Origin of the sequence: Pontibacter mangrovi, assembly GCF_006385705.1 — a bacterium.
GTDB classification, from domain to species: Bacteria; Bacteroidota; Bacteroidia; order Cytophagales; family Hymenobacteraceae; genus Pontibacter; species Pontibacter mangrovi.
In genome coordinates, this window is the sequence record NZ_VFRQ01000007.1 from 1 (window position 1) to 230,686 (window position 230,686).

The 230,686-nt window shown below is 52.1% G+C and carries 196 protein-coding genes and 1 other RNA gene (1 of these 197 cut by a window edge); 78 read left to right on the plus strand and 119 right to left on the minus strand.

Annotated features, from left to right (window positions below; translation table 11 throughout):
* The 4 genes from FJM65_RS13525 to FJM65_RS13540 all read right to left on the minus strand — a co-directional run.
* The coding region (locus FJM65_RS13525; protein ID WP_140622084.1) for a GDP-L-fucose synthase family protein at positions 1–715 on the minus strand (715 nt) is incomplete at its 3' end.
* Positions 716–755: 40 nt separating this feature from the next.
* A complete protein-coding gene (locus tag FJM65_RS13530; protein ID WP_140622085.1) occupies positions 756–3,134 on the minus strand; it encodes a GumC family protein in 2,379 nt (792 codons plus the stop codon).
* Between the two features lie 7 nt (positions 3,135–3,141).
* Positions 3,142–3,924, minus strand: a complete 783-nt coding sequence (locus FJM65_RS13535; protein ID WP_140622086.1) for a polysaccharide biosynthesis/export family protein — start codon at positions 3,922–3,924, stop codon at positions 3,142–3,144.
* A gap of 135 nt (positions 3,925–4,059) precedes the next feature.
* Positions 4,060–4,878 carry a DUF481 domain-containing protein gene (locus tag FJM65_RS13540; RefSeq protein WP_181163717.1) on the minus strand — a complete coding sequence of 273 codons (819 nt, stop codon included), beginning with the start codon at positions 4,876–4,878 and terminating at the stop codon, positions 4,060–4,062.
* Positions 4,879–5,083: 205 nt separating this feature from the next.
* Here FJM65_RS13540 and FJM65_RS13545 point away from each other — a divergent pair, with 205 nt between their 5' ends.
* From FJM65_RS13545 to FJM65_RS13555, 3 genes are all read left to right on the plus strand, one after another.
* The gene (locus FJM65_RS13545) at positions 5,084–5,554 is read left to right on the plus strand and encodes a hypothetical protein (RefSeq protein WP_181163718.1); all 471 of its coding nucleotides are present in this window, start codon (positions 5,084–5,086) and stop codon (positions 5,552–5,554) included.
* Between the two features lie 67 nt (positions 5,555–5,621).
* Positions 5,622–6,275 carry an HD domain-containing protein gene (locus FJM65_RS13550; RefSeq protein ID WP_140622088.1) on the plus strand — a complete coding sequence of 218 codons (654 nt, stop codon included), beginning with the start codon at positions 5,622–5,624 and terminating at the stop codon, positions 6,273–6,275.
* 90 nt (positions 6,276–6,365) lie between these two features.
* Entirely contained in the window at positions 6,366–8,357 is a 1,992-nt protein-coding gene (locus FJM65_RS13555) for a cation:proton antiporter domain-containing protein (protein WP_140622089.1), read from the plus strand.
* A 33-nt stretch (positions 8,358–8,390) separates the two neighbouring features.
* On the opposite strand, the gene FJM65_RS13560 is transcribed toward FJM65_RS13555, so the two are convergent.
* Positions 8,391–8,975, minus strand: coding sequence for a DUF4136 domain-containing protein (locus tag FJM65_RS13560; protein ID WP_140622090.1), 585 nt, complete (start codon positions 8,973–8,975; stop codon positions 8,391–8,393).
* 285 nt (positions 8,976–9,260) lie between these two features.
* Here FJM65_RS13560 and FJM65_RS13565 point away from each other — a divergent pair, with 285 nt between their 5' ends.
* The 5 genes from FJM65_RS13565 to alr all read left to right on the plus strand — a co-directional run bounded on the left by FJM65_RS13565 (position 9,261) and on the right by alr (position 18,272).
* Positions 9,261–10,088, plus strand: coding sequence for a DUF1206 domain-containing protein (locus FJM65_RS13565; protein WP_140622091.1), 828 nt, complete (start codon positions 9,261–9,263; stop codon positions 10,086–10,088).
* Between the two features lie 308 nt (positions 10,089–10,396).
* Positions 10,397–11,752, plus strand: a complete 1,356-nt coding sequence (locus FJM65_RS13570) for a sigma-54-dependent transcriptional regulator (protein WP_140622092.1) — start codon at positions 10,397–10,399, stop codon at positions 11,750–11,752.
* A 54-nt stretch (positions 11,753–11,806) separates the two neighbouring features.
* Positions 11,807–15,817 (plus strand): PAS domain S-box protein, encoded by a 4,011-nt coding sequence (locus FJM65_RS13575; protein WP_140622093.1) that lies wholly within the window; start codon positions 11,807–11,809, stop codon positions 15,815–15,817.
* A 133-nt stretch (positions 15,818–15,950) separates the two neighbouring features.
* Positions 15,951–17,114, plus strand: a complete 1,164-nt coding sequence (locus FJM65_RS13580) for an amidohydrolase (RefSeq protein WP_140622094.1) — start codon at positions 15,951–15,953, stop codon at positions 17,112–17,114.
* A 6-nt stretch (positions 17,115–17,120) separates the two neighbouring features.
* Positions 17,121–18,272 (plus strand): alanine racemase, encoded by a 1,152-nt coding sequence (alr, locus tag FJM65_RS13585; RefSeq protein WP_140622095.1) that lies wholly within the window; start codon positions 17,121–17,123, stop codon positions 18,270–18,272.
* A 19-nt stretch (positions 18,273–18,291) separates the two neighbouring features.
* Here the strand turns inward: alr and FJM65_RS13590 are convergent, their stop codons facing one another.
* Positions 18,292–19,968 carry an AsmA family protein gene (locus FJM65_RS13590; RefSeq protein WP_140622096.1) on the minus strand — a complete coding sequence of 559 codons (1,677 nt, stop codon included), beginning with the start codon at positions 19,966–19,968 and terminating at the stop codon, positions 18,292–18,294.
* Positions 19,969–20,154: 186 nt separating this feature from the next.
* Here FJM65_RS13590 and FJM65_RS13595 point away from each other — a divergent pair, with 186 nt between their 5' ends.
* Positions 20,155–21,021: an alpha/beta fold hydrolase gene (locus FJM65_RS13595; protein WP_140622343.1), complete on the plus strand. Its 867-nt coding sequence runs from the start codon at positions 20,155–20,157 to the stop codon at positions 21,019–21,021.
* 149 nt (positions 21,022–21,170) lie between these two features.
* Here the strand turns inward: FJM65_RS13595 and hisIE are convergent, their stop codons facing one another.
* The 12 genes from hisIE to FJM65_RS13655 form a co-directional block, all read right to left on the minus strand.
* Positions 21,171–21,779, minus strand: coding sequence for a bifunctional phosphoribosyl-AMP cyclohydrolase/phosphoribosyl-ATP diphosphatase HisIE (gene hisIE / locus FJM65_RS13600; RefSeq protein ID WP_140622097.1), 609 nt, complete (start codon positions 21,777–21,779; stop codon positions 21,171–21,173).
* Positions 21,780–21,980: 201 nt separating this feature from the next.
* Positions 21,981–22,757 carry an imidazole glycerol phosphate synthase subunit HisF gene (hisF, locus tag FJM65_RS13605; RefSeq protein WP_140622098.1) on the minus strand — a complete coding sequence of 259 codons (777 nt, stop codon included), beginning with the start codon at positions 22,755–22,757 and terminating at the stop codon, positions 21,981–21,983.
* Complete coding sequence (hisA, locus tag FJM65_RS13610) at positions 22,751–23,473, minus strand: 1-(5-phosphoribosyl)-5-[(5-phosphoribosylamino)methylideneamino]imidazole-4-carboxamide isomerase (protein WP_140622099.1); 723 nt, start codon at positions 23,471–23,473, stop codon at positions 22,751–22,753. The genes hisF and hisA overlap by 7 nt, the downstream gene beginning before the upstream one ends.
* Positions 23,470–24,051: an imidazole glycerol phosphate synthase subunit HisH gene (hisH, locus tag FJM65_RS13615; RefSeq protein ID WP_140622100.1), complete on the minus strand. Its 582-nt coding sequence runs from the start codon at positions 24,049–24,051 to the stop codon at positions 23,470–23,472. Before hisH ends, hisA begins: the two co-directional genes overlap by 4 nt.
* A gap of 448 nt (positions 24,052–24,499) precedes the next feature.
* Positions 24,500–25,510, minus strand: a complete 1,011-nt coding sequence (locus FJM65_RS13620; RefSeq protein ID WP_140622101.1) for a bifunctional 3-deoxy-7-phosphoheptulonate synthase/chorismate mutase — start codon at positions 25,508–25,510, stop codon at positions 24,500–24,502.
* A gap of 1 nt (position 25,511) precedes the next feature.
* Complete coding sequence (gene trpA / locus FJM65_RS13625) at positions 25,512–26,288, minus strand: tryptophan synthase subunit alpha (RefSeq protein WP_140622102.1); 777 nt, start codon at positions 26,286–26,288, stop codon at positions 25,512–25,514.
* Entirely contained in the window at positions 26,278–27,468 is a 1,191-nt protein-coding gene (gene trpB / locus FJM65_RS13630; RefSeq protein ID WP_140622103.1) for a tryptophan synthase subunit beta, read from the minus strand. The genes trpA and trpB overlap by 11 nt, the downstream gene beginning before the upstream one ends.
* Before the next feature lie 97 nt (positions 27,469–27,565).
* Positions 27,566–28,186 (minus strand): phosphoribosylanthranilate isomerase, encoded by a 621-nt coding sequence (locus FJM65_RS13635; RefSeq protein WP_140622104.1) that lies wholly within the window; start codon positions 28,184–28,186, stop codon positions 27,566–27,568.
* Positions 28,183–28,998: an indole-3-glycerol phosphate synthase TrpC gene (gene trpC, locus FJM65_RS13640; RefSeq protein WP_140622105.1), complete on the minus strand. Its 816-nt coding sequence runs from the start codon at positions 28,996–28,998 to the stop codon at positions 28,183–28,185. Before trpC ends, FJM65_RS13635 begins: the two co-directional genes overlap by 4 nt.
* Positions 28,999–29,042: 44 nt before the next feature.
* Complete coding sequence (gene trpD / locus FJM65_RS13645; protein WP_140622106.1) at positions 29,043–30,050, minus strand: anthranilate phosphoribosyltransferase; 1,008 nt, start codon at positions 30,048–30,050, stop codon at positions 29,043–29,045.
* Positions 30,051–30,204: 154 nt separating this feature from the next.
* A complete protein-coding gene (locus tag FJM65_RS13650) occupies positions 30,205–30,768 on the minus strand; it encodes an anthranilate synthase component II (RefSeq protein ID WP_140622107.1) in 564 nt (187 codons plus the stop codon).
* Position 30,769: 1 nt separating this feature from the next.
* Positions 30,770–32,182 carry an anthranilate synthase component I family protein gene (locus FJM65_RS13655; RefSeq protein WP_140622108.1) on the minus strand — a complete coding sequence of 471 codons (1,413 nt, stop codon included), beginning with the start codon at positions 32,180–32,182 and terminating at the stop codon, positions 30,770–30,772.
* A 571-nt stretch (positions 32,183–32,753) separates the two neighbouring features.
* Here FJM65_RS13655 and FJM65_RS13660 point away from each other — a divergent pair.
* Positions 32,754–33,161: a hypothetical protein gene (locus FJM65_RS13660; RefSeq protein ID WP_140622109.1), complete on the plus strand. Its 408-nt coding sequence runs from the start codon at positions 32,754–32,756 to the stop codon at positions 33,159–33,161.
* Positions 33,162–33,214: 53 nt separating this feature from the next.
* Here FJM65_RS13660 and hisB read toward each other — a convergent pair whose 3' ends face one another.
* From hisB to hisG, 4 genes are all read right to left on the minus strand, one after another.
* Positions 33,215–34,318, minus strand: a complete 1,104-nt coding sequence (gene hisB / locus FJM65_RS13665) for a bifunctional histidinol-phosphatase/imidazoleglycerol-phosphate dehydratase HisB (RefSeq protein WP_140622110.1) — start codon at positions 34,316–34,318, stop codon at positions 33,215–33,217.
* A 96-nt stretch (positions 34,319–34,414) separates the two neighbouring features.
* Positions 34,415–35,458, minus strand: a complete 1,044-nt coding sequence (hisC, locus tag FJM65_RS13670) for a histidinol-phosphate transaminase (protein ID WP_140622111.1) — start codon at positions 35,456–35,458, stop codon at positions 34,415–34,417.
* Positions 35,451–36,740: a histidinol dehydrogenase gene (hisD, locus tag FJM65_RS13675; RefSeq protein ID WP_140622112.1), complete on the minus strand. Its 1,290-nt coding sequence runs from the start codon at positions 36,738–36,740 to the stop codon at positions 35,451–35,453. Before hisD ends, hisC begins: the two co-directional genes overlap by 8 nt.
* Before the next feature lie 4 nt (positions 36,741–36,744).
* Positions 36,745–37,596 (minus strand): ATP phosphoribosyltransferase, encoded by an 852-nt coding sequence (gene hisG / locus FJM65_RS13680; protein WP_140622113.1) that lies wholly within the window; start codon positions 37,594–37,596, stop codon positions 36,745–36,747.
* A 953-nt stretch (positions 37,597–38,549) separates the two neighbouring features.
* Between hisG and FJM65_RS13685 the strand changes: the two genes are divergently transcribed.
* A complete protein-coding gene (locus FJM65_RS13685) occupies positions 38,550–39,425 on the plus strand; it encodes a DUF2911 domain-containing protein (RefSeq protein ID WP_140622114.1) in 876 nt (291 codons plus the stop codon).
* 88 nt (positions 39,426–39,513) lie between these two features.
* On the opposite strand, the gene FJM65_RS13690 is transcribed toward FJM65_RS13685, so the two are convergent.
* The 5 genes from FJM65_RS13690 to mnmA are packed head-to-tail and all read right to left on the minus strand — an operon-like array spanning position 39,514 to position 46,205.
* Positions 39,514–41,946, minus strand: a complete 2,433-nt coding sequence (locus FJM65_RS13690) for a TonB-dependent receptor (protein WP_140622115.1) — start codon at positions 41,944–41,946, stop codon at positions 39,514–39,516.
* A 15-nt stretch (positions 41,947–41,961) separates the two neighbouring features.
* Positions 41,962–42,615, minus strand: a complete 654-nt coding sequence (gene rpe / locus FJM65_RS13695; protein ID WP_140622116.1) for a ribulose-phosphate 3-epimerase — start codon at positions 42,613–42,615, stop codon at positions 41,962–41,964.
* A gap of 57 nt (positions 42,616–42,672) precedes the next feature.
* On the minus strand, positions 42,673–44,337 hold the full coding sequence (locus FJM65_RS13700; RefSeq protein WP_140622117.1) for a S8 family serine peptidase: 1,665 nt from the start codon (positions 44,335–44,337) through the stop codon (positions 42,673–42,675).
* 3 nt (positions 44,338–44,340) lie between these two features.
* Positions 44,341–45,078 carry a hypothetical protein gene (locus FJM65_RS13705; RefSeq protein ID WP_140622118.1) on the minus strand — a complete coding sequence of 246 codons (738 nt, stop codon included), beginning with the start codon at positions 45,076–45,078 and terminating at the stop codon, positions 44,341–44,343.
* Positions 45,078–46,205, minus strand: a complete 1,128-nt coding sequence (gene mnmA / locus FJM65_RS13710; RefSeq protein WP_140622119.1) for a tRNA 2-thiouridine(34) synthase MnmA — start codon at positions 46,203–46,205, stop codon at positions 45,078–45,080. Before mnmA ends, FJM65_RS13705 begins: the two co-directional genes overlap by 1 nt.
* A 230-nt stretch (positions 46,206–46,435) precedes the next feature.
* Between mnmA and trpF the strand changes: the two genes are divergently transcribed.
* Positions 46,436–47,059 carry a phosphoribosylanthranilate isomerase gene (trpF, locus tag FJM65_RS13715; protein ID WP_140622120.1) on the plus strand — a complete coding sequence of 208 codons (624 nt, stop codon included), beginning with the start codon at positions 46,436–46,438 and terminating at the stop codon, positions 47,057–47,059.
* A 133-nt stretch (positions 47,060–47,192) separates the two neighbouring features.
* On the opposite strand, the gene trmB is transcribed toward trpF, so the two are convergent.
* The 9 genes from trmB to holA all read right to left on the minus strand — a co-directional run bounded on the left by trmB (position 47,193) and on the right by holA (position 58,475).
* Positions 47,193–47,846, minus strand: a complete 654-nt coding sequence (gene trmB, locus FJM65_RS13720; RefSeq protein WP_140622121.1) for a tRNA (guanosine(46)-N7)-methyltransferase TrmB — start codon at positions 47,844–47,846, stop codon at positions 47,193–47,195.
* 2 nt (positions 47,847–47,848) lie between these two features.
* Entirely contained in the window at positions 47,849–49,099 is a 1,251-nt protein-coding gene (locus FJM65_RS13725) for a bifunctional folylpolyglutamate synthase/dihydrofolate synthase (RefSeq protein ID WP_239022954.1), read from the minus strand.
* Between the two features lie 62 nt (positions 49,100–49,161).
* Complete coding sequence (locus FJM65_RS21645; protein WP_140622123.1) at positions 49,162–50,088, minus strand: hypothetical protein; 927 nt, start codon at positions 50,086–50,088, stop codon at positions 49,162–49,164.
* Positions 50,089–50,099: 11 nt separating this feature from the next.
* Complete coding sequence (locus tag FJM65_RS13735) at positions 50,100–50,501, minus strand: ExbD/TolR family protein (protein ID WP_140622124.1); 402 nt, start codon at positions 50,499–50,501, stop codon at positions 50,100–50,102.
* A gap of 2 nt (positions 50,502–50,503) precedes the next feature.
* A complete protein-coding gene (locus tag FJM65_RS13740) occupies positions 50,504–51,214 on the minus strand; it encodes a MotA/TolQ/ExbB proton channel family protein (protein ID WP_239022955.1) in 711 nt (236 codons plus the stop codon).
* Between the two features lies 1 nt (position 51,215).
* On the minus strand, positions 51,216–52,352 hold the full coding sequence (locus FJM65_RS13745; protein WP_140622125.1) for an HU domain-containing protein: 1,137 nt from the start codon (positions 52,350–52,352) through the stop codon (positions 51,216–51,218).
* A 9-nt stretch (positions 52,353–52,361) separates the two neighbouring features.
* Entirely contained in the window at positions 52,362–54,056 is a 1,695-nt protein-coding gene (locus FJM65_RS13750; protein WP_140622126.1) for a TonB-dependent receptor, read from the minus strand.
* A 30-nt stretch (positions 54,057–54,086) separates the two neighbouring features.
* Positions 54,087–57,203, minus strand: coding sequence for a tetratricopeptide repeat protein (locus FJM65_RS13755; protein WP_140622127.1), 3,117 nt, complete (start codon positions 57,201–57,203; stop codon positions 54,087–54,089).
* Positions 57,204–57,428: 225 nt separating this feature from the next.
* On the minus strand, positions 57,429–58,475 hold the full coding sequence (gene holA / locus FJM65_RS13760) for a DNA polymerase III subunit delta (RefSeq protein ID WP_140622128.1): 1,047 nt from the start codon (positions 58,473–58,475) through the stop codon (positions 57,429–57,431).
* Positions 58,476–58,583: 108 nt separating this feature from the next.
* Here holA and FJM65_RS13765 point away from each other — a divergent pair, with 108 nt between their 5' ends.
* Entirely contained in the window at positions 58,584–59,816 is a 1,233-nt protein-coding gene (locus FJM65_RS13765) for a hypothetical protein (protein ID WP_239022956.1), read from the plus strand.
* 2 nt (positions 59,817–59,818) lie between these two features.
* Here the strand turns inward: FJM65_RS13765 and FJM65_RS13770 are convergent, their stop codons facing one another.
* Positions 59,819–60,715: a TlpA family protein disulfide reductase gene (locus FJM65_RS13770; RefSeq protein WP_181163719.1), complete on the minus strand. Its 897-nt coding sequence runs from the start codon at positions 60,713–60,715 to the stop codon at positions 59,819–59,821.
* On the opposite strand from FJM65_RS13770, the gene tyrS reads away from it, so the two are divergent.
* Complete coding sequence (tyrS, locus tag FJM65_RS13775; protein ID WP_140622130.1) at positions 60,674–61,978, plus strand: tyrosine--tRNA ligase; 1,305 nt, start codon at positions 60,674–60,676, stop codon at positions 61,976–61,978. The two genes, FJM65_RS13770 and tyrS, sit on opposite strands and share 42 nt — an antisense overlap.
* Positions 61,979–62,056: 78 nt before the next feature.
* Here the strand turns inward: tyrS and FJM65_RS13780 are convergent, their stop codons facing one another.
* A complete protein-coding gene (locus FJM65_RS13780) occupies positions 62,057–62,248 on the minus strand; it encodes a histone H1 (protein ID WP_140622131.1) in 192 nt (63 codons plus the stop codon).
* A gap of 105 nt (positions 62,249–62,353) precedes the next feature.
* A complete protein-coding gene (locus tag FJM65_RS13785) occupies positions 62,354–63,592 on the minus strand; it encodes an aminotransferase class I/II-fold pyridoxal phosphate-dependent enzyme (protein WP_140622132.1) in 1,239 nt (412 codons plus the stop codon).
* 210 nt (positions 63,593–63,802) lie between these two features.
* On the opposite strand from FJM65_RS13785, the gene accC reads away from it, so the two are divergent.
* Positions 63,803–65,305: an acetyl-CoA carboxylase biotin carboxylase subunit gene (gene accC / locus FJM65_RS13790; RefSeq protein WP_140622133.1), complete on the plus strand. Its 1,503-nt coding sequence runs from the start codon at positions 63,803–63,805 to the stop codon at positions 65,303–65,305.
* Positions 65,306–65,824: 519 nt separating this feature from the next.
* On the opposite strand, the gene rplT is transcribed toward accC, so the two are convergent.
* The 8 genes from rplT to FJM65_RS13830 all read right to left on the minus strand — a co-directional run bounded on the left by rplT (position 65,825) and on the right by FJM65_RS13830 (position 75,776).
* The gene (gene rplT / locus FJM65_RS13795) at positions 65,825–66,169 is read right to left on the minus strand and encodes a 50S ribosomal protein L20 (RefSeq protein ID WP_140622134.1); all 345 of its coding nucleotides are present in this window, start codon (positions 66,167–66,169) and stop codon (positions 65,825–65,827) included.
* A 100-nt stretch (positions 66,170–66,269) separates the two neighbouring features.
* Positions 66,270–66,464, minus strand: coding sequence for a 50S ribosomal protein L35 (gene rpmI, locus FJM65_RS13800; protein WP_025605954.1), 195 nt, complete (start codon positions 66,462–66,464; stop codon positions 66,270–66,272).
* A 23-nt stretch (positions 66,465–66,487) separates the two neighbouring features.
* A complete protein-coding gene (gene infC / locus FJM65_RS13805) occupies positions 66,488–67,009 on the minus strand; it encodes a translation initiation factor IF-3 (RefSeq protein WP_140622135.1) in 522 nt (173 codons plus the stop codon).
* A gap of 117 nt (positions 67,010–67,126) precedes the next feature.
* Positions 67,127–69,064, minus strand: coding sequence for a threonine--tRNA ligase (gene thrS, locus FJM65_RS13810; protein WP_140622136.1), 1,938 nt, complete (start codon positions 69,062–69,064; stop codon positions 67,127–67,129).
* 6 nt (positions 69,065–69,070) lie between these two features.
* The gene (locus FJM65_RS13815; RefSeq protein WP_181163720.1) at positions 69,071–70,150 is read right to left on the minus strand and encodes a tetratricopeptide repeat protein; all 1,080 of its coding nucleotides are present in this window, start codon (positions 70,148–70,150) and stop codon (positions 69,071–69,073) included.
* 161 nt (positions 70,151–70,311) lie between these two features.
* On the minus strand, positions 70,312–71,103 hold the full coding sequence (locus FJM65_RS13820; RefSeq protein ID WP_239022957.1) for a tetratricopeptide repeat protein: 792 nt from the start codon (positions 71,101–71,103) through the stop codon (positions 70,312–70,314).
* Positions 71,104–71,170: 67 nt separating this feature from the next.
* Positions 71,171–73,921, minus strand: coding sequence for a DNA gyrase/topoisomerase IV subunit A (locus FJM65_RS13825; protein ID WP_140622138.1), 2,751 nt, complete (start codon positions 73,919–73,921; stop codon positions 71,171–71,173).
* Entirely contained in the window at positions 73,914–75,776 is a 1,863-nt protein-coding gene (locus FJM65_RS13830; RefSeq protein ID WP_140622139.1) for a DNA topoisomerase IV subunit B, read from the minus strand. The genes FJM65_RS13825 and FJM65_RS13830 overlap by 8 nt, the downstream gene beginning before the upstream one ends.
* A 348-nt stretch (positions 75,777–76,124) precedes the next feature.
* Between FJM65_RS13830 and FJM65_RS13835 the strand changes: the two genes are divergently transcribed.
* The 3 genes from FJM65_RS13835 to fbaA all read left to right on the plus strand — a co-directional run bounded on the left by FJM65_RS13835 (position 76,125) and on the right by fbaA (position 80,015).
* The gene (locus FJM65_RS13835) at positions 76,125–77,264 is read left to right on the plus strand and encodes an AI-2E family transporter (RefSeq protein ID WP_140622140.1); all 1,140 of its coding nucleotides are present in this window, start codon (positions 76,125–76,127) and stop codon (positions 77,262–77,264) included.
* A gap of 42 nt (positions 77,265–77,306) precedes the next feature.
* Positions 77,307–78,812: an exonuclease domain-containing protein gene (locus FJM65_RS13840; RefSeq protein ID WP_239022958.1), complete on the plus strand. Its 1,506-nt coding sequence runs from the start codon at positions 77,307–77,309 to the stop codon at positions 78,810–78,812.
* A 126-nt stretch (positions 78,813–78,938) separates the two neighbouring features.
* On the plus strand, positions 78,939–80,015 hold the full coding sequence (gene fbaA, locus FJM65_RS13845; RefSeq protein ID WP_140622142.1) for a class II fructose-bisphosphate aldolase: 1,077 nt from the start codon (positions 78,939–78,941) through the stop codon (positions 80,013–80,015).
* A gap of 41 nt (positions 80,016–80,056) precedes the next feature.
* On the opposite strand, the gene FJM65_RS13850 is transcribed toward fbaA, so the two are convergent.
* The 5 genes from FJM65_RS13850 to FJM65_RS13865 all read right to left on the minus strand — a co-directional run bounded on the left by FJM65_RS13850 (position 80,057) and on the right by FJM65_RS13865 (position 86,330).
* Positions 80,057–81,007 (minus strand): 1-phosphofructokinase family hexose kinase, encoded by a 951-nt coding sequence (locus tag FJM65_RS13850; RefSeq protein ID WP_140622143.1) that lies wholly within the window; start codon positions 81,005–81,007, stop codon positions 80,057–80,059.
* 25 nt (positions 81,008–81,032) lie between these two features.
* Complete coding sequence (locus tag FJM65_RS21285) at positions 81,033–83,435, minus strand: glycoside hydrolase family 65 protein (RefSeq protein ID WP_181163721.1); 2,403 nt, start codon at positions 83,433–83,435, stop codon at positions 81,033–81,035.
* Positions 83,436–83,440: 5 nt separating this feature from the next.
* Entirely contained in the window at positions 83,441–85,015 is a 1,575-nt protein-coding gene (gene otsB / locus FJM65_RS21540; RefSeq protein ID WP_181163722.1) for a trehalose-phosphatase, read from the minus strand.
* A 150-nt stretch (positions 85,016–85,165) separates the two neighbouring features.
* Entirely contained in the window at positions 85,166–85,942 is a 777-nt protein-coding gene (locus FJM65_RS13860; protein ID WP_140622144.1) for an HAD family hydrolase, read from the minus strand.
* A gap of 208 nt (positions 85,943–86,150) precedes the next feature.
* Positions 86,151–86,330: a hypothetical protein gene (locus FJM65_RS13865; protein ID WP_140622145.1), complete on the minus strand. Its 180-nt coding sequence runs from the start codon at positions 86,328–86,330 to the stop codon at positions 86,151–86,153.
* 256 nt (positions 86,331–86,586) lie between these two features.
* Between FJM65_RS13865 and pgi the strand changes: the two genes are divergently transcribed.
* Positions 86,587–88,233, plus strand: coding sequence for a glucose-6-phosphate isomerase (gene pgi / locus FJM65_RS13870; RefSeq protein WP_140622146.1), 1,647 nt, complete (start codon positions 86,587–86,589; stop codon positions 88,231–88,233).
* Positions 88,234–88,336: 103 nt separating this feature from the next.
* Positions 88,337–89,920, plus strand: a complete 1,584-nt coding sequence (locus FJM65_RS13875; protein WP_140622147.1) for a hypothetical protein — start codon at positions 88,337–88,339, stop codon at positions 89,918–89,920.
* Between the two features lie 37 nt (positions 89,921–89,957).
* Here FJM65_RS13875 and FJM65_RS13880 read toward each other — a convergent pair whose 3' ends face one another.
* On the minus strand, positions 89,958–90,869 hold the full coding sequence (locus FJM65_RS13880; RefSeq protein WP_140622148.1) for a DUF58 domain-containing protein: 912 nt from the start codon (positions 90,867–90,869) through the stop codon (positions 89,958–89,960).
* Between the two features lie 3 nt (positions 90,870–90,872).
* Positions 90,873–91,280, minus strand: coding sequence for a septal ring lytic transglycosylase RlpA family protein (locus FJM65_RS13885; protein WP_140622149.1), 408 nt, complete (start codon positions 91,278–91,280; stop codon positions 90,873–90,875).
* A gap of 136 nt (positions 91,281–91,416) precedes the next feature.
* On the opposite strand from FJM65_RS13885, the gene FJM65_RS13890 reads away from it, so the two are divergent.
* The gene (locus FJM65_RS13890) at positions 91,417–91,749 is read left to right on the plus strand and encodes a DUF3276 family protein (protein WP_140622150.1); all 333 of its coding nucleotides are present in this window, start codon (positions 91,417–91,419) and stop codon (positions 91,747–91,749) included.
* A 153-nt stretch (positions 91,750–91,902) separates the two neighbouring features.
* On the plus strand, positions 91,903–93,000 hold the full coding sequence (ychF, locus tag FJM65_RS13895; protein WP_140622151.1) for a redox-regulated ATPase YchF: 1,098 nt from the start codon (positions 91,903–91,905) through the stop codon (positions 92,998–93,000).
* Between the two features lie 67 nt (positions 93,001–93,067).
* On the opposite strand, the gene FJM65_RS13900 is transcribed toward ychF, so the two are convergent.
* The 7 genes from FJM65_RS13900 to FJM65_RS13930 form a co-directional block, all read right to left on the minus strand.
* Complete coding sequence (locus tag FJM65_RS13900; RefSeq protein ID WP_140622152.1) at positions 93,068–93,727, minus strand: DUF6000 family protein; 660 nt, start codon at positions 93,725–93,727, stop codon at positions 93,068–93,070.
* Positions 93,728–93,963: 236 nt separating this feature from the next.
* The gene (locus FJM65_RS13905; protein ID WP_181163723.1) at positions 93,964–94,281 is read right to left on the minus strand and encodes a hypothetical protein; all 318 of its coding nucleotides are present in this window, start codon (positions 94,279–94,281) and stop codon (positions 93,964–93,966) included.
* 81 nt (positions 94,282–94,362) lie between these two features.
* On the minus strand, positions 94,363–95,013 hold the full coding sequence (locus FJM65_RS13910; protein ID WP_140622154.1) for a hypothetical protein: 651 nt from the start codon (positions 95,011–95,013) through the stop codon (positions 94,363–94,365).
* 62 nt (positions 95,014–95,075) lie between these two features.
* The gene (locus FJM65_RS13915) at positions 95,076–96,392 is read right to left on the minus strand and encodes a type IX secretion system plug protein (protein WP_140622155.1); all 1,317 of its coding nucleotides are present in this window, start codon (positions 96,390–96,392) and stop codon (positions 95,076–95,078) included.
* A gap of 121 nt (positions 96,393–96,513) precedes the next feature.
* Positions 96,514–96,963, minus strand: coding sequence for an OsmC family protein (locus FJM65_RS13920; RefSeq protein ID WP_140622156.1), 450 nt, complete (start codon positions 96,961–96,963; stop codon positions 96,514–96,516).
* Between the two features lie 60 nt (positions 96,964–97,023).
* The gene (locus FJM65_RS13925) at positions 97,024–98,376 is read right to left on the minus strand and encodes a sensor histidine kinase (protein WP_140622157.1); all 1,353 of its coding nucleotides are present in this window, start codon (positions 98,374–98,376) and stop codon (positions 97,024–97,026) included.
* Positions 98,366–99,751 carry a sigma-54-dependent transcriptional regulator gene (locus tag FJM65_RS13930; protein ID WP_140622158.1) on the minus strand — a complete coding sequence of 462 codons (1,386 nt, stop codon included), beginning with the start codon at positions 99,749–99,751 and terminating at the stop codon, positions 98,366–98,368. Before FJM65_RS13930 ends, FJM65_RS13925 begins: the two co-directional genes overlap by 11 nt.
* A 265-nt stretch (positions 99,752–100,016) precedes the next feature.
* Here FJM65_RS13930 and FJM65_RS13935 point away from each other — a divergent pair, with 265 nt between their 5' ends.
* Positions 100,017–102,419, plus strand: coding sequence for an ABC transporter permease (locus FJM65_RS13935; protein WP_140622159.1), 2,403 nt, complete (start codon positions 100,017–100,019; stop codon positions 102,417–102,419).
* An 80-nt stretch (positions 102,420–102,499) separates the two neighbouring features.
* Here the strand turns inward: FJM65_RS13935 and FJM65_RS13940 are convergent, their stop codons facing one another.
* Positions 102,500–103,225, minus strand: coding sequence for a pirin family protein (locus FJM65_RS13940; RefSeq protein ID WP_140622160.1), 726 nt, complete (start codon positions 103,223–103,225; stop codon positions 102,500–102,502).
* Between the two features lie 175 nt (positions 103,226–103,400).
* Positions 103,401–104,186, minus strand: coding sequence for an XRE family transcriptional regulator (locus tag FJM65_RS13945; RefSeq protein WP_140622161.1), 786 nt, complete (start codon positions 104,184–104,186; stop codon positions 103,401–103,403).
* Between the two features lie 549 nt (positions 104,187–104,735).
* Between FJM65_RS13945 and FJM65_RS13950 the strand changes: the two genes are divergently transcribed.
* Positions 104,736–106,184: a S8 family serine peptidase gene (locus tag FJM65_RS13950; protein WP_239022959.1), complete on the plus strand. Its 1,449-nt coding sequence runs from the start codon at positions 104,736–104,738 to the stop codon at positions 106,182–106,184.
* 79 nt (positions 106,185–106,263) lie between these two features.
* On the opposite strand, the gene recQ is transcribed toward FJM65_RS13950, so the two are convergent.
* Entirely contained in the window at positions 106,264–108,393 is a 2,130-nt protein-coding gene (gene recQ, locus FJM65_RS13955; RefSeq protein ID WP_140622162.1) for a DNA helicase RecQ, read from the minus strand.
* Between the two features lie 167 nt (positions 108,394–108,560).
* Between recQ and FJM65_RS13960 the strand changes: the two genes are divergently transcribed.
* Entirely contained in the window at positions 108,561–108,896 is a 336-nt protein-coding gene (locus FJM65_RS13960; protein WP_140622163.1) for a four-helix bundle copper-binding protein, read from the plus strand.
* 86 nt (positions 108,897–108,982) lie between these two features.
* Here the strand turns inward: FJM65_RS13960 and FJM65_RS13965 are convergent, their stop codons facing one another.
* The 12 genes from FJM65_RS13965 to FJM65_RS14020 form a co-directional block, all read right to left on the minus strand.
* Positions 108,983–109,315 carry a phage holin family protein gene (locus FJM65_RS13965; RefSeq protein ID WP_140622164.1) on the minus strand — a complete coding sequence of 111 codons (333 nt, stop codon included), beginning with the start codon at positions 109,313–109,315 and terminating at the stop codon, positions 108,983–108,985.
* Between the two features lie 145 nt (positions 109,316–109,460).
* Positions 109,461–110,531 carry an agmatinase family protein gene (locus FJM65_RS13970; RefSeq protein ID WP_140622165.1) on the minus strand — a complete coding sequence of 357 codons (1,071 nt, stop codon included), beginning with the start codon at positions 110,529–110,531 and terminating at the stop codon, positions 109,461–109,463.
* On the minus strand, positions 110,524–111,855 hold the full coding sequence (gene speE, locus FJM65_RS13975) for a polyamine aminopropyltransferase (RefSeq protein ID WP_140622348.1): 1,332 nt from the start codon (positions 111,853–111,855) through the stop codon (positions 110,524–110,526). Before speE ends, FJM65_RS13970 begins: the two co-directional genes overlap by 8 nt.
* Positions 111,856–112,024: 169 nt before the next feature.
* Positions 112,025–112,831 (minus strand): putative phage abortive infection protein, encoded by an 807-nt coding sequence (locus tag FJM65_RS13980; RefSeq protein ID WP_140622166.1) that lies wholly within the window; start codon positions 112,829–112,831, stop codon positions 112,025–112,027.
* A gap of 75 nt (positions 112,832–112,906) precedes the next feature.
* Positions 112,907–113,584: a chemotaxis protein CheC gene (locus FJM65_RS13985; protein ID WP_239022961.1), complete on the minus strand. Its 678-nt coding sequence runs from the start codon at positions 113,582–113,584 to the stop codon at positions 112,907–112,909.
* Positions 113,585–113,588: 4 nt separating this feature from the next.
* Positions 113,589–115,229 carry a chemotaxis protein CheA gene (locus FJM65_RS13990; protein WP_140622167.1) on the minus strand — a complete coding sequence of 547 codons (1,641 nt, stop codon included), beginning with the start codon at positions 115,227–115,229 and terminating at the stop codon, positions 113,589–113,591.
* Positions 115,204–116,331 carry a chemotaxis protein CheB gene (locus tag FJM65_RS13995; protein ID WP_140622168.1) on the minus strand — a complete coding sequence of 376 codons (1,128 nt, stop codon included), beginning with the start codon at positions 116,329–116,331 and terminating at the stop codon, positions 115,204–115,206. The genes FJM65_RS13990 and FJM65_RS13995 overlap by 26 nt, the downstream gene beginning before the upstream one ends.
* 55 nt (positions 116,332–116,386) lie before the next feature.
* On the minus strand, positions 116,387–116,761 hold the full coding sequence (locus FJM65_RS14000) for a response regulator (protein ID WP_140622169.1): 375 nt from the start codon (positions 116,759–116,761) through the stop codon (positions 116,387–116,389).
* A gap of 26 nt (positions 116,762–116,787) precedes the next feature.
* Entirely contained in the window at positions 116,788–117,393 is a 606-nt protein-coding gene (locus FJM65_RS14005; RefSeq protein ID WP_140622170.1) for a chemotaxis protein CheW, read from the minus strand.
* 2 nt (positions 117,394–117,395) lie between these two features.
* Positions 117,396–121,895 (minus strand): HAMP domain-containing protein, encoded by a 4,500-nt coding sequence (locus tag FJM65_RS14010; RefSeq protein ID WP_239022962.1) that lies wholly within the window; start codon positions 121,893–121,895, stop codon positions 117,396–117,398.
* A gap of 165 nt (positions 121,896–122,060) precedes the next feature.
* Positions 122,061–122,807 carry a ParA family protein gene (locus tag FJM65_RS14015; RefSeq protein WP_140622172.1) on the minus strand — a complete coding sequence of 249 codons (747 nt, stop codon included), beginning with the start codon at positions 122,805–122,807 and terminating at the stop codon, positions 122,061–122,063.
* A gap of 101 nt (positions 122,808–122,908) precedes the next feature.
* Positions 122,909–123,406, minus strand: coding sequence for a SixA phosphatase family protein (locus FJM65_RS14020; protein ID WP_140622173.1), 498 nt, complete (start codon positions 123,404–123,406; stop codon positions 122,909–122,911).
* 164 nt (positions 123,407–123,570) lie between these two features.
* Here FJM65_RS14020 and topA point away from each other — a divergent pair, with 164 nt between their 5' ends.
* A complete protein-coding gene (gene topA / locus FJM65_RS14025) occupies positions 123,571–126,006 on the plus strand; it encodes a type I DNA topoisomerase (protein WP_140622174.1) in 2,436 nt (811 codons plus the stop codon).
* Between the two features lie 200 nt (positions 126,007–126,206).
* Here the strand turns inward: topA and FJM65_RS14030 are convergent, their stop codons facing one another.
* Positions 126,207–127,391: a THUMP domain-containing class I SAM-dependent RNA methyltransferase gene (locus tag FJM65_RS14030; RefSeq protein WP_140622175.1), complete on the minus strand. Its 1,185-nt coding sequence runs from the start codon at positions 127,389–127,391 to the stop codon at positions 126,207–126,209.
* 213 nt (positions 127,392–127,604) lie between these two features.
* Between FJM65_RS14030 and murB the strand changes: the two genes are divergently transcribed.
* Positions 127,605–128,621, plus strand: coding sequence for a UDP-N-acetylmuramate dehydrogenase (murB, locus tag FJM65_RS14035; protein ID WP_140622176.1), 1,017 nt, complete (start codon positions 127,605–127,607; stop codon positions 128,619–128,621).
* A 113-nt stretch (positions 128,622–128,734) separates the two neighbouring features.
* On the plus strand, positions 128,735–129,238 hold the full coding sequence (locus FJM65_RS14040; protein ID WP_140622177.1) for a hypothetical protein: 504 nt from the start codon (positions 128,735–128,737) through the stop codon (positions 129,236–129,238).
* Positions 129,239–129,310: 72 nt separating this feature from the next.
* On the opposite strand, the gene FJM65_RS14045 is transcribed toward FJM65_RS14040, so the two are convergent.
* From FJM65_RS14045 to FJM65_RS14055, 3 genes are all read right to left on the minus strand, one after another.
* Complete coding sequence (locus tag FJM65_RS14045) at positions 129,311–130,219, minus strand: YihY/virulence factor BrkB family protein (RefSeq protein WP_140622178.1); 909 nt, start codon at positions 130,217–130,219, stop codon at positions 129,311–129,313.
* 88 nt (positions 130,220–130,307) lie between these two features.
* Positions 130,308–130,928 carry a hypothetical protein gene (locus FJM65_RS14050; protein ID WP_140622179.1) on the minus strand — a complete coding sequence of 207 codons (621 nt, stop codon included), beginning with the start codon at positions 130,926–130,928 and terminating at the stop codon, positions 130,308–130,310.
* A gap of 42 nt (positions 130,929–130,970) precedes the next feature.
* Positions 130,971–131,681: a class I SAM-dependent methyltransferase gene (locus FJM65_RS14055; protein ID WP_140622180.1), complete on the minus strand. Its 711-nt coding sequence runs from the start codon at positions 131,679–131,681 to the stop codon at positions 130,971–130,973.
* 214 nt (positions 131,682–131,895) lie between these two features.
* Between FJM65_RS14055 and FJM65_RS14060 the strand changes: the two genes are divergently transcribed.
* Entirely contained in the window at positions 131,896–132,492 is a 597-nt protein-coding gene (locus tag FJM65_RS14060; protein ID WP_140622181.1) for a DUF429 domain-containing protein, read from the plus strand.
* Here the strand turns inward: FJM65_RS14060 and FJM65_RS14065 are convergent.
* Complete coding sequence (locus FJM65_RS14065) at positions 132,489–133,100, minus strand: hypothetical protein (RefSeq protein ID WP_140622182.1); 612 nt, start codon at positions 133,098–133,100, stop codon at positions 132,489–132,491. The genes FJM65_RS14060 and FJM65_RS14065 overlap by 4 nt on opposite strands.
* A gap of 328 nt (positions 133,101–133,428) precedes the next feature.
* Positions 133,429–133,890 carry a hypothetical protein gene (locus FJM65_RS14070; RefSeq protein ID WP_140622183.1) on the minus strand — a complete coding sequence of 154 codons (462 nt, stop codon included), beginning with the start codon at positions 133,888–133,890 and terminating at the stop codon, positions 133,429–133,431.
* 77 nt (positions 133,891–133,967) lie between these two features.
* Between FJM65_RS14070 and FJM65_RS14075 the strand changes: the two genes are divergently transcribed.
* Entirely contained in the window at positions 133,968–134,453 is a 486-nt protein-coding gene (locus FJM65_RS14075) for a nucleoside deaminase (protein ID WP_140622184.1), read from the plus strand.
* Positions 134,454–134,618: 165 nt separating this feature from the next.
* Here the strand turns inward: FJM65_RS14075 and ffh are convergent, their stop codons facing one another.
* On the minus strand, positions 134,619–135,956 hold the full coding sequence (gene ffh / locus FJM65_RS14080) for a signal recognition particle protein (protein WP_140622185.1): 1,338 nt from the start codon (positions 135,954–135,956) through the stop codon (positions 134,619–134,621).
* Between the two features lie 191 nt (positions 135,957–136,147).
* On the opposite strand from ffh, the gene FJM65_RS14085 reads away from it, so the two are divergent.
* The 13 genes from FJM65_RS14085 to FJM65_RS14145 all read left to right on the plus strand — a co-directional run bounded on the left by FJM65_RS14085 (position 136,148) and on the right by FJM65_RS14145 (position 151,754).
* Positions 136,148–137,473, plus strand: coding sequence for a glycosyltransferase family 4 protein (locus tag FJM65_RS14085; RefSeq protein ID WP_140622186.1), 1,326 nt, complete (start codon positions 136,148–136,150; stop codon positions 137,471–137,473).
* 127 nt (positions 137,474–137,600) lie between these two features.
* Entirely contained in the window at positions 137,601–137,897 is a 297-nt protein-coding gene (locus FJM65_RS14090) for a hypothetical protein (protein ID WP_140622187.1), read from the plus strand.
* 295 nt (positions 137,898–138,192) lie between these two features.
* Positions 138,193–139,821, plus strand: a complete 1,629-nt coding sequence (locus FJM65_RS14095) for an AMP-binding protein (protein ID WP_140622188.1) — start codon at positions 138,193–138,195, stop codon at positions 139,819–139,821.
* Between the two features lie 153 nt (positions 139,822–139,974).
* Complete coding sequence (gene pseB / locus FJM65_RS14100) at positions 139,975–140,994, plus strand: UDP-N-acetylglucosamine 4,6-dehydratase (inverting) (protein ID WP_140622189.1); 1,020 nt, start codon at positions 139,975–139,977, stop codon at positions 140,992–140,994.
* Between the two features lie 85 nt (positions 140,995–141,079).
* A complete protein-coding gene (gene pseC / locus FJM65_RS14105; protein ID WP_140622190.1) occupies positions 141,080–142,285 on the plus strand; it encodes a UDP-4-amino-4,6-dideoxy-N-acetyl-beta-L-altrosamine transaminase in 1,206 nt (401 codons plus the stop codon).
* Positions 142,282–142,974, plus strand: coding sequence for a pseudaminic acid cytidylyltransferase (pseF, locus tag FJM65_RS14110; RefSeq protein ID WP_140622191.1), 693 nt, complete (start codon positions 142,282–142,284; stop codon positions 142,972–142,974). The genes pseC and pseF overlap by 4 nt, the downstream gene beginning before the upstream one ends.
* On the plus strand, positions 142,967–144,460 hold the full coding sequence (gene pseG / locus FJM65_RS14115; protein ID WP_239022963.1) for a UDP-2,4-diacetamido-2,4,6-trideoxy-beta-L-altropyranose hydrolase: 1,494 nt from the start codon (positions 142,967–142,969) through the stop codon (positions 144,458–144,460). Before pseF ends, pseG begins: the two co-directional genes overlap by 8 nt.
* Before the next feature lie 26 nt (positions 144,461–144,486).
* On the plus strand, positions 144,487–145,530 hold the full coding sequence (gene pseI / locus FJM65_RS14120; protein WP_140622192.1) for a pseudaminic acid synthase: 1,044 nt from the start codon (positions 144,487–144,489) through the stop codon (positions 145,528–145,530).
* A 3-nt stretch (positions 145,531–145,533) separates the two neighbouring features.
* Positions 145,534–146,811 carry a hypothetical protein gene (locus FJM65_RS14125; RefSeq protein WP_140622193.1) on the plus strand — a complete coding sequence of 426 codons (1,278 nt, stop codon included), beginning with the start codon at positions 145,534–145,536 and terminating at the stop codon, positions 146,809–146,811.
* Positions 146,812–146,853: 42 nt separating this feature from the next.
* On the plus strand, positions 146,854–147,558 hold the full coding sequence (locus FJM65_RS14130) for a LamG domain-containing protein (RefSeq protein ID WP_140622194.1): 705 nt from the start codon (positions 146,854–146,856) through the stop codon (positions 147,556–147,558).
* Between the two features lie 81 nt (positions 147,559–147,639).
* Positions 147,640–148,851, plus strand: a complete 1,212-nt coding sequence (locus FJM65_RS14135; protein WP_140622195.1) for a gliding motility-associated C-terminal domain-containing protein — start codon at positions 147,640–147,642, stop codon at positions 148,849–148,851.
* Between the two features lie 5 nt (positions 148,852–148,856).
* Positions 148,857–150,227, plus strand: coding sequence for a polysaccharide deacetylase family protein (locus tag FJM65_RS14140; protein ID WP_140622196.1), 1,371 nt, complete (start codon positions 148,857–148,859; stop codon positions 150,225–150,227).
* A gap of 39 nt (positions 150,228–150,266) precedes the next feature.
* Complete coding sequence (locus tag FJM65_RS14145; RefSeq protein WP_140622197.1) at positions 150,267–151,754, plus strand: lipopolysaccharide biosynthesis protein; 1,488 nt, start codon at positions 150,267–150,269, stop codon at positions 151,752–151,754.
* A gap of 63 nt (positions 151,755–151,817) precedes the next feature.
* On the opposite strand, the gene FJM65_RS14150 is transcribed toward FJM65_RS14145, so the two are convergent.
* The gene (locus FJM65_RS14150; RefSeq protein WP_140622198.1) at positions 151,818–152,927 is read right to left on the minus strand and encodes a DegT/DnrJ/EryC1/StrS family aminotransferase; all 1,110 of its coding nucleotides are present in this window, start codon (positions 152,925–152,927) and stop codon (positions 151,818–151,820) included.
* On the opposite strand from FJM65_RS14150, the gene FJM65_RS21295 reads away from it, so the two are divergent.
* Both FJM65_RS21295 and FJM65_RS14155 read left to right on the plus strand, forming a co-directional pair.
* Entirely contained in the window at positions 152,917–153,069 is a 153-nt protein-coding gene (locus tag FJM65_RS21295; protein ID WP_181163724.1) for a hypothetical protein, read from the plus strand. The two genes, FJM65_RS14150 and FJM65_RS21295, sit on opposite strands and share 11 nt — an antisense overlap.
* A gap of 2 nt (positions 153,070–153,071) precedes the next feature.
* Positions 153,072–153,743: a hypothetical protein gene (locus tag FJM65_RS14155; protein ID WP_140622199.1), complete on the plus strand. Its 672-nt coding sequence runs from the start codon at positions 153,072–153,074 to the stop codon at positions 153,741–153,743.
* A gap of 6 nt (positions 153,744–153,749) precedes the next feature.
* Here FJM65_RS14155 and FJM65_RS14160 read toward each other — a convergent pair whose 3' ends face one another.
* The 9 genes from FJM65_RS14160 to FJM65_RS14195 all read right to left on the minus strand — a co-directional run bounded on the left by FJM65_RS14160 (position 153,750) and on the right by FJM65_RS14195 (position 159,950).
* Complete coding sequence (locus tag FJM65_RS14160; protein WP_140622200.1) at positions 153,750–154,460, minus strand: cell division ATP-binding protein FtsE; 711 nt, start codon at positions 154,458–154,460, stop codon at positions 153,750–153,752.
* A gap of 9 nt (positions 154,461–154,469) precedes the next feature.
* Entirely contained in the window at positions 154,470–154,673 is a 204-nt protein-coding gene (locus FJM65_RS14165; RefSeq protein ID WP_140622201.1) for a fructose-6-phosphate aldolase, read from the minus strand.
* A gap of 90 nt (positions 154,674–154,763) precedes the next feature.
* Positions 154,764–155,420, minus strand: coding sequence for a fructose-6-phosphate aldolase (fsa, locus tag FJM65_RS14170; RefSeq protein ID WP_140622202.1), 657 nt, complete (start codon positions 155,418–155,420; stop codon positions 154,764–154,766).
* Positions 155,421–155,547: 127 nt separating this feature from the next.
* Positions 155,548–155,642: signal recognition particle sRNA small type (gene ffs, locus FJM65_RS14175), an RNA gene on the minus strand.
* A 166-nt stretch (positions 155,643–155,808) separates the two neighbouring features.
* A complete protein-coding gene (locus FJM65_RS14180) occupies positions 155,809–156,636 on the minus strand; it encodes a hypothetical protein (protein WP_140622203.1) in 828 nt (275 codons plus the stop codon).
* The gene (locus FJM65_RS21300; protein WP_181163725.1) at positions 156,633–156,809 is read right to left on the minus strand and encodes a hypothetical protein; all 177 of its coding nucleotides are present in this window, start codon (positions 156,807–156,809) and stop codon (positions 156,633–156,635) included. Before FJM65_RS21300 ends, FJM65_RS14180 begins: the two co-directional genes overlap by 4 nt.
* On the minus strand, positions 156,809–157,894 hold the full coding sequence (locus FJM65_RS14185; RefSeq protein ID WP_140622204.1) for a toxic anion resistance protein: 1,086 nt from the start codon (positions 157,892–157,894) through the stop codon (positions 156,809–156,811). The genes FJM65_RS21300 and FJM65_RS14185 overlap by 1 nt, the downstream gene beginning before the upstream one ends.
* 3 nt (positions 157,895–157,897) lie before the next feature.
* A complete protein-coding gene (locus tag FJM65_RS14190; RefSeq protein ID WP_239022964.1) occupies positions 157,898–158,260 on the minus strand; it encodes a hypothetical protein in 363 nt (120 codons plus the stop codon).
* A gap of 1,021 nt (positions 158,261–159,281) precedes the next feature.
* Positions 159,282–159,950, minus strand: coding sequence for a porin family protein (locus FJM65_RS14195; RefSeq protein ID WP_239022965.1), 669 nt, complete (start codon positions 159,948–159,950; stop codon positions 159,282–159,284).
* A gap of 926 nt (positions 159,951–160,876) precedes the next feature.
* Here FJM65_RS14195 and FJM65_RS14200 point away from each other — a divergent pair.
* The 3 genes from FJM65_RS14200 to FJM65_RS14210 are packed head-to-tail and all read left to right on the plus strand — an operon-like array spanning position 160,877 to position 166,081.
* Positions 160,877–164,635, plus strand: coding sequence for an SBBP repeat-containing protein (locus FJM65_RS14200; RefSeq protein WP_140622206.1), 3,759 nt, complete (start codon positions 160,877–160,879; stop codon positions 164,633–164,635).
* 10 nt (positions 164,636–164,645) lie between these two features.
* Entirely contained in the window at positions 164,646–165,311 is a 666-nt protein-coding gene (locus FJM65_RS14205) for a hypothetical protein (RefSeq protein ID WP_140622207.1), read from the plus strand.
* Complete coding sequence (locus tag FJM65_RS14210; RefSeq protein ID WP_140622208.1) at positions 165,308–166,081, plus strand: hypothetical protein; 774 nt, start codon at positions 165,308–165,310, stop codon at positions 166,079–166,081. The genes FJM65_RS14205 and FJM65_RS14210 overlap by 4 nt, the downstream gene beginning before the upstream one ends.
* 187 nt (positions 166,082–166,268) lie before the next feature.
* On the opposite strand, the gene FJM65_RS14215 is transcribed toward FJM65_RS14210, so the two are convergent.
* From FJM65_RS14215 to FJM65_RS14230, 4 genes are all read right to left on the minus strand, one after another.
* Positions 166,269–166,703, minus strand: a complete 435-nt coding sequence (locus FJM65_RS14215; RefSeq protein ID WP_140622209.1) for a hypothetical protein — start codon at positions 166,701–166,703, stop codon at positions 166,269–166,271.
* A 158-nt stretch (positions 166,704–166,861) separates the two neighbouring features.
* Positions 166,862–167,941, minus strand: coding sequence for a serine hydrolase domain-containing protein (locus FJM65_RS14220; RefSeq protein ID WP_140622210.1), 1,080 nt, complete (start codon positions 167,939–167,941; stop codon positions 166,862–166,864).
* Positions 167,942–168,060: 119 nt separating this feature from the next.
* Positions 168,061–168,555 (minus strand): cupin domain-containing protein, encoded by a 495-nt coding sequence (locus FJM65_RS14225; RefSeq protein ID WP_140622211.1) that lies wholly within the window; start codon positions 168,553–168,555, stop codon positions 168,061–168,063.
* Positions 168,556–168,630: 75 nt separating this feature from the next.
* Positions 168,631–169,200, minus strand: coding sequence for a Crp/Fnr family transcriptional regulator (locus FJM65_RS14230; protein ID WP_181163726.1), 570 nt, complete (start codon positions 169,198–169,200; stop codon positions 168,631–168,633).
* Positions 169,201–169,465: 265 nt separating this feature from the next.
* Here FJM65_RS14230 and FJM65_RS14235 point away from each other — a divergent pair, with 265 nt between their 5' ends.
* Positions 169,466–170,362 carry a phosphorothioated DNA-binding restriction endonuclease gene (locus FJM65_RS14235; protein WP_140622213.1) on the plus strand — a complete coding sequence of 299 codons (897 nt, stop codon included), beginning with the start codon at positions 169,466–169,468 and terminating at the stop codon, positions 170,360–170,362.
* A 99-nt stretch (positions 170,363–170,461) separates the two neighbouring features.
* Here FJM65_RS14235 and FJM65_RS14240 read toward each other — a convergent pair whose 3' ends face one another.
* Positions 170,462–170,914 (minus strand): hypothetical protein, encoded by a 453-nt coding sequence (locus tag FJM65_RS14240; RefSeq protein ID WP_140622214.1) that lies wholly within the window; start codon positions 170,912–170,914, stop codon positions 170,462–170,464.
* Between the two features lie 222 nt (positions 170,915–171,136).
* Positions 171,137–172,024, minus strand: coding sequence for a KPN_02809 family neutral zinc metallopeptidase (gene ypfJ / locus FJM65_RS14245; RefSeq protein WP_140622215.1), 888 nt, complete (start codon positions 172,022–172,024; stop codon positions 171,137–171,139).
* Positions 172,025–172,368: 344 nt separating this feature from the next.
* Between ypfJ and FJM65_RS14250 the strand changes: the two genes are divergently transcribed.
* Positions 172,369–172,701, plus strand: a complete 333-nt coding sequence (locus FJM65_RS14250; protein ID WP_140622216.1) for a hypothetical protein — start codon at positions 172,369–172,371, stop codon at positions 172,699–172,701.
* A gap of 15 nt (positions 172,702–172,716) precedes the next feature.
* On the opposite strand, the gene FJM65_RS14255 is transcribed toward FJM65_RS14250, so the two are convergent.
* Both FJM65_RS14255 and FJM65_RS14260 read right to left on the minus strand, forming a co-directional pair.
* Positions 172,717–172,926 (minus strand): hypothetical protein, encoded by a 210-nt coding sequence (locus FJM65_RS14255; RefSeq protein ID WP_140622217.1) that lies wholly within the window; start codon positions 172,924–172,926, stop codon positions 172,717–172,719.
* A 173-nt stretch (positions 172,927–173,099) separates the two neighbouring features.
* Positions 173,100–173,996, minus strand: coding sequence for an aldo/keto reductase (locus FJM65_RS14260; protein WP_140622218.1), 897 nt, complete (start codon positions 173,994–173,996; stop codon positions 173,100–173,102).
* Positions 173,997–174,172: 176 nt separating this feature from the next.
* Between FJM65_RS14260 and FJM65_RS14265 the strand changes: the two genes are divergently transcribed.
* The 6 genes from FJM65_RS14265 to FJM65_RS14290 all read left to right on the plus strand — a co-directional run bounded on the left by FJM65_RS14265 (position 174,173) and on the right by FJM65_RS14290 (position 181,399).
* Positions 174,173–176,101: a DNA methyltransferase gene (locus tag FJM65_RS14265; protein WP_140622219.1), complete on the plus strand. Its 1,929-nt coding sequence runs from the start codon at positions 174,173–174,175 to the stop codon at positions 176,099–176,101.
* Positions 176,102–176,104: 3 nt separating this feature from the next.
* Positions 176,105–177,202 (plus strand): hypothetical protein, encoded by a 1,098-nt coding sequence (locus FJM65_RS14270; protein WP_140622220.1) that lies wholly within the window; start codon positions 176,105–176,107, stop codon positions 177,200–177,202.
* Between the two features lie 2 nt (positions 177,203–177,204).
* A complete protein-coding gene (locus tag FJM65_RS14275) occupies positions 177,205–179,223 on the plus strand; it encodes a DEAD/DEAH box helicase family protein (RefSeq protein ID WP_181163727.1) in 2,019 nt (672 codons plus the stop codon).
* Positions 179,224–179,351: 128 nt separating this feature from the next.
* Entirely contained in the window at positions 179,352–179,822 is a 471-nt protein-coding gene (locus tag FJM65_RS14280) for a MaoC family dehydratase (protein ID WP_140622222.1), read from the plus strand.
* A 26-nt stretch (positions 179,823–179,848) separates the two neighbouring features.
* A complete protein-coding gene (locus FJM65_RS14285; protein WP_219855992.1) occupies positions 179,849–181,033 on the plus strand; it encodes an MFS transporter in 1,185 nt (394 codons plus the stop codon).
* Positions 181,034–181,090: 57 nt separating this feature from the next.
* Positions 181,091–181,399: a hypothetical protein gene (locus FJM65_RS14290; protein WP_140622223.1), complete on the plus strand. Its 309-nt coding sequence runs from the start codon at positions 181,091–181,093 to the stop codon at positions 181,397–181,399.
* A gap of 5 nt (positions 181,400–181,404) precedes the next feature.
* Here the strand turns inward: FJM65_RS14290 and FJM65_RS14295 are convergent, their stop codons facing one another.
* Positions 181,405–181,860: a DUF4268 domain-containing protein gene (locus FJM65_RS14295; protein WP_140622224.1), complete on the minus strand. Its 456-nt coding sequence runs from the start codon at positions 181,858–181,860 to the stop codon at positions 181,405–181,407.
* A gap of 264 nt (positions 181,861–182,124) precedes the next feature.
* On the opposite strand from FJM65_RS14295, the gene FJM65_RS14300 reads away from it, so the two are divergent.
* From FJM65_RS14300 to FJM65_RS14310, 3 genes are all read left to right on the plus strand, one after another.
* Positions 182,125–183,411 (plus strand): citrate synthase, encoded by a 1,287-nt coding sequence (locus FJM65_RS14300; RefSeq protein ID WP_140622225.1) that lies wholly within the window; start codon positions 182,125–182,127, stop codon positions 183,409–183,411.
* A gap of 147 nt (positions 183,412–183,558) precedes the next feature.
* Positions 183,559–184,008, plus strand: a complete 450-nt coding sequence (locus FJM65_RS14305; protein WP_140622226.1) for a 6-pyruvoyl trahydropterin synthase family protein — start codon at positions 183,559–183,561, stop codon at positions 184,006–184,008.
* A 285-nt stretch (positions 184,009–184,293) separates the two neighbouring features.
* Entirely contained in the window at positions 184,294–188,694 is a 4,401-nt protein-coding gene (locus tag FJM65_RS14310) for a DUF7619 domain-containing protein (RefSeq protein ID WP_181163728.1), read from the plus strand.
* Positions 188,695–188,905: 211 nt separating this feature from the next.
* Here FJM65_RS14310 and FJM65_RS14315 read toward each other — a convergent pair whose 3' ends face one another.
* The 4 genes from FJM65_RS14315 to FJM65_RS14330 form a co-directional block, all read right to left on the minus strand.
* Positions 188,906–189,643, minus strand: coding sequence for an EcsC family protein (locus FJM65_RS14315; RefSeq protein WP_140622228.1), 738 nt, complete (start codon positions 189,641–189,643; stop codon positions 188,906–188,908).
* 84 nt (positions 189,644–189,727) lie between these two features.
* Entirely contained in the window at positions 189,728–190,777 is a 1,050-nt protein-coding gene (locus FJM65_RS14320) for an MlaD family protein (protein ID WP_140622229.1), read from the minus strand.
* A gap of 3 nt (positions 190,778–190,780) precedes the next feature.
* Positions 190,781–191,560 carry an ABC transporter ATP-binding protein gene (locus tag FJM65_RS14325; RefSeq protein ID WP_140622230.1) on the minus strand — a complete coding sequence of 260 codons (780 nt, stop codon included), beginning with the start codon at positions 191,558–191,560 and terminating at the stop codon, positions 190,781–190,783.
* 2 nt (positions 191,561–191,562) lie between these two features.
* Complete coding sequence (locus tag FJM65_RS14330; protein WP_140622231.1) at positions 191,563–192,378, minus strand: MlaE family ABC transporter permease; 816 nt, start codon at positions 192,376–192,378, stop codon at positions 191,563–191,565.
* 323 nt (positions 192,379–192,701) lie between these two features.
* Here FJM65_RS14330 and FJM65_RS14335 point away from each other — a divergent pair, with 323 nt between their 5' ends.
* Positions 192,702–193,868, plus strand: a complete 1,167-nt coding sequence (locus tag FJM65_RS14335; RefSeq protein WP_140622232.1) for a sigma-54-dependent transcriptional regulator — start codon at positions 192,702–192,704, stop codon at positions 193,866–193,868.
* Between the two features lie 512 nt (positions 193,869–194,380).
* Here FJM65_RS14335 and FJM65_RS14340 read toward each other — a convergent pair.
* Both FJM65_RS14340 and FJM65_RS14345 read right to left on the minus strand, forming a co-directional pair.
* Positions 194,381–195,295, minus strand: a complete 915-nt coding sequence (locus tag FJM65_RS14340) for a zinc-dependent peptidase (RefSeq protein ID WP_140622233.1) — start codon at positions 195,293–195,295, stop codon at positions 194,381–194,383.
* Between the two features lie 32 nt (positions 195,296–195,327).
* Complete coding sequence (locus FJM65_RS14345; protein WP_140622234.1) at positions 195,328–196,323, minus strand: acyl-CoA synthetase family protein; 996 nt, start codon at positions 196,321–196,323, stop codon at positions 195,328–195,330.
* Between the two features lie 70 nt (positions 196,324–196,393).
* Here FJM65_RS14345 and FJM65_RS14350 point away from each other — a divergent pair, with 70 nt between their 5' ends.
* The 4 genes from FJM65_RS14350 to FJM65_RS14370 all read left to right on the plus strand — a co-directional run bounded on the left by FJM65_RS14350 (position 196,394) and on the right by FJM65_RS14370 (position 198,470).
* Positions 196,394–196,936: a hypothetical protein gene (locus FJM65_RS14350; protein ID WP_140622235.1), complete on the plus strand. Its 543-nt coding sequence runs from the start codon at positions 196,394–196,396 to the stop codon at positions 196,934–196,936.
* An 80-nt stretch (positions 196,937–197,016) separates the two neighbouring features.
* Complete coding sequence (locus tag FJM65_RS14355; RefSeq protein WP_140622236.1) at positions 197,017–197,481, plus strand: hypothetical protein; 465 nt, start codon at positions 197,017–197,019, stop codon at positions 197,479–197,481.
* Complete coding sequence (locus tag FJM65_RS14360; RefSeq protein ID WP_140622237.1) at positions 197,482–197,943, plus strand: hypothetical protein; 462 nt, start codon at positions 197,482–197,484, stop codon at positions 197,941–197,943.
* 260 nt (positions 197,944–198,203) lie between these two features.
* The gene (locus FJM65_RS14370; RefSeq protein ID WP_140622239.1) at positions 198,204–198,470 is read left to right on the plus strand and encodes a hypothetical protein; all 267 of its coding nucleotides are present in this window, start codon (positions 198,204–198,206) and stop codon (positions 198,468–198,470) included.
* A 135-nt stretch (positions 198,471–198,605) separates the two neighbouring features.
* On the opposite strand, the gene FJM65_RS14375 is transcribed toward FJM65_RS14370, so the two are convergent.
* Positions 198,606–201,014: an alpha-ketoacid dehydrogenase subunit alpha/beta gene (locus tag FJM65_RS14375; protein ID WP_140622240.1), complete on the minus strand. Its 2,409-nt coding sequence runs from the start codon at positions 201,012–201,014 to the stop codon at positions 198,606–198,608.
* Positions 201,015–201,199: 185 nt separating this feature from the next.
* Between FJM65_RS14375 and FJM65_RS14380 the strand changes: the two genes are divergently transcribed.
* The 3 genes from FJM65_RS14380 to FJM65_RS14390 all read left to right on the plus strand — a co-directional run bounded on the left by FJM65_RS14380 (position 201,200) and on the right by FJM65_RS14390 (position 205,361).
* Positions 201,200–201,985: a DUF1573 domain-containing protein gene (locus tag FJM65_RS14380; RefSeq protein WP_140622241.1), complete on the plus strand. Its 786-nt coding sequence runs from the start codon at positions 201,200–201,202 to the stop codon at positions 201,983–201,985.
* A 238-nt stretch (positions 201,986–202,223) separates the two neighbouring features.
* Positions 202,224–203,336, plus strand: coding sequence for an alanine dehydrogenase (gene ald / locus FJM65_RS14385; RefSeq protein ID WP_140622242.1), 1,113 nt, complete (start codon positions 202,224–202,226; stop codon positions 203,334–203,336).
* Between the two features lie 150 nt (positions 203,337–203,486).
* Positions 203,487–205,361 (plus strand): LTA synthase family protein, encoded by a 1,875-nt coding sequence (locus FJM65_RS14390; protein WP_140622243.1) that lies wholly within the window; start codon positions 203,487–203,489, stop codon positions 205,359–205,361.
* Positions 205,362–205,512: 151 nt separating this feature from the next.
* On the opposite strand, the gene FJM65_RS14395 is transcribed toward FJM65_RS14390, so the two are convergent.
* A complete protein-coding gene (locus FJM65_RS14395; RefSeq protein WP_140622244.1) occupies positions 205,513–205,962 on the minus strand; it encodes a type I restriction enzyme HsdR N-terminal domain-containing protein in 450 nt (149 codons plus the stop codon).
* A 90-nt stretch (positions 205,963–206,052) separates the two neighbouring features.
* Here FJM65_RS14395 and FJM65_RS14400 point away from each other — a divergent pair, with 90 nt between their 5' ends.
* Together FJM65_RS14400 and FJM65_RS14405 are read left to right on the plus strand one after the other, a co-directional pair.
* Positions 206,053–206,826, plus strand: a complete 774-nt coding sequence (locus FJM65_RS14400) for an AMP nucleosidase (RefSeq protein WP_140622245.1) — start codon at positions 206,053–206,055, stop codon at positions 206,824–206,826.
* A 9-nt stretch (positions 206,827–206,835) separates the two neighbouring features.
* Positions 206,836–208,497 carry an amidohydrolase gene (locus FJM65_RS14405; RefSeq protein ID WP_140622246.1) on the plus strand — a complete coding sequence of 554 codons (1,662 nt, stop codon included), beginning with the start codon at positions 206,836–206,838 and terminating at the stop codon, positions 208,495–208,497.
* A gap of 135 nt (positions 208,498–208,632) precedes the next feature.
* Here the strand turns inward: FJM65_RS14405 and FJM65_RS14410 are convergent, their stop codons facing one another.
* Genes FJM65_RS14410 through FJM65_RS14420 form a run of 3 tightly spaced genes read right to left on the minus strand, consistent with a single transcriptional unit; the run spans position 208,633 to position 213,005 of the window.
* Positions 208,633–209,967 carry an MFS transporter gene (locus tag FJM65_RS14410; RefSeq protein WP_140622247.1) on the minus strand — a complete coding sequence of 445 codons (1,335 nt, stop codon included), beginning with the start codon at positions 209,965–209,967 and terminating at the stop codon, positions 208,633–208,635.
* A gap of 47 nt (positions 209,968–210,014) precedes the next feature.
* Positions 210,015–211,502 carry a hypothetical protein gene (locus FJM65_RS14415; RefSeq protein WP_140622248.1) on the minus strand — a complete coding sequence of 496 codons (1,488 nt, stop codon included), beginning with the start codon at positions 211,500–211,502 and terminating at the stop codon, positions 210,015–210,017.
* Positions 211,503–211,523: 21 nt separating this feature from the next.
* The gene (locus FJM65_RS14420) at positions 211,524–213,005 is read right to left on the minus strand and encodes a hypothetical protein (protein ID WP_140622249.1); all 1,482 of its coding nucleotides are present in this window, start codon (positions 213,003–213,005) and stop codon (positions 211,524–211,526) included.
* Between the two features lie 316 nt (positions 213,006–213,321).
* Between FJM65_RS14420 and FJM65_RS21305 the strand changes: the two genes are divergently transcribed.
* The 4 genes from FJM65_RS21305 to FJM65_RS14435 are packed head-to-tail and all read left to right on the plus strand — an operon-like array spanning position 213,322 to position 217,727.
* Entirely contained in the window at positions 213,322–213,477 is a 156-nt protein-coding gene (locus FJM65_RS21305) for a hypothetical protein (protein ID WP_181163729.1), read from the plus strand.
* 50 nt (positions 213,478–213,527) lie between these two features.
* Positions 213,528–215,255, plus strand: a complete 1,728-nt coding sequence (locus tag FJM65_RS14425) for an ABC transporter substrate-binding protein (protein ID WP_239022966.1) — start codon at positions 213,528–213,530, stop codon at positions 215,253–215,255.
* Between the two features lie 4 nt (positions 215,256–215,259).
* Entirely contained in the window at positions 215,260–216,645 is a 1,386-nt protein-coding gene (locus FJM65_RS14430) for an ABC transporter permease (RefSeq protein WP_140622250.1), read from the plus strand.
* Positions 216,642–217,727: an ABC transporter permease gene (locus FJM65_RS14435; protein WP_140622251.1), complete on the plus strand. Its 1,086-nt coding sequence runs from the start codon at positions 216,642–216,644 to the stop codon at positions 217,725–217,727. The genes FJM65_RS14430 and FJM65_RS14435 overlap by 4 nt, the downstream gene beginning before the upstream one ends.
* Positions 217,728–218,426: 699 nt before the next feature.
* On the opposite strand, the gene msrA is transcribed toward FJM65_RS14435, so the two are convergent.
* Entirely contained in the window at positions 218,427–218,960 is a 534-nt protein-coding gene (msrA, locus tag FJM65_RS14440; RefSeq protein WP_140622252.1) for a peptide-methionine (S)-S-oxide reductase MsrA, read from the minus strand.
* Between the two features lie 543 nt (positions 218,961–219,503).
* Between msrA and FJM65_RS14445 the strand changes: the two genes are divergently transcribed.
* Positions 219,504–220,802: a site-specific integrase gene (locus FJM65_RS14445; RefSeq protein ID WP_140622253.1), complete on the plus strand. Its 1,299-nt coding sequence runs from the start codon at positions 219,504–219,506 to the stop codon at positions 220,800–220,802.
* Between the two features lie 139 nt (positions 220,803–220,941).
* Here the strand turns inward: FJM65_RS14445 and FJM65_RS14450 are convergent, their stop codons facing one another.
* From FJM65_RS14450 to FJM65_RS14460, 3 genes are all read right to left on the minus strand, one after another.
* The gene (locus FJM65_RS14450) at positions 220,942–221,871 is read right to left on the minus strand and encodes a HipA domain-containing protein (protein WP_239022967.1); all 930 of its coding nucleotides are present in this window, start codon (positions 221,869–221,871) and stop codon (positions 220,942–220,944) included.
* A 95-nt stretch (positions 221,872–221,966) separates the two neighbouring features.
* Positions 221,967–222,302 carry a HipA N-terminal domain-containing protein gene (locus tag FJM65_RS14455; protein ID WP_140622255.1) on the minus strand — a complete coding sequence of 112 codons (336 nt, stop codon included), beginning with the start codon at positions 222,300–222,302 and terminating at the stop codon, positions 221,967–221,969.
* Positions 222,303–222,307: 5 nt separating this feature from the next.
* On the minus strand, positions 222,308–222,517 hold the full coding sequence (locus tag FJM65_RS14460) for a helix-turn-helix transcriptional regulator (RefSeq protein ID WP_140622256.1): 210 nt from the start codon (positions 222,515–222,517) through the stop codon (positions 222,308–222,310).
* Between the two features lie 422 nt (positions 222,518–222,939).
* Between FJM65_RS14460 and FJM65_RS14465 the strand changes: the two genes are divergently transcribed.
* Positions 222,940–223,407, plus strand: coding sequence for a JAB domain-containing protein (locus FJM65_RS14465; RefSeq protein WP_140622257.1), 468 nt, complete (start codon positions 222,940–222,942; stop codon positions 223,405–223,407).
* Between the two features lie 43 nt (positions 223,408–223,450).
* Here the strand turns inward: FJM65_RS14465 and FJM65_RS14470 are convergent, their stop codons facing one another.
* Positions 223,451–224,107, minus strand: a complete 657-nt coding sequence (locus tag FJM65_RS14470) for a hypothetical protein (protein ID WP_140622258.1) — start codon at positions 224,105–224,107, stop codon at positions 223,451–223,453.
* Between the two features lie 242 nt (positions 224,108–224,349).
* Here FJM65_RS14470 and FJM65_RS14475 point away from each other — a divergent pair, with 242 nt between their 5' ends.
* Entirely contained in the window at positions 224,350–227,637 is a 3,288-nt protein-coding gene (locus FJM65_RS14475; protein WP_140622259.1) for an SNF2-related protein, read from the plus strand.
* A 54-nt stretch (positions 227,638–227,691) separates the two neighbouring features.
* Here the strand turns inward: FJM65_RS14475 and FJM65_RS14480 are convergent, their stop codons facing one another.
* Positions 227,692–229,431: a phytanoyl-CoA dioxygenase family protein gene (locus tag FJM65_RS14480; protein ID WP_140622260.1), complete on the minus strand. Its 1,740-nt coding sequence runs from the start codon at positions 229,429–229,431 to the stop codon at positions 227,692–227,694.
* Between the two features lie 98 nt (positions 229,432–229,529).
* Here FJM65_RS14480 and FJM65_RS14485 point away from each other — a divergent pair, with 98 nt between their 5' ends.
* Complete coding sequence (locus FJM65_RS14485; protein ID WP_140622261.1) at positions 229,530–230,291, plus strand: nucleotidyltransferase domain-containing protein; 762 nt, start codon at positions 229,530–229,532, stop codon at positions 230,289–230,291.
* On the plus strand, positions 230,282–230,686 hold the start of the coding sequence (locus tag FJM65_RS14490) for a nucleotidyltransferase domain-containing protein (protein WP_140622262.1). It continues 660 nt past the right edge of the window; 405 of the gene's 1,065 nt are visible here — the first part of the coding sequence; its start codon is at positions 230,282–230,284; the stop codon falls past the right edge of the window. Before FJM65_RS14485 ends, FJM65_RS14490 begins: the two co-directional genes overlap by 10 nt.

Genomic DNA, 230,686 nt, shown 5'->3' on the forward strand with positions numbered 1-230,686 from the left:
TGCCGATGTTGACGAGCTCGCGGCCGCTGTAGCGCTCCATCAGGTAGAGGCAGGCCTCGGCCAGGTCGTCGGCAAAGAGGAACTCGCGGCGCGGGCTGCCCGTGCCCCACACCGTCACGGCCGGGGCGCCGCTCTCCTTGGCCTCGTGGAACTTGCGGATGAGGGCGGGCAGCACGTGGGAGCCCGCCAGGTCGTAGTTGTCGTTGTAGCCGTAGAGGTTGGTGGGCATCACGCTGATGAAGTTGCAGCCGTACTGGTCGCGGTAGGCCTCGCAGAGCTTGATGCCGGCGATCTTGGCGATGGCGTAGGGCTCGTTGGTGGGCTCCAGCGGCCCGGTCAGCAGGTACTCCTCCTTCAGGGGCTGGGGCGCCAGCTTGGGGTAGATGCAGGAGGAGCCCAGGAACATGAGCTTCTCCACCTTGTGCCGGTAGGCGGCGTGGATGACGTTGGCCTCGATCATGAGGTTGTCGTAGAGGAACTCGGCGCGGAAGGTGTCGTTGGCCTGGATGCCGCCCACCTTGGCGGCGGCCAGGAACACGTACTCCGGCTGCTCCTCGGCAAAGAAGCCCTCCACGGCCAGCTGGCTCTTAAGGTCCAGTTCCTTTGATGTGCGGGTGATGATGTTGGCGAAGCCCGCTTGCCCGAGCTTCCGCACGATGGCAGAGCCCACCATGCCCCGGTGGCCCGCCACGTATATCTTAGAGTCTTTGTGCATATTAAATGTTACAGAAAAGTATATAAACGAAAAAGGGGAATTACCCCCTTATTCGTTTCCACCATGACTTTGTTTCGTTGTCTTCGGCATAATAGCCGTATCCGTAGCCGTACCCATAGCCATACCCGTAGTTTAACTTCTTATAGTCTACATCATTAAACAGCACGGCTGTGTTACGAATTTTGCCGGATTCAACCTGCAGCTGCAGGTTTTTCATGAAATCGCGGATAGTATAATCCTGACGCACCATAAACACGTTCGCATCTGAGATCTGCATCAGTTCCAGGCCATCCGAAAGAATCCCTACCGGAGGTGTATCCATGATAATGTAGTCATACTTGCTTTTGAGCTCGCCTACCAGTTCATTCATTCTGCCGCTTAACAGTAGCTCTGAAGGGTTTGGCGGTATATCGCCAGAAGGCAGCACGTGCAGGTTCTCCTGAATAGTTGGATAGATCACTTCCTCCAAAGAAACATGACCCGCCAGAAAATTGCTCAGACCCGAGCTTTTGCTAACACCTAAATCTGTGTTGTTGTTGGGCTTGCGCATGTCGGCGTTTACCAGCAGCGTACGCTCCCCAGAGATGGAGATGATATAAGCCAGGTTCTTGGCAGAGAACGTCTTGCCCTCGCCACTTATGGAGGAGGTGATGACAATGATCTTCCCTCCGTTGGCCCCCGTGTCATTTACCCCAGTCATGTAGCGCAAGTTAGAGCGCACTGTCCGGAAGGCCTCCGCCAAGGCTGATTTCGGGCTTAAGTTAGCCAGCAGGTTATCATCTTTCTTGTTATGTCCCACAAGCCCAAGCAGCGGCAACTCAGTAAATTTCGCGATGTCCTCTACGGTATGGATCTTGTTATTCATCAACTCTTTGATGAAAATAAAGGCAAACGGAAGTCCCAAGCCAATTGCCAAGGCAATACCGTAGTTTCGGAGTGGCAGCGGCGCGGTTTGCTTGTTGATGGAGGCTTCTTTAAGGATGGTGACATCAGAGGTGTTGGCCGCTTTGGAAATGCCGGCCTCGGCCCGTTTCTCCATCAAAAACACATACAGGTTTTCGCTCAGGCTATAGAGGCGTTGGATGTTGATCAGCTGCCTTTCAGAGGAAGGCAGTTTCTGCATCTCCGCCGCCGCCGCCTGGATTCGCTTGTTCAGGTTATTCAGCGCTATCTGGTTTGCATCTTCAAGGCTTTTTAGGTTCTCCAGCAATGAGGCGCGTACTTCATTCAACTGCTGCTTTTTGAGCATGATGGTTGGATTCTGCTGCCCTTGGTTCGACGAAGCCACGCTAAGCTCGGTCTGCAAGGTAACTAACTGGGAAACCAGCGCATTTAAAACCGGGTCGCCTATACCCAACGTAGCTGGCGCCTGTATCTGCTCATTGGGATTCTCTTTGCTCAAATAGCTGGAGAGATAGTCGTAGTAGCGGGAATTCATCAGCAGCTCTGCCTTTTGCTGCTCCAGCGTCTGCAACTCGCCTGCTACCTTAGCCCCTGCAGCACTCAGGTCCATGGCTGCATTTCGCTTTTTAAACTCCTCTAGCCTTGTTTCGATAAAGTAGAGGGAGTCGCTGATCTGCTGAAGCTGCTGATCGATGAAACTAAGCGTACCGGTGGCCTTGGCATTCTTGATATCGAGGTTGTTCTGCCGGTACGTTTCCATGTGAGCGTTCAGGTAGTCGATGTCTTTCTTCGGGGTTGTGCCGCTTACCGTCAGCACAAGGGCCGAAGCATCACTGCCGTAAGGCGCAACCGAGAGATTAGACGCATACCTCTTTGCCAAGTCATCCAGATCATTCACCTGGAACAGTACCTCATTGCCGGCAAATGGCTCAGGCCGAAGCAAATCGATCGTGAACGCGAAACCATCAACTAAGTAGGATTGCCCAAACTTGAAGCTTTGGTCTGCCAACTTACTGTTCCAGCGCTGGTTCTCAGTAGATAAGGTATAGGAATTCTCATCCTCCAGGCTTACTTTAAACGGAACACCGTAAGGTATGGCTGCGGCAGTAGTGGAGTCAAAAGTGACATGGATAGGCGCTTCGCTTTTATAGGCTTCGAGCAGGAGGACGTTGCCCTGGATATAGTAGCTGACCCGAAAATCCAGCTTTTCCAGCGTTTCCTTGGCGAGCAGTTTAGTTTTCAGGAGAATAGACTCGTTGGTGAGCCCCTGCGTTCCTTTGTAAAGCTCTGTGCCGTAGAGCAGGGCCGCCGCATTGGCGTTCTGGCCAGCATCTCCGGATATCATCACAGAGGAGGTTACCTCATACTCAGGCACAGTGTACCTGTTTACCAGGTAAGCGGCCAGCAAGGCCAAGACGGCACCCAAAACGAACAGGTACCATTTGGATATGGCTGAATTTAAAAGCGCCTTAAAATCTATAAAGCTGTTTTCTTCAGGATTGAATGTTGATTCCAACTTATACTTATCTTGAAAGTCTATCGATTAGGAGAACAACTGAGGCTAAAATGCCAAAGCCGAGGGAGAAGGTGCCCAACACGTTCTCACGGAAAAATTTAGCTGGCAGCGGGTCTACCACGATCATATCGTCTGGCTGCAGGTAAAAATTGTTTTTGGCAATCGTTTCCTCATCCAGCAGACTAAAGGCATATACCTTTGCCTGGCCCCCTTCGTAGCGGATGAGCTTAATTTTACCGCGATTCGCGTAGCTGTTCAATCCGCCGGCTGTCGCGATGGCCTCCATCACATTGATATTATCCTGGTAGGTAGTGAACTGCCCCTGACGGCCAACTTCCCCAACGATGGTGTAGCGGAAGGTGAGCAGGCGCAGGTTGACGGTGGGGTTTGCCAGGAAAGGCTTTAAAGCCTCCGTTACGGCTGCGCGTGCCTCTGGCATCGTTAAGCCGAGCAGCTGAATTTTACCCACCACAGGTAGCAGGATATTTCCGTCATCTTCTATGGTATAGCCGCTCAGCACCGGGTCATCCGAACCCGAAACGACTGCGGGGGTATTCAGAAAGTTATACTCTGTGGGAGTGGTGGTCTGCACTTTAAGCGAAAGCACATCACCGGGCCGTAATGTATAAACTGGCTTATGCAGCTCAAACGTCTTAATAAGTTCGTCAGCCTTTCCTTGATTCTCAACATCGGGTTTCTCCTGAAGCAGGAGAAGCTTTTTCTGGGGCACGCAGGAGGCAAAAACAACCATCCCAAGTATAAACCACCATGCAATAAAGGTTTTGCGCATCAGCGTTAATATCTTTTTACCTAAAGGTAACGAATGGTGAGTATGATTCACCAACCTACACTACTTGAAAAGGTAAAATTATGAAATTATCTCTCGTTTCAGCATTTTCAGCCTCAATTATATTTAAAGCAGCCTTCAGAATTGCACCTGCACCCCGTTTGAGATGGCGTACACAAAACGCGTCACCGGCACAATCGGCTTGTCCTCGAAAGTGCAGCTAAAGCCCGTTCTGATTGAAAACCACTTGTATATTTTTACCTGTAACGACACATCGCCGCTTATTCTGTTCCTAAAAGAGTCGATGCGTTTATCGTAACCAACCTGGTAATAGGCAATTCCTTCTGCGCCTACGTTTTCGTTAATGGTGGCTTTCCCGCTTACATAGTTTGTAAGTTTTACAAGATTAGAGGCAATCAGTTGGTTGTCCTCCTCCGGGTTAGACCACTCTTCGTGTTCGTGCATTAAGCCACTGCCAAGGTAAACGCCGCTCGCCTCTCTTTTTAACAAGCGGTACCGCAAGCCTGCCCCGGCAAGCGTGCGCAGCTCCAGTCCCCTTGCCTTATCTGCCTGCACCTGCGAAAAAGCCTCATAAGACAGCCTTCTGGCCCGGAAAAAGTTTACCCGCACATGCGAGTAACCTGTGCTTGCCACCGTGTTCCGCAGTTCTTTGGAGTCGTAGTTGACCAACAGGTAATTGTAATAGTTCAGCAACAGGTAACTGTGCAGTTTCGAAACATAAGCCACATTTCCATCAAACGTAAGTTGCAGGTAATTATTGGGATTGTCTTTGCCGGCGTTACGGTTAAACATGGAGAAGCTAAGGCCGGCCTTGCCCGTAAAGTAGTTGGCAGAATCCTGCTCCACCCGCGCGCGCTCAATGTTTAAGATCTGGCCCTGCACGCGACCAGGAAGTATAAACAGCAACAGCAAGGCCGCCATGCTTACTAAAGTCAACCGACGGGATATATGGGAAATTAATCTGTGGTAGCGGAGACGATCAGGCATAGATTTGCGTCAAATTCTTAAACATTTCCTCAAGTCTAACGGATATTAATCAGAGGAGCAAGTGGACTTTGAATGAAAGGAACACGATCAGGCTGCTTTTACCGGCTGGTAAACCTGCTCTTCGGCTGAAGCATGTAATTTATACTTGGATGATATGGCAAGAAGTTCTGTGAAGTTGATACGCGCAATTCGCGAAACGGCCCGGCGCATACAACGGGGTGACAAGTATGCATGGGGACACATGGGTAGCTGCAACTGCGGCCACCTGGCCCAAACCATAACCGGGTACAGCAAAGGCAAAATACACGGGGCTGCCATGTGGCGCTACGGCGACTGGCGCGAGCAGCTGCGCGATTACTGCCCCCAGAGCGGCCTGCCGCTTGATGAGATGATTGACCAGATGCTGGAGCTCGGCCTCACCCGCGAAGAACTCTCCCACCTCGAAATGCTTACGCTGCCAGCGGTTGTTGAGCACCTGCCGGCTGATAGACAGCATTTAAAGCACAACGTGCGGGAGGATGTGGTGCTGTACCTTCATACCTGGGCAGACCTTCTGGAAGAAGCCTTGCCCACCAAGGTTGCCACCCCGAAGTTGCAGGTTCCGGCCCACCTGGAACTAGTATAGCTTGTCGCGAAGGCCGCAACTACAAAAAAAGGTTTTGCTTCTGGGCCAGAAATCCTAACTTTTGGCCATGTATAGCACAGAAACAATAGAAAAGGCCGCTGCTTACGTGCGTGCACTTTTGTCCGGGGAGGGCTCCGGTCATGATTGGTGGCACATCCTACGGGTATGGAACAATGCCAAGCATATAGCTCGGCAAGAAGAAGCTGACCTGTACGTAGTAGAATTAGCCGCTTTGCTGCACGACATCGGCGACCACAAATTTCATAACGGCGACGAAACCGTAGGGCCGCGCATGGCACGCGAATGGATGGAGCAGCACCAGGTGGAGCCGGACACCATTGTGCATGTCTGCCGCATCATTGCCGAACTGTCTTTTAAGGGCGCCGGCACCTCCTCCGCTATGCCTACCCTGGAGGGGCAGGTGGTGCAGGACGCGGACCGGCTGGATGCCATCGGCGCCATTGGCATTGCCCGCACTTTTGCCTACGGCGGCCACAAGGGCCGGGAAATATATAACCCCGACATTCAGCCAATCATGCACGAATCGTTTCAGGCGTACAAGACCAGTGCTGCGCCAACCATCAATCATTTTTACGAGAAGCTCCTGTTGCTAAAAGACCGCATGCACACCAAAACAGCCAAAGCCATAGCCGATCAGCGGCACCAGTACATGGAGGGCTTCCTGTCCCAGTTTTACGCCGAGTGGAACGGAGAAATTTAATTTTGGCAACAGCTCCGTTAATTGCGTAGGTAAGAAGCATCCTGGCTTTGGAATAAAAGCTACTGTTTATACTTGTATTTTCCCTGATATATGGAGATTCCCTTACTCTCAGATATAGTTATTATTCTTGGGCTGGCCGTGGTCGTTATCCTGGTGTTCCAGCGGTTTAAACTGCCCACCATACTTGGTTTCCTGGCTACCGGCGTTATTGCTGGTCCCCATGGCCTGAGCCTGGTGCATGGCTCCCACGACATTGAGATTCTGGCGGAGATCGGCGTGATTCTGCTGCTTTTTATCATCGGCATGGAGTTCTCGCTAAAACAGCTGGCCCTGATAAAGCGCACGGTGCTCCTGGGAGGCACCACCCAGGTAATGGTTACCATTGGCATGGTGGCACTGGTGATGGTGCTCTTAAAATTTACCTGGAGCGAGGCCGTGTTCATGGGGTTCTTAATTGCCCTGAGCAGCACAGCCATCGTGCTGAAGCTGCTGCAGGACCGCGGTGAGATAAACAGCCCGCAAGGGCGTGTGGTACTGGGGATCCTTATTTTTCAGGACATTATTGTTGTTCCCATGATGCTCCTGGCACCGCTAATGGCCGGAGGCACAGAGAATATTGCCATAGCGCTTTTGCTGATGCTGCTGAAGGGGGCCTTCGTGATTCTGTTTGTGTTGATCAGTGCCCGCTACCTGGTGCCGCGCCTCCTCTACCAGGTGGCGGAAACCAAGAGCAAAGAGCTGTTTATACTTAGCGTGGTGGTGATTTGCTTTGCCGTAGCATGGCTTACCTCTAGTCTGGGGCTATCGCTGGCGCTAGGTGCTTTTATGGCAGGCTTGATTATTTCGGAGTCAGAGTATAGCCATCAGGCCACCAGCAACATCCTCCCCTTCCGGGAGATATTTACCAGTTTCTTTTTTGTGTCGATAGGCATGCTGCTTGATTTTGGCTTTCTGCTGCAACACCTGCCCGTTATTTTATTTTTCACGCTCCTGGCTTTCCTGCTCAAGGGCATCGTGGCCACGCTGGCTGCCCGCATGCTGCAATACCCGCTGCGAGTCTCGCTGTTGGTGGGCCTGTCCATTTTCCAGGTAGGTGAGTTTGCCTTCATACTTTCCAAGACTGGCATCGAATACGAACTGCTATCCCCGGAAACCTATCAGTACTTTCTGTCTGTCTCGCTGCTTACCATGGCCATTACGCCCTTTGTCATGGGCTCTTACCGCAAGCTGGCCGACCTTATCGCCTCTCCCTTTTCCTCTAAAGAAGAAGCGATGCCATTTGCCGCGCAGCAGCAGGACGCCCACCACGATTTGCCTGAGCTGGACGACCATATCGTGATCATTGGGTATGGCATAAACGGAAGAAATGTGGCTAAAGCGGCTCGCCATGCCCATATCCCTTATGTTATCGTAGAGCTAAACGCCGTAACGGTAAAAGAGGAGAAAAAGAAGGGCGAACCCATTGTGTACGGCGATGCGGTGCACCCAATGATCCTGACACACATCAATATACACAAGGCACGGGTAGTCGTTATTGCCATTTCAGATCCGGAGGCCACGAAGCGCATCATCTCCACTATTCGGGAGCTGTCGGACAAGGTACATATTATTGTGCGCACGCGTTTTGTGCAGGAAATGGAGGACAACTACCGCATTGGGGCCGATGAAGTAATACCAGAAGAGTTTGAAACGAGCATCGAGATTTTTACGCGTACCCTAAACAAGTACCTCATGCCACGGGACGAGATTGAAGCGTTCACGCAGAAGATCAGATCAGATAATTACGAGATGCTCCGCAGCCTGACCGCTACCCATGCCGATGTGGCGAGCCTGGGGGCAGAGTTGCCAGACATAGAAGTGGCGAGCCTTCGTGTGTATACCAAAGACCCAGTCTTGGTGGGTGTGCCGTTATTAAAGACAAATATCCGCAGCCACTATAACATCACGGTAGTGGCTATTAAACGACAAAATGAAACGATCCTGAACATTAACGCAGACACGCAACTGCAGCGCGGCGACCTACTGTATGTGGTAGGAAAGCCCACAGATGTGATGCGCTTCAGTAATTACATTAAAGAGTAACACAGTTGAATTTATACTTAGTTAAGTATAAAACTACAGCTGCTCCAGCACCTCCTCTACCCTTTTCTCAACAGCTCCGCTGCCAGCGCCCGGGCTTAGCGCTCCTTCAGCCCACCCGCGCCACAGCAACATGTTAGACCTGGGGTTGATCAGGTCGATGATAAGAGTGCCTTCCTTAAACAAGTCCACGCTGCGGTAACCGGGCATATCCGCCTGGCCATAGTCATAGCGGTAGCCAGTCATGTAGGCATAACTATAGCCAAAGCCTTCGGAAAAGTTTTCTGGCTTGTCTTTCTCCTTCGGCACCGACACGCTCACATCGTAAGCCACCAGCACATCAGGGTTTTGCGCCACCTTGGTATACCCTTGCGCCTGCATTTGCTGCTCCACAGCTTTTACAAGGCTCTTATGCAAAGATGCTTTGTATCCGTTTATGTACTCCGGCTGCCCCTGCGGCTCTGACTGATACCAGGCATAGGTTGTAGCCTGCCGGAGGCTGGTGGCGTAAGGCGCTTTAATGGATTTTGCCCCCAACGAGGCAGAAGTGGTAACGCAAGCGGGCAAGGCCATCATGGCCGACAAGAAGCCTGTAAGCAGAAGTGCAGGTATTTTTTTCATCGTTCAAGTCCGTCTAGTCATGCAAATTTGAGGCAGTGCATTAAGGTGCTGTGCAAAGATACAACAAAGTATAGCCAAAACCACCGGCCCGCATTATGCTACTGTTACCCCAATACCGCACAACAGGTTTACCTGTAACCGCAACTTATACTACTATGGACGCCCCTCCTTCTGCAGCCCCCGACAACAAGAGGTCCACTATGCCTAAGGCAGAGGCAGCAACCCAGGCTGTACAATTAACGTGTATGTCAAAATCAAACGTATGCATTAAAAACCTGAAATTACATGAATGATGTTTCCTCTTATGTTCCGGGCCCACCTCCTGCGTGGGTAGAGAACTTTGCCAAATTTGGCCTGATAGCAAAAGGCGTGGTGTATTGCCTGGTGGGAGTGGTGGCTTTTATGGCCGCGTTCGAGCTAGGCGGAAAATCCACGGAGAGTGCCGGCAAGTCGGGCATTTTTAAAACGATACAAGACATGCCGGGCGGCAACGTACTGCTGGGCTTAGTAGCCATCGGCCTTCTTTGCTATACTTTGTGGCGTTTTACCCAAGCGATCAAAGACACAGCTCATAAGGGCTCAGACGCAAAAGGCATGGGGCAACGCTTGCGCTTCATGTTTAGCGGCCTGGTGTATGGCGCACTGGCTTTTCTGGCAGCACGCATGGTGATCGGCAATAGCGGCGGCGGCAGCGGCGACTCCAGAGAAACGCTTGCAGCTAAGCTGCTGGAACAACCTTTTGGGCAGTGGCTGGTAGGCATTTTGGCCCTAGGCACCATTGCCTCTGGCCTGTACCAGATATACTATGGCTATTCCGGCAAGTATAAAAAGCACGTGCAAAGCGGCGGGCTAAAGCACGAGGTGGAGGAGCAGATGATACGCGCCGGCAAGATAGGCTACGTTGCCCGTGGCGTTGTATGGCTTGTTATCGGTTACCTGTTCGGGAGGGCTGCTTTAAGCGCAAGGGCAAAGGAAGCGGGTGGCAGCAGCGACGCGTTTCAGTTCCTGGAGAGCGGCTCCTACGGCTCCTATATACTTGCCGCCGTTGCGCTGGGCCTCATCTTCTACGGGGTGTTTATGTTTATGCGCGCCAAGTATAAACCCATTTACTAAAGCACTTCCCCAGAGCAAGCAAGCGCCTCCTGTACCGTAACAGGAGGCGCTTTTATTTTGGAATCATTTGCGATTCCCTTTTGTCATACTTGCAGTTAATGGCAGCTGCCGTAATTATACTTTTAGCATAAGAGAAAATTTCCCATCATCGGAATATTGTCTCTCCTATTGTAAAAGTATATAAATTTCAATTACTTAGCGGCATCAACTTTGGCAAACTAAATATGGCAGCAGCGTTAAGTTTTTAACTAATCCCATCTTACTTTGTTTATATAAAGTTATACTCTTTTTACTGAGATCGCCACACAATGGACGCCCCTTTCAAGATTTTTATACTTGATGATGATATATGGTACAGCGAGCTGCTGGAATATCATCTTTCTCTGAACCCTGACTACGAGATCAAAAAATTTCATGCGGCCAATGACTGCATCAGCCAGATGTATCAGCGGCCGGACGTAATTACACTCGATTACTCGCTGCCGGATAAAAACGGCGCCGAGGTGCTAAAGCGGATAAAAGAACAAAGCCCCGACACACAAGTCATTGTTATTTCAGGCCAGAAGGATGTGGCCACGGCCGTAGACCTGCTCAAACTGGGCGCCTATGACTATATCGTGAAGGATGAAGACACACCGGAGCGGTTATGGAACACGATCAACAAGATTCGGGAAAATGTGTCGCTGCGGCAGGAAATCGACCAGCTGCGGGAAGAGATCGTCCAGAAGTATGATTTTAGCAACTTCATCATCGGCAACAGCGATGCCATGAAGCGTGTGTATACCATGATGGGCAAAGCGGCCAAAACCAACATCACTGTTTCGGTTACCGGCGAGACAGGAACAGGTAAAGAACTGGTAGCCAAAGCCATACATTACAACAGCCCCAGAAAGAAGATGCCGTACGTTACCGTAAACGTGGCAGCCATACCCAAAGAGCTGATTGAAAGTGAGCTTTTCGGGCACGAAAAGGGTGCTTTTACAGGTGCGGTGGCGCGCAGGCTGGGCAAGTTTGAAGAAGCCAACAAAGGCACCATTTTCCTGGACGAGATAGGCGAGCTGGACATAAACCTGCAGGCAAAACTGCTGCGCGTACTCCAGGAGAAAGAAGTGACCCGGGTGGGCGGCAACAGCGTGGTGCCAGTTGACGTCCGCATCATTGTTGCGACGCATAAAAATCTGGCAGAAGAGGTAAAGAAAGGCAATTTTCGGGAGGATTTGTATTACCGCCTGCTGGGCCTGCCTATCCACCTGCCCCCGCTGCACGAGCGCGGCGCAGATATTCTGGTGCTGGCCAAACATTTCATAGACGCCTTCGCCAAAGAGAACAACCTGGGGCGCATGACCCTGTCGGCGCAGGCGCAGGAGAAGCTGATGGCCCACGCCTACCGCGGAAACGTGCGCGAGCTAAAGGCCGTGGTGGAACTGGCAGTTGTCATGGCTGACGGGAACACGATTACCCCCGACGACATTAACCTAACTGCTACCAACGCCGAGCGCGACTTTCTGGCGCAGGAACGTCCGCTGCGGGAGTATACCCGGGAGATTATTCAGCGCTTCCTGAACAAGTATGACAACAACGTGCTACTGGTGGCTGAGAAACTGGATATCGGTAAATCTACGATTTACCGCATGATCCAAAACCAGGAGCTGGCAACGAAATAGCGCCGCCAAAAAAATTTGAAGCTCAGACAAAAGCTTACTGATAGCACAGAAACTATGCCGACGAAAGAAGAACTGCTAAGGCAGCTGGCAGAGGAAAAGGCGGCGCGTTTAGCAGCCGAAGAACTGGCCCAACAGCGGCTGGAAGCGTTGCAGGTGCATCAGCGTGCTGGCGCAGCCCCCACCAACATGCCTGAGTTGAAGGCGGAGCTGCAGCAGACGCAGGACGACTTGTTGGAGAGCAAGAAGCTTTTGCAAAACATAGCCCGCACCCTACCCAACATTATCTATATCTACGACATTGAGGAAGACCGCTGCACGTATGTAAACGCGCGTCTGGAAACCATCCTGGGCTACAATGAGCAGGACGTGGCCTTTATGGAGGGGCAGCTTTTCTCCCACCTTGTGGTTACGGAAGATCGGTATAAAATTCATCAGCATACGTTTAAGATGCTGGAGCTGAAAGACGGTGAAATTGCCCATGTAGAGTTTAACATGCGCTCCAAACGCGGCGAGGTGAAGACACTGTGTTGCTACGAGAGCGTGTTTAAACGCAAGGAGAACGGCCAGGTGAAGCTGGTGATCGGCTCGGCAGAAGACGTGACGCAAGTGCGCAGCCAAAACCAGGTTTTAATACGGCAGAAAGAGTTCTACGAATCCATCCTGAACCACATCCCCTCCGATGTGGCGGTATATAACAAGCACCTGCAGTACATCTTCGTGAACCCGACGGCCATAGCAGATCCTCAAATGCGCGCATGGATCATTGGAAAAACCAATGAGGACTACAGCCGGCTACGCAATGTTCCGGCTGAGAGAATGGAAAACCGCAGCAGGAGCCTCCAGCGTGTGCTGAAAACCAAAGGCCGTGTTGAGTTTGAAGAGCAGCTTGTAGACCGGCAGGGCAAGGTGAACTATTACCTCCGCAGGCTTAACCCGGTGCTGGACGCGTATGGCGAAGTAGAGCTGATTATCGGCCACGGCCTTAATATTACAGAGCTGCGCCGTGCCCAGGAAGAGGCCTTGGCAAGTGAGGCTAAAAACACTGCCATACTCAACGCCATTCCGGACCTGATGTTCATCATCAACAGGCAAGGCACCTACCTCGACATGAAAAACGAGGCACAAATGCAGTTGCTAGTTTCTAAAGACGAGGTGATTGGGAACGACATCTACAGTATAATGCCCCAGGAGCTTGCCTCCGAGCTGATGGATAAGATTACGAAGGTACTTGATACCGGCCAATCGGCGCAGGTGGACTATGCTTTAGAACTGCCGCATGGCCTGAGCTACTTTGAAAGCCGCATATTAAAGTATCATGAGAATGAAGTGCTGGCCATTATTCGGGACATTACGGAAGAAAAGAAGGTTGCACAGGAAGTAAAGGAAAAGAACGAGTTTATCAGGCAGGTGCTCAACGCAAGCCCAAGCCTGATTTATGTAAAGGATGCCGCCGGGAAACTGGTGCTTGCCAACCAAGAGTATGCGCGCCTCTTCAGAAAGCCGCTTCAGGAGCTTATCGGCAAAACCAACTACGACTACCACGGCATTAAAGAGGAAAGCAGTTTCTACGAAGAGATAGACGCGCAGGCAATCCGGGAGAATAAGGAAGTAAGGATACAGGAACGGCACACGGCACCGGACGGCACAACGCATTGGTTCAGCACCATCAAAAAGCCGCTTGTTACCAGCAGCGGGGAGATAAACATCCTGGGCATCTCGACCGATATTACCGAGCAGCGGCAGGCAAACATACGGCTGCAGCAAAGTGAGGAACTGCACCGCCTGCTGTCGGAGAACTCGAAAGACATGGTGTGCCTGCACAACCTGGACGGCAGCTTTGTTTATGCCTCCAAGGCTGTAGAAGAGATGCTGGGCTATACGCAGCAGGAGATACAGCAAATGCACCCCTGCGACTTGCTACGCCCTGAAGAGCAAACTGACGTGCAGGACCAGGTAAATACTACAGCGATCGACCAGAGGCATTCTCTGACCCTGCAGCACCGCCTGCTGCGCCGTGATGGCTCAGAACTGTGGGTGGAGACAAATGTGCGCCCCATACTGAACGCCCAGGGTGAGCCAGTAAAGCTACAGTCGGCAGTACGGGATATAAGCGAAAACAGGAAAGCCGATGAAGCGCTGAAAAACAGCGAAAAGCGCTACCGCGACCTGATTAACTATAGCCAGGCCTATATTTGCACCCACGACCTACAAGGCAAGATACAGTCGGTTAACCCATACTTGCTGAACATGCTGGGCTATACCTCGGAAGAAATGGTGGGGCACAGCCTGCTGGAGTTCTTCCCGAGAAACAGCGAAGAGAACTTTCACCTGTACCTGAGCCAGTTCAATACCCGAAACCTGGTGGACGGCATCCTGACGATCCTCAACAAGGAAAAAGAAGAGCGGAACCTGTACTATCAGAACTATAAGGTAGAAGAGCCGGACACCGCCCCCTACATCATCGCCATAGCCCAGGACATTACCGAGCGCATGCGCACCGAACAGCAACTGACCCGGGCGAAGGAAGCGGCAGAGGAATCGGCGCGGGTAAAAGAGAATTTTATGGCAAACATGAGCCATGAGATTCGCACCCCTATGAACGGCATTTTGGGCATGGCTGGCCTGTTAGGCAAAACCAACCTCGACGATACACAGCATAGTTACTTGCACCTTATTCGCCAGTCAGCCGAGAACCTGCTTGTCGTCATCAACGACATCCTCGACATCGCCAAAATTGAGGCGGGCAAGCTGGAACTGGAGGAAATCCCGTTTAACCTGTGCGACACGGTGCAGTATGCGTTTCAGACCTTCCTCTACAAAGCGGAGGAAAAGGAAATCGCCTATCGTTTTAACAAGCAGAGGTTGGATGTGCCGCTGGTTATGGGTGACCCTTACCGGCTAAACCAGGTGCTGCTGAACCTCTTAGGAAATGCCATAAAATTTACAGACCAAGGCGGCAGCGTGACCCTGGATTGCAAGATCCTGGAAGACAAGGAGGAAAGTATAACAGTAGAGTTTAGCGTGACAGACACAGGCATAGGCATTCCTTCCTCCAAGATGAGTTATATTTTTGAAGGGTTCAGCCAGGCTTATGCCAATACCACGCGCAAGTATGGCGGCACCGGCCTGGGGCTCAGCATCAGCAAGACGCTGATAGAGATGCAGAAGGGGCGCATTTGGGTGGAAAGCGAAGAGAACAAAGGAAGCACCTTCCGGTTTATACTTACCTACCAAAAGTCTGATGAGGTGGAAAACGCACAGCTGATACCGGTGATAGACTACGCCAGCCTTGGCGCCATCCGTGTGCTTCTGGCCGAAGACAACGAGGTTAATGTGCTGCTGGCCCAGTCTATACTTGAAGGTTGGGGCGCCAAGGTGGATGTTGCCCTAAACGGACAGGAGGCGGTGAACCTGGCGGAGAAAAATGTATACGATGTCATTCTGATGGATATCCAGATGCCAGAACTAAGCGGTGTAGAAGCCACGCAGCTTATTCGGCGCTTTACGGACCCCGCGCATGCCAACGTGCCTGTTATTGCGCTTACAGCCAACGCCTTAAAAGGAGACGCTGAAAAATACATGGCCGCCGGTATGAATGAATACCTTTCCAAGCCCTTTGAAGAGGAAAAGCTCTTCACCAAGATTCATGCTGTCATCACAAACCACACAACGGAGGCACCCCCTCATCAAACCCCGGAACAAAACATGCAGTACCCCCTTAGTGAGCCGCTTTATGATTTGACGTTACTTGAAAAAATAGCCCGAGGCAACGAGGCTTTCATTACGCGCACAAAGCAGCTATTCATTCAAACCGTGCCCGTAACAGTTTCAGAAATGCAGGGAAAAGCCCAGATCGGCGACTGGCCTGCCGTAAGCGCCGCGGCCCACAAACTAAAACCGACCATAGACACCATGCGCATCGAAAAACTAAAGGATGTTGTGCGCCGCATAGAGAGCAACGCCAAAGCAGAGGAAAACCTGGAGGAGATTAAAGCGGATGTGGAGGTGCTTGCGCGTGTTATTGAAGAGGTGACGGATGCACTGCAAGCCGAGCTCGCCCATTAGAAAAATACAGGCACCTAAAAGCCACTGCGCCCATATCCTGCACAGCGGCTTTCCCATGTCTTACCGCCTCTTGCAGCTGATTTTTAACTGAACGCCGCGACTGCGTACCTTACCTAAGTATAAAGTAGAAGCTATGCACCGAACAGACCTGAAAGACCTGCCTGATTTGCTAGCGCTGCGCCAGCACCTGCACCGGCACCCGGAATTATCAGGAGCCGAAAAAGCCACCGCAGCACGTATTACCAGCGAACTTCAAAAGTATGCTCCCGATGCCGTTTTAACCGAGGTAGGCGGCACCGGCGTAGTGGCTGTATTTAAAGGAGATGATCCCCAGATCGGGCCAACCATACTTTTTCGGGCTGAGCTTGATGCCTTGCCTATACAGGAAGAGCATGAAGCCTTGCCCTATGCCTCAGCCACCAAAGGCGTTGCCCACTTGTGCGGCCACGATGGCCACATGACTATTCTGATGGCACTGGCAAGTATGCTTTCTCACAAAAGGCCCGTTCGGGGCAGCGTGCTGCTGTTGTTTCAGCCTGCCGAGGAAACGGGTGCCGGCGCTTTCGCCATGCTTCAGGATGAGCGCCTGTTGCGCCTTCAGCCAGACTATGTTTTCGGCCTGCACAACCTGCCGGGCTTTCCGCTCCACCAGGTAGTTGTCCGCAACGAAGTGTTCGCATCGGCCTCAACGGGTATGGTGGTGGAGTTGTTCGGGAAACCGTCTCATGCCGCAGAACCGGAAAACGGCTTAAATCCCGGTATGGCCATGGCAGAGATGATACTTGCCTTCAATAAAATCATAGAAGAAAAGAAGACCTTTGAAGCCCTCACGCTTTTGACCGTTATACATGCCCGCTTGGGTGAAGTTGCCTTCGGCACTAATCCGGGTTATGGCACCGTCATGGCCACCCTCCGCTCCTACCGGCAAAGCGACCTTCAAAAGCTAAAGGAGCTAACAGCCAAGGCAGTAGAAGCGATAGCGAACAAGTATGGCCTGAAGTATAAAATCAGTTTTGAGGAAGAGTTCCCGGCCACTCTGAGCGATGCGGGGGCGGTGCAGGTGGTGCGGCAGGTAGCAAAAAAACTGGAACTGCAGGTGCAGGAGGCCGTACAGCCTTTCAGGTGGTCGGAAGATTTCGGCCATTTTACAGCGAAGTATAAAGGAGCATTCTTTGGCCTGGGCTCCGGCGCATCGCAGCCGCAGTTGCACCACGCCAACTATAACTTCCCGGATGAACTTATACCTACCGGAGCTGCTCTTTTCTATGGCATTATACAAGAAGTTCTGAATCAGTAACACCCTATGTTTCACAGCTCTTACATCGAGATAAGCAAATCTGCCCTTCAACATAACATTGCTTTCCTGAAAGAAGAGATAGGGCCGCAGGTAAAGCTGTCGTCTGTGGTGAAAGGCAATGCCTATGGCCACGGCATCGAGCACTTTGCCCCCTTGGCGCAGGAGTGCGGCGTGGATCATTTTTCTGTGTTCAGTGCAGATGAGGCAGAGCGGCTGCTGCAGTCGCTCAAGAAGCCTGCTACCATCATGGTAATGGGCTACCTGGACCAACCTGAAGTGGAGTGGGCCATAGCGCATGGCATCGAGTTCTTTGTCTTTGAGCCTGGTAGGCTAACAGCGGCAACCGAAGCTGCAGGAAAGCTTGGAAAGCCCGCCCGGATACACCTGGAGATGGAAACCGGCATGAACCGCACCGGCTTTACGCTGGCACAACTGGAGAAACTGTTGCCTCTGCTGCACCAGGCCCGGGGAAAGGTGGAACTGGCAGGCGCCTGCACGCACTACGCCGGTGCCGAGAGCCTGCAGAACCATGAACGTGTTCTGGACCAACTGAGCAAGTATAAGCAACAGCTGCAGTACCTGGAAAGCGCCGGCTACCACCCTGCCCAGTGCCACACCGCCTGCTCTGCCGCCATGGTCTCCTACCCTGAAACCCGCATGGACCTGGTGCGCATCGGCATTATGCAGTACGGCTTCTGGCCCAGCCCCGAAACCTACCGCCATTACCTGGGCCTGCACCGCGACAGAAAAGACCCGCTGCGCCGCCTGATCACCTGGAAAAGCAGCATCATGAGCTTTAAAAATGTCCCTCAGGGTGAATTTGTAGGCTATGGCACTTCTTTTCAGGCGCCGCGCGACATGCAGTTGGCCATTGTGCCGGTGGGATATGCCTGGGGCTACAGCCGCAACCTCAGCAACCAGGGGCAGGTGCTTATCCGAGGCGTGCGCGCTGCGGTGGTGGGCATCGTGAACATGAACGTGATGATGGTGGATGTAACCGACATACCGGGTGTGCAGCCAGAAGATGAGGTGGTGCTGCTAGGCACACAAGGCGAGGAAAGTATAACTGTTGCCTCTTTCGGGGAGCTTAGCACGCAGCTAAACTACGAGCTGCTCACACGTCTTCCTATCAACATACCGCGCTACATAGTGGAGTGAGGCCAGTTACGGAAGCTTCTTACTTCTTGGGGATCTCACTTTTCAGGCCGATGCTGGATTTAAACCCGCTCACCAGGCAGCTCTTCCAGTAATTAAACACAGACTTCTGCCTGTTGTGGCTAAAGGCGATTTCTCCGGTACGCGGCTGTTCGCCTTCCGCAGGGTTGCTGTCTTTGATCGCTATCCAGTCGGCCAGCTCGGAAATCAGTTTTTTGCCGAGGCCCTGGTCTCCCCCACTTCCCTTCTTCAGCAGCTCCACCTCCAAGTTATTGTAGAGCACCACCATCGTTCCCGTTGCGCGTGCATCGGTCAACTCAGCCTTAAACCTGGCGCTTGATACCTGCCCTCGTGTGATTTTCATAAAAGTGGTCGGCATCAGAATAGGGTTCAGGATCTGCAGGTTCGTTTCCCCAATCTCCCCCTCCAGGGTATGGTAGCCGTTCCTGTTTAGCAAAGGCAGCTTTATGGTCACATTTAGTTTAGCCCGATCCATTACTTTGGTAGTAGCCTGAACAACGGCGGGTTTCTCCATACTGATGTGTTCGGGCATATTGGAGAGATTGGTGATGAGGGCCCTAAGGTGATGAAAGGTAATATGCCCGCGCTCCTGTGCCTGCGGCACCAGCTCTGCATACCGGATATAGCCATGCTTAAGCGCTATGGTATCGAGCAGGAACGGCGTTTTTATACTTTGCACCATAGCGTGCGGCAGTTGTTTGGTGCCCTTGTCCTGGAAGTGCTGCTTGTCTTTGAAGGCGGTAAGTGATGGGTTCAGCAACTGCACATGGCGAACCCGCACCTCATTCTCGCGGGAATGCGCACCAAACGCCACTCCTTGCAAAGCGGCCTCTTTCACGGTTATTTCCTGATAGGTTACAGCTTTTCCTTTGGCGCGCGCCAATGCCGCCGGCTCCACTGTTGGCTTCAGTGCCAGCCCCTTTACCAGTACGCGCTCCGCCTGCGTATCCAGCTGTAAAGTGTCCGTGGTGGCGCTGTACAAACCATCCGGTAGTTGATAGGTAATGTTAGATGCCGCTAGCATATACTTTTTGGCGTAATAAGCCCGCTCTTTGGCATGGAAGGAGGCACTGTCGAGCTTATAGCCGAGCACTTGCAGGTTAAAATGCTTTACCGTGAAAGCAGTGTCAGCCGCCTCTTGCAGGCGGTAACCTAACTGGCCATCCCTCACGTGTATTTTACCGATCGCCAACCCTTGCAAAAAGCCCTTGGTAGTTTCGTGCAGCGGTTTATGCGATTCTGTAGTGTCCGGGCGCATCACTGTCAGCAGCATGTTCAGCTTGGCAACTTCCAGTTCGTCCAGCTGGATTTTCTGTTTCAGGAGTGCCTTAACATAGCTCAGCTTCCGGAGGTTTATCGGCCCGGTGTGCAAACGAAGCAGGGTGCGGGGCGTGCTGCTCCTTTTTTTGCTCAGCTCCTGCCACCGCTCATAGTTTGGTTGTAGCTCCAGGCTGTCTACCGCCAGGCTCCCGATAAACGGTGAAGTCGACAGGCCATATAACCGCAGTTTATATACGCCTTTGGACTGCGCCTCTACCATACGCTCCAGCTTGCTTTCTAGCCAGAAGGTAAAAAAGAACAAGCCTACAAACACAAGAAGTGAGACACCTACCACCCAAGCAATTACCTTTAACCATTTTTTTAGTTTTGAAGAATCAGATGTGGTGTGATGCTGCATGCAAGATATGTTTTAGCCTACCATACGCATATTTTCTTGCCAAGCTGTAGAGATCATCATAAATAGTAAATATTTATATGTTTCGGTGCTACTTTCATACTTAATCGCCACCTGAAAGTATAAATGAAGTATACTTTAAGGTGGAATAAGAAAGCACAGCTTCAGCAAATTGAAAACCAGAACGCGATGAACTCACCAAAGTGGCTCGATAGGATACTCTACCCTTTTGCCCACTCTACGCTGGAAGTACCGGGAGGGCGCATGCACTATGTGGACGAAGGACAAGGCGATCCGATTGTATTTGTGCACGGAACGCCCACCTGGTCGTTTGTGTGGCGGCAGCAGATAAAACCCTTGAGCCGGAACTACCGCTGCATCGCGCCGGACCATATTGGCTTTGGCCTATCAGAAAAGCCCGCTGACTTTGCCTATACCCCTGCAGCGCATGCCGATAACCTGGAGCAGCTAATCAATTACCTGCAGCTTAAGGACATTACGCTGGTGGTGCACGATTTCGGTGGCCCCATTGGCCTGCGGTATGCGCTGCGGCACCCGGAGAACGTGAAGCACCTTATTATTCTGAACACCTGGATGTGGAGTTTGGAAAGTGAAAGCCGGATCATGAAGATCAGCAGGTTTATGGCTGGCAGGGTGGGGCGCTTTATATACTTGCAACTGGGTTTTTCAGCAAACATCCTGCTGCCCCAAGGCTACCACGAGCGCAAACACCTGACAAAAGATATCAAACAGCACTACCAGAAGCCCCTCTCCACTTCTGCCAGTCGCCTCGGCACCTGGGCATTTGCCAAAGCCCTGCACCAATCCAACCCATACTTTGAAGAGCTGTGGCAGCAGCGCGAGAAGCTAAAAAGCATAAACAAGCTTATACTTTGGGGCGAGAAGGATAAGCTGCTGCCCTTGCATTTCCTGGATCGCTGGCAGCAGGAGTTTCCTGAAACGAAAACGGTAAAGTATAAAGCCGGCCATTTTGTGCAGGAAGAACGTGGCGGCGAAGTGGCAGACGCGATCCAAAGCTTTATTGCTACCCACTAACCCCGATCTCGGCAAACCATACAATCTACAGGCGGCCTTCAGGAGTTTGTGCCGGATTTAAGGAGTAACACTCCATAGCTAAAGTATAAAACAAAGCAGCGGCAAAGGTTTGCTATACTTGCCGCTGCTTTACATAACTTTCAAACCGATTACTTTTTCTGGTGCCTTTCCTGCAGCACCTCCACCACATCCTTCAGTTCCAGGCCGGTAGCAGCTAAGAGCACCAGCAGGTGGTACAGCAAATCGGCCGCTTCGCCTTTCATGGTGTCTAGTTTGCCTGCCACGGCGTCTATTACGGTTTCCACGGCTTCCTCCCCTACTTTCTGGGCGATCTTGTTCACGCCTTTCTCGAACAGGAAGTTGGTATAAGACCCTTCTGCCGGGTTGGCTTTTCGCTCCTGAATCACCTGCTCGAGCTGCGCGATAAACTGTATCGCTTTCACACGCCTGGCTGCTTCTTCCTCCCCGAAGCAGCTGGTGCTACCGGTATGGCAGGTAGGCCCGGTTGGGTTTACTTTTATGAGCAGCGAATCAGCGTCGCAGTCTTTGGCAATGCTGATCACCTGCAGCGTATTACCGGAGGTTTCGCCTTTGGTCCAGAGGCGGTTTTTGGAACGGGAGAAAAAAGTAACCAATCCCTCCTGCCGCGTTTTGTCCAGCGCCTCCTGGTTCATGTAGCCCAGCATCAACACCTGGCCACTTACATTATCCTGTATCACGGCAGGAACCAAACCGCCGGCTTTATCGAAATCAAGCATTAGTTAGAAAGTTAAAAGTTAGATGATTAGAAAGTGAAGCTTCTAACCCTGGCGCGAGAATCTTCCTCGTGCCGTTTGTGCGTGCGAGCCTCCAGACTCGCTTTTATACTTTGGGCTTGACAAGTGCGTCTGGAGACTCACCCACACCCTTTGTCACCGGAATAATTCCGGCGCCAGCTATGTTTATCTTGTCAATCCTTCTTAATCATGTAAATCCTGATGCAGACGAACTTCTACCCCCTGCTGCTTCAGGTATTGCTTCAGGTCCGGAATAGCCAGCTCGCGGAAGTGGAACAGGCTGGCTGCCAGCGCCGCATCGGCATGTGCCTTTAAAAACGCATCCGCAAAGTGCTCCATACGTCCGGCTCCGCCCGAGGCAATTACTGGCACAGAAACAGCCTGAGCTACCTCTCGGGTAATATCCAGCGCAAAACCAGCCTTGGTACCGTCGTTGTTCATACTTGTTAAGAGTATCTCTCCGGCGCCTAAACCTACCACCTGCTTTGCCCAATCAACTGTCCGGTGTTCTGTTTCCACGGTTCCGGCGCGGGTGTATACTTTCCAACCGGTGGCTTCGGTATACTTGGTGTCGATGGCCACCGTAACGCACTGGCTGCCGAAATGCCTGGCTAGCTCCTCTACCAGCTGCGGGTTTTTGATAGCTGATGAGTTGATGGAAACCTTATCGGCGCCGTTCTGCAATAGCACCTCCACATCGGCCACAGAGCCAATGCCACCGCCTACGGTAAAGGGAATATCGATGTGGCGGGCAATGTCGCGCACCAGTTGAGCAAAGGTTTTACGGCCTTCGTTCGTGGCGGTAATGTCGAGGAACACCAGTTCGTCGGCTCCCTGCTGGGCATACCACTTGGCCAGTTCCACCGGGTCGCCGGCATCGCGGATGTTCTCGAACTGCACGCCTTTCACGGTGCGGCCGTCTTTGATGTCCAGGCAAGGAATGATGCGTTTGGTTAGCATATAAATCGCTTTAAGTCTTTCAAACTGATGGTGCCTTCGTAAATCGCTTTCCCGATAATAGCACCTTTTACCCCAATCTCCTGCAGTTGCTCCAGGTCTTCTACGGTGGTAACGCCCCCGCTGGCAATGATGCCGGCTTCCGGCAGCGTCAGCTTCAGGTGGCGGTAGGTATTGATAGACGGCCCCTGCAGTTTCCCGTCTTTGCTCACGTCGGTGCAGATAAACAAACGGGCTCCTGTTTTCACATACCCTGAGATGAAACCCTGCAGCGGATATTTGCTCTCTTCGGTCCAGGCGGAGATAGCGATGTTGGTTCCTTTAAAATCAGCCCCGATGATGATCTTTTCAGCGCCATACCTTATGAGCCAGTTCTTCACCGTCTCTGGCTCCCGCACGGCTATACTTCCAGCCGTAATTTGCGTTGCACCTGCGTCAAACGCCTGCTTTACCGCTTCCTCAGACTGCAGCCCGCCGCCAAAATCTATTTTTAAATTAGTGTTTGATGCTATACTTTCCAGCACCGCCAGGTTAACCGGTTTTTTGGCGCGGGCTCCGTCCAGGTCTACCAGGTGCAGGCGTTTTACACCGGCAGCTTCAAAGCGCATGGCTACCGCCAGCGGGTTGCTGTCGTAGGTGGTCTGCTGGGCAAAGTCGCCTTCTGTCAGGCGCACGCACTGGCCGCCGATTATGTCTATCGCTGGGATGATCTCCATCATAGGGCAAGGAAGTTTTTAAGTATCTGTGAGCCGGCTGGACCGCTTTTCTCAGGGTGGAACTGCGCGGCGTAAAAGTTTTTATACTGTAGGGCGGCCGAAAAAGGCTCGGGATAGGATGTTTGGGCGATGGTAAACTCGCTTACCGGCACATAATAGCTGTGCACATAGTAGACATACTCCTTCTCGTTAATGCCATTAAACAAAGGCGACTGCAAACCTTCCAGTTGATTCCAGCCCATGTGCGGTACTTTCAGGTCAGTTTCGAAATGCTTTACCGGCAGCGGAATGATGTTGAGCAGATCGGTATCGCCTTCTTCGGAGTGCCGGCAGAGCAGCTGCATGCCCAGGCAAACGCCAAAGAACGGCTGCTCCAGCGTCGGCAGTAGCTTGTCCAGGTTGCGGGATTTGAGCTGCCCCATGGCCGAGGCCGCCTGCCCCACGCCCGGAAAAATTACCTTATCAGCTGCCTTGATCGTTTCGGCATCCGAGCTCAGCGTGGCCTGCACCCCCAGCCGCTCCAGCGCAAACTGCACCGACTGCACATTACCTGCTTTGTAATCAACTATAACTAAGTCCATTAAGTTAGAAAGTTAAAAAGTTTGTGAGTTAGAGAGTTTTCTTCTAACTCTGGCGCGAAAATCAATTTCGTGCCTTGTTACAGATGCGAATCTGAGATTCGCTTTTATACTTTGTCACGGAAGAGACTTCCGCGCCAGTACTTGTGAAAGTATCAATCTTGTTAATCCCTCTAAATCCTGAAAATCCTGATTCAGACATAAAAAAAGCCTGACTGGTCGGAGTCAGGCTTTAGATATCTATAGTGTTTATACTTCAAAAACTACAGGCAAGCGGCTCCGAAACTATTGCTTCGTGCATGATGATGGTGCTTATGAGCCATTGTGCCTTTCATTACTGCAAAGATAGTGCATCAGAAGTATAAATAAAATGGTTTAAGTGGATTTGCTGTGTTTAGAACCGGAATAGTATTTAAATCCTACTGATTCTCTCTGATCCAGAAAACCTGATCTAAAAACTCTCCCGCAACGCATAAGCTTTGCGCATACGCTCGATCAGCCGGGCTGATTCCTGAAAATTAAGCGTTTGCTGACCGTCTGAGAAGGCTTTTTCAGGTGTATAGTGCGTTTCATAAATAACACCGTCAGCCCCGGCCATTACAGCGGCCAGCGCCATACTATCCACGTAATCGCGTAGGCCAATGCCATGCGAGGGGTCCACGATAACGGGCAGGTGCGTTTTCTCCTTTAGCACCGGCACAGCGTTCAGGTCCAGAATATTGCGGTATGCTTTCTCGTAGCCCCGGATGCCGCGCTCGCAGAGCATGATCTTTTCGTTGCCGTTCGAGAAAATGTACTCCGCTGCCTGCAAAAGCTCTTCCAGGGTGCCGGAAATGCCGCGCTTCAGCAGCACTGGCTTCTGCGCCTCGCCCAGTGAATCCAACAAGTTAAAGTTCTGGCTGTTGCGCGCCCCCACCTGGAACACGTCCACATAATCGATCATCTCCTCTATCTGCGACACCTGCATTACTTCGGTGATGATCTTGATGCCGTTCTCGCGGCAGATGCGGTGGAACGTTTTCAGGCCATCTATCCCTAAACCACGGAAAGCATACGGCGAGCTGCGCGGCTTGAACACACCGCCGCGCATGACCTTCACGTTGTTCTCAACCAAATGCGCCACCACGCGCTCTATCTGCTCCTCGCCCTCAATAGAGCACGGACCGGCCATAATGCTGAAGTTGCCTTCGCCAATCACCACGCCGTCGCCTAAGTCAATGCGGGTGGGCTCAACGCGCCATCTGCGGGAGATCAGTTTATACTCCTCCGAAACCCGATGAATGTCCGCCACGCCCGGCAGCTGCCCGATGCGGCGAATGTCGAACTCCTTTTTCCCGATGGCCACCAGGTAGTGCGCCTCCTGTGTGATAACTTCGTTTGCTTTGTACCCAATTTCCTGTATTTGCCTCAGAATGTTCTCCTTTAGCTCCGCTGGAATCCCTTGCTGCAGTTGTATGATCATGTTAGTTTTTGATGCTTTGGATGAATGATGAAATATTCTCTTGCAGGCTTCCCTCCTGCTGCAGTGCCTTCACAAAGGCACTGCCAATGATGGCGCCGCTAGCGTGGTTGCAGGCAGCAACAAAGGTCTCCTTGTCGTGGATGCCGAAGCCGATCACGCCGGGATTTTGCAACTGCATGCCCGCCACGCGCTGGAAGTAAGCTTGGCTCTGCTCTGCTAGTCCAACCGTTTTGCCCGTGGTAGACGCTGACGATACCATATAGATAAAGCCGTTGCTGTGGCAGTCGATCTCGCGGATACGGGCTTCCGGTGTTTGCGGCGTAACCAGGAAAACCTTGCTCAGGTTATACTTCTCAAACAGCTCCTTATACTCCTCCACGTACTGGTGCAGTGGCAGGTCCGGCAGAATGATACCGTCTATGCCTACCTCAGCGGCTTTCTGGCAAAAGCGCTCCACACCGTACTGCATCACCGGGTTCAGGTAGCCCATCAGCACCAGCGGGATCTGTGTTTTCTGGCGAATGTCCTGCAGCTGCTCGAACAGTTTCGGGATGGTCATGCCGTTCTTTAAGGCTACGGTGCTACTGGCCTGTATCGTAGGCCCATCGGCCAGCGGGTCGGAGAAAGGCATGCCCACTTCAATCAGGTCCACACCGCTTTTCTCCAGCTCCAGGATAATCGTTTCGGTGTCGTTGAGGTTCGGAAAACCCGCCGTAAAGTATACCGAGAGCAGCCCTTTCGGCTTCTGGGCAAAAAGGCTTTTGATTCTATTTTTCATCGAAGTGGAAATGCTTTAGGTACGTAGAAAGGTCTTTGTCGCCGCGGCCGGAAAGGTTAATGACCACGATATCGTCAGGCTTAGCCTTTAGCCGGTCCAGCACAGCAAGCGCATGCGCACTCTCCAGTGCCGGGATAATGCCTTCCAGCCGCGTCAGTTCCAACACTGCTTGCAGGGCCTCCTCGTCGGTGGCGCTCTCAAAGCGGGCACGCTTGCTTTCAAACAAGTGCGCGTGCAGCGGCCCAACGCCCGGGTAATCCAAACCGGCTGAGATAGAGTATGGCTCCGTGATCTGCCCGTCGTCGGTTTGCATGAGCAAGGTGCGGCTGCCGTGAATGATACCGTCTCGACCAAGTATGGATGTAGCCGCCGACTCACCGGAATGGACGCCTTTTCCAGCTGCCTCTACAGCCACCAGCTGCACCTCCGGCTCGTCCAGGTAATGGTAAAAAGCACCGGCCGCATTGCTGCCGCCGCCCACGCAGGCCACTACGTAGGTTGGCAGCTCCGTGCCTTCCTTTTCCAGCAACTGCGCCCGCATCTCCTCCGAGATCACCGCCTGGAACCGCGCCACCATGTCCGGGTACGGGTGCGGACCAACTACCGAGCCGATGATATAGTAGGTGTTTTCCGGGTTGTTAATCCAGTCACGGATAGCCTCATTGGTGGCGTCTTTTAAAGTCTTGCTTCCGCTGGTGGCCGCCACTACCTGTGCGCCCAGCATCTTCATGCGGGCCACGTTTGGCGCCTGCCGCTCAATATCGATCTCGCCCATGTACACAATACACTCCAACCCCATCAGCGCACAAACCGTGGCGGTGGCCACGCCATGCTGCCCGGCCCCTGTCTCGGCAATAATCCGCTTCTTACCCAGGCGCTTGGCCAGCAGCACCTGCCCGATGGTGTTGTTGATCTTGTGTGCCCCGGTATGGTTCAGGTCCTCGCGCTTGAGGTATACTTTGGTGTTGTACTTCTGGGAAAGGCGCGGCGCAAAGTACAGTGGCGTCGGGCGGCCCACATAATCCTTCAGCAGGTGCTGCAGCTCCTCCTGAAAATCAGGCTCCTGCATAATGCGCAGGTAATGCTGGCGCAGCTCCTCCACATTCGGGTACAGCATCTCGGGGATGTATGCCCCACCGAACTTGCCGTAAAATCCTTTTTCGTTAACGTGATAGCTCATTTTTGCTTGAGTCTTTTAATTCTATATCATAGCGCAAGCGTCCGCTTGTGCTGCCATTTTTCAGTATCTTCGGCACAAGCGGACGCTTGCGCCTTTATTAACTTCGGATCAGTTCAAACAGCTTTTTGAGGTCCTCGACTTTCTTCAGCCCCGGCTCCTGTTCAAATCCGCTGTTTACATCTATCGCGTAAGGCTGAGGCCGTACGTTAGGAAGGTGCTTTACATTCTCCAGGTTCAGGCCGCCGCTCAGGAAGTATGGCTTCGGGGAAAGATTACCTGTCAGCAGTTCCCAGTCAAAGGGGATGCCGTTGCCGCCGTACTCCTGCCCCTTGGTGTCGAACAGGAAATAGTCGGCGCAAGGCTCGTAGAGTAAGGTGTTCTGGAAAACGAACCGGTCATCCACCGAGAAAACCTTTATCACCTCCACGCCCAATGCTTTTACCTCGGCACATACTTTCGGCGACTCCTTCCCGTGCAGCTGCACCGCATCGAGCTTATACTTGGCCACGGTGGCCTTTATACTTTCCAGAGGAGCGTTCACAAACACGCCGGTCTTATTTATACTTTGAGGCAACTCGGCCAAAAGCTCCGGAGTGATGTAGCCTTCCGCGTAGCGTTTAGAGCCTTCGTAGAAGATAAAGCCCATGTAGTCGGGCTGCAGCGCCGCCACCTGCCGAATGTTCTCCGAGTCGCGCATGCCGCATACTTTTATTTTCATGCCGATACCTCCTGTTGCGCCAGCAGCTGCTTAAACTCTTTGATAAAAGCGGCGGCAGACTGGCCCGGCCGGCTGTTCTGCATAAAGGTCTCCCCGATCAGGAAGCCGTTGTAGCCTGCCGTTCGGAGGGTCACCAGCGTTTCTGGCTTGCTGATGCCGCTCTCGGAAATCTTGGTGATGCCGGCCGGAATATGGTTCGCCAGTTCCAGCGAGGTGTTCACGTCTGTCACAAAGTCTTTCAGGTTGCGGTTGTTCACGCCCACCACCGTCACTTCGTCACACAGCGTTTGCTGCAGCTCTTGCAGGTTGTGCACCTCCAGCAGCACCTCCAGGCCCAGCGAGCGGGCAAAAGCTGCCAGTTCTTTTAAGCGGGCAGGCTCCAGGGCAGCGGCAATCAGCAGGATGGCATCAGCCCCGATCGACTTCGCCTCCACGATCTGGTACTCATCCACTGTGAAATCCTTGCGCAGAATCGGGCAGTAGTTGAACTTACGCGCCGTCATCAGGTCCTCGTTCTTGCCGCCAAAGTATGGCCCGTCCGTCAGCACCGACAGCGCCGAAGCGCCCGCCTGCATATAGCTAATGGAAGTCCGCTCCACCGACACATAAGGATTGATATCACCTTTGGAAGGAGACTTACGCTTGATCTCAGCAATAATACCGCTCTTGTCGGGGCGCAGCAGGTAGCGCTCCAGCGAGATGCAAGGCGTCTCGAAGTATAAGCTTTTCTCCAGCAGCTTCACCGGATAAAGCTCCTTGCGCTCGGCTACCTCTTTATACTTTGTGGCGATGATTTGGTCGAGTATGTTCATGTCTTATGGATTTAAAATTTGGATATATGAAGCATTGGAACTAATCATGCCACAACCAGCTTCTGATCGTTTATCAAACTGTTAAATAAAGTATAGGCTTTGCCTGATTGCAGCGTTTCTTTGGCTATACTTACCGCTTCCTGCAGCTGCAGTTCCGGGCGGGCGCACTGCAGGGCCATGGCAGAGTTGGCTGCCACAACGGCCGTTTGTGCCTCCGAACCCTCACCTTTCAGCACTTTCAAAAAAATCTCCGCAGCCGAGTCTATTGTTCCGCCGCCTTTTATCTGCTCCTGCTGCAGTGTAGGCAAACCGAGGTCAGTGGGCTCCAGCAGCGCTTCCTGGTTATCGGAAATAACCTTAAACGGACTCGTCAGGGAGATTTCATCGTAACCATCCAACGTATGAAGTATGGTATAGCGGGTATCGGTTTGCTGGTACAGGTAGCCATACATGCGCGCCAGCTCCAGGCTGAATACTCCTACCAGCTGCCGTTTCGGGAAGGCGGGATTCACCATAGGACCGAGCATGTTAAAGAACGTCTTTACGCCCAGATCCTTCCGGATGGGACCTACGCTTTTCATGGCCGGGTGGAAAAGCGGCGCGTGCAGAAAGCAGATGTTATACTTCTCCATGCTTCGCTCCAGGGTATCCGTATCCGTCGTGAATTTAATTCCCAGCGCCTCCAACACGTTAGACGACCCGCAGGAGGAAGACACGCCATAGTTGCCGTGCTTGGCCACCGCCACCCCATTAGCCGCTACTACAAAAGATGATAGCGTGGAGATATTAAATGTATCCTTTCCGTCGCCGCCGGTGCCGCAGAGGTCAATAGGATTGTAAGCATCCAGGTCTACGCGGTGGCACAGCTCCAGCAGCGCGTCCCGGAAACCCTCCAGCTCTTCCACGGTAATGCTACGCATCATAAACACCGTCAGGAAACAGGATACCTGGCTTTGATTATACTTTCCCTTGGTGATATCCGCCAGCACTTCCCGCGCCTGGGCCTTCGTCAGGGTTTTATGCTCGAATAAGTGATTTAGTATTTCTTTCATGGTTTTGTCTGCGTTTGATTAACCCACCCTCCATGGGTGATTTTAATAACGATTATCATCCCCCTGCCCCCTTCACAGGGAGACTTAGCTTCAAGTATAATTTCCCTCTTGGGAGGGGTTAGAGAAGGTTTATACCTTCTAATCTTTTAGCTTTCTAACTGTCCAGCCAATTCTTGATCATCTCCCGGCCATACTTTGTCAGCACCGACTCGGGATGAAACTGCACACCTCGGACATTATGGGTTTTGTGCCGCAACGCCATGATGTGGCCTTGCGCGTCTACAGCGGTGGCAACGAGGCATTCCGGCAGGTCCCGTTCTACCAACCAGGAGTGGTAGCGGCCGGTTTCAATAGAGGCAGGCAGGTCTTTGAACAGGAGCTCTTCCTCGCAAACCACCTGCACCTGGGTTGCCACTCCGTGCCATACTTCGTTGCTGTTAAACAACTTGCCTCCGTATACTTCACCTATCGCCTGATGCCCCAGGCACACCCCAAACACATCCTTGCTAGGGCCATACTTGCGGATGATCTCTTTCAAAAGCCCCGCCTCATCAGGTATTCCCGGCCCCGGCGACAGCATGATCTTATCATACTTCCCTACCTCTTCGAGTGTGGTTTTATCGTTGCGGCGCACAGTTACTGTAGCCCCTAGCTCCTGCAGCAGGTGCACCAGGTTATAGGTAAAAGAGTCGTAGTTATCGATTACAAGTACTTCCATATCAGTTGATGTTTTGGGCCAGGTCCAGGGCGCGGCGCAGCGCCATTAGTTTATTGTCTACTTCCTGCAGCTCGCTCTCCGGATTGGAGGCGGCCACAATGCCCGCGCCTGCCTGGAAGTATAACTTATAGTCTTTGCTCAGAAACGAGCGGATCATGATGGCGCTGTTGAAGTTGCCGTTGAAGTCGAGGAAGCCGATGCAGCCGCCGTAGAAGGCGCGGTTGGTGGTTTCATACTTATCAATTAACTGCATGGCCTTATACTTGGGCGCCCCGGAAAGCGTGCCGGCCGGAAAAGTGCTGGCTACCATCTTCAGGGCATCCTCCTGGTTATGCAGCGTGCCCGATACTTTAGACACCAGGTGGATGACGTGCGAATAAAACTGAATCTCCCGGAAAGTCTCCACTTTTACGCTGTGCCCGTTGCGGCTCAGGTCGTTGCGTGCCAAATCCACCAGCATCACGTGCTCGGCGTTTTCTTTCGGGTCGGCCAGCAGCTTTTCGGCCAGCGCGGCGTCGGCGGCGTCATCACCGGTTCTGCGGAAGGTGCCTGCAATCGGGAAAATGCTCGCTTTCTGGTCTTTTATCACCAGTTGGGCCTCCGGCGACGAGCCGAAGATCTTGAAGCTGCCATAATCGAAATAAAACAGGTAAGGCGACGGATTGATGGAGCGCAGGGCACGATACACGTTAAACTCATCCCCCTGAAAACCTTGTGCAAAACGCCGCGACAGCACCAGCTGGAACACATCGCCGCGGTAGCAGTGCTCTTTGGCTCTGGCGATGTTCTTGAGAAAGTCGTCTGCAGAAATATTATGTTCCTCTTGGCCGCTAGTCTTAAAGGTAAAGCTCGGGATGTTGCGGCTGTTTAAAATGGCCTCCAGCTGCGCAATGCCATCGTCCTCTCCGTTGTGGGAGTTATGGGAAAAGATAAAGGCCTGGTTAGTAAAGTGGTTGATGGCGATGATGTGGCGGTACACGGCATAGTATAGGTCCGGAATATCAGACCGCCCTTCGCGCAGCGTCAGGTCAATGTCTTCGTAATAGCGGACCGCATCATAGCTCATGTAGCCGAAAAGGCCGTTATGGATAAAGGAAAACGGCTCATCCTGCGCCACTTCAAAGCACCTGGAGAACTCGCCCAGTCTCCCCGGCACGTCTGTGTCTTTGGTGATGGCGGTAGTGCGCACATTGCCATCCGGAAAAGTCTCTGTCAGCACCTCGCCCTGCGCCTTAATGCTGGCCATGGGGTTGCAGCATATATAGGAGAAGCTGTTCTCAGCGCCGTGGTAATCAGAGCTTTCCAGCAGGATGCTGTTCGGGAACTTGTCGCGCAGTTTTAGGTACACGCTTACCGGCGTCAGCGTGTCGGCCAGTAGCTGTTTGTAGGTGGTGCGGATACTATACTTTTTCATAAGTGCTTGGAGGTGGTGAAACAAAAAAGGCCTGCCGTTCGGGGTGAACAGCAGGCCTTTTAAACCTTTTATATTTTGCTTCCTCTATCTCTTCACAGTAGGCAATGCAGTGCTGTTCACGTTCATGTCTGTAACGTGCCACCACCAAGCCATATGAAGATTCTGAGCCATTCTTTCTTTTCTTGTGTGCAGAGATTTGCTGTTGCCACTTCTCTACATCGCAAATCTATAGAGTTAAACGGTAACTCCAAACATTTTTCTATAAATAATTTAATTTGCTGTAAAATTCTTTTCCTGAATAGCACATCGTTCATGCGCCTTCCTGCACACTCCTTGCCACCATCGTTTTGCAAAGAGCGGAAGTTACATTTTTCCTCACCTATAATTTTTTAGTTGCGATGTTTTCTTAAAAAGCTGAAATATAAATTATTAACTAAAAGGATTTGATCAAGCAGTCAAAATAAGTTGCTGTGGAGCGGGTGAGAAATTCCCGTTTGTTTGGTCTGTCTTTTTGTAATTGTAAATTCCTGTTGCTTATTTTGCAACCCTTCCGCCAGTAAAAACCCATCCTATGAAAAGAACCCGCACAGAACTTCTGTACAGAGATCCTTCGATTGCCATTGAGTATAACCCAGTGGAGGAATGGATCTATGTCAACTGGCGGGGTTACCAGAATTATGAATCAGTGGTGGCTGGCTGTGAAAAAATGCTGGAACTGATGCAGAAGGTGGCCTGCTACCGCATCCTCAACGACAACACCCATGTGGAGGGGAAATGGTCTGAAGCGGCAAAGTGGGGAGCCGAAGTATGGTTTCCGGCCATGTTTGAGGCAGGGCTGCAGTGCTTTGCCTGGATTTACTCTCCAAGCTTTTTAAGCCGCCTTTCTACTGACAAATTGCTGCAACTCGCCGATTACCCGGACGGAATCAAGGTATTTGATAATCTACAGCAGGCAAAAGACTGGATGAGGTCAGCTTAAGGTTAGTATAAACAGCAAGAGGCGCTAAAACTTAGCGCCTCTTGCTGTTTATACTATAAAGTGCCTTTTGTGCTAGGGATGGAGGAGTCGTGCAGGTTGCGCTCCACGGCCATGCGAATGGCCCGGGCAAAGCCTTTGAAGATCGCCTCGATCTTGTGGTGTTCGTTATCGCCTTCTACTTTGATGTTCAGGTTCGCCTTTGCCGCGTCGGAGAAGGACTTAAAGAAGTGGAAGAACATCTCGGTGGGCATATCCCCTACTTTCTCCCGCTTAAACTCCGTCTTCCATACGGCCCATGGGCGGCCGCTGAAGTCGATGGCCACCTGCGCCAGCGTCTCATCCATCGGAAGTATAAAAAAGCCATAGCGGCTGATGCCACGTTTGTCGCCCAAGGCTTGCAGGAAAGCCTCGCCTAAAGCCAAACCGGTATCCTCAATGGTATGGTGCTCATCAATGTGCAGGTCGCCTTTCACATTTATACTTAGATCAATCCTGGCGTGCTTGGCTACCTGCTCCAGCATGTGGTCGAAAAAGCCGATGCCGGTGCTGATGCTCATCTTGCCCGAGCCGTCCAGGTTCACCGCTACCTCAATGTCGGTCTCCGAGGTGCTGCGACGGACGGTGGAGGTTCGGCCGGTGCCTTGTCCCTTCAGGAAAGTATAAATATCGTCCCAATCTGTCGTGCTCAGAGCGGCACCGTCTGCGGATTTCTCCCCAATAAAGATAGCCTTCGCGCCCAGGTTTTGCGCCAGCTTTACGTCCGTCAACCTGTCCCCGATCACATAGCTGTTGGCCAGATCATACTCGCCGGCCAGGTAGTTCTTCATCATGCCGATACCGGGCTTGCGCGTCTCCAGCCCCTCATGCTCAAAGCTGCGGTCTATCAGGATCTCGTCAAACTTTATGCCCTCGCTCTCGAGAATCTCCAGCATCTTGTTCTGGTAAGGCCAGAAAGTATGTTCCGGGTAAGAGTCGGTGCCTAGCCCGTCCTGGTTAGTCACCATCACAAACTCGTAGTCCATTTCGCGGTAAATGCGCGCCAGGTTGGAGATGGACTTTGGTAAAAAGGCGAACTTCTCGAAAGAATCAACCTGGTAATCGGTGGGCGGCTCTACCAGTATGGTGCCGTCGCGGTCTATAAAAAGTGCTTTTTTCATTTATTAACGTATCATGTGGCAGGTATCAGGTAGCACGATGTTGGGTGTTTGACTTATTGTAACCCTTGCAACGTGATGCAAGATACGCGCTACGGACTAAAACTCTGAGATGGCTTTTAACAGTTGCTGGTTCTCTTCCAGTGTGCCCACGGATATGCGCAGGCAGCCTTCGCAGCCTGGCAGAGACGAACGGTTGCGCACCACTATGCCTTTCTCCAGCAAATAGTTATACATCCCGTTCGGATCTTTTACTTTAACAAGTATAAAGTTGGCGTCGGATGGGTAAACATGCTCTATAGAAGGCATGCCTGGCAACGCTTCCATCAACAGCTCCCGCTCCTGCACAATCTCCTCCACCATGTCCTTCAGGGCCTCCCCACGCTCCAGCGCCTGCAGCGCCAGCTCCTGCGTAGCCTCGTTGATGTTGTAAGGTGGCTTTATTTTATCTAAAACCGAAATGATCTCCTGAGAGGCAAAGGCTAATCCCAGACGCAGGCCGGCCATTCCCCAGGCTTTGGAGAAAGTCTGCAGCACCACCAGGTTCGGAAACTCGTTCAGGCGCGCCGTCCAGCTGCGGGCATCGGCAAAGTCGATGTAGGCCTCGTCCACCACGACCAATCCCTTAAAAGCCCGCAGTATCTCGCTTATACTTTCCGGCTCTATTAAATTTCCCGTCGGGTTGTTGGGCGAGCAGATGAAGATCATCCTGGTCGTGGGCTTCACGTTTATCAGCACCTCCTCCACCGGCACCTGGAAATCCTCCGTCAGCTGCACCGCCTCCAGCGTCACATCGTTCAGGTTGGCGGATACTTCATACATGCCATAGGTGGGCGGCAGGTGCAGCATGCTGTCCTGGCCCGGGCGACACACCATGCGGAACAGCAAATCGATGGCCTCGTCGGAGCCGTTGCCCAGGAAAATCTGCTCCGGCAGCACGCCTTTTATTTCGGCGATGCAGGCTTTCAGCTTTTTCTGGTGCGGATCGGGGTAGCGGTTATAGTTCTCCCCGGCCAGGCTGCCGAGGTTGTTCTCGTTGGCATCCAGAAACACGCTGGCGCTGCCTTTAAACTCGTCGCGGGCCGAAGAATAGGCTTTCATCTTCAACACGTTCGGGCGAATGATATCGTTGAGGTTAAACACGGTCTAGTTCTTTAAGGCGTATACTTACGGCATTTTTGTGCGCCTCCAGCCCTTCGGCCTCGGCCATGGTTTCGATGGTTTTGCCAATGTGCTGCAGCCCCTCCCGCGTGATGTACTGGAAAGTGATCTTCTTCACGAAGCTGTCCAGCGATACGCCGCTGTAGGCGCGGGCGTAGCCGTTTGTTGGCAAAGTATGGTTCGTGCCCGAGGCATAGTCGCCGGCGCTCTCCGGGCTGTAGTGTCCCAGGAAAACGGAGCCAGCGTTGGTAATGCCATCCATCAGCTCCTCAAAATCAGAGACAGAAAGTATGAGATGCTCCGGGGCGTACAGGTTGGAGAAATCCAGCATCTGCTGCCGATCTTTAAGGATAATCCCAAGGCTGTTCTCCAAAGCTTTAGCGGCAAACTCCTTCCGTGGGAGCACCCGCAGCTGCGCCTCCAGTTCCTGCTCTACCTGTTGCAGCACCTCTTCCGAGGTGGTCAACAGCACCACCTGCGAATCAGCACCGTGCTCTGCCTGCGAGAGCAGGTCTGCGGCCACAAAGGCAGGGTTGGCGCTTTCATCGGCCATCACCAGCACCTCCGACGGGCCGGCAGGCAAATCAATCGCTACACCGGTTTTGCTTACCAGTTGTTTGGCTACCGTCACGTATTGGTTGCCAGGGCCAAAGATTTTATAGACAGCAGGCACGCTCTCTGTGCCGAAAGCCATGGCAGCCACTGCCTGGGCTCCGCCTGCTTTCACGATGCGGTTGATGCCCAATAGCGACGCCGTATAAAGGATGGCCGGATGAACGCTGCCGTCTTTGGCAGGAGGTGTGCACAGTACTACCTCTCTGCAGCCGGCAATATGCGCGGGCACGCCCAGCATCAGCAAGGTAGAGAACAAGGGAGCAGTGCCACCGGGGATGTATAAACCCACTTTATCAATGGCAACGCTTTTGCGCCAGCAGTTTACGCCGTTCATGGTTTCTACCTGCCTCACCGGCTCAGCTTGCTGCGTGTGAAAAAGCTGTATATTGCTGTATGCCTGCAAAATAGCCTCCTTCAGCTCCTGCGGTACTTTTGCCTCCGCTGAAGCCATTTCTTCAGGGATTACCAGTAGGTTCTGCAGCTGTACGCCATCATACTTTTGCGCCAGTTGCAGCAAAGCCTTATCGCCCTGCTCCTGCACCAGTTTAAAAGTTTCCAGTATGCCCGGCTCCAGCTCCTCTAGGTTCTTGGTAGGTCTTTTTACCAACTCAGCCCAAGTATTGGGATTGGGGTTAACGATCTTACGCATACCTTTATACTATCATTTTCTCGATCGGCACCACTAAAATACCCTGCGCGCCGGCATCTTTTATTTTCTCGATGATCTCCCAAAAATCATCTTCATTCACGACCGAGTGCAGCGAGCTCCATCCTTCCTCCGCCAGCGGCAGCACGGTTGGGGCTTTCATACTTGGCAGCAGCCTGCTGATTTCGTCTATCTTATCGTTGGGAGAGTTGAGCAGGATATACTTTGCCCTGCGCGCGCGCTGCACGGCATGGATCCGGAACAGAAGTTTCTCCAGTATTTGCCGTTTTTCCGCCGTTAGCTGCGGACTGGCAATTAGCACTGCCTCTGACTTAAACACGCGCTCCACCTCTTTGAGCCCGTTGCTGATGAGCGTGCTGCCGGAGCTGACGATGTCGCAGATGGCTTCGGCCAGGCCTATGCCCGGTGCTATCTCCACAGAGCCGCTGATGGTGTGAATATTGGCCTGCACGCCCTTCTCATCCAAAAATGCCTGCAACAGGTTTGGGTAAGACGTAGCGATGTTTTTACCGTCTAGGTCCTGCACCGAAGTATAGTTGGTGCTTTTGGGCACTGCCAACGAGAGGCGGCACTTGGAGAATCCAAGCGCTTCTACCGTTAGCTCCTGCTTTCCTTCCTCCACCAGTACATTCTGGCCTACAATACCAATATCGGCCACACCGTCAGCCACATAGCCTGGTATATCATCATCGCGCAGGAAAAGAATTTCAAGTGGAAAATTGGTGCACTCGGTCATGAGTTTGAGCGAGCTGTTTACAAAGGAGATGCCGCACTCGCGGATCAGGTTCAGCGAGTCGTCGCTCAGCCTGCCAGATTTTTGTATGGCTATTCGTAGCATACTATATACATGTCGTTAAAGAATTATAGAATAAAGGATCATACCTCGCGGTGAGCAAAGTATAACATGGGCGAACGCCCAGCGGGGGCAATATAATGTATGAATTCCTCTTACGAGGAATGATGGAAATGGTGGAAACGAGCATGCGCCTGCGCAACGGGTGTTGCCAGAGGAAAAGAAACGCTATGGAATAAGGCTGTGCTCATGTATCAAACGCAAAGTAAATAGCTTTTGCGCTCAATTAAAAATTTTAAGGATGAAATATATGAAAAACTAAAATCGTAAGCTACTTTGTCTTAGGCTGCAATGAACCTAACAAGCTTCTGCAAAATAAATCTACAAACAATCATAAAAGTAAGCTACTATATGCTGGCTAAAAAATAATCTAAAAAGTTCCTGCTCTATCAGGTGTTATGGTCATTTATACCCCCTTACATGTAAAATGTTGCCGATTTTTAGTGAATGAATATAGCTTAAACTCAATACAAAGTTCATGTACCACTCTCCCATCTCGCCTTAGAAGGGTCATATCCAACAACATATAGTGGTGAGGCTTGTTAAGATTTGGCAATGGTAACTCTATTAAATTTTTATCTCGCTTCGGGCTGTGCATGAAATATGACAGGCAGTTCTTGTTCAGCAACCGTTTCAGTTTACCCAATTTACTTGCTCCCCTTCACCAACCCCTATAGCGCATTACTCACTTGCTGATAGTTTAACCGTGTCCCTACTTGTCAAGCCGCACATTTAATTAGAAAACCAAATGTAAAATTTTCCTGTTTTTTTGCGTTTAAAGGGATAACGTTTACCATACGCTAGCCTGCAGCAAAAGCAACGGCCAAAGCTTAAATTTTCTTAGCTTTGTGGCCGCTTGTGCCGCCTGCTTTGCTGTGTTGGCATAGTTTTTTCAGTAAATATGGCCTGAGTCCGTAAAATGCCAAACCCGCTTTACCATGAAAAAGTACTTACTGTATTTCTTCCTGCTCGCTGCCTTTCTTCTGTTTGCAGGTAGCACTACATCATATGCCCAGGTGCAGTTGCCACAGGCCAGCCCCGCAGCCATGCTGCGGCAAACGGTAGGCCTCACCGATATTACCGTCAACTATCACGCGCCAGGCGCAAAAGGACGTAAAGTGTTTGGGGGACTGGTGCCTTACGGACAGTTGTGGCGTGCCGGTGCCAACGAAGCGACTTTGGTTACCTTTGAGGATGAACTTTTTCTAAACAATGAGCGCGTGCCGGCCGGAACCTACTCCTTCTTCATTTTCCCGCAGAGCGATACCCTCTGGAACGTGGTGCTGAACAAAGACACTACCCTGTGGGGCTTGGAAGGCTATAATGAACTGGACGACGTGGCTTACCTGGAGGTGGTGCCGCACAAATCTGCGGAGTTTGTGGAAACCATGCAGTTCTCGTTCTCTGATATCGGCACAAACAAGGCTAACCTTAACCTGGCCTGGGAGAACACGGAAATAACGTTGAGCATTGAAACGGACATTGAGAAAAAGGCGCTTGAGAACATACAGTATGCCCTTGCCCATGCAGCCAGCGATGACTGGTATACCTGGGCACAGTGTGCAGAATATATGCTGCCGCGCAAAGAGCACCACGCCAAAGCGCTGGAGTGGATCAATAAGTCGATAGCCATTAAAGAGAACTTCTACAACAACTGGATCAAGGCAAAGCTTTACGCCCACAACAATGAGTTTCAGGTGGCGGCGGCACTGTCGGCTAAGGCCATTGAGCTAGGCAGCACAGAGCCCGAGAGCTACAAAACCTACGCAAAGCAGATTGAAACCGCCTACAGCGAGTGGAAGAAACGCAGATAATCTACTATTTAAATTAAAAGTATAAAGTATAAGAAAACGGACAGCTATCATGGCTGTCCGTTTTCTTATACTTTATACTTTGGCTGCCTCAGAACTTGGCAACAAATCGCAGGTTTAGGCGGCGCCCCGTCAGGTAGTTCGGCACGGCATACGTCACCCCGCTCACGTCCTGCACATAGTTGTAGGAAACGCGGTTCTTGGCATCTATCAGGTTGAGCACTTCCAGCCCCACCCACAGGCTCTCCAGCCCATGCTTTTTCTGCTCCACCAGGTCGCTCTCTACAATGATGACTTTCGAAAAGCCGATGTCTACGCGCTTATAGGAGCGGCCGCTGAAGGCGTTGCGATAAGCCGGCTGGCGGGGCGGTCCAAAAGGCAGGCCGCTGCCGTACACCAAATTCAGGTACATGCGCACAGTGGGGTTGTCTGGCAGGTGATCCTGAAAGAAAACGCCGATGTTCAGCAGCTGGTCCGTGGGGCGGCGGATAAAGCCCTGCTCCCGCTTCCCGATTGGCTCCCCCTGCGCATTGTAAACAGGTATGGAGTCGCCGGCCACGTTTTCCTTTGTCGTAAGCACTCCCATACTCAGCCAGGACTCTGCACCGGGAATAAACTCTCCGTTCACGCGCACATCAACGCCAGCCGCGTAAGCCTTGGCGTTATTTTTGGCATAGTAGCGCAGCCGAACGTTATCCAAGTCATAGGGCACCACGTTTGTCATCCACTTATAGTATGCTTCAGCGGAAAGCTTAAAATCGCGGCCCCAAGCCTGGAACAGGTAATCTGAGCCCACAATGGCATGGATGGCCCGCTGTGCTTTCAGGTCAGGGTTTAGCACTCCTTCGAAATTGCGCAGCTCGCGGTAAAATGGCGGCTGAAAGTATAAGCCAAGGGCTGTTTTAAAAGACAGGTTCGGGTGATGCCTCGGAATAAATGAAAACTGCACGCGCGGCGAGAGGTTCAGCTCGCCGTTGTAATCCCAATAAGTGGCCCGCAGGCCGTAGGTAATAGTTTTAAGCGAATCCAGCCGAAAGGTATGCTGCAGGTAGCCGCTGTAGCGAAAGGTGTTTAGGTGAAGCTGAGAGGATAAATAGTAGTCCTGCGTCACAAAATCGGCAGAGTCTGTAAAAGCATACTCCTTTAGCTCATCCTCTATGTTTTCGGAACCGACTTTTACCCCGAACCGCAGCTCGCTTTGCTGACTCAGTTGCCAGGTGTTGCGCAGCTCAGCGGCCAGCATACGGGCCAGAAGTGCATTGCGGGCATGGCTGAACGTGCTCCCCACTCCCCGCTCCTGTTGGCACTCGCCGCTGTTGTTGCCACTTGTCCCCACGTCGCAGAGGCGGTAGGCCGACTCCACATCCCGCAGCTCCCGCTCCCGCGACTGCACCCCTGATAGTATGAACTCCGAAGTATAGTATGGGCTAAAGTGATGCGTCAGGTTAAGGCCGGCCTGGTAAGTAGCGTACTCCATGCGCTCCTGCCCGTCGAAGGCAATGAGCAGACGAAGCGGCGTGTTGCGCGTACCAAACGTGGTTACCTGCGTCTCAGGCTCTACCCTGAAATCGTTGTTGGCGTAGCTGGCCAGCACCCCTAAGGTGGTACGGCCTGGCGCTAGGGTGTCCTTGCTCAGGTCGAAATGCACATAAGCCTGGGCATCGGTAAAAATGGGGTTATACTTGCCATCGGTCTGCAGCCCCTTCAGGATGTACTGCCCGTTTTTGTGCCGGGCGCCGAACAGGTACGACACCTTCTTGTTTTTAGACGCCGACTCCAGGTGCAGCGTGCCGCCGGTCAGGCCGCCGCTTACAGAGCCCGCAAACTCTTTGGGTTGTTTATACTTGATGTTGAGCACCGACGAAAGCTTGTCGCCATAGCGCGGTTGCCAGCCACCGGAGGAGAACTTTATGTCGCCGACCAGGTCAGGATTCACAAAAGAAAGCCCCTCCTGCTGCGCCGCAGTGATCAGGAATGGCCTGTAAATCTCGATGTTATTGACATAGACGAGGTTTTCATCGTAGTTGCCTCCCCGTACAGAATAAGTGCTGGAAAGCTCGTTATTGCTGGACACGCCGGGCAGCGTTACCAGAATCTTGTTAAAATCGCCAAAAGCGGAAGGCAGTTGGCTTACATTTTTCGGGTCGAGGCGGGTCATACTTGCCTGCTCCCGGGTATCATCCTCCCGCCCCCGCACGTCTACCGTTTGCAGCTGCTGCGGGTCAGGCTCCAGTATAAAATCCAGGCGGCGGCTCTCGTTGGGCTGCAGCGTCAGGGTATGCTCCTGTTCTTTGTACCCGAGGTAGCGCACCAGCACCACCAGCTCGCGCTGCGCAGGCAAGGTAATGGCAAAGCTGCCGTCAGCCATGGTATGCACGCCGGTGGCAGAGCCTTTCAGCGCCACGGTTGCCATTTCCAGCGGCTGCCGCTGCTCGTTTAGCACCGTCCCAAGCAGGCGGGCCTGCTGTGCTGAAACACCTAAAGGCACAAGTAATAATAACCAAACCGATAGATATTTCAGCATCAGGCCTTCTGGTTCTTATTTAACTGCTTTCAGGTCGGCGATGGTCTGCAAAGGGTCTGGCGAAGAGAAAACAAAGCTACCGGCCACCAGTGCATCAGCGCCTTTCTCCAGCAACAGTGGGGCATTATCCTGGTTCACACCGCCGTCAATTTCTATCAGCGCCTGCGAGTTGCGCTGGATGATGAGGTTCTTCAGGTTCTCGATCTTGCGGTACGTGTTCTCGATAAACTTCTGGCCGCCAAAGCCCGGGTTCACCGACATCAGGCACACCATGTCTACATCTGCAATAACGTCCTCCAGTAGCTGCACAGAAGTATGCGGGTTCACCGCAATGCCAGCCTTGGCTCCTGTGGCCTTGATCTGCTGCACGGTGCGGTGCAAATGCGTGCATGCTTCAATGTGCACCGAGATGGTGTCGGCTCCGGCATCCCGAAAACGCTCAATGTATAGCTCTGGCTCCACGATCATCAGGTGCACGTCCATAGGCTTTTGGGCATGGCGCTTGATGGCCTCCATTACCGGAAACCCGAAGGAAATGTTGGGCACAAAGCGGCCGTCCATGATGTCGATGTGCAACCAGTCGGCCTGGCTGTTGTTTAGCATCTCTACCTCCGACTGCAGATTGGCAAAATCAGAAGCTAAAACTGATGGGGCGATAATTGGTCTCATACCGGCAAAGGTAACTTAAAATATGATTTGGGTTGATGATTTGTATGCAACAGTAGCCTATAGTTTGATAAAACGGAGCGTGAGCACGCTGCTGCCCGACCGGACCCGGCACAGGTACAGCCCTGCCTGCAGCGCCTGTGGCTGCAGCGCCAGCGCCTGCCGTGCCGCTGGCTGCTGAATGCGTTGGGCAAACACTTCTTTTCCGGTGGCGTCCAGCACCTGCACCTCTACCGCTTGCTGCAGCCACTCCTCGGCCAGATAAAGTATAACCTGCTCTTGGTATACCGGGTTTGTAATCAGCGCCTGCACCTCTCCCTCCAGCAAAGGCAACACGCTCAGGACACGCTCATAGGTAGGTATGCCATAGCCGATGCTGTTATCGGGCGTGGCGGCATTACTTCCGCTGCGGCGGATGAGTTTTAGCAGCTCCATGTTAGATTTATCTGGAAATTCCTGCCACAAACTAGCCGCAAAACCAGCCATAATTGGTCCGGCAAAGGAGGTGCCGTTGCCCTGCGCCAGCCCTCCCGATGCATTTAGAAAATAAACCCTTTGCCCCATCGCCACCACATCCGGCTTTACAGCGCCGTCAGCAGTTGGCCCCATAGAGCTGAAGCGGGCCTTCACCCCCAAAGAGTCTACGGCCCCAACCGCGAGTACGGAGTCTGCATCTGCCGGCGCAGAAATATACCGCCAGGCTTTGTTTCCCTCGTTACCCGCGCTGACGACCACCAGCATCCCTGTCGCTGCTGCAAAATCTGCTGCCCTGGAGACAATGGTAGTGTTGCCATCCATATCGGCGTAGCTATAGCTTTGCGAGGGGCTGTCGAAAGTGGTATAGCCAAGCGAAGAATTAATGACATCAGCTCCGGCACTATCGGCAAACTCAGCGGCCATTAGCCAGTTAACTTCTTCTATGTTATGCTCAGAGGCGGCATCCTCTGTGCGAAACAGCATATAATTAGCATCGTAGGCGGTACCGATCATCAGCCCCGGCGCATAAGCTGCCATGGTGGAAAGCACCGCTGTGCCATGCGAATCAGCACCAAAAACATTTTCCTGCTTCAACACAAAGTCAAACGTAGCTTTTAAGCGATTATCCTCAAAAAGATGGGAAAAAGGTTGAAGCTTGTCTACATTCGGGAAGCCGGCATCCAGCACCGCAATGGTGATGCCGCTTCCCGCAAAACCCTGTGCATGCAGTTCATCGGCCCCTAGCATATCGGCCTGATGGAAAGCCAGATTGTACCCCTCCCGATCCGGCACCGGCAAGGAGTTTTCATCGCTTTTGTCTACTACTGCGTGTTGTGTAGCTAAAGTATGCAGTTCTTCGGTTTGGATGGGCAGCCTGTTTAGGGTGCGATATCTTTTGATGAAGGGCAAGGTCTCTAGCTGCTGTAGCTGCTCATCGGAACACTGCACGACAGCCGCATTAAACCAACGCGAAGTATACCAAACCTTTATGCCGGCATCTTTGAGCGCTGCAACGTAAGCCGGATTTACCGGAAGGTCTCTTGTGGTTAGGGAGATGTTTTGCCTTTTCCGCCGCTCCAGGGCCTTTGGCGACAGGAACTCCAGTGGTTTGGAGAGAGAATATGGTGAGTTATGTTTGTCGGCAAAGTATAGTAAACGCTTCTGCCCCTCTCCGTCTGTGTTACCAGCATCCTGCGCCGAAACAGGCAGGTACAGCAACAGGCAGATGAAGAGGAGCAGCAGACGCATACTTTATTCTTTTCCGTGGGAGATCAGTTCTTCGTGCCGCTCGTGGCCGTGAAGTTTAAAGCCTATGCCGTAGACACAGTCCTTACTTTCGGTCTGGTTACAGAATACTATCACATTGTGATACCTATAAATAAGACCAATATCTTTTGCATAAACTTCTTTACGTTCATCTAAGTTTACATCATCAGAATGGTAGTCACCATGAATGACCTCTACTGTATTTGGGTAAGAGATTCCATTTAAGTCATAAGACACCCCTATATTAGAAAAAGAATATAATTCTTTCCCATTACGAACTTTTTCTGCATAGTCAAATGCAAGATTATTATTATAGGCATCACCCACCCACTCCTTTCCCTCCTTGATGGGAAAAACCAATTTCACATACTTCGTATTATTCTTTGTCAGGATGACGTTGAGCTCGGTCTTTACGACAGTCATCACCGAGTCGTCCACCCATTCATCGCCCTCCTCATCTCGAACAGAGCGAATGATCTTATAGTTGAGTGCCCCGGTCTGGTCTAGGAAAGTTGTGTCTACGCGCTCGCGCAGCTGGAAACGTGTAGTGTCGCCCACGTTGCTCATGTAGCGGATGTCTGTCACGTTATAGATGCGCCAGTCGCCCTCCTCCAGCGGGTAGTAGTCATAGCCCATTGCCTTCGGGTCCGGGTCTTTATACTTATCCTCGCAGGCAGCCACCAGGCCGGCCAGAACAACCAGAAGCAACAGGGCTCTTCTCATTATTGTAGCACGTTCAGGTTATACTCCGAATTATAGTTCGACTCAATCCAGCCACCGCCTACTACATCGTTGCCTTCGTAGAACACAGCAGCCTGGCCTGGGGCAATGGCGTGTACGCCGCTTAGGAAGTGTACCTTCATCTTATCACCCTCCTGCTCAATAATCGCCTCCGTACCCGGATCGTTGTAACGAACCTTCGTTACCGTCGGGATAGGCTGGCCGATCAGGTGCTCATACTTGGACATGTTGAGTTTGCCAACTGTCATTGCATTTTTGGCCAACTCATCGTAATTCCCTAGCACCACGCGGTTAGTATCTTTCTCAATACGTGTTACATAAGCCGGAAAACCTAAAGCAACACCTAAACCTTTGCGCTGCCCGATAGTATAGAACGGATAGCCCTCGTGCTTGCCTACCACGGTGCCATTTTCCAGCACAAACTCGCCGCCGGCCACACGCTCTTCCAGGCCCTCTACGCGGCGCTTCAGGAAGCCACGGTAGTCGTTGTCCGGTATAAAGCATATCTCATAAGACTCCGGCTTGTTTACCAGTTCCGTAAAGCCGCGCTCTTTCGCCATCTCCCGAATCTGCGTCTTGTGCAGGTTCCCCAGCGGAAAAATCGTACGGCTCAGGCTCTCCTGTGAGATGCCCCACAGCGCATACGACTGGTCTTTGTGCTCATCCAGGCCTTTGGAGATAACGTAGCGCCCGTTCTCCTGGCGCAGGTTGGCGTAATGGCCTGTCGCAATAAACTCACAGCCAAGCTGGTCGGCGCGGCGCAGCAGCGCGTCCCATTTAATATGCGTGTTGCACAGCACGCACGGGTTTGGCGTGCGGCCCGCCAGGTACTCGTCGGTGAAATGGTTGATCACAAAATCCCCGAACTCATCACGGATATCAATGATATAATGCGGAAAACCAAGCTGTACGGCTATATTACGGGCATCGTTGATGGAATCAAGCGAACAGCAGCCTGTTTCTTTTTTGCTGGCTCCGCTGGAGGCATAGTCCCATGTTTTCATGGTCATGCCCACTACCTCATAGCCTTGCTCGTGCAACATCACGGCTGCCACCGAACTGTCGATGCCGCCGCTCATAGCCACCAATACCCTTCCTTTAGTACTCATTTATATAAAAACTGTAGGTCGAATTAAAAATTAGTATGTTGATACAAATATAGCAACAACAACACACTTATTAAGTTTCAGGTTCTAATTTATGCCGTTGCCCTGGTCGATGCGCGTGCATTTGCCTCGGAAAAAGCTGAAAAAGGTTGGCTGTAAAGGAAAATCGGCTTTACTTTGGTCTCTGGAATTTTGTGTATAAATCTACCACTAATCATAAAGTATACATCTCTATGGGCCTACGTACCTCAGTGATAGTTAACGGAATAAATAACCTCAGCGATGCGCGCTACTGCGCCGGCATGGGGGTAGACATAATTGGTTTTAACCTGAAGCTGGATGATGCAGAGCGCGTGCAGCCAGAAACCCTGAAGGAAATTCTGGGCTGGGTGGCCGGCGTTGAAACGGCCGGTGAGTTTCTGCGCGCCAAACCCGAAGTCATCAACGAGTTGGCAGCGGAATTTAACCTGGACTACATTCAGTTGGATGTGCCCTACCTGATCGATGAGATCGAGGAAATTGAGCGGCCGGTTATCCAGAAAGTGTTTATCAATAAGGATACCGTGGAGGGTGAATTGCAGGAAATGATGGAGCTCTACAGCCCCTTCGTGCATGCGTTCATCATCTTCTCCGACGACTTCACTACCGTCGACGAGACCAACTCGCGTTTTCTGGCCGATCTGTCAGAGAAGTTTAAAGTATACCTTGGCTTCGGCATCGACAAGGACAATGTGCACGAGGTGCTGCAAAACATCAAGCCAACAGGCATCGGCCTCACCGGCGGGCACGAAATTAAGCCCGGCCTGAAAGACTTCGACGAACTGGCTGATATCTTTGAGGAAATCGAGGAAGCTTGAGTTAGTTCTGAGTTACGAGTTCCGAGTTTTGCTTGTAACTATTCGCTTTTGAAAAAAGGAATGCCCGCGAGAGATATCTGCGGGCATTCCTTTTTCTATACCTTCAACACGGACCTAGTAACTCCCAAACTCTCTAAACTTTATACTGCAGGTACTTGATCGGTACGCCATCAGCCAGGTAGCGCTTTTCATAGGTCGTGTAGATGCCCATGGTGTGCTCCTGCAGGTCGGAGTTGTACAGGTCCGAAGTATGAATCAGGTTTTTCACCTTTCGCTCCTGCAGCACTTCCAAGGTATATTCGTAAAGGGGCCCATTATCAGTTTTCAGATGAATGATGCCGCCGGGCTTCACAATGTTTTCATAAAGGTCCAGGAAGCGTGGCGAAGTGAGGCGGCGCTTGATGTCGCGGTCACGCGGGCGCGGGTCCGGAAAGGTGATCCAGATCTCATCCACCTCGTTTGCTGCAAAATTTTCCTGAATGTTCTCGATGAACGTTCGCAGGAACGTCACGTTCTCCAGCTCCTCCTCTTCTGCCAGGGTGCTCCCTTTCCAAAGGCGGGCTCCCTTTATATCGGAGCCGATAAAGTTTTTCTCCGGAAACAGACGGGCCATGCCTACGGTATACTCCCCGCGGCCACAGCCAACTTCCAAGACAATTGGGTGATCATTCTCAAAATGATGCTCCCGCCATCTTCCAGCTATCTGACCGTACAGTTCGTCGCCAGGCTCTATCACATTCTCCCGCTCAGCAATTGCGGCAAACTTGGCTAATTTAGATCTTCCCATTTCTATAGTTCTTCAATCTCTGCGACCACAAAGGTACTACCTCCGATAAAAATAACCTCATCCGGGGCAGCATTTGCCTTGGCTGCCGCGATGGCCTCCGCCACAGTTGTGTAAGCATTTCCTTTCAAACCCACAGTCTCAGCTTTTTGCACCAGCTCCTGCACGGGCAGGGCACGCGGAATATTAGCCTGGCAGAAGTAATAAGTATACTTTGCCGGCAGCATTTGCAGGATCTTCGTTACGTCCTTATCGTTCACGGCGCCGAAAACCATGTGCACCCGCGTTGGCTGCAGCTGCTCCAGCCCCTGCAGGATCTGCCGAATACCGTCTTCGTTGTGCCCCGTGTCGCAGATGGTAAGCGGTTTCTGCTGCAGCACCTGCCAGCGCCCTTTCAGCCCGGTTATACTTTTGACATGAGCAAGGCCCCTGCGGATCGCTTCTTGTGTTATAGTATAACCTTTCAGCTCCTGCAGCACCTCCAGCGTTTGCAGCACGCCCGGAAGGTTATACTTCTGATAGCCACCGGCCAGGTCAATTTCCAGATCTTTCAAGTATAAATTTCCATCGCGGTATACCTGGAACACCTGCCGCTGAAGCGTGCTTTCGCTTAGCTCTAACGTATAATGATCCGGAGCAAAGTATAAAGGCGCTCCCACGTCTGCAGCTTTCGCTATAAAAACCTCTTCTGCCTCCGGCTGTCGGCTACTTATCACGGCAGGCACCTTAGGCTTGATGATACCGGCTTTCTCGGCGGCAATCGCTGCAATCGTGTCGCCCAGCATGTTTTGATGGTCGAAGCTGATGTTGGTGATGAGCGATACTTCCGGCGTGATGATGTTCGTGGAATCCAGGCGGCCACCCAGCCCCACCTCTATGACCGCCACCTCCACCTGCTCCTCGGCAAAGTAGGCAAACGCCAGCGCCACCGTCATCTCAAAAAATGAGGGCTTTATGCGCTCGAACAGCTGTTTGTGCTGCTCTACAAAGTTAATGAGGTAACCTTGCGGAAGCTCCTGTCCATTCACGCGTACGCGCTCAGTAAAGGATTTTAGGTGCGGCGAAGTATAAAGGCCGGTTTTATAGCCTGCCTCCTGCAGCACGGCCGCCAGCATGTGCGAGCTGCTGCCCTTGCCGTTGGTCCCTGCCACATGAATGCATTTAAACCGATGCTGCGGCTGCCCCAGCGCCTCGCAAAGCGCTATAATATTGTCGAGGCTCTTCTTAAAAGCAGCATTGCCGATGCGTTGAAACATCGGCAATTGCTGGTATAGATAATCAAGACACTCTTGATATGTCATCAAAAGAAAGTATAAAATTAACGCGCTGTGATTCTGAAAGTCACCACACCGGAAGCGCCGGACGTGGCGACGCCTGAACCCGTGCGGCTAAACGTGGTTTTATAAAGCTGCTCCTTGTACCAGGAAAGCACCCGCGGCGATACCGTATTTTCCAACACTTCAACATTAACCAGGTTTCCATCCGCGTCAATTTTAATCCTGAAACGGATCAGGCCGGTTTCGTTGCTGTACGGGTCGCGCTTCGGCTCGATGTCGTAGCGCCAGCCTGGCATGTTCAGGGATCCTCCGGCACCTCCGCCGGCTTTTCCGTAAAGCGCTTTGGCATTCACATCTCCTTCCGGATCGCCTTTGTCGCCCACTTTGCCGGTGTCGTCGCCGTTGTTGTTGCCTGTGGCCGCATCAGAAGAGCCATTCTTGCCCGTACCGGTGCTGGTCGTAGGTTTGCCCGGGTAAAGCGACTTTGGCTTCTCCGGCTCTTTTTTCACCACTTCCTCTTTGGGTGGCTCTGGTTTAGGCTCTGGCTTTTTAACTTCTTCTTTTTTAGGCTGTGGCTTTGGCACCGGCTTCACTTCCTCCTTCACCGAAACAGGCTCGGGGGCGGTAGTAGTCGTTACTTTCGGTGTTTCTACGGGCTGTGCCGGCGGCGTAGGTTGCGGCGTTGGCTCAGGTTGAGGTTCCGGCTCCGGGTCGGGCTGGGTAGGCGCAGGCTTGCTGTCCTCCACGTTCTTCGCCTCGTTTGGCGTAGCCTCTGTCTGCACATCCCCACTGCCTACGGCATCGGTTCCAAAGTTCATCTCAATGCCATACTCCGGCGCCGGTGGATCAGGTGCCCGCCAGGCCAGCATGTATATCAAAAGAAGCAGTATAAGCACGTGCACCCCGATGCTGACACCGGCGGCAATGCGCTTATTCTTTTCTTCTTCTTTGGAGAGGGCAATTGCCATAGTATAAATCCTTATTCAGTTGGCACGGTGGCCAATGTTACACTTGCGTTCAGGTTCTTGGCGATACCGGCCACCTTTACCAGTTGCTCTACCGGCACGGTCTTGTCTACGTGTAACACCACTGCTCCCTGCTCTGTTCCGTTTTCCTTTAACAAGGCCGTTAACTGCGGCTCGATGTCGTCCAGCGCAATGGGCTTCTCGTTCAGGTAATACTCCAGGTCCTCCGTAATCGTAATGCTGATTTTCTGCATCACAATGTCAGAGGTTTTGCTGCTTGGCAGGCTAACTGGCAAACCAGAAGGCGTAACGAAATTGGAAGTCAGCATGAAAAACACCAGCAACAGGAAGATGATGTCGGTCATGGACGACATGCTGAACTCGGCGTTTATCCTGTTTTTAGAGCGTAGGTTCATTCTTAAAGCTGTGGTTCTTGTAGAAGGTCAAGGAACTCGATAGAAGAGTATTCCATAGAATGCACAATGCTGTCGATCTTAGAGACCAGGTAGTTATACCCCACATAGGCTGGCAGACCAATGATCAGACCTGCGGCAGTGGTTACCATGGCCTGGTAGATACCGCTGGAGAGCAGCTTGGGGCTAACAGAGCCTTCTGCCTGCGCAATGGCGATAAATGCGGCGATCATACCAGTTACGGTGCCCAGGAAGCCGAGCATCGGGGCGGCACCGGCAACGGTGGCCAGAGCGGCAAGGTTCTTCTCCAGACGGCTGATCTCAATCTTGCCCTGGTTTTCAATAGAAGTCTCGATGTTCTTCAGCGGGTGCCCGATACGGGTAATGCCCTTGGAGATCATGCGTGAAACAGGTGTGTTTGTCTGGGCGCAAAGCATCTTAGCCCCGTTGATATCACCTGCCAACACCATGCTCTTGATGCGGTCGTTGAAGCCCTCGGGGTTTTTGGCCGCTTTCTTCAGCGTCAGGTAGCGTTCTACAAAAATATAAATGCCTGCCAAAGACAGGAGCGCGAGCGGAATCATGGCCCACCCGCCATTCATGGCCAAATCTAAAAGCGAAACGGAAGTATCTGCAGCTGCTTCGGTACCCTCTGCCAGTGCTGCGGTTGTGTCGGCATCAGCCGATGTCATGATTTGTAATAAGAGTGATGTCATGTTAATTGTTAAGTACCCAAAGTGTTTCTCCGTATTTCTCTCTGTAAGCTGTAAGGGAGGCCTGGGCCTCCTCTTTAGATGGGAAGCTGGCAAGCGCTACCCTGAAAAGGCGGCTACCCGGCTGCGGCAACAGAATGTGCACCTCTTCGTGCCCCTGCTCCATCAGCTGCGCGCGTCCCATCTCAGCATTCTCCAGCCGCGCGTAACCGCCAGAGATAATGTAGGAACGACCGTCTTTCGTATAAATTATATGAGCTGGTGCTTCTTCCGCAGCGTCTTCGGTGGCTGCTATGGCCTCTTCCGCAACATCTTCAGTATCAAAACCTGTATCTTCAAAGCCTGAAGTTATACTTGCGCTCCCTTCCGGCTCATAAGTTTTATCTTCTGCCACTTCCGGTGCATCAGAAGCAGGCAGCATATCGGCATAGTAAGCAACGCGTTCTTCTTCTGTAAAAGGCACATAGCCGTCTGCGTAACGCTCTGGCTGCGCTGCGGCAGGAGCTGTATACCCGGAAGTGAAAACAGTGATCGGGTTAAGGCTGCTCAGGTTATACTCGTCCTGCAAGGACAGGAAGTACAGCGCCGACACCGACAAGCCGGCCAATGCCAGCCCTGCCGCCACATTGTAGGCCCGCTTGATGCGCCTGCGCAGCGGCTGCCGCTCCTCCACCAGTTCCTGCTGGCGCTCTTTGATAAGCGTTCGCAGCACAGCCGGCTCTTCCTGCTTAACCGGCCTCGCCGACAGTTCAGGCAGTCCGAAGCTGTCTTCCAACATATTGTCGGCCTCCTGGTATTCAAACACCAGCCTGCGCTCGGCATTGTACCGGAAAACGCCGATCTCTTTTAACTCAAAGCGCTTCTCCTGCTGCAGGCTTGCCTTAGCCTGGTGCACAAACTCTGCCACACGCTGCTGGGCATCAGCTTTCGAAACCTGATCCTGATGTGCAATCGTGCTGATAAGCAGGCCGTCGTTGAGCACAAGCTTCTCGTTGAATGCGATCATCTTGGACGGCGGAGACAGTGTATGCTTTACAGGGCTAATACGGGCAGGCACGTACCGCGCAATCAACCCGCCAAAATCCGGGATAATAACGCAGTCGTGATTGTACAGCAGTGACTTGATGTGCTTCTCAACCATAAGCTAAGTTTAGAATGAGTAAGTTACGCCTCCTATCAGGTTTATACTTTTGTTCGGGTAGTATACGAATCGCTCATATTTTTTCCCGAACAGGTTATTTGCCATCAAAAACACGGTAAAGTTATTGGTGAATTTGTAGTCCGCCTTTAGGTTCAGATCCACGATCGAGTCGGTCTTCCGCAGTTCTGTGGTTCCGTCCGCATGTGTTATCCGGCCAAATGAATCCCCAATATAATAAAGTTCTGAATTAAAGAGAATCTTATCATAGAAGTTGTAGGTGCCGTAAACGCTGGCCATCAGTTCTGGGCGGTGGAAGGGCTGCTCCAGGCTAGCCATGTTATAGCTGTTATAATCAGCCTTTAAACCAAGCCGCACCTCGTCTGAATAATTAAAAGAGGCCTCGCCAAAAATATTAAATACGTTTGTCACGCCGTCGTCGTAAAGCAGGACAAACTTGGAGGGGTCAGCTTCTGAGTTGTTGTAGAAGTACAGGTTACGGAAGTTTTGGTAGGCTACGCGCCCGTTCAGGTGCACGTAGTTGGCAATGTTGGCCTGAAAGCCGCCATAGATCTCCAGCCCTTTGTTAACATCGGCTACCTGCACGTTCGGGGCCAGATATGGATTTTCCTGCGTCAGCTCATATAAAGAAGTTCTTTCAAGGTCGCCCCCTATTCCGCCGTAAATCAACAGGTTGCCTTCTATCGGCTCCAAGCCAACACGAACCGTAGGGTACACGTTGAACTGGCGCGCGTCGTTCACCTCGTCGCCGGTATAGGCTACCTTAGCACCAATGGTCAGGCGCACCACGTTAAACTGGCGCTCGTAAGCTGCCAGCAGCTTAAACAGGCCGCGGCTAACGTCGGCAGAGTCTTTGTGCGACAGCAGGGAAAGGTCGGCATCCACTTTAAAAGCAGACACATCATCAATTCCATACTCGCTGCGGAAGTCCACGGCAAAGTTGCTTTCGCTCATGTCATAGTTGTCGTTGATGTAGCGGAAGCGCGCATTGGTCTTGTACAGGAAAGGAGCGTTGGAGTTCTGGTTATGGAAGAAGCCTTGCGCCTGAATGCGGTTAAACACCTGCTTGATCGTGTCGCGGTCTACTTCCATGTCATTTTCCAGCAACGGCTCATACCCGTAGAAGTAGCGTTTCTCCCGGCCATACTTCAGGTCGCCGCCTACGGTCAGCCCTCTTAGGTAGCGCTCTCCGTGCAGGCTTAAATCCGATTGCGAAACTGCGGAGTTTTCTTTATCCACCGGGCCTCTGGAAGAGGACACATGGCTGACGTTGGCACCGATGCTGCCGTCTTTGCTGCGCTTGTTATGGAAGTATCCCTTCAGGTACAGCGTACCGTAGTTACCCAAACCGGCTTTTATATAATTGCCATACAGCTTGGTAAGTTCATCCTGCTTTATGGTAAGCACCTTTAGCTGCAGGTCGATGTCCTGCTCGGGCAGGCGGTAATCCGAGAAGCGATAACGCACGTTCCGGTCAGCCACCTCCGGCGGGTTGATGCGGAACTTCTCATAATTACGGGCTGCCTGCGGCAATTCAATCACGCGGTTCTTCTCCACTACCACCTCGGCATCCTCCAGTTTTCCGCCCTCAGACCAACCCTGGTTCTGGGCCTGCGCGGTATTCAGATAGCTGTAGCCTACGCTCAGCACAATGGCAAGGGAGGCTAATCTCATTTTATTTTTCATGATGATTCTCTTCTTAATCCGAAACTCTGATTAGTTCTGCTGCCCGGTAGTGTCCGCCGGCATGCCTGTTGTGTCCACCGGCTGCTCCATAAGGCTCGTGTCAGGCTGCTGCAGGTTCTGCGGCTGTGCCTGCTGCTGCGGCTTGCCATCCAGCTTCGCCAGTTTCTGCTTCGCCTCAGCCACAACCTCTTCGTTCGGTGCGTTCTCTATAATCGAGTTTAGCGTAGCGCGCGCCTGGAACATTTCATTCTGGGCAGCATACACATCGGCTATCAGCAGGAAGGTTTTGCCCAGCCAGAAATCATAGTTGCCGAACTTGTTGCTGAACTCAAAGGCATGGTCCAGCGCCTCCTGATATTTCTTCTGCTTATACTGCAGCTCAGAGACCAGGTAGTGCGCCTCCGCCCCGTGCACATCGCTGGCTGAGGTAACGGTCTCCTCCAGCTCCTTCTGCGCCTGCGCCAAGTTCCCTTGCGCCAGCGTAGACTTGGCACGGAAAAGGAGCGCTGAGTTATAGGCGTTCAGCGAGGCGTTGCCCTGGCTGATCAACTCATTCGCTACGCGTTTGGTAGCGGCATAATCATTGGTGCGGAAGTAGCTTTGCATCAGCCCAAGCAGAGCGGTCTGCTGCTCCTTGCGGTTCGTAGCCAGGTCGCGGAGGCGGCCATAGTACTTAATGGCCTCGGCGTAGTTCTGCGCCTCAAACTCCATGTCTGCTACGCGTTGGATAGCGCGATTCACAAACTCAGAGCGGTTTTCCTTCACCACCTGCTTCATCATCTCCACGCCTGCCTGTTTGTTATCGCTGCGCAGGTAAGAGTCTGCCAGGTAATAACGCGCATCAGGCACAAAGCTGCTGCTTGGGTAAGTTTTAACGTACGACTCCAGTTTGGCAGCGGCCTCTTTGTAGTTCTGGTTAAAGTATAGCGTCTTGGCTGCCTCAAACTCAATGCTTTCCAAAGCATCGCTTTCAGGGTTAGCCGATTTATACTTGTCTACATACTGATCGAATTCGCTGCTGCGGTTCTCCTGCCCCAGCACTTCCTGCAGGCTGTACAGCGCGCCGCTGGCCACCTTTGAATCCGGAAATTCTGATAGCACCCGCTGCTGGTCGGCAATGGCCAGGTCGTTCTGGCGTAGGTTGGAGTAGGCGATGCCGCGTTTCTGCAGGGCATTTGGCACCAGCCTGCTTTCCGGCATTCCGTCGATAAGGCGGGTAAAGCCTTGTACGGCGGCCTGGTAGTTGCCCGACTCAAAGTCGATAACGGCATACTGGTACAGGGCATCGTCGCGGAAGCGGGACTTTTCATAGTTGTTGAGCAGCTCGAGCAGCGCATCTTTGGCCTTCTGGTTCTGGTTCAGGATGCTCAGCACCACGCCTTTCTGGAACATGGCGTAGTCACGGTCCGGGGAGCTGCTGCCGATCACGCGCTCGTAAAGGCGCAGCGCCTCATTGTAGTTTTTGCTCACATAATAGGTGTCAGCCAGGCGAACCGTGGCATCGTTGTAATTCGGGTTGCTTGGCTGAGTGTTGTCCACAAAGGCCTTAAAGTGCGTCAAGGCTTTGTCGTACTGCTTGGTGTTAAAGTACGCATACCCAATGCCATAGCGCGACTTGATGTAGTAATCCTCTTTCGGGCTCGGCGCCGTGCGGAAAACGGCAGCGTAGCTGTTAATCGCATCGTTGTAGCGCTGCCCGATGGAGTAAGCCTCCCCTTTCACAAAGTGGCTGGCCGCCGTAACCTCCTTGTCGTACGGGTACTGCAGCGACTTATCGAGCATGGCCACTGCCTGCGGGAACTTGCTGTCGTTAAACAGGTTCACGCCATGGTAGTAGGTCACCCGCTGGTAGGTCTGCAGAATGCGCCAGCTTTTCTTCTCCATCGCCTCGATATGGCGGATAGCGGCCGCATAATCGTTGGAGCCAAAGTATGATTCGCTCAGCAAACGGTCGGCCTCTTCTGCCTCCTCCGAGTTCGGGAAATTCTTCGTGAAATCGGACAGCGAGTTGATCACCTCGCGGAAGTTGCCCAAGTCAAAATTCACCTGCGCATACTTGAGCGTGGCGGATTCTGTTACCTGCTTGTCCTGATCATTCTTGCGGGCCTGGTCGAAAGCCGTGAGCGCGAACTGCTTGTTATCATCTTTCAGGTAGCTCAGGCCCAGGTAATACGCAGCGTTCTGCCCCAGCGAGTCCTTTTTCAGGGCCACCGCCTTCAGGTTTGCAATGGCATTCTTGTAGTTGTTGTTCTTATAGTCGGTATAACCGATTTTATACTGTACCACAGGGTCCAGGGAGCGTTTGCCATCGGCGTACTGGCTAAAGTACTTTTCAGCGGTCTTATACTCCCCGCGCTGGTAGTAAGCGTCGCCTACCAGCAAGGCTATTTCATCTCGCTGCTGCACCTCCGGCTTTTGGGCCAGGGCCGCCTCACCGTAGCGGATCACCTCGTAAACATCGTTCTCCTTGTACAGGATCTCTGTGATCATGTAGGGCACAATGCGCGCGTAGGCTTCGTTTTTCTCCGCTATTTTCAGGTCCTCTTTGGCGGCGGCGTAATCGCCTTTGCGGTAAGCGATATAGCCGGCATAGTAGTTTGAGGCGTAGGCGAAGCGATGCTCATCTTCCCGGAAACCCGTTGTTTTGTTCTTGTCGAACCAGATCTTGGCGTTGTCGAAATCCTTGGTGGCGAAATAAGAGTAGCCCAGCTTAAACTCCAGCTCTTTGTTCTGCTTTATACTTAGCAGGTGTGTGGGCGCGTCTTTCAACAGCTCCACAGCCCTTTCATACTCCTTCTGCTCAAAGTAGTACAGGCCAAGCTCGTAGTTAGCCAGCGCGGTTTTGGGGTGGGTCGGGAACTTCTTGGCGAAGTTAAGCACCAGCTGCTCTGCATCCGGGTGCAGCAGGTATAAGCCGCTCAGGGCATAGTAGTAGTGGGCATCGGCCGACTTGGCATCGTTGCCGATCAGCTCGATATACTTTTTAAAAACCTCCTGCGCCGCGCCATACTTGGCCCGGTCAAATAGCTCGAGTCCCTCGTGAAAATATCGCTCCTCCGAGGTGAAGGCCTGCGTGTGCTGGGCCACCACCACATGCGAGCCGCCTGTAAGTACCGACGCTAGTGCTAGTTTGTAAGCTATCTTCATGTTTCCGTATAGGCCCCGCCGGGCCGTCTTTTGTTCAAAAGTAAAGAGGAAGTATAAATTAGCAGGCTTTACCTTGCTGCCCATACCCCCTCATCCAAAGTTAGTAATTTTTAGAAAGCAGCCACCCCCTTTGTTCATTTTATGTGCACAAACGCACAGATATGGCAGAACAACTATATAATGACCAAAATGCCCTAATATTGTATTGGGCCCTAAATTAGCTGCTCAGGAAGCCATGCTGCGCGGCACCGGGTGCAGCACCTTAAACACCAACTCCCGCAGAATATCGGCCTCGCTCATGTCGCCGCCGGAAATGCCTTTCACCTGCAAATCGGCCACCCGGATAAAGTGAATGATGTCCACGCAGCGCGGCAGCGGGTACACGCGCATGGCCTGCATGTAGTCCTTCATCTTCCAGGCCTGGTTGCCCAGGCTCTTCTTCAGGCCCGCCTCCGACTTATCGGCCTGCGTGTGCAGCGTCAGGATTTTGGTGAAGAAGGTAAATAGCATCGTCAGGTTTGGGATGAGCGGGTTATTCTTAGGGTTAGCCTCAAAATAATGGATGATGCGGTTGGCTTTGAGGGCATCGCGGGCGATGAGGGCCGCCTGCAGCTCAAAGATGTTATACTCCTTGCTAATCCCCACGTTTTCCTGCACCAGCCCCTCGTCTACGGTGGCCCCGGGCTTCAGGTTGATGAGCAGTTTGTCTATTTCATTGGCCAGACGCGAGAGGTCGGCACCGATGTACTCGCTCAGTAGCTGCACGGCAGGCTGCGTCGCCTTCATGCCTTTGCTTTTGAGGTAGCCGTTTATCCAGGCGGGCACCTGGTTGTCGTAGAGCTTTTTAGTAGTGAGCAGCACCGCGTGCTTCTGCACCGCCTTGGCCAGCGCCTTGCGTCCGTCCAGAGTTTTGTGCTTGTAGCAGAAAACAAGTATCGTGGACGGGAGCGGGTGCTGCAGGTAGGCTTCCAGTTGCCGCATGCCTTCCTCCTTCTCGATATCCGCTATACTTTGCGCCTCCTTCACTATCACCACCGACCTGTCCGACATCATCGGGAAGCGCTTGGCCTGCAGCAGCACCTGCGACACATCCACATCCTTTCCGTAGAGCACCACCTGGTTAAAGCCCTTCTCGTGCTCCTGCAGCGCGTGCTCCTCTATATAATCAGCAATGGTATCGACGTAATAGGACTCCTCCCCCTGCAGAAAGTATACAGGGGCAAACTGCCTTTGCTTGAGCTGCTCTAAAATGCCTTCGGGTGTCTGGGCCATGGTGCTGTGTGGGTGTTGGGATAAAAAAACAGGGCAATTCATATTGGCAGCCCCGCTCTTACAAATTTAAGGCATCCCCCCGAAACACAAAGTATAAAACCCGGAATAATGGCAGAACCGAAAAGCCGCCTCGTATGTTATACTTTACAGCCGCTGCCCCCGTTTGGCAAGTATGACTTTGGCAGGTTTAGTTTTCCCCTGATGATGTTTTCCCATAAAAGAGCGCGGCGCCGTAGCCGGTTTCCCCAAAAAGTGGCGTTTTGGGCTTTGATGATGCTCACGCTGGTTACCATGCTTTCGGCGGTAGCGCCGGAGAATGGCCTATCGCCTATTGTGCTGAAGACGGAGGCGCTGGCCTTTACGCCAAAAGAGTTTTATGTGGCCCGGGTGGTGGATGAGCGGGCAGATAAAAAAGCGGTCGCCCACATCATACCGGCCCCGGCTCCCGGCAAAGCCCCGGTTGCCACTGCCATACCTGTAGACCTGCAGGGCGGCGGCCTGCAGGCCGTGCAGCGCTTTATCAGCAAAGGCATCCCGGCCAACGAAAACCTGCGCCCCATCATCATCACGTTAAAAGAGTTTGTGCTAAAAGAATCTCCGGCAGAAAACGGGCGCGTGCAGGGACAGGCGGTAACTTCCATGAAGTTTGAGTTACAGGGCGAGGGCGAAGTTATACCTCTGACGGAATACAAAGGCGGCGTGCGCTACAACAGGCCAGCCAGCCAGGTGGAGGCGGTGGAGCCGGCGCTAAGGCAATCGCTGACGGGGGCGCTGGCCTGGTTTAACAAATGGATAGAAGAAAACGCCTCCACCAACCCGCGCCTGGCCAAAGGCATAAACGTGATTTTCACGGATTATACTTCCGCCTCCGCCGCTGATACGGTTTTCTACTCGCCTGACCGTCCGCTGAACTGGAACGATTTTACCGGCAGCCCTGCCAAGCCCAGTAAGTATGCGGCCGCTGTTTTTCCGGGTTTTGCCTACGGGGGCCGCAGCGAGGTGGTAAACGGCGAACTACAGATCATCCTTGACCTGAAAGTATACGTGCTGCAAAGCTCCTCCTGGGTAAAGCCCGACTCCCGCGACAACTACAGCCTGAACCACGAGCAGAAGCACTTTGATATTGCGAAGCTGGTGGCCGAGCGGTTTAAGCAGAAAATCACCCCTGCCATACTATCCGTGCAGGATTATAACAGCATCATACAGTACCACTGGATCGAGTCGTACCGGGAGATGAACCAGCTGCAGGAACAGTACGACAACGAAACGCAGCACGGCCTGAACAAGGTGGCGCAGGAGCAGTGGAACAAGAAGATTGCAGAAGAGTTGGGGAACTTGTGAATTTACGAGCGGGCTTCTTTCAGCAATTTCTTCAGTTCATCTAAATCATCAGCATAGCCTACTAACCTGCCTTGCCTGTTCACTACTATATAGGAAGGAACCTTTACTATGTAATAGCGCCTTTGGAATGAACCGCTGTTTGGCGCAATAAAAGACTTCACAGCAAGGGTAGCAAGTGCTTCAGCGGTTTCTTCTGCCGAACTATGCGTCACGATAATGGGCACCACTTCTTCTCTGTCACCCAGCTGGCTGATGAGGCTTTCAAACTGCGCTAGCAGTTGGAGGGTGGCAGCATTGAAGAAAGGCTCCCGCATATAAAGCTGAAAATTCAGCACAATCAGTTTGCCAGCCATCTTTTCAGACTCCAGCATTTCTCCATTCATCCCCTTCATCACGAACGGCGGAAACGCCTCCCCTTTCTTAGCACGCTTTGCTACGTCTATTCCCATAAACTCACCTCCTGTGTCGCTGCCTAAGACATAAGAGCTTGCCTCTCCATACTTGTCGATGTTCTCCGTGAGCGAAGTGTGGGGCTTATTTTTCGTCCGCTCCAGAAACTCTTCATATCTGATCTGTTTTCCCGTTGCCTCGTCGTAGATAATTGACTTTGGCCCTAAGGTTAAGGAGCGGCTCACACCGGCTTTTTGGGCAAAGCCAGGAGCAAGGGCCATAAGAAAGAGAAAAAGGAGTAGGTATGTTTTCATGTTTTGTGGTAAAGGTTTGTCTAAAACAACTTTAAATGTAGCGATACACGAATATAGTATAAATTTGATCATTCCGGCCCTTTCCTGCCTAACCTTCTCCCAATCTGCCAACTCTTTTTTATCTTTGCCCGGAACAGACGAACGAAGGTATAGATGAATCTTATTGAAGAACTGCGTTGGAGAGGCATGCTCCATGATTTCATGCCGGGTACAGAAGAACAATTGGCCTCCGGAATGACTTCCGGCTACATCGGCTTTGACCCCACGGCCAAATCGCTGCACATCGGCAACCTGGCCACCATTATGCTGCTGGTGCACCTGCAGCGCGCCGGCCATAAGCCGCTTGCCCTGGTGGGCGGCGCCACCGGCATGATCGGCGACCCATCGGGCAAATCGGCAGAGCGCAACCTGCTGGACGAGGCCACGCTGCGCGAGAACCAGGAAGGCATCCGCCAGCAGCTGGAGAAATTCCTCGACTTTAACTGCGGGGCCAACTCAGCCGAGATCGTGAACAACTACGACTGGTTCAAGAACCTCAACTACCTGGATTTCCTGCGCGAGGTGGGCAAGCACATCACCGTGAACTACATGATGAGCAAGGACTCTGTAAAGAAGCGCATCAACGCCGACGAGGAAGGCGACCGCGCCGAGGGCCTCTCCTACACCGAGTTTGCTTACCAGCTAATTCAGGGCTACGACTTCTATCATCTCTATAAAAACAAAGAAGTAAAACTGCAGATGGGCGCCTCCGACCAGTGGGGCAACATCACCACAGGCACCGAACTGATCCGGCGCATGGATGGCGGCAAAGCCTACGCCCTGGTAGGAAAGCTGGTGACCAAATCGGATGGCACAAAATTCGGCAAGTCTGAGGGCGGCAACGTATGGCTCGACCCGGCGCTTACCTCTCCTTACAAATTCTACCAGTTCTGGCTCAACCTGTCGGACGAGGAGGCGGAGAAGCTGATAAAGGTGTATACATTGCTCCCGCAAGATGAGATTGCACAGATTACCGAAGAGCACAAGGAAGCCCCGCACATGCGATTGCTGCAGAAAGCCCTGGCTAAAGATGTTACAATTCGGGTTCACTCCGAGGAAGATTATCTTGCTGCCGTAGATGCCTCTGAAATTTTATTCGGAAAAGGCGACTTCAATACCCTTAAGGGGCTAAAAGAGGATGTTTTGCTCTCTGTGTTTGAAGGCGTGCCACATATACAGGTGGCACAGGATGATTATGCAGGCGCAGCCACTGTAACGGATCTACTCTCTGACATTACCGGAGGCCAGGTGTTCGAGTCGAAGGGGGAGGCGCGCCGCATGATTAAGAACGGCGGCGTGAGCGTAAACCGCCAAAAGGTGCAGAGCGCGGATGAGGCTGTCGATTTTGAGCTGCTGCAGGGCAAGTACCTGGTGGTGCAGAAGGGTAAGAAGAACTACTACCTAATCTCAGTTAATTAACTGATTACCAAATAGAATACAACAAAAAAGGAGACCAAAACTGGCCTCCTTTTTTGTTGTATTCAGTCTGTCTGAAACTTATTTCTTGTCAGCAGTGCTGTTTTTCATGTCCTGAACTTCCTTGCGGATGTCCTGCGCCATGTTCTTCAGGTCCTGCATGCCTTTGCGTACGCGAGTACCAGCAGCGGCATTGCCTTTCTCATAGAACTTTTCGAAGTCACCTTCCAGAGACATAACTAAGTCCTTCAGTTTGCTAAAGTTGTTGTTCATTAGAGCAATTGTTATAGTGAAACATTTAATTTTGTAGCTCTAATATACACATTTGTTACAAACAAGCAAAGATTAGGCAATTTTAATATAAGCCTTTATGAGCCGTTAAGCCGTAACTGCGGGTGTAGAGTACAGTCCCTTGTCTAGCTTTTGTGCAATTTTCTCAAATGCGTTGATTGTTTCCTCCACGTCAGCCAGCGAGTGCGCGGCTGTCGGGATCAGGCGCAGCATGATCACATCCTTTGGAACCACCGGGTACACCACGATAGAGCAGAAGATGCTGAAGTTTTCGCGCAGGTCCAGCGTCAGCTGCGTAGCATCCGGAATCTGGCCGTTCAGGAACACAGGCGTCACCGGCGATTCAGTTGTACCAATGTTGAATCCTTTTTCGCGCAGCCCGCTCTGCAGGGCGTGTACTACCTCCCACAGCTTGTCTTTCAGCTCCGGCTTAGAGCGCAGCAGCTCCAGGCGTTTCAGGGCACCCACTACCAGCGGCATTGGCAGCGATTTGGCAAAGATCTGCGAACGCATGTTGTAGCGCAGGTACTCCACCACTTGCTCGTTAGATGCCACAAAGGCACCGATGCTGGCCATGGACTTGGCAAACGTTGAGAAGTATACGTCAATACCATCCTGCACGCCCAGGTGCTCTCCAGTACCGGCACCCGTAGCACCCATCGTACCGAAGCCGTGCGCATCATCCACGAACAGGCGGAAGTTGAATTTCTCCTTCAGGGCCACCACTTCGCGCAGCTTGCCTAGGTTACCGGACATACCAAACACACCCTCGGTAATCACCAGGATAGCACCGCCTGTGTTCTCCGCCCACTTAGTGGCGCGAACCAGCTGCTTCTCCAGGCTTTCCATGTCGTTGTGGCCATACACAAAGCGCTTGCCCTGGTGCAGACGCACACCGTCTATGATACAAGCATGAGACTCGGCGTCGTAAACAATCACATCGTGGCGATCAACCAAGGCATCTATAATTGAAAGCACCCCCTGATAACCGAAGTTCAGCAGCATGGCGTCATCCTTCTTCACAAATTCTGCCAGCTCAGACTCCAACTGCTCATGCAGGTTTGTATTACCAGACATAATGCGCGCGCCCATTGGCGTGGCCATCCCCCACTCTGCCGCGGCTTCAGCATCAGCTTTGCGCACTTCAGGGTGGTTTGCCAGGCCAAGGTAGTTGTTAAGGCTCCAGGTAAGTACCTCTTTGCCTCTGAACTTCATACGTGGAGCGATCTCACCCTCCAGCTTCGGAAATGTAAAATAACCGTGTGCGTAGTGCGAGTGGCTTCCTAGCGGGCCTCTGTTGGTCAACAACTTTTCAAATAAATCCACTTGTGTAATAATTAGGTTATCGGGATAATTTCTGATCTTTTTGTCATCGTGCCCTATAGCTTACAGTAAGGTACAATGCGGCACAAAGTTATGGTTTATTCATCTCATATACAATTGTTGCCCTATACAGTGATTCTCATTTTTAAAGGAGCATTTTTAACTTTGCCTCTAAAAGCGTTTCTTTGAAGTAAAATAAAGTAAAGCTTCTGCATGAGAAAAATCAACAAGATTCTGGTCGCCAACCGTGGTGAGATTGCGCTGCGCGTTATGAGGACCGCTAAGGAAATGGGTATCAAGACCGTAGCCGTTTACAGCGAAGCCGATCGTAACGCCCTGCATGTGCGTTTTGCAGATGAGGCTGTGTGCGTGGGCGGACCTAAGTCAAGCGAGTCATACCTGCGCGGCGACGTGATCATCCAGGTTTGCAAGGATCTTGGGGTGGACGCCATACACCCAGGCTATGGTTTCCTCTCGGAGAACGCTGGCTTTGCCAAGGCAGTGGAAGAGGCAGGGATTATCTTTATCGGCCCTTCTCCGGCAGCCATTGAACTGATGGGCAGCAAACTGGCGGCGAAGGCTGCCGTGGCCAAGTATAACATCCCGATGGTACCCGGCACCGAAGAAGCCATTACCGACGTGGAGGAGGCAAAGCAAATTGCCCAGCAGGTAGGCTTCCCCATTCTGATTAAAGCCAGCGCCGGCGGCGGAGGCAAAGGCATGCGCGTGGTGGAGCACGTGGGGCTGTTTGAAGAGCAGATGCAGCTGGCTGTGAGCGAGGCCACTTCAGCCTTTGGCGACGGCTCCGTGTTTATAGAGAAATACATCGGCTCACCACGCCACATCGAAATTCAGGTGCTAGGCGACACCCATGGTAATATTGTGCACCTTTTCGAGCGCGAGTGCTCTATCCAGCGCCGCCACCAGAAGGTGATCGAAGAAGCGCCTTCGGCCATCCTTACCCCTGCCCTGCGCGAGGAAATGGGCCGCAACGCCGTAAACGTAGCCAAGGCCTGCGATTATGTGGGAGCCGGCACGGTGGAGTTCCTGCTGGACGAGAACATGAATTTCTACTTCCTGGAAATGAACACCCGCCTGCAGGTAGAGCACCCAGTAACAGAGCAGATTACGGGCCTGGACCTGGTCAAAGAACAGATCCTTATCGCAGAAGGCAATGCCCTTAGCTTCCGACAGGAAGACCTTGAGATATACGGCCACGCGCTGGAGCTACGCGTTTATGCTGAAGACCCGGCCAACAACTTCCTCCCAGATATTGGCAAGCTCGAAACTTATAGAAGACCGCAAGGCCTGGGCGTGCGGGTGGACGATGGCTTTGAGCAAGGCATGGAAATCCCGATTTACTACGACCCGATGATCGCCAAACTGGTCACCTTTGGCAAAGACCGCCAGGAAGCCATTGACAAGATGCTGCGTGCCATCGAGGAGTATCAGATTACCGGTATCGAAACTACGCTTCCGTTTGGAGCTTATGTGCTACAGCACGAGGCCTTTGTAAGCGGCGACTTCGACACTAAGTTTATAGAGCGCCACTTCAGCCCGGAGGTGCTGGAAAGAAAGCCGGACGAAGGAGCCGACGAAGTGGCAGCTGCCTTGGCAGCCATGCTGATGAACAAGCAAAAACCCGCCACCGCTGATGCTGTGGCCTTAGCCTCAGAGAACAGCACCTCTAACTGGCGCAGAAACAGGACCAGATAAGTATAACGAAAGTATAAAGTATGAATCCCCTGGATCAGAAGTATACGCCTCTGGTTCAGGGGATTTTCTTTTGGGCCATAGGTTTAGCGCGAGCATAACTTATGGCTTATACAAACATCTGTTGTTCCAAGCGCATTGAAATTTTTAAACCGGTAGGCTAATTCCCCTCCTTGGGGGGTTAGGGGTGGGTTTAGGCTGGAGGCAAATTGTATACTGAACCAGGGCGCGCTATTCATTTGATAATGGTATTATTACCGCAGCAGTTAGAACTACTTTGCTTCGAAGAAGCAAAGGGCAACAATGCCTTTCGCTATAGTTTATACTTTGTATAAAGTTATAAAGTATAAATACTTTCAAATTTATACTTTTCTGCCTGGGCAGAAAGCAAGTTACAAACCTGCCTCATGCTTTGCCACAAGTTACGCTGTCGCTAAACTTGCGGCAGCAGGCCTGCAACGTATAAAAACAAAAAGGGCTTAGCATGTCGCTAAGCCCTTCTGTATTATATCTGAAAGTAAATTACTTTACTTTATCAACGATAGCTTTGAAAGCCTCTGGGTGGTTCATCGCCAGGTCAGCAAGTACTTTGCGGTTCAGGTCGATGTTCGCCTTCTTCAGGCCGCCCATCAGCACAGAGTAAGACAAGCCGTGCTCGCGGGCACCGGCGTTGATACGCTGGATCCACAGCGCTCTGAAGTCTCTCTTCTTAGCTTTTCTGTCGCGGTAAGCATACAGCAAACCTTTTTCTACCGCGTTTTTCGCAACTGTCCAAACGTTCTTGCGACGGCCAAAGTAACCTTTGGCCATTTTCATTACTTTTTTTCTTCTGTGTCGTGCTGCTACGACATTTACCGATCTAGGCATTTTGTTTAAAGTTTTGGCGGCTGGTGATTATGATAAATCTTTTAAAGACCAGACACCGGGTTCGTACTAATAATTAACCTACACTAATTCTATCGCAGAATTAGATTTTCAGCATGAATTTAACGTTTGCCTCGTCAGCTTTGCTAACTAGGCCGATGTGAGTCAAATTACGCTTCTGCTTTGTCGTCTTCTTGGTCAGGATGTGGCTTTTGTAAGCGTGCTTACGCTTGATCTTGCCAGTGCCTGTCAAAGAAAAACGCTTCTTTGCACCAGACTTGGTTTTTACTTTTGGCATGAGTATATAATTAATTGAAAAAATTACTTTTTCACAGGAGCGTTTTTCGGAGCCAGAATCAGGAACATGCGCTTTCCTTCCAGCTTTGGCAACTGCTCAACTTTTGCTAAATCCTCCAGCGCCTGCGCAAACTTCAGCAACAGGATCTCGCCGCGCTCTTTAAATACGATTGACCTGCCCACGAAGTGCACGTAAGACTTGATCTTGTAACCACTCTCCAGGAAGCCTTTGGCGTGCTTCAGCTTAAACTCAAAGTCGTGGTCGTCGGTGTTCGGACCGAAGCGGATCTCCTTGATCACAACTTTCTGCTGCTTTGCCTTCATCTCCCTGGTCTTCTTCTTCTGTTCGTACTTGAACTTAGAATAATCGATGATGCGGCATACAGGTGGATTGGCTGTAGGCGAAATCTCAACCAAGTCAAGATTTTGCTCATTCGCTATCTTTTGAGCATCTCTGGTTGAGAACACTCCTTGCTCAACATTGTCACCAACCAACCGGACTTCTCTGGCAGTTATTTTTTCATTGACTTTGTATGGCTCCTCCACCTTTCCGCGTGGGATGTAGCGCCTGTTCTGCGTAGCTATAGTTGTACCTCCTTAATTTAAATTCTACAATTAGGTTGCGAATATCGCAAATTATCTATCAAAAAAGAAATTTCTCCTTTAATTGTTCAGCATTTCAGCGATTTTGCCCTGAAAGTATGTGCTGAACTCCTCGATCGCCATGGAACCCAGGTCGCCTTCGCCGTGCTTTCTAACAGACACCGCGCCGTTCTCCTGCTCCTTCTCCCCCACGATCAGCATATAAGGCACCTTACGCACCTCCGCGTCGCGTATCTTGCGGCCAATTTTCTCGTCACGGTTATCCACGTAGCCCCTGATGTCGTCCTGCTGCAGGCGATCGTATACCTGCTGGGCATATTCATGGTACTTCTCAGAGATCGGAAGTATGGCAATCTGCTCCGGGCTCAGCCACAGTGGGAAGTTACCGCCGCAGTGCTCGATCAGCACCGCCACGAAACGTTCCAGCGAGCCAAACGGCGCACGGTGGATCATAACCGGCCGATGTTTCTGGTTATCAGCACCAATGTATTCCAGCTGGAACCTTTCTGGTAAGTTATAATCAACCTGAATAGTTCCCAGCTGCCACTTACGGCCAAGGGCATCCTTCACCATAAAGTCGAGCTTAGGTCCGTAAAACGCAGCTTCTCCCAGTTCGGTTACAGTGCGAAGGCCTTTCTCTTCTGCAGCCTCTATAATAGCGCTCTCGGCTTTCTCCCATACTTCGTCCGTGCCGATGTACTTGGATTTGTTCTCCGGGTCGCGGAGCGAGATCTGGGCGGTATAGTCATCAAAGCCAAGCGCCTTAAATACATACAGCACCAGGTCGATCACCTTGATGAACTCCTCCTTCACCTGATCGGGGCGGCAGAAGATGTGCGCATCGTCCTGGGTAAAGCCACGCACGCGGGTCAGGCCGTGCAGCTCGCCGCTCTGCTCGTAGCGGTATACGGTGCCAAACTCTGCAAACCGCACCGGCAGCTCCTTATAAGAGCGCGGACGAGACTTATAGATCTCGCAGTGGTGCGGGCAGTTCATCGGCTTCAGCAGGAACTCCTCGTTCTCATTGGGTGTCTTGATCGGCTGGAAAGAGTCTGCGCCATACTTTTCGTAGTGGCCTGAGGTAACATAAAGCTCTTTGCTGCCGATATGCGGCGTCACCACCGGCTGATACCCGGCTTTTACCTGCGCTCTGCGCATAAACTGCTCCAAGCGCTCGCGCAGCAGGGTACCTTTTGGCAACCACAGCGGCAGCCCCATGCCTACCTTCTCAGAGAAAGTGAACAGCTCCAGCTCCTTACCCAGCTTGCGGTGGTCGCGCTTCTTGGCTTCCTCCAGGCGCTCCAGGTACTCTGTCAGCTCCTTCTGCTTCGGAAAAGTGACGCCGTAGATACGGGTCAGCTGCTTGTTCTTTTCGTCGCCGCGCCAGTAAGCGCCGGCAATGTTCATGATCTTGGCCGCCTTGATAAAGCCTGTGTTCGGGATGTGCGGCCCACGGCAAAGGTCTACGAAATTACCCTGCTCATAAAATGTGATAGAACCGTCCTCCAAGTCTTTAATCAGGTCCAGTTTATACTCGTCGCCCTTCTCGGTAAAGTATGCAACAGCGTCAGCTTTGGAAACCTCGCTGCGCTTATACTCGTTTTTCTGGCGGGCCAGCTCCAGCATTTTCTGCTCCAGCTTCGCAATGTCTTCCTGCGAAAGGTGGTGCTCCCCCAGATCCACGTCGTAATAAAAGCCGTTCTCCACCGGAGGCCCTATACCGAATTTCACATCCGGATACAGGTCTTCCAAAGCTTCCGCCAGCAGGTGGGCAGAAGAGTGCCAGAAGGTGTTTTTGCCTTCCTCATCGTTCCAGGTGAGCAGTTGCACCGTGGCGTCCTCGCTGATAGGGCGCGTTGCATCCCATATCGTTCCGTTTACTTTGGCAGCAAGCACATTTCGGGCTAAGCCTTCGCTAATGCTCTGGGCGATCTCAAGGCTGGAAACGCCGCTTTCGTACTGGCGCACCGAACCGTCTGGCAGTGTGATGTTGATCATAGTTGTTTATCTTTCTATCTGTTCCTGTAGGCGTACAGCTGCACTATCAGGCATTGGTCTTGCAATTCTATACTTTAACCGTGCGACGGCCCGTTTGGCATATACTGCAGTTGGGTCTTTTGCCAGCAGGAGCTGGTAGGTTTCCATCGCTTTCGAGTAAAGGCCGTTCCGCTCGTAGGCGCTGGCTAGTCTGGCCAGGTAATCCGGATCAGAACGGTATGGTTTGTAAATTTTCTCCAGCCGCTCCAGCGCCTCTTCGTTGTTTCCCTGCCCTAGTTCAAAAACGGCAAGTTTAAACTGAGCCCCTGAAAGCGTATCGTTTATACTTACCGCCTTCCGGTAGGCAAGTATGGCGCTATCCTGTTTCTGCACCGCCTCATAAATCCTGCCCTGGGTAAGCCAAAGCTTGGCATCATTCTTGGCTTTCGCCTTGGATTTCAACAGGTATGCCGTTGCCTGCTCAAGGTCTCCTTTACTAACCATGATAGCTGCCAGCTCGCGCTGCGGCTCCATAAAATCCGGGTCCTGCTCCAGGGCCAACCGGAAATTATGAACTGCCTTAGCGGTGTCCCCGGTTTCTTCCCACACCCGCCCTTTGTAATAAAAGGCAAACTCGTTGTAGGGCGACAGTTCCTGTGCCTTATCCAGCTGCTCCAGCGACTTTTTATACTCTTTTTGCTCTAAGTACAGCTCTCCCAGCAGCACATACAAGGGCGCGCTCTGAAATGAGTTGCGCTCTGCTGCCAGCGCCAGCGGCATGGCTTCTTCGGTTTTCCCCATGGCCCGCAGTACCTGTGCTTTCACGAACAAACTGGAGGGCTGCTTTTTTGTGAGCGCTACCGCCCGGTCCGCATCCTCAAGTGCCTGCTCCAACTCCCCTTTCCGCAACAGCACAACAGCGCGCCGGGCATACAAACTGCCGTCGCGCTCAGAGTTCTCGATGGCGGCATTCAGGTTCCGCAGTTGCGACGCGGGGTCATCCTTCACCTCAGCCAGGTTCACCATCTGCTCGTGGTCACCTTCGTCCAGCGTGCAGCCAGCCAAAGATACCGACAAGCCCAACAGCAACATCCCTAAAATTCGCATTCTTACCGGCTCTTTATACTTTCTCAGGCGCATTTATACTTGTCTGCGCTAAATTAAGACATTTTAACCAAATAGAAACACCCGCAGCGCTCTTACCGCCGGCTATAAAAAACAAAAGCCTGCTACCTAAAAGGAAGCAGGCTCTATCATCGGTTTCTATTTTAAATTTTCTGTTGCTCCTGCAACATCATATTGCACCGCCTGCTTAGCTCAAGTTCGTCCTGGGTTCGAAGCGAAAGCGAAAGGGCCTTGTGCAAGGTATCGATGCAGGCTGTCGTGTTTTTCATTTCTTTGTACACGCAGGCTAGGTCATAATAATAGCTAATATTGCCCGGAGCATAGGAAACGGCTTTTTCGATAGCCTCTGCCGCTTTTTGGTTTGTAGCCTCTTCCGCTACGCCTCCAAAAATCATTTTGCAGGCTGCTCGCTCGGCAAAGTTCAGGTTCGCCATCTTGAAGTACCACCGCCCCAGCACATGCCAGGCGCCAGCATGGTGACTGTCGGCTTGCAAGGCTGCGTCCACATAAGGCTTCATCTGATGTATGTTTCTCAGACGCTCTTTGGGGCCGGACACCATCGCTTTCGCGCCCAGAGCTACAGCCATCGCATAGTTCGATTCAGCGTTCTTCGGCTGCAAAGTATAAGCACTTTGGGCATAAGCTGCGGCTTTGTTAAAATGCTCCAGCTTTCGCGTCTCATCCGAAAAGCGGTCGCCGATGCGGCTGTGCAAAATGCTCGCCTTGCAAAGTGCCTCAAAATTATCGGGAGAGGCAACGATCACCTGCTCATACAACTTCAGCGCCTCGCTGTCTTTGTAGCTGTTCAGAAGCTCTTCTGCCCGTTTCATCAGCTCGGTATTCCCGACTACAGGATTGTCTGATGCCCAGGCTGGCACCGGATTACCCCCGCAAAGGAGAAAACCTACCACACAAACGATACAGAATCTTTTCATACTTATTTTCAACTCCTTTAACCTAGCAAGATTCAGCGATTATCGCAAGGCATCAGGAGAGAAAATCTTAAAAAAGATCGAGTTGCTTCTTCTCCTTCAGTGCCCTTTTTGCCTCTTCAGTGTCTACGTCTATTTCTACGGCCTCCAGTGCCATAGGTTGAGAACCGCTAACCTTGGCAGCTTCCTCAGCCAGCTCTTTCAGCTGCGAGGGGACCGCCACCGGCTCCTTTCGCTGCGAGCGCTTTGCCTTTGGCTTTTCCTCCTCAGGCTGCTCTACCTCCGACATTCTCGGCACATCAACCTCAAATATTTTATAATAGTTCAGCTTGTTACCAAGCGCTTTCCACCCTTTCACATCAATAAACTCGTTCAGCAGCAGCTTCTCTGACTCCCGCTCACCTCTAATAGAGCGCTTGAACTTGATGCTTGCCAGCGGCTCGGGATGCGTGGAAACCGCTTCCAGCCTGGAGTTCTTTGTTTCCGGGATAAAGGCGAAGCGCTTGCCCACGGTTGTCGTTTCTACCTTGAAGCGCTTTACATAGTATATTTTGTTCTCGCCCTCGTAATAGATAGCCGAAATAACCAGCTCCGGGTCATACTTTTGCAGCACCTTCAGCTTCTCCACAGTATAGTGGTTGGCCAGGTCAAACGAGGTCAACTCGTAAGTGCCGTCTTCGTAAACCGCCAGAATCGTGTCGTCTGTGTTGAAGGAACCAAGGTAACGGCCACGGCCTTCGGTGTTTAAACGTCCGATCACCTCATCGTAGTATACTTCACGGCCACCCAGCGTAGACTCACCCAAACTCTTCTGCACCACCTTCTTCACCGGGTACTTCGTCACGATGTTGCCGTTAGAGCCTTTGCCTTTGATCATCAGCTCGGCAAAATCAAAGTCGAAGGTTTTGTTTCTGGCCGATGCGTTTGGTGAAAGCGTCACGGTTACCACCTCCGACTCGGAGTTCGGGTTGGCCGTCAGGTAATGTACTTTCGAGCCTTTGTTGCCCTTGGTCAGGTCATACTCCTTGTCGCGGGTGATGGATTTGACAGAGAAACGCTTGGCGTACGATACACCCGACTTGCCATCCAGATAGATCATGTTGTAGACCATGTGCTCGTCGTTCTTATTATACACACCGGCAAGTATGATGTCTTTGCCCACAAAGGTTTTCTCCGCCACCTTCGTCACCATGAACTTACCATCTTTGCGGAACACGATGATGTCGTCCATGTCGGAGCAGTCGCACACAAAGTCGTCCTTGCGCAGGCTGGTTCCGATAAAGCCGTCCTTGGCGTTCATGTAGAGCTTTTGGTTAGCGATGGCCACATTCTGGGCGTTGATCACATCAAAGGTTTTCACCTGCGTACGGCGGTCTTTGCCCTGGCCATACTTCTTCAGCAAGCCCTCAAAGTATGAAATCGCGTAGCGGATCAGGTTAGCCAGGTTATCGTCTACCTCAGCCATCTCCTCCTCCAGCTTCTTGATATACTCATCCGCTTTAAAGGAGTCATACTTGGAGATGCGCTTGATCTTGATCTCGGTCAGGCGAATGATGTCCTCCTCGGTCACCTGGCGGCGCAGCAGGTGCTTGTATGGGTCCAAGCCGGTATCAATGGCATTCAGCACCGCTTCCCACGTCTCACACTCCTCAATGTCGCGGTAAATGCGGTTCTCAATAAAGATCTTCTCCAGCGACGAGTAGTGCCACTTGTCCTCCAGTTCACCTTTGCGAATCTCCAGCTCGCGCTTCAGCAGGTCCACTGTCTTGAAAGTGGAAATGCGCAGCAGTTCGTTCACATCCAGGAAGTGCGGCTTCTCGTTGATGATCACACAGGCGTTCGGAGAGATCGACACCTCGCAGTCGGTGAAGGCATAAAGGGCATCCATCGTCAGGTCCGGTGAAACACCCGGCGGCAACTGCACCTGTATCTCTACATCGGCAGCTGTATTGTCGATCACCTTCTTGATCTTGATCTTGTTGTTCTCGCTAGCCTTCACGATCGACTCCATCAAACCGGTAGTGGTCGTACCGTAAGGCACGTCACGGATGATGAGCATGGTCTTGTCCACCTTCTCGATCGTGGCACGCACGCGGATCTTTCCTCCTCGCTGGCCGCCGTTATAGTTCGTCACGTCAATCTGACCACCCGTCAGAAAGTCTGGCAACAGATTGGTGCTACGGCCTTTGAGCACATCAATAGAGGCTTTGATCAGCTCCTTGAAGTTGTGCGGCATGATCTTCGTGGACAGGCCTACGGCGATACCTTCCACGCCCTGCGCCAGCAGAAGCGGAAATTTCACCGGTAGTGTCACCGGCTCGTTCTTACGGCCGTCGTAGCTCAGCTGCCACTGCGTGGTCTGCGGATTAAACACCACATCCAAGGCAAACTTAGACAGGCGCGCCTCAATATATCGCGGTGCCGCCGCACTGTCGCCGGTACGCACATCGCCCCAGTTACCCTGCGTCTCGATCAGCAGGTCTTTCTGCCCCAGGTTCACCATGGCGTCGCCAATAGAGGCATCCCCGTGCGGGTGGTACTGCATGGTTTGGCCGATCACGTTGGCCACCTTGTTAAAGCGGCCGTCGTCCATCTCGCGCATGGCGTGCAGGATGCGGCGCTGCACCGGCTTCAAACCATCCTCGATGGCGGGCACCGCACGCTCCAAAATCACGTAAGAAGCATAGTCGAGGAACCAGTTTTCGTATAGTCCGGAAACAGGCGTTACGTTATGGATGACTTCTTCCTCCCCATCCGTAAATTCTACCTCCAGCTCTTCGTTATGCTCTAATTCTTCGTTGTTCAGCTCGTCGTTATGCATATACTTCTTCAACTATGTCTTTTTCAATCTTCAGGTTCTCGATGATGAACTGCTGACGGTCAGGCGTGTTTTTGCCCATGTAGTAGCTCAGCATCTTCTGTATCGTGGTATCCTTCTGCAGGATCACCGGCTTCAGTTTGATGTTGTCGCCGATAAACTTGCCGAACTCGTCCGGTGAGATCTCTCCTAAGCCCTTAAAGCGGGTGATCTCGGGCTTCTTGCCCAGTTTGTTAATCGCCTCCTGCTTCTCGGTTTCGTTGTAGCAGTAGATCGTTTCTTTCTTGTTGCGCACCCGGAAAAGCGGCGTCTCCAGGATGTACACATGGCCGTTGCGCACCAGGTCCGGGAAGAACTGGAGGAAGAAGGTGAGCAGCAGAAGGCGGATGTGCATGCCGTCCACGTCGGCATCCGTGGCGATGACCACGCGGTTGTAACGCAGCCCCTCCAGCCCCTCTTCTATGTTCAGGGCGTGCTGCAACAGGTTAAACTCCTCGTTCTCATACACCACCTTCTTCTTCATGCCGAAGCAGTTTAGCGGCTTACCTCTTAAGCTGAACACCGCCTCCACATCCACGTTCCTGGATTTCGTGATCGAGCCGCTGGCCGAGTCGCCCTCGGTGATGAACAGCGTGGAAAGTATAGAGTTCTCGTGCTTGTCCTCGTTGAAGTGCAGGCGGCAGTCGCGCAGCTTGCGGTTGTGCAGGTTGGCTTTTTTAGCGCGCTGATTCGCCAGCTTTTTCACGCCGGCCATGTCCTTGCGCTCGCGCTCGCTCTGTTCAATGCGCTTCTTCAGCGCCTCGGCCGTGGCCGGGTTCTTGTGCAGGTAGTTGTCCAGGTGCTCGCGCACAAAGTCGTTAATGTAGGCACGCACGGCTGGACCGTCCGGTCCCATCTCAATAGAGCCCAGTTTTGTCTTTGTCTGCGACTCAAACACCGGCTCCTGCACACGGATAGAGATAGCACCGATAATGGAGCCGCGGATATCCGCCGCGTCGTAGTCTTTCTTATAGAAATCACGCACGGTCTTCACCACCGCCTCGCGGAAGGCCGCCAAATGCGTACCGCCCATAGTGGTATACTGGCCGTTCACGAAGGAATAGTACTCTTCGCCATAGTCGTTGCCATGGGTCATGGCCAGCTCAATGTCCTCTCCTTTCAGGTGGATGATCGGGTAGCGCATGCTCTCCTCGTCGGCTTTGTTGCGCAGCAGGTCAAGCAGGCCGTTTTCGGAGTAGAATTTCTTCCCGTTGAAGTTGATGGTGAGGCCGGCATTCAAGTATACATAGTTCCAGATCTGGTTCTCCAGGTAATCCGGGTTGAACTTATAGTGCTTGAAAATGGTGTCGTCTGGCGTAAAGGTGGTGAGCGTGCCGTTGCGCTGGCTCGACTCCTGCACGTCAAAATCCTCAGTGAGCACCCCTTTCTCAAACTCAGCGGCCTTCATCTTGCCGTCGCGCACCGACTGAATGCGGAAGTGGCTGGAAAGGGCGTTCACCGCCTTCGTACCCACCCCGTTCAGACCTACCGACTTCTGGAAAGCTTTGCTGTCGTACTTACCGCCCGTGTTTATCTTGCTCACGCAGTCGATCACCTTGCCCAGCGGAATGCCGCGGCCATAGTCGCGCACCTGCACCTTGTGGTCGGAGATCTTCACCTCAATGGTCTTTCCGAAGCCCATCACGTGCTCGTCAATGGAGTTGTCGATCACCTCCTTCACCAAAATGTAAATACCGTCGTCAGCCGAAGAGCCATCGCCCAGTTTACCGATGTACATACCGGGGCGCAACCTGATGTGCTCGCGCGGCTCCAGGGAGCGGATACTGTCTTCGTTATAGTTATGGTCTAACTCTGCCATGCTGTAAGCGTAAGTGTAGTTGATTAGGTAATTCGATCCGAAATATAGGAAAATATAAAAGACAAGAAGCTAGTGATAAGTTCCTGCCAGATGCTAAATTAAGAAAAGAGGCTTAAAATTACTAATAGCATTAGCCAGTTTCATGCTTATACTTCCCATATCTCTTTTAATAACCAAAATTCAAGCTTTCCGGTTCAGTAAAACCAAACTTTGTACAGGTGCTAAAAACTAATTTTTTTAGTAAAATTATATACTAATATTTATATAGTTTCAGCCTGATCTATTGTTTAAGTTTGTTGAGCGAGAACACGCATGCCCCTATCCTGAAAACGACATTGATGCCCTTACATGGAAATTAAGTTACCCTCATACTTTAAGTACACCGTCATCCTGCTTGGCCTGCTGCTGCTTATCTATTTTATACAGATGTTCCGGCCGGTGCTGATGCCGCTTACCTTCGGGCTCCTTTTTGCCTTGCTGCTGCTGCCCCTGACACGCGATATGGAAAACCGGCTGCGCTTCCCCAGGCCGCTGGCAATTTTCTGCAGCATCACGCTGGTGATCATCATACTGGGCATGGTGGTCTGGTTCCTATCGATGCAGTTGGTAAGCCTTACCTCTGAGCTCGACACCATTGGCAGCAATATCGAAAAGCTGATCCTGAACGCGCAGGAGTACGTGGCATCCCATTTCGGCATAGAGGCCCCTGATCGCACGCAGCTCATACAGAACGCCATCGGCGGCTTGCAGGATATTTCCACCACGTTTCTGGGCAGCACCATCTCCATCACCACCGGCGCTATCACGATGCTCACGCTGGTGCCCATTTTTGTGTTCCTGCTGCTGTACTACCGCGACCACCTGGAGCAGTTCATGTTCAAGTTTGTGGCCAAAGACCGCCGCAGCGGCGTCATCCAGACCGTCACCAACATACAGCATGTGGTGCAAAGCTATATTTCCGGGCTGATGATCGTGATTGTGGTGGTGGCGCTGCTAAATTCGGCGGGCCTGCTTATACTTGGGGTAAAGTATGCCATCTTCTTCGGCGTGTTCGCTTCCATCCTCACCATTATCCCCTACATCGGCATTCTGCTCGGGGCCTCGCTGCCGGCGGTGTTTACGCTGGCCACCACCGGCAACCTGCTGGATGCCGTGCTGGTGGTGCTGGTGTTTATGTTCGTGCAGTTTCTGGAAGGCAATTTCATCACGCCCTTCGTGGTGGGCTCCAAGGTAAGTATAAACCCTTTCGCGGCCATAGTGGCCTTGCTGGTGGGCGGCGAGGTGTGGGGAGCGGCAGGCATGGTGCTCTCTATTCCGCTCATTGCGATGCTAAAAGTGATTTTCGATGTATATGAGCCGCTGCAGCCCTTTGGGTTTCTTCTCTCCGACATAGACGAGGTGAAGCCCAAGCGTAAAGGGAAAGTACGGAGCTGGCTGGATGAGATAGTGAACGGCATTTGGCGAGGCAAAAGAAACCCCGACCAATAAATTTGCTAAATATATTTGCCGCAAACAGCAAAATAAAGGCAATTGAAACGGATTACTAAAAATATTGGTTTAGAGAAAGAGCCTGAGGCTTTTGCCGCGGCCTCACACGCACACGACCTAAACCAGAGCCATTTGTACGCAATAGTAGACATTGAGACAACCGGAGGTCAGCCACACCAGGACAAGATCACCGAGATTGCCATTTTCATACACGACGGGGAAAAGATAGTGGACAAGTACCACACGCTCGTCAACCCGGAGCGGCCTATCCCCTTCTTCATCACCCAGCTTACAGGCATAAAAGACGACATGGTGCAGGACGCGCCTAAGTTTTATGAGGTGGCCAAAGAGATAGTGGAGTTTACCGAGGGCAAGGTGTTTGTGGCCCACAACGTGCGCTTCGACTATTCCTTTATCAAAAAGGAGTTCGCTGACCTGGGCTTTACCTTTCAGCGCAAGACGCTTTGCACCGTGCGCCTCAGCCGCTCCCTGATGCCGGGCCTGCCCTCCTACAGCCTGGGTAAGCTTTGCAAAAGTATAGACATCCCGCTAAACCAGCGCCACCGCGCCATCGGCGACGCGGAGGCAACCGCCTTACTTTTCGATAGGCTGATCAAACTTAACCGCCCCGTGGTGGATGGCAACATGAACATGGCCTCCGAGCATACCACACAGGTGCTTAAGCAGGAGATTAAAACCTCTCTGCTGCCGCCTGCCATCAGAAAAGAGCAGGTGGACGCGCTGCCAATGGTGCCGGGCGTATACTACTTCCACAACGAGGCCGGCGAGGTGATCTACGTGGGCAAGAGCATCAACATCAAAAAGCGCATCATCCAGCACTTTAACATTGATTACAAAAGCCGTAAGTCACTGGACTTTAAAAACAACATCGCTGACATAACTTATGAGTTGATGGGAAATGAGCTGGTGGCACTGCTGTTTGAGTCGGCGGAGATAAAGCGGATGAAACCGCACTACAACCGCCAGCAGCGCCGCAGCGTGTTCAACACCGGCATCTTCGCCTACACCGACAAGGAGGGGTATAAGCGCCTGACGTTCGGGAGCATCAACAAAGCCGACAATGTCAGCATGACACCCATCATCGCCTTATCGAACCACTTCAAGGCTAAGGGCTTCCTGTTTCATAAAGTAGCCAAGTATAACCTGTGCCAAAAACTCTGTGACTTGTACAAGACCAACGGCGCCTGCTTCGATTACCAGGTGCACCAGTGCAATGGCGCCTGCGTCGGCCAGGAAAGCCCGGAGGAGTATAACAAGCGGGTGGATGAAGCCATTGAGTCGTTTACCTACGAGCACAACAGCTTTGTGATTATCGGGAAGGGGCGCGAGCCCGGCGAGCGCTCGGTGGTAGTGGTGGAGCACGGCACCTACCTGGGCTTTGGATTTGTGGATGACACCTTCTCGGCCAGCAGCCTGGAAGAGTTCAAAGAGGCCATCCAGCGCTACAACGACAACAAAGACATCCAGCAGATCATCCGTAATTACATGCGCGGCAAGCACAAAGACAAAGTGCTTGTATTCGACTAAGTTGGCCCGGCTTAGCGGCCGAACTTGCATTTACAGCAAAAGGCTCCTAAATTCAGGTCGCAAAACCGTCGATAGCGCGTGTTTTACAATAGTTTATCAATTAACCATTATTTTAAAGATAATTCTGTGAACGAAACAAAGACAAGATTCAGACCAGGCGTGCTTTTTGGCGATGAGGTAACCGAGCTGTTTAAGTATGCCAACGAAAATAATTTCGCGCTTCCGGCGGTAAACGTAATCGGCACCGACTCTGTGAATGCGGTTTTGGAAACTGCCAAAGCAGTGAACTCCCCGGTGATCATTCAGTTCTCGCACGGCGGCGCTCAGTTTTTTGCTGGCAAAGGCCTGGCAAACGATGGGCAGAAAGCCGCTATTGCTGGCGCTGTTTCCGGTGCGCAGCACGTGCACCTGATGGCCGAGGCCTATGGCGTGCCGGTGGTACTGCATACCGACCATGCCGCTAAAAAGCTGCTGCCTTGGATTGACGGCCTGCTGGATGCCGGCGAGAAGTTTTATGAGCAGCACGGCAAGCCGTTGTACAGCTCGCACATGCTGGATCTTTCTGAAGAAGAGATAAAAGAAAACATTGAGACCTGCGCCAGCTACCTGAAGCGCATGGACCGAATGGGCATGACAGTAGAGATAGAGTTGGGCGTGACTGGCGGCGAGGAAGACGGTGTGGACAACACCGGCGTAGACAGCTCCAGGCTTTATACCCAGCCAGAGGAAGTGGCCTTTGCCTACGAAGAACTGAACAAAATTAGCCACCGCTTTACCATTGCCGCCGCTTTCGGAAACGTGCACGGCGTGTACAAGCCAGGTAACGTAGAGTTGCGCCCTATCATCCTGAAAAACTCACAGGACTACATTCAGAAGCAGTTTGGCACAGGCCCTAACCCGGTGCATTTTGTGTTCCATGGCGGCTCAGGCTCAGAGAAGCATCTGATCAAAGAAGCGATCGAGTATGGCGCCATCAAGATGAACATTGATACGGATATGCAGTGGGCCTTCTGGGAAGGCGTGCGTAACTATTACGAAGGCAAGAAAGAGTACCTGCAGAGCCAGATCGGAAACCCGGAAGGCGAGGACTCTCCTAACAAGAAGTACTACGACCCGCGCGTATGGCTGCGCGAAGGCGAGAAAACCTTTATCGCCCGGTTGAAAGAGGCCTTTACGGACCTGAACGCGATCGACCGCAATTAATATGTAGAAGTATGGCGAGGCGAAAACCTCGCCATACTTTTTTAAGATTGGCTTTTGTGCTCCTGCAGCCACTGGTAAATCTTTTCGGTGTCTTCCTTACGGCATAGCTCGGAGCCGGGCGTCATGGTGGCGGCCGTACCGGCAGCCACGCCATAACGTGCCATTTGCTCTAAACTGTCGCCCCTCATCAGGCTCACGACCATACCCGCCACCATGCTATCGCCGGCCCCTACGGCGCTTTGCTGCGGCACGGTAGGTGGCGTAATGTAAACAGTTCCTTCTTTGGAGGCCAGCATCGCTCCTCTTGGCCCCAGCGACACGACCAGCACCTGGCACTTGCCTTCCCGTAGCACCTGTTGCGCAATTTCCTCCTGCTCCATAGCAGATATCTTCTCTTTGCCTGCCAGGGCTGCCAGTTCCCCGACGTTTGGCTTCAGCAGAAACACGCCTTTGCCGGCTGCCTTCAGCAGCGCAGGTCCCGAAGTATCCACTATAAGCCTGAAGTTCTTCCGAACCGCAATGGCGGCCAATTGGGCATAAAAATCATCCGGAACGCCGGGCGGCAGGCTTCCGCTGGCCACCACATACTTAGGCACTTTCTCAGCAGGAAGTTTCTCCAGGTCCTCCAAGCACCGCCGCCACTCCTCTTCGTATATCTCCGGCCCCGGCATGCCGAAGCGGAACTGGTTGCCGGAGTTGTCCTCTTTCACCATCAGGTTTTCTCTGGTCCAGTTTTTGGTCTTCATTTCCCGGAAGTCTACGCCTTCCTGTTGCAGCATGCTGCAAATACGCTCACCTGCAGGGCCTCCCACTAGTATCCAGGCGCAAGATTTGGAGCCCAGCTTCCGAAGTGCCCTTGATACGTTAATGCCGCCGCCGCCTGGCTCAAAAATAGGTTCGGTGCAGCGTAGTTTTTTCTCTGGCATCACCTGCGCCACATGGGTACTTTTATCCAGGGCAGGGTTTAGGGTGATAGTAATAATATCGCTCATAGTATGTTTGAAAAGTATAGATTGTTTAGCGGGCAATGTTAAACACCCGCTGCTCGCCGGTTTGGAAGGTATACACCTGCCCCAGCACCCCTATCTGCACCTCCTTGGTCCAACCCCTGTCGAAGCAAACCTGCATCGTGTCCTGTGTTAGCTTAAGGGAGATCCAGTGGTTGCGGTAGCGAATCTCCAGGTTCAGGCAACCCATGTCTTCCGGCAGCACCGGGTTCAGCCAGAGCACGTTATCCCGGATCTCGAGGCCGGTAAAGCTGCGCTGCACCAGGTCCACGGTGCCGGCCATCGCGCCCAGGTGGATGCCCTCGGCTGTCGTGCCGCCCTGAATATCCTCCAAGTCGCTAACGAGGGCTACTTGAAAATTGCTCCAGGCCTTCTTCCTGTCTGAGCGCGCCAGCACCCACGCATGCACAATTTTGCTAAGCGTGGAGCCGTGCGACGTGCGCTGATCATAGTAGGCAATGTTCTCCGGAATGCTTTCAGGCTTGAAATCATACTTGAGTTTCTGGAAAACCTCCACCAGCTCTTCGGAGGAGAACAAATAAAACAGCATGAGAACATCTGCCTGCTTGCTGGCTTTATACTTGTTCACGTTTTCGCCCTCGCTTTCCAGGATGCGGTCCAGGCGCATGGCCTCGCCATACTTTGCCTTGTACTCCTCCCACGGAAACTCCTCCAGCGCCTCATACCCATCGAACTGCGCGATCACGCGGCTGTCGCTGATGAAGGGCACGTACATATTGCCTGCAATTTCGCGCCACCGGGCCAGGTCCTCCCCTGTCAGGTTTAGCTTTTGGAACAGTTCGTCGACCCGCGACTTGGCCAGCACACCCATCAGCTTCAGCGCCGTTTGCAGCACCCAGGCTGCCATCACATTGGTGTAGGCATTGTTGTTGAGCCCCGGCTCTGTGGCATCGGGATAACCAGTATGGTACTCATCCGGCCCCACCACGTTCCGGATCTCAAACCTGCCCCGCTCTTGGCTGTAGGTGGCGATGGTAGACCAGAACTGGGCAATATCGAAGATCATCTCGGCCCCCATAAAAGTCATAAAGCCCGTGTCTTCGGTGGTCTGGTAGTACTGCCATACATTGTAGGCAATGGCCGCGTTGATGTGGCGCTGCAGGTGCGTGTTGTCAGGCAGCCAGCGCCCGGACTTTGGGTTCAGGTGGATGACCTGTGTCTCTTCGCGGCCGTTGCTGCCGCTCTGCCACGGGAACATAGCTCCGCGGTAGCCGGCCTGTGTGGCGGCGTAGCGCGCTTCCGGCAAACGGCGGTAACGGTACAGCAGAAGCTCACGGGTAAGCTCGGGCAGGCGCAGGTTCAGGAAAGGGAAAATAAATAGCTCATCCCAGAAAATATGGCCCCGGTAAGCCTCCCCGTGCAGGCCACGCGCCGGCACGCCTACATCAAACCCAACTGTATTAGCCGAAACGGTTTGCAGCAGATGAAAAATATGCAGCCGAAGTATAGACTGTGTTTTGATGTTGCAGGAAATCTCCAGGTCGCAGCGGCGCCAGAGCCGCTGCCAGGCCAGCTTGTGCTGCCCAAACAGGTGCTCAAAGCTGCCCTGCCTCACAATGTTTTTACACGCTTCCTGCAGCGGCTCCGTAATGGCCTGGTCGCGGGAGGTATGCAGCTGCACCACTTTCTCGATGCGGAGCGGCTTGTTCTGCTGGCACTCAACTGTTAGCAGCTGGGCCACAAAGCCCTCCTGCACCTGCACCGTTCGCTCCACCTGCACCGGCACCGCCTCCTGGTACACGCGCACCCGCGCAGCCTGCCCCATCAGGAGTTTCGACTGCACGGTCTGCACTTCCAGAAAAACGGTATCATCGTTCAGCCGGCCCTGCTCCAGGGGCTGCAGGTGCTTGTTCTTCAGGTCGCTGTAGCGCGCCACGCCGCTGTTGGTAACCAGCCCGTCCAGCGCCGCTTTCACTTCGATGGGTCCTGACCAGTTTAACGCCGTGATCTCCCATTGCAGCGCCGCCACGTGCTTATTAGCCATACTGACGAACCTGCGGCTGAGCAGCGAGGTTTCGCGGCCCAGCTTATCCCGGAAGTGCAGGCGACGCGACAGCAGCCCGGCATGCATGTCCAGTTCCTGATGAAAGCCGATAAGCTCCACCTGATGGACCGAGAACCAGGTTTCGTCGGGATGCCGAAACGTGAGCGGCAGCCAGTTGGGCCAGTTTACCAGGTCTTCGTTCTCGATGTGCGTGCCGGATATTTCGGAGGTAAGCCGGTTATACCCGCCGGCCAGGTACGTGCCGGGGTAGTGCACGCCTTTGTCAGCAGACTGCTCCTCGAAGGCACCACGGGTGGCAAAATAGCCGTTACCAAGGGTGCAGAGCGCCTCCCGCAGCTGCTGTTGCTCCGGCTGCCAGGCCTCATAGCTTACTTTCCACTCCTGCATCGCTTTTAGTGTTTCACTTGTTCCGACAAAGCCTCTAAAAACGCCTGCACCTCCTCCACGTTCTCCAGCCGGTAAGTGGCTGCCGTTTCCTCGTCATGCTCTCCTACCAATATGCCGATCCCCTCTCCCTGTAAGGCTGCAAACGCGTCCTCATCCGTCAAATCATCGCCAATGTACAGCGGAATAATGCCGGGCTTGTTCAGGTGCAGCTCTTGCAGCAGCCAGTGTACCGCCTTGCCTTTGTGCCAGTCCAGGTTTGGCTTTAGCTCCAGCACCATTTTTCCTGGTCCGGGCTTTAGCGCTTCATGCTTTGCCAGCACCTCATGCGTCACATCCAGCACCTTGCTTACCTGCTCTTCGGGCACGTTACGGTAGTGCACGGCAATGGCGTAGCGTTTTCGTTCCACCAGCACACCGGGCACATCCCGCAGGCGCTCGTTTAACTCCTGCTGCGCCTGGTCCAGGGCGGGCACGGCGGCGGCTGCCCCTCCCGGCTCGGTATGCATGTTGTTCGGCCCGGAGATATCGAAGCCATGCGAGCCGGCAAAGTATAAATTGTCCAGCTGCACGAGTTTGGCCACGTCAGCCCGGTCGCGGCCACTCACCACGGCCACCGGGCATCGGCTCGCTAGCTTCTGCAGCGTCTGCCGCATAGGCTCCGACATAAAGGCTTTGGCAGGATCTTTTACAATGGGGCTCAGGCAGCCGTCGTAGTCCAGAAAAACGGCCGGTGTTTTGCCCTGCAACAGCTCCTGCACCTTGTTTAAGGCCGAGGAAAGCGTTTTGCCATCGTGCCGCTGCACTTGTTTTGTACTTGTGTTCATCATATCCTGTTGAGTTGGGAATTCTTGCAGCACCAGGTCGGCGCCATTTGCTAAAAGTTCTTCCGCCTGATTTGTTCGGTCTATGCCCACCACCAAGGCAAAGCCGCCTGCCTTACCGGCCGCTACGCCAGCCTGCGCGTCCTCAAACACGGCGGCCTGCTTCGGGGCGATGCCCAGCCTGCGGGCTGCCTCCAGAAAAACATCGGGCTGGGGCTTTCCCCTTAGTTTAAGCGCTTCTGCCACCACGCCATCTACCCGCACCTCGAAAAATGCCTCCAGCCCTGCCGCCGCAAGTATGGCCTGGCAATTTTTGCTGGCGGAGATAACTGCTATGCGATAGCCGCGCTGCATCGCCTTTAAAAAAGCAGCGGCGTCAGGGTATACTTCCACGCCTTCGCGAAGCAGGGTTTCCTGGAAATGCTTGTTCTTTAGGTTACCGATGCCTGCCACCGTTTCGGTGCCCGGAGCATCCGTCGGACTGCCTTCGGGCAGGGTGATACCCCGGGAGGCCAGAAAATTTCGCACACCGTCCGTACGCGGCATCCCGTCGAGGTAGCGGCGGTAGTCGGTGGCGATTTCCAGCGGCGGGTATGTTTTGCCCTCTTTTTCACCGCGCTGCTGCAGGTAGGCGTCAAACATACTTTTCCAGGCGCTGGCATGCAGCTTTGCGGTCTGCGTGATCACCCCATCCAGATCAAAAATCAGGGCTTTCACCTTTCTGCTTTCCAGTATCTGAAAAAGGTTCTGTTGCGGCATGGGCACGTATGGTTCAGGTATAAACGCCGGGGCTATTCAGGAAATCATACTCTGGTTAAAGGCAATAAGTTGTTTTTCTGCTGCATTTGGCCCATACAAAAAGAGCCTCTTTTTCAGGAAGAGGCTCTTTTTAATGCTGTGAGGTATAGACTAGAAATTTACGGAGGCACTGGCGCTTTGCAGCTCGCCGGTAAATCCTTTAATCACGGTGTCGGCGCCCTTCATTTCCAGGCGCTCCTGCAGGTGGCTGCGGTCGATGCCCACAACCAGGCCAAAGTTACCTGCTTTTGCCCCTTCAATGCCGGCAACTGTATCCTCGAAAACAGCTGTGGCGGCAGGGTCTGCCCCCAAGCGGCGGGCAGCTTCCAGGTAAATGTCCGGAGCGGGCTTGTTTTTCAGCTTCAGCTCCGATGCCAGTAACTTGTCTACCCGCACCTCGAAAAGTTTATCCAACCCGGCACGACGAAGTATAGTCAGGCAGTTACGGCTTGCCGACACAATGGCGGTTTTCATACCTGCCGCCTGCTGCTCCTTTACCCACTGTATGGCATCCTCAAACACCACCACGCCGTTCTGCTTCAGCAGCTCATGGAAGTATAAATCCTTGCGCTCCCCCAGCCCGATCAGGGTGTTGCTTTCAGCGTCTTCGTTCGGCTCGCCCTCTGGCAGCGTAATGCCGCGGGACTCCATAAAGTTGCGCATGGCATCGATGCGGGGCACGTCGTGCACAAAAGTTTGGTAGTCCTCCTTCAGGTCGAACAGCTTATAATTTTTACCGTCCTGCTCGCCACGCTGCTTTAAAAAGGAGTCGCACAGCTTTTTCCAGGCCTCTGCGTGCAGACCAGCGGTGTTGGTAATTACACCATCCATGTCCAGGATGAGGGCTTGTATATTTCGCTCTTGTAAAAGATCACTCAGTTTACTCATACTGTATAGGCTTTGCTTGATAGGTTTCTTTTTCTGCCAGTAAGGCCGTTTTGCCCCAGCTGTGGCCGCAGCCACCTTATATTTAGCTCATCAAATATAGGCACATGGCTGCATAGTTTCAGCATCTACGGGTATTAAATTGCAGATGTTCCTGCCACAGGCGTGCCAGTGCTTTGCTTCTTTTTAAAGAAGTTTAATTTCATCGCAGCTAGGGAATGCCTTCTGTTCGCTCCTGCGGCGGCACATCCGGCCCCTGCTCCGGCCTGGTGTCCGGGTGCGGGCCACCGGTAATGTAGCCGTTTGCCTGCCCGGCTCCCTTCTTTTCTATACTTTCTTTTAGCTCGTGGTGCTTTTTGCCAGATGGCCGGCTTTTGCTGTTTTCTTTCATACCTTACGTTCTTAACGGGCGCACTGCCTGTTTTTATGTATACTTTGTGCGGGCCCGGCAGGTTTATAGTTATTTTTTGGCTGATGATGCCAGCCGCTTTGCCAGGGCTGAACATACTTTAAGCCAGAATTCCTACCTTTGATACCCAACAAAGCGCCAAGCAAGAAAGGCGCGTAAAACCAAATAGCCGCAACCCGACTGCGCTTACAAGAGTAGTTGAGGCCGGAGACTTGTATTATAACGACCAAAGACCATTATGCTGAAAAACTACGCTCCAAACCAAACCGAAGCCTGGAAAAAACTGGAAGAGCATTTTAAGACGGTGCAGCCACAGCACCTGCGCGACCTGTTTGCACAGGATACGGACCGCTTCAACAGGTTCACGTTTAAGCTAAACGACACGCTTTACGATCTTTCTAAAAACCGCATCACAGCCGAAACGCTGCCACTGCTGGTACAACTGGCCCAGGAGATGGACGTGCCGGGTGCCATAGAAAGTATGTTTAGCGGCGAAAAAATAAATGCTACCGAGAACCGCGCGGTGCTGCATACGGCCCTGCGCAACTTTTCGGATGAGCAGCTGCAGGTAGAAGGCGAGAATGCACTGCAGGAGGTGCGCCAGGTACAGGGGCAGATGCGTGATTTCTGCGATAAGCTGCACTCCGGCGAGTGGACCGGCTACACCGGCAAACGCATCCGGAGCGTGGTAAACATCGGCATCGGCGGCTCTGATCTGGGCCCGAAAATGGTGGTGGAGGCCCTGAAGAAGTATCAGAAGCCGGACCTGGAAGTATACTTTATCTCCAACGTGGACGGCACGGACGCTGCCGAGGTGCTGCGTAAGCTCGACCCGGAGACAACACTGTTCATTATCGCCTCCAAAACCTTTACTACCAAGGAGACAATCACGAACGCTGAAACGGCCCGTGGCTGGTTCCTGAACAAGGCCGTGGACCGCGAGCACATCAAAAAGCATTTCGTGGCGCTTTCTACCAACATTGAGGCGGTAACCAAATTCGGCATTGCGGAAGAAAACGCTTTCCGCTTCTGGGATTGGGTTGGCGGCCGTTTCTCGCTTTGGTCAGCTATTGGCCTGTCGGTTGCCTGCGCGCTGGGCTATGATAAGTTTGAGGAGCTGCTGCGCGGCGCTGAGTCGATGGACAAGCACTTCCGCCAGGAGCCCCTGGAGAAAAATATTCCGGTGCTGATGGCGCTGCTGAGCATCTGGTACACAAACTTCTTTGGCTGCCAGACCCATGCCATACTTCCATACGATCAGTACCTGCGCCTGCTGCCCGAGTACCTGCAGCAGCTGCTGATGGAGAGCAACGGCAAAAGCACCGACCGCAACGGCAACCGCGTGGATTACCAGACGCAGCCGGTGGTTTGGGGTGCGGCGGGCACCAACAGCCAGCACTCTTTCTTCCAGCTCATTCACCAGGGCACCATCCTAATCCCCTGCGATTTTATAGCCCCGGCTGAAAGCCAAAACCCGATTGGGAACCACCACCCGCTGCTGCTATCTAACTTCTTTGCCCAGACGGAGGCGCTGATGAAAGGAAAAAACGCCAACGAGGTGCGCCAGGAGCTGGAGCAGAAAGGCATGAGCGGCGAGGAACTGGAGCAGCTGTTGCCGCACAAGCTGTTTGAGGGCAACAAACCCACCACCTCCATCATGATGAAAAAGCTGACGCCGTTTGAGCTGGGCAGCCTGGTGGCGATGTATGAACATAAAACGTTTGTGCAGGGCGTGATCTGGAATATCTACAGCTTTGACCAATGGGGCGTGGAGCTGGGCAAACAGCTGGCCGGTACCATAGAGGGCGAGCTGCTGCAGGGCAAAACTGCCAGCCACGACAGCTCTACCAGCGGCCTGATGGCGTACTACAAGGAAAATAAGTAGCACATATAGTTAGAAGTAAAGAGTTAAGGATTTACAGTTGCTCGTACACGCGCAGCACTTTAACAACCCATCACTCTACGCTTTTAACGCTGAACTAACATACATGAAGCGAGCGGTTATAGTGTTGTTCGGTTGCCTGCTGCTAAGCAGCTGCGCAGACGATGATTTTTTTCAGCACGATGCCCTTGCCTCTAAAGAAGAACTAAGCGAAAAAGCCGCTGCCGGTCCGGACAGCACCTGGGTTATACTTGGGCGCCATTACGACCGCAGCGGCTTTTACCGTTTTTTCTGGGGCGACCATAACCGTCAGCTCTGGACAACCCCGGTGCAGCTGCCCATCTTCCATCTTGATTCTCTACATGGGGGGATGCGGGTTGTGAAGAAAGGCGGCGGCTACCAGACCACCAGCTTTCACCTGCAGGACAAACAAGGGCGCCTCTACGCCTTCCGCTCTATCGATAAAGACCCGAAAGAAGTGGTAAACCCTTTTTGGCAGGGCACTTTCGTCACCAACATTCTCCGCGACCAAACATCAGCTGCCAACCCGTTTGGGGCATTGGTAGTGCCACCGCTTGCCAAAGCCGCGGGGGTGTATCATACCAACCCGAAGCTATACTATGTGGCCGCCGATGATACGCTGTTCGGCGAGTATAGCCGGCAGATACAGGGAAAAGTGTTTATGCTGGAAGAAAAGTATGAGACTACGGCGGACATCACGCCTGCCTTTGCCCCGGATGTCATCGGCTTTGCAGAGTCGGAGGATGCCCTGCGGAAGCGGTTTCAGGGCAACGTGTACCGGTTCAACCAACAAGCCTTTGCCCGCGCCCGCCTGCTGGACCTGCTCATCGGCGACTGGGACCGGCACAAGGGCCAATGGGACTGGGCTGTAACAGCGCAGGGCGCTGACACTGTTTATACGCCCATCCCGAAAGACCGCGACCAGGTGTTCATTAAAATGAAGGATGGGGTAATCCCTTTTATCGCCACAAGCAAACTGCTGGCCCGTAAGTTCCATACGTTTGACCATGACTTTAGCGACGTGGGGGCCTACATGATTAACGCGGCTTTTATGGATGAGCGCCTGCTAAACCAACTGAGCCTGCAGGACTGGCAACGTATAGCTGCTGATATGCAGCGCCAGCTCACCGACAACGTAATTGAAGTGGCTGTAAAACAATTGCCGCCCCCTATTTATAGGTTGATTGGCCAGGAACTGGCAGCCAACCTAAAAAGCCGCCGCGACCTGCTGCCCAAAGCCGCCGCCCGCATGTATGAGCTATTGGCCAAAAAAGTAACCATACCGGGCTCCGATGCAGAGGAAGACTTCCGGGTAAACCGTCTAAACGACGAGGAGGTACAGGTAACCGTAAGTCGCCACCATCAACCGGAAAAGCAGCTTTACGACAGGACCTTTAACCGCAGCGAAACAGAGGAAATCATACTTCACGGGTTGGCTGGCGACGACGAATCTATACTTACCGGTAAGGTAAACCAGAGCATTCTGGTAAAAATATACGGCGGGCTTGGGGAAGATGAGATGGCAGACAGCTCCGCGGTGAGCGGCTGGAAGAAGTATACGTACATTTTCGACACTGACCGGGGCAACGACATCTACCTGGGCTCTGAGGCCAAAGACAAGACCACCAGTGATGTGCGGGTGCACGCCTACGACCGGGAAGGCAATTGATGGTTAATCGGATTCTAGGATCATCAAACAAGGAGGCTTACCGTCCTTTGGCGCGTTTTACCAGGTAAGCATAAAGCACCTTATCAAAAGGCTCGCTGATATCGACCGGCACAAAATCGATCTTATACTGCCCGCACTTCAGGGTTAGCTCTTTTTTGTAGCTTTCTACAGCCGTGCGATAATGCTCGCGCACCTGCGAGGGCTGCAGCTTCACCTCCTGCCCTGTCTCCACATCCACGAACACGTAAGGCCGCTCGTCAAACTCAAACTCTTCCTCTGTTTTGCGGTCCATCACATGAAACAAAAGTACCTCGTGGTTCTGGTGCTTCAGGTGCTGCAGCGCGGCGAAGGTAGCATCCATATCCTCTACCCGGCTCAGCATATCACTAAAGATGACCACCAGGGAGCGTTTCGGTATTTGCTGCGCGATCTGGTGCACCACGTCGGCCACGTTCGTGTCTGTAGCGGTGGGCTTCTGCTCCAGTTGCTGCTGCAAGAGCAAAAGCAAGGTATGCAGGTGTGAGGCGGTGGAACGGACCGGCGTCTGCTGCTCGATTTTGTCGGAGAAAGTCACCAGCCCCACGGCATCGCGCTGCTTGCGCAGCAGGGTGGCCAGGGCACCGGCGCAGAGGGCGGAGAAGGTAAGTTTGCCGTTGTTCTCCAGCGGGTAGTACATGGAGGGTGATACGTCCAGCAGGATATGGCAGCGCAAATTGGTCTCCTCCTCGTAGCGCTTCACAAATAGCTTATCGGTGCGGGCGTATACTTTCCAGTCGATGTGGCGGGTGCTTTCGCCGTTGTTGTAGAGGCGGTGCTCCGAAAACTCCACCGAAAACCCGTGGTAGGGCGACTGGTGCAGCCCTGTAATAAAACCCTCCACCAGCTGCTTTGCCAGAAACTCCATGTTCTCGAACTTCTGTACATCAGCAAGGGTAAGGGGCTTTTTCATGGTTTACTGCTTTGGGGTGCTGTCTGCTTCTGAAACGGCAAAAGGCGTGTCTTGTTGTGGCTCGTCGGCCACTTCGGTTATACTTACCGTGGCGGTGCCGGCCTGCACCATGCCGATGGCTTTGGCGGCAGCCTTGGAGAGATCAATGAGGCGGTGGCGGTTAGCCATGCGGTCGTTTACGCGCACAACCACGGTTTTCCCATTCTTCAGATTCTCTACCAGCACTTTAGTGCCGAAGGGCAAAGAGGGGTGCGCGGCGGTGAGTTGTGCCTTGTCGTAGCGCTCGCCGCTGGCGGTTTTACTTCCCTGGAAGCGGTCGGCATAGTAGGAGGCTTTGCCGTTTGCAGTATAGGGCGCGGTGCCCGAAGCGAGTGAAAGCAGAAAGAACAATACTATTGAAAATACATTCATCGTATCGCATAGTTGGTCCGTCTACAAATATAGAAGTAAAATTTTTTATCTAAATTTTAAATTCTAAAACTTTTATATATCAGAAGTATATATTACTTTTAGGCTTCTCAAGGTTGAATTTAACGTCTAATTAACGGTGGAAGAGAACAACGAAAAAGCAGAAATTTATTCCCAGAGAGTAAGAGCGGGAAAGAGAACTTATTTCTTTGATGTAAAGTCTACTCGCTCTAACGACTACTATGTGACTATCACGGAAAGCAAGCGGAAGTTTAAAGACGACAGCTTCTCTTACGAGAAGCACAAAATCTTCCTCTACAAAGAAGATTTCGTGAAGTTTATAGAGGCGCTGCAGGGAACAATTGACCACGTTAAATCCGAACTGCTGACAGAAGAGGCCCTGGCCGCCCTGGAAAACCCGGTGCGCGAGAACGAAGAGGCGCCTTTTGACGAAGAACTGAAATGGGAATAGTTTTTCCCTGAACCCATACTTATACCAGAAGCCCGTTGCACCCGCAGCGGGCTTTTCTCGTTTTAAGCCCCTGCCCTATTTATTGCGCCTACCACAGGTGTTGCTGCCTAAAATATTGTATCTTTGCGGCCTGAAATAACTAAACAAGTATAAATGGGACTACGATGCGGAATTGTGGGCCTGCCAAACGTGGGCAAGTCTACCCTGTTCAACGCTATTTCTAACGCCAAGGCAGAGTCTGCCAACTATCCTTTCTGTACCATTGAGCCTAACGTGGGCGTGATCACGGTGCCCGACGAGCGCCTGCAGATACTGGAGGAACTGGTGCACCCGGAGCGCGTGCTGCCAACGGTAATTGAGTTTGTAGATATTGCCGGCCTGGTGCAGGGTGCCAGCAAAGGCGAGGGCTTGGGCAACAAGTTCCTGGCAAACATCCGTGAGGTGGACGCCATCATACACGTGGTGCGCTGCTTTGAGGACCCCAACATCGTGCACGTAGCCGGCAAAGTAGACCCGATCTCCGACAAGGAGATCATCGATACCGAGCTGCAGCTGAAAGATTTGGAGTCTGTCGACAAGAAAATCCAGAAAGTGATCCGTACTGCTAAGTCCGGCGATGCGAAGGCGAAGAAAGAGATGGCTGCGCTGGAGAAGTATAAGGCGCACCTGGAGAGCGGCCAAAATGTGCGTTCTTTGGAAGTATCCGAAGAAGAGAAAGAGGCCGTTGAAGACCTGAAGCTGCTGACGGAGAAACCTGTGATTTATGCCGCTAACGTAGACGAAGACTCTATGCTGACCGGCAACCAGTACTCCGAGACGCTGCGAGAGCACGTGAAGGACGAGAACGCGCAGGTAGTGCTGATCTCCGCCTCTATCGAGGCCCAGATCGCCGAGCTGACCGACCCGGAGGAGAAAGAAATGTTTTTGGCAGAGTATGGCCTCAAAGAGTCGGGTTTGAACAAGCTTATCCGCGCCTCTTACGACCTGCTGAACCTGATCACCTACTTTACCGCCGGTGTGAAAGAAGTGCGCGCCTGGACAATCGAGAAAGGTTGGAGAGCCCCTCAGGCTGCCGGCGTGATCCACACCGACTTTGAGAAAGGCTTTATCCGCGCTGAGGTGATCAAGCTGGAGGATTACCAGAAATATGGCACGGAGGCTAAAATCAAAGAAGCAGGCAAAATGGCCGTGGAAGGCAAAGAATACGTGGTGCAGGACGGCGACATCATGCACTTCCGCTTTAACGTGTAAGTTTGAAGCACTCTAAGTATAAAACAGAAATAGGCAGGTGGTTTACCTGCCTATTTCTGTTTTATACTTAGCTAATATGCTTTTTTATCTCATTTAATGCTATCATGTTTTTTTCAAAGGAAATAATTGCTTGTGTAAGGCTTAAAGACTCCTTATCGCTTATAAAGTCGGACCACTTAGATAAGTGTTTGTTAAACTCCTTTGTTGAATTTAGCTTGTCAAGATAAGCTAATGCTGCCATTGCATCTATTTGGTCAAACCATAGGTCTTTTTGTGTAAGATAATAGTCGAGGTATTGATTTAGGAAGTCAATTGATTTTTGGTTGTTAAACTCTGCCAGTGCCATACAGTAGACTTTACCAGTATAAGCAACCTCACTCTTAAGAAGTAGCATTCCTATTAAATCTTCAAGCTCCTTTATATTTTTGATAGCAGCGAAATAGGCCCCTACAATTCTGGTTCTCCAATTAAAATAACTTAAAAGGCTCTCAACTACCTCTGCATCTATTTCATCGAAAATGCTTCTGGTCTCCCTACTTAAAAGCTCTACATTTATTCCTATTGTACCAATGTTATTGTAAAATGGAAGAACGAATTTTTCAACAAAGGCCTTGTCTAGTTCCTTTTCATTTTGGGGAATATTCAAATTGTCAAACTTTCCCTTGTGAAGCACTGTCGCTCCAGCAACATGCCATTTGATTGCTTCCCTTCGTTCTTTATCTTCCATAATTTGATTGACGTACGACGTGCTGGTATAGCAAATGGCAAGGCTTCAGCCGCAGCATAGATGCTAGACTTTGCTGTAAGAGGTTATTTTTCAAATTTTTGTACAGTCAAGCTGCTGATGTCCTGCGATAGTTCGAAGTTGATTGCCCATTGGAAATCAACTTCGAATACTGTTATTATTGTGTCTCCGCTTTGGTCGGCTCTGTCGAAATTGAGAGAACAGATTACACACTTCAACTAAGGCCCATCTATTTTCAAAAGTCCGATTCCAACACAATCATTTACAGCTTGGTCGATGATGTTCGTCTTTAACCAGACGGGGCGGTTACTATATTTTTTTTGAGAAACTTTTTGAATGAATTTAATGACTTCAGCTATTTCAACTTCCAATTCTTGTTGGTTGAGTAAGTCTGGATTATTTAAGTCTACTGGAATTACCTTTTCATAGCTTTTCTCACCAAGTTTTACTAAGCTGATTCCAACATCATCAATTGCGAACTCTTGTAAAATTCTCTTCTCGTAGTAACCTAAGGCAAATTTCATCGAGTCATTCATTTCATAATTTTAATCCCATATAACGGACTTGGCCATAAGGCGGCGTAGCTGGCTTATGGGTGTGGTTAGCTCTATTAGTTTTTAAGTAAATGAGATATAATACCAGTTGCCTTTAACATTGGACAGGCCTGTTATTTGGTAACCATTCAGTCTGTAGTTTTCCAGTTTGTAAAGTTCTTCCAAATCTGAAGGAGTAATATAGGCTAAGCCGTACCCATTGTCGATGAAGCGACTGAAGATAAAGAGTGTAATAAACTTATCCTTCTCAATTTCTCTCACTCCAGTGTTTTTACTCAGAGAAATCAAGGAGCTTTGAAAGGTATCAGAATTGAGGGGGCTGATTTGCCTGTCTGTGCCCCTTCTATATGCGACTGAATCCTGATAGAGGCCTAAAGAAAGATTGGTCGTATCACCGTGAAGTGTTGTCACAATTCCTGAGAAGAACTTGTCTTTCTCTTCCAGATAATTCCTAGTTGCAGTCTTCCATAAATTCAGGTAGCTCAAAGCAATTGTCAGGGCTATATACCCTAGCACGAACACGCTCTTGTATTTTAATCTGAAGGTTAAATTTAGAATAAGAATGATAGATGCAATGAAAATAACAGTTCTTTGAAGACCATTTGTAAAGGAGCTGGGAAAGTCTTGGGAAGCCAGCAACAATTTGTAAGCTAACAACATTGATATTGTCAGAGCGACACTAATATTCCTTGTACTTGGCTTAATCTTCATCATTACCTATTGGAGCTAACTACCTCAAAGGCGTAAACCTACGCTTATCCAGACTATACCCGTACCTACTTCCGGTTAAACAGCATCCGCTCATAACCGATCAGCAAGTCGGCGCGGGAGCCGGGCGGGCGGTAATAGATGAGGATATCATAGGTGTTTCCGGTCTCAAAGTGGCTGCCCTCAAAATAGCTGTCGTCCGGGGCGGCAGTGCCGGATTTTAAAGTATAATAGTAGTTAAAGTAACCCTGCTTCAGCAGCATGCGGCCGGTGTAGGCTTGTCGTTCAGCATCATAGGTCAGCTTGGCATCCTCGGTTTGGCGCCAGTTGGTCAGGTCGCCTTGCAGGTACACCTCGCCGGGGACTTTCTCCGACGCCTGCAGCTCAAAATCTACCCAGGTATAGTCCCCGTTTACATCGCCGTTGCCGTACTGGCGGTTGCCGAAAATGCGCATGCCGTTGATGTCCGGATCCTGGCTGTAGGCCTGGCCGCTGCGGTTTTTATCGATTTGCAAGTATACCATGGCCGGGTTCTGCTGCAGGTCTATCTCATCCACACCAAGGCCCTTGTAGTTCAGGCTGCGCGTGTCGAATGCCCTAAACTCGCTGAGCCCCTTGAACAAATCCTGTGGCTCAAAGAAAACATACTCCAGGCGGCGCTGCGCATCCTGTATATAAGTAGGGCGGGCGAGGCGCTTGGCATTGTCCCAGCGGAAGTTCTGGCGCAGCACGGCCTTCACCTCCGCTGCGGGGTTCACCAGCTCATAGTCCGGGTAATACACGTTAAACTCCACGGGCTGGCGCGTTTCGCGGCCCTGCGGACCCAGCGGCGCACCCAGTTTGCTCGATACCGTTACCAGCTGCTGGTATACCATCAGGCGCTGCGACAACAAAAGGCTTCCGCCCTCCTCCTGCACCACCAGCAGGTAATTGCCACTTAGCTTTACCGGCGGCACCTGAAAACGATAATGTACATAGTTGACGCGCGTATTCACAGAGTTCTGCGCATCGGTAATAAAGAACTCATTAAAGGTGTTCAGAAACTGGGTGTCGCTGAGAGAGGAGGCTTTCCAGCTGGCATCGCAGTGTATGAGTTTTGCCACCAGGCGGTTCGGGGCAGCGTTCAAGCGATCGAACTCCAGGATGACCGGCGGCCCCTGCCCTAGCTCCACCACCGGCGGCTCCAGCACTTCCTCCTCAAAACCGGTGGCCACGTAGGCCTGCACCGACTGTATACTTTCGTCGTATACAAAGTCCTCGTAGCGCAGCTGCGATTGGGTGCTACTGCTGCTTTGCGCCTGCTGCTCTATCGGCACACAAGCCACAGTGCCCACTGCCAGCGTTCCGGCCAAAAGGTAAGTATAAATTGATTTTTTAAGTATCATCGTTTGGTATGGCCATGCTTTGCCGCACAGCACAAGGTTATCAGAACGAATATAGCTAAAAAGTATAAGCCTGCCGCAACAGCAGTTACCGCAGGCTTCATTCGTAAACCGCTTATACTTGCTATTCGTCCAGCAGATGGGTTTCTATGGAGATGCCGGCCACCAGCGTTTTCTGCACAGGGCATTTGCCCGCTATAACTTTCAGGCGCTCCCGCTGCTCGGGGCTGAGGTTGCCGGTGAGGCGGAGATGCTTGGTAACGTGGGTAAGTTTTGCCTCGGCTTTCTCGCAGTGCTGGCAGTCGTCGGCATGTATCCGTTCGTGCCGCAGGCTCACTTCAGCCCGCTCCAGGGGCCAGCCTTTCCGCTGGGCGTACATGTGCAGCGTGATGACCGTGCAGGAGCCGAGCGCCGCCAAAATAAAATCGTAAGGGTCTGCGCCGTTTTTCTCGCCTACTGCCGTGCCCGACTCATCGATCGTCATGCGCTCCGTGCCGGCACTTATCTGTGCCACCATCGGGGCGGCGCTGTCGGCAAAAACCTTTACAAAACCTTCTTCTTCCAGTATACCCATTGTGTGTGTTGCTGATGATGGTATAATATAAGGAAGTGCGAGATAAAAGTTATCCCCAGGCTAAAAACGAAGCAAAAAGGTGGTGCCCTGCCCCAGCTCCGACTGCACCGAAATAGTGCCTTTGTGCAGGCGCATCATCTGCCGCGACAGGCTCAGCCCAATGCCAGAGCCGGTTTTCTTGGTGCTGTAAAACGGAATAAAGATTTTAGCCATCGCTTCCTCTGTCATGCCCGGCCCGTTATCCGAAACCGACAGCACCACCCGGCTGCGCTCATCCAGGGCGGCCTGCAGCCTTACCAGCCCCTGCTGCTCCTGCACGGCCTCGGTAGCGTTTTTCACCAGGTTAATGAGTACCTGCTCCACCATACTGCGGTCGGCGGTCAGCAGCATCCTGTCACGCGGGACGCATACCTCCAGGTGCACCTGCTGCCGGGCCAGCTGCTCACGCAGCAGCAGCTTTATCTCCTGCAACAGCTCCCCCACATCAAAGCGGCTCATCTTAGGCACCGAGATGGTGGTCAGGTTCCGGAATTCGCTCACAAAGCGGATAAGGCCCTCGGAGCGTCGGCTGATGGTTTGCAGGCACTGGCCAATATCTTCCAGTTCCTCGCGCAGCAGCGTCACTTCCTCGGCGGAGGTATCGGTATAGGTATGGATCTCTTCGCAGGCGCTGGCCGAAAGGGACGAAATCGGCGTCACGGAGTTCATGATCTCATGCGTCAGCACCCGGATCAGTTTGCCCCAGGCCTCCATTTCCTTCTCCTCCAGCTCCGACTGTATATTCTGCAGCGAAGCCAGGCGCACCTGTTCCCCCAGCAGCGACAGCTCCATCACATGCACCGACAGGTTGGCCAGCTGCCCCTGCTGCCGCACGGGCACCAGCACTTTATCGCCGCTCTCCAGCTGCTGTAGCCCCAGCGCCAGTTCCGGACTGCTTTGCTGCAGCTCCTGCACCTTCCGCAGCTGCCCTACCTGCAGCAACTTTTTGGCAGCGTTGTTCAGCAGAAGTATACTTCCGTCGGGCTTGTAGGTAATAATGCCGATGCCGATATGCTGCACGATCACCTCAAAGTAATGCAGGTGCGCCTCCTTCTCGGCCCGAACTTCCCTGAATTTGGCCATTACTTCATTCAGGCGCAGCGCCAGCATCGCCTGTGTTTTCCCCTCCCCTCCCACATGAAACTGCTCTGTGAAATCATCATACTTAATGGAGTTAAGGAAGCGGAGGAAGAGCCTGTTTGTGCGCTCCATCGCGTACATCAGCAGCCAGACCTGCAGCAGTATAAAAACCCCCAGCCCCAGGAAGGTGCCGGTGTACTCCTGCCGAAACTCCAGCCTGGCCAGTGTAAAAACAGAAGCCACCAACAGCAGGATGCGCAGCAGGAACTGCAGCTTAAAGTTCCTAAAGCTCATACTTCTCCAGTCTTCGGTACAGCGCGCCGCGGCTCAGGCCCAGTTCTTTGGCTGCCTTGGAGATGTTGCCTTCGTGCTTCTGCAGCGCCCGTTGCACCGCTTCCCGCTCCAGGTCGTCCAGGTCCAGGGTTTGGGCAGATACGGCAGGCGCAGCGGGCGTTGCCTCTTCTGCCAGGAAGAAAAAGTCATCGGCTTGCAATTCCCGGTTGTCGCTCATAATCGAGGCCCGCTCCAGGGCATGCTGCAGCTCCCGCACGTTGCCTGGCCAGCTATAGCGGCGCAGGCGGGCCAGGGCCGACTCGCCGAGGCGTTTTACCGGCTGTTTATACTTTTGGGCATACACCTGCAGAAAGTGCGAGGCAAAAAGGGGCAGGTCGTCCAGGCGCTCGCGCAAGGGCGGCAGGTGCAGCTCCACCGTGTTGATGCGATACAACAGGTCTTGCCGAAACTCGCCGCGCTGCACCATTTCTTTCAGCGGCATGTTGGTAGCGCAGATAAGGCGCACGTTTACCGGAATAGGTTTATTAGTGCCCACGCGCACCACCTCGCGCCGCTGCAGCACCGTCAACAGCTTGGCCTGCATCGCCGGCGACAGGTTACCAATCTCGTCCAGAAACAGGGTGCCGCCATTCGCCGCCTCTATCCGGCCCACCCGGTCTTCTTTTGCATCGGTAAAGGCTCCTTTTTTGTGGCCAAACAACTCGCTCTCAAACAAGGACTCCGTGATGGCGCCCATATCCACGGTTACAAACACCTTGTCGGCCCGCAAGGAGCGCTCATGTATGGTGCGGGCAATTACCTCTTTGCCGGTGCCGTTCTCACCCAATAAAAGTATGTCGGCGTCGGTTTTCGCTACTTTATTGATAATGGAAAACAGCTGGCGCATGGCCTTGCTGTCGCCTTGAATGATATTTTTGCCGCTGCTAAGCTGGGAGTTGAGGGTGCGGTTCACTTCTTTCAGCTGGCTTACCTCTTTGTAGGAGCTGCGCAGCCTGGACGCCGCCGACAGCGTGGCGATAAGCTTTTCGTTCTGCCAGGGTTTCAGCACAAAGTCAGTGGCGCCTTCCTTCAGCGCCTTCACCGCCATCTCCACATCGCCGTAGGCAGTGATCATCACCACCACCGCCGAAGGGTCATACTTTAATATCTCCTTAAGCCAATAAAACCCCTCCTGGCCGCTGGTAATGTCCTGGCTGAAGTTCATGTCGAGCAGGATGAGGTCAAAGTCTTCGTTGGAGAGCAGGTAAGGGATCTTTTTCGGGTTCTTTTCCATGACAACTTCCTTGGCGTGGCGCTTCAGCAGCATTTTAGCTGAGAAAAGTACGTCCTCATTATCATCGATCACCAGGATCCGCCCCAGGTTTTGTTCTTCCATAGTTTGTCTGTTTGATTGCAGTGTGCATGCTCAGCAACTACAGTAAAATACTGTGCCAGCTTTATACTTAACCAATTTAAAGAAATTAGCGCACAAAGTATAACTTGAGGTGTCCGGCCATGGACAGAAAGTGTCCGGCAGTGGACATAGCAGAATACCTATACTTGTAAAAGCGCAGCCGCAGCCCGCTTTTATGGCTTTGGCACAGGTATTGGCCATGGGTTGAGTAGATAAACGAATCTGCTACCTATCAAAGACTGAAACTATGTTAAAAATGTACTTCCTCACTGCTGCCCGGTCGCTGTGGCGCAACAAGAGCTACAGCCTGCTAAACGTAGCCGGTTTGGCGCTGGGCATCACCTGCAGCATCCTGCTGTTCCTTGTCATCCAGTACCAGCTCAGCTACGACAGCTTCCATACCAAGGCAGACAGGATCTACCGCCTCAATGTGGATTTCCCGGAGCGGGATTTCCATACGCCTGCCTCGCATTTCCCGCTCCCGGAGCTGATGCGCAGCAACGGCAACCTGGGGCTTGAGGAGGTGACGCAGATGGTGGGCAGAACCGGCGCACAGATAAACATAGCCGCCGATGGGGATACTCCGCCAAAAAAGTTTCTGGAAGACAGCAACATCGGGTTTGTAGAGCCATCCTTCTTCAGCATCTTCGACTTTAACACCGGCCCCATCAACCCTGCGCCATACTTTAAGGAGCCCAATGTGGTGGTGCTCACGCAAAGCCTGGCCGACAAATATTTTCCGGAGGAGAACCCGGTGGGAAAAGTGATCCGGTACAACAACCAGTATAACCTGAAGGTGGTGTCGGTGATGCCGGACATGCCGGGTAACACGGAGTTCCCGTTCGTGATGCTGGTTTCCTATAAAACGCTGAAAAACGAGCTGTCAGATGATTGGGGCAACCTCTCCAGCGACCACCAGACCTATGCGCTCCTGCCAAAGCAAATGAGCCCGGAGACTGCGCAGGAGGCGGTAAACAGTTTTGTGGCAAAACACAACGATCAGAAAGACTTGCGCAACAGCATGGTCTATATGTTGCAGCCGCTTAACGACCTCCATCACAACCCCAGCTACTACGGGGGCTTTGCCCAGACACCAGTTTCCAGGGAGATGCTGCTGGCAATGGCGGCAGTTGGCATCGTGCTGCTGCTCACGGCCTGCATCAACTTTATAAACCTAGCCACTGCCCAGGCCATTAAGCGCGCCAAAGAAGTAGGTATCCGGAAAGTACTGGGCAGTAACCGCTGGCAACTCGTGCTGCAGTTCATGAGCGAGACGCTACTGATTGTGGTTTCGGCTTCCCTGTTCTCGATCATACTTGTGGAGTTGGCGCTGCCCCACCTAAACGAGCTGCTGGACCTGCAAATTACGTTCAGCCTGCTTGATAACAAGGTATTGCTGCTGTTCCTGATAGCACAAGCCCTACTTGTCACCCTCTTCGCCGGCTTCTACCCAGCCTTTGTATTATCAGGCTTTGAGCCTACCACTGCCCTTAAAAGCCGCATGAGCATGCAGCGTGTCGGCGGGATCTCCCTTCGCCAGGTGCTGGTGGTGCTGCAGTTTACCATCTGCCAGGTACTGATCATCTGCACTTTTCTGGTAAACGAGCAAATGAATTTTTTCCGGAGCAAGCCGCTTGGCTTTGACAAAGAGGCGGTCGTACTAGTAACGCTCCCGCGGGAAACGAGTCGAAAAATGCAGGCCCTGCGCCAGGAGCTGCTCAGCAATCCGGCAGTGCGCGAAGTAAGCTTCGGCTCGGATGCGCCCTCCTCTGGCAACATCAGCTATGGCAACTTCTACTTTAACCATGCTTCGGAAGACGAGGGCTTCCAGATCCATAAGAAGTTTGCGGATAAATATTACTTTCAACTGTACGACATGCACTTTCTGGCCGGCAATGCCTATGCCAACGCCGACTCGCTGCAGTACATGGTTATCAATGATGCCCTGCGCCGAAAGCTTGGGCTGAAAACACCTGAAGAGGCACTGGGCAAAAACTTATCCTTCGGAGGGAAGCAATTCTCAGGGCCAATTGTGGGAGTAGTGGATGACTTTCACCAGTCTTCCCTGGCCGTGCCCATCGAGCCGCTGGTCATCACCAAGAACCCGGTTGACTATGTGACGCTTTCGGTTAAAATCAATATGGCGCAGAAGCAGGAAGCGCTGCAGCACCTGGAGCAGCTGTGGGATAAAGTATACCCGGATGATGTATTCAGCTATCAGTTTCTAGATGAAAGCATTGCCCAGTTTTACGAGGATGAGGCACGGCAAAATACGCTTTTCAAGGTCTTCTCTGTCATCGCGATCTTTATCGGCTGCCTTGGCTTGTATGGTTTGGTGGCTTTTATGGCTGCCCAGCGTACCAAAGAAGTAGGCATTCGCAAAGTCATGGGTGCCTCCGTCTTCCATATCACTGCCCTTTTCTCCAAAGAGTTTGTAAAGCTGGTGATGATAGCCTTTTTACTGGCCGTGCCCATTGCCTACTACCTCATGGACCTGTGGCTGCAGGACTACTCTTACAGAATCTCGATCAGCTACTGGCCTTTTATTATGGCAGGCTTTGCCACGCTGGCCATTGCCCTGATAACCATGAGCACCCAGGCGGTGAAGGCTGCCCTGGCCAATCCGGTACTTTCGCTGAAAACAGAGTAAAGTATACATAACCACAGCGGGAGCCACTGCACAAGGTGGCTCCCGCTGTGGTATTATAAAACGCTGTGCTACGTATAAGCTTAGTAATTCACTTCCGTTGCCGGTACGTCCACTAGTATAAAAGTAGCCTCTGCGCTGCCATGCAGGCTCACCACTTCCTGCTCCTCCAGCCGTACCTGGTCTCCAGCCTCTACCTCCACGTTATTCACCAGCAGCTCTCCCGTCAAAACATACACCAGCGACTTGCGCAGCTTAAATGTCTTTAAGTCGATCTCTTCGCCCTGCCCCACATTGCCATAGTATACTGTAGAGTTTGAGTTGAGGTAGGCCACGTTCTCCAGCACCTTTTGCCCGGTTACCAGCGGCACCAGTTTGTTTTTATACTTGCCATCCATGAAATCAATGTTCATGTGCTCGTACGAAGGCGCCAAGCCGCGCTTGTTAGGCAAAAACCATAGCTGAAGCACCTCTGCCAGGTTCTCCTTCTCATTTGTTTCGGAGTGCGTATAGCCGGTGCCGGCGGTCATGCGCTGCACATCACCTGCTTTCAGCACGGTTTCGTTCCCGATGTTGTCTTTGTGCGTCAGTTCCCCGTCCAGCACTACGGTAACCACCTCCATCTCCGCGTGCGGGTGCTGCGGAAATCCATTGTGGCCTTTTATTCTGTCGTGGTTGAACACACGCAGCGGGCCAAACTGCACGTTGGAAGGATCATAATAATCGGCAAAAGAGAAAAGGTAGTTAGACTGCAGCCAGTCGCCTATCTTAGCCGAATGTTGCTCCGAGGCAGGTATAAGTTTTATCATGTTTGCGTTGGTTAGGTGCTCATTCAGAGAAAAACCGGCAAGGCCAGTTTCTGAATGCCTTTACGTGAAGAGCCATATACTTGTTAAAAAATGCCCCTGCCAGGGAGCTACACGCATAAAAAAGCCTGGCGCCGCAAGGTAGCAGCGCCAGGCTCTAAGTAAAAATCTATAGGCTCTACTCTGCCTTCTTCAGTTTTTGTACCTCTTTCTGAAGATCCAGCACGATGCTGGATAGTTTATTCAGCGACAGGTCGGCAATCGGGAAAGTGGAGCTGATATAAGACCTGGCCTCCCAAATCTCCAGCACATCCTCAACATGCACCTCATAAGGGGAATAAACGGGGTTATCGGAGTGCAGGTGCAGCGTAGAGGCATCTTTAATCTTATTGAAGACGCGCTTAAACACAACACCCTCTTTCTGGCTCACGATAATGCACGGCGTGCCGTCTTTTATGCTGCCCCAATCCTCTATAAAGCGACCAACGATCACAGTGCCCGAGGCAATCGGCAGCATGGAGTCGCCGCTGATTTCGAAGGCGCGGTAGGTCCCGCCGCTGCCCAGCATAGGCAAACGGAAGCGCGGCAGCTCTTCCATAAACTCAGCATCGGCATAGCCATTCAGGTAACCTGCGCTGGCTTTATAAGGCACTAATTCGATATTTTCTTTTTCCTCCTGGTCCACGGTAATGGCCAGCACACGTAGCTTGCCTCCATTGGCTCTGTCTGCGCCGTCTGCTGCACCAGTAACGCCCTCCTTCAGCATGTCCCGCGTCACCAATTCATCCAGCGACACCTGAAACAGCTTGGCTACATTTACCAATGTACTTAGCTTAGGCTCTGCCCTGCCCTCCTCATAGGCTCCAACCAAAGAGCGCTTGATCTCCAACTTCTCGGCAAGCTGTGCCTGCGTATAGCCTGCCTGCTTGCGCAAATGCCTGATATTAGATGTCACTAACTGCATAGTTGCTCTTTTTAGTTACTGCAGCCGCCCACCGGGGGCTGCTTGGCGTAAAGCTACAAAACCTTTAGCACATATACTAATATATTTAGCACAATTGCTAAATATAAAGTTTACAGGATTAATCCTTATCAAGGATATAATTTAATATTTTAAATAAAATTTCACCAACTATGCAAAGTACAACTTTTTATAAACTACAGCCAGCTACTATATTTGGAAATATGCAGTTTATACTTCACTTTTATTGCAAACTTAAAAATGAGCAAAAAAACGGATTAGATAATTTGAGAAACGACTACAACACTATCAAGCCAATCACATCATAGTATAATCCTACAATAAAGGAACTAGTACTTGTAATAAAGCTATAGCCATTGCTTTACTAGGACATGCTTTGGTTCAATTTCATTAAAAAAGCAAAGCATAAAAAAATACAAGGCCAAGGAGGAAGTAGTGAACTTTTGAATAATTTCACCGGTTACGTAAGCTATAAAAATAGGTTTCAGCGATTACATTAAATTTTTAGCCAATTACTTAATCTTTACAACAATGATTGCGAAGCGTGCCCTCCGATACTCTGTTGCACTCGGTGCACTGGTGGCCACTGTCACCCTAGCAGGATGCCAGAAAGAAGAACTGATGGATAACCAGTTCAACCAGCCCCTTGCCTCCCTGTCTCCTTCTAACGGGCAAGCCATAGAAGGCCAGTATATTGTGGTATTTAAAAACCAGGCGAGCCAAATGAGCGCCAGCCAAGACCTGAAAGCCTCTAAAGTGAGTGCACTGCGCATACGGGAGGATGTGCTGGCGAAGGCTAAGCTGAAGGCCAGCGAAGTACAGCAGGTATACGAAGGAGCCGTAAGTGGCTTTGCCGCGAAATTGAGCGCCGAGCAGGTAAATGAGCTTCGCCGAAACCCTAATGTAGCGTATGTGGAGCAAGACCGCATCATCGCCTTGTCACCATCCTGGAAAGATACCGGCATCGCTACCAAAGGCGGTGGCAAAGGCAGCACCGACACTACCACCAAAGGGGGCGGAAAAGGCAACGGGAAAGGCCAAACAGACCCTACTCCTACCGAGCCAGCTCCTACTGATTCAACGACCACAGCGCCAGCCCCGACCGAGCCAGCTCCTGCTGACTCAACCGTCACGGATCCAACCCCGACCGATTCAACAAGCATAGAGCCGACACCAACGGAGCCTGCCGCCGCGTACGCCGCTATCACGCCCCTTGAAGGTGAAACTGTTGCGTGGAATATTGAGCGTGTAGGTTATGGCGACGGTACCGGCAAGACTGTTTGGATCATTGACTCAGGCGTAGACACGGACCACCCGGACCTGAATGTGGACGTGGCGAGAAGCTACTCCTTTATCTATGGCAACCCGTCTATTGAGGACGGCTACGGGCACGGTACTTCGGTTGCAGGCATCGTGGCAGCTAAAAACAACGGCTCCGGCATGATCGGTGTGGCGGCTAACGCCACGGTTGTAGCCCTCCGTGTGTTCGACGATGCAGGTGCAGGCTCTGTTTCCAGAGCGATCTCTGCGGTAAATTATGTCATCAACAATGCCAAGGCGGGTGATGTAGTGAACATGAGCCTCGGAAGCGGTATCTCCACTACCCTGGATCAGGCTGTGCAAGACGCTGCCGCTAAGGGAATTCTGTTCTCACTGGCTGCCGGCAACAGCAACGTAGATTGCTCTGGCACTTCTCCTGCACGCGTAAACGCACCGGGTGTGTACACCATCTCGGCCATGGACAGCTACAACGCACTGTGGGCATCATCTAACTTCGGGGCCGGTGTAGACTTTGCCGCTCCGGGCGTAGGCGTAACAGCCACCACTAAAAACGGTAGCATCGCAGGCGGTATGTATGGCACTTCCATGGCTACGCCACACGTGGCAGGTATACTTCTGCTTCGCGGCGAGGTGCTGAGCCAAGGGTACGTTACAGGTGACAAAGACACAACACCAGACCCTATCGCTTCTCTGGACTAACCGGAAGCACATAATAAGTAAAAAGGAAGAGGCCTGCAGCAACTGCAGGCCTCTTCCTTTTTATACTTAAGCTCTAAAGCTACGCGTGGTTCTTTTTGTAGATGGACACGGAAAGCCGGATCTTATAATAGGCATACGCCTCGCCAAGCGCTTCAAACAGGTCCTTAAGTTTGGCATCGGCACCCAGTTTAGCAATGGCTTTGGCAATTACTTTATACTCTGCCTGGCTCACGAACGCAGACAAGTCTACATCATAGCCTTGCTCATACAGGGTGGCCAGGTGCGAGAACACCGTCACGGGATTCAGGCTTCGTGCTTTAGCGATCATGTCAATGGTCATGCCCTGCTGCAGCAGCTCCAGCGTAGCCAGGTGGGTTGCTCCTTTTATCTTATTGCCTTTGTTTTGCTCTTCGTTTATAAAGTCGATGATCTCGGTGATAAAGGCCTCGCCATAGCGGTCGTACTTCTGCGCCCCAACCCCGGAGATGGCCAGCATGGCAATTTTGTTTGTTGGCCGCTCGGCAGCCATTTCCTGCAGCGTGGTATCGGTAAAGATTACGTAAGGCGGCACCCCGTACTCTTCGGCAAGGCCTTTGCGCAGCAGGCGCAGCTTCTCGAACAAAGCGTCTTTTATCAGCTCCCGCTTCGGCCTGGCTTTAACGGCCGGCTCTTCCTGCCTCACCTCCTCAAACTTCACGAGCTGCACTTTACGGCCATCAAACAACACCTGCCTGCTCTGTTCTGTCAGCTTCAAGGTATACCCTTGGTCATAGGCCATCTCAATAAGGCCTTCGTTCAGCATTTGGTGCAGATAGCGGTTCCAGTCCAGGGTGCTGATGTCGCGGCCGGCACCATAGGTCTTAACCTTGTCAAAGCCGCTCTGCATCACCTGCATGTTGCGGGCTCCCCGCAGCACATCCACCAACAGGCCCATGTTGGCCCGCTCTTGGGTGCGGGCAATGGCCGAGAGTGCTTTTTGTACGATAACCGTTCCATCAAAACGAGTGGGCGGGTTTCGACAGATGTCGCAATTGCCGCAGTCTTTCTGCATGGTCTCGCCGAAGTACTGCAGCAGTATGCGGCGGCGGCAGGCGGCGGCCTCGGCAAACTGCTGCATCCGCTCCAGTTTTACCAATTGCAGCTCCGTCTGCGCCTCGTTCTGGCCATCCTGCAGCATGCTGCGCATGTTCATCACATCGGCATAACTGTAGAAAAGCAAGGCATCGGACTTAGCCCCGTCACGGCCCGCGCGTCCTATCTCCTGGTAATAGCCTTCAACGTTCTTAGGCAGGTTGTAGTGAATCACCCAGCGCACATTAGACTTGTCGATGCCCATGCCGAAGGCGATGGTGGCGCAAACAATCTGCACATCATCGTTCAGGAACTCCTCCTGCGCCTTTGCCCGCTGGTTAGCCGACATACCGGCATGATAATAGGTAGCGTTAAAGCCGCTGCGCTTCAGCTTATCGGCCAGGCTTTCGGTGGCTTTGCGGCTAAGGCAGTAAATAATACCTGGCTGGTTGGGTCTGCGCGACAGAAACTCTGTGATCTTGTTGAAACGGTCGCGGCCCGGCTTTACCATCAGGTTGATGTTGGGCCTGTCGAAAGAGGCGACGAACACTTGCGGGTTTCTCAGGTGCAGCTGCTCCTGAATATCCTTCTGCGTCAGCCTGTCGGCGGTGGCTGTGAGGGCAATCACCGGCTTTCCCGGAAAATGCTGCTTCAGCGCCTTGAGCTGCGTGTACTCCGGCCGGAAGTCGTGGCCCCAGGAGGATATACAGTGGGCCTCATCCACCGCAAAAAGAGCCACGTTGATGCGACTTAAAAATGACAAGAAGCCGGATGAGAGCAGTTTTTCCGGTGACACGTACAGGAGTTTCAGCTTTCCTTCCAGGCACTGGTTCTCGATGGCGTACTGCTGCTCGGCGCTTTGGGAACTGTTAATGTACGCCGCCGGAATGCCGTTTGCCAGCAGCGCCTCCACCTGATCCTTCATCAAGGCAATCAGCGGCGACACCACCACAGCCATGCCAGGCATTACAATGGCCGGCACTTGGTAGCACACTGATTTTCCGCCACCCGTGGGCATCAACACCACCACATCCTGCCCCTGCAGCACCCCCTCTATGATCTGCTCCTGCATGGGCCGGAACTGCTCATAACCAAAGTATAATTTTAAGGCTTCCCTTGCCTCCCGTATCGTTGCCATACCAAATTCCTTAAGGGCTGCCGTTAAGCTGCAGCGCCCGCTTTTATCATACTTTCAAAGTTACCCAAAAGTGCCCTGAAATACGAATGGCGCCACACCTTTTAGACCGTTTATAACCCTTGAAAAATGATGCCGTACATCCTAACCAAACATAAAAAAACAAAGCTATGAAATCTGAAATAACGAATAACCTGGAACACGTACTGGTAAAATGCATGACGGCCTGCGAGACTTGCGCCACACTCTGCCTGCAGGAAGACAATGTAAAGGAGATGGCCGGCTGCATTATGCTGGACCGCGACTGCGCCGATATCTGCATTACGACAGCCCGCTTCGTGGCCAGAAACTCGAAGCATGCCAAGCATGTGATGAAGGAATGTATCGAAATTTGCAAGAAATGTGAGGCAGAGTGCCGCCAGCACGAGCATGAGCACTGCCAGAAGTGCGCCGATGCCTGCCGTGAGTGCGCTGAGGCCTGTGAGAACTGGATGCAGCAAAAATAAGCGAGAAAGTATAAAATAAGTATAAAACCAGCGGGGCGTGCTTACAAGTTAAGCACGCCCCGCTGGTTTTATACTTTAAGGGCTCGTTAAAAGATCATGTCAAGTATGGCGGTGATAACCGAAAGCACCAAACTGAAGATCAGGGCCCAGAGAAAACCTCCTACGTCAAATCCTGCTATCAACCAGTCGGCCATCAGGATAATGAGCGCGTTGATAACCAGCAGAAAGAGCCCCAGCGTCAGTATCGTTACCGGGATAGTTAGCAAAACAAGGATAGGCCGGACTATGGCATTCAGCACGGCCAGCACCAGCGCCAAGATAAGCGCGGTCATAAACCCATCGATTTGGACGCCAGGCAGAATATAGGCGGCGATCATGGCGGCCGCACCCGTTAAAAGCAGTTTAAGTATAAATCCCATAGTTTTATTTTAGTTGATGAATATAGTATTGACAGCTTATAGCTTTACTGCTATACATACGGACGCGGCATTTTAAAGTATGGCTGATAAAAAGAAAAGCCTGCAGTTTGCGCTGCAGGCTTTCTTATACATGGTATTTTAATCGTTAGAACTGTGCCTCCAGGCGGTTTTGGGAAACAGCCATCCAGTTGATCAGTTTCATGAGCATGCGGGCACCTACGTTGCCGTTCCACTCGCTGTCGCCGGGGGCCACCTCGCATAGGTCAAACCCGATGATCTCACGGCCAGACTTTACCAGCTGTTTTATCAGGTATACTGCCTGCTCAAACTCCAATCCGCCGGGCACTGGCGTGCCGGTTGCGGGGCAAAGCTTTGGGTCCAGGCCGTCAATGTCGAAGCTGATGTATACTTTCTGGGGCAACTGCGCGATGATCTTTTTACACTCCTTTTTCCAGCTGTCGCCTGCATACAGGTTCTCTTTCAGCACCGCATCGTAGAACACCGTCACACGGCCATTGGACTGGTCAGCCAGTTCCGCCTCTGCCTGGCAAAGGTCACGGATTCCTACCTGCACGAGTTTTTTTACCTGTGGCAACTTCAAGGCATTATACATAATGGAGGCATGTGAATATTCAAAGCCTTCATAGGCATCGCGCAAATCAGCATGGGCGTCTACCTGCAAAATGCCATACTCTTCGTGCCGCTCCGCCAGGGCATGCATCAGGCCTAGCGGAGTGCTATGGTCACCTCCCAATACGCCTACCAGTTTGCCCTGGTCCAGGTAAGTCAGCGCTTTCTGTTTTAGCCACGCCAGCAGCTCCGCTCCTTTGGCGGTTACCTCGGCAGGCAGGTTCTCAAACTCCGCTTTCCCAATTTCTGGACTGCCGGCTTCCAGCCAGTTAATGTAAGCCTCTGCTTTGTTGCGCAGTGCTTCGCTAGTTGCCGCCCACTCATCAGAGATTTCCTCCATCGCTACACCTAGCTTCCAGGCATCCTTGATGCTTGGCTCAAACAGGTCAAGCTGCGGCGACGCGTCTTTGATAGCCTGCGGCCCCTGAGCGGTACCGGCGCTGTAGGAAACGGTTACCTCCCAAGGCATCGGGATAATCACCACCTCTGATTCCTCTACCGTAAACGGAAGCCCGAAAAGCCCACCGCTGCTGTCTCCTACTCCGTTCGGGTCGAAGTTCTGAATTTTCTGTTCTTTGCTATTCATTGGTTGGTTCAGCTGAGTAAGCTTCAATGGCGCTCTGCGAGCCGACATGCAACAGTTCCTTCACGAAGTTCGGAAGGGCGAAGGCTGCAGCGTGGATCGCCTCGTTATAGTATTTCAGGCCTTGCTCTTTTGAGAATTTGGCCGCCGCCTCGCGGTTAAACTGCAGCGGGGTAGAGTTGCCTTTGGAAGAGTATGAGAAGCTCCAGGTACCAGTTGGGTACGTCGGGATGGCGGCCAGGTAGCAGTGCACCTTCTCATCGCCAAATATTTTCTTATAGGTGTCGTAGATCTCAACAAACACGGCGCTGTTAAAGCGCGGCGACTCTGATTGCGTGATCATTACGCCGTCGGGGGTGAGGCAGCGGTGCACCTGGCTGTAGAACTCAGCGGTGAACAGGCCTTCGCCCGGGCCAACCGGGTCGGCAGAGTCCACGATGATCAGATCATAGCGGCCATCCTCACACGCATTGATATACTTGATACCGTCTTCCACCAACAGGTTCAGACGCGGGTTATCAAACGCAACGGCTGTTTCGGGCAGGTGCAGCTTGCAGGCCTCAATCACCAGTTCATCAATCTCTACCAGCGTAACCTCCTCCAGTTGCTCGTAGCGCAGCAGCTCCCGCACCGTTCCACCGTCGCCGCCGCCAATTACCAGGGCGCGCTTGGCTTTCGGGTGGCTCATCATAGGCACGTGCGTAATCATTTCATGATACACATACTCATCGCGCTGCGTGCACATCACCATGCCGTCCAGCGTCAGCATGTTTCCGTAAGCCAATGTCTCAAACACTTCCACACGCTGGTAAGGAGAGTCCTTTTTGTAGAGCTGCTTGCCCGTGTGCTTCAAGGAGAGGGCAATGTTCTCGTCGCGCTCCGTAAACCATACATCGCGCGTAATGGTGCCCAGCTCCTCATCTGGTCTTGGAGACACATCGCGCAGCGACTCGAGGCTGAAGTCGTTGCGCTTGAGCAGGTTCAGCTGGCCGCGGCGCAGTTCCATAGAAGAACCATGTCCTGCTTCAAAAGCCTCTTTCAGGAAATTGTATGATACCCATGGGTCCACAGAGTCGCCGCAGGTAAAGAGGTCTACGGCAGCATAGCCATACTCTGGCCAGGTATGGATGGCCAGGTGGCTTTCCTGAATCACCACCACACCGGATACACCGTAGGGTGAGAAGTGGTGGAAAGTGCTGTTTATCACGGTGGCACCGGCCGTTTCGGCGGCGGCTACCATGCTGTTCTCGATATGAACGACATCGTTCATCAGTTCAGGAGAGCAATCGTAAAATTCAACTAAAATGTGTCTGCCTAAAGCGTTCATCAATGGCTGTAGAAGGTTAAAAAAATAAATCCGAAGGCAAAAAAACGAAATCTGCCTGTATAATCAAAAGTAAAACATCTGCTACTACCTGTACTCCTCTCTAGGACAACGTGTTATAAATTAAGCTAAAAATGGCCTTGGCTATTCCCTAAGCCATAGTGAACGTACCTTATTCCAGCTCCTGCTGCACGATGTGCGCCACTTTGTACTCCTCAGCCATATCCTCAAACACATCGAAGGCGTTGTTGATGGCGTTGAACTCTTTGAGCAGGTTGAACTGCGCCACATGGTAGATGAGAAACAGTTCGGACTGGGTAAAATTCGCCTTTGTGATAAAGCTGTAGTACTCCCCCTGGTCTTGGGTTTCGGTTTTATAGCGCTGAATCAGCTTGAAGAGCACGCTCAGGTTCTTTAAGTATGGGTTCAGGGAGTTTTGGTAGAAGGTAAAATGGTAGGTGAAGTATTCCCGGAAAATGTCCACCAGGTCCGCCTCCGTTTTCTCTTCATCGTTTAAATTCCGCACTTTCTGCACAAACGAGGTGAGCACCTTCTCCTGAAAGAAGACAAAGAAGTTGGAGCCGCGCCAGGCGCTCTGGTTAATGTCAAACGCTACCAGCGAGTCGATGATGTCGTTGTGCTTCTGTATGAAGCTGATGTATAGCGTGGAAAAGTTCTGCTGCTGGAAGATCTTTTGGGTTTTGTGCAACTCAAAACGCTGCAGCTCAAACTCGCGCTTTTGGTAGGTAAGGGTCGCAAAGAAGAGAAAAACGCCGGCCAACGCCCACAACGACCCGACGATGCCGCCGATAAACTCGCCATACTGCCCGAACACCCCCTCTCTGTCAGCGGGGTCCAGGTATAGCTCTTCGGCCAGGTTAAACTTTATAGTTCCCCATACAAGCACCACGGCACCCAGGATGATAAGGATGTAACCGGTGATCTCATACTTGCTGAGCTTAGCTTTTGGTGTCGACATGTAGTAAGTATAACGCTGTACAGGTTGCGGCTAATTGCTGCGCCGCCCTGGTAAGCTACACTACTCCGAAAGGCATTAATCGGTTTCCATCAGGTTGTTTTTGCCTAGGTCAAACGTGCGGATAAGCTCAATGATATGCAAAAAGGTTTTTGTATCGAAGAAGAGCAGCAAGGGCAACTCCACACTTCTGGAGTTATGGGTAAAACGTGTGATGACAGTAAAGACAAGGGGCTGGAACAAAGGGTGCTGCACCAGAATATCTTTCAGGGAGTCGGCGATATGGTTTTTGGGTGCTTTAGGAGGCGAGCCGTAGATGCTGGCTTTTAATATGTTGGCGAGCTGCGTTACCAGCGCCCCCGTTATAATATTGCTGATTTCAAGAAGCAGAGACTCCTGCATGACGGACAGTTCGCCTTTCTGCACATCCACCATGGCCAGGCAAACCTCGGAGAGCCGAACAATGTGATCGTCGGAGAACAGCATGAGCGTAGCCCCGTTAAAGTCTCCTTTAATATCAGACTGGATTATGACATGGGTGTCCTCATACCTGGAGACCAGCTCCAAAAGCTCCTTTACTTCGATCAACTTAATGTCAGGCACTTTCAACAGGACCTTATCTTTGGCAATCGCCGCAAAAGAATCAGCGGCGCGTGCCAGACCGATATTAAGTATCTCTTTTATAACATCCCTCTCTAACTCGGAAATATGAGTTTCCATCATCATGGCTGTCTCGTTTGTGTTTCTCTTATCCATCGCCTCACCCCTGCTTTTTCTGAATAAAGTAACGTGTTATTGCCGGCACATCGAGCACCAGGCATACTTTGCCGGTTCCCAGTAGTGTAACGCCACCATAGATATCTATCTGATCCAATGGCTTGCTTAGCGGCTTGACAACAATGTCCTGCTGCCGGTACAGTTTATCTACAATTAAGCCAAGCTTCCTGTTGTTGTAGGACACGATAATGATGTTCTGCACCTGTCCGTTCAGCCTGCTTTTGTCTCCGAGGTCCATTTCTGCTTCCGGGGTGTTCAGTAGTTCACTCAGGTATACTACTGTTACGGTTTCCCCCTTCAGGTCAGCGATAAGCACGCCACCCACTTCATGCAGCTCGTCCTTATCCAGGGCCACCACCTGATCGGTATGGATCAGCGGGATGGCAAAATAGATATTCCCAACTTCAAACAGCAGCGCCCCCTTAACGGCAATAGAAGAAGGCAGCTGCAATGTAAAGGTGGTTCCAATGCCTTTCTCTGTATGTACGTTAATTCGGCCGCCAATGGAGTCAATGGCATTCTTTACCACATCAAGCCCCACGCCCCTGCCGGAGTATTCTGTTACTTCTTTGGCAGTAGAGAACCCCGGCTCAAACAAGAGCGACAGCACTTCGTTGTCGGCCATACTTTTAGCCGCCTCTGCCGATATAAGCTGCTTTTCTATAGCGGAGCGCTTCACCTGCCTTAGGTCAATGCCTCTACCATCATCCTCTAACCTGATCAGGACGTTCTCCCGATCACTCTGTGCGGTCAGTTTCAAATGTCCGGTGCTTCCCTTGCTTTTTGCCAGGCGCTCCTCAGGCTTCTCCAGCCCATGCGTTATCGCGTTGCGAACCAGGTGCAACAGCGAGTCGGCCATGATCTGCAGAATGTTACGGTCAATCTGTATGTCTTGCCCTGTCAGCACGAGGTTAACATCCTTTCCTTCCGCTGAGGCCACGTCGCGCACAATACGCGGAAACTTATTGAACAATGACCCGATATTTACCAGCCTCGCATCCATGACGCTGTACTGCAGGTCTTCTGTTATGCGGTACAGGTGCGAGCTCACGCTCTTTAGTTCATCATGGTTCAGCTCCCGGCTAATCGACAGCACGCGGTCCCGGTCTATCATCAGCTCGCCTACCAGGTTCATCATGTGGTCCAGCTTCCTGATCTGTATATATATCAGATCCGACAGCGCCAGGTTTTTTGAAGTGTTATACTTCTGCACCTTGGTCAGCTCTATCGTGCTGTCAGACAGGTTCTCCACGATAATGTCGAGGTTGCGCAACAGCACGGGGTCCGGCTCGCCGTAGTTCGGGTTGTCCACGTTGTGGATCAACTCCCCCAGCAGGTCAATGCCATCAAAGAGCACTTTCACCACCTCGTCGCTGAAGTTCAGCTCTTTGTTGCGGATAAGGCTGAAGGCAGTCTCCAGTTTATGCGACACATCTGAGATCTGCAGGTAACCGATTGCTTTGGAGTTGGCCTTCAGGTTATGCAGCAAACGGAAAATCTCGGCCAGCGTTTCATCGTTGTCCGGCTCTTTCTCCAGTGTGCTGATATGCCTGTTCAACCCATCAAAGTACTCCAGGGCCTCGGCAATGAATATTTCTTTATACTCCTGTTCTCTCGATTTCATAATTTCTGTCAGTTGTACTGACCTGCTGCTGCCCGGCCACCAACCTGTTCAGGTAGTGAGGTATGTCATCCAAGGGCAGCACCTCGTTTATGTATCCGCTATCTATTGCAGATTTAGCCATCCCGAAGATGGCAGATGTCGCTTCATTCTGGGCAATCATTATTCCGCCCTGCTCCTGAATACAGGATGCTCCCGCGGTTCCGTCCTTTCCCATCCCCGTCAGGATCACCCCGATTACCTGCTGCACATGGCACTGTGCCACAGATCCCATCAGCATATTCACAGAAGGCTGGTCATACAGTGGGGCTTTCTCATCGGTTAGCCTAATAACCAGCCCACCGTTGGTCCCACTCATCTTTTGCACCAGCATATTAAAACCGCCTGGAGCCACAATTACACTCCCAACCTCTACTTTCAGGCCTGTGCGCCCTTCCATCACTTTTAGTGGCGTAAGAGACTGCAGGCGTTTAGTATAGGTTCTGGTAAAGTTTGGCGGCAAATGCAATGCAACCAGTACAGACGCTTTCAGGTCGGCGGATAGTTGCCTCACAATGCGCTCCACAGCCTGCGTTCCTCCCGTGGATGCCCCAATGGCGATAATGGTTTCAGTGGCAGCACCTTGCTTCGGGCTAGCAGGAGAAGGGCTTTTCAGAGGCTCCATTTCCTGCTGCAATTGGTTAAGCCGCTGCTGCGTGTCATACAGCTCTGTTTCCCGCACCGCCATTACTTTCCGTAGCACCTCCTTGGCTATACTTCTGTAATTGGTGTAATACCGGCTTTTTCCTGGTTTCAGCACGACAGCATACACCCCTAGGGCCACTGCCTGCTGCAGCAAATCCAGTGTCAGCTGCTCCTTCTGCAACAGCAGAAGAACGGGGGCCGGGGCTTCGCCAAAAATGCTTTTCAAAGCCATTAAGTTTTTATTGCCCGGCAGGTCATGGTCCAGCACCACCAGGTCTGTCCCGTTGTGCTTCAGCTTCTTTAGAAGTTCCTCCCTCTCTGATGCCAGGCCAGCGATCGCCACGCCAGCGGCAGCTCCTATGATGTCCTGGAGCACTAGGCGTGCATAGCTCGACCCGCCTGCTATCAGAACTCGCAACATATTTCCTATCTCCTCTGCTTCCTAAAGTATAAAGTTGCTTAGCAGCAAAAGAACCTTACTGCTTTGGCTCTTCGGCTAAAACCTGGCTTACCACCTCCAGCACCTTCTCTTCTGAGAACGGCTTCACGATATACGATTTGGCGCCATTTTCCAGCGCCTCGTTTACGATCACCTCCTGCCCTACGGCGCTTACGATCACTACTTTCTGATCGGGCTGCTCAGCCCTGATGCCTTTTAGCACCTCAAGGCCGGTGTTGTCAGGCAGGATCACGTCCAGCGTGATCAGGTCAGGCTTTGTCTCTTTTGCCAGCTCTAGCGCTGTCTGCCCATTAGGTGCCTCGCCAACAATCTCATACCCTGCGTCCGAGAGCATGTTCTTGAGCATCGTGCGCATGTAGAATGAATCATCTACAATTAATATTCTTTTCATACTTTATAAAGTATAGTTTCTGGTTTTTAAGCGTTCGGCAACTGATTGATTTCTTCCTGTGTCAGGATTTTGTGCATGTCCAGCACAATGATGAGCCTGTTTTCTATCTTGGCGATGCCTTCTATAAAATTCTCGCTCACACTTACATCCTGTAAAAAAGATGGCGCCTTGTCTATCTTCGTCAGCGGAAGGTTGAGCGACTGCGGTACTTCCTTCACATCCACTCCAATGCTGTACTCATCTGCTTCTACTACCAGCGTGAAGCTGTTTTGCACTCCTTCTGCAGGCTCCGGCTTAATCTGGAAACGCTTCTCCAGGTCAATAATCGCGATGATATCGCCTCGCACGTTGGCCACTCCCTTCACATACTCAGGCGTGCGGGGCATGCGGGTAATAGTAGGAGTCAGGGTTACTTCCTTCACTTGGTCAATCCGGATGGCGTACTCTTCGCCGCCAAGCTTGAACACAATCAGGTGCACCATTTCGGGGGCTACCTGCTCGCGGGCGGCCTCCGAAACCGGTTTCTCCTGTTTATCTTGTTTATCAGGCGCAGGTTCTGGTTTAGAAGCCGCAGGCTGTGTGGCTGCAGGCTCTGGCGCAGATTTCTTAGTTTCTTTTGATTCCTTCGCCATACTTATTTCTTGCCATTCCCTGTTTTAACATCACTTAACTTACGACTGTTCTCTGTTGCCCCTCTGTCGTTTCCGGTTTGGTTGCGATGCTTGCGGTTGTTTGACGGAATAGAGGTCATCAGGGACCTGCGCTCCTTAAACACCAGGTTGCCGTCTATCAACTTAAAGGCTGATATACTCACCTGCAGGTCAGCGGCAATGTCGTTCAGGTTCTGCGAAGATGAGGTTAGTTCCTGCATCGAGCCCGACAGTTGCTTGGCTGTGCTGGCTACCTGCTGGGTGCCAGATGCCGTTTGCTCGGCAATGGCTACCACTTCCTCCACATACTTCACCACATCGCCGATCGTGGTTTTCTGTACTTCCGTTGCCGTTAAGATGTCCTGCGCGGTGCGAAGCGTTTCCCCACTGGAGGCGGCAATATTTTTGAAGGCGCCGGATGCCTCGAAGGTGGCATTCTTTCCTTTCAACACTCGTCCCTCCATGGTAGAGATCGCCGTGGCGGCAGAGGCCGTATCTTTTTTCACGTCATCCACCAGCGTGGCAATCTCGCTTGCTGATTTGCGCGAGCCTTCGGCCAGTTTACGGATCTCTTCGGCTACCACCGCAAAGCCACGTCCGGCCTCGCCTGCACGGGCCGCCTCGATGGCAGCGTTCAGGGCCAGCAGGTTTGTCTGCGCGGCAATGTCGGTAATCACACCCAGCGATTTGGATATTTCCTGCGAGCGCGTGCTCAGTACTTCAATAGTTTTGGACGTAAGAGCCGCAGAGCTGGAGATTTCCTCCATGTTCTTCACCACTTCGGCCACTGTCTTCAGACCGATCTGCGAGCTTTCCTCACCGAGCAAGGCTGATTTGTTCACCACCTCGGCGCGGTTAGCCGTTTCCTTCGTCGCTTTCATGATCTCCTCGATCAGCTTAAAGGCCTGGTCTGTTTTAAGGGCCTGGTTCTGCGCACCTTCCGCCATTTGCTGCATGGCAAGCGCCACATCCAGCGTAACCTTGTTCATTTCCAATCCTTTGGCAGCCATTTCTTCAGAAGAAGACCCTACTACCAAGGAAGAGTCGTTGATTTCGCCAAGAAGGGCGTTCAGGTTCTCCACCGCCAGGTTCAGTGCGTTCGCCATATCCAGAATATCACCAGCAGTCTGCGCCTCTACCTTCTGAGTAAGGTCACCCTCCGAGATGGCACGTACTACTCTGGATACATCCAGCACCGGCGTTACGATGGACTCCAGCAGGTCGTTGAGGGTATCCACCAGTTCTTTCCAGCTACCGCCCACACCCTGCAGCGTGGCACGCTCAGTCAGCTTTCCTTCCACACCCGCTACTCTGGCCACACGCGAAACCTCGCCAGCCAGACGGTTCAGGTCGATCACCATGGTGTTGATCGTATCGGCCAGTTCGGCCATCTCGCCTTTGGCCTGCAGCGTCAGTTTCTGCGTCAGGTCCCCTTTGGATACCGCGGTTACTACTTTCACGATTCCTCGCACCTGCGTTGTCAGGTTAGAAGCCATGGTGTTCACGTTATCGGTCAGGTCTTTCCATACACCGGCTACGTTCGGCACGTTTGCCTGGCCGCCGAGGCGTCCTTCGGTACCCACTTCCAGGGCCACGCGGGTTACCTCACCGGCGAAGATATTCAAGGAGTCCACCATGCGGTTCATGTTCTCCTTCAGCTCATTCAGCTCGCCTTTCACGTCCACGGATACCTTCTGAGTCAAATCTCCTTTCGCCACCGCCGTGGCCACTTTGGCGATGTCGCGCACTTGCAGCGTCAGGTTAGAGGCCATGGTATTTACATTGTCGGTCAGCTCTTTCCAGGTACCACGTACTTTTGGCACATTGGCCTGACCACCCAAACGACCTTCCGTACCCACCTCTCTTGCCACACGCGTTACCTCGTCTGCAAAGATGTTGAGCGAGTCCACCATCTGGTTCAGGTTCTCCTTCAGGTCCAGGAGCTCGCCGCGGGCTTCCACGGTGATCTTCTGGCTCAAATCGCCTTTCGCTACCGCTGTGGCTACCTTGGCAATGTCTCGCACCTGAGAGGTCAGGTTAGAGGCCATGTAGTTTACGTTGTCAGTAAGGTCCTTCCAGGTTCCACCTACGTTCGGCACATTGGCCTGACCGCCCAGCTTACCCTCGGTACCTACCTCGCGGGCCACTCTTGTTACTTCGTCACCGAAGATATTGAGCGAGTCCACCATCTGGTTTAGGTTCTCCTTCAGATCCAGGAGCTCGCCGCGGGCTTCCACGGTGATCTTCTGGCTCAAATCGCCTTTAGCCACCGCTGTGGCCACTTTGGCTATACCTCGCACCTGCGTTGTCAGGTTAGAGGCCATGATATTTACGTTATCTGTCAGGTCTTTCCAAACACCGCCCACGTTCGGCACGTTGGCTTGGCCGCCAAGGCGACCTTCGGTTCCCACTTCCAGGGCCACGCGAGTAACCTCACCGGCGAAGATGTTGAGCGAGTCCACCATGCGGTTGATGTTCTCCTTCAACTCTCCCAGCTCTCCTTTTACATCCACGGATACTTTTTGGGTCAAGTCACCTTTGGCCACCGCAGTGGACACGTTGGCAATGTCGCGTACCTGAGAGGTCAGGTTGGAGGCCATGGTGTTCACGTTGTCAGTCAGGTTTTTCCAGGTACCGCCAACGTTAGGAACGTTCGCCTGGCCGCCCAGCTTACCCTCCGTACCCACCTCTCTTGCCACACGCGTTACCTCGTCAGCAAAGATGTTCAGGGAGTCCACCATCTGGTTCAGGTTCTCCTTCAGGTCGGCAAGCTCACCTTTCACATTTACCGTAATTTTCTGGCTCAAATCCCCTTTCGCTACCGCGGTCGCCACATTGGCAATGTCGCGCACCTGCAGCGTCAGGTTAGAGGCCATGGAATTCACATTATCGGTCAGCTCTTTCCAAACACCGGCCACGTTCGGCACGTTGGCCTGGCCGCCCAGTATACCTTCGGTACCCACCTCACGCGCCACACGGGTTACTTCCGCGCCAAACACGTTCAGTCGGTCCACCATCTCGTTAAGAATGTCCTTCAGCTCACCCAGCTCGCCTTTCACGTCCACGGATACTTTTTGGGTCAAATCACCCTTGGCCACCGCGGTTGCTACGTTGGCAATGTCGCGTACCTGAGAGGTCAGGTTGCCTGCCATCAGGTTCACGTTGTCGGTCAGTTCTTTCCAGGTGCCCTCTACTCTTGGCACATTGGCCTGGCCGCCCAGCTTACCCTCCGTACCTACTTCTCTCGCCACTCTGGTAACCTCACCGGCGAAGATGTTGAGCGAGTCCACCATCTGGTTGATGTTCTCCTTCAGCTCGGCCATCTCACCGCGCACATTCACAGTGATCTTCTGGGTCAAATCGCCTTTCGCTACGGCTGTGGACACGTTGGCAATGTCTCGTACCTGTGAGGTCAGGTTGGAGGCCATGGTGTTCACGTTGTCGGTAAGGTCCTTCCAAACACCGCCTACGTTCGGCACTTTGGCCTGGCCGCCGAGGCGTCCTTCTGTACCCACTTCGCGGGCCACACGGGTTACCTCACCGGCAAAAATATTCAGGGAGTCCACCATGCGGTTGATGTTCTCCTTCAGTTCACTCAGCTCTCCTTTTACATCTACCGATACCTTCTGCGTCAGGTCGCCTTTCGCCACCGCTGTGGCTACGTTGGCAATGTCACGCACCTGGAAGGTAAGGTTGGAGGCCATGGTGTTCACGTTGTCCGTCAGGTCCTTCCAAACACCGGCCACGTTCGGCACCGATGCCTGGCCGCCCAGTTTACCCTCGGTACCCACCTCCAGGGCCACGCGCGTTACCTCACCGGCAAACAGGTTCAGGTTATCGATGGTGCGGTTGATGGTCTCGGCCATCACCTTAAAGTCACCCGATACTGGAATCTGGAATGTTTCATCCAGGTTACCGCGGGAGATATTCTTCAGTACCTTGCCCACCTCGAGTACCGGTACCGCAATGGAATCCACCAGGCCGTTGATGTTGTTGATCATGTCCTTCCAGAAACCGGAGGCATTCTCAGCGGAGGCACGGGCTTTCAGGTTACCCTCCACACCGGCTACTTTGGAGATGCGCGACACCTCGCCACCTACACCACCGATCATCTCCACCATGGAGTTGTAGGCTTCGGCGATGTCGGCAAAGATGTCGTCGTTCTGTTTTGTCAGGCGCACCGATACGTCACCTTTCTTAAAGGCATCCAGGGCATAGAGCACCCTGTTCAGTTGGTCGCTGATATAGTCTGGGTTGCTTGGCAGTTTACCTTGGCGCAACTTTTTAACCGGCGCGGCTTTTTCAGCGGCTGGTTTGGAAGGCTCGCTTGGTTGCTCTGGTGCAGCTGCCGGTGCCGCCGGCTTGGCTGGCGCCTCCTCCACGGCTGTGGTAGCGCCGCCTTTGTCAGCTTTTGCCCGGGAAGCGGCTTTTTTCTCTTCTTTGGCTTCTACGTCACTGATGAGCTTCTCTTTACTCAACTTCAAGTTTTTACCTAAGGCCATATTTCGTTTGGTTGGAATAGGGTATCTATACCGGCTGCGGCACCACAAGAGCTAAAAAATGCAAGCGGTGCTTACAGCGAAAGATTTAGTTAGTGCAATTTACTATAAAAGTATGATATTTCCCGATCTAGGGGAAGGTATTCGCGCTTATTGCTCGAGATACTCCGCTGCCAATGCGGCGTAGTCTCGGGCGCCGTTAGAGGAGGCGTCGTAATCCAGCACGCTTTTTCCGAACGAAGGCGCCTCCGCCAGCTTCACGTTCATCCGGATCTGGCTTTGGAAGATCTTCTCCTTCACGTTCTCCTGCAGGTACTCCAGCACCTCCAGGCTCAGCTTCCGACGCACATCAAACATCACCACTACGATGCCTTTTATTTTAAGTTTAGGGTTAAAGGCTTTCCGCACTTTCTGAACTGTGTTCATAATCTGGTCCAGTCCCTGTAGGGTAAGCACCTCCATTTGCAGCGGAATCAGCACCTCCTGCGCTGCAGTTAAGGCATTTAGCGTTAGCACCGAGAGCGATGGCGGGCAATCTATAAGTATAAAATCAAAGCCTTTAGCCTGCGCAAGTATGGTCTTCAAAAATTTTTCCCGCTCCGGCTGCGACACAAGCGAAATCTCGATATCTACCAACTCGTTGGAACCAGGGGCTACCCAAACGCCGTTCTTCTCAACTACTATGTCGTTTATACTTTTATCGCCCTGGAAAACGTCGGCCAGTGAAGCCTGCGGGTTTGTGACGGCCAGCGAGTAGGAAAGATTGCTTTGGGGGTCCAGGTCCAGTAGCAGCACTTTTTTGCCCTGTTTGCTGAGGGCGCTGCCCAGGTTTATGGTTGTAGTTGTTTTGCCAGTGCCGCCTTTCTGGTTAATCACGGCCACTACATTAGTCTTCATTATGCGGGTTTTAAGGGTGCCTGTGCATGGCTAACGTGTCTGCCATGCCACTAATCTAAAGAAATAAAGTATAATTTAAAAGTATCGGCATAGCCTGCAGATCATACACCCTGCCCTATGTGCTGATGCAGCAGCACGCCGGAAGTAGCGTAAATTTCCTGCCACTCGGGCAACTGAAGTGCCACGGCCACGACACTGGCAGGCTCCATGTAGCCCAGCTGCAAGTTGCCGGACAGATCACGGGCCAGGCGCGTGAGGCCGGGGTTATGGCCTACTAGCAGCACCTGTTTCACATGATCAGGAAGTTCGCTCAGGCTTTTCAGGAGCTGTGACTCGCGGGCATTGTAGAGGTCCGGGTTATAACTTATCTGCTCCTCATCAAAGTATAACTTGCCGGCAATTAAGCGGGCGGTGAGGTTGGCGCGGTTGGCCGGACTAGCCAGTATGGCATCGGTCTTAACATAATTTTCGCGGAGCCACCTCCCGGTGTTCCGGGCCTGTTTCTGGCCTGCCGGTGTAAGCTCGCGTTCAAAGTCCGGCTGAAGCGGAAAAGGGTCAACCGCTTCGGCGTGCCGGCAGAGGAGTACGATTCTTTGCATAGAATATCAAAAGTGACCGTATAGATTAAGCGTCTAGCCGGTGATGGCTAATTGTAGTAACTGACACAGTTAAACCTGTGTAATACGAAGTAAGGTTGTAATTGTTTAAAAAATTATTTGAACTTTGGGCAAAATTTAGCCGGTTCGCCCTGTAAATATAAAGGATGATAAAAAACTTAGTCATAGTAGAGTCGCCTGCCAAGGCAAAGACAATAGAGGGATACTTAGGGAAAGACTTTGTCGTGAAGTCTAGCTTCGGCCACGTGCGCGACTTGCCTAAAGACAACAACGCCATTGACGTAGCGCACGGGTTTAAACCCACCTACGTTATCTCCAGCGATAAAAAGGAAGTGGTGTCGCAGTTGCGCAAGCTGGCCAAGGAAGCGGAAACCGTCTGGCTTGCATCGGACGACGACCGCGAGGGAGAGGCCATTTCGTGGCACCTGACCGAGGCCCTGAACCTGAACGACGCCAAGACGCGCCGCATCGTTTTCCGGGAGATCACCAAAAACGCCATCCTCAACGCCATCAGCTCGCCGCGTGGCATCGACATGGACCTGGTGAACGCCCAGCAGGCCCGCCGAATCCTTGACCGCCTCGTAGGCTTTGAGCTGTCGCCGGTGCTCTGGAAGAAGATCAAGACCGGTCTTTCGGCAGGCCGTGTGCAGTCGGTGGCGGTGCGCCTGGTAGTTGAGCGCGAGCGCGACATTGAAAAGTTTAAAGCAGAAGCCAGCTTCCGTATCACTGCCTCATTTGATGTACAGGGCCGCACACTGGAGGCAGAGCTTCCGCAAAAGTTCAAGACCGAGGAAGAGGCACAGGCATTTCTGCAGCAATGTATCGGGGCAGAGTATAAGATAGAGAACCTGGAGCAGAAGCCGCTGAAGCGCAGCCCTGCCCCGCCCTTTACCACCTCTACCCTGCAGCAGGAAGCCAGCCGCAAGCTATACTTCTCGGTGGCCCAAACCATGACCATCGCGCAGCGCCTGTACGAGGCCGGTAAGATTTCCTACATGCGTACTGATTCGGTGAACTTGTCGGAAGAGGCCATCCAAGGAGCCAGCCAGGAGATCCAGCGTTCGTTCGGGGAGAAGTTTGTAAAGAACCGCCGTTTCAAAACAAAATCATCCGGGGCACAGGAGGCACACGAGGCTATTCGCCCTACGGATTTTTCTAAAATGGTAGGCAGCTCAGACCGTAACGAGCAGCGCCTGTACGAGCTGATCTGGAAACGCGCCATCGCCTCGCAAATGGCTGACGCTGAGATCGAGAAAACAACCGTCACCATCGGCATCTCCACGCAGCCCGACCAGAAGCTGCAGGCTACCGGTGAGGTGATCAAGTTTGAGGGCTTTTTGAAAGTATACATCGAGTCGAAGGACGATGAAGAAGAGGCTGACGAGGATGTGAAAGGCATGCTGCCGCCGCTGAGCATCGGCCAAAGTATAAATCTGCGCCAAATGCTGGCCACGCAGCGTTACAGCCGTCCACCGGCCCGCTATACAGAGGCCAGCCTGGTGAAGAAACTGGAGGAAATGGGCATCGGTCGTCCGTCTACCTATGCGCCTACTATCTCTACCATACAAAAGCGTGGGTATGTGGAGAAAGACAGCCGCGAAGGCAAAGAGCGTAACTTCCAGGTGCTTACCTTAAGAGGCGATAACATCACCACCCAAACCAAAACCGAAATTACGGGAGCAGAGAAAGCCAAGCTCTTCCCGACTGACACGGCCATGGTGGTGAACGACTTTCTGGTCGAGCATTTCCCGAACGTGATCGACTACTCGTTTACAGCGCGTGTAGAGGCGGAGTTTGATGAGATTGCGCAGGGCCAGAAAGAGTGGGAAGACATGCTGGAGAAGTTTTACGAGAAATTCCACAAGCGCATTGAGTCGAGCGAGAACATTTCTAGGGCAGAGGTCTCCGGCGCCCGCGAGTTGGGCACTGACCCGGTAACAGGCAAAACCATCGTGGCAAAGCTTGGACGCTTCGGGCCTTACGTGCAGTTGGGCGAGGAGAACGAGGAAACCGGTGAGAAACCGGTGTATGCCAGCCTGCGCAAAGGCCAGTTCATTGAAAGCCTGGCCTTGGAGGATGCACTGGAGCTGTTTAAGTTGCCGCGTATTGTGGGCACTTTTGAAGAAAAGGACATGACGGCGGCCATAGGGCGCTTCGGACCCTACATCCGTCACGACGGTAAATTCTACTCGCTACCCAAAACGCTGGACCCGCTGAAGGTGACAGCCGAGGAAGCCATCGAGCTGATACAGGCCAAGCGCAAAGCGGACGCGGAGAAGCTCATCAAGTCTTTCCCGGAGAACCCCGACATACAGGTGCTCAACGGCCGTTACGGTCCCTACATTGTAGCCGGCAAAAAGAACGTGAAGATCCCGAAGGACAAGGAGCCGAGCGAACTGACACTGGAGGAATGTATAGCGCTGGCTGAGGCCACTCCGGAGAAGAAAGGCCGTGGCGGCTTCAAAAAGAAAGCTGATGCCGATAAGCCGGCAGCCACGAAGAAAACTGCCACTAAAGCCAAGGCGGCATCCTCTAAAAAAGCCACTACCGCCAAGAAAGCTGCGCCGAAGAAAAAGGCATAGTATAAAGTATAACTTAAACTAAAAGAGCACCTTAGCCAGGTGCTCTTTTAGTTTAAGTATAATCAGGTCCTGCAAAAGCTATGTAAGTATAAACCCACCCCTAACCCCTCCTAGGAGGGAATTTGGTACTGTAGAAAAAACATCTCTTGGAACGGACTTGGGTGGCTAATGCGCGGGTTGATTAGGTATCAGCACTATACTTACTCCGCAGCCTCTCCCCCACTTTTGCGGGAGCCGCGGTATAATTCATACTTCAACAGGCGGCAATCGATGGAGCCGTTGTAGAGCGGCACGCGGCGGGAGGTGCGCAGCCCCACGTTTTTGGCCGCTTCCAGGTTGCCCGTAAATACAAAGGCATCGTAGCCCTGGTAGTTGTTCTTGAGCGTGTCCCCGATATTTTTGTAAAGCAGGTTAATATCATCTGACTGGATTCGCTCGTTGTACGGCGGGTTCATCACCACCACACCATGGCCCTCCGGCGCATGTGTTTCAAAAAAGTTAGCCTGCTGCACCTGGATATAGTTCTGAAGCCCCGCGTTCTCGATGTTGTTCAAGGCAGCGTCTATGTAGTCGGCGTCCAGGTCGTAGCCGACGATCTGCGCCTGCGGTGTGCGCTTTTCTTTGGCTTCGGCTGTGTTCCATACCATCTCAAACAGCGGCTCGCTATAGTCTTTCCATTTCTCAAAGCCGTACGGGTCGCGGCGGAACAGGCCGGGTGCGATGTTCTGCGCCATCAGGGCGGCTTCTATCAAAAAGGTACCGGAGCCGCACATCGGGTCAATGAAGGGCGACTTTTTATCCCAGCCGGACAGGGCAATGATGCCGGCGGCCAACACTTCGTTCAGCGGTGCCACGTTGGTTTGCAGGCGGTACCCGCGGCGGTGCAAGGACTCGCCGGAGGAGTCTAAGGAGAGCGTAACCAGATTATCGTGCATGTGCAGGTTGATGCGCACATCCGGTCGGATACGGTCCACGGAAGGACGTTCGCCTGTTTTCTTCCTGAACTGGTCCACGATGGCGTCTTTGGTGAGCTGGGCCACATACAGCGAGTGCTCAAAGGTAGAGTGGCTCACCACAGCATCAATGGCAAAGGTCATGTCCAGGTCCATCAGCTCTGACCAATCGGTTTTCTGCACCTGCTCGTACAGGTTCTTCTCGTCGCGGGCTTTAAACTGGCGGATGGGCTTCAGTATGCGGATGGCGGTGCGGCACCACAGGTTGGCCTCGTAAAGCTGGCGTAGGTTACCGGAGCAGGTCACGGCGCGGTTTCCTGCCTTTACAAACTCCATGTCCAGGTCGCGCAGCTCCTGGGCCAGTACCTCCTCCAAGCCGGCAAGCGTGGTGGCAATAATGTTAAAATTCTCGTTTGGTGCTTTCTTCGCCATACTTCATACTTTTATCCAGCTGCAAAGATAGCGCTAAGATTTAAGAGTTATGAATTTAGAATTATGAGCTCTGGTACTTAAGGTAATCCGGTCAATGAAGATTTAGATCCTGCGTTACACTATCTACGGCAGCTCTCGCAACATCATCAACTAAGAGCTCATCGTTTTTTACTCTTAACTACTAAAGTTATCTTTACGGCAAATTACCCGCTTATGAAACTGCAGACCGATTTCCCTTTAAAACCATACAATACCTTTGGCATAGATGTTAAAGCCAGGCTCTTTGCCCGCTTCGACTCTGTAGAAGAGCTACAGGAACTACTGCAGTTGCCCGAGCTAAAGCAAGAGCAGAAGCTTATACTTGGCGGCGGCAGCAATTTGCTGTTCACCAAGGATTTTGAGGGTGTGGTGCTGCAGAATGGCGTTAAAGGCATTGAAAAGGTAGCCGAGGACGAGGAGCATGTCTACTTGAAAGCCGGCGGCGGCGAAGTATGGCATGAGTTTGTACTTCATACTTTGTCTGAGAATCTAGGAGGCGTGGAGAATCTTTCGCTGATACCGGGTACTGTGGGCGCTGCCCCGCTGCAGAACATCGGAGCCTATGGCGTGGAGTTAAAAGACGTTTTTCACGAGCTGGAGGCGGTAAACCTGGAAACAGGTGAGGTGCGGGTGTTTGATAACGAAGCCTGCCGGTTTGGCTATCGCGAGAGCGTGTTCAAAAATGAGCTGAAGGGCCAGTACATCGTCACCCACGTCACGTTCAGGCTGCACAAAAAGCACAAGCTAAACACATCCTACGGGGCTATAAAATCTACCTTAGAGGAAATGCAGGTGCAGGCGCCAAGCATACAGCATGTCAGCGCCGCCGTGTGCCACATCCGCCAAAGCAAGCTGCCCGACCCGAAGCAGATCGGCAACGCCGGCAGCTTTTTCAAGAACCCGGAGATTCCGCTGGAGCAGTTTGAGGAGCTGCAGAAAAAATATCCTGAAATGCCCTCCTACCCTGTTTCAGAAACTACCGTGAAGGTGCCGGCCGGCTGGCTGATTGAGCAGTGCGGCTGGAAAGGCAAAGTACTCGGCAACTATGGCGTGCACAAGAACCAGGCGCTCGTGCTGGTAAACTATGGCGGCGCCAAAGGCCATGACATCCAGCAGCTTGCTCATAACATTATACAAACAGTAGAAGACAAATTCGGGATAAGGCTGAGTGCAGAGGTAAACATCATGTAAGAATGGATCGGTTGTGGGTAAAAATATAGTGCTCCGGAAGTATAACCATTTGTAGAATCCTGCGCTATATCCTCTATACATAAACTTCTGTATGACCACCTAAACGAATTCTTATGCTTCTTAGAAATTACATACTATACCTGGCCCTGCTATTAACTGCCGGCATGCTTGTTTCCTGTGACGATGATGACGATGAGCCTGCAGAACCATCCAAAACAGAAACACTGACAGCCAGCCCGTGGCAGGGCGATAAAGTGCTGCTAAACGGCATAGACGTGGCTGCCATACCGGGCGTGGGCGACAATGCAGACGTTTTCGAAACACTGCGCCTCACCTTCCACGAAGACAACACCTACCTTGCCGAGTTTCAGGCCAACGGCCAGGAGCAGACCATGGAAGGCGACTGGTCTTTTAACGCAGACGAAACGGCCATAAACGTGGACATGTTTGGCGAGATGCAGCTGGAGAGGCTCACGGAAAACAACCTGGATGTCAGCATGACGCTCAGCAACCAAAATATGATCCTGATCGGGCAGATTATTGGCATTACGCCGCAGCAGATAGAGGCCTACACGAACGGCGACCCGGTAGAAACAGAAATGCGTTTTACCAGATAGCAAAACACCAATACAAGTATAACCCCTCTGCCGGGCTTTCTGGCAGAGGGGTTATACTTTATACTGAGCTTGTCAAGCGTCCTTCTCTATCTCGTGCGTCTCCACTTTCACGGCGTTATCCTCGGGCCGGATCCCGTTGTCGCGCATTCTGGAGTATACCTGCGTAAACTCCGCCCCCAGCAGAAAGATAACCGAGGCATAGTATACCCACACCAGTATCAGCACCAATGAGCCTGCCGCGCCATAAGTATCGGCCAGCGGGTCGTGTTGGAAGTAAATGTTGAGGATAAACTTGCCCAGCACAAAAAGCACCGCCGTTACGGTAGCACCCACCCATACATTAGGCCACCGAATTTTGGCATCCGGCAGCACTTTAAAAATAGCAGCAAAGATGATAATACCGACAAGTATGGAGATAACCGCATTACCCGCCGTGATAAGGTAAACGGCGATCCCGGAGAACTCCTCCCGCAGAAAATCGCTGATCAGTCCCATCACCACATCCACCGAGAGCGAGACCAGCAGCAGAAAGCCTAAACTTACCACCATGGCCAGCGAGAGAACGCGCTCAACCACCAGTTTAACCCAGCCGCGCTCCGGCTTTGCCCGTACTTCCCACATGGCATTCAAAGAGTCCTGGAGCGCCACAAACACAGTGGTTGCCGAAAAAATCATGGTAGAGACACCGATAATGGTCCCCACCGTAGAACTGGCCGACTGATCTGCGTGCTCGATTATGTTCTGGATCTGCTGGGCGCCGCTGCGGCCCACGATGCCGCCTATCTGCCGGGCCAACTCACCCTGAACCGCCTCCTCGCCGAATACGATTCCGGCAATGCGCAGCGTGATAATTAGCACTGCAGGCAGCGAGAAAATAGTATAAAACCCGATAATAGCCGCCCAATCCAGAGGCCGGTCGTTGCCAAACTCTTTAAAGGTGCGCTTGATAAGGGTCCAGCTAAGTGTTAGTTTTTTGTTCATGTGTTTATACCTTTCCAGAGCATTGATGCAGGTTGGAAACAGGTATACCTACGGCGAACAGTGGCTTGTTGATATAAGTTATTCTGTACTAGCCTGCTATTTGCTGCAACTTCATTCTTTTCAAAATACGCTCCCTTTCCTCAACTGAGAGACAGAGGTTCTCCGCTATTTGGGTAGATGTTATTTTGTTGTTGAGATAGTAATGTAAAAATACATCCTCAACCTCTTTCAACTCACAGGCACATAACTTTTGAAACTTTGTTTTGACTATTCGCCCATCTAGTAGATTGATGGTTGCTGTATTATCAACACCTTGAGATAGTATGTTTTCGAAATAGTTACTAAAGCTTCTGTGACTTTTTTCTGCACCCAACCAATCGTTTCCTTCAATCACAATGTGGCTGATATCTTTTAAAAGGTAGGTGTCCTTGTCAACTGCAATAGAGTCTTTATCGAAAACGAGGTCTCCTTCAAGCTTACCTTTTAAGGGCCTATACTTGTTTACAACCAGTACACTGCAAATGATGCGATAGAAAAATGGAAGCAAAGTAGCATATAGCAAATACTTGTAAATAGGATGGAAGTCTGGTACATGCAACAAAAACTTTAAGACCAGAATGGACATCACAATACCGGCTATATAAATATAGCTTACAGATGTTGTTGTCCAGGAAAAAGAGTCAGGCTTGAAAATTGTGAATTTCTTCATGGCACCTCATTCTTTATACTTTCAACCTTAGGCTATACTACCCTATCCTTCCACCTCCAGCCGTGCCAGGTAATTTCCGGCTTCGCCTTCCAGCAGCAGCTCAAATGTAAAGCCGTGTTTTACAGCATAATCCTCCAGTATGGACGGATCAATGAAGAGCCAGTTAAACCACCCGCTCTCCTGATCTTTATACTTCATGTTATACTTTACCTCGCCATAATAGCCAGCATTCAGGTCCAGCAGCACAGAGCCGTCTTCCTCCTCATACATGTACAGAATATCAGACGACTCCAGCAGAATTTGCCCGCCAGGCTTCAGGAGCGCTTTTGCGTGCTCCAGGAAACGGTCCAGCCCCTCCAGTGTGCCGGCTATCCCGATGCCGTTCATCAGCATCAGCAGCGTATCGAATGAGGCGTCCTTTAAATCGAAGATATCCTTGTGCGACACCTGCCTCACCCCCTGCCGTTGCATGGCTTCCACGGCGCCAGCAGAAATATCGAGGGCGGTAACCTGCTGCCCCCGCTTCTGCAGCGCCAGTGTATGGCACCCGGACCCGGCTCCTATATCCAACACTGCGCCCCTGCAGGCAGCAAGCGCCTCCGTCTCCAGCTCGGGCATCTCCTCTTCGCTCCGGAATAGGTAATACACCGGGATCACGTCATCTTCTGTCAGGTTGCTTTCAACGGTTATCTCCGCCTCTTCTTCGCCAGCGAGGTAGTCGAGCAGGGCAGTTCCTATCGGGTCGTTTTTCATGGGATCGCATATATTGGGGAGAATTTGGGTCAGGAGGTGGGATGCTCCTGTTGCCTTATCTGCCCAGCAGGTTTATAGATAGTGCAAAGGTACGCCATTTTATACTTCGTCCGTTAAAATTAACCTTTAGATGAGCGGGCGGTGGCTTTTGAAAAAAGTAAACCTAATGCCGGACCAGGCAAGTATAAATAGCATCAACAACAGCTAAAACCAAATGACAGGAAGCCATATAGGCGTTGATTTCAGCGAGAAGCTATCAGGCAACACGGCGGTGGCGATGGAGGAAGACGGGCAGCTACGGGTGTGGCAGTGCGAGCGAAAGGCCGACGCCGACGCCTGGCTGCTGAAGCTGATCCGGGAGAAAAGGCCGAAAGCCGTGTTTATAGATGCGCCGCTAACGCTGCCCAAAGTATACACCGACCAAGCCGCCGCCTCTCCTGAGGCCGACTTTTTCTTCCGGAAAGCCGACCGGGAGGTGCAGGCCATGTCGCCTATGTTTTTAGGAGGGATGACGGCACGCGCCATGAAACTGCGCACGCAGCTGGCCGCCGAGGGTGTGGCAGTGTTGGAAACCTACCCGAGCCAGGCTTGCCGGTTCCTGCTGCCGCAACTCTCCGGCTATAAAAAGGGCCTGGAAGGGATAGACGCTTACGCCCATGCGCTACAGGAGGTAAGCCATGTTAAGCTGCAGCAAATGCCCACCAACTGGCACCAGGTGGATGCCATACTCTGCTGGCTTTCAGGAAAAAGGCATCTAAACGGAAAATCTGTACTTTACGGCGATGCAACCGAAGGCCGCATCATCGTTTAGTTCTCATCAGTAGCGTCTGCCGCTGTTTCCAGGGTATGGAACTCCATCTGCAGCGCTTTGATCTTCACCTCCGTATCGGTTGGTATTTTACTGGCGTCGAGTTCGTTTTTGCGCGTGTTTAGCTTCTCCATCACCTGTTTTGCCATCTCCCAATCCTGGTCATCCCAGGTGCCTCTCTGCTGCCGCACGTTTTCCAGTAGCGTGATGTATGCCTCGCGCACGTTCTCTTCGTTAATGCTGTCGTAGTTGGCCCAATTGCCCAGCAGGTTTCCCTCCCACTCGCCCAGCGCCGGGGCTTCGTTTGCGCGCCGGTATTCCTCGTCAGCATTCTGAAACTCCGCTTTCAGGTTTTTATAATCTTGCTTCAGCTCCTCTGAGAAATTTTCTGACTTCTGGTCCAGCTCCTGCGTGCGCGTTTTAAAATCGGCTCTGGCGCGCTCCCAGTCTTCCTCGGTACGATCTGCCACGTTAGCGGTAGCGTTGCTAACCCAGTTTCTGAAATCTGCCAGCTCATCCTCTACCTGTTGCTCCTTGGTGGCGGAACAGCTGGCAAGCACCAACATAAAAGATAAGGTGAAGTAAGGCAGTAATTTAGTTAGTCTGTTCATAGTAAGTGTTCGTTTTGATCCATTCATTTTTCCTACACATACGGCTTATCTCCTGATTAAGATATTACAGCTCAAGCACTAACAAAGTAGGATTTAAAGAAGCGCATGCGGCCAAAACTCGCACATCTTCAAGGCTCAGCTTATCGCTAGTTAAAACATGTTAAGCAAAACACCGTAAGGATAATAAAGCAAAAGTCATATTTTAAATAGACATAAGTATATCTTCGCTTATATATTCAGATACAGGCATTGCTCCGGATGGAGCCACAATTGCAATAGCTTATACTTCGAGTATGCATTTTTAAGGCACAAGTGAAGTATAAGCTATTTACTTTTCTGCCTCAAACACCAGGTAAGTACTTGCCGGGGCAAACTGACGCAGTACCAGCTTATCCTCGCTGAGTTCCCACACTTCCCACCGCGGCAGCATCACGCTCATAATCGACCTGCCATCTACCTCCCGCGTTTGCATGCTGATGTAGCCTTTGCCCGTGTCCAGCTCCCAGCGGCCCTCCTCTACCACCTCTGCCCCATTCACATTATTTGGTGTACTGTTTAGCCGCACCAGTTTATAGTAGCCATTCTTCATAAAGGTCAGGCGTAAGCTTTCCTGTGGATATGCCGGCTCCTTTTGCCCCTCATGAGCATAGAGCTTTTCCTGCAGCACCCACGTTTTAGAAAGTATGGCGATTGAATCCCGCTGTTGCATTTCAAAAAACGTATTGTTTCCCCTGAACATTGGGGCAGGATCTGCAGTAAGAGTCAGAAGTATAAACAGCGTGGAAAACATAAACCTACACGTTAAATCCTAATCGATACAACTTACATCCTATCTATATATACTATCAAAACCTGCTAAAAGATTTTATGGAAAGCACCCACACCCTGCAGAAAGGCTTTATGCAAGAGGCCGTAAACTTGTCTTACAATAAAATGATGGAAGGCTACGGAGGGCCTTTCGGGGCTGTGATCGTGCGAAACGGCACCGTGATTGCCCGTGGCTACAATAAAGTGCTGCACACCCACGACCCAACGGCCCACGCCGAGGTAGAGGCTATCCGTGCTGCCTCCCAGGTATTGGGCACCCACGATCTGTCGGACTGTGAGATCTACGCCAGTTCCGAGCCCTGCCCCATGTGTTTGGGCGCCATTTACTGGGCCAGGATAAAAAAGATTTACTACGGCAACCCGCACCAGGAGGCGGCACGCATCGGCTTTGATGACTCTTTTATATATGAGGAACTAAAGAAGCCCGCAGCGCAGCGGCGCATTCCGATGGAGCAACTATTGCCGGAGAAAGCCATTAAGGCCTTTGAAGCATGGGAAAAGAAATCCGACAAGCAAGCTTATTAGAGAGGTAGAGAGGTAGAGAGGTAGAGAGGTAGAGAGGTAGAGAGGTAGAGAGGTAAGGTATACTTGATTTGGAAGTATAAAAAATCCGCTGGCCATACTTTTAAGGGTATAACCAGCGGATTTTTATTTTATGCCTGGCTGTTAAGGGCCAGGTCTGATCTGAGACTAGCGCTGCTTCATCATGTTGGCCAGGTTGCCCAGGCCGCCGCGTTTGCCGGCCATCTTGTTCATCGAGCGCATCATTTTGCGCATGTCGTTGAACTGCTTCATCAGGTTGTTTACCTGCGTCACGTCGGTACCGCTGCCTTTGGCAATACGGGCACGGCGGCTGCCGCTGATCATGTCCGGGTTCTCGCGCTCCTGCTTCGTCATGGATTTAATGATGGCCTCGATTGGCTTGAAGGCGTTCTCGTCGATCTCCACATCCTTCAGGGCCTTGCCTACGCCCGGTATCATCCCAACCAGGTCTTTAATATCACCCATCTTCTTGATCTGCTCCAGCTGCGTCAGGAAGTCGTCGAAGTTGAACTGGTTCTTGCGGATCTTCTTGTTGATGCGCTTCGCCTCGTCCTCGTCGAAGGCCTGCTGCGCGCGCTCCACCAGGGAGATCACGTCGCCCATGCCCAGGATACGCTGCGCCATACGATCCGGGTAGAACAGGTCCAGCGCCTCCATCTTCTCACCGGTAGAGATAAACTTGATCGGCTTCTCCACCACGGCACGGATAGAAAGGGCCGCACCACCACGCGAGTCACCGTCGAGCTTCGTCAGCACCACGCCGTCGAAGTTGATGCGCTCGTTAAAGGTCTTGGCTGTGTTCACCGCATCCTGGCCCGTCATGGAGTCTACCACGAACAGGGTCTCGGTTGGGTTGATGGCCTTTTTGATCTCGGCTATCTCTTTCATCATCGCCTCATCCACGGCCAAACGACCGGCAGTATCGATGATGACTACTTTCTTGTGCGTTTTCTTGGCGTGCTCAATCGCGTTCAAGGCAATCTGCACCGGGTTTTTGTTCTCCGGCTCGGTATAAGCCTCAACGCCCACCTGCTCGGCCAGCACCTGCAGCTGGTTTATCGCCGCCGGACGGTACACGTCGCAGGCAGCCACCATTACGCTGCGGCCTTGCTTTTTAATATAATTGGCCAGCTTGCCCGTAAAGGTTGTTTTACCAGAACCCTGCAGACCAGAAATGAGGATGATCGCCGGCTCGCCTTTCAGGTTGATGTCCTGCTTCTCGCCGCCCATCAGCTCGGTCAGCTCCTCGTGCATGATCTTCACCATCAGCTGGCCCGGAGACACAGCGATAAGTACATCACGGCCAAGAGCCTTCTCTTTGATGTTGTCGGTGACAGTTTTGGCAACTTTATAGTTTACATCGGCATCCACAAGGGCGCGGCGCACCTCTTTAATAGTGGCAGCTACGTTGATCTCGGTAATGCTTCCCTGGCCTTTCAGCGTTTTAAAGGCACGGTCTAACTTGTTACTTAAATTATCGAACATGTTCTTTTCTGGATTTACCTACAAAAATACGGAATATCAGCAAAACTTACTACTTAAATGTACGGCAGCGGCGCGAGAGGTTATCCTTACTACAAAAGTATAAATACAACAGCAGCCTTCATGGCGCGTAAAGCCAATATCGGAATGTTTTATTCCCTATATTTGAGAACAATTGCATAGTACCGAAAGCTTTGAAAGAAACTGACCAAACCGATATACTTTACATCTCCTACTACTGGCCACCATCGGGCGGACCGGGCGTGCAGCGTGGGCTAAAATTCTGCAAATACCTGCCCCAGTTCGGCGTTTGCCCCACCGTGCTCACCGTAGACGAGAAGCAGGCCTCCTACCCTCTTCTGGACGAAACCTTTGCCCAGGAAGTTCCCGAGGGGCTGCAGGTATACCGCACCGCCACCTCAGAGCCTTTTGAGTACTACAAGAAATTATCAGGCAAAAAAGAGATTCCCTACAGCGGCTTCGCTAACCAGCAGTCCAAGGACACGCTGGTAGACAAGCTGTTTAAGTTCGTGCGCGGCAATCTTTTTATACCCGATGCCCGCGTGGGCTGGAACAAGCATGCGATACGCAAGGCCAATGAATTGTTGCAGGGCGGCAAGTATAAAGCCATCGTGACCACTAGTCCGCCGCACTCTACGCAGCTTATCGGCCTGAAGCTGAAGCAAAAGTATAACCTGCCCTGGGTAGCCGACCTGCGCGACCCCTGGACGAACATCCACTACTACGACCAATTGCTGCACACGCCCATTGCCAAGCGGCTGGACGAGAAGTATGAGCGGCAGGTGCTGGAGCAGGCCGATGCCGTTATTGTAACGAGCGAGGACACCAAGCGCCTTTTCCTGAACAAGCCGGCAAGTATAGACGCACGCAAAATCCACGTAATCCCGAATGGTTACGACGCGCAGGACTTTGTGTACCAGAGCCATCCCCCGAAAGACGAGTTCCTGATCACCTACACCGGCACTATCACCGAGCACTATAACATTGATGTGTTCCTGAAGGTGCTGGCACACATGCTTTCGATGCACAGCGACATAAATTACAAACTGCGTTTTGTGGGGAAGGTGTCGGAGGGCATGAAAAAGCGGATCGAGAAGGCCGGTGTGCTGGGCATAACAGAGTTTATACCTTACGTGCCGCACCAGGAGGCCATCAAGTACATGATGGAGAGCACCGTGCTCTTCCTGGCCATCGCCGATGTGGAGAACGTGTACGCCAACGTGCCGGGCAAGCTGTTCGAATACCTGGCTTCCAACAAGCCCATCATCGCGCTCGGTCCGGTGCACTCCGACATGGACCACATCATAGATGAGTGCGGGGCAGGCCGCCTGTTCCACTACACCGCCTACGATCTGATGGTAGACCACTTAAATCAATGGAGCAAAGCCTGGAAGATCAATCCGAACCTGGACCTGCCTTATATCAACCACTCCCGCTTCTCACGAGAGGCGCTGACGGAGGAACTGGCGAAGGTGATCATGAATCTGGTGCGGCAGTAGCTCGGGTTTTATACTTCCTGAAAGAAATAGGTATAGTTTTATACTTGCCCCGCCACGCGCTGGTACATCTTATGCAAAGGCAACTTCATAGATTAAAATGGTCTCACACTTTATACCTGCATGATTAATGAAGAATGAAAAAATGAGTTCTTTCACATTCTTCATTGGGCTGATGTTACCCGCTTTGTTGATGGCGTTAATCATTGCTGTAGGATTTTTCACGTTTAAAAAGTCAAATCCGGATGACTCGCTCAAGTACATTTATATGCTTGGTGGTATAGAAGTAATCACACCTTTAGCTTTAGTTACTATTTACTTTAAACAAAGAGAAGTTGAAAATGGAAAAGCAAAAGGCTACTTGTACTCCTCTTATTTTTGGATATTGTCTTTACTGATGATGATTTGGTTTTTCTGGGTTCGATAGGTTTATCTCATCTGGACCAACCAAAACTAAAGAAGAAAACCGCTTGCCAACAGATTTCATTCTTTGATATGCTATACTGCGTGCTTTGGCTGCACCAACAAGCCAAAATGGCACCCTATGTATAAGTTTGAAATCGTAGACCTTTCTGCCTTATTGGTTCTCCTTGATTGTTATTTATACTTTATAAATGCCCCAAACTCCAGCGTTAGAAATCGTAGCTTAATCTGCGGATTAATATCTCCGGCAGCTTGAATCTTTTGAAATTTGGACTTTAAAATTACCCTTATTTCAGAACATGAATACCCTTTCCTATAGCCATGGCGTCAGCACCACTCCCTTGCGCGGCGAAACCATTGGCCAGAGCCTGAGAAGCACCGTGGAGAAGTATGGCGACCGCGAAGCGCTGGTGATGGTGTCGCAGCACTACCGGGCTACTTACAGTGAGTTTTGGGAACAGGTGGAGCAGGTGGCCAAGAGTTTGCTGGCATTAAACATAAAGCGCGGCGACCGCGTGGGCATCTGGTCGCCGAACCGTTACGAGTGGGTGTTGGTGCAGTTCGCCACGGCGCGTGTAGGCGCCATATTGGTGACCATCAACCCCGGCTACAAAACCAACGACCTGCAGTACGCCCTGCGCCAGAGCCGGATAAATCTACTTATCGCCGCCCCCAATTTCCGGAAAACGAACTATGTGGAGGTGCTGGAGGAGATCCGCCCCACCTGCGATTTTCCGGAGCAAACGGTAATCTTGGACCGCGACTGGGAAGCTTTCCTAAAAGCCGGTGAAAGTATAACTACCGCAGAACTGGAGGCACGGGAACAGACGCTGCAGTTCGACGACCCGATCAACATACAGTATACTTCCGGCACCACTGGCTACCCCAAAGGCGCCACGCTCTCGCACCACAACATCCTGAACAACGGCTTCTTTATCGGCGAGATCTTAAAATATACCGAGCAGGACCGCGTGTGCATTCCGGTGCCTTTTTACCATTGCTTCGGCATGGTAATCGGCAACCTGGCCTGTATTACCCACGGTTCCTGCATGGTGATACCGGGCGAGTTTTTTGAACCGGAGCAGGTGATGCAGACGGTTCAGGCAGAAAAATGCACCTCCCTTTACGGCGTGCCCACCATGTTCATCGCCGAGCTCGATCACCCGAACTTCCACAAGTATGATTTCTCCTCGCTGCGAACCGGAGTGATGGCGGGCTCCAACTGTCCAGTGGAAACCATGAAAAAAGTGCAGCAAAAGATGAACATGCAGGAAGTAACGGTATGCTACGGCATGACGGAAACAAGCCCTGTCTCACTCCAAAGCCGCACCGATGATCCCCTGGAAAAGCGCGTATCCACTGTTGGCACTGTGCATCCGCACCTGGAGGTGAAGATCGTGGATCCGGAAACAGGTCAGGTGGTGGCGCGCGGTAAGAAAGGCGAGCTCTGCACCCGAGGCTACTCCGTGATGCTGGGTTACTGGGATATGCCCGAGGCCACGGCCAAGGCCATCCACAACGGCTGGATGCACACTGGAGACCTGGCCGTGATGGACGAGCAAGGCTACGTGCAGATCGTAGGGCGCATCAAAGACCTTATTATCCGGGGTGGCGAGAACATTGCCCCGCGCGAGGTGGAGGAGTTCCTGATGACGCATGAAGCCATCGTGGATGTGCAGGTGATCGGGGTGCCGGACCAAAAGTATGGCGAACAGGTAATGGCCTGGGTAAAGCTGAAAGAAGGCGCTACGGCCACACCGGAGCACATCGAGGCCTTCTGCAAAGGCAGGATCGCCACCGTCAAAATTCCCAGGTACTGGAAATTCGTGGAGGAGTTCCCAATGACCGTCACCGGAAAGATCCGGAAAGTGGAGATGCGGGAGCTATCCACCAAAGAATTGGGTTTGGCAGTATCTAAGCAAGTATAAAGTTTCACAACCGAAGGCGGCCTCTACAAAGGCCGCTTTCTTTTTATAGTATGATCACCTTGGTTCGCCCGTGCAGCCTTCCGGTAAAAATAAGTATCTTGCAGCAGGATTGGGTGACCATTTTGCACCCATAGTATAAAGCAAAAACGCAGCATGGCATTAGACCTTAACAACAAGGCTATACTGGTAACGGGCGGTACAGGCTCGTTCGGAAAGAAATTCGTGGAGATGGTGTATGCCCGCTTCCCGAACGTGAGAAGAGTGGTGATTTACTCGCGCGATGAACTCAAGCAGTTTGAGATGTCGCAGGTTTTCCCGCACAGCAAGTATAACTCCATCCGCTATTTTATTGGGGATGTGCGCGACGGCGACCGCTTCAAACGTGCCTGCGAGGGAATCGACATCATCGTGCATGCCGCCGCCCTGAAGCAGGTACCTGCCGCTGAGTATAACCCCATGGAGTGCATTAAAACCAACGTGCTCGGCGCCGAAAACGTGATCAATGCCGCCCTGGATTGTGGCGTAAAGGATGTGGTGGCGCTTTCCACTGATAAGGCCGCTGCGCCGATCAACCTCTATGGTGCCACCAAATTATGTTCCGATAAGCTATTTGTGGCGGCCAATAACATGCGCGGCAAGCGCGACATCCGCTTCTCGGTGGTGCGCTACGGCAACGTGATCGGCTCCCGGGGCTCTGTGGTGCCCTTCTTCCTGAAAAAGCGTGCCGACGGCGTACTGCCCATCACCCACCCCGACATGACCCGCTTTAACATCTCCCTGGAAGAGGGTGTGGAGCTGGTTTTCCATGCGCTGGAGCATCACTGGGGCGGCGAGATCTTCGTGCCGAAAATCCCATCCTACCGCATTACAGATGTGGCAGAGGCCATTGGCCCGAACTGCGAGCAGGAGATCGTGGGTATTCGCCCGGGCGAGAAGCTGCACGAGGAGATGATCACCGAAACAGACTCGCTGAACACGGTGGAGCTGGATAAATATTATGTGATTCTGCCCTCTACCCCGATATGGAGCACCGAAAAATTTCTGGAAGCGCACAAAGGCAAAATGGTAGAACTGGGCTTCAAGTACAACTCCGGTACCAACACCGACTGGCTCTCCGTAGAACAACTACGCGAGCAGATACGCCAGCACGTAGACCCAAATTTTAATGTATAATTACTAATGATGAATGACTAATAAGGTATCAGCCATCCCGAAGAGGAATTGATCGTTAGTCACTATTCATTATTCATTAAACCTCATGACTCAGAACCCAGAACTCAGAACTCACCAAAAGCCCATTCCTTACGGCCGCCAGTACATCACCGAGGACGACATTCAGGCGGTGGTGGAAACGCTGCAGTCTGATTATCTGACGCAGGGGCCGAAGGTGGCGCAGTTCGAGGAGGCCTTTGCTAAGTATGTGGGTGCGAAATACGCCGTGGCCTGCGCCAACGGCACGGCCGCCCTGCACCTGTGCACGCTGGCTTTGGGCGTGGGCGAGCAGAGCCGGGTGATCACCACCCCCATTACCTTCGTGGCCTCGGCCAACTGCGTGCGCTACTGCGGCGGCACCGTCGAGTTCTGTGACATCGACCCCGCCACGGCCCTGCTGGACGTGGAGAAGGTACGCCAACTGGTGGAGAGCAAGCCCAAAGGCTACTACAGCGGCATCATCCCCGTGGACTTCGCCGGCAACCCGGTGAACCTGGAGGCGTTCCGGCAGCTGGCCGACGAGCACGGCCTGTGGCTCATCGAGGATGCGGCCCACTCCCCCGGCGGCTCTTTTATCGACAGCCAAGGGGAGAAGCAGCGCTGCGGCAACGGCCGCTACGCTGACCTTTCGATCTTCTCCTTCCACCCCGTCAAGCACATTGCCACCGGCGAGGGCGGCATGGTCACCACCAACGACGAGGCGCTGTACCAAAAGCTTTTGCTCTACCGCACCCACGGCATCACCCGCGACCCTGAATTGCTGGAGGAGAACCACGGCGGCTGGTACATGGAGATGCAGGAATTGGGCTACAACTACCGCATCCCCGATATGCTCTGCGCCCTGGGCCTCTCCCAACTGCAGCGCGCCGAGGCCGGCCTGGCCCGCCGCCGCGGCATCGCCAAGGTATACGACCGCGCTTTTTCAAGTGTGGTAGGCATCCAGACGCTGAAGACAACCCCTGCCGCGATGCACGAAGAGGAGACGGGCCACGCCTACCACCTCTACGTCATCCGCGTCGAGGACCGCAAGGGGCTGTACGATTACCTCCGGGAGCACAAAATCTTGGCGCAGGTGCACTACATCCCCGCCCACACCATGCCCTACTACCGCGGCCTGGGCTACAGGGAGGGCGACTTCCCGGCGGCGGAGCACTACTATGAAGAATGCCTGAGCCTGCCGATGTACCCCTCGCTGACGCAGGAGGAACAGAAGTTTGTGATTGAGAAGGTAATTGAGTTCGTGCAGCGGTGAGAAGCCTGGCCATCATACCCGCCCGCGGGGGCAGCAAGCGCATCCCCAGGAAGAACATAAAGGACTTCCTGGGCAAGCCTATTATCACCTACTCCATTGAGGCAGCTGTAAAGTCGGGGCTTTTTGAGGAGGTGATGGTCTCCACGGATGATGAGGAAATAGCGAAGGTCGCTTTAGAGTGTGGCGCAAAGGTGCCTTTTAGGAGGAGTGTAGAGGCTTCGGATGACCTGGCCACCACGGCACAGGTGCTGGAGGAGGTGCTGGAGAAGTATGCAGCGCAAGGAAAGCATTTTGACACCGCCTGCTGCCTCTACCCCACCGCGCCCTTCGTGACTGCGGAGATGCTAATACAAAGCCACAGCAAGCTTTTGGAAGGAAACTATGACACGGTGTTCCCGGTGCTGCGCTTCTCCTACCCGATCTGGCGCAGCCTCAAAGTAGAGGACGGCAGGGCCGTGATGAACTGGCCCGAGCACCTTCAGAGCCGCTCGCAGGACCTGCCAGCCGCCTTCCACGACGCTGGGCAGTTCTATTGGCTCAGGGTAGATAGGTTTCTGGAGGACAGGAAGCTGTTCACCGCTAACTCCGGCGTGGTGGAGGTCTCCGAGCTGCAGGCGCAGGACATTGACAGCGAGACGGACTGGAAACTGGCTGAACTGAAGTATAAACTGCTACACAACCTTGCTTAAACCTAACAAAGACATAAACCTAATAAAACCGAGCATCCTTTTCCGCGCCGACGGCAACAGCCGCATCGGGCTGGGGCACGTGGTGCGCTCGCTGGCGCTGGCGCAGATGCTGCAGGAGGAGTTCCACTGCGTCTTCGCCATACAGGAGCCGGAGGAGTCTCTGGAGAGGCAGCTGCGCGAGGTGTGCGACGAGGTGATCTATCTGCCGGAGCGGGAGGTGAGCGGGCAAGAGACAGAGTACCTGGCAGCGCAGGTGCTGCGGCCAACCGACGTGGTGGTGCTCGACGGCTACCGCTTCGACACGGCCTACCAGCAAAGGATAAAAGCAAAAGGCTGCGTCCTAGTATGCATCGACGATATCCACGCCTATGCCTTTGTGGCCGATGCCGTGATTAATTTTGCGGGCGGCATAACGAAAGAAACGTATAAAACCGCCCCCTACACCAAACTCCTGCTGGGCCCGCAGTACGCGCTGCTGCGTCCGCCATTCCTAAAAGCTGCCAGGCAAGAGCGTACTCTGCCACAAGGCGAACTGCGCCTGCTGCTGAACCTGGGCGGAGCGGACCCGGAGAACCACACGTTGCGGCTGGCAAAGGAGCTGTCGGAGCTAGAAAGCATACCTGCCGTTGAGATCGTGGTGGGCGGGGCATACAAGCACCTGCCCGAGCTGCAGGACTGGCTACGGGGAAAGAAGCACCTACGGCTGCACCGCAACCTGGGCGCCGGGGCAATGTGCCGGCTCATGCACTCATGCGCCCTTTCCCTCACCTCCGCCAGCGGCGTGGCCTACGAGTATGCCGCCGTGGGCGGTTTGCTCTTCGTGCTGCAGACGGCCGATAACCAGGCAGGGCTTTACAGCTTTCTGACAAGCACTGGCTTGGCCCGAAAGTATGAGGGGCCGCAAAGCATGGTACTGGCAAGTATAGCTACGGATTTCAGACAGCAGGTACAGGTGCAGCGGCAGAACTTCGACGGCAGTAGCGACGAGCGGCTGCGGGAGGAGTTCCGCAGACTCAGCCTTGCCGCCAGCCTTACGCTCAGAAATGCCACGGCCGAGGACGTGCTGCTGGTCTACGGCTGGAACAATGACCCCGAGGTGCGGCGGCACTCCTTCAACCCGGAGCCCATCCCTCTGGCCAACCACCAGGCCTGGTTTAAGGCTAGGTTAACAGATAAGAACACACCGATCTACATCGTGGAAGCTGCGGGCGAGCCCGCGGCGCAGATACGCTTTACCCTCTCGGACGGCAAGGCCACCATCGGCTACCTCATCGCCAGGGAGTTCCGGGGCGTGGGCCTCGGGCACGTGGTGCTGCAGAAAGGCGTTGAGAGATTTAAAAAGGATTACCCTGGCGAAAGCATGGTGGAGGGGCTGGTACAGCGGGACAATGCCGCCTCTGTCAGGGCCTTCGAAAAAGCCGGCTTTACCTACGGTGAGCCGAACCCGGCGCACCCGGAAGCCTTCCGCTTCGTGCTGGGGCTGTAAAAACAAAGTATAAAACTGCAGAGAACATGATCAACGATATCAATATTGCCGGCCGCCTGGTCGGCCCAAACCACAGGCCCTTCATCATTGCTGAGATGTCGGGCAACCACAACCAGTCGCTGGAGCGGGCGCTGCAGATCGTGGATGCCGCCGCCGACGCGGGCGCGGACGCTATCAAGCTGCAGACCTACACGGCCGACACCATGACCCTGCCGGGAGCGCTCACGATCGAAGACGAGAACTCACTGTGGAAGGGCCGGGAGCTGTATGACCTCTACAAGGAGGCCTACACCCCTTGGGAGTGGCACCAGCCGATCTTCAACAGGGCCCGGGAGCGCGGTATGATCGCCTTCTCCTCTCCTTTCGATGAGACTGCCGTGGATTTCTTGGAGGAGCTGGGGGCACCGGTCTACAAGATCGCCTCCTTTGAGAACACCGACCACCCGCTCTTGCGCCGGGTGGCCGCCACGGGCAAGCCCGTGATTATGAGCACCGGCGCGGCCACCGTGCAGGAGGTGGCCGAAGGGGTGCAGGTGCTGCGTGATGCCGGCTGCCGGGAGCTTATACTTTTAAAGTGCACCTCCACTTACCCGGCCACGCCGGAGAACACCAACCTTGTGACCATCCCGCACATGCGCGAGCTGTACGGCGTGCAGGTGGGCCTCTCGGACCATACCATGGGCGTGGGCGCCGCGGTGGCCGCCGTGGCCCTGGGCGCTACCGTGATCGAGAAGCACTTCACGCTGCGCCGAGCCGACGGCGGCGTGGACTCGGCCTTCTCGCTGGAGCCCGAGGAGCTGCGGATGCTGGTGGTAGAGTCGGAAAGGGCGTGGCTGGCGATGGGGCGGGTGCAGTATGGGGTGCAGCGGGCCGAGGAGAAGAGCCGCCTGTTCAAGCGCTCGGTCTACGCGGCCAAAGACATCAAGGCCGGTGAGGCGCTGACCAAGGAGAACATCCGCGTCATCCGCCCAGGCCTGGGACTGGCGCCCAAGCACTACGACACGCTACTGGGCAAAACGGCCAAACAAGACATCAAGGCAGGAACACCGCTGAACTGGGACCTGGTGTAGACAATGAGAAAATGGTATAAGCTTTACAGCAACATACTTTACCTGCACTTTTCGGAGGCTTTTCTGCAGCTCCCGGAGAGTGCCAAGAATGCCGTATCCCCCAAAAACCCGCTGCTGCGCCTGGGCAAAGTGGCGGGTTATACTTTCCTGCGCCTGATTGGCAACCTATTCAAGTCGGTAAAACATGAGGAGAAACTCCAGGCGAAAATATGGCTGTATGTAGTGAGCCAGAATAATTATGACAGCCTAAAGTTTATAGCGGAGGAGCTGCATGATGCTGTTTTCGTGGCGGGCCAGAGCAAAGAGATCGGCAAGTATAACCGGGTAGTTGAGCGGTTGTCGCTGCGGCGCAAACTGCTCTACTACTATAAGTTTCTCCCGCTGCTGCTGCAGTTCCTGAAGTATAAAACAGCCAGCACCATCCGTTTTTTTGATGTGCTGTTCGATGCTGTTGGGTTCTATGAAGTGTACCTGCGCAAGCTGCAGAAGTATAAACCGAAGGCCATTGTCTTCGCAAACGACCATAACGCCGATGCCCGGGCCATGCTACTGGCAGCTAAAAGTATGGGCATCAAAACGATTTACATACAGCATGCTAGCGTGAGCCCCATGTTTCCGCCGCTGGCGTACGACCTGAACCTGCTGGAGGGCCAGGATGCGCTGGATAAGTATAAACTTTGCGGTCCGGTAACAGGGCAGGTAGAATTAATTGGCATGCCCAAAGCGGATGCATTTGTGCCGTTCCGAAATCAAAATAAAACGATTCAAACCATAGGTATTGGCTGCAATCTGATGGATGATGTGGCGGAAATCGAGAAGCTGTTGACACAGCTGACGACAGCTTTACCCTCGCTAAGCCTCATCCTCCGCCCCCACCCCCGCGATACCCGCAACTTCAGCAAGCTGCAAAGTATAAGTCCGCAGATCAGCCTCTCCGACAGCCGAACGGTAGCTACGTTTGATTACCTCCGCCAGATCGATGTGCAGGTCAGCGGAAACTCCGGCATTCACCTGGAGGCGGTGCTGCTCAACGTCTGGTCTATGTTTTATGACTTCAACCCGAAGCACAAGCTGGAGGATTATTACGGTTTTGTGAAGCACGGCCTTGTTGAAGCTGTGTCAGGTCCGGAAGAACTGATTGGTTTGTTGCAGACCCATCTCTCGAATAAGCCTGATGTAACTGGCAGAGCAAAGTATTACAATGCCACTGTAGGCACAGCGTATGATGGCAAAAGCGGCACATTGGCACTAAAGCAGATTGCTGAATTTCTTAAACATTGATATATTGCTATCTCTAAGTTTACGACTGCAGCACAACCGCCTATGAACATACTATTACTCCCACTCAGTTTTCTATTTCTTCTTCTTTTTATTGATCATAATTCACAAGCGCAAGGTCCTGGAAATGCGCTGCAACTTGATGGTATGAATGATGTTGTCGGGTTCAGCACTGATAACAGAGGCATTACAAATCAGCTTACTGTAGAGGCCTGGATTAAAACAAACTCCATGGGCCATAATCATATCATCTCTAAGTATGACCGTGATGCAGAGAACGGTTTTCAGCTGTTGATACAAAATGGCAAAGCATGCTTAGCGGGCAGAGACGGATCTGGAAACTATAGAACATCAGGGTACTCCAACACCATTGTAGCGGATGATAACTGGCATCACCTTGCAGGTGTGGTGCAAAATGGCACCTGGACCCTGTATGTAGATGGCGTTCTGGAGCAACAAAATAAAACGGGGTATACAAATACTGTCCTAAACAGTAATGAAAACCTACTGATAGGAAACTACTACTATGTGTTTCTAGGGAATCATTTTTACAGAGGCCAGGTAGATGAAGTAAAGCTGTGGAAAAGAGCCTTATCTGCTGCCGAAATCAGGCAAAATATGTGCAAAACAGTTCCTGCAAGCATCCCTGATTTAGTAGGGTACTTTAAGCTGGACAGTTTTGGAGATGGCATCATCAAAGACTACAGCAACTCGAGAATCGATGGTGTACTGCAAAATACCTCGCCATAGACTGCGGCTGTCAAATCGGGTGCCCCTATAGGCGACAGAAGCGTGTACAGGTATACCTCTAACTGGGATACTTCGCTGGAGATGATAACCGAAAAAGTAAATTTCTCGGTTGTGAATGTTGATCCTGCTATACAAGGTTTCCATCTTTATACTATCGCCTCCCCGCCCAAACAAACCAATGGAATAAACAAGCCTCAGGAGGTAAAAGAATATTTTGGTCTTTTCAAGGTTGGAGACCCGGATAAAAAGTATAAGGTGCACTACAAAGACTATGCTTTGCAGTGTGGAGGTAACCTATATCGCAGGCAAGATAATACGGATTCCAATTGGGAACAGGTAGCGGACACTGTCTCTTCGCCTCTTATGTTTTATACATCCTCAGCCAACTATGGAGAGTTTGCAGCTACTTCCCAGTCTCCGGAGCCTATTACTGTTGCAGGCCCTGCTGAAATTTGTGCCGGATCAACCGCAACGTTAAGTGTATCCAACAGTGGTAACGGGCAAATTCTGTGGAGTACTGGTGAGACCTCGGCAAGTATAACTGTTAGTGAAGGAGGCAGCTATGAAGTAACTGTCACAGAAGGCAACTGCGTGCGAAGCGGCTTTATTAACGTACAGGAGTCTTCTCCCATAACATTTAGTTTAGGAGAAGATCTTAAGCTTTGTAGTGGCCAAACCGCAACACTCTCCGCTCCCTCAGGTATGGCTTCCTACAAATGGAGCACAGGTGCAACCTCACAGCAGTTAACTGTTTCTGAAGAAGGCACTTATTGGGTGGAAGTGAGCACCACTGCCGGCTGCACGTCCCGGGATGAGGTTAACGTGTCGGTTACGCAGGAGCCAGTTCTAGATCTTCCAACGGAGGTTGCAACCTGCTATGGTGAAGAGGTGCTGCTAGATGCTACCACAGAAGGGGCAACCTACAGTTGGAGCAACGGTAAAACAACCCCCAGCGTCACCGTCACAACCCCGGGGGTATACACTGTCAATATAGCCCTGAACAACTGTACTTTCACCAGAGAAGTGCTGGTTTCCAGCGACGAATGCCCGCTCATTCCCAACATCATCACCCCGAACAGCGACGGCAAAAACGATACGTTTGTGGTGCAGGGAGTTGAGAAAAATACGCTGGAGCTGAAAATTTTTAACCGCTGGGGAAAATCTATCTACCAGTCCGACCGTTATGACAACGGCTGGTCGGCTGCTGAGGTACCGACTGGCGTGTATTATTATCAGTTAACCAGCAGCCGCACCCAAAAAGTGTACAAAGGCTGGCTCGAAGTCATAAAATAAGCATTTTGTACATTTACGATTACACCTTACAGCACTTCCTCCTCCTCTACCCCAAGGCAAAAAATCTTAGGTTTAACTATGGCACCGGCGGAGATGCCAAAGTCACCGTAAAAAAGTATAGCGGCAGCTTTTTTGAGAAGAAGCGCCCGCGCCCGCAGCAGGTGTTCTGGAAAGAGTGGCGCGGCGAGAAACTGCCTTTCTTTTTTGAGGAGGATGACCAGCAAGAGCTCATTACCTATCATCCGGACGGCACGGCAAGTATAAACTACGACATCATCGCCTCCGCCTTTTACCTGCTAAGCGGCTGGCAGGAGTACTATGGCCCCGAGCGCGACCGCTTCCACCGCTATACCTACAAAGCCAGCGTGCAGGCCAGATACAGCTTCGTCACGAAACCGGTGGTGAACTATTATTTTGAGATGCTGCGCGAGGTGGTGGAGCGGGTGTATGGCGAGAACCTGCAGCACGACCACTGGGGCAACAACTCGATGGCCACCTGCCTCACCTGTGATGTGGACCGCCTGCACAGTGCCTGGCGCGTGGCGGGCAAGCAGCTGCTCTTCCATGCCAAAGCGTGGGACCTGACAAAAGTGCTGCTGCAGAAAGCCGTTGGGAACGACGCCTGGAACAACCTGCCAGAGGTAATGGCCACCGCCGAGAAGTATGGCGCCAAGGCTACTTTTTTCTTCCTGCCGAGCAACCAGCGCTACAACGGCCACCTAAACGCCGACCACGACCTGACGAAGCTGAAGTACCAGAACCTGATGCAGAAAATCTCGGAGCGGGGGCATGAGGTAGCGCTGCACGGCAGCTTCGGCACGGCCAACGATTTGGTGCAGCTCAAGTCGGACCGGGGCAAGCTGGCGCAGCAGGCGCAGGGCAACCGCTTCCATTACCTTTGCTACCAGCCCGAAACCACGCCGCAGGTACTGCAGCAAAGCAACCTTAGCTACGACAGCACCCTGGGCTTTTCAGAACATATCGGTTTCCGTAACTCCTACTGCCACCCCTTTTTCCCTTTCGACTTCCAGAACCGGCGAGCGCACAGCTACATTGAATTGCCGCTGATGCTGATGGACGCCTCGCTTTATGATGTGAATTTCATGCACCTGAAGCCGCAGGAGGCGCTGGAGAAAGTGCTGCCGATGCTGCAGGAGGTGCAAAAGTTTAACGGCCTCTTCACGCTGCTATGGCACAACGAAAACTACTCCAAGTATAACGAGTACCCGGTGCCCAAAGGTGAACCCGGCTGGCGCGAGGTGCTGGAGAAAATACTGCAGCAACTAAAGTCTGCTGGATCCGTGTTTCATACTTGTGCCGAGGCAGCGGCTATAGCAAAAGGCGCCCCCCCCGGAATAATAACCAACGACAAGTAAGCCAGATTTGCTATTTTTGCTGTTCACCCGCTAAGCAACATGAGCAGAACCTTACAGCGCGAAGGCATCTGGAACACCACCATATCGTATGCCGGCATCCTGATCGGCTACGTCAACACGGTGCTGCTCTTCCCTAACTTCCTGGACGAGACAGAGGTGGGCCTCACGCGCCTGCTGCTCTCTATCTCGGTGATGTATGCGCAGTTCTCGGCCCTGGGCTTTGTGAACATGAGCGTGCGCTATTTCCCCTACTTCCGGGACAAAGACAAGCAGCACAACGGGTTCCTGTTCCTGCTGCTGTCGGTGCCGCTGCTCGGGTTTGCACTTTCTACGGCGCTTTTTCTGCTCTTTAAGCCTACTGTGGTAGATTATTACATCGAGAACTCGCCGCTCATCATCGACTACTATTACTACCTGATTCCGCTGTCGCTGTTTACGCTGCTGTTCAATATGTTCACGGCGTACCTGCGCTCGCTCTATAAAACCATTGTTTCCTCTTTTGTGCAGGATTTTCTGCTGCGCATCCTTACCACCCTGCTCATCAGCGTGTATGCTTTAGGGGTGATGGAGTTCCATACATTTGTGCTGCTGTACATTATCATGAACTCGGTGGGGGCGCTGGTGCTGGCGGGCTATACTTTCTGGCTGAAGCAGTTACACCTGAGGCCCTCCCTGGCTGTGCTGCGCATTATCCCGATCCGGGAGCTTTTCTACTATGGCTTCTTTACCCTGCTAGGCAATATTTCCACCACCATCATCACCACCGTAGACCAGGTGATGATCTCTTCCTACAGCCTCTCCGACAACGGCATTTACACCACCGCCTTCTTTATGACGAGCGCCATACTAGTGCCAGGGCGGTCTATTCTGAAGATTGCGCACCCGCAGGTGGCCGAATACTGGAAAGAGCGGGACATGCAGGGGATGGGAAATTTGTACCAGCACGTGACCATGATCAACCTGATCGTGGGGCTGCTGCTCTTTATCGGCATCTGGGCCAACATCGATAACCTGTATGACTTTATGCCCGAAAGTTACCGCGCCGGTAAGTATGTGGTGCTGTTTCTGGCCCTGGCACGTTTGGTAGACCTTGCCACCAGCCTGAACGGCGCTATTCTGGCCACCTCCGAAAAGTATAAATGGGACCTGGGTTTTAACGTGGTGCTGGCCGGCCTCACCATCTGGACGAACTGGTATTTTATTCCGCGCTATGGCATTGAGGGGGCCGCCCTGGCATCTATGATCTCACTTGTAAGTATGAATTTGGCGCGCCTGCTCTTCGTCAAGCTCATTTACCACATCCAGCCTTTTACCTGGCATGCGCTGGGCATAACAGCCATCGCCGCCGCCACACTGGGAGCTTCTTACCTCCTGCCCTTCCTCGGCAACGTCTTCCTCGACATTATCGGGCGCTCCCTCCTTATCACTTCTATTTATATGGCGCTGGCCCTAAACCTGAACATCTACCCCGATATGAACGCTTGGCTACGCAAAGTAATCTTTGGCATCACCGGCTGGAAAATTTAATTTTTAATTGTTTGGTAGTTGATTGTCTAATAATCCTTTTTACTTTTCTACCTCTCTACCTTTTTACTTTTTTACCTCCCCTTCCTGCTTAACATAAGTTAGCACATGCTGACAAATATAAACCAGTTGCTCTTCTTTTAGCTCTGAGTGCATGGGCAGCGCCAGCAGGCTTTGGCTCAGCATTTCCGCTACCGGTAAATCACCTATCTGGTAAAGGCCGGAAGTATACTTTTCCTGCAGGTGCAGCGGCTCGGTATAGTAGATCGCACTAGGTATATAGTTGTCATACAGGTACTGCTTTAGCCCGTTGCGCATAGCCGGGGGTACTTTTATAGCATACTGCTGATAGGTATGGGAGCTATAGCCGGTGGTGTGCGGGGCCTGCACCAGCTCGGTTTCAGCAAAGGTGTTGTTGTAAAACCGGGCAATTTCCTGCCGCGGCGCATGATACGCATCTGCATGGCTGACTTTTACGCGCAGCATGGCGGCCTCAAGCGCATCCAATTGATGGACTCGGCCCGCAAATTGCCGCAACCGATCGGCCGCCTCCTGCTGGTTTGCCAAAGCCGCTGCCCCCTCTCCCGAGTCCAGCAAAGGCTTGCCAGGGAAAAAGGAAGTATACGCGGTGTGCCCCAGGCTGCCCGCCCGCTGCTCTTTGCCATCATCCCACACATAGATCGCCCCCAGCGCCTGCGAAGCGTCCTCAATAACAGATAGATTATACTTGGCGGCCAAAGCTGTCAGCTCCTTCATCTGCGCACACTGCCCGAACAGGTGCACCGGCAAGATCGCAGCGGTTTTAGCTGAAACCATACGTTCTGCCGACGCTGGGCAAAGGGTAAATGTATCCTTGTTCACATCAGCGAAAACAGGCTGTAGTCCCGCTTTCAAAATACCGTCTGCCACCTCCCCTGAAGCAAAAGCGGGCAAGATAACCTCTGCGCCGGGCGGCAGTTGCAGCGCCTGAAACGCCAACTGCAAGGCGTCAGGACCTGTGGCGCAGGGGGCGGCTTGGGCTACCTGCAAATAATTCTCTACCTCGCTGGCCAACTCCCGCACCGTTTTGCCGTCACGGTTGCCCATTTGTTCCATCACAGCCAGAAAGGCTGCGTCCAGCTCTGCTTTCAACTTGGCGTATTGGGCTTTGGTGGCCGTCATTTTGATGTCTTCCATAGATTCTGGGGTGGCTGATGAAACAGACAAATATACGCACAGCTACGCGTTTTACCAGACAAGTATAAACAGGCTGCCGCGCCGCACCGTAACCCCTTCTGAGGGTGTAGCGTTTAGTAAAACCCTAACCATCAGAAACTAAAGATGCAGACTTATAAAAGCCTTTATTTCATAGGAGCGATTGTCCTGCCCTTGCTCCTGCTTTCCTGCAACGGGCAGAGCAATGAAACAGAACAGGCCCTGACAGAATACCGCGACTATATATCCGAATTTGAGCAGGACAGCCTGAGCGAGACAGAACTTCGAGCCTTGCAGCAGTCTGAGAACGATTCTACAGCCTGGGCCACAGAAAAGAAAAACTTGCAGGAAGTGTATGACAGGAGACGCGACAGACTCGAGAAAAGCATGGATAACCTGAGCCCCGAGCAGCGGGACGAGGCAGACCAGCTGGAGCAGCGCTACAACAATGCGCTGGAGAAAAGAGAGCAAACCTATAAAGACGCCAGCCACCGCTATAAACTGCGCCATCAGCTGTTGGGGATGGAAATACAGGAAGATGACATGAGCGATGTGACGGTTGAAAACATTGGGGAAACCTATCAGCGGTTTGTGTCTGAGTTGGGCAAAGACGCCGAGAAGTATGAAGAACGCGATTGGAACCTTGTAGAGGGTTGGTGGAACGCCCTAAACAGCCGTTACCGCGCCGTGGAGGGCGAGCTGCAAACTGCCACGAAGAAAACGGTGCAAGAGGCGCAGCAAAAGTATAGGGAAATACACGCTAAGACTGGCGTACCGCAGCCTGAGGACGAAGCATAAGCTGCGTTAATAGCCGTTCACCAGGTTAAATTCCTCTACCTTAGAGTCCAGCACACGGGCATTTTCACACTTTAGCACCCGCCCCGGATAGCGCTGGATGATCTCGTAGTTGTGGGTAGCCATCAGTACTGCCGTGCCGTGTTTGTTAATCTCCCGGAAGAGCTGCATGATGCCATCGGCCACCATAGGATCCAGGTTGCCAGTGGGTTCGTCGGCAAAAAGTATAACCGGCTCGTTTAGCAGGGCCCGGGCTACCACCACGCGCTGCTGCTCACCCCCGGAGAGTTGGTGGGGCATTTTATTTGCAGACGCATCCAGGCCTACCCGCATCAGCACTTCTGAGATGCGCTGCTTGCGTTTCGACTTATCGCTCCAGCCAGTGGCGCGCAGCACAAAGGCCAGGTTCTCGGCCACAGTACGATCAGAGAGCAGCTGAAAATCCTGAAAAATGATGCCCACTTTGCGGCGCAGGTAGGGCACCTGCTTGCGCCGCAGCCTGCTCAGCTGAAACTCAGCCACTGCGGCAGAGCCTGTTTGCAGGGGCAAGTCGGCGTACAGCGTTTTGAGCAGAGAGCTTTTACCGCTTCCTGTGCGGCCCACCAGGTATACAAACTCCCCTTTCTCCACGTCAAAATTTACGTTACTGAGAATGGTGTTCACATCCTGATAAATCGTAACATCGCGCAGCGACACCACTGGTGAAGAGGAAAAGCTCATAGGTACTCTTTAAATTTCTAATTTCTGAAGTTTGCCGAACTCTAGCGAGTCGATCAGCGCGGCAAGCGCCTCTTCTTTGCCTTCCAGCCCATAGCGGTCCAGGTTCTTCAGCGGGCGGTCAGCTCTAAAATAGGCAATCAGCACAAAGTTCTCATCCCGAAGCTGGATGTAATCCGGAATTTTGGCTTTGCCTTTTACTTTGATGATGTACATCGGGTAGAATTATGAATTAAAAATTAGAAATTAAAAATGGCAGTGTTAAACCCCATTTCTAATTTCTAATTCATAATATCTAATTATAAACTACTTGTTTCCCTTGGCGTGGTCGGACAGGAACTTCTCCAGGCCGATGTCTGTCAGCGGGTGCTTCAGCAGGCCGGTGATCACGTTCAGCGGGCAGGTAACCACATCGGCCCCTACCTCGGCGCACTGCACCAGGTGCATCACGTGGCGCACAGAGGCAGCCAGTACCTGCGTTTGATAACCATAGTTGCCGTAGATCTGCACGATCTGGTCGATCAGCTGCATACCGTCCGTAGAAACATCGTCCAAACGGCCAACGAAAGGAGAAACATACGTGGCACCGGCCTTGGCAGCCAGGATAGCCTGCCCGGCGGAGAACACCAGCGTGCAGTTCGTTTTGATGCCCTTCTCGCTGAAGTAACGGATGGCTTTCACGCCATCACGGATCATCGGCACCTTCACCACAATGTTCGGGTGCAGTTCTGCCAGGAATTCTCCCTCGCGCACAATGCCTTCGAAGTCTGTGGCTATCACCTCTGCACTAATATCGCCGTCCACAATGTCGCAGATCTTCTTGTAATGGGCAATCACGTTGTCGTGGCCGAAGATCCCCTCTTTCGCCATCAGCGACGGGTTGGTAGTTACGCCATCCAGAACGCCCAGGTCATGCGCTTCCTGTATTTCCTGCAGGTTGGCCGTATCGATAAAGAATTTCATAGGTACAGATGCTTATAGTTATGCATACAAAGCTAAAGCATTAATCCAGAATCCGGAAAGAAATGTAAGAAAATTGCGGCCTGAGACAGCCTTGGGGTAGGTATAAACCTTGGGGTAGGTATAAAAAAGTAGCAAGCCGAACATCGCGCCGCTTCAACCGCCTACCCTTGCTACCTTCCGGTCCTGGGGGAGTTCAGCGGGAGCTGGCCGTGCCGGCTTGCCGATACAAAAGTACGGCAAAAGTTGATCATTGCAAACCGGGGCGGCAAAAATCTACGCTAAAGCCCCGATCTCACTGAATAGCACGCCGTTAATTTTTCATAATGGTTATGCCATACTTCTAAACCATCAAATCCACCGAGATCGTAAGATGCCAACCCTGCCCCTCCTACCACTGCTTGCGGTAAGTGCGCACCGGGTACAGGCGCAGCTCCTCCAGGTGCAGTGCGTAGGGAGCGCCGTGCCAGTGAATCACGGGCACCATCTCGGCGGGCTGCGGTTTGCCTTGCGGGGGGGCATACACCATGGCGTTGCCTACATACGTTATGTCGCTCAGGCCGATGCTGGCTGCCACATAGCTTTCAAATGCTGCCTTCTCTTCGGGCGGCGACGTAAAGCCGATCTCGCAGGTCGTCAGCCCGTCCGACACGTCCTCGCGCAGGTATACTATTTTGGCATAGGTGTTAATGGCTATTTCAGGCATGCTAAGGCGAGGCACCTCTGTCTTGGTTTCAGCAATGTCGGAATAGGCGCGCTGGCTCGTGGCGCGGTTCGTGTTCTGCACAGCCTTAACCTCTTTGCGCTCGCTCCTGAAGGGCCCGAAAACCACGGTTCGGCCCCGAACCCCTGGCTTTGAAATCGGCTTCTCCTGCTGCTGTGGCAGCTCCTGTGGCTCCTGCTGGGCCTCCAGTATGGCGGTAAAAGTGCTCAGGAAATGGTCGGTGTGCTGCACATGAAAAAGCTCCAGCTCATGCCCGCGGCCACGACCGGCCAGGTAAGTATGTATGCGCCTGGTCCTTTCAAGGGCAGCCTTAAAATGCGCAGCATAGGGCGTGCCATCATACTTGGCGCACAGCTCCTGCAGCGCCTTCAGCCGCTGCTCCGACTCCCGCAGGTAAGGTGTCTTTTCTTCATCAGCCCCTGCCGTACTGTCTACAACTTTTCTATTGCCGGTTTGGCCGTTCAGGCCGAACATGGTGCGCAGGAACTCTCTCATTGATCCAGTATCTTTCTAAGGTGCCGTGTTTCTATCTCTACCTGCACGGCGACTGCGGCTTTCAGCTCCTCCAGGTGCGCCTCCAGCCGCTGCACGTATAACACCAGCAGTTCATGCTGGTCCTGCGTTAGTTTTGGGGGGCTTTTGCGATGGTTCTCCGGTTTGCCTGCCATTACTCTGCCTCAATCTTTTTCGACTTGCCAAAAGTGCCGATGATCTTGGTGTTCAGCTCTTCCTGCACCGCCGCCAGCTCTTTCACGGCCTCGGCGCGTTTGCGGCTCCCTTCTTCCGATATTTTCACCACGGCGTCCAGCGTTTCTACCATGTCGCGGTTCACCTTTTTCAGCGTGTCTACATCCACAATGCCCCGCTCGTTTTCTTTGGCAGCGTTCACGACGTTGTTCTTCAGCAGTTGCGAGTTTTTCAGCAGCATTTCGTTCGTGGTATCGGTTACCTTTTTCTGGATCTCCAGGGCCTTGCGCTGTTTCTCCAGCCCCAGGGCAATGGCCACCTGCTGGCGCCACACCGGAATCACCGTCACAATAGAATTCTGTATCTTCTGGGCCAGCACCTCGTTGGTAGTCTGGATCATGCGTATCTGCGGCATCGACTGCGTAGCGATGGTATGCGACAGCGTGAGGTCGTGCACCTTTTTCTCCAGCCTGTCCTTAAACGCCACCATGTCGCTCAGGCGCTGCACCACGAGCTCGTCCTGGTTGCTGGCCTCCACCTCCTCCTGCAGTTTTGGGATGAGCACGTTATCGATCTCCTCTATTTTCAGCTTTCCGGCGGCAATTACCGTGCGCACCTCATGTATATAATCTACTGCCTGCTTAAACATAACCTCCAGGCTAGTAGAGTCTTTCAGGATACTTTGGCGGGTTTTCTCCAGCTTGATCACCACGTCATCCACGTTCTCCGAGATGTTGTTGTACTGGATGGCCAGGCGCTTGGAACGGTCCTGCAGCTTTTTACCAAAGGGCAGCCGCGACAGGAATCCCCGCTTCTCCTCTTCGTCAATCTTGATCATGTTGATCTGGGTGAGCAGCTCATTAATGGCAGTTCCGGCATCGCCTGAGTCCTTTGCCTTTACCTTGGCCAGCAGCTCGTTGGAGTAATGCCCGAGCTTGCGCTGCGTGTCTACGCCAAAGTTGGTGAGGGTATCAGGCTTTTCAGGATCAATGGTTTTTGAGAGGTCCTGCGCTCTTTGCTGTACCAGCTCTTTGTCTTCGGTTAGGGATAGGTTGGTGTTCTCCATTGGTTAAGCTCCTAATTGGTGTTTCTGAAGGTTGTCTAATGTGCTAAGGTTTTCACGGGCTTTCGTATGACGGTCCGTGGTTTCATACCATGAAATATCGGATAAAGGCAGATAATCTCCTAATAATTCGCGCACTTCCCGCAATAAAGCCTCCCCTTTTCGAGTCCGGAACTCCGGGTTCTTGTATTGGGCGCTTATGTACTCCACCTTCACCTGCCCGCCCTGGGTCACGGCCAGCTCCTTTACTTCCACCACCAGCTCCGACTGTTGGTTATGGTCTGTAACCACAGTGCGGTATACGCCTTTGTTGCCTTCTTCCAGCACGGCCATACTTGCCCTGCGGGCCTCCTGCAAAGCTTTTTGCAAGCGCCGGTTTGGCTTTAGGTAGTGCCCATACAGATACCCCAGCACTGCCCCTATAACGAAGATCCAGAAAATCAACATATACGATTGGACTGTTTTCCTGACAAAAAAGAATTTATACTTTCCTATACGCGGATTGTGGCTGGGTAGATGAAGTGCTTTTGCCCTGCTTCGGCTCTCCTTTTTTCAGTGCCTCTCTCGGGACGACATCCTGGCATTAGCGCCCGCTTTTATATTTATAATTTAGCCGCTGCTAATTGCTACTATTGCTGTTTCGGACAACATGGGCCATATATTATACTTGTAAAGCCGCTGTTTTCTGTAACTGGAAACCAACTATCTTTTATAGCTGCTGCTGATCCGCAGTCTTACAAACCTACCTTTGCATCTCATACTTTGGCTCCCTCAAGGCCGGGAGGCCTCCCCGAAATGCTTCGGGGTAAACTCTTTCCCGCATCGCGCTGTCTACATTTCCTTTGCTCCTGACGTCGCAATGCCTTCGGCACCGGAAATCTAGAAGGCGCTCTTGTCGAGGGCCCCTACCCCCACCCAAAGGCTGGGATCAAGTTCGATAGCCACGGCTCTCCGAACAGTTCCCCTTTGAAGGGGGCAGGGGGATTACACCTGCGGAAAATTCCCCTCTTGGGAGGGGCCAGGGTTGGGTTTATACTTGTAGGGACAGGTCGCGACCTGTCCGCGCTATACCAGCTGCTATGAAACTTATACTTGAGTAACAGCAGTTACAGACTCTCCACCTTAGCCAAGTCGCAGATCCCTGACTTGTTTCGGGAGAGGGGCAGGGGTGGTTGGGCCCGGTATTGTTTATATACGCGGACAAGGATGTCCGCAGCAGGGAGAGCTCCGGAATAAGAAGTCCGGAGCAGCGGAAGTGGTTGGTACTGGTATTGCGGAAAATCCAGTCTATCCTCACAACCCGTAAATCCTGATTCAGCCATAAAAAACCAGCCCTGCCCAAAGGACAAGGCTGGCTGCTGCTGGTTGTTTGTGTGTTTATACTTTATACTTAGTTATCCGAAGGCAAGCGCAGGCCCAGCGTTAGCATGAACACCGAGTGGCGGGCGTTGGTCAGGTCTCCCTCAAAGTTGAGATCCTCTTTCACAAAATCGGAGAAGGCGCCGTTGTAGCGAACACCCAGGCTGATGCCGTTGCTGGCGTTAAAGCCAAATCCGGCAGCATAGCCCAACTCGAACTCCGACAGACCATCCTTGCTCTTGGCATCCTTATCACTGGCGATACGGGTGCCGTCGCCGTCGTACAGCTCGGTTTTGTTGTTCACGCTCAACAGGTAGCCTAGCTGCGGCCCGGCCTCAAAGTATAACGGTCCGGCATTTATGTGCCCCAGAACGGGAAGGTCCAGGTAGTTATAGTCCACGCTGCCTTCGCGTCTTCTTTTCTGCAGCAGCAGGTTAGTATACTCCTCGCTGTTGCTCTTAAAGCCTTTTCTGGAATAAAGCAGCTCCGGCTGGATAGAAAAGAACTCCTCCACTACCGGGAAGTTCAAGGTAACACCTCCATGAAAAGCTACTTTGTTCTCAAACTGGTCCTCGTTCTGCAGATCGCCCGACAGGTTCGCCAGGTTAGCACCTCCTCTTACACCAAATGTTGCCTGCGCCTGCGCAGCTGTAAATGTGCCTAAGGCCAGGGCAACGGCAAAGAAAAACTTCATCATCATAAATGGTAAGTATGTTAGTTTGGATTATTAACGGCGAATATACGTGCCATCTTATATAGAGGTTTTAAAATTGCACTGCTTCAGATAACAACCAGGCTTAATTTGGCCCTACAACCTGATTTCATGGTTATATTTTGCATTGCTTTTTTTACCAGAATCACAGCAGTTGGCATCATTAGCTAAAAGCACCTGCCAACAAATATGGTATGTTATCCTGATAAGGCTATTGGCGGTCTTCTTGGGTTTAGAGGGGAAGTTTACAAAGCAAGCACCCGCTTTGCCGGTTCAGACACTCGCGGGTCTGAAAGACACCGCGAGGTCTTTTGCCCTGCTCTTTGTCTGAATCTTATTCAAAGAACCTCAACCCCAAAACAGGAGAGGGAAACCGTAGAAATTTTGCTGCGTCGGACTTCCACGTCCGGGGCTCACGCAGCTGAGTCTTTGCAACACCGAGTTCCTTCATCACTGCCCCCCTGCTCACCATTAAAAGATAATAAGGTTACTTTACTGGCACATTATAACAAGTGATAAGCATGTATAAATCTCCCGCTTATAAAGCAACCCTAGTATAGCAGGACGCCACTATTGCTTACAGCTCAACCCAAGTATAAATTTTTTAATCCTCAATAACTACAAGCTTGCCTATAGTTAACCTTTATAAGTAAGAGCACTTTTATGATAGTCCAGCCTTTCCTAATCCCCTTTCCCCTGCTTTTACTGTCACTTACTCCCAATTCCGCTGTAGCAACTAAATACAAGCTTTCAGAAACAAACTTTTTATAGTTATTATACAATTAAATACGTATTAATTACTAGATATTAACTGCCTCACCCACATACCGATCTAACAAACCTGCCGCGTCTACCATTTTGGCAGACTTTCCCATTGATGTGCAAGTATTTTCCTTTCTCTGTAAAGTAAAGCTATGAAAAAACTTATACTCTGTGCGCTTGTGTTTTTATGCGGCACCTGTAGCATAGCCACTTATGCGCAACAACCCACTGTAGAATGGGCACAGCGCTATAATTCCATCGACACCGTTAGCACAAACGATAAAGCTGTAGCGATTGCTACAGATGCACAGGGCAATGTCTATATTACCGGTAACAGTCAAGGTGTGAGCCCTGTCAACATGATCACACTAAAATACTCCCCGAGTGGGCAGCTGCTATGGAAATATGCTTATGATGCAGACGATATAGTGCAGGCCAATGATATAGCCATAGACAACCAGGGAGGAGTTTATTTGCTGGGAACGTACAGCGCCATGAACAGCGATTTTATCACCATCCGATTAGATGCCCAGACAGGGCAGCAAAGTTGGGTGCAGCAATTTAATGGGCCATCCAACAGAAACGACCAACCGGCGGCTATCACAACAGATAACAGCGGAGGTGTTTACGTAACAGGTACCAGTGAAAGCAATCAAACCGAATTCAATATCGTCACTATCCGCTACGAAGCCCTTACAGGAAACAAAACGTGGGACATGGAATACAGCGGGCCTGGTTTTGGCAGTTCAGGTGCGGACTTAGCCACAGACAACAATGGGAGTGTCTATGTGATTGGCACCTCCATTAATCCGGATGCTTTTTCCAGAGACATGGTCACGATTCGGTATGAGGCTGCCACGGGTGCTGAACTATGGGCGATCCGGTATAGCAACAAGGAGTTGGAGAACGGGGATCTTGCCTACGGCAGGAGCATTGCGATAGACAGCAATGGCATGGTTTACGTGGCTGGCTCCAGTTACGGCACCGATGCAGGCGTAAACTACGTGGCGATAAGCTATGATGCGGCCGGCACGCAGCGCTGGTTAAGCCGTTACAATTACCAACCAGGAGTATACAGCACTGACGAGGCGGCAATTATTGCAGTAGATAACCAAGGTGGTGTGTTCGTGACCGGATCAAGCGGATCTGCGATGGCAACTGTGGGTTTCAATGCGCAAACCGGTGCGCAGGTGTGGGACAGCCGCTACGAGAACTTCAGATTCATTCCTGTATATCCAAAGGGATTGGCTGCAGACAACACCGGCGGAGTATATGTTACAGGTGTCAGTATGGATGACTTCGTTACCATTAGGTACAATGCCCTTGACGGCAGACAGGAATGGGAAAAGGTTTTTGACAGCTCACAACAACCGAACAGTGATGAACCTGCTGGCTTGGCACTTGATAACCAGGGAAGACTTTACGTAACCGGCAACTCAGTTGAACTCGGAGTCGACGAAAAGTCGGATATTGTGACCATTGCCTATGAGTCAGGTACAGGAGATTCGTTGTGGACGCAAACCTACGATGGGTCGGGTAGTTTCCCCACAACCGACAGGCCGGTGGCAGTTGCCGTCGACGCGGACGGAAACAGCTATGTGACCGGCACCAGCGAGAGCGAAAATAGAAGCACGTTGACTACTGTAAAATACTCGCCTGCGGGAGACTCGTTATGGGCAGTTCATTACGGCGAGACAGGCTTCAAAATAGCCGTGGCCAATGCCATCGACAACCAGGGCAATCTATATGTGACTGGCACCAGTAACGACAAGAGCATTAATGGCGATATAGACATTATAACTATCCGATACGACGCTGCCACAGGCCAAGTGATTTGGGCTAGCCTATATGATGTGGTGGTAGATGAGTATACTGAGGAAAGAGCAGCCGGGCTGGCAGTTGACAAGAATGGGAATATCTATGTGGCGGGTACCAGCAGAAACTATCTCAGCAATACAATGGAGGACATTGTCGTCATTCGCTACGATACGGCTACCGGAGATACTCTTTGGGTAAGCCGCTACGACGCCGGTCTGGCAGGCGCCAACGAGGATAGGGCGGTCGCCATCACCACTGATCCGGGTGGAGCGGTTTATGTGGCTGGAAACACCTCGAACTATGACAACGAAAGCAGTTCTGACTTTATCACCATCCGCTTTGAAGCGGAGAATGGCACGAAGAAATGGGAAAAACGGTTTGACTCGGGCGAGGGCTCCAGGCATGATGTTGTAGCGGCTATAGCAGCTGATGCGCAAGGCGGGCTTTACGTTACAGGGGCTGGTGACGAAGGTTATACAACTATCCGATACCAGACAGCCACAGGCCAGGAGGTTTGGAGAAGCAAACCTATTGATACAGCCGTTAACTTTAATACACCCACAGCCATGGCAGTAGATGGACGGGGTGGTGTATACGTTACAGGGCTTGCGTATAACAGCAGCACGTTTACCGACTTTGGCACGGTGCGGTACGATGCAGCCACCGGTGACCTAGATTGGGCTAAAACCTACAATTACACAGGCGGCAACGGCGACTGGGCCACAGCTCTTACGGTTGACTCAGTTGGAGGCGTCTATGTAACAGGATACAGCCAAACAGACCAGATGGGTTCTATCTATAGCACCGTGAAATACAATGGCGATAATGGCGATCAGGTATGGGCTGAACAGACAGCAGGTCCCTCCGATTTCCCAACTGTTATAGCCACCGACCCACAGGGAAATATTGTAGTGACGGGCTATAGCATGAACACAAGTATAGACTTCCTCACCATCAAATACAACCAGCCAAGTGTATGCCTTGAACTGCCTGAGGTTCCGATTGCGGGACCTGGCGTTGCCCGGGCTGGAACCAATGGTGTGAGCTATACCCTGGGCGGTAGCGGAGCGACCAACTTTTTATGGCAGATAACAGATAATGAAGGCAGAGACTACACTTCATTCAGCGGGCAAGGTACCGATACGATCCGGGTTAATTGGGCAAGTAAACCAGCAGTTTATAAGATCACTGCAACTTATGGAACCACCCCTGACTGTCCCACTCATACGGCAGTCCTCTATGTACATGTATCCGATCCTGCGGCCGGATATGTTACCGGTGGCGGCTGGAGCGATGCACCGGCCAACCCCGCCTACGAGCTTATGCAAAGCGACAGCAGAGCCTATTGGGGTTTTGTAGCCAGATACAGTAATGGAGGCAAGCTGCAAGGGCAGGTCAACTTGGTGCTAGAAAATAGCCTTATTAACTTCCGTAGCACCTCCCTCGAAGAGGGCTCTCTGGTCGTAACAGGCAATCAGGCCTTCTTCAGGGGTTATGGCAGACTTACCCGCCTTAGCGCCACGGGCAATATAGAAAGCGACCCGCGCCGCTTTGGCTTTCTAATTGCTGCTACAGACGTGCAATACGACAGCAAACAGAAAGACAAGCTTGTTAACTGGAACAGCAACGAGAAGGACCAGCTACGCATCCTGATCTGGGAGATTGACGAGGACGGAACACGCGGAGCCGTGGTATTTGATAACCAAGCTGCCTGCGCAGCTAACCTCGATGAGAATTCACCAGCCTGCCAGACAATTTCCGGTGGGAACATCACCATCCATGGGGCACAGTTTAAAAGTAAACAAGATAATTCTTTGCTGGCGGCAGAGTTAGAGCAACAGCTTATTGCCTATCCGACAGCTTTCCAGGAGCATACTACCGTCGCCTTCACGCTAAAGCAGCAGTCAGGCTATACCTTAGATCTGTATGACCTAAAGGGGGCGCTGATTAAACGCATTGCGGCAGGCGACGCAGAAAGCGGCAGGCTATATGAGCACAGCGTGCAGGCCGCAGGGCTCGCCAAGGGCTTCTACTTCGTTCGGCTGATGACCGATCAGGGTGTGCAAACGGTTAAAATCCTGGTGCAACGATGACCAGCAGTTTATGAAAAACAGCCGACTTCTGATGCTCGCCATCGCCATCTGGGCTCTGCTGGCACGCCTGCCGGCAGAAGCGCAGTTGCGCAACAACTACTACTTCGCTCCTGACAGCAAAGTACAGGTTAATAAGCTGAACTGCATCGCGATAGTGCCTGCATGGGTTTCGTTGGACCCTATGCGTTATGAGGGGAATCTCCGCGAACTGAATAAAAGAGAAAAGGATACGTCCGCCTTTATGCAAAACCTCCTGTTTTCGGCTCTGATTCGAACTGATACGCTTAGCCCCAAAAAGCTGCAGGACATGTATACCACCAATGAGAAGCTGGCGAGGGCAAACATAAACATTCCGAAGGTGGCACTGGAACTAACTCCAACTGAAATATGCAAAATAGTGGAGGCGGATGCGGCTCTACTCACCTTCGTCTCATACGATAATAGTTTTGTGATAACCGACACTGCGGTTGCCCGCATTGTGCAATCCGTGCAGTGGAACAAGCCTTTCACTCAAAAAGACATTATCGTATTACTCTATCATAAATCGGGACACCCAATTTGGGCAGCTAGCTTTCGGAGTAGAGCTACAAAGACCTCAATTCGCGAAGAAAACCAAGTCATCATAGGCGATTTTTTATCGATTTACGGCTATACCGGTAAAAAGGCAAACCCATGAACAGGTTGCAAAGAAATACAGGCATTCTGAAATTAGGTGCCTTGGCCCTTCTGGTGGGCTCATGCTCTGCTCCAAAGGAAAGGTTTTACAGCCGTTACTTTATTAAAAACCCTTTGTATGCCGATACTGAACAAATCCAGCAGGCTAATGCTAATTTTAAAACCATAGCGGTGCTGCCTGCCACTTTCATCGTAAACACCCGTTACCCATCCGACGAAAAAGTTGGTCTACAAACAGATTTAGTAAAAGGACACCCGGAAAAATGGATGCATCTTTACTATAACCTTTTCAGCAAACATGCCGATGAGCTCTATGTGACCGTGCAACCACCAGACACCACATTGGCTCTCCTGAGCAGGGCTGGAGTTGCGCGCGACAGCCTGAACTACATCAGCCGCCAAAGACTGTTGAACATGCTCACAGTTGATGCCCTCCTGGTGCAGGATTTTGAGATAAATATTTATACCACCAAAGGCCAGGATGTTGCCTCCACTGCCGGCGCCCTGCTCCTATTCATCGCAGGTTCTGCAGGGGGCGGAGCAGGAGATGGTGACACCACGCCTTCACACAAATACTGTGTGCAGTTCATAAAAGTGTATGGCAAGGGCATTGAAACCCCTATCTGGAGCCTCTATGGCCCCACCGTCTACGACGTAAAGTACGCCCCTGGACTACCGGAAAAGACATCCTTGGACTATTACCGCCATATGAAATTCCCATTTCTGAAAGAGTATAGGTTGAGGAAGGTGCGTCCGAAAAAATCAAGATAGAGTAAGTGTTATTATGTTCCTCTGGCTCCCACTCCCAGCGTGTGGCAATAGTACCTGGTCCACCCTCAATGGCTTCAAATAAAGAAAACAAAAGGCTTGTGTTTCAGATAGCTCTTGCCCTTGCTGTGACTTTTGACCAGCAAGTAGTCTGGCGAAGGCATTTATGGCAAATAAGCGAAATTCGTAGCTACAGTTCCCTATACTTCTCCGCAACCCAGCGCTCTGCTTCGGAGATGGTTTCGCAGAGGATGGTAGGCACTTTTATGTTCTTTTTCTGCCACAGGGCCTGGGAGGAGTATTTGGAGAAAAGGTCCGGGGAGAGGATGCTGATGTTATACCGAAGGCCCGCCTCAAAGCTCTGCGGAAAAAGCTCGTTGTTGATCCAGTCCACCAGTCCGGCCCAGGCGCCCTCTATCTCTTTAGTATCGTGCACATGGAATTTGCAGTGCTTCCGCCTGCCCTCCTGCTGCTGCCACCGGAGCATGCGCAGCGAAGCGGCCTTCACCTCCTCTTCGGTGCAGTGGCCATACCACTTCATCAGCAGGTAATTCTTCTGCGGCTCATAGCTCAGCACAGCGTATACTTTGCCGGCTGCGTTCTTGATTCTGTCCACTACGATCACGGCACGAGGTTTGGTAGCCCCACCTAAATAAAGCAGGAGTATACCTGTTGTCAGGTATACTCCTGTAAAGTATGCAATAAGTTTAAGAAAATCAGACAGGTACGAAATAAATTAACATAGTTTTATTTTGCCTCTTATTGCAACTTTTGCCTGCGCCACTAGCGGTACAGTTGTTTGTTCTCCAGGTATAGGTCCAGCACCCGCATCGTCAGGAAGGGCCGCAGTTCCAGCTGGTTGGTCAGTACGATGGCCGTGATCTTGCGTTCGGGCAGGCGCACGATGTCAGCCAGGGCGGGACCTCCGCTGTGGCCGGTGGCCTTCTCTCCGTTATGCTTGTCCACAATCCAGCCTACCCCAAAAGGGGCATTCTTTCCGTCGCGCAGCTTGGCCGCGGTCCACATCTGCGCCGCTACCTCCGGCTTTAGCAGGGTGTTCTTGTCCAGCGCGACGGCCCATTTGGCCAGGTCGTCTATGGAGGAAAATAACCCGCCGGCAGGGTAGGTCCAGGAAGGGAACACCATCGAAAAGACCCGCTGCTGCGGCGGCTTCTCCCCCACCCACTTGTACACGGTGGCCGCGTACGGGATGGTGTCGTAGGTGCGGTAAATGAAGTCCTGCTCCATGTTATTGTACACGGTGTGGCGCATGCCCAGCTTCCGGAGCAGGCGCTCGTCCAGGAACTGCTGGTACGGCATGCCTGCCACTTTATCTATCAGCTTCATCACCACGGCATAGTCGCCGCCTGCATACACGGTTTTGGTGCCGGGGGCAAAGTCCAGCGGACGGGCCATGGCCGTATCCAGGGCAGCATCCGCCGACTTAAAGTTGTGCTGCAGGGCCAGCAAATCCACGATGCCGGACTGGTGCGCCACCAGGTCCATTACCCGCATATCATCCCATGCCTTGGGCAGTTGGGGCAGGTAGGTTCTCACCTTCTGCTGCAGGTCCAGCTTGCCCTCCTGCACCAGCGTCATGAGGGCGGTTGCCGCGAGCAGCTTGGTAGCGGAGGCCAGTTGGAAGGCCGTGCCCGTGGTGTTGGGTATGTTGTACTCCAGGTTGGCCGTGCCGTAGGCCTTGCTCAGCACCACTTCCCCGTTTTCGATGATGGCCACCGACACGGCCGGAATGTGAAACTTCTGCATCTGGTTCAGCAGAAAGGTATCGACCGGAGACTCCTGGGCCCTGGCTGCCACGCTGCCCATGGCAAACAGGAGCAAAGCTATATACTTCAGCATCATGACAATATATTTAGAGGAAAGTGCAGCTCCAGGACGGTGTAAGTTGTAACATTCCCGGAGCTACAAGGATTTATACAACAACAGATTGAAATAGTTACCTGCCCGTCGCGTTTATGGTTTTACGCCACTACATCCGGTAGATGAAACCGGATCTCATACCTGGGTGCGAGCCCGAACGCTTTCTCAGGGTTGATCTTGCTGAAGTCTGGCGGCACGGTCAGGTCCGGGCGGTCTGCCTCGTTTGTGATGGGCTCGCCTATCTCGCGGAAATAATTGACCAGGTTGCCCGGTGTGACGATGGTCAGGAGTTTGCCGGCTGAGTCGCCAACGTTTTTGAAGGTATGCAGCGCGTTGGAAGGCACGTGCACCACGCTTCCGGCCGTGGCGCGGAAAGGGTTGGCCAGGTCGTTCAGCACAAATTCAAAATCGCCGGACAGCACGTAAAACACCTCTTCGGCGGGGTGCGTGTGCGGGGGCGGCCCGCCCAGCGGCGGTACATTATCCTCAAACACGGCGTACTGCCCGCCGGTCTGCTCCTGTGTCAACACCAGCTTTACCAGGTTGGTGAAGATCCGCAGCTCTTCGTGCTGCTGCGGTTCAACTTGCTTTTTCATAGTAGTAGATATTTATATGCACTACAAAGAAAAGGCATGCTGCACCGTTTTCACTTGATTCAAATCAAGAAGTAATCAGCGCTTTACACGGCTGCGGTAGCGGCTCAGGGTTTCGGGGGTAATGCCCAGGTAGCTGGCGATGTACTGCAGCGGCACCCGCTTAAACAGCTTCGGGTGCTCTTCTATCAGGTTGCGGAAGCGCACTTCGGGCGGGTCTTTCAGTAGGGAGGCCTCCCGCCGTTCCGCGCGCACGAACTGGTCCTGGGCAATGATGCGTCCCAGCTTCTGCCACGAGGGGTAGTGCTCGTAGAGGTGCATCACGTCCTCGTAGCTCAGCTCCAGCAGCTGCGTCTCCTCCATGGCCGCCACGTTCAGGGCAGAGGGCATCTGGGAGAAAAAGCTGGCGAAAGAACCGGCCACGGCATTTTCGAAAAGAAAGTCCTTGCAGATCTCTTTGCCGTCCACCTCATAATACACCCGCACGCTGCCCTGTTCAATAAAGGCAATCTTGCGGCACACCTCCCCCTCCCGTAGAAAGAGCTCGTTTTTATGCAGCGTACGCGGCCGCAACACACGCTCCAGCGCAGCCCTCTCCTCCGGCTCCGGACGGATGATCTGGTCGATATTGTAAAGTATGCGGGACAAAGAATGGGGTTTAGATGATGCGGAAGTTAGGGGTATTTGGGCAGGGGTGCAAGGTGGGGGAATGGTTAAAATTAATATTTAAGTTTCTGTATATTATCAGTTTTTAGTATCTTGTTTTGCTTTACTTAGTAAACCATCTCCCGGGACAGTCAATAGCTATATGCTTCTGTCAATTGTAGGAATCCTGCTGGTTGTTTGAGATAACAACAATGTTGAAGAATAAAACTACACCGCAAATTAATAAGTGTGAACGAATTTATAGCCTTTGACACACCCTGACCTCCTCTCACAGTTCCAGAACATCAACACCTGGAAGAGCAAAGGCACACGCGCACCGCACAAGCCTCTGCTTATACTTTTGACTTTAGGCGAGATTCAGCGAGGAAACACCGGTTTTATACCTTACACAAGTATAGAGCCGAAGCTAAAAGACCTGCTGATCGACTTTGGACCTTACAGAAAGAGTTACTACCCCAACTTTCCCTTTACCAAGCTGGCAAACGATGGGCTGTGGCAGTTAAATGAACCTGATCTGATCAACACAAAGCAGGATTATACTTCAAAGTTTCTGCGCGAACACCAGTTGGCGGGTAAATTCCCGGAGCATGTAACACAACCGCTAAGACAGGATCCGGAGCTAATCAAAAGTATAGCTGAAGTTATACTGGAGCAGAACTTCCCGGATACGCTGCACCAGGACATACTGGATGCTGTTGGTCTGGATCTGGCGCTCACGCCATCTACAGCTAACCGCCTTATCAAGCCAATTCGCAAACGCGACCCGCTTTTCCGGGAAAGTATACTGAAGGCTTACGAGTACCAATGTGCTGTGTGTGGTTTTAGCGTACGGCTGCGGCACCAGCTGCTGGCTCTGGAGGCAGCACACATTATGTGGCACCAGGCTGGCGGACCGGATGTTGAGGTGAATGGTTTAGCCCTCTGTGCAACGCACCACAAGCTGTTTGATATGGGAGCCTTTACCGTGACAGAAGAGCTTAGAATGCTGGTATCTAACGAGGTAAACGGCATTGGTGCGCAGGATTGGCTTATCAGGCACGATGGGAAGTCCATTAAGCCACCACAAAAGAAAGCTTTCTACCCCAACCCCGAGTTCACTGCCTGGCACGTAAACGAAGTATTCAAAGGCGGCTTTAGAAGTTAACCTCACCTCTGCCGCGAACTTGCGGCTCGTGCTTCGCAAGGGCAAATACCCGGCACCCGCAGCTAAGGCTGGTAAAAGGACACAGAACAGAATGCTTTCTTAGCAGGGGATGGAAGAGTTCTGAGTTTGATCACCCTGCGTCGTCTTAACTGATAACCATGCAAAGGCTTGCTCTTTGGTACTGAAATTCTGAATCTTGTATACTGGCCCCTGGCTTTCCAGCACTTCGCCCTGTACCAGCACAGCGTTTACCTCAAGCTCTGGAAGGTTACTTACCACCCGTGCCACTCGCTGCAGCGAAGTTGATTTTAGTTGCATTGACACTTCGTAAATTAAGGCATGGTATAAGGTATCCTCTACTTCAACTACTGCCTTGCTCGAATCCAGAAGGATGTTCCGGATGTGGTAATTCATCACATAGTCTAGCATAATACTGAAACAAAGCTTTGCCTCACTCAGTCCGGCCGTACGCATATCCGGCAAATCCACAAACAACACATCCGTAGTTGGATCATAATCAAGTTTAAAGTATGAATTCCGGAAGAGTTGCATAAAGATAGATTTAGAAGGCAGGAAGCAAGAGGGTAGTGCTAAAGGTAGAAAAAACTTTCAACTTAAATGTTTAAAAGTGCTCTACTGACAGTATGCACACCATATTAAGCCGAGCTTACTAACTTCACGATAAGGCAAGCCTGCACTAGCAGGGTATATAAAAAGCCTCTCCAGCGCTGAAGAGGCTTTCTGTTGTATAGCTGCCGGTAAACTGCTTCTGCGTTATAACTCGACAGCATTAAACGTATCGCCCTGGTTCACATCGCCTGTCTCAAAGCCTTTTCTGAACCAGCGCACCCGCTGGGCGGAGGTGCCGTGGGTGAAGGAGTCTGGCATTACCCTGCCGGTGGCTTGCCTTTGCAGGCGGTCGTCGCCGATGGCGCTGGCTGCGTTCAGGGCTTCTTCCAGGTCACCGGGCTCCAGAAACCCGGTTTCCCGTTGGGTATGGTTGGCCCACACGCCGGCATAGAAATCAGCCTGCAGCTCTAGCCTTACCATCAGTTTGTTAAACTCCACCTCGGACAGCTGGCCGCGCATAGCGTTTACCTGCTCCATGGTGCCTGTGAGTTTCTGCACGTGGTGCCCCACCTCATGACCCACCACATAGGCCTGTGCAAAGTCCCCTTCCGCACCCAGCTTGTTTTCCATTTCGCCAAAAAAGCTCAGGTCGATGTACAGCTTTTCATCGCCGGGGCAGTAAAAAGGCCCCGTGGCTGCGGAGGCAAGCCCGCAGGCCGAGTTTACCTGATCCGAAAACAACACCAGGGTGGGCTCTCTGTACCCTTGTATCAGTTTGTTCCAGACGTCCTCGGTATCTGCCAGCACTACAGCCGTCTGGTCGGCTAGCTTCTGCTCTTCCGGGCTTGGCTGGTATTCGGTTGTCTGGGCATACTGCGGTTCGCCGCCCACAAACTGCTGCAGGAGTGCGAGGGGGTTGGTCCCGGTCAAGAACATCACCGCCAAGAGCACCGCCACAATAATCAGCCCCACTTTCGAGAAAAGGAGCCGGAACAAAGGGATAAGCAGCATGGGGCTCATGCCCCCGCCACCTGCTGACTGCCCTCTACGGTCTTCTATGTTGCTGCTTTTTCTTCTGCCTTGCCATTTCATAAAATCTTATTGTATTGAAGTGAATTATAGTCGGGGTATGGAGTTTCTAATTTGCGCTAACGTCTGTACCCATATCCGACAATTTAACGGCAGGCAGCTATACTTGGATGCACGCCATTTAAAAGGAATGCTTCTACCGGTGCTGGTGCCCGATAAAGAGAACGCATAGGGGCTCCTGCAGCACGATGGAATAATCACCGAAATACTGAAAAAAAAGGCTTCTGTCCCAGTCCCGACTTCACCGCCAGGCAAGTAAAACAGGTGTTAAAGCGGCAACCCTAATTTATAGTTTCGATGCTACGGGCTTTTGCCCTATCTTGCGCTTCATTCGTTATCAGCATACCATGACCGAGCAAACCCACTACATACCTATGGCCAAGGCAGCCTTTAATGCCTACCTCGACAACCAGATAGACCTGGACACGCTTTTGGAGCGGCTGCGGGAGATGGAACTGCAGATTATGGCTGATGAGGAGGAGGAGGAAGAAGAGGATAGCGGCAAAGCCCTGTGGTTGCGCTTTTTTAAAGGCGACCCGCTGAAAACCACCATCAGCGATATTGAGCAAGACCTGCGCGACCCCGGCCACCCAAACTACCGCATCCTGCTGCAGGGCATCACCCTGGGCCTGGAAGCCGACGAGTTGGAGGTGCATTACTCCAAAGTGCGCTTGCTGTAAGGGCTTTTCCCCTACTTATTTTATCCGCTCTACTATCTGGTTGCCGGAGCCCACGTCGTACTGCTCCCCTACTTCCAGCATGTCGATGGCGTTGATGTCTTCCTCGTCGTACCCGTTTTGGTCGGTAAAATAATCCTGGGTTACTTCTTTTTCCCGGTCGTCGTAGGTGTTCAGGGCCCGCTCGTCCCAGTCGCCCCACCGGCAGATATACTTCTTCTTTTCCATAGCTGTTTATACGTTCCTGTACGTGCTTCACCTGGTCATCTCCTTCGACTACGCAGGCTACCGCACAGGCATGCTTTCATTCGTTAACTTGCTAACTATCACAACCTTGCCACCGGTGTTTCGATAGCGTTACCTATTTCAGAAATACGAGCAAAGTATAAAGAGGTACAGCTTTAACGGTGGGCTTCATACTTATTTGCCTTCAAAGCTGTCTGCAGCGCCTCTACCTCCTCCGCCTTCAGAGCCGGGGCTTGCGCAACTTCTATAAGCTGGTCCAGCTGCGCTCCTGTGCGGATGCCCAGCACGGCAGAAGTAACGGCAGCGTGATGCAGGACATACTGCACGGCGGTTTCAGCCATGGTACGGGAAGCACCTGCCACTGCTTGTACTGCATCTGCGGCCTGCTGCACTTCTTCTAACGTATAACTTAGGTAGGATTTAGCTGATTTTCCGGCCAATAGCCCCTGCGCCAGGCTACCCCGCGCCAGCACACCGATTTGGTGCTCCTGCAACAGCTGCAGCACCTCCTCTTCAGGGCGCCGGTCCAGCAGGCTGTACTGCAACATTACGCTACTCATGCTCGAGCGCTGCACATACTCCCGTATCACGTTGGGACGAATGGAGGAAATGCCGTAACACCGTATTTTGCCCTGCTGCTTCAGCAGCTCAAAGGCTTCTATGGTCTCGTCTATCGGGTCGTCTATGGTGCCGCCGTGCAGTTGGTAGAGGTCCAGGTAATCGGTTTGCAGGCGCTTCAGGCTGGTCTCTACGGCCTGTAGGATGTAGGCTTTGCGGGGGTTCCAGTCCCAGCCGCTGCCGTCGGGGCGCCACTGGTTGCCGACTTTGGTGCCGATGATCACTTTGTCGCGCATGCCCTGAAAAGCCTTTCCTACAGTTTCCTCGTTGCGGCCTTTGTCGTAGAGGTCGGCTGTGTCGAAATAAGTTATGCCGTGGTCCAGCGCCCGGTGCAACATCTGTGTGCTCTCCTGTTGGCTCCCCTGCAGCGACATGCAGCCGAAGCTCACCTCACTTACCTTTATTTCTGATTTTCCGAGTAGTTTATACTTCATGGCGGTATGGTATGACGTGCTATGAAAGTATAAAACTCTGAAACGCAGCGCAGGGTTTTTCCGCATTTTACAGAAGCCCCGGCTTCTCTCCGACACGCAAAGCTATTTCTTGCGTATCTTCGCTTTTTAGGAGGAGCTCCTTTTGAAGCTCTCGCAAGTATACAAGCACAAAGACAATGCAGAGAATATACGAGCACGTGAAGGCAGTGCTGGAAAGCGACCCGCACTTTGCCGCAGACGGGAAACTATTGAAGAACACAGTGATGGAGGCGGCCTTGCAGCTAAAGCCAGAACTGCTGCGCCTGCTTACCGCAGACACCATCACCCGCCAGCATTTTTTTGAGGAAGTGGACGGCGTGCTCGTATTCGACAAGGTCAGCTTCCAGAGGTTTATCAGCAACAAGCAGTTCCTGCCCGACAGCTATACTTCCTTTAAGAACAAGATCGGCCTTACCGCCAACCACAGCTACCTCACCGAGGCCAAAGAGGTGGTGCTTTCCTTCCCTTACAAAGACTGCGTGCTGGAAGGCGGGCAGGCCAGAAACGAGCAGCGGCGGCAGGAGGTATTCTGGAACGAAACCCTGGCCCCCGACGAAATAGACCGGCTGCTGGAGCCCAAGGTGCTCACCAACTGGAAGAAAGTAACCGCAGCGGGCGAGCAGGAAGTGACAGCGCTTTCTAAACATGACAACTACCTCATCAAAGGCAACAACCTAGTGACGCTGCATACTCTACGCCAGGTATACCGCAGCAGTATCAAGCTGATTTACATCGACCCGCCCTACAACACCGGCAAAGACAGCTTCTGCTACAACGATAGCTTTAACCACTCGGCCTGGCTTACCTTTATGAAGAACCGGCTGGAAATAGCCCGGGAGCTGCTCACCCGCGATGGCGTGATCTTTATCTCGATCGACGTGAACGAGCAGGCCTACCTGAAAGTGCTCTGCGACGAGATTTTTGGCCGCGATAACTTTGTGGGGGAAATCATCTGGGAAACGGCCACCGACAACAACGCCACCCAAATTTCAGTGGAGCATGAGTATGTGCTGTGCTATGCCCGCGACAAGGGCAGCCTCCCAAAATGGCAAATACAGTCTGAAAAGGCACGGCTGATTATGGAGAAGTATGAACAGCTGAAAGCAAAGCATGGGGAAGACACCAACCTGATAGAGAAGCACCTGCGCAACTGGATCAACAGCGTAAAGAAAACCAACGAGTATGACCTCTCGGGCGTGGCGCATTATACGTATGTGGATGAACAGGGTGTTTTTTACCCCGGCAACTCGGCCAACACCAAGCCTGGCGGCTACGATTTCGACATCGCCCACCCTGTAACGGGCAAAGTATGTAGCAAGCCCGCCAACGGCTACCGCTGGCCCGCCGACACGTTCTGGAAAGCTGACCAGGCGGGCAATGTGCTGTGGGGCGAGGACGAAACCACCATCCCGAAAATAAAGAAGCGCATCGAAACGGCCACCGAGCTGCTGAAGGGCTACTTCTACGAAGACAACCGGAAATCCACCAGCGCCCTATCCCGGCTGATGGGCGAGAAGGTGTTTGATAACCCCAAATCCATTAACCTGCTCAAGAAGATCATCAAGTTCTCTACCTCCGAAAACGACATCGTGCTGGACTTTTTTGCCGGCAGCGGTTCTACGGCGCAGGCAGTGCTGGAGGTAAACCAGGAACAGGGCACAAGCCGCACGTTTATACTTTGCGAGCAGATGGATTACATTGAGGAGGTAACGCGCAGGCGCATCCAGAAAGTGCTCGGGGAAGACAGCCTAACCTACTGCGAGCTGGCCGGTTGCAACCAAAACCTGATCGAAAAAGTACAATCCTGCTACACGCCCGAAGCGCTGCGGCAACTGGCGGCGGAAGTGCTGGCGAGCCCGTTTGTAACCTATTCGTTGGCACAACCCCTGCGGCAGGTGTTGGCCGCGGTGCAGGCAGAGGACTCCGTAGAGAACCTTAGGCGGGCGTTGATAGCGGTTTTAGACAAGAACTGGCTCTACGTGCCGTATGCAGAGATGGACGATGCCGATTTCGGCTTCTCGGAGGTTACCAAACGTCTCACGCATCAGTTCTACAAGATGACATGACACATGGCGCTTTCTAACTTCAGGAAAGAAACATCGGAACGCAGCGACCCGCACAACTGGGCAAAGGCCATGCTGGCACGCCTCACCGATTTCTTTTTTGAAGCGATAGAAGGCTGCAGCCAGAGCAACGCCAATGTGGTGACGCACCTGATGGAGCGGGCCCGCGTAACGGTGGACGACAGGCCCAAGTCGGCCCCGCAGGAAGTGCTGCAGGCGCTGGTGGAGTTGGAAGCCCCCGACGCCCTGGACCGGAAGATCCGGTTTGCCCGCCACTTTAACCTGCCCCTGAGCTACGTGTTGTACAGCAATGAGCGGGAGAAAGTATACCTCCTGGAGATTCCCTCCCTGATTGACATTAAGCACGTCCGCACGTTCAACTCCTTTAAAGCGTTTGCCGACTGGCTGGCCAGTATCAAAGGGTGGGTATCTACCAAACCCTACCGCGAATCAGCCGACCTGCCCTACTTTGACCAGGAGCTAAGAAAGTATGGCACCGCCTGGCCCACCAACATCGACTGCTTTTTTACAGATGAGCAGCACAAGCCGCTAGGTATGATTGAGTTTCAGAACGCCCGGGACACCGGCGTAATGCAGCACTGCAACAACGACCACTTCCTGTGCAAAAACGTCCGGCAGGTGCAGGGGGCATCGGGGGTACAGCTAAAGTATAGCGATGACATCAGAAGGTGGACCTCCCAGGAAATTCTGCGGGTGCAGTCGGGCTTGCGGCTCTTCATCGTTACGTGGGCGCAGCACGAGCCGGGCTTTGTGCTGAAAGAGCTGGAAAAAGTAACCATGCCATACTTCCCTGAGCAGAAGGGCAAACCCAAGTGGCAGGAGGCCGATGCTTACAAAGCCAGGCTGCACAGCTATGTTAAACAAAACAAACCAGTAAGTATAGAACAGGATATATGCGTAAATTACAGCACCGTCAGCTTTTCCTTTTGCGATGGCAAAATGAACAAAACCATACATCAGCCGCCACTAAACCCCTTGAACAAGACTTTCCCATCGCTGTATTATTATTTTAAAAAGAAAGTGACAAACGACCGCCAGCAGCTTCCGGCGCTCCTGTCCGCTTTATGCAGCAACCAGGCCTAACCATGCAGACCCTCAACCAACAGAATCCAGCAACTATTAGTATGGACGTGCAGGCCACGGCGCTGCCTCAGGAGATAACGCATAACCTGAACCCGCACTTTCAGGTGCGCCCTTACCAACGGGAGGCTTTTCTGCGCTTTATAACTTACCTGAACCAGCACCCTACCCGGCCGCGGCCCACGCAGCTGCTCTTCCACATGGCTACCGGCAGCGGCAAAACGCTGGTAATGGCTGGCTGCCTGCTGCACCTCTACCGGCTGGGCTACCGCCACTTCATCTTTTTCGTGAACAGCTCCAGCATCATCGAAAAGACCCGCGATAACTTCCTGAACCCCCTTTCTTCCAAGTACCTCTTCGCCCCTGCCCTTTTTATGGATGGGGCGCAAGTGGCGCTAAAGGAGGTGCAGCATTTTGAGGCGGCCAACGGGCGCGATCTACACATCGTGTTTACCACCATCCAGGGCCTGCACTCCCGGCTGAACACGCCCCGCGAGAACAGCCTGACCTACGAGGACTTTGAGGACCGGAAGATCGTGCTGCTCTCGGACGAGGCGCACCACATTAATGCAGAGACCAAAAAAGGAAAGTTGAGCAAAGAGGAAGCCGAGGCTGTGACAAGCTGGGAAAGCACCGTCACAAAGCTGTTCCACGCCAACCCCGACAATATTCTGCTGGAGTTTACGGCCACCGCCGATTTTACCAACCCTGAGGTAAAAGCCAAGTATGAGGACAAGCTCCTGTTTGATTACCCGCTGCGGCAGTTCCGGAAAGACGGCTACTCGAAGGAGGTAAAAGTGCTACAGGCCGAGCTGCCGCCTTTTGAGCGGGCTGTGCAGGCCATCATCCTTAGCCAATACCGCCGCAAGGTGTTCGAAGGCAAGGGCAAGCACGTAAAGCCGGTGCTGCTGTTTAAGTCCAGGAGCATTGCAGAAAGCCAGGCCTTCTTTGCTGCCTTTGTGCAGGGCATGAAAACACTGGACGCTACCTTCCTCAACCACCTAAAACACTTGCACACGGACACCGTGTTGCACCGGTCTTTCGCTTATTTTGCTGCCAAAGGAATAACACTTGAAAACCTGGTAGCCGAGCTGCAGGAGGATTTTGCGGAGGAAAAGTGCTTGGTAGTTGACAGCCGGAACGACAGCGACGAAAAGCAGCTCCTGCTTAACAGCCTGGAGGAGGAGAAAAATCAGTACCGCGCCGTGTTTGCCGTGGACAAGCTAAACGAAGGCTGGGATGTGCTCAACCTCTTCGATATTGTGCGCCTGTACGATACCCGCGATACTGAAAAGAATACCGGGAAAATAGGCCGAACCACGATGTCGGAGGCGCAGCTGATCGGGCGCGGGGCCCGCTACTATCCGTTTCAGCTCCACGAAAACCAGCCCAAATACCAGCGCAAGTATGATGATGACCTGGAAAACGAGCTGCGCATCTGCGAAGAGCTCTACTACCATGCTTCCTACAATCCGCGCTACATTTCGGAGCTAAACAAGGCTTTGGTGGAGATAGGCATTAAAGCTGCAAACCCGGTGCCGCGAAAGGCTGTTGCCAACACGCCTCGCCAGGTCAGCCCGGAGAAAGAAAAGAGTCAGTTCAGGGGTTTAGAATTGCCTGCGACCCTGCGCAACCGCCGCTACCAGTTTACCCTTGCCTCCGGCTATACCAGTGAGTCGGCCATACTTGGCGAGGTGGCCCCGGAACTGCCGCCGCAGGAAAGCCATACTATAAAATTGCTCTCCTTAGGCCATCCAGTGCTCCGCAAAGCCATGGACCGGCTGCCCTTTTACCATTTCGACCGGCTAAAAACGCTTTTCCCGCAGTTGCCGTCCGTTTCTGAGTTTATCACCTCGCCACTTTTTTTAGGGGAAGTACAGGTGAGTGTTAATGGCAATAGGGAGCAGCCCGAGCGCCTGCCCCCGCCGGAAAAGCTGCAGATAGCCTACCAAGTGCTGTGCGAAATCTCCGTAGAGCTATCGCGTGTTGCACCTGCCGCCGCGCCGCCTATCGCTGCCAAGTAGACCGGAGGCGCAAAAAAACTAGCCGCACAAGTATAAAAACAGGAGGCGCTCAGGCAAATCTCTCATAAAAACATAGTATATTAGCTTTATTATACGCACGTAAACACAAGTCCTAAACCTACAACTATATGAGTCAGTTAGTTATCAGCAACCTGGAAGAGCTTTCGCAGTATGAAGGCAAAGAGATGGGCGTGTCGGAGTACCATACCATCTCGCAGGAGCAGATAAACAAATTTGCCGATGCCACCCTCGACCACCAGTGGATACACCTGGACGCGGAGCGCGCCAAAACTGAAACACCTTTCGGAGCCACTATTGCCCATGGCTACCTTACTGTGTCGCTGCTGCCATACCTGTGGTCGCAGATAGCCACCATCCAGAACCTCAAAATGCAGGTTAACTACGAGATCGAGAGCCTGCGCTTTAACCAGGCGGTAACGGTAAACAGCCGGGTGCGCCTGCGGGCCAAGCTGCTGTCGGTAAAGAACCTGCGCGGCATTGCCAAAGCACGACTGGAAGTGGCGCTGGAGATTGAGAACAGCAAAAAGCCCGCTTATACCGGTATCATCACCTTCCTGTATCACTTTAATGATGAATAAATTGCCTCTGCGGGCGTAGTATAAGTATGAATTCACCGCAACCGCAGCTTACCCGCACCACCCTCTGGCTCATGACAGTAGCCTCAGGCATGGTGATCGCCAACAATTATTACAACCAGCCGCTGCTGGTAAAAATCGCAGACACGTTTCAGGTATCCGAGTCGAGTGCGGGCATGGTGGCCATGCTGGCGCAGGTGGGCTATGCCATCGGCCTGCTGCTTATCCTGCCGCTCGGAGACATGCTGCGGCGCAAGCGCCTTATACTTACCGACTTTGTGCTCATCATCCTGTCGCTGTTGTTGGCTGCCTTCTCACCGAATATTTATACTTTGATGGCCGCCAGCCTGCTAATTGGCGCCAGTTGTGTGGTGCCGCAGCTGTTTGTGCCCCTGGCGGCCCATCTGGCCAAACCCGAGGAGCGTGGCAAGGCCGTGGGCACCGTAATGAGCGGTCTGCTAGTGGGCATTCTTTTCTCCCGCACCCTCAGCGGCTTTATTGGGGAGTATCTGGGATGGCGCGCTGTGTACCTGATGGCAGCGGGCCTGATGGTGCTGCTCTGGGTGGCCATTTATTTTCTGCTGCCCGAGGTGCACCCCTCGTTCAGTGGCAGCTACAAACGCCTGATGAAATCGCTGGTGGACCTTTTCCGGCAGGAGCCTAAGCTACGGCTGGCGGCGGCACGCGGCGCCTTCTCCTTTGCCTGCTTCGGCGGCTTCTGGACCACCCTGGTTTTTCTGCTGGAAGGCCCGCCTTTCTTTAAAGGAAGCGATGTGGCAGGCGCCTTCGGCCTGGTGGGTGCTGGCGGCGCTATCATGGCCTCGGTGATGGGCAGGCTGAGCGACAGATACGACACCCACTACATACAGTTGGCCACGCTGGCTATGATCCTGCTATCGTATGTGGTGTTTGGCTTCTTTGGCTATAGCATGGTGGGCCTGGTGGTAGGCGTGGTGTTGCTGGACCTGGGGCTGCAGGGCTCGCACATTTCTAATCAGGCTATTATCTTCTCGTTGTATCCCGAGGCGCGGAACCGGCTGAACACCGTGTACATGTTCACGTACTTTCTGGGCGGCGCTACCGGCACCCTGCTGGCCACGCATGCCTGGCAGTTATGGGGCTGGAACGGCGTGGTGCTCGTGGGGCTGGTGTTTTCGGCGCTTGCCCTGGGGGTGCACCTGCTGTTTTCGCGCAAAAAACGACAGGCTGCCTAACCATACCCCTGATTCAGGGTATACTTATACTACCCCCCTCACCTAAATTGCACTTAAATGGAAAACCCGAACCTGGAGCACTGGAACGAAGAACGCTACAAGGAGCTGAACACCTACTTCCGGATTAAGATTGAGCTGCTGCTACGCACCAACCCGCACCTGGTGGCCCAGCAGCAGGAAAGCACGCTGCACCTGCAGGAGTTGGTGGCTGAGTTTAGCCAGGAGGATAAAGAGCGTTGGGAAGAGTTTATGCGCCTGGACAAGCTCAAGATGGAAATAGACATGTGGGACCACCTGCACGGCAAAGGCACCCGCTACCGCCCCGGGCTTGGCTTTACAAACTCCGAAGACGACACGACCTGGTAAGCCCGCTAGTCGTCAAAACTATACTTGGCATCGCTCCAGAAGGCATCCAGCGCTATCAAGCGGGGCTTCAGAAAGGAAATCAGCGCTGGCCAATCCTCCTTGTTGAAGACGCTGACAGGGGCAATCTCTTTGTAAATGCGGCTCACGGTGCGTCCGGATTCGTCGGTGGTGTGCAGCACCCAGTCCCACTCCTCGCCTAGCGCCTCGTGCAGCATGGTCTTGTGCTCCAGAAACTGCTCATACACCAGCTCCTGCAACTCGGTGTCCGGGTGCGCCAGCTCTATGGCAATGTAGGCGCGCTTCTTGTCGGCATCCATGCGGAAAAACACGTCCTTCACGCCGGTTTTATAGTTTAGCCAGTTCACCTTCCACCCTTCCGCCGACAGTTGCGGCGAGAGGTATTGCCCAAAGGTTGTCCAGAACTGTTGGCGTAGCTGGGATGCTTGTTCTCGGGTATACATGCGGCAAAAATACTCATTTAACTGCTTCTGTGGCAAAACATGCTCTTTAGCCACCTGGTTGATACTTCTTTTAGTTGATGAAATCTGCCCCCTCGGCAAAACTTTATCGCACTTTAACGTTTATCATAAAGGCTGCCGCAATGCTGTGTTTCATAACATTGCCAAATACAGATATTATGGCGCCGCAGCGTTTCATTTTAGAACAATTTTGTCTAATTTCGCTTTCATTATTAGACACAACAACGGACATAAAAACTAATACACATGTCAGAATTTGCTGAAATAATTTTAGACGGTAAATCTTACCAAATGCCTGTAGTAGAGGGCACCGAGAATGAAAAAGCTATTGACATTTCTTCTCTGCGCGCACAGTCGGGCTATATTACCCTGGACTCAGGCTATAAAAATACGGGTGCCACTACGAGCGCCATTACCTTCCTAGACGGCGAAAAGGGCATCCTGCGCTACAGAGGGTATCCAATTGAGCAACTGGCGGAGAAATCCAACTTTATTGAGGTGGCTTACCTGCTGATCTACGGATCGCTGCCGACTGCTGACGAACTGAACGACTTCAGCAACAAAATCAGGCTGCACACGCTGGTAAACGAGGACATGCGCAAAATCCTGGACGGTTTTCCGTCTGCGGCGCACCCAATGGGCATCCTTTCTGCGCTGATCAGCTCTCTGACCGCTTTCTACCCGGAGTCGCTTAACCCGAACCAATCCAAAGAGGAGCTGGACCTGTCCATCATCCGTTTGATGGCCAAGATCTCTACCATTGCGGCCTGGTCTTACAAAAACTCTATCGGGCATCCGGTTAACTACCCAAAGAACAAGCTGGACTACTGCTCTAACTTCCTGCACATGATGTTTGCTTACCCAACGGAAGATTACGAGATCAACCCGGTGGTAGTAGATGCCCTGAACAAGCTGCTGATCCTGCACGCGGACCACGAGCAGAACTGCTCTACCTCTACCGTGCGCCTGGTAGGCTCTGCCAACGCTAGCCTGTACTCTTCTGTTTCTGCTGGTATCAGCGCCCTGTGGGGCCCGCTGCACGGCGGTGCTAACCAGGCGGTAATCGAGATGCTGGAGCAAATCAAAGCCGACGGTGGCGACTCTAAGAAGTTTATCGCCAAAGCCAAAGACAAAGACGATCCGTTCCGCCTGATGGGCTTCGGACACCGCGTTTACAAGAACTTCGACCCACGCGCGAAGATCATCAAGAAAGCCGCTGACGAAGTACTGACAGCACTGGGCATCAACGATCCGATCCTGGACATTGCCAAGGAACTGGAAGAGGCTGCCCTGAACGATCCATACTTCGTGGACCGCAAGCTGTACCCGAACGTGGACTTCTACTCCGGCATCATCTACCGCGCCATCGGTATCCCAACCGACATGTTCACGGTGATGTTCGCCCTGGGCCGTCTGCCGGGCTGGATTGCACAGTGGAAAGAGATGCGCGAGAACAAAGAGCCAATCGGCCGTCCGCGCCAGGTGTACACCGGCGAGACAGAGCGCGACTACATTCCGGTGGAAAAGCGCTAGTACCGCAGCTACATAAATTAAATAAAAGGCTGGCCCCACGGGTCAGCCTTTTGCTTTTTACGCCTGCCTTGCAATGACCGGCGTCATTTTATACTTGCTACCGCCGGCCTACCTTGCACGTATACTTTTATTTAGGATCTATACTTGATGGCAAAGATCAGGCTTACCAGACTTTTCACCTTCGAGACGGCGCACACCCTCTTACACTACGACGGCCCCTGCCGCCGCATCCATGGCCACTCCTATAAGCTGGAAGTTACCATTATCGGGACGCCACTGGTGGAGGAAGAGCACCCGAAAAACGGCATGGTGATGGACTTCGGGGATTTAAAGGCGATCGTGCAGGAGCACATCATTCAGCAGTTCGACCATGCGCTGGTACTGCCGCAAGGCTCCCCTGATGACCTGCTGGAGCTGCTGCGCAAGTATGAGCACAGGCTGGTGCTCACGCCTTACCAGCCCACCTGCGAGAACATGCTCATCGATTTTCAGCACCGCCTTAAGCAATTCCTTCCAGACTATGTGAAACTGCACCACCTCAAGCTCTGGGAAACGCAGAACTCCTTTGCAGAGTGGTACGCGGAGGATAACCGGTAACCTATCAGATGTATATTTGGCAGCGGGCTTTATACTTGTGAGAGAGTATAAAGCCCGCTGTTCTTGTTTTACCGCCGCCGTTTTACTCTCTGGCAGCTATAGTTTAGCAGCAGGTGCAGCTTTCAAAAAAGCTATATATTTAGATTAAAATGTATACCTTTAAGTTCTGTATATGAACAACCTATACTTTATTTTACAACCTTTCACTTTTAGCCTATGAGAACAGCTTTACTCCTCTTTGCTTTTTTGTTTGCGTTTTATCAAAGTGGCTTCTGTCAAGCGCTATTGAAAACAAAGCACATTATTGGCAGCACCTTGTCTACACCCGTGGGCGCTGCGATAGACGAAACCGGTATGATTTATATTGCCGACAGCTACCAGGTCAGGGTGCTGAAGCCGGACGGTACTTTTAACCGGGATATACTCACAGACGACGTACCCTTTAGGGGGCGCGCCCGCGCAGTAGCGACAGATGCTGTCGGTAATGTATATGTATGGGACTCTTATAGCTTGATTCTGTACAAGTATGACCGTGAAGGCAACTTGTTACACAAGTTTAAAAACCTCTTAGCCAATGCCTATACCTCCTCTTATGTTGAAGGAATAGCCGTTGCACCGGACGGAAGCATCTACATCACAGACGTTTACAAGCATGTGGTGCGGAAATTTACGAATGAGGGAGAGTTTCTGCTGGATATGAGCTCCCTGAGCACTCCAACCGACGTGGCCGTTGCACAGGACGGAACAGTATATGTGGCAGATACGGGCAACAAACGCATTGCAAAATTTAATGCTGCGGGGCAGCTGCTTGCATCCTTTACAACACCGGGCAATGGAGCCCCTACCTTTGGTCGACCTACGGGCGTTGAGGTTAGCAGCGCTGGAATCATACACGTGGCGGATGCCTCCAATGCAACCGTTTATACTTTCACAGAAGATGGGGCACGCGGTTTAAATGTTACCTTGCCCGGTGTACGCACCGGCGATAACCTGGGCCTGGGACTCGGCAAGGAAGGAAACATATACGTTACAGCAAGCGGTAGCCTGACGGGCGGACTGCAACATGGTAAGGTGTTTAAGTTGTCACCTACCGGTGAGCGGGAGGTGATTTTCGGAGAACTTGCCCCTACAGAAGCCGGCCTAGGTGTGGCCGCTCTAGCAGCCGATAGTGCAGGCCACTACTTGTACGTTGCCAACAGACACACGGGAAAAATTAACCAATACAACAGACAAGGCATCAAGTTAGGAGAGATAGGAAACGGAAACCCGCAGGCTAATTTTGGAATTATTCAGGATATTGTCATTGGCAGTGAAGGCTCTCTGTACGTTTTAGACAGCTCAATCGTGAAGCGGTTAAACCCGTACGGAGGCTTTATCTCCAATTTTGCCCCCATTCCCGGTGCCGTATCTTCTAAAAGGCATAAGCTAACAGGTGGGTTAGACCATTTACTGTATGTGCTGACAGACGGGAAGGTGGCCAAGTACGACCGGAAGGGCAGGCTACTTTCAGTGGTTTCTTTAGCCGGAATCGATACATCATACCCTAAACCTGTTTTTCAGGATATAGCGGTAGATGCCACCGGTAGTCTATACGTTATTATCCACCTCCAAAACCAAAGCTTCCCTACAGAGGCGGTGTATGAGGTAAACAAATACGACTCTAATGGCCAGCTGCTACTACAGTACACTACCCGTGGAAGAAAAATGCTGGAAATTAATATTCCGAAAAGTATAGAAGTAGATAAAACAGGGAATGTGTACGTTGCCGGAAACTCAGTGGAAGTATTTGACACGGAGGGGCACCTGAAAGGGTATTTGCCAGTTTATGCAAACCTGTTATCAGTTAACCCCGAAGGCAACACCGTGCTGACCGCAATGCTTAACGACAGCCAGGCACTTATACTTAAAAACGAAACAGATATTGCAGAGAGTTACATATCGGGCACCATCTTCGTAGACACAAACTTAAATGAGGTACAGGATACCGGAGAAGCTGGCATAAAAGGGATTCCTGTAAGAGTGGAGCCAGGTTCTATTTTCGGCTTCACTGATGCAAACGGGAAGTACAGCGTAGCTGTAGAGCAAGCAGGCACCTACGAGTTAGCACAGGTACTGTCTTCCAGAAAGACACACTCTTACATCGAACAGCTTTCGCCAGAAGGAGCGCTACCACATACAGTAACCATACCAGCAGGAGGCAGTACCGCCGCTGGCGTCAACTTCGCCAACCGCGTCACCCTCACCCCCTACCTCTCCGTCAGCGTCTCCTCCACCCGCCGCCGGCGCTGCTTCGAGAGCACTACAATCGTACACTACGAAAACTCCGGCTTTGCTACGGCAACGGATGCCAAAGTATACCTAAAGCTACCGGCGGAAGTAGCGCTGCTCTCCGCAGACAAGGCTTACACCCGCCTGCCCGACGGCACCTATGAATTTGCCATTGGCGACATGGAGGCCGGCCAAAAAGGCACCATCACTATTACAGATATTGTTACGTGCGGCGATGAGCGCGTGCGCGGCCGCACCGTCTGCACCCGCGCCTGGATCACGCCATCCAACAACCCTCCGGCCAAACCTACTCCTACTGTTAGCATCACGGGCCGCTGCGACGCTGAAACGGGCAGGATCCGCTTCGTGATCCGCAACTCTGGCACAGCCGATATGGAGCAGCACGAGCTGTTCCGTAAGTATGTGGATGGCCAGCTAGCTTCCAAAGAGCAGTTTAAACTGGCCGCCGGCGACAGCATGGTGCTGTGGGTACCTTCCATGGGCTATACCTGGCGGCTGGAGGCGGATCAGCCGGAAGGCAACGGCGACAACACAATGGCCAGTGTAACAGTGGAGGCCTGCACGGATGCCAACGCAGGCACTACCTTCAGTTCCGGCCTTGTAAACCTGATGCCAACAGACGACGAGGAGGCAGAGGTGTCGGAGGAGTGCGTGATGATCACAGACTCGTATGACCCGAACGACAAACTGGTGACGCCGGTAGGCAGAACCTCTGAACATTATACCTCTACCACCGCTGAGCTCAAGTATAAAATCCGCTTCCAGAACACGGGTACAGATGTGGCCTACCGCGTGGTGGTGGTAGACACGCTCTCCGAGCACCTAGACCTAAGCACGCTGCAGGTTGGGGCTGCCTCGCATGCGCACCGCCTGGAGGTGAGCGGCAAAGGCCGGCCCGTGCTTACCTGGACCTTCGATAACATCATGCTGCCCGACAGTAATGCCAACGAGCCGGGCAGCCATGGCTACATCCAGTTCAGCATTAAGCCCAAGGCAGACCTGCCGGAGAAGACCGCCGTGGAGAACTTTGCCGATATTTTCTTCGACTATAATTCCCCTGTGCGCACTAACATTACCGTTAACCGCATCTACGACATGCCACCGGTAGTGGACGAGGCGGTGCGGGTAAACCTGGAAGATGTGCTGGCGAACCCGGTCGTCACGGCTTTTGAGCCTGCTGCGGGCAAGTTCGGCGCAGAGGTCACGATCACGGGCAAGCGCTTTGCCGCCACAGCCTCCGACAACCAAGTATACCTGAACGGAACAGCCGCCACTGTTGTCAGCGCTACGGGTTCTGAGCTGCGCGTGCTGGTGCCGGAAGGCGCATCCACGGGTGCCCTGAAAGTTATCACCCCAGACGCGGGCGTAACGACAACGGAGATGTTTGAAGTATACCAGCCGCCGGTACTCAGTTCATTCAGCCCGGCAGAAGGCATAGCTGGCAGTACAGTAGCGCTGCAGGGACAGTATTTGAATACAAACCAGCTGCCACAAGTATACCTGGGTGACCAGCTTTGCCAGGTGAGCAGCGCTGCATCCGGAGGTCTACAAATTACCGTGCCGGCCGGGGCTACGACAGGCAAGTTTATAGTATACACCGAGGGTGGTAAGGCCGTAAATGAACAAGCCTTTAGAGTATGGCAACAGCCGGAAATCAGTGCCCTGAGCAAACGCACCGATAAAGCAGGCGCTGAGTTAAAAATCTTTGGACGTAACTTTGCCGAGGAAGCTTCCCGAAACAAAGTATACCTGGGGCAAGCGGAGGCCACCATACTGCAAGCCACCGAGAACATGCTGCTGATACGGATACCGGCAGCGCCAGGCGGGCAGATAAAAGTGATGACACCAGGAGGAGAAGCGCAGAGTGAGGACGTTTTTGACCTGATTCCGGCCCCAGTGCTGGTGCAAATGAAGCCAGAGAGCGGAACGGTGGGCTCTGTGGTGGAACTAAGTGGGCAGCAGTTCTTAGCGCTGGGCAGGCAAGACACGGTAAGCTTTAACGGCACCAAAGCCCGCATCCTGAGTGCCAGCCCTGAGCTGCTGAGAGTGCAAGTGCCGCGCGGCGTTAGCACCGGAAAAGTGGAAATACGGGGAGTTGGCGGTGCCGCTATAAGTATAAAGGATTTTGTGGTGCAGGAGCTGGCATTGCCCGAGTCCATTGTTATCTCACCCAACCCCAACAGCGGCAGCTTTACCATCGACCTGCAGCGCGCTGATTTTGACGTGCAGGTACTAGAAGTATACAACAACCTGGGCCAGCTGGTACTAAAGCAAGCCATAGCCGCCCCGCGCCCGGAGGCGCTGCAAGTGCAGCTGCCTACCGCACAGGCGGGCATTTACCAGCTGCGCCTGCACACTGGCCGCGGCATTTACCATTATAAACTGTATGTGCGCTAGCCATAGTATAATAACTATATCGATTGAATAATGCATATGGATTGGCTCCACATTTTAATATCAGCCTAAAACCCACCCTAACCCCTCCGAGGAGGGGAATTTGCCTGCAGGTTGTAAAAAGGACTGCGCACGAACTAACTTTTAATGGTACAAGTATAAAGCAGAAGGGCCGGCAAATTTTGCCGGCCCTTCTGCTTTATACTTGTAATGCTTACGCCATCAACTTTTTCTGCTCCCTCCAGCGCATGCGGTAGGCGTTTATAGCCGTATCGCACAGCTTGCCGATGAGCCTGTAATTTACAAAAGCACCCACCGGCGCGCCCACCAGCGGCAGCATTTGGGCCAGTTTAGCCAGGTCGATGTAGTCGCGGTACTCCTGCTGCAGGCTTCTCCAGTCAAACTGGTTAAGGTCTTCAGGCAAGAGTTCTTTTTGGGTCTCCCAGTCGGCCAGGCGCAGGTATACCTGGCGGCGGTGCTCTTTGGAACTGAACGCCAGCTCAAACACGTGCAACAGGAACACCCGCTCGCGATAGTCCTTCACATCGTACCCGTAAAGCGCCGCAACATCATAGAGCATCTTCAGCTTCAGGCCCAGTAGCAACGGGAAGTCTACCAAACCCAGCAGTATGCCGCCTGCGCCCGTTACACCGCCCTCTGCCGCCGCAGCCTGTTGGTAATACTTGCCCTGTTGCCGCACCTGCGTCTCCCGCTCTTCCAGCGGCGCCTGCACCAAAGGTTGCGGGGCAATGTAATCTGCCCCAAACAGTACGCCCTGTATCATCTGCTTAATAGCCGAAGTCAGCGCCTGGTGCACCTTCTCAGGGATGTAGCTGTTGAGCCTGACCTGGGCCTTGCGAGAAATGTTATCAAACGCCGAGGGTTCACGCAGCATCTCGTGCTGCCACCGCTGCAGCTCGTACAACGCTTGTGCTTCGTAGGGAGTAGGCATGATCTGGCAAGAGCTAAAAGGTTAAAAGTCGGTTCGCTACTCAAGGAATAAAGTATAAAAGCTGGTCCGCGCCAGCTTTTATACTTACTGATTCTCCTGCTCCACAGGCTGCTGAGCAGGCAACTGCTGCTGTTCCTGCTGCTGTTCCTGCGCCTCTTCGGCGGCTTTGCGCTCTGCCTTCTCTTGCTTTCTAAAGAAGCCCCGCAGCAGGAAGTTGCTCTGCAAGGCTTCCATGTTCTCGTCAAACTTCTGGGAACTGGTTTCCAGGTTCTGCATGGTGTTTTGCAGCTGCCGCGCAAAGTTCGGGTCGTTTAGCAGCACGCCTACCGCATTGCTATCGTTGTTGAACTTGCTGCTGGCCTGCTGCAGGTTTTGCGCCATCTCAGAAGCCGACTGCGTGGCTTTCTCCAGCTCCGCCATCGACGTCTCCAGGCTATTGAAGACCGTCGTATCCGTTAAAAGCTCGTTGGCAAGGCTACCCTGCGTGTTTAGCTTGTTGGTGAAACGGCTCAGGTCGCGGGAAGCGCGCACGGCATTTTGGGAGGTGCTCTCCAGGCTGGCCACCATACTTTTAAAATCCTGGGCCAGGGTTGAGTCTTTCAGCAGCGTGCCGATCGTGCCCTCGCCCCGCACCAGCCTGTCACTTATCTCGCTGAAGTTGCCGGTAATCGTAGCCAGGTTCTTGTTGTTCTCCTGCAGCGTCTTCATAATGTCGTCGGTGTTCAGGTTTGCCTCTGAGGCCAGCATGTCGCCGTCCTTCACGGGCTTGGCGGCGGCCGATCCCCCAAAAATCTCAATGATCCTGTTACCGATCAGGCTCTCGGAGCTGATGCGCGCCTTGGAGTTCTGGCGGATATACTTCTGTGACGACTTTTCGATGTTCATCACCACCTGCACCTGCGACTCGCCATAAAAGCCGATCGATTTGACCGTGCCGATCTTCACGCCCGAAAACCACACGTTGTTTCCATCTTTCAGGCCCTCCACATCATCAAAAACAGTACTGACGGTTATGCTTTCTATAAACTTCTTCTGCTGGCCGCCCAGCGTCAGTATACCGATCACAAAGATGATGATGGCGATCAGGACGAAAATCCCGACCATGATGGAGCGCTTATTTTCTGCCGTATTCATTCGTTAATTTACAAAGTTGTAGTCGTAAAACATCTTAACCCGCTCGTCGTCAGAGCTAAACACCTCCTCAAAGGTACCCTCGCGTTTAAACTGCCCATCCAGCAGCATCACCATGCGGTCGCCTACCGAGCGGGCACAGGTCAGGTCGTGGGTAATGATGATGGCGGAGGTGTTAAACCGCTCCTGCACGTCATTTATCAGCGAATTAATCTCTATACAAGTAATCGGGTCGAGGCCCGCCGTTGGCTCATCGTACAGCATGATCTCAGGCTTAAGAATAAGCGTGCGGGCAATACCGATGCGCTTGCGTTGCCCACCCGATAATTCAGAAGGCATTTGGTTGGCCGTTTGCAGCAGTCCCACCGCATCCAGCACAAAGTGGATGGCTTGGTCACGCTCTGCGCGGGTCATACTTTTGGCATGCCGTATCAGCGGAAACTCCAGGTTCTCGTAAACCGTCATACTATCATACAGGGCGCTGTTCTGAAACGAGAACCCCACTTTCAGGCGCAGCTTGTCCAGCTCTTTGGAGTTCAGCTTGTCTACCTCTTTGCCCAGCACCTTCACCATACCCTCGTCCGGGCTCAGCAGTCCGGCTATTATTTTGATGAGCACTGATTTTCCGGTTCCGGACCGGCCCAGCACCACCAGGTTCTCGCCCTGGAACAGGTCCAGGTTCACCCCCTTCAGCACCTCAAAATCATCAAACGCCTTCTTCAGCCCCCTGATTTCAATAACCTTATTCTCCCGGTTTATATTTGGATTTGTCTTCTTTAAACTCATTCCTACATTGCTCTAAACAAGTTGATTACCTGCAGGGCCAACAGCTCCTCTATAAACACGAGGAACATGGCCGTTACCACCGAGGAGTTTGCCGCCTTGCCCACGCCCTCTGTGCCTTTGGAGGAATAATAGCCTTTGTAGCAGCCCACCATGCCAATCGTGAAGCCGAAGATAAAGGTCTTGATGATGGACGAGAAGATATCCAGGAACGAAATGGCCTCGAACACCTGCGTAAAATAGGTCGTGAAGCTGGTCAGTTCGTTTTGGTGCACGTTGAGGTAAGCGCCCAGCAGGCCCACCAGCACGGTATAAATAGAGAGCGCCGGTACCATAAACGTAGTGGCCAGCACCCGCGTCACGACCAGAAAGTTAAACGGGTTGGTGGCCGAAACCTCCATGGCATCTATCTGTTCGGTAACGCGCATAGACCCCAGCTCCGCGCCAATGTTAGACCCCACCCGACCTGCGGCAATAATGGCGGTTACCAGCGGCGCCAGCGCCCGCACAATGGCAATAGAGACCAGCGACGGCAGCCAGGACGCTGCCCCAAACTCAGAAAGCGAAGGCCTGGACTGATTTGTGAAAACTATGCCGATGATGAAACCTGTTAGCGAAATGAGCGGCAGCGACCGCACCCCCACCTCATAGCACTGGCGTATGACCTCCTTTATCTCATAGGGCGGCACAAACACTTCCTTAAAAAAGCGGACATGGAAAAGGTAGATCTTGTGCAGCTCCAGAAAAATCCTGTCGAGCCGACGGGTCGTTACATACCTGCGCCTTCTTTCCGGTTCCGCACTTCTTTGTTTTACTCCCATTAAGTAGTCTTATTCTGGATTTGCAGCAAACTAATCAAGTATAAACTTACACAAAGCTAAATTAAGTATTTTAAATATTGTTCGCTGCTTACGTGTTTACGGTTATTCCTATACGCCTTTTAAAGCAGACAGTGTTCTGATTGTGCCAATTAAAATATTTTACTGCTTTAATATGGGCCAGAAGTTTTGCCTTAAACGAGCCGCATCAGCGCACTAATACTTCCTGCTTCTTCATCCTGAAGTATAAATCTCCGTAAAACAGCAGCAATCGGCTTGACTGATGCACCCGAATTAACTATACTTAAAGACACAAAAATAAAACTATGCCCAAAATACTGATCATTGACGACGAGAAGGCTATCCGGAGCACCCTAAAGGAGATCCTCGAGTTCGAAAACTATACTGTAGATGAGGCCGAAGACGGCGAAAAGGGGCTGCAGCTGCTTGGCAAAACCAAGTATGATGCTGTGCTCTGCGACATAAAAATGCCCGGCATGGACGGCATTGAAGTACTGGAGAAGGCACAGGAAACCAACCCTGACTCACCCTTCATCATGATCTCGGCTCACGGCACCATCGATACGGCCGTGGAGGCTACCAAAAAAGGCGCCTACGATTTTCTGCAGAAGCCACCGGACCTCAACCGCCTGCTGGTTACCGTGCGCAACGCCCTCGACAAATCGAACCTGGTTACGGAGACGAAGATCCTGAAGAAGAAAATCTCTAAGACCTACGAAATGGTCGGCTCCTCTCCTGCCCTTACCCGCGTAAAGCAGGCCATAGAGAAAGTGGCTCCGACCGATGCCCGCGTGCTGATTACCGGCCCTAACGGCTCGGGCAAGGAATTGGTGGCGCGTGCCATACACGAACACAGCAACCGTAGCGGCGGGCCTTTGGTGGAGGTAAACTGCGCCGCCATCCCAAGTGAGCTGATCGAGAGCGAGCTATTTGGCCATGAAAAGGGTTCGTTCACGTCGGCGGTAAAGCAACGCATTGGCAAGTTTGAGCAGGCCAACGGCGGCACCCTGTTTTTGGATGAGGTGGGCGACATGAGCCTGTCGGCGCAGGCGAAGGTGCTGCGGGCACTGCAGGAGCACAAGATCACACGCGTAGGCGGTGACAAGGACATTCAAGTGGATGTTCGCGTGGTGGCGGCAACCAACAAAAACCTGCTGGAGGAGATTGAGCACAAGAACTTCCGCGAGGACTTGTACCACCGCCTCGGCGTAATCCTGATCCATGTGCCGCCGCTCAACGACCGCCGCGAGGATATTCCGGACCTGGTGCAGAAGTTTCTGAATGACATAGCCAATGATTACGGCAACAAGCCCAAGTCTATTACACCGGAGGCACTGGAATACCTGAAAGGCCTGGACTGGCGCGGCAATGTGCGGGAGTTGCGCAACGTGGTGGAGCGCCTAGTTATCATGAGCGGATCTGAAATCACAGCCGAGGATGCCAAAGCCTATGCACGTCCGGTAGTGGCTTAAGCTTCAAACAGATTTATTCATCAGAAGGAGCCCTGGCAAATTTTGCCGGGGCTTTTTTATACTTACTCCTCAAGGTTTTTTTCTAGAACATGATGGCGCAGTTCATCCAAGGCGTTGTAAACCCATTTCTGAGAGCTAGGCTCGATAGCTCAAAACTCGCGTTTTGGCTAGCCCAGAGGAGGGGAATTTAACCTCACTCCTGCCCTCTCCTAAGAACAGGAGAAGGAGTTCATTTCTAGCTACGTCAGCGGTAATTATCGAATCTAATCCCACCCTTTGGGTAGGGGAAGGGCCTCCCGCCCTTGGAGGGCACCAAAGCCAGAAGTGAAACAGTAGCCTTTGCAAGACAGAGGATGAACAGGAGCTGGAAAGGTTAGCCAGGATCCAGTTAAAAAAGCGGCAAAAAAGGCATAAGCGGACGCTTGCCCCAAAATTAGTGTTTGTTTAGATATACAGGTTGACACTGCGAAATACGTCGGGGTCTTTAACTTGCGCCATGAAATTCCCAAAAACTACTTCCGCTTAAGCATGCAGCACTGTTTATACTTTTTGCCACTGCCACAGGGACATGGTTCATTTCGGCCGATGCGCTTGCCGTAAGGATTAAGCAGCTGCTTGAAATTGATCCGGAAACGGCGCTTTGGATTTTGGTCGAACACCTGGGTTAGCAGCTTGTACAGCTCAGGGTGTTTTTCAGCTAGCTGGTCTGGCTTTTCGAAGAAATACTCTGTCACGACGGCAAAGAACTCGGCCTCGCTGGTAGCGCCGTATACATCAATGTCGGACTTTCCCTGCCTTATCTTTTTGATCTTGCGGTACATGAGCTCCTGCCAGGGCTGTACCAGTTCTTCCGGCAAATAGGCTGCGGGCGTCCCGTCAATTTCGCCGTCTGCCTGGTCCAGCATGTGCGCGAACTCATGTATGCCTACGTTCTTGCGGTCAGCCATGTCGTTAAAGCCTCGCTCCAGGGCAGGCTTGGACAGGGTAACATAGTGGTCGTTCTGAAACGGGTTCACGCGGCCCAACACTTCACTGACGGCTTCGCTCTTTTCGTCCTTATACTTTTTTATACTTCCCGGAAACACCAGCACCTCGCCCAGGTGGCGGTACTCCCAATCGCGGAAGCCGAAGATGGGAATGATGGCGCTGGAAGCCACCAGCACCTTCGTCAGGTCATCTACCTCCACATCGATCCCCGTAATGCGCTTTTCCGACAGAAAGAGCTGCAGCATTTTCTCGAAGCGCCGCTTTTCTTCCTCTGTTTTCAAAGTATGGTAAAAGCCCACACGGTCCTGCAGGATCTTACGCCATGCTGCCGGAAATTCTGCATGCAGCACCTGCCTGCGGTGACGCTTCTGCCGGGTAGCCCAGCGATAGAAAAAATAGGCTACTAGGGCCACAAAAAGTATAAAGGCAAGATATCCCATGGGCAGGTTAAACGGAAGAATACAGAAAAAGACTAACTCACCAGCAGGTTACAGCCCCGGATATCAGAATTATCGAACCGGCCCAGCACTTCAAAACTACCCTCGGGGTGCAGGCGGCCAATGTCTTTTGTTTCGATAAAGGCACAGGAGTCAACGTTTGCAAGGTCTATAACATTGATGCCACCGCTGTTTATTTTTCCGCTCATGTCAAAGGGGTCGTTCAGGTCGCGGAGCAGGATGCGCATGGTATAGCCGGGCCAGAAAACACCCTCGCCCTGCGAGTAGCCTTGCGAGAGCAGTTCCGTCATGCCATACTCAGAGTGTATAGCTGGCACGCCGAAGCCACGTTTCAGCTGTGCGTGCAGCTCCTCGCGTATCATCTCACGCCTGCGGCCTTTCATGCCTCCCGTTTCCATCACCGTTACACCCGTAAAGTCTTCCTTCCCCTGCAGTTCCTCGGCCAGGTCCAGCAAGGCATACGACACGCCCATCAGCAGTACTTTTTTGCCCCTGCCCCGGGCCTGCCGAAGCGCCTGCAGCAAACCTGTGTGGTTGCGCAGGAAAAACCCCTCCTCCGGCTGCGCGGTTTTTTTGATAAAATGATCGACCATGGCCACCAAAGACGAACCGCCCTGCTCCAGGTAAGATGGCAGCAGCGCCAGCACCACATACTCCTGCAGCGGGCCGTAAAAATGCTCGAAAATGCGCTCCGACACCTGGTGGTACAACCTAAGGCTGGACACAAAATGGCGGCTACGCGCCTGCTTGGTGGTGCCGCTGCTATAAAAGGTAGCCTCTGGCTCAAAATCTCCTGTCTTCACCTCCTGCTCTTTAAAGAACTCGATGGGTAAGAAAGGTATCTGCTGCAGCGACTTTACTTCCTCTGTTTTGATGCGTAGGTTCTGCACGTATTCCTTGTACACGGTGTTGTGCTGCGCCTGGAAACGGAACAGCGCCAATGCCGTAGAAGTAAAGTCGAAGGACTCCTGCTGGGTAAGTACGCTGAGGTGGTGGGTTTTAAGATCCATTTGAATACAACAATTGCTATATTTCCTGCGTTTGATTTAGTAAATTTAGCTTCATTTTCTGATACGCTACATGAAAAACCTGCTAAAGTACGCCGCCGGTGCCTTTATACTTGCTCTAGCCCTGAGCAGTTGCCGCGAAGAGCCTAATTACAGTGATGTGCCTGCCATCACCTTCGACCGTATTGAGCAGTATACTTACACAGCAAATAAAATAACCCGCGACACCCTCATCATTGCCGTTGATTTTCAGGACGGCGACGGGAACCTGGGCCTCGACCGCATTGGCCCGGACGGCACACAGAGCGGCCCCGATTTTGAACCTCCGTTTAACCCCGGCTCGCAGTACTTCTATAATTTCTTCGCCATTCCGCAGGTCAAGCGCGGCAACACCTATACTTCCTTACCAGAAATAAACGGCCGCTTCCCAAAGCTCTCAATGGATGGCAAGCCAGAGCCGCTGGAAGGTGAAATCCGCTACACGATTACCAGCTTCTCGACGGATGCATACCCATTTGCAGACACCATACGCTTTGAAGTGTACATCTACGACCGTGATCTAAACAAGAGCAATGTGGTGTATACCGATGATATCGTGTTGTATCAGGGGTTATAATCCAAAGTATAACTCTCTATACCTATTTTGCAGATGAACGGAATAGGGTTCCGTTTAGCAGGTAGTTGGCGGTAATTTGAATGAAAAACATACTTATAAAAATACTGGCTGTATTTTTCATCTCCTTCATAGTTTCTTGTTCGACTAATAGGGAGCTAATACAAAAAGAGAAAACAGACTTTGGGACAGTAAAATATTATGTGGAAACTGGCTTGAAAGACAACCGACATCAAAAGCGGATTGTAGCAAAAGTTGACAACGCAATCTACTATAGTTTTTATTCGGCTGAGATTGTAAAACACACAAACCAGAACAAGGAATTAATCTATAGATTATTCTATGGAGAAATCCCCGAGGAACTAAATGACCCAAAATACTTTCAAAAACTAACCAAACTCGACTCAGTAGTATTGTCAGGTTCAGACAGAGTTTTGGACTCGTTGAAATGGAAGAATTTTAAAAGCTGGAATGGTGCATCAGCGTTCGAGATAGAAGTGAACTATTATCACGTATTCCCAAAAAATGAGAAAATTAAACCATATTAATTGAATAAAAACTACCGCCAATACGAGCTTCACGGTAGCTGCGCCACCGCAAAGGCTATTCCGTTAGTCAGGATAGAAAAAATGGTAAACTTTAGATTTGGCCTTTATCTAATAGTTGTAGCAGTTCTACAGTTCATTACTATTCTACTCTATGGTTATACAAAGGAAGGTGGAGATATAAATGCTGCATCTATGTATCCAGTAGCTTACCTGTTATCTGCTGTAGTTTATAGTTTCTTCAGCGGCTTGCTCTTCATCAATATAAGTGAGCCAAAAAAATTTGGTGGACGCCTCCTTCTATTACTTGTACCAGCTCTACTTGCAGTTGTTCTAAACGTAGCGACGAGTACATTAGGTAAAGGCTTGTACTATGTGATTATAGCAGCTGCTTTGCTTATCAATGGAGTATACTATTATATAGTACAGAAGTACAGAAGCACCACCTCCACCGACAAAACTTAAACCACACCAAGCATGATCAAAGTAGTTAGGCTTTTAGCTGTGTTCTCTTTGTTCTTTTCATGCAAGGAAAGTATGGAGAGTAGAGATAATACCTATCAATACTACTCCATTAAGGCAACTCCAAATTCAGAATTAGTTTTAAGGCCAAGTTTAGTGAAGACAGCAGCTTTAACTACTATGACTATGAAATAGCCAAAGGGAAAAGCACAGTTTTCACGCTCACCTATGCCCAAGGCGACAGCACCTATACAGACGGCGGTGTGGAAGAATTGATAGTTTTTGAGGTGGATAGCTCAACTACTGATTTTGTCATAGTAGACGCAGATTTCATCCACCACCGGGGACTGTACCAAAAATCATGCTTCTGCGTTGATGCCCAGTATAACAAGGCAATAAGAATAAATTCAGGGAAGGTATTGGGAAGAAAAATAAATCAGAACACCTGGTTACTTCAGGCTAATGTAAGTATGTTAGATTTCAAGGATACGGCCACCGTTAACCAGGAAAAGATCCTGACTATAAATTAACCTTCACTTTTTCCATACTTCTCTTTGCCTTCTTTGCAGATAGCACCAATGCCACAAACCTGAGACACAAGAAATAAAAACTCCCCGGCAACTGCAGCTGCCGGGGAGTTTTTGTTTTAGAAGTATACTTTATACTTAGTAGATCTTAGGATAAGCCATAGGATCAGCCTCGTGCATCATTTCATAGATGGTTTCAAACACATCTTCGGGGTTTGGCTTCGAGAAATAGTCGCCGTCTGAAGAGTAGGCCGGGCGGTGCGGCTGCGCCGACAGGCACTGCGGTTTAGAGTCCAGCCATCTCCAGGCTCCCTGCTCGTCCACCACCTGCTGCATCATGTAGGCCGAAGCACCTCCGGGGACATCTTCATCGGTAAACAGCACCCGATTCGTCTTGCGGATCGAGTCGGCGATCATGTGGTCTATGTCGAAAGGCAGCAGCGTTTGCACGTCTATCACCTCTACCGAGATGCCAAACTCCTCCAGCTGCTTTGCGGCCTCCAGCACAATGCGGCACATAGAGCCGTAAGTAACCACTGTCAGGTCTGTACCTTCTCTGATGATCTCCGGCTTGCCAAGCGGCACCGTAAATTCACCGATATTATTTGGAATGCGTTCTTTCAGGCGATAGCCGTTCAGGCACTCAATCACAAGGGCAGGCTCATCGGACTTTAATAGCGTGTTGTAAAAACCAGCCGCTTGCGTCATGTCGCGCGGCACCAACACGTGCATGCCCCGGATACTGCTCAGAATCATACCTATCGGGGAGCCGGAGTGCCAGATGCCCTCCAGGCGGTGACCACGCGTGCGCACAATAAGGGGCGCTTTCTGCCCGCCTTTGGTACGGTACTGCAAACAAGCCAGGTCGTCAGACAGGATCTGGATGGCATACAGCAGGTAATCGAGGTACTGGATTTCTGTGATCGGGCGAAGGCCGCGCAGCGCAGCGCCTATACCCTGCCCAATGATCGTACATTCGCGGATGCCGGTATCCGTAACGCGCAGTTCGCCGTGCTTCTCCTGCAGGCCGGCAAAAGCCTGGTTCACGTCGCCAATAAAACCAACGTCCTCGCCTATGGCAAATACACGCGGGTCGCGGGCAAGCATGGCATCGAAGCAGGCCTGCAACACCTCGCGGCCATCCACCACCGGCGAGCTTTCGTCAAACTCAGGCTTTACCTCCTCTACCAACAGCGCCGCCTCATCCGACTGGCTGTACAAGTATGAATTATAGCGATCTGCGTTTTCGCCCATGCTCTGCTCCAGCCAGCCAATCAGCTCGCGCTTTGCCGGATTTTGCTCATCGCGCACATAGCGAAGCGCTTTACGTACGGCCCTAACAGCATCGCTGCGGATAGGGTTAACCGTTTTGCGCAGTTCCTCGGCAATGGTGGCCACTTCCGTGATATGCACACTGGCTTTGGCTAGTTCATCCAGCAGGCGCAGCGCCTCGTCATGGTCAGCTTTAATGGCAGTGGCAAACTCGCTCCAGGCATTGCTGCGGGCAGCTTTCACCGCGTCCCTGGCCTCTGACTCTATCTGGTCGAGCTCTTCGGCTGTGGCAATGCCGCTCTCCAGCACCCATTCGCGCATTTTCTTCAAGCAGTCATACTCGGCCTCCCACTCCAAACGCTCCTTGGATTTGTAGCGCTCATGAGAGCCTGAGGTGGAGTGGCCTTGCGGCTGCGTCATCTCCTCTACGTGCACCAATACCGGCACATGCTGCTCGCGGCACACGCGCACGGCAGCCTCGTAGGTTTCGCACAGGGCGGCATAGTCCCAGCCTTTCACTTTAAATATTTCATAGCCCTGCTCCCCTTCCGCGTTACGCTGGAAACCGGCCAGTATTTCCGAAATGCTTCCTTTGGTGGTTTGATACTCGGCGGGCACGGAGATACCGTAGGCGTCATCCCATACCGACACCAGCATGGGCACCTGCAAAACGCCCGCCGCATTAATGGCCTCAAAGAACATCCCTTCTGAGGTGGAGGCGTTGCCGATGGTGCCAAAAGCCACCTCGTTGCCGTTCACGGTAAATTTCTGCATCCCCTTCAGGGCAGGGTTCTGGCGGTACAGTTTGGAGGCGTAGGCCAGGCCCACCAGGCGCGGCATCTGGGCAGCGGTAGGAGAAATATCGGCGCTGGAGTTTTTCTGCTCCATCAGGTTCTTCCAATGGCCTTCGTCGTCAAGCGAGCGCGTGCCGAAGTGGCCGTTCATGGCGCGGCCTGCCGTGGAGGGCTCAGCCTCTACGTCAGTATGCGCGTATAACTGGGCAAAGTACTGCTGCAGCGTCAGCTCCCCGATGGCAAACATAAAGGTCTGGTCGCGGTAGTAGCCTGAGCGGAAGTCTCCGTTCTGGAAGAACTTTGCCATGGCCAGCTGTGCCACTTCCTTCCCGTCACCGAAGATCCCGAACTTGGCTTTCCCCATGAACACCTCTTTGCGGCCTGCCAGGCTGGCCTGGCGGCTTTCCCAGGCAATGCGGTAGTCATTTAGTATTTCTTCGGAAGTTAATCTCTGTGTTATAGATGCTTCAGCGGTCTGCATGTTGTCTTTATTAAACCTAAAGAGTTTTTCTCACCAAAAGTACAGAATATTCGCCTAAATTCAAATTTAGGCCCTTTTACACCGCCTGCCATCGCGTAGAAATACCTTAAAAAAGAAAGCATTATATTTGCTTCCGAACTTAATCCTTCAAATATTTGGTGCAATTTTTCTGTTTCCCATACTTTATGAAGAGCAAGGTATTTCTATTAACGGCACTGTGTTTTATATTTGTGTGCAGCGGGGCCAAAGCACAAGGGAAACTGCTCTTTGAAAAAGACACCCATGATTTTGGTACCTTAGCCGAGGGCACTCAGGCTGCATACGTGTTTAAGGTTAAAAACGTGGGGGTTGACCCGGTGGTTATACCTGATGTGAAAGCATCCTGTGGGTGCACCACCCCCACCTGGACAAAAAAGCCGATCATGCCGGGTGATTCTGGCACGATTACGGCTGTGTATAATTCAGCGGGCCGGCCGGGTCCGTTTTATAAAAGTATAACGGTTTTTTCGAACAACTCGGAGCAGCCGCAGCATGTTTTGTACATAAAAGGCGAGGTAGAGGCAAAGGCTTTAAAAACTGGCAGTAGCCCGGAACAAAAGGCAATGTCGCCGCGTTTGGCTGTCGGAAGTACCGGTTATGATTTCGGAAAACTTGAAAAAGGACAAAAAGCATTTGCCAAGTTCCTAATCCGGAATACGGGCCGTAAGCCGCTGGTTATCCAGAGCGTGAAAAGCGCGTGCAATTGTGTGATCTACCGCACCTCTAGAGCCGAAATAAAACCAGGCGAAGTGGCAACTTTGGAACTAAGGTATGTTCCGGCAATGTTAGGGGAGCAAATTGAAGAAGTAACCGTTCTTTCGAATGATATAGTGATGCCCGCCCTCCGGCTCAGGCTAAAGGCCCAGGTGGTAGCAGGCAAGGCATCTAAAGATACGTTAAGGGAAGGCGCACAGCCGACACCTTTCAGATAGTTTTTTTCATAGTTTTATTTTGTACTAATGGCAGTGATTTTATCGCTGCCTTTTTTCATTTTAGCCCCTCCCTGATCTCCCGTTTTACCAGCACTCCAATTGCACTCCCCGGCAATATTTATCATCTCGTAATCAGCCGATTAAATAGCTTTCGGAGACACTTGTTTTATTTCTGTAAACTAATGGTATCTTTGCGCAGCTAAACTTAAAACTTGTTACTTTTTAAACTGATTGCAACATGATAATTGGTGTTCCGAAGGAGATCAAGAATAACGAAAACCGGGTGGGTGTTACCCCTGCCGGCGTGATTGAATTGGTGCGCAATGGGCACACCGTTTACGTACAGTCTACTGCCGGTGAGGGCAGCGGCTTTATGGACGACGATTACACAGGTGCCGGTGCCACGATTCTGCCTACAATCGAGGAGGTATACGGCATCGCAGAGATGATCATCAAAGTTAAAGAGCCGATCGAATCTGAGTACAGCCTGATCAAGGAAGACCAGTTGCTGTTCACATACTTCCACTTTGCTTCTTACGAGCCGCTTACCAACGCCATGATCGAGCGCAAAGCCATCTGTCTTGCCTACGAAACAGTGGAGAAGCCTGACAGAAGCCTGCCGCTGCTGGTGCCAATGTCGGAGGTGGCCGGCCGTATGTCGGTACAGGAAGGTGCCAAATACCTGGAGAAGCCCCTGAAAGGCCGTGGTATTCTGTTGGGTGGCGTACCGGGTGTGCGTCCTGCCAAGGTAATGATCCTGGGTGGCGGTGTGGTAGGTACCAACGCGGCCAAAATGGCTGCCGGTATGGGTGCCGACGTGACCATTATGGACAACAACCTGCAGCGCCTGCGCTACCTGGATGATATCATGCCTGCCAACGTGAACACCTTCATGTCGAACGAGTATAACATCCGCGAGCTGCTGCCAACGCACGACCTGATCATCGGTGCCGTGCTGATACCGGGTGCCAAGGCCCCGCACCTGATCACCAGAGAAATGCTGAAGGAAATGCGTCCGGGCACTGTGCTGGTAGACGTAGCTGTTGACCAGGGTGGCTGTATTGAAACATGCACGCCAACCACGCACCAGGACCCTACTTACGTGATTGACGATGTGGTACACTACTGTGTAGCCAACATGCCGGGTGCCGTACCTTATACTTCTACGCTGGCCCTGACCAATGCCACCTTGCCTTACGCACTGCAGATTGCCAACAAAGGCTGGAAGAAAGCTTGCGCAGACAATGCAGAGCTGAGAAAAGGCCTGAACGTGGTGAACGGAAAAGTTGTTTACCCTGGCGTAGCCGAGGCGTTTAACCTGGAGTATACGCCTGTTGAGGAGGTGCTGTAGGTATACATCATACTATTTGTGGGGCGCCTTTTTGACAATGTCAGAAAGGCGCCCTTATTTTTGTCCTGCTTTGGTGCACCGCCACCGCTTGCAGGCTGTTTACCATACATGCCACTCTTGTGGCGTTTTATCCATTGTGTCTGAGCTGCGATGTTCGATTCTGCCTTTAAACTGATGCTCCGCCGGCTGGGCCTGTTGCTGCTGCTCTATACCCTGCTGCGCCTGATCTTCCTTATTTTTAACTACCAGGAATTCTCCGAGGCGGGCGCCGGTGAGGTGCTGCTTGCTTTTGTGCACGGCCTGCGCTTTGACGTGGCCGCCATACTTATCATCAACAGCTTTTTTATACTGCTGTCGCTGCAACCCATTGGCAACGCACTGCACCCGCTGTACCAGCGCCTCCTGAAATGGGTTTTTATACTTGGCAACGCGCCTTTTATAGCCCTGGCCGTTGTAGATGTTGAGTTTTTCAAATTTATCGGCCGCCGCACCAGCAACGAGCTGCTCAGCATTACCGGTGACATAACTGACCAGGTGGGACAGCTGCTGGGTTACTACTGGTACCTGGCCCTGGGCTTTGTACTGCTGGTTTACGGGTTTGCCAGAACATATCCTAAGTTGCGGGAACCGGCCTTTATAACCGGTAATGTATGGCTGCGCAGCCTGCGCCTGCTGTTGGTGGCGGGGCTGGTGGTGTTTGGCATCCGGGGCGGTTTGCAGCTGAAGCCCTTACGCCCGAGCCACGCCTTTGTACTGGAGCCTGCCTCCCTAGGCCACCTCACGCTCAACAGCCCCTTCACCCTGATCAAAGGCATCGGTAAGACAAACCTGGAGAAAAAGCATTATTTTAATAGTGATGAAGAACTGCTGCAAGCGCTACAGTTCAACCCGCAAAAGTATGCCCACCCCGCGGCAGCACCAGCGAAGCAAAACGTCGTTATTATCATTCTGGAGAGCTTTGCCGCAGAGTACGTGGGTGCCCTGAACAACGGCCAGGGCTATACGCCTTTCCTGGACTCCTTGGCCCAGGAGGGGCTGTTGTTCCGGAATGCCTTCGCCAACGGCCGCAAATCCATCGAGTCGCTACCGTCCATACTTGCCGGAGTGCCATCGCTGATGCCGGAGCCTTTCATCACTTCTCCGTACCAGGCCAACAAACTGTACGGGCTGGGCACGTTGCTGCAGGAGGCGGGCTACCAAACGGCTATGTTTCATGGGGCGGCGAACGGCTCTATGGGCTTTAATGACTTTGCGCGCCGGGCCGGCGTGGCACAATATTATGGCATGGATGAGTACCTGGATGAACTACGCAGTAGGGACTTTGACGGGCAATGGGGAATATTCGACGAGCCTTACCTGCAGTATGTGGCGCAGCAGCTGACGGAGTTTCAGCAGCCGTTCATGGCCGCTTTATTTACCTTAAGCTCGCACCAGCCCTATACCATTCCGGCGCAGCACAAAGGCCGTTTCCCGAAAGGTGAGTTGGAGATACACGAGTCGATTGGCTATGCGGATTACGCCCTGCGCCGCTTCTTTGCCACCGCCTCCCGCCAACCTTGGTACCAGAACACGCTGTTTATACTTACCGCCGACCATACGCAGAAAAGCATAAATCCGGCATACCAAAGCGAGCTGGGTCACTTTCGGGTGCCCCTCTTGCTGTTTCACCCGGGCAAGCGCCTGCAACGTATAAATCCTGAAAAAATAACGCAGCATGCCGACATCCCGGCCACTGTTATCGATTACCTGCACCTCCCGACTGACAGGCTGCTGCCCTTCGGCCACTCGGTGCTGGACAGCGCTAACCAGGGGCAGGCCATTTACTTTAACGGGAATGACTATGTACTGGTGCAACCGGAAACAGTGACCAAACTGCAGCCGGATGATGAACTGCAATACTATACTTTTCCAGACCTCGCCCCTGCCCCATCCCCGGCTCCGGAGGCAGGCAACAACCTGAAGGCGCAGGTGCAGTACTTCCGCAACCGCATGACGGATAACACGCTTTACTTCTGGAAGGAGTAAATAACTTTAATGCTGAAGGGGTGCTTGAGTGAATATGTAAATAGGTGCTAAATTAGTGAAGGTGCGTCATCTTTCAACCTGGCCGCATGATGCTTATACGTTATCAGGCAGCCGCATACCTTTAAATTAACACGACTTTCACCCATTAAACTCATTCAAAATTATACTTTGGCACCTCTGCCAGCGGCTGGTACGCTCGTGTTTCAAAGTCTACTTGCCAGCAGTAGTGCTGCAAACCGTTGGAGATGGCCACATACTTGGCCTGCAGCGTTTGATTGTAAGTGGATACCTGCTTTACCACCTCCTGCGTAATAGGGATGTGGGCGGCTTTGCACTCTAGCAGCAGGTGAGGCTTGCCCTCCAAATTATAGATGCACAGGTCGGTGCGCTTCTGCAGTTTGTTATAGCTGGTGCCGCGCTCAATGCTGATCAGGCTTTTGGGGTAGCCCAGCGCGTTGATAAGGTAATGCACGAAATGCTGGCGCACCCACTCCTCCGGCGTCAGCACTACGTTTTTACGGCGAAGTATATCATAAATCAGATAATTAGCGCCGGATTTCGTAACTTTGTAATCAAAAGGAGGTAAATTGAGTGCATCCATGCTGCAATTTAGCCATTTTTCCTGTGCCGCCGCCCCTGTAGCCCCTGCTGCCTTGGCGGCTTTTTTATACCTGACTAATCAACATAACCCATGAAGACGAAAGAGGAAATAGTAAGCGACTGGCTGCCCCGCTACACGGGGGTGCCCCTCGATGAGTTTGGAGAGTATATCCTGCTCACCAACTTTATAAACTACGTACGCATGTTCGCCGATCGCTTCGGCGCTGAGATAAGAGGCCTGGACAAACCGATGCAAACGGCTACTGCCAACAACATCACCATCATTAACTTCGGGATGGGCAGTGCTATGGCCGCCACGGTAATGGACCTGTTGTCGGCCATCAAGCCAAAGGCAGCCCTGTTTCTGGGCAAGTGCGGCGGCCTGAAAAGAAAAACGCAGATCGGCGACCTGATCCTTCCGATCGCGGCTATTCGCGGAGAGGGTACTTCGGACGATTACCTGCCACCTGAGATCCCGGCCCTGCCGTCGTTCCGTCTGCAGCGCTCGGTTTCCTCCATGATCAAGAAGCACGAGATGGACTACTGGACCGGCACTGTGTATACGACCAACCGCCGGGTGTGGGAGCACGACGAGGATTTTAAGGATTACCTGCGCCAGATCCGCGCTATGGGCATCGACATGGAGACAGCCACGATCTTCACGGTCGGCTTCATCAATGAGATTCCCCACGGCGCGCTGCTGCTGGTGTCGGACAACCCGATGATCCCGGAGGGTGTGAAGACATCCGAAAGCGATAAACTGGTGACGACTAACTATGTGGAGAAACACCTGAGCATCGGCATCGATTCGCTGCTGGAACTCATCAACTCAGGAGAATCTGTAAAGCACATGCGCTTCGAATAAAACCATACTATGACCAAGAACCTACGCACCCTTGCCGCCGCTCTGCTGCTGGGCGGCACTCTGCTGGGCAGCTGCACCAGCTCCCAGACAGGTACAGAAGAGGCAGACCTTATCGTCTATAACGCCATTGTTTATACAGTAAACGACAACTTCGACAAAGCCGAGGCCTTTGCTGTGAAAGACGGCAAAATAGTGGCCGTTGGCACAGCTGAAGAGATCCACGGGAAGTATAAAGCCGAAGAGGAGCTTGATGCCGAGGGCAAGACCATTTACCCGGGCTTTATCGATGCCCATGCCCACTTCTACCGCTATGGCCTGTCGCTGCAGTCGGCTGACCTGGTAGACACGGAGTCGTTTAAGGAGGTGGTGCAGAAGGTGACGGAGCAGCGTGAGAAGTACCCGGACACGGAGTGGATTACCGGCCGCGGCTGGGACCAGAACGACTGGGCAGTGAAGGAGTTCCCAACGAAGGATACGCTGGACCAGCTCTTCCCGGACACGCCTGTTATACTTACCCGCATCGACGGGCACGCTGCCCTGGCCAACCAAAAGGCACTGGATCTGGCTGGTGTCACGCCGCAAACAAAAATGGTAGGTGGTTTGGTGGAGGTGGAGAACGGTAAGATGACCGGTATACTTGTCGATAATGCGATTGATAGGGTATCGGCCAAGATTCCTGCCCCAACCGAAGAGGAAAGCCGCCAGGCCCTGAAAAACGCGGAGGCCAACACCTTTGCCGTGGGTCTGACCACCGTGGATGACGCCGGACTGGACAAGGCTACTGTGGACCTGATCAACGACATGCACCAGAAGGGCGAGCTGCAGATGCGCGTGTATGCTATGCTGAACCCGACACAGGAAAACAAGGACCACTACTTTAAAAGCGGCCCCTACAAAACGGACCGGTTGACTGTACGCTCCTTTAAGGTGTATTCTGACGGCGCCCTGGGATCCAGAGGCGCGAACCTGCTGAAGCCTTATGCCGACAAGCACGGGCACTACGGTTTCCTGCTGGCCTCAGCGCAGGAGTTCCGCGACATCGCCGCCGACCTGCACCAATATGGCTTCCAGATGAACACGCACGCCATAGGAGACTCAGCCAACCGCCTGCTGCTGGATATCTACGGCGAGGTATTGGGTGGCAAAAACGACAGACGCTGGCGCATAGAGCACGCCCAGATCATCAACCCGGAGGATATGCAAAAGTTTGGCAAGTTCAGCATTGTGCCTTCCGTACAGCCGACGCACGCTACCTCTGATATGTACTGGGCCGGCGACAGGCTTGGGAAAGAACGCCTGAAGCATGCCTACCCTTACAAAGAACTGCTGGAGCAGAACGGTTACCTTCCGCTGGGCACAGATTTCCCGGTGGAAAGTATAAATCCGTTCTACACGTTTCACTCGGCGGTGGCACGGCAGGATGCGAAGAACTGGCCTGAGGGAGGCTTTCAGCCTGAGAATGCCCTGAGCCGTGAGGAGGCCCTGCGTGGCATGACCATCTGGGCGGCCAAGTCAAACTTCGAAGAAAACGAGAAAGGAAGTATAGAAACGGGTAAGTTCGCCGACTTTATACTTGTAGACCGCGATCTGATGACCGTAGAGCCAAACCAGATGCGCGAGGCGCAGGTGCTGCGCACTTACCTGAACGGAAAGCTGGTGTACAAGAAGTAACCTTCTTTAGCTAAATCGTAGAGATGCAAAACTTTGCGTCTTTATAGTTTAAAGCACTCATACTTATACAAAAAGTCCGCTGGAACTTATACTTCAGCGGACTTTTTGTATAATGCGCAAGTATAAGTATAAAATCTACTGATTGCCGCTCAAGGCGTGTGCACTTTCCGGCTGTGCCTCCAGTATGCGCTTGCCACGCATCAAAAACAGGAAAATCAGCCCCAGCACAAAGAAAGTGATCAGGGCCATAATGCTGTTGCGCATAGAGCCTGTTAGCTGCGCGATGATACCATAGGCAAAGGTCCCGAGCACGATAGAGACTTTTTCAGTAACGTCATAAAAGCTAAAGAAAGAGGCGTGGTCTGTGGTCGTGGCGGGTATCAGTTTAGAATAGGTAGAGCGCGACAAAGACTGAATACCGCCCATCACGGAGCCCACCACAGCAGCCAGGGCATAAAACTGCAGCTCACCATGTGTAAAATAGGCGCCCACGCAAATGCCTATCCAGATCAGCACCGCCACGATCAGCGCCCACACATTTCCATACCTCTCTGATAGCCGGGCAAAGGCATAAGCCCCGGCTATGGCCACCAGTTGGATGATAAGTATGGTTACGATCAGCACATCGCTTGGCAGGCGCAGCTCCACCTCCCCAAAGATGGCCGCCAGGTACATCACCGTCTGCACGCCCATGTTGTAGAAAAAGTAGGCCAGCAGGAAACGCTTGAGCAGCGGCAGGCCTTTTACCTGATCCAGCACCTTTTTCAGTTCTTTAAAACCGTTCAGGATCCAGCTGCCCTGTGGCTTGCGCTGGTACACGTTGCCCGGAAGATAGTAAAAAGTATATTGCGCAAAGCCAAGCCACCAAATGCCCGTGCTCAGGAAGGCGATGCGCGGCGGCAGCGAGGTATTCTCAGCGGCAATACCGAACCAGCCTGGCTTCATGATCATCGCCAGGTTGAAGATCAGCAGGATTACGCTGCCGATATAGCCCATGGAGAAGCCGCGGGCACTGAGCCTATCGTACTGGTCTTCGGTGGCGATCTCGGGCAAATAGGCATTGTAGAACACGATGCTGCCGCTGAAGCCAATGGTTGCCAGCACGAAAAGTATCACCGATAAATTGAACGTATCGGCAGTGAAGAAGTATAGGCCGGCGCAGGAAAGCGAGCCAAGGTAGCAGAAAAGCTGCAGGAAGGTCTTTTTTCGGCCGCTGTAATCAGCGATGGCAGTCAGGAAGGGGCTGAGAAACGCGATGGTCAGGAACGCAGCAGAAATGGCGTAGGTAAAAAGAACGGAGCTATCCAGTACAAAGCCCCCAAAATTTACGGTGGAGGTGCCGTCGGGCTTCCGGGATACGGCGCTAAAATAGATCGGGAAGATGGTAGAGGTAATGACCAGCGAATAAACAGAGTTGGCCCAGTCATAAAAGCACCAGGCCCGCGTTACGGTGGGGTTGTTCTTTTCCATCCCGAAAAGTACTAAAAAATATCTGCAGCAGATGCTTTCGCTGCAGGTTAACGTGCCCTCCGTTTCTCCAGCAGCTGCCCAATCAGGTCCCACAGGTGCTCATAGGGCACAATCTCGACTTCGGCAAAGGCGTCGCCCGGCAAGGGTGCTGCCTGTAGTTTAACAAGCAAATCCGCACTTTGCTCACGCAACTCCTCCGGGTCATCTTTGGTGAGGGCCAGCAACACCAGCCGCATGAACAGGCGTGGCCGCACTGCCTTCTCCCCTTTCAGGTATTTATGAACATACTTTCGCACCCGCTCAGCATGCGGCTCCAGGTCATCCACCGTTTCCTCGGCCAGCTTATTTAACACATCCAACACCAGCAGCGCCAGGTTAAAGCCGGATTTATCTTTGGGGAGGATCAACAATTTATTAGCTATTTCCTTGGTATTATAGAGCTTATCAGCTAAGGCATTTTCTTGGAAGAATAATAGATACAGCCTATAAAGCTCCCATCGTTCAAGGCTGGAGTCACTAAGCTTTTTAAGATGCTCATTCTCTACAACTGCTTTTAACAAAAGAACCGCCACCTCATAGTCTCGATGATGCAGCGCTAGCAGTACATAATTCTCCATAAAACTGAACCAGTTAGAAGAGGAGTTGTCAAAGAGTTTTATATGCTCTGCCGCTAGCAAGAGCCCGCGCTCATACTGTCGGCTCTGCAAATGCGCGTATACTTCTATGTAGGCGTTATACTTCCTGTTATACCAATTTTTATTGACGTGTTCCTCAGCAGCAATTTTCTCTGACTTCGCTATCAAGCTGATAATCTCTTCATAATCTCCGCGTAGCTCATGATAAGCGATTTGAAGTATGTGCCACTGTGAAAAAATTTTAGACGATCCGGATGATTCCCACATTTCCCATAGCTTAGAAATGACTTCAGGGTACAATGCCAATGCTTTGGCTTTATCAGCTACGTGGCCTTTTAATGTGGCCACCATTTTGTCATAAAGTAAAAGCGCCTTTCGCTCAAAAGCCTGCACCTTGTAGCAAGCCTCCAGTTCAGCATTGCTCAAAGCAAGCTCCTTAAGCTTTCTTAGGTCCTGATAAATTCCCCGTAATGTCTCCAGGGCCCTTATCTGCATTTCAGTATTTTCATACTTCGTGGCTATTTGCTTTAGCTGTTCTAAAACTCTGAGGGCAGCTTTCAGTTCATATTGCAGGATGAGTGCTTGTGCTTCTACTAGTAAAGTATAGCATACATACAGCACTTCGTTACTACTTTTTAAGTTATCAGAAGGTAGGTTTAGAAAGTGTAAATGATTAAAAATCTTTTTACGGAAGCGTGACTTAAGCATGCGGTGACTGCCTGGTAGTTCTTTAGTACCATACAGTTCCTCAGCAACAACTTGCTCAGTAGCGGATGGACAATCCCTCAGCAAACGAAACAGTCTCGATTCTAGCGTACTTTCCTCCTGAAGATTGATCAGTGGGGAAGAAGCCGGCAGATTTTTGTTAATTATTCGTACAAGTCTCTGTAACTCTTTCATGTTACCTTTACTGTGGTTGTTCTACTTCTGTGCCTGCAATGTGTCCAAAATATACTCCCAGAGGTGTTCATAGGGCACAATCTCTATTTCAGCATAAGCATCGCCCGGAGTAGGCGTCTCTAGTAATTTATGGTATAATTTGTTGCCCTTCTTTCTACAAGCGGTTACATCAAAGTCTTCAGTAACAATCAGGATCAGGAGCTTCAGGAATATTTTACTTCTGAGGCTAAAAGAGTCTTTTAAATGGGTAAGGATATACTTTTTGAGACTTTCAATTCGATACAAAAGGGCTTCTTTATCTTGTTTATGGAGGTAATAGACAAACTGAAGTATAAGAATAGCAACATTAAATCCTTGCTTGTCTTTACTGTATTCGGGTAAAGAAAGTAAGAAAGGGTTTCTTTGTGCAAAATTCATGTTTTCGTTTCTGTACAGCAACAGAAAGTATGCTTCATATAAATTCCATCTTTCGCGCGCTGACGCTGGCAGCTTGCTGATAGTGGAACTCACCAAAGCCCTGTTTATCAGCGTAGAAGCCAATTCATACTTTTTGCTATGGAGCGCCAACAGAAAGTAATTTTCTAAAAAGGCGTACCAGTTTGGTGTATATTCTGTAAAACCATCCAGATATTCTGATGCATATTTTATCCCGCTTTCCAGTTTTTTAGCCCGTAGGTGGGAGTATACCAGTTCAAACTTGTTAAAAGCGCTGTTAAACCTATTTGAATTGATGCCCCCTTCTGCCGCTTTTTTCTCCGCATCTATGGTTAGTTCCACAATAGCCTCAAAGTTTCCCATTAGCTCGTTATAGATGATGCTCGCCTTGTAGTAAGAGTTGAATGACTCAAAGGAGCCTGCCTTTGTATAAAGCTTCTGTAGCCTGTCTAGCCTCTGGTTAATGTTTAAGAGTTGCGTACGCCTAAGCTTGATGGCTTTCTTCGCATCCAGCTTTATAGACTGGTAAAGTGTTTGCGCCTCACGCTCATAGTATTTAATTTTTAGAAGTGCTTCCAGTGACTTTCTGCTATTCTTAAACTCCTTGAAGTTGCCGTTCTCAGCATAGCAGTTAAGCTCTAACTCTGTTGCGTCAATTAGCAAGCTAATAAACTCATATTTACCGGCTAGCCTTTTGATTTTGGAAGCCAATTGCAACACCAAATGAAGTTCATACTGCCGCGAGAGGAAATGTGCATGGTAAAGCATCTTTATGCACTCAAACTCTGCCTGATAAACTCTACTGATCTTCAATTGATCGTAGTCAACAAAAAATAAGTTGCTATACAGCTTTTTTTTAAGCCTTAATTTAAGCATCTTATATCTGGCATCGTTTGGCCCAGCGCCGTATAAGGCTTTGGCAGCGATAACATCATCTGTATAAGTGCTGTCCAGAGAGCCTTTATACATTCTAAACTCTTTGCCCTTCTTAAATTCTAATACGCTACGAATGCCAGCCTCAAAAGACGATTGGTCACTGAATTTAGCTAAGGCGATTATCTCTTGCATGCAAGCTTAAAGGTATAATTTTATATGAATAATTAAAGTTACTTCTTGACAGTTTTTATCCTTTTGGAGAACACAAAAGAAAAATATCTTTGGCCCATGCAAATAAAGAGGAATGATGTTACTTTTTGCCAATCTACGATATTCTTTGTTGATTCTAAAGTTATGGCTAACAAATGGAATATAATATTACTATAAGTAAATTAAACTATTAGTTTTATAATTAATAGTTACTTTTTTGACTATACTTTCCTTTATAGGATACAATTTATCCCCAATATTTGCATCAGTTAATGATCGAAACCTAAAAAACAAAAACATGGTAACTCTATTCTTCTCTTTGCTGATTACTATCATTTCAGGCACAGCTCCTACAACTCCTGAAAACAACGCTTCTACAGTAAACAATGAGCAGGACAGCCAGACTATAACAACATTTGGTGGCGCCAGCACCTGGACTGATATATCTGAGTAATTAATTTTCCTTAACTTGCCTTTGAAAGCTTTTAGCCTAAAAGGAAGTACATGAGGAAAATTAGCGTAAGGGTTGCCTGCTTTTTGGCTTTGCTGCTCTCGTACTGCAGCCAGCCGGAGCGAGCCCCCGAAGAAGTTCGCGTGCGCCTGGCCGTTGACCCGGAGACACTAAACCCGGTAAACTACAGTCGAGCGGAGTCGTTGCAGATCATAAACCTGCTGTTTCAGAGCCTGCTTAGCGCAGATTTGGGCACCAACACCATTAAGCCTTTTTTGGCCGAGGCCATGCCCTCTGTAGAGCGGCAGGACTCCATCACGCTTTTCACCTATGAAATTAGGAAGGAAGCTGAATGGACGGATGGCAGCCCTGTGACAGCACAGGATGTAGCCTTTACGCTTAAAGTTGCCAAGGCTCCGCTGCTAAACAACGAGAGCCTGAAGCCTCAGTTGGAGTTTATCAAGGACATCCGGCTGGACGCAGGCAACCCGCAGCGGTTTACATTTGTGTGCAGTGGCTTTGCCCCGGAAATGGAGCTGCTCACAGGCGACTTCTTTATACTGCCGGCATACTTATATGACCCGGAGAATCTGCTGCTTCATCTGAATGTAGCTGACCTGCACAACGGGCAACAAGCCGTTGCGCAGGATGAAAAACTGAAAACATTCGCTGCCCAGTTTAACACGCCCGCATTTGGGCACGACCCGCGCCTGCTGCAAGGCAGTGGCGGTTATGTACTGGAAAACTGGCAAAACGGACAATACCTGACGCTGACGCGCAAAAAAGACTGGTGGGGGAATAACACATCTAACACACAACATCTGACGGCCAATCCACAGCGCGTCAGCTTTCAGGTAATCCCAGACATCACTACGGCACTGCTGGCCCTCCAAAACCGCCAGCTGGATGTGCTGGAAAATATCCCGGCGCACGAGTTTGAACAGCTCAGGAAGCAAGAGTCTTTCTTAAAGGACTACAACTTGCACACTCCTGATGCTTATGACTTTTACTATGCCGGCATTAATACCCGAAATCCAAAGTTTTCGGATAAGCGTACCCGACAGGCCATAGCGCACCTGCTGGATGTAAATAACATTATCCAGGTTTCGCAAATGAGCTACGCCACCCCTACCGTTGGCATTATACCACCGTCTGTAAAAGAATTTTACAACAGCAACCTGCAACCTATTAACCACGACGCTAACAAAGCATCTACGCTGCTTCAGGAAGCCGAATGGATACGGGAGGCTGACGGGTGGTTTAAAAATATTGACGGAAAGCGCGAGCAGCTGACAGTTGAGGTGATATACCGTGCAGGCAACACAAACTTTGAGAACGCCGCCGCTATTTTGAAACAGAATGCATCCCATTTAGACATTCCGGTTCAGGTGCAGGGCGAGGAAAGTACCTTGCTGAGCTCCAGATCTAAACAGCACAACTTTGAGCTATACTTCCGCTCTCTTTCCGGAAACCCGTTTGCATTCAACTTTAAGCCCTTGCTGCACACAGCATATGCCGGCATGGGAGGCTTAAACTACACCGGCTTTGGCACTTCTGAAAGCGACAGCATTCTGGACAAGATCAGCGGCACTGTGCCGGACAGAGAGCAGCAGGCTGTACTGCTCAGGCGCTTGCAGGAGATTATGCAGGAAGAGGCCGCGATAATTCCGATGTATTATACCAAAGAGCGACTGGCTGTGCACCGGCGCTTCACGAACACCAAAGTTTCCGGGCTGAAACCTGGCTACGATGTCAGCGCCTTTACCTTAAAGCAAGAGTAAGCTCATGCCCGCACACCTGCTTAGGAAGGTTTTGCTACTGGTGCCCGCTGCCTGGCTGGCAGGCACCCTGGTTTTCCTGCTGAGCCGGCTCATACCGGGGTCGTACGGCGAAAATCAGATCCTTAATGTAGAAGCTTCTTTTTACAGCAAGAGCAGCCAGCAAAGCCGGGAGCAGGCATTCCGGGAGTACCAGCAGAAAAACGGGCTCGACAAACCGCTGTTCTATTTCAGCCTTTCCCCTACCGCCGTGCCCGATACGCTCCATCGAGTTTACCCGGAGCCGCGGCGAAAGCAGCTGGAGCAGTTAGCACTTAGCGTAGGCAGCTGGCCTGAAGTAGCTGCGTATGACCTTCAGGTGCAGCGCATACAGAGCTTGCCGCTGCCACTATCCAAGCAGGAACAGCAAGCAATTAGTACCTTACGCTACAGCAGCAGCTTTCCTGCGCTTGAGCAAGCAGCGGAATTGCTGCAAAACAAACCTGTCACGCCCGAGGTCGCCCAACGTTTAGCTGCTTTAAACCAAGCCTTGGAAGCATTGGTGGATTCACGGCAAATATTAGCGTCCCTGCTACCCCGGCTCTCGTGGCACGGCATTCAGAATCAATACCATTCCTGGCTTGTGGCCGCGCTTTCCGGCGACTTCGGAAATTCTTACCGCACCGGCAGGCCTGCCCTAACAGAAGTAAGACAAGGAATAGGAAACACCCTGCTGTTACTGCTGGTTAGTATGCTTGTGGTGCTGGCAATGGCGCTGGAGCTAAGTATACTGATGGTTCGCAGAAAGCTCCTGTGGCTGCGCCGCGCGCTCCTCCCCTCCCTTTTTATACTTGACAGCGTGCCTGCGCTGGTGCTGGCCTTTCTGCTGCTGGTTTTATTAGCCAACCCTGCCTTCCTACAGCTTTTTCCGGTTTATGGGATGGGATACTATACTTCTGGCAGCCTAAGCGCCTGGCAGCAGCTTAGCCTAAAACTGCAGTACATGGCCCTGCCTATGTTGACATTGGTTCTGGTGAACCTGCCTTACCTCACGAGCCAGGTTCATACGTCACTGCAAGCCGCTCTGCAAGCCAGCTACTCTCGCACTGCCAAAGCAAAAGGGTTGTCCGAAGGCCAGGTCATACGGCGGCATGCGCTACGGAACGCCCTGCTCCCCATCATCACTATAGTTTCAGACTTTCTGCCCGCGCTGGTAAGCGGCTCCATTTTAATAGAAACAGTTTTTGCCATTCCCGGGATTGGGCGGCTGCTGGTGGAGTCGGTGCTGGCCCGCGATACGCCAGTGCTAGTGCTTATTGTACTGGTGGTGCTAGTTGTTAGGGCGCTTTCTTATTTCTCAGCCGACATACTATATACAAAGGCAGACCCACGCTTGAAGCATAGCATTTTATGAGGCATTTGTGGCATAGTATATTAAAACTCTGGCGGAGCAAGTGGGGTTTCCGGCTGGCGCTGGTGTACCTGCTTCTTTTTGTGGCTGTGGCGCTGATACTGCCATGGCTGCCCCTGCCGTTCTCACCTTCAATGCTGGACACGAATCATACTTTTCTGCCTCCGCTTTCTGCTAAAGCCATAGCCACTGGCCACTGGCTGGGGACCGATGGGTTAGGCCGTGACGTATTTACCAACACCCTTTTCGGCGCCCGAACAACCATATTGATTAGCTTTCCAGTCATGCTTTTGGCTACCGCCCTGGGGCTGGTAATGGGCACAGGCGCCGGCTTTTGGGGCAATGATAAACTAAAACTCAGACGCTCAACAGCATTAGCCGGTGTACTAGCCAGCAGTGCTGCGCTATACTATGGGCTATACCTACCGCTGCAGCTGCGCCAGTTGGAGTCGGGCAGCGTGTATATTGCCGGCGCTTTGGCCGTGCTTTTAGTTCTGCTTTTGATACTTGGTTTAGCGGCCATCATACTGCAAAAGAAAAGAAATTTTTGGAGCACAGCGATCCGCATTCCTGTGGATGCGGTGGTGATGCGGATTACGGAAGCGGTAACCAGTGTCCCTCGGTTTGTAGTTATACTCGTGCTCGCCTCGTTTGTGCCCCCTTCATTGCCCATTCTGGTATTACTGCTGGTGCTAACGCTTTGGCCTGATGTAGCTAGGCTGTCGCGAGCAGAAATGGCTCGCATTAAGCAACTAAGTTATTTTGAGGCCGGCCGAAGTATGGGAACACCACCTGTTAGGCTTGTATGGCGGCATGCCCTCCCTAATTTAGTGGGGCCTGTGCTGGTTGCCTTTACGTTTGGCCTGGGAGGCCTTCTGGCGCTGGAGTCAACCCTTTCTTTTCTGAATATTGGGGTTCCGAGTGAGCTTGTTAGCTGGGGCCGCATCATAGCTGGGGTCCGCAGTAACACTTCTGCCTGGTGGCTGGTTGCCATACCTGGCACTGCTCTAAGCGTAACAATCCTCGCGCTCTACACCTGCAGTCATTATTTATCCATAACATTCGGTCTTAAGCGCCACTCCTGACGTTACTTTTCATCAAAAGTAAATCAAAAATCGTCTTTTCAATTTAGGTTTCAATTGCTCAACAAGCAGCACACAAAGTATAAATCATTAAAAAACAAGTATTCACAGGATAATAACCCAAAACCAGGATACTTATAACAATAATTTACATCACTTAAATGCAAGTTACTTTACAAAATTAATATTCCTGTTTATGCACTAATGGCCTCCGTATACTTGTAATGTGTTAGAACCCAAAACCCCATTGTCACATGAATTCAAGTGTACACCCTTCACCCAAAAAATTGGCTGAGCCATGCCTGGTTAAGGCTACGCTACTGCCATGTTGCACTGCAGCGAAGACTGTATTTCATACAGAAGAGCAACCGGCGAGCTATGCTACCATAGATGGCAGCATGGTCACATTCCATGCTGGCTCTAATGCAGTAAGCAGCGGCGCCGGTATTTTTATCGGAGACTACTTTGTCGGGATTGCTGACAATTGTGAGTTTGTAAACATTGCCCCGTTTGTGCGCTATTAGGAGCCACAAAAAATAACTGACCCCTTATTACCCTTTAATTAATAGATTTTGTTGGTTGTTTGTGTTTAGATTAAGCAATTAGCCCTGTAGTCCCCCCTACAGGGCTTTTGTTGTTTCACACAAAGCAGGGCCAATTTATGCAAAATCTACTATATATGCATTTTATTTAGAAATTAATTTATCCTTTTTTCAGTTTCTCACTAAAAACCTTTCTAAACTTATCCAATTTAGGCCGAATCACGAAGCTGCAGTATGGCTCGTGCCCGTGCGTGTTAAAATAGTTTTTGTGGTAATCCTCTGCAGCATAGAATTTATCGAGCGGCACTATCTCCGTGACTATCGGGCTTGGAAAGGCGCCTGAACTGTCCAACTCTTTTTTATACTTTTCGGCAAGCAGTTTTTGTTCGGGAGAATGATAAAAAATAGCGGAGCGATACTGAGTACCCACATCATTCCCCTGCCGGTTTAGTGTGGTAGGGTCATGGGTTTTCCAGAATACCTCTAAAAGTTCTTCAAAAGTAATTTTTGCAGGATCATATGTAATCTGTAGCACCTCTGCATGCCCCGTGCTGCCCGAGCACACCTGCTTATACAATGGGTTCTCTGTATGGCCTCCGGTGTAGCCAGGCACTACCGTCTCCACTCCCTCCAACTCCTGAAAAACGGCCTCAGTGCACCAGAAGCACCCATTACCGAACGTTGCTGTTTCCATGTTATCTATCTTTAATTTCATCCTGCATGCCTGTTACACTTCAGCCATGCTAATTAGATTGTTGCTGAGTTGTAGAACTCTGTTTGGAGAGATATGTTTTGCCAGGAGCGGCACAAGTGTAAAACTATCAAGCTATACTTATAGCTAAAGCTTACTTTTACACCTCCTTAGTTGACGCATGAAAGGCGAGAAAGGAGTGCAGCAGAGCAAGACTTCATAACCTGAAGGGCAATCAACGACATGTGCTCCTGGCTAAAGACAGCGTCAAGAGGGAATCAGAGGAAAAAAGGGCAGGAAAACAAAAAAGCACCTATAAGTTTTCCTTATAAGTGCTTGATGTTTTTGTGATCCCGTTTGGATTCGAACCAAAGACCTACTGCTTAGAAGCGGCAAACAATAGTATTTTATTAACTATACATGCTTTTTTGTTTTTTATAAATGCCTGAATAACAATACATTTGCCAAAAATTAATTTTTTGTAATTATTGCTATTTTAGCTCTTTGTGTGCAAATTGTGTGCACAAAACTACTACGACAATAGCTATGATAACTGCATCCACATCCATCATGTTAGACACCAGACGCCCGTTAAAGGACGGGACATACCGTGTAAAGTTAAGGGTTACTTACCTAAGACAACGAAAATATTACGGGACCCAATATACCCTGTCTGAGGAGGACTTCTCTAAAGTACAGGGGGATAAACCCAGGGGTAGGTACAAAGAAATCCAGCTCTCCCTGCAGGCTTTAGAGCAGAAGGCAGTCCGCATCATTGAGAAGATGCCCTTCTTCACCTTCGATGCCTTTGACAGAAAGTTTCTTGACCTGCCGGCAAGGACGGATGTGTTCGCGGCCTACGAGCAGAGCATTAAGCAACTGAGTGAGAATGGGCAGGCGGCCAATGCCAACTTCTATGAAACGGCCTATATCTCCCTTATTTCATTTATGCTCAAGGAGCCTCCCATCAACCGAAGGAGACTTTCTATTCAAAAGTCCAAGGAGAGAAAGGAGGACCTGAAAAGAAGGAAAAAGCCGCTACCCTTTACCGATGTTAACGTCGACTTCCTCAATAGTTATGAAAAGTGGATGCTCAGCCGCGGAAAGACACTGACGACGGTCAGCATGTACCTGCGTACGCTCCGCACCCTGTTTAATGATCTTATAGACGCAGGGGACTTGAGCAGGGACCTCTATCCCTTCGGGAGAAGGAAGTACAGGATGCCAGCCAGCAAGAATGTGAAAAAAGCGCTGACAATCTCGGATGTGGAGAAAATATATAATTACCACCCCGTGCACGACAGCCAGGCGAAGGCCCGGGACTTCTGGATCTTCTCCTACCTGTGCAACGGCATCAACGTCAAAGACATTGCGAGATTAAAGTACAAGCAGCTGAGCCGGGAAAGCATTACCTTTATCCGGGCGAAGACAGAACGAACCACCCGCCATGCCCTTAAGCCCATTGTGGCCATGCGCACCCCGGAAATCAACCGCATCATCAAGCGGTGGGGCAACAAACCGGTATCACCGGATACGTATGTCTTTCCTATCCTCAGGGAGGGCATAACTCCCGAGCAAGAGCTAGCCTATGTCAGACAAACTACCAAGACGATCAACCTTTACATCAAACGGGTTGCCGCCGAAGTCGGCATCGAACATAATGTGACGACTTATACTGCCAGGCACACCTTCTCCACTGTCCTTAAGCGCGCCGGTGCCCCCACCGAATTCATCTCCGAGTCACTCGGCCACAGCAACCTAAAAACAACCGAATTCTACCTCGACAGCTTCGAAGATGACGTGAAGCGGCAGTATGCGGCACATCTTACGGCATTCAGCAAATAGTCAAAAGAAAACTGAATCCATGGCTTCGCACAGGGCTGCTGCGCGGCCGCTTTAGGCCAAAAGGATTCCACTCTGTTGTTGAGGAGAAAAATCATGGACTGTCCCAACTGAAACTTAGTTGAAATAGGTGGCAATCATTTTATGCCCTACTTCTTTCAGCCATTGAATAGCAGAGCATCTCCAGCCGCTCCAGGTAGTACTTCCTGTACGATTCCTTCATATCCTCCCGCAGAAAGGAGCGGTCGATCAACTGGTGTACGGCGGCGTGGTCCTGCCTGAAAACATGCAGTATTCCAGCCATGCGCTTTTCCTGTAGACCAATCCTGAGCCCAAATTCATAAAAGTCGTCATAGGCGTAAAAGCCGTTAGCCTGAAAGCTCTCTGTTTCATAGTCACCTGAGAAGAGCGCGCCTTTCAGGGCAAAGTACGAATCATCCACGTGCAGACGGGTGCAGATCAGATCATATGCCGGGCTCAGTACGTAATCGCCGTAGGCTGTGTCAATGAGGGAGAAATTCTTCAGGTGCGCATCGCCGTTCGAGAAGAGGTAGTTAAACACGATCAGGGAAAACAGCTTTTCCAGTTCCACCCGGTAGGCAGGCACTGTCAATTCGATGATACGGGCGATCTCCTCATAGCTCCCCTCATATTTGAAGTCACTACCGGCTGTATGCTTCGTCCGGCCGGCAAGCGAGGCCATATCCTCCTGCCCGTGCCTCATCCCGTCAGGCTTCACATCAAAGCGCCTGGTGATGTAGGCCGGTTCCCCGTTCCGGAAGAAAATAAGGGCATTCTCCGCCACCTGGAGTTTGTACACCTGGTGGGCTATTTGCATGGTCAGGTGCTCGTTGGCCGGCACCTGGTCCGGTCGCATCACGTCGCGTGGAATCGGCTTGAGAATATACTCACCATGCTCTCCCGGCCTAGTGAGGCGCAGGCGGTTCTTCTCTAGCAGGAGCGAGAGCTTCTCCTGCACGCCGGAGATAGAGATGCGCTTGCGATTCTCCAGGAACTTCTCTGCGTCCGCCTCGCTCTCCTGCGGGGGCAAGTACGGGAGTATATGGCTCACCTTCCTGCCGTTAAACATCCTGCGAAGGCAGGCGGGACTGTAGGTGTGAAATCCGGGGGCAAGTGTTCCGGGGCAGTAACTGATATCTGGCAGGCTCATGCGTTCTTCTCCTGTAGCGGTTTAAGCGTGACGGCCCCAATCGTATCATACTGCGCCGTGGCCAGCAGCAGGCCAAAGTAGTCATTCTCGTCTATTTTCAGCTGCCGGCTCTGCAGGTTCCGGTTCACCCCTTCGGCGAGCATGTTGAAAAAGAAGGGGAAGAGGTAACTGCTCCGGTATTCCTGCTGTTTCTTGGGCAGCGTTAGGCTGATAGACGGTTGCGCCGGGTCAGTAAAATAGGCATTTTCGTATCGGAAGATATACTCCCCCGGCGTTACCTCTGTTAAGGTGCCCGCCACCGTATTGTTCCAGAATACCTGTGCCTTCCTCATCCGTTTTACCTATCGATTCTTTTCACTTCCAGCCGCACCTCCATGCCGAGCACCTCAGCCAGCCTCTGCAGCGTATCCAGCGAAGGGTTCCCTTTGCCGACTTCCAGCGCCTTTAGCGTACGCAGCCCGACACCGGCCAGCGCAGCTAAATCCTCCTGCGTGAGGTGCAGCATGCTTCTACGCTCCCTGATGATTTCACTTAGCTTCTGGTGCATTATATTGCCCTTTTGGTTCAAATATAAAAAATACTCAGGATACATCAAAGTAAAAGTGCATTATATTGCGCTTTCACTAGAAGGTTACATGCATGTATCTTCTAGCAAGACATGTAAAACAATCCTACACATACCCCATTATTAGAAATTCAGTAGTCTACGTCTTTACAGCATAGCAATAATGGTGGTAACAGCCTAACCACAAAAACCAGCATCACAAAGCCACTTCAAAGCAAAAGTCCATGGCATTCATTCCAGTGCAAAGTTAGCCTTGCGTGCCGGACACGTGACAAGGTAGTCCTGGAAAAATGGGTATCCCAAAGGGAACCCTCCACATTTTTCCATGCTCCACCTTGCCCTTAGTCCGTCCCGAAGGCAGGTGGGGCACCATAATCAATTCCTCACACTAAAAGATCAGGATTATGGAAAAGACATTGAAATCCGCCAACACCAGAGTAGCCGAAGTGAAGCTCTCTTACCGCAACCGCGTCAAGCCCTCCGAGCGCCCGCAGGTCACCTGCTCTGCCGACTCCTACAAGGTGCTCCAGGAAAGCTGGGACAAAAGCAAGATAGAGTTTATAGAGCAGTTCAAGGTGCTGCTGCTCAATAGAGCCAACCGGGTGCTGGGCATCTACGAGCTCTCTACCGGAGGCGTGGCCGGAACGGTGGCAGATCCCAAGCTCATCTTCGTGGCCGCGCTCAAGGCCTGCGCCTCGGGCATCATCCTCTGCCACAACCACCCCTCGGGCAATCTCAAGCCCAGCAAGGCGGACCTGCAGCTGACAAAGAAAATGAAAGCAGGCGGTGAACTGCTCGACATCGCCGTCCTGGACCACATCATCCTCACCAGCGAAAGTTATTACTCCTTAGCAGACGAAGGGCTCCTGTAGCCCTTCTTTTTACTCGTGCAGAAGTAGTACAGAAGACCTCCTCCTATTTGGAGAGTCCAAACTTTTTGGCCAGATAGTCGTCCATCTTTTTCCCAACCCCCAGTTTCTTTTTCAGCTCATGCTCCTCCAGGTGAAAGAAATCCATAAGCCCCAGCTCATGCTCTTCCTTTGCCTTGTCCTTTCGATAATGCCAATATGAGTTATAGTATCCTTGTGTCAGCCAAATTCTCACTATCTGCGAATCTTCTTCGAAACTGTGGTCAATCTCCTCCACAAAAAAGCGGGAAGTCTTCATGTAAGCATAAAAGAATGGCATAGAAACTTGTTCCCCTACCCTCGGCACCACGGGCAATTGATCAGCTTCTAAGGTTATGAACTTATCCTTTGTAAAGCCCCTGATCAGAAACTCGTACCGAACTTTGGTAAAGGAGAATACCGACCTTGCCTCAAGATCCAGCACAAGGTCATGGTAGATCTCCTCCACGTACTTCCTGATTTTGCCGTACTGTAGACCTGTGGCAGCAGATAGCTCCTTTAGGGAGGGCACCCGTGCCTCGTCGTTTTTGATCAGATCTCTTGCCAAGATGTCCTTTAGCAGAACATGGTAGGCTTTCCCATTCTCTGTAAGCCTCATCGCCTTGCTCCTCATGGAACTGATGTCCATCAGCATATCTTTGGTTGACAAACTATCCTCATTCATGTGCAGCTTTTTTGGTTTCTCTTTAAATTTTTACACCTGTATATAGACTTCAATTTTGACGAATGACATATTCCCTAATTCTAAGCCTTTGTAACTTTTGCTATAACATCAAGCCCTATTAAAATTAATTAAACAACAAAAACCATCACAATTAAGGCAACTCCGTAAACAGTTGAACCCTCTAATTTACTGCTAAACAGCATCACTGGAAAATACCGGAACATTAAATAACACCTCTTCCTATGTCTGATAAGAATCAGTTGGAACTTGACCTGTTTACCGTTTCAGAAGACTATAAAGAATATATTACAGCGTATAAATGGCCTTCGAATAATCTCTTCCCTCTTAACCTGCCGCTCACTGAAGGCTATCGCAATGTACGGGAGGTAATAGTTAAAGAGGCGCAGGGATCAACGGCGTACCTGATCATCACCGGCTTTACCTCACTTAACCATCTTGTCACCTTTCTACCCGATGAGGTTGACTGGAATAAAATGCAGAGGGTGCGGATTCTGCTTGGCTGGGAGCCCAAAGGAAAGAAGCGCAGGAAGTGGTCCCCGGCTGAGGTGGGCAGGGAGGTAAAAGAGTACTGGCTGGAACAGGGTCTGTGGCTTGAACAGGGAGGCGCAGTTCTTAAGCTGACGCAGCTGTTAATAGAAGGGAAAGTGGAAGTACGCTATTACAGGCACCAGCACTCGAAGATTTATGTAGGTGACAGTAGCGTTGTTTTCGGGTCTGCCAACTTCAGCGGCCATGGAACAACTCAACAAAGAGAATTTAATGTCAGGGTCACGAAAGAATTGACTAAAGGGCATCCCGATGTGGAGGATGTCAGGCTGGTGGCGGAAAACTACTACGCTGAAGGCCAAGATTATCAGCAAAACCTGCTGCGACTGCTTAAGAGCCTGATGGATATAGTTTCATGGCCGGAAGCGCTGGCCCGCGCTATCTCTGAGCTGCTGGACACGCAGTGGTACAGGGAAATTCCGGAGTGTGCCGAGAAACTCAATAGGCTAAGCCTGTGGCCCTGCCAGTCTCAGGGGCTGGCTGAGGGTATGGCACTACTGCAGCAACACCATTGCGTCCTAATAGCTGACCCGACCGGGTCTGGCAAGACCAGGATGATTGCCGCCATACAGGCAGCACTGATACATGCGCTGTGGGCACAGGGCTCTCTTCAGAACCTCCACGTCCAGGTAGTCTGCCCTCCGTCCGTTCGCTCATATTGGGAGGAAGAACTCCGGAAAGTAGCCGTGTTCAGCAAATCGGTGTCATTCGGGGTCATCAGCAGGGAAGGAAGCGAAGAGCATAAGGCAACGCTGGAGAGCCTTAGACAGGTACGTATACTAATCATCGATGAGGCTCACAACCTTCTGAACCCTTACTCGAACAGGAGTTTTCACCTATCCAAACATAGAGCTGACTATGTGCTCCTGACAACTGCAACACCTATAAACCGCTCCCTGCAGGACTTGTTAAGGATACTCGAGCTGTTGGATTTGGATAACCTGACAAGAGAGCAATTGGAAGGCTACAGACACGTCTACAGAATAGCAAAAAGCCGAAAATTGGGAGAAGAAGAGCATAGGCTCATCAGCACATTTGTACAGCAGTTCCTGGTCAGGAGAACTAAACCCCTCTTACGGCACATGATCCGGCGGGAGCCGGAGGCATACAGGAACGCAAAGGGCGAACGGTGCGCCTATCCTCAACTCTGGCAGGAGACATACGAAACCTTTGAGACGGAAGAGGACAAAGCTGCTGCCAAAAGAATAGAGGAACTGGCTGGAGGATTGAGAGGAGTGCTCTACCTGCGACGTTTTGAAGCTCCGCATAGAGCTGGGCTAAAGCCGGAAGACTATGTGGCCAGGCGTGTGCGGATGGCTCCTTTTTTGGCCCGCTACTTAGTAATGTCACGTCTTCGCTCTTCTGCTTTTGCACTTAAGGAGCACATCATTGGGACAAAAGAGGCGGCAAAGGATGAAGGGTGGGAGAATTTTAAAGTGAAGGAAACGGGCAACCTTATTGCCAAGCTGGAGGAAGTGATAAAGAACTCACCTTCCACAAAGGCCTTGCCTGAATCAGCTTTTGCCGATCACATGTGGCTTGTAGATCAAGATGAGTACGAAAGGGTCTGTAGGGAGGAAATCAATATCTATCAAAGAATTCTGGAGGAATCGGAAAAGCTCTCCGAAAATAGAGAGCTCCACAAAGCCCTCAAGCTGAAAGAACTATTGAGCAGGCACAGGCTACTAATTGCTTTTGACAGCACAGTAAGCACACTTCACTACCTAAATAAGAAATATATGCAGCTGTGGGGGATAAAGGTGGAAGTGGTTACCGGTGGGGTGTCCAAATTAAAAGCACTCGAAGACTTTGGCCTTGGCTCAAAGGCCAAAAATGTGATAGGTCTTTTCTCAGATGCTCTCTCAGAGGGAGTAAACCTTCAGCAGGCATCAGGCCTGGTGTTTCTGACAATTCCTGGTGTAATTCGGCTGGCTGAGCAGAGGATTGGCAGGATTGAGCGCCTTGACAGCCCGCATAAAAAGGTGCATATCTACTGGCCAAATGACTCCGATGCATTTGCTCTCAGGACAGACAGGAACTTGTTCAGGGCGGCCTATGACGTGGCCTCGACCATCGGCTCCAATTTCCACCCACCACTCGACCTTGTGGCCCGGCATGATATGAACGAGTCCTTCGCCACCATTGGAGCAAAAGAGGCCATGCGGGAACTAAACAAGCTTAGAGAGTTGGAAGACAAAAGTTGGCAGGGACTGGACGACGCTTTTGCTCCTGTAAAGTCGCTTTATCATGGGAAAAAAGCCCTGATTTCAGAGCATATATACGAGCAGATCAGACTGGTCAGAACCGCCGTAAAAGTGAGAATTGGACTAGTGAAGGCAGACAAACCATGGTTCTTCCTGGCTACACGGGGCCGTCAGGATGCTCCTCCAAAATGGTTCTTTTTTGATGAGCAGGACCGTCTTCACGATAGCCTGAAGGAAATCAGCCATATGCTGCAGGTGCGTCTGACGGGGAGTGACCACGAGCCCGTAAAGTGGAATGATGCCTCAGAAGCACTATTGAAATCATATCGGAAAAAAGTCGAGGCCCTAAGGTTGGAGCTGCTACCCGTAAAGAGACAAACTGCCATAAAAGTCGGCGAGGCGCTGGCCCGGAAACAGCATCTAAAAACAGTTGACCCGGAGTTAAAGGACCTGCTTTGGCATGTCAAGAGGCTTTCCACAAATGGCTCCAGAGAAGGAGAGTATCATGTAGACTTCCATAGCTTGTCTCAGGTTTGGCTCGACCTCCTACAAGAGAGGCTGATTGACTACCGCAGAAGGCGGGGTAAGCGGGAAGTGACGACGCTGGAAGATCTACTGAAGGCAAAATCTCTCCCTCCTTTTTCTTTACCAGAACTTAAAAAGTTTCAAAATCTGGTCTTCCAGACATTAGAGGAACCGTTTGATATTGCTGCCTGCATTCTTGGCACACCAGCAGCAACGGATCCTACAGGCAGTTAATTGTAAAAAAATAACAAAAACTAAAATTTCTACTTATATTGATTTAACAAAGATTTACACCACCTCCCGCTCCAGCCAATCCAGTCCTTCAGGCAGCTCCCGGTTATTAAACTCCAGGTGGATCACCCGTCGGTGCTTGTGGTTCTCCGTTTTGGAGGAGGCGTGTAGCGTTAGCGGCTTCATCAGGTGCACTCCTCCTTTCTGCACCTTACAGCACTTGCTCTCTGCGGTATTTCGAGTCTGGGCTATCTCCTCATCGGAAAGAATGCTGAAGTGGGTCTTCGGTATTACCTTCAGCGCTCCGTTCCCCTCATCCGTATCGTCCAAGTGAATGCGCACTGTGAAGGCACTCTGCAGGTACTCCAGTGGCGGACGCACGCTCACCAGCCCGGCTTTGTTAGTCCACCCGCTGAAGCCTTCTTTCTCCACCTTTTCTTTCACGTTAACCGGCACATCCTGGTGCCAGGTCACGTACCAGTTCGACCTGGGCGGTTTATCAAAGTAGATGGCCTTGGTCAGGAAGTAGTCGGCACCGAACCCTTCGCGTACCAGCGTGCATAGATTTGTATTAAAGAGCAGGTGCTTCAGGTGCGGGATCTCCTGCAGCAGACTTCGAATGGCAAAGAGATCCTCCGATCGCCTGAAGCGTTCCTCGTTCTCGGTGGCCCTGTTGATGGAGGAAAGGATCCTGCCCACCTCTTTGCTCGTGTAGAGGTTCTCCAGCACGGCATAGCCCCGGCGTTTGACTTTCGTGATGCTGTGCTCCAGCTCCGAGAGGTTCAGTTCCTTGTCGTACTGCTCGGCGGCATTGTGCATCTTCTCATGTATCCGGCGCTTGAGCTTGTGGGGCTTGAGCACCTTCACACAGTCCCCGAAGCCGAGGATCTCCCGCTCCAGCTCAAAATTGAGCTGCACCTGCAGGCGAATAATAATGCCATTGCCCAGCTGCTCTACCAGCTGCTGCGAATGGTGCAGGGGCTTGGTGAGCACGTAAGGCGCATTGTCCCGGTTCACAAACAGCTCCACCTCCTCCGGCCCGTCATTCGGATTCACCGATACGCCCACCACGTGCTCAAAGTACTCTGACAGGTTCAGCCCGTCATTCTCCAGGTAAGGCTCATGCGACTCCCCCACTTCCAGGATGCGGTCCAGGGCCAGGAGCAACACCGGCTGCCTTCGCTTTTTGATCCCCAGCACAAACCAGCGGTTTCGGTACTCTTTCAGAAAGTACGGGTGAAAGGTAAAAGCCTGCGCCTCCCGCGCCTTGAAAGACTGGTAACTCAGCTGCACCGGGCGCTTCTTGATGATGGCCTGGTAGAGCGTGTCGATGTGCTCCAGCCCTTTCAGTTTATCGTTCTTCTCCAGGTCGATTACCGGCGCCTGCTTGGTTTTGGCTGTATGAATACGGTCTTCCAGGCGCTGCACCATGCCGTTGAGTTCGTGGAAGTGAGTAAAGCCCTTGAACTGCCTGAGAATGCCCGCCACCTCGGTTAGCTTGCCCAGGTCCTGCTCGGTGAGCGGGATGTTGGTAATGGAGTACTCCGGGTCCTCGTAGGTATAGAACTTCTTATCCCTAATGATGATGGGTGCATTGTAACCCAGCTTATCGCTGCGCATTAACTGCAGGTCCATCTGAACTGTGCGGCGGCTCACGCCCTTGTCAATACCCTCGTACTCGTACAAGGCCTCCGAGCAGGCATCGATCAGGTCCTCCAGCGTCCACTTTCTGTACCTGTTGCGCAGACAGTTGTCGATGGTGCGGTAGCGGATGAGGGCGTTACGGTTTACGGGCATGGGCTAAATATATTTTTATGAAATATAGAAAATAATTTCTCCTGCGCAAAAACACTGCGCAGTGCCACTATACCTTTGGCACATAAACAACAAGGGCCATGCAGGAACAGATACGACAAAAGCTAAAAGAGATAGAGGCACAGTACGGGGTACAGATCCTCTTTGCCTCCGAGACCGGCAGCCGGGTCTGGGGCTTCCCCTCCCCCGACAGCGACTATGATGTGCGCTTCATCTACCATCATACCCGCGACTGGTACCTGAGCATAGACGAGCAGCGCGATACCATCGAGTACCTGTCGGGCGACCTGGACCTAGTGGGCTGGGACATCCGCAAAAGCCTGCGCCTGTTGCGCAAATCCAACATAGCGATGTTCGAGCGCCTGGCTTCTCCCATTATGTACCTGGAGCAGACAGATTTCCGGGAGCAGTTGCAGGCATTGGCACCAACTTATTTCTCCTGCCGCGCCGGACTGCACCACTACGCGAGCATGGCACGCAACTATTACAAAACCTGCGAGGCAGAAGACCAGGTGAAGCTGAAGAGCTACTTTTATTTGCTCCGCACCACCCTCTGCAGCCTTTGGACCGTGGAGCGGCAAGCTATACCACCGCTGGCTTTCCGGGAACTGCTGCCCCTGGTAACAGACCAGCGTATGCGCGACAAGATAGAAGAGCTGCTCGTGCTAAAAGCGCAGGTAGATGAGTCCTACCGTCACCCCAAGGAAGCAGAGCTGGAACTATACCTGAAGTGCACCCTCGATTACTGTGACACCCGAGCAAACGACTTTGAAAGAATCCAGGGCGAAACGGAGCCGCTGAACGATTTATTCAGAAAAACGATAGCATACCCATGGCACTAACCATAGAAGAACTGAAGGAAAAGAACCTGCTGCTGCTGGAGTGCATCAGCGGCAGCAGGGCCTATGGCCTGAGCACGCCTACTTCCGATACCGACATCCGCGGCGTGTTCGTGCTGCCGGAGAAGGATTACCTGGGCCTCCACTACGTGGAGCAGGTTAGCAACGAGAGCAATGACATCGTGTACTATGAGCTGCGGCGTTTTGTGGAGCTGCTCTCAAAGAACAACCCGAACATGCTTGAGCTGCTGGCCATGCCCGAAGACTGCATCCTTTATAAGCACCCGCTCTACGACAGGTTCAGGCCCGAAGATTTTCTTTCGAAGCTGTGCAGGACCACCTTCGCCGGCTACGCGCTTGCGCAGGTAAAGAAGGCACGGGGGCTGAAGAAAAAGATC

Bases quoted from the DNA above. Each gene is read 5' to 3' on its own strand.
- FJM65_RS13990 (WP_140622167.1), bottom strand. From the start codon at position 115,229: ATGAAATCGAGAGAACAGGAGTATAAAGAAATATTCATTGCCGAGGCC.
- FJM65_RS13650 (WP_140622107.1), bottom strand. From the start codon at position 30,768: ATGGAAGTACTTGTAATCGATAACTACGACTCTTTTACCTATAACCTG.
- hisB (WP_140622110.1), bottom strand. From the start codon at position 34,318: ATGAAAAAAGCACTTTTTATAGACCGCGACGGCACCATACTGGTAGAG.
- ffh (WP_140622185.1), bottom strand. From the start codon at position 135,956: ATGTTCGATAATTTAAGTAACAAGTTAGACCGTGCCTTTAAAACGCTG.
- FJM65_RS21295 (WP_181163724.1), top strand. From the start codon at position 152,917: ATGTCTTCCATAGATTCTGGGGTGGCTGATGAAACAGACAAATATACG.
- FJM65_RS14315 (WP_140622228.1), bottom strand. From the start codon at position 189,643: ATGCCTACTCCCTACGAAGCACAAGCGTTGTACGAGCTGCAGCGGTGG.
- FJM65_RS13620 (WP_140622101.1), bottom strand. From the start codon at position 25,510: ATGATCATACAACTGCAGCAAGGGATTCCAGCGGAGCTAAAGGAGAAC.
- FJM65_RS13965 (WP_140622164.1), bottom strand. From the start codon at position 109,315: ATGGGATTTATACTTAAACTGCTTTTAACGGGTGCGGCCGCCATGATC.
- FJM65_RS14295 (WP_140622224.1), bottom strand. From the start codon at position 181,860: ATGTATACCCGAGAACAAGCATCCCAGCTACGCCAACAGTTCTGGACA.
- FJM65_RS13590 (WP_140622096.1), bottom strand. From the start codon at position 19,968: ATGCAGCATCACACCACATCTGATTCTTCAAAACTAAAAAAATGGTTA.
- FJM65_RS14465 (WP_140622257.1), top strand. From the start codon at position 222,940: ATGGAAAAGACATTGAAATCCGCCAACACCAGAGTAGCCGAAGTGAAG.
- FJM65_RS14045 (WP_140622178.1), bottom strand. From the start codon at position 130,219: ATGAACAAAAAACTAACACTTAGCTGGACCCTTATCAAGCGCACCTTT.
- FJM65_RS13940 (WP_140622160.1), bottom strand. From the start codon at position 103,225: ATGATAAAACTTATACCTGCCTCGGAGCAACATTCGGCTAAGATAGGC.
- FJM65_RS14395 (WP_140622244.1), bottom strand. From the start codon at position 205,962: ATGGATGCACTCAATTTACCTCCTTTTGATTACAAAGTTACGAAATCC.
- alr (WP_140622095.1), top strand. From the start codon at position 17,121: ATGTTTCACAGCTCTTACATCGAGATAAGCAAATCTGCCCTTCAACAT.
- speE (WP_140622348.1), bottom strand. From the start codon at position 111,855: ATGAACGCTTTAGGCAGACACATTTTAGTTGAATTTTACGATTGCTCT.
- hisA (WP_140622099.1), bottom strand. From the start codon at position 23,473: ATGATGGAGATCATCCCAGCGATAGACATAATCGGCGGCCAGTGCGTG.
- FJM65_RS14095 (WP_140622188.1), top strand. From the start codon at position 138,193: ATGAATACCCTTTCCTATAGCCATGGCGTCAGCACCACTCCCTTGCGC.
- FJM65_RS13935 (WP_140622159.1), top strand. From the start codon at position 100,017: ATGTTAAAAATGTACTTCCTCACTGCTGCCCGGTCGCTGTGGCGCAAC.
- FJM65_RS13560 (WP_140622090.1), bottom strand. From the start codon at position 8,975: ATGAAAAAAATACCTGCACTTCTGCTTACAGGCTTCTTGTCGGCCATG.
- FJM65_RS14065 (WP_140622182.1), bottom strand. From the start codon at position 133,100: ATGAACAGACTAACTAAATTACTGCCTTACTTCACCTTATCTTTTATG.
- FJM65_RS14380 (WP_140622241.1), top strand. From the start codon at position 201,200: ATGAAGAGCAAGGTATTTCTATTAACGGCACTGTGTTTTATATTTGTG.
- FJM65_RS14015 (WP_140622172.1), bottom strand. From the start codon at position 122,807: ATGAAGACTAATGTAGTGGCCGTGATTAACCAGAAAGGCGGCACTGGC.
- FJM65_RS14135 (WP_140622195.1), top strand. From the start codon at position 147,640: ATGATAACCGAAAAAGTAAATTTCTCGGTTGTGAATGTTGATCCTGCT.
- FJM65_RS21285 (WP_181163721.1), bottom strand. From the start codon at position 83,435: ATGCAGGAGTGGAAAGTAAGCTATGAGGCCTGGCAGCCGGAGCAACAG.
- thrS (WP_140622136.1), bottom strand. From the start codon at position 69,064: ATGATCAACATCACACTGCCAGACGGTTCGGTGCGCCAGTACGAAAGC.
- pseC (WP_140622190.1), top strand. From the start codon at position 141,080: ATGACTCAGAACCCAGAACTCAGAACTCACCAAAAGCCCATTCCTTAC.
- mnmA (WP_140622119.1), bottom strand. From the start codon at position 46,205: ATGAGTACTAAAGGAAGGGTATTGGTGGCTATGAGCGGCGGCATCGAC.
- FJM65_RS14350 (WP_140622235.1), top strand. From the start codon at position 196,394: ATGAAAAACCTGCTAAAGTACGCCGCCGGTGCCTTTATACTTGCTCTA.
- FJM65_RS13930 (WP_140622158.1), bottom strand. From the start codon at position 99,751: ATGGAAGAACAAAACCTGGGGCGGATCCTGGTGATCGATGATAATGAG.
- FJM65_RS13750 (WP_140622126.1), bottom strand. From the start codon at position 54,056: ATGAAAAATAAAATGAGATTAGCCTCCCTTGCCATTGTGCTGAGCGTA.
- FJM65_RS14460 (WP_140622256.1), bottom strand. From the start codon at position 222,517: ATGCACCAGAAGCTAAGTGAAATCATCAGGGAGCGTAGAAGCATGCTG.
- FJM65_RS21300 (WP_181163725.1), bottom strand. From the start codon at position 156,809: ATGGCAGGCAAACCGGAGAACCATCGCAAAAGCCCCCCAAAACTAACG.
- FJM65_RS13915 (WP_140622155.1), bottom strand. From the start codon at position 96,392: ATGATACTTAAAAAATCAATTTATACTTACCTTTTGGCCGGAACGCTG.
- accC (WP_140622133.1), top strand. From the start codon at position 63,803: ATGAGAAAAATCAACAAGATTCTGGTCGCCAACCGTGGTGAGATTGCG.
- FJM65_RS14090 (WP_140622187.1), top strand. From the start codon at position 137,601: ATGAAGAATGAAAAAATGAGTTCTTTCACATTCTTCATTGGGCTGATG.
- FJM65_RS14470 (WP_140622258.1), bottom strand. From the start codon at position 224,107: ATGAATGAGGATAGTTTGTCAACCAAAGATATGCTGATGGACATCAGT.
- FJM65_RS14480 (WP_140622260.1), bottom strand. From the start codon at position 229,431: ATGCCCGTAAACCGTAACGCCCTCATCCGCTACCGCACCATCGACAAC.
- FJM65_RS13690 (WP_140622115.1), bottom strand. From the start codon at position 41,946: ATGCTGAAATATCTATCGGTTTGGTTATTATTACTTGTGCCTTTAGGT.
- FJM65_RS14435 (WP_140622251.1), top strand. From the start codon at position 216,642: ATGAGGCATTTGTGGCATAGTATATTAAAACTCTGGCGGAGCAAGTGG.
- FJM65_RS13565 (WP_140622091.1), top strand. From the start codon at position 9,261: ATGAATGATGTTTCCTCTTATGTTCCGGGCCCACCTCCTGCGTGGGTA.
- FJM65_RS14130 (WP_140622194.1), top strand. From the start codon at position 146,854: ATGAACATACTATTACTCCCACTCAGTTTTCTATTTCTTCTTCTTTTT.
- FJM65_RS13685 (WP_140622114.1), top strand. From the start codon at position 38,550: ATGAAAAAGTACTTACTGTATTTCTTCCTGCTCGCTGCCTTTCTTCTG.
- FJM65_RS13580 (WP_140622094.1), top strand. From the start codon at position 15,951: ATGCACCGAACAGACCTGAAAGACCTGCCTGATTTGCTAGCGCTGCGC.
- FJM65_RS13705 (WP_140622118.1), bottom strand. From the start codon at position 45,078: ATGAGAAGAGCCCTGTTGCTTCTGGTTGTTCTGGCCGGCCTGGTGGCT.
- FJM65_RS14255 (WP_140622217.1), bottom strand. From the start codon at position 172,926: ATGGAAAAGAAGAAGTATATCTGCCGGTGGGGCGACTGGGACGAGCGG.
- FJM65_RS13735 (WP_140622124.1), bottom strand. From the start codon at position 50,501: ATGAACCTACGCTCTAAAAACAGGATAAACGCCGAGTTCAGCATGTCG.
- FJM65_RS14375 (WP_140622240.1), bottom strand. From the start codon at position 201,014: ATGCAGACCGCTGAAGCATCTATAACACAGAGATTAACTTCCGAAGAA.
- rpe (WP_140622116.1), bottom strand. From the start codon at position 42,615: ATGAGACCAATTATCGCCCCATCAGTTTTAGCTTCTGATTTTGCCAAT.
- FJM65_RS14265 (WP_140622219.1), top strand. From the start codon at position 174,173: ATGCAGAGAATATACGAGCACGTGAAGGCAGTGCTGGAAAGCGACCCG.
- FJM65_RS14485 (WP_140622261.1), top strand. From the start codon at position 229,530: ATGCAGGAACAGATACGACAAAAGCTAAAAGAGATAGAGGCACAGTAC.
- FJM65_RS13570 (WP_140622092.1), top strand. From the start codon at position 10,397: ATGGACGCCCCTTTCAAGATTTTTATACTTGATGATGATATATGGTAC.
- FJM65_RS13655 (WP_140622108.1), bottom strand. From the start codon at position 32,182: ATGAAAAAGTATAGTATCCGCACCACCTACAAACAGCTACTGGCCGAC.
- FJM65_RS14405 (WP_140622246.1), top strand. From the start codon at position 206,836: ATGACCAAGAACCTACGCACCCTTGCCGCCGCTCTGCTGCTGGGCGGC.
- FJM65_RS13815 (WP_181163720.1), bottom strand. From the start codon at position 70,150: ATGCGAATTTTAGGGATGTTGCTGTTGGGCTTGTCGGTATCTTTGGCT.
- FJM65_RS13765 (WP_239022956.1), top strand. From the start codon at position 58,584: ATGGCAGAACCGAAAAGCCGCCTCGTATGTTATACTTTACAGCCGCTG.
- FJM65_RS14150 (WP_140622198.1), bottom strand. From the start codon at position 152,927: ATGGAAGACATCAAAATGACGGCCACCAAAGCCCAATACGCCAAGTTG.
- FJM65_RS13660 (WP_140622109.1), top strand. From the start codon at position 32,754: ATGAAAAGAACCCGCACAGAACTTCTGTACAGAGATCCTTCGATTGCC.
- FJM65_RS14000 (WP_140622169.1), bottom strand. From the start codon at position 116,761: ATGAAAAGAATATTAATTGTAGATGATTCATTCTACATGCGCACGATG.
- FJM65_RS14355 (WP_140622236.1), top strand. From the start codon at position 197,017: ATGAAAAACATACTTATAAAAATACTGGCTGTATTTTTCATCTCCTTC.
- trpD (WP_140622106.1), bottom strand. From the start codon at position 30,050: ATGAAAGAAATACTAAATCACTTATTCGAGCATAAAACCCTGACGAAG.
- FJM65_RS14280 (WP_140622222.1), top strand. From the start codon at position 179,352: ATGAGTCAGTTAGTTATCAGCAACCTGGAAGAGCTTTCGCAGTATGAA.
- topA (WP_140622174.1), top strand. From the start codon at position 123,571: ATGATAAAAAACTTAGTCATAGTAGAGTCGCCTGCCAAGGCAAAGACA.
- FJM65_RS14445 (WP_140622253.1), top strand. From the start codon at position 219,504: ATGATAACTGCATCCACATCCATCATGTTAGACACCAGACGCCCGTTA.
- FJM65_RS13550 (WP_140622088.1), top strand. From the start codon at position 5,622: ATGTATAGCACAGAAACAATAGAAAAGGCCGCTGCTTACGTGCGTGCA.
- otsB (WP_181163722.1), bottom strand. From the start codon at position 85,015: ATGCCGCAACAGAACCTTTTTCAGATACTGGAAAGCAGAAAGGTGAAA.
- FJM65_RS14400 (WP_140622245.1), top strand. From the start codon at position 206,053: ATGAAGACGAAAGAGGAAATAGTAAGCGACTGGCTGCCCCGCTACACG.
- FJM65_RS14260 (WP_140622218.1), bottom strand. From the start codon at position 173,996: ATGAAGTATAAACTACTCGGAAAATCAGAAATAAAGGTAAGTGAGGTG.
- hisD (WP_140622112.1), bottom strand. From the start codon at position 36,740: ATGCGTAAGATCGTTAACCCCAATCCCAATACTTGGGCTGAGTTGGTA.
- FJM65_RS13850 (WP_140622143.1), bottom strand. From the start codon at position 81,007: ATGAGCGATATTATTACTATCACCCTAAACCCTGCCCTGGATAAAAGT.
- FJM65_RS13555 (WP_140622089.1), top strand. From the start codon at position 6,366: ATGGAGATTCCCTTACTCTCAGATATAGTTATTATTCTTGGGCTGGCC.
- FJM65_RS14050 (WP_140622179.1), bottom strand. From the start codon at position 130,928: ATGAAGAAATTCACAATTTTCAAGCCTGACTCTTTTTCCTGGACAACA.
- FJM65_RS13995 (WP_140622168.1), bottom strand. From the start codon at position 116,331: ATGTTGCGAGTTCTGATAGCAGGCGGGTCGAGCTATGCACGCCTAGTG.
- FJM65_RS14030 (WP_140622175.1), bottom strand. From the start codon at position 127,391: ATGGCGAAGAAAGCACCAAACGAGAATTTTAACATTATTGCCACCACG.
- FJM65_RS13820 (WP_239022957.1), bottom strand. From the start codon at position 71,103: ATGAAAAGATTCTGTATCGTTTGTGTGGTAGGTTTTCTCCTTTGCGGG.
- FJM65_RS14250 (WP_140622216.1), top strand. From the start codon at position 172,369: ATGACCGAGCAAACCCACTACATACCTATGGCCAAGGCAGCCTTTAAT.
- FJM65_RS14145 (WP_140622197.1), top strand. From the start codon at position 150,267: ATGAGCAGAACCTTACAGCGCGAAGGCATCTGGAACACCACCATATCG.
- trpB (WP_140622103.1), bottom strand. From the start codon at position 27,468: ATGAGCTATCACGTTAACGAAAAAGGATTTTACGGCAAGTTCGGTGGG.
- FJM65_RS14240 (WP_140622214.1), bottom strand. From the start codon at position 170,914: ATGCAACTCTTCCGGAATTCATACTTTAAACTTGATTATGATCCAACT.
- FJM65_RS13835 (WP_140622140.1), top strand. From the start codon at position 76,125: ATGGAAATTAAGTTACCCTCATACTTTAAGTACACCGTCATCCTGCTT.
- FJM65_RS13700 (WP_140622117.1), bottom strand. From the start codon at position 44,337: ATGCGTCTGCTGCTCCTCTTCATCTGCCTGTTGCTGTACCTGCCTGTT.
- FJM65_RS13740 (WP_239022955.1), bottom strand. From the start codon at position 51,214: ATGACATCACTCTTATTACAAATCATGACATCGGCTGATGCCGACACA.
- FJM65_RS14225 (WP_140622211.1), bottom strand. From the start codon at position 168,555: ATGAAAAAGCAAGTTGAACCGCAGCAGCACGAAGAGCTGCGGATCTTC.
- FJM65_RS13880 (WP_140622148.1), bottom strand. From the start codon at position 90,869: ATGAAAAAGCCCCTTACCCTTGCTGATGTACAGAAGTTCGAGAACATG.
- FJM65_RS14330 (WP_140622231.1), bottom strand. From the start codon at position 192,378: ATGGGAGTAAAACAAAGAAGTGCGGAACCGGAAAGAAGGCGCAGGTAT.
- FJM65_RS21645 (WP_140622123.1), bottom strand. From the start codon at position 50,088: ATGGCAATTGCCCTCTCCAAAGAAGAAGAAAAGAATAAGCGCATTGCC.
- FJM65_RS14410 (WP_140622247.1), bottom strand. From the start codon at position 209,967: ATGGAAAAGAACAACCCCACCGTAACGCGGGCCTGGTGCTTTTATGAC.
- FJM65_RS14020 (WP_140622173.1), bottom strand. From the start codon at position 123,406: ATGCAAAGAATCGTACTCCTCTGCCGGCACGCCGAAGCGGTTGACCCT.
- FJM65_RS14420 (WP_140622249.1), bottom strand. From the start codon at position 213,005: ATGCAAGAGATAATCGCCTTAGCTAAATTCAGTGACCAATCGTCTTTT.
- FJM65_RS14300 (WP_140622225.1), top strand. From the start codon at position 182,125: ATGTCAGAATTTGCTGAAATAATTTTAGACGGTAAATCTTACCAAATG.
- FJM65_RS14075 (WP_140622184.1), top strand. From the start codon at position 133,968: ATGGAAAGCACCCACACCCTGCAGAAAGGCTTTATGCAAGAGGCCGTA.
- hisH (WP_140622100.1), bottom strand. From the start codon at position 24,051: ATGGACTTAGTTATAGTTGATTACAAAGCAGGTAATGTGCAGTCGGTG.
- FJM65_RS13595 (WP_140622343.1), top strand. From the start codon at position 20,155: ATGAACTCACCAAAGTGGCTCGATAGGATACTCTACCCTTTTGCCCAC.
- FJM65_RS14195 (WP_239022965.1), bottom strand. From the start codon at position 159,950: ATGATGATGAAGTTTTTCTTTGCCGTTGCCCTGGCCTTAGGCACATTT.
- FJM65_RS14275 (WP_181163727.1), top strand. From the start codon at position 177,205: ATGCAGACCCTCAACCAACAGAATCCAGCAACTATTAGTATGGACGTG.
- FJM65_RS14425 (WP_239022966.1), top strand. From the start codon at position 213,528: ATGAGGAAAATTAGCGTAAGGGTTGCCTGCTTTTTGGCTTTGCTGCTC.
- ychF (WP_140622151.1), top strand. From the start codon at position 91,903: ATGGGACTACGATGCGGAATTGTGGGCCTGCCAAACGTGGGCAAGTCT.
- FJM65_RS13860 (WP_140622144.1), bottom strand. From the start codon at position 85,942: ATGAGTAAACTGAGTGATCTTTTACAAGAGCGAAATATACAAGCCCTC.
- trmB (WP_140622121.1), bottom strand. From the start codon at position 47,846: ATGGGAAGATCTAAATTAGCCAAGTTTGCCGCAATTGCTGAGCGGGAG.
- FJM65_RS13985 (WP_239022961.1), bottom strand. From the start codon at position 113,584: ATGGATAAGAGAAACACAAACGAGACAGCCATGATGATGGAAACTCAT.
- FJM65_RS14125 (WP_140622193.1), top strand. From the start codon at position 145,534: ATGAGAAAATGGTATAAGCTTTACAGCAACATACTTTACCTGCACTTT.
- ypfJ (WP_140622215.1), bottom strand. From the start codon at position 172,024: ATGAAATGGCAAGGCAGAAGAAAAAGCAGCAACATAGAAGACCGTAGA.
- ald (WP_140622242.1), top strand. From the start codon at position 202,224: ATGATAATTGGTGTTCCGAAGGAGATCAAGAATAACGAAAACCGGGTG.
- FJM65_RS13535 (WP_140622086.1), bottom strand. From the start codon at position 3,924: ATGCGCAAAACCTTTATTGCATGGTGGTTTATACTTGGGATGGTTGTT.
- FJM65_RS13770 (WP_181163719.1), bottom strand. From the start codon at position 60,715: ATGGAGCATGCCTCTCCAACGCAGTTCTTCAATAAGATTCATCTATAC.
- FJM65_RS14390 (WP_140622243.1), top strand. From the start codon at position 203,487: ATGTTCGATTCTGCCTTTAAACTGATGCTCCGCCGGCTGGGCCTGTTG.
- FJM65_RS14305 (WP_140622226.1), top strand. From the start codon at position 183,559: ATGGCAAAGATCAGGCTTACCAGACTTTTCACCTTCGAGACGGCGCAC.
- FJM65_RS14325 (WP_140622230.1), bottom strand. From the start codon at position 191,560: ATGAGTTTAAAGAAGACAAATCCAAATATAAACCGGGAGAATAAGGTT.
- FJM65_RS14185 (WP_140622204.1), bottom strand. From the start codon at position 157,894: ATGGAGAACACCAACCTATCCCTAACCGAAGACAAAGAGCTGGTACAG.
- FJM65_RS14165 (WP_140622201.1), bottom strand. From the start codon at position 154,673: ATGTACATCATCAAAGTAAAAGGCAAAGCCAAAATTCCGGATTACATC.
- trpC (WP_140622105.1), bottom strand. From the start codon at position 28,998: ATGAACATACTCGACCAAATCATCGCCACAAAGTATAAAGAGGTAGCC.
- pseB (WP_140622189.1), top strand. From the start codon at position 139,975: ATGGCATTAGACCTTAACAACAAGGCTATACTGGTAACGGGCGGTACA.
- FJM65_RS13875 (WP_140622147.1), top strand. From the start codon at position 88,337: ATGAAGCGAGCGGTTATAGTGTTGTTCGGTTGCCTGCTGCTAAGCAGC.
- hisF (WP_140622098.1), bottom strand. From the start codon at position 22,757: ATGCTAACCAAACGCATCATTCCTTGCCTGGACATCAAAGACGGCCGC.
- trpF (WP_140622120.1), top strand. From the start codon at position 46,436: ATGGGCCTACGTACCTCAGTGATAGTTAACGGAATAAATAACCTCAGC.
- FJM65_RS13635 (WP_140622104.1), bottom strand. From the start codon at position 28,186: ATGAAAATAAAAGTATGCGGCATGCGCGACTCGGAGAACATTCGGCAG.
- FJM65_RS13780 (WP_140622131.1), bottom strand. From the start codon at position 62,248: ATGAACAACAACTTTAGCAAACTGAAGGACTTAGTTATGTCTCTGGAA.
- FJM65_RS13575 (WP_140622093.1), top strand. From the start codon at position 11,807: ATGCCGACGAAAGAAGAACTGCTAAGGCAGCTGGCAGAGGAAAAGGCG.
- FJM65_RS14320 (WP_140622229.1), bottom strand. From the start codon at position 190,777: ATGAATACGGCAGAAAATAAGCGCTCCATCATGGTCGGGATTTTCGTC.
- FJM65_RS14160 (WP_140622200.1), bottom strand. From the start codon at position 154,460: ATGAGCTTTTCCTCTTCACCAGTGGTGTCGCTGCGCGATGTTACGATT.
- FJM65_RS13905 (WP_181163723.1), bottom strand. From the start codon at position 94,281: ATGAATGACTCGATGAAATTTGCCTTAGGTTACTACGAGAAGAGAATT.
- rpmI (WP_025605954.1), bottom strand. From the start codon at position 66,464: ATGCCAAAAGTAAAAACCAAGTCTGGTGCAAAGAAGCGTTTTTCTTTG.
- FJM65_RS13825 (WP_140622138.1), bottom strand. From the start codon at position 73,921: ATGCATAACGACGAGCTGAACAACGAAGAATTAGAGCATAACGAAGAG.
- FJM65_RS14205 (WP_140622207.1), top strand. From the start codon at position 164,646: ATGAAAAACAGCCGACTTCTGATGCTCGCCATCGCCATCTGGGCTCTG.
- tyrS (WP_140622130.1), top strand. From the start codon at position 60,674: ATGAATCTTATTGAAGAACTGCGTTGGAGAGGCATGCTCCATGATTTC.
- pgi (WP_140622146.1), top strand. From the start codon at position 86,587: ATGCTGAAAAACTACGCTCCAAACCAAACCGAAGCCTGGAAAAAACTG.
- recQ (WP_140622162.1), bottom strand. From the start codon at position 108,393: ATGGCAACGATACGGGAGGCAAGGGAAGCCTTAAAATTATACTTTGGT.
- FJM65_RS13755 (WP_140622127.1), bottom strand. From the start codon at position 57,203: ATGAAGATAGCTTACAAACTAGCACTAGCGTCGGTACTTACAGGCGGC.
- FJM65_RS14290 (WP_140622223.1), top strand. From the start codon at position 181,091: ATGGAAAACCCGAACCTGGAGCACTGGAACGAAGAACGCTACAAGGAG.
- FJM65_RS13980 (WP_140622166.1), bottom strand. From the start codon at position 112,831: ATGTCGACACCAAAAGCTAAGCTCAGCAAGTATGAGATCACCGGTTAC.
- FJM65_RS13960 (WP_140622163.1), top strand. From the start codon at position 108,561: ATGAAATCTGAAATAACGAATAACCTGGAACACGTACTGGTAAAATGC.
- FJM65_RS14430 (WP_140622250.1), top strand. From the start codon at position 215,260: ATGCCCGCACACCTGCTTAGGAAGGTTTTGCTACTGGTGCCCGCTGCC.
- FJM65_RS14005 (WP_140622170.1), bottom strand. From the start codon at position 117,393: ATGGCGAAGGAATCAAAAGAAACTAAGAAATCTGCGCCAGAGCCTGCA.
- fsa (WP_140622202.1), bottom strand. From the start codon at position 155,420: ATGAAATTCTTTATCGATACGGCCAACCTGCAGGAAATACAGGAAGCG.
- FJM65_RS14340 (WP_140622233.1), bottom strand. From the start codon at position 195,295: ATGGGATATCTTGCCTTTATACTTTTTGTGGCCCTAGTAGCCTATTTT.
- FJM65_RS13925 (WP_140622157.1), bottom strand. From the start codon at position 98,376: ATGAGCTTTAGGAACTTTAAGCTGCAGTTCCTGCTGCGCATCCTGCTG.
- msrA (WP_140622252.1), bottom strand. From the start codon at position 218,960: ATGGAAACAGCAACGTTCGGTAATGGGTGCTTCTGGTGCACTGAGGCC.
- FJM65_RS14270 (WP_140622220.1), top strand. From the start codon at position 176,105: ATGGCGCTTTCTAACTTCAGGAAAGAAACATCGGAACGCAGCGACCCG.
- FJM65_RS14220 (WP_140622210.1), bottom strand. From the start codon at position 167,941: ATGATGCTGAAGTATATAGCTTTGCTCCTGTTTGCCATGGGCAGCGTG.
- FJM65_RS13920 (WP_140622156.1), bottom strand. From the start codon at position 96,963: ATGGGTATACTGGAAGAAGAAGGTTTTGTAAAGGTTTTTGCCGACAGC.
- FJM65_RS13900 (WP_140622152.1), bottom strand. From the start codon at position 93,727: ATGGAAGATAAAGAACGAAGGGAAGCAATCAAATGGCATGTTGCTGGA.
- FJM65_RS14415 (WP_140622248.1), bottom strand. From the start codon at position 211,502: ATGAAAGAGTTACAGAGACTTGTACGAATAATTAACAAAAATCTGCCG.
- hisIE (WP_140622097.1), bottom strand. From the start codon at position 21,779: ATGCTTGATTTCGATAAAGCCGGCGGTTTGGTTCCTGCCGTGATACAG.
- rplT (WP_140622134.1), bottom strand. From the start codon at position 66,169: ATGCCTAGATCGGTAAATGTCGTAGCAGCACGACACAGAAGAAAAAAA.
- FJM65_RS14155 (WP_140622199.1), top strand. From the start codon at position 153,072: ATGCAGACTTATAAAAGCCTTTATTTCATAGGAGCGATTGTCCTGCCC.
- FJM65_RS13865 (WP_140622145.1), bottom strand. From the start codon at position 86,330: ATGAAAGAAAACAGCAAAAGCCGGCCATCTGGCAAAAAGCACCACGAG.
- FJM65_RS14210 (WP_140622208.1), top strand. From the start codon at position 165,308: ATGAACAGGTTGCAAAGAAATACAGGCATTCTGAAATTAGGTGCCTTG.
- FJM65_RS13725 (WP_239022954.1), bottom strand. From the start codon at position 49,099: ATGTTTCAACGCATCGGCAATGCTGCTTTTAAGAAGAGCCTCGACAAT.
- FJM65_RS14335 (WP_140622232.1), top strand. From the start codon at position 192,702: ATGCCCAAAATACTGATCATTGACGACGAGAAGGCTATCCGGAGCACC.
- FJM65_RS13545 (WP_181163718.1), top strand. From the start codon at position 5,084: ATGGCAAGAAGTTCTGTGAAGTTGATACGCGCAATTCGCGAAACGGCC.
- FJM65_RS14180 (WP_140622203.1), bottom strand. From the start codon at position 156,636: ATGAGAGAGTTCCTGCGCACCATGTTCGGCCTGAACGGCCAAACCGGC.
- FJM65_RS13885 (WP_140622149.1), bottom strand. From the start codon at position 91,280: ATGAATGTATTTTCAATAGTATTGTTCTTTCTGCTTTCACTCGCTTCG.
- FJM65_RS14345 (WP_140622234.1), bottom strand. From the start codon at position 196,323: ATGGATCTTAAAACCCACCACCTCAGCGTACTTACCCAGCAGGAGTCC.
- pseI (WP_140622192.1), top strand. From the start codon at position 144,487: ATGATCAACGATATCAATATTGCCGGCCGCCTGGTCGGCCCAAACCAC.
- FJM65_RS13950 (WP_239022959.1), top strand. From the start codon at position 104,736: ATGATTGCGAAGCGTGCCCTCCGATACTCTGTTGCACTCGGTGCACTG.
- hisG (WP_140622113.1), bottom strand. From the start codon at position 37,596: ATGCTACGAATAGCCATACAAAAATCTGGCAGGCTGAGCGACGACTCG.
- murB (WP_140622176.1), top strand. From the start codon at position 127,605: ATGAAACTGCAGACCGATTTCCCTTTAAAACCATACAATACCTTTGGC.
- FJM65_RS14040 (WP_140622177.1), top strand. From the start codon at position 128,735: ATGCTTCTTAGAAATTACATACTATACCTGGCCCTGCTATTAACTGCC.
- FJM65_RS14285 (WP_219855992.1), top strand. From the start codon at position 179,849: ATGAATTCACCGCAACCGCAGCTTACCCGCACCACCCTCTGGCTCATG.
- FJM65_RS13945 (WP_140622161.1), bottom strand. From the start codon at position 104,186: ATGCAGTTAGTGACATCTAATATCAGGCATTTGCGCAAGCAGGCAGGC.
- FJM65_RS21305 (WP_181163729.1), top strand. From the start codon at position 213,322: ATGGTAACTCTATTCTTCTCTTTGCTGATTACTATCATTTCAGGCACA.
- FJM65_RS14475 (WP_140622259.1), top strand. From the start codon at position 224,350: ATGTCTGATAAGAATCAGTTGGAACTTGACCTGTTTACCGTTTCAGAA.
- FJM65_RS13830 (WP_140622139.1), bottom strand. From the start codon at position 75,776: ATGGCAGAGTTAGACCATAACTATAACGAAGACAGTATCCGCTCCCTG.
- FJM65_RS14060 (WP_140622181.1), top strand. From the start codon at position 131,896: ATGACAGGAAGCCATATAGGCGTTGATTTCAGCGAGAAGCTATCAGGC.
- FJM65_RS13745 (WP_140622125.1), bottom strand. From the start codon at position 52,352: ATGGTTGAGAAGCACATCAAGTCACTGCTGTACAATCACGACTGCGTT.
- FJM65_RS13910 (WP_140622154.1), bottom strand. From the start codon at position 95,013: ATGATGAAGATTAAGCCAAGTACAAGGAATATTAGTGTCGCTCTGACA.
- FJM65_RS14070 (WP_140622183.1), bottom strand. From the start codon at position 133,890: ATGTTTTCCACGCTGTTTATACTTCTGACTCTTACTGCAGATCCTGCC.
- trpA (WP_140622102.1), bottom strand. From the start codon at position 26,288: ATGAAAAATAGAATCAAAAGCCTTTTTGCCCAGAAGCCGAAAGGGCTG.
- FJM65_RS14455 (WP_140622255.1), bottom strand. From the start codon at position 222,302: ATGAGGAAGGCACAGGTATTCTGGAACAATACGGTGGCGGGCACCTTA.
- FJM65_RS13970 (WP_140622165.1), bottom strand. From the start codon at position 110,531: ATGAATAGCAAAGAACAGAAAATTCAGAACTTCGACCCGAACGGAGTA.
- holA (WP_140622128.1), bottom strand. From the start codon at position 58,475: ATGGCCCAGACACCCGAAGGCATTTTAGAGCAGCTCAAGCAAAGGCAG.
- FJM65_RS14055 (WP_140622180.1), bottom strand. From the start codon at position 131,681: ATGAAAAACGACCCGATAGGAACTGCCCTGCTCGACTACCTCGCTGGC.
- FJM65_RS14200 (WP_140622206.1), top strand. From the start codon at position 160,877: ATGAAAAAACTTATACTCTGTGCGCTTGTGTTTTTATGCGGCACCTGT.